Below are 225,657 nucleotides of genomic sequence, written 5' to 3'. Positions count from 1 at the left end.
ATTCCTGCGACATCATAGACCGAAACGCGACCACAATGCCTTTTCTTCGGCAACCTCCGCAAGACCCGAGACGGCGCCTGCCGCGAGCCTTTCAGCATTGAGGCCGAGCGCCGCATTCACGCCAGGCACTTTTTTGCCGAACAGCGAACGCCCGCCGCTGACGAGTTGAAGCTTGACCTTTGTCCCGTAACGGCGGCGCAGAACCTCGCGCATGTCGCCCAGCCCGTCAACCAGGCCGAGGTCGAGGCCACGCATGCCGGTCCAGAACAGGCCGGAAAAGAGTGCGTCGTCGCCTTTCAGCTTCGAGCCCCGGCGCATCTTGACCATATCAATGAAGACATTGTGGATTTCGACCTGCAAGGACTTCAGGTAATCGATATCACCTTCCTTTTCCGGCTGGAACGGATCGAGGATGACCTTGTTTTCGCCAGCGGTATAGACGCGGCGCTCCACGCCGATCTTCCGCAGCATTTCCGGAAAACCGAAGCCGCCGGATACTACGCCGATCGAACCGACGATGGAGGTGGGGTCGGCGATGATCTCGTCGCCAGCAAGCGCAATCATGTAGCCACCGGAGGCAGCCACGTCTTCCACGAAGATCAGGACCTTCTTGTCCTTTTCCTCGGCAAGCTGGCGGATACGATTATAGATCATCCGCGCCTGCACCGGCGAGCCGCCGGGTGAATTCAGCGAGATGGCAACCGCCGGGGCGTCCTTGACGGCAAAGGCCTTTTCAAGCAGCGGCGCGTAGGAGGCGAGATTGAGGGCGGGGCGGAACTGGTTGCCGCCGGCCATGATCGCGCCCTGCATGCGCACGACGGGTATGACGAGCTCTTTTTTGCGAAAGCGTTTCGGCACCAGATGCTTCAGAAAACCCACCAATCAATCCTCGCGTCAATTATCTTGTTGTCACGGATGTATGTATCGCCCGGCAAAACGCAATGGTTTGCGAATGGCGCTGCAACGATATTTATGACGCCGTTCGGATCGCCCTTACATTGCGCGCATAGGCAGCGCGGCCATTATTGAGGTCATCCACGAAGGGCGTGAAGGCATGGCTGCCGGTCTCGTGCATGATGAGCGGCGCGCGGAAAGTGAGCCGTGCGCGCGATCCCTTGATGGCCGTGACAAGCATGCGCACCGCATCCTCGCCGGGGCGGGGATGGATGAGAGTGATCTCGATGCCGCCGAACCGACTGCCACAGGCGGCGATTATCTCCGCCACCGATTGCGGCCGTGAAATCAGGGAAAGCTGTCCGCCTGAAACCATGATCGCGCTCGCGGTCCTGATCCAGTCCTCGAACAGGCCCTCCGTCATGGCGTGCGCCTCGGCCTTCAGGGCATCCGGCGTGCGGCGGTCGCCCGCGTCATTATAGGGCGGGTTCATGATGACGTGATGGAAATGCTCATCAGGCAATCCGGCGTCGACACGGGCTTTCGCCCGCAGCGTCACATCGGCTTCGAGAACCTCGATGCGGGCCGAAAAAGCGGCATTGTCAGGCAATTCGAGACTGCGGCGGGCAAATTCCGCCATTTCCGGGGAGCGCTCGTAGAGTGTTACCTCGGCCTTTTCGAGCCGCGCCGCCACCGCCATGCCAGCAGCACCGGCACCAGCGCCGAGATCGGCGATCCGGCAGGCGCGGTCATCCGCCACCAACGACGCCAGAAGCATGGCGTCCATGCCCGCCCGGTGCCCCCTGCCCTTCGGCTGGATGATGTGAAACCGACCCCGGTGAAAGGCGTCGATCGTTTCGGAAATACCGTCGCCCACCGCCGCTCAAGCCTCTTCGTTGCGCAACTCGTCCCCCAGCCCGGCATCGACGAGAATGCGGCGGGCCTCACCGGCGCGATCTTCTTCCACCAGGAACCGTCGCGGCAAAAGGCCGAGCGATCCCTCCAGAATGCTCATCGCCTGATCAGCTATGAGGCAATGAATGCCGGCGTCCTTCATCAGGCTTTCAGCGAAGGAAAGAAGCACGGCATCGTTGGTACGGATCAGTTCACGCATGGATAGACCTAAATTCCCATCTTTTTGAATGGCTAGCGGCAATTCGCCCCTTGCCGCACAAGGCATCAGTTTTTATTGTCGAGTTCAAATTCGAACTGGAGTCCTGTCCCTTGGGCGTCGTCATACCGCTTGAAGAAAGCAAAAACAAACTCGCATCCGTCAAGCCGCTTGTCGACCTGACCCGTCCCGACATGGAACGGGTGAACCAGCTCATCCTTTCCAGGGCCGGTTCCGATGTCCAGATGATACCCGAGGTGGCCAACCATCTTATCTCCTCCGGCGGCAAACGCCTGCGGCCGATGCTGACGCTCGCCTCGGCCTCGATGTTCGGTTACGAGGGCGATAACCACATCAAGCTCGCGACCAGCGTGGAGTTCATGCATACGGCGACGCTTCTGCACGACGATGTGGTGGATGAAAGCGATCTGCGTCGCGGCAAATCCACCGCCCGCACCATCTGGGGCAACCAGGCGAGCGTTCTCGTCGGCGACTTCCTGCTCGGCCAGGCTTTCCGCATGATGGTGGATGTCGGTTCGCTGGATGCGCTGGATGTGCTCTCCACCGCCGCTTCCGTCATCGCCGAGGGCGAGGTGCTGCAGCTTTCGGTCGCCAAGAACATGGAAACGACCGAGGACGATTACCTGCAGGTGATTCGCGCCAAGACGGCCGCCCTCTTTGCCGCCGCGGCCGAAGTCGGCCCCATTGTCGCCAAGACGGACAAGGCGAGCCGCAGCGCGCTGAAATCCTATGGCATGAATCTCGGCCTCGCTTTCCAGCTGGTCGACGACGTGCTGGACTATGGCGGCAAGTCCGCCGATCTCGGCAAGAACACCGGTGACGATTTCCGCGAGGGCAAGATCACGCTGCCGGTCATCCTGTCTTATCGCCGCGGCACGCAGGATGAGCGCGCCTTCTGGCGCAACGCCATCGAAAAGGGCGAAAGCAGCGACGAGAACCTGGAAAAGGCTCTTGGTCTGATCACCAAGTATAACGGCTTGGGCGACACGATCGGTCGCGCCACACATTACGGCACGATTGCCCGTGACGCGCTTGCGCCGTTGCCGCAGAGCCCATGGAAAAATGCGCTTCTCGAGGTCATCGACTTCTGCATCGAGCGTCTCAACTGACGCTCAAGCCCTAGGCAAAAGGCGGATGGACAGGCCCATCCGCCCGACGTTCCGGGATGGTTTCTCCGCAAGGCGTGATTGTGGCACGGGCCATAATTTCTTGCGGGGTTGCTTCAAAAAAGCCATTCTATCGTGACCAAACAATGGAAACTGATTTTTCCGTGCATTCGCACAAAGGCAAAGGTTCCCTCATGCGGCGTAAACCAGCACTTCGTCTTCTCTGCAGCGCGGCTCTTGCCGCCGCTCTCGCAATCGGCGCGGGTGCAAGCCCCGGCTTTGCGGAGACAAAGGCGAAACCGGAAGATAAAGCCGTTACCTTCGATCCCGGCAAGGTCAACACCTTCTCCGGCGCTTTCCTCGCCGGGCGCAATGCCGATGTCGATCAGGATTATCCGACTGCGATTTCGCTCTACAAGAAGGCGCTGGAATATGATCCGGCCAATTCGGAAATCCGCCAGCGGCTGATGATTGCCGAACTTCTGAGCGGCAACTTCGAGGCCGGCGCGAAAATTGCCGATTCCATGAAGGACGATACGTCGGTGGAGCGCGTCACGACCATTGTTCGCGGTCTCGACGCCATCAAGGACAAGGAATTCACCAAGGCCGAGAAGATCCTGAAATACACCGGTCCGAACGATCTCGACCGCATGGTCAACACGCTTTTGACCGCCTGGGCGCGTGCCGGTTCCGGCAAGCCGAAGGAAGCGCTGGCGCTCGTCAATAATATGAAGGGTCCCGGCTGGATTTCGATCTTCCAGAAATACAATGCCGCGGCCATCGCCCTGGTGTCCGGCAATACCGAAGCCGCGCGCAAGAGCCTGAACGAAGCCGTGACCGACCGTGAAGGCGGGGCCACGGCCTCCGATACCTATATGCGCGCGGTCATGGCGCTTGCGCGGCTGGAAGCTTCCGCCGGTAACAAGCAGAAGGCGCTGGATGCGATCGCCGTCGGTGATACTTTCGCACCGAATTACGCGCCGCTGAAAGCGCTTCGTGAAGCGATAGAAAAGGGTGAAAAGCCGGAGCAGCAGATCACCAATGCCGTGGAGGGTGCGGCCAGCGTCATGTTCTCGATCGCCGGCGCGTTGAACCGCGAAGGCGCCGAAGAGATCGTGACCCTTTATCTGCAAACCTCGCGTGCCCTTGACCCGAAGAGCCCGGATACGCTCATCCTTCTCGGCGGCCTTGCCGAAGCGATGAAACAGCCTGAGCGCGCCATCACCTTCTATCGCGAAGTCCCGAAGGATTCGCCGATGCACCGCATCTCCGAGCTGCAGCTCGGACTGACGCTCGCGCAGACCGGCAAGGTGGAAGAGTCGCGCAAGCATCTTCTGTCGCTGCTCGAATCCGACCCGAAGGACATCCGTTCCTATCTCGCCTATGGCAGCGTGCTTTCCGACGCCAAGGACTACAAGGCGATGGCCGAGAACTACGACAAGGCGGTTGAAGTCATCGGCGCAGTGCCGCAGAAGTCCGACTGGTCCGTCTTCTTCCAGCGCGGCATTGCCTATGAGCGGCTGAAGCAATGGGACAAGGCCGAGCCAAATTTCAAGCGGGCGCTGGAACTGAACCCCGAGCAGCCGCAGGTTCTGAACTATCTGGGTTATTCCTGGGTGGACAAGGGCATCAATCTCGATGAAGGCATGAAGATGATCAGCCGCGCCGTCGAGCTTCGCCCGAATGACGGCTATATCGTCGATTCGCTCGGCTGGGCGCATTATCGCCTCGGCGACTTCGATCAATCCGTGACGGAACTGGAGCGCGCCATCGAGCTCAAGGCTGGCGATCCCACCATCAACGACCATCTGGGCGATGCCTATTGGCGCGTGGGCCGCAAGATCGAGGCGGTTTATCAGTGGAACCGCGCGCTCATCGGCGACAATGACGATGTGGACAAGGCCAAGGTGAAGGAAAAAATCGCCAACGGCCTGCCGCCTGTCGAAAAGGACGCTGAAAACACCGCCAAGAAGGACGTGGCGCCGCAACCGCCGGCCCCTCCGGCACCGGCGACCTCAACGCCGGACAAGAAATCCTGACGCGGCATGCGCCTGCATGAGGTTTCTGGGGCCACCGAAACAATCGAGGCGGCCCCGGCCAAGATCAATCTGGCGCTGCATGTCACCGGTCAGCGGGCGGATGGCTACCATCTGCTTGAAACGCTGGTGACATTCACCGCAGCCGGCGACATGATCCGCATTCGCGACGCCGCCACCGACAGTTTTTCCATTTCCGGCCCCTTCGGCGACCTTCTAAGTGCCGGCGATAGCGGCGATAACCTCGTCACCCGCGCCCGAGACATCTTGCGCGATGCTCTTGCGTCGACAGGCCAGCCCACCCGCCCGGTCGACATTCACTTGGAAAAGAACCTGCCGGTTGCTTCGGGCATCGGTGGCGGCTCGGCGGATGCCGCTGCAACGCTGCGGGGGCTTCTGCGGCACTGGGGTGCCGCGATTGCACCGGAAAAGCTTAAGTCTCTCGCACTGAAACTGGGCGCGGATGTACCGATGTGCCTTGCAAGCCGGCCGCTGATTGCGCGCGGCATCGGCGAGGACATCGAAGCGCTTACCGACTTGCCGGAACTCTCCATGGTTCTGGCCAATCCGCTGAAGGCTGTCTCAACACCGGAGATTTTCCGGCGATTGCAGAACAAGGTCAATCCGCACCTGCCCACACCTGCGACGATTGGCTGGGCGACAACTGGCTGGATGCATTTTCTCGCCCAAAGCCGCAACGATCTGCAGCCGCCGGCTCAGGCGCTGCTGCCTGAAATCGGGGAGATGACCGGGTTGCTGTCTGAGGAAGGGGCCACCCTTGTCCGCATGTCCGGTTCCGGGGCAACCTGTTTCGGGATTTTTCATTCCTTCGATGCCGCCAAAAACGCGGAAACATCGCTTCGGAAAAAACGTCCCGGCTGGTATTTTGACGCAACGCGGACCATTTGAGGGCCGGATATTTCGAGGATAAGGCCATGGTAGGCGATAGACCCTTCATTCCCCTTGGCATTGCGGTTCTGACCGTTTCGGACAGCCGCACGCTGGAGAACGACAAGTCCGGCGACACGCTCGTCGCAAGGCTGGAAGAAGCAGGCCACAGGCTCGCCGCCCGCGCCATCGTGCCGGACGACAAGGCGGCGATCGCAGAGACGGTGCGCGAATGGACGTTGTCTGAAGGCGTGGATGTTGTCATCACCACCGGCGGCACCGGCTTTACCGGCCGCGACGTGACACCCGAGGCGCTGGAGCCGCTGTTCGAAAAGCGCATGGACGGGTTTTCCGCGCTTTTCCATCGCATTTCCTATGACAAGATCGGCACCGCCACCATCCAGTCACGCGCGACCGGCGGAGTGGCCAATGCCACCTTCATCTTCGTGCTGCCCGGCTCTCCCGGCGCCTGCAAGGATGCCTGGGATGGTATCCTCAAGGCCCAGCTCGACTATCGCCACCTGCCCTGCAACTTCGTGGAAATCATGCCGCGGCTCGATGAGCATCTGAAGCGCGGCAAAGCTGAATAGTCGCCTTGCCGCATGGGATGACCCACTCTTCTGCGCACTCATAAGCTCGGCGGTCGCTGACCGCCGAGCTTGACATCGTCACGGCGGTTAACGGCGATTTCTATCGCGAAGCACGGCCGTCGGGTCGACGTACGTCGTCGTGTCGAAACGGCTGTTCGTGCGTTCGACCATGCCGTTTTTCAGGACACGGTAGGTAACCTCCGGGTTGGAGACGGAGACCGCGGTATCGCCCGGCTTGCCGTGGTTTTCGGTGATTTTGGCGACGGGCGGAGCAGAGTCGCTGAGAAGGCCGTTTGCAGAAGCGACCGAGGTTGCGGCGACCAGGGCGAAGGCGGCGATGGCGATATTTTTGATCATTGTCTTGATCCTCGTAACAGGTAACACTGCGACTTGCAGCACGGTGAAAGTAAAACGCCGGTTTTTCAGCCGCCTGTCGCCGACTATACAAATTTGTAAACCCGCCAATGCCTTAACTGCCGCAAGAAAGCCCGATTTGCGGCGTGAGCAGAAGCGGTGTGATCTTTAAGAACTGTATTTAAGACAACGTCATCGCCCATGAAAATACTTCTTGTAGAAGACGATAATACAACCGGGAACTATGTTACAAAGGGACTTGCCTCCGCCGGCCACATAGTTGACTGGGTAAAGGACGGGCGTGAGGCGCTGGCTGCCGGCCTCGACGGAGGATACGACGTCGCCATCGTGGACCGCATGATCCCCGGACTCGACGGCCTTAATCTGGTCAAGAGCCTGCGCGCGGCCTCGATACGCATACCCATCCTTTTTCTGACAGCGATGAGCGGTGTGGATGACCGTGTCGAAGGGCTGGAAGCCGGCGGTGACGACTATCTGGTAAAGCCCTTCGCTTTTTCTGAACTGACGGCGAGAATCAATGCTCTCGTCCGTCGACCGCCCATCACCACGGAGAAGACGCGCCTGCGTGTCGGCGACCTCGAAATGAACCTTGTCACCAGAACAACATCGCGCGGAGGACAGCGGATTGATCTGCTGCCACGCGAGTTCTCGCTTCTGGAACTGCTCATGCGTAACGAAGGTCGAATCCTGACGAAAACGATGTTTCTCGAGAAAATCTGGAACTTCAATTTCGATCCGCAGAGCTCCGTCGTGGAAACGCACATCAGCCGGCTGAGGGCGAAAATCGACAAACCGTTTGATCAGCCACTTCTGCATACCGTCAAAAACACGGGCTATACGCTTCATGCCCGGCGCTAGCTTTCTGAAGAGCACTGCCGTCAGACTGGCGATCATCTACATCGTCCTGTTTGTAACCGCATCGCTTGGCGCGAACATCACGGCCTATCAGATGGTCGTGCGCTTCCTTGATGAACGCCTGAACGCCAATGTCCAGGAGCGTTACCGCGAGATCGCATCGGCCTTCGAAGCACGCGGCCTTCAGGGCGCCGTGGACATGATCGACAATCACGGCCTCGCCATCAGGGGGCAGGAGACCATCTACGCCTTGCGCAACCCCGCCGGACAACTGCTTGCGGGCAGCAATCGATTTTCGAACGTCCCATCCGGCTATTCGATCCTTGAACCTGACGACCATCACGGCAGTGCGTCCCACTACAAGCTTTTCAGCGGTCCTTTGGGGCCGAACACTCTCGTGGTGGGGATCAATTCCGGGGACACGGATGAACTGGCCCGTATCGTTCTCATCAGTTTCGGATGTGCGACCGCGATCGTTCTTTCCGTAGGCATGGCGGGAGCCGCCATATTGGCGTATCGAACGCGCCACCGTATCTCGTCGCTGGCGCAAATCGCCCACGCTATCGGACATGGCGAGCTTTCGCGACGACTTCCGGTGTCGTCGCGTATGGATGAAATCGACATATTGTCAGCGGAAATCAATGTGGCACTGGCAAGACTGGACTCCAGCGTCGCGGCATTGAAGCAGGTGACGATCGACGTCGCCCATGACCTCAAGACCCCAATCGGCCGCACATTCCTGGTACTGGAAGACGCGCTCAATGCGCACACGGTTGACGAAATGAGGATCGGAGTCGAAACCGCGCTTGAAGAACTGCAATCCATTGCAAATACGTTCGATGCTCTTCTACGGATCGCCCAGATCGAAGCGCGGAGCAGGACCGCCCGCTTCATCGCCTTCGATCTATGCGACGTCGTCGGCGACATCTACGAAACCTATGAGGTTATTGCGGAAGAGGAGGGCTATGAGCTGTCGATGCGCGGTGTCGCGAGCGGCTGCCGGATCAATGGCGATCCTGATCTCATTCGCCAATTGCTGGCGAACCTGTTGTCCAACGCCATGCGGCACACCCCCGCCGGGTCAAGCATTTCGCTCGGCGTATCGCGCCAGGATGGACGGGTCCTGCTAGATATCGCTGATAACGGACCAGGCATATCAGATGAAGACCGGGCGCAGGTGTTCGACCGGTTCTATCGCGTTGAGAAAAGTAGAACCACGGCGGGATCCGGGCTCGGCCTGAGCCTTGTCAAAGCCATAGCGGAATTACACGGTGCCATCGTAACGCTTGCGGACAACAATCCCGGTTTGCGCGTCGTCGTTCAGTTTCAGGAATTGCGCGTCTGAGGCAGGCTTTGGTTTGCTTCGCCCCGAAAGCTGGCGCAAACCGCAATGCCATGTTTGGCCCATGGTGAAGCCTTTCCATCTCCGGAAAAGCTGTACCATGGGAGGCTGAACCTGAAGATTTACGCCAGATATTTTTTGAAGAAATCCGTCGTCCGCCCCCAGGCTAGATCGGCCGCTGCCTTGTCGTAGCGCGCCGATGACGTATTGTTATTGAAAGCATGGTTGACGCCGTCATAAACGAAGATTTCAAAGGTTTTGCCGTTTGCCTCCAGCGCCTTCTTATAGGCGTCGATACCGGCATTGATGCGCTCGTCGAGACCCGCATAGTGCAAAAGCAATGGCGCCTTGATACCAGGAACGTCAGCCGCCGGCGGTTGCTGGCCGTAATAGGCGACGCCGGCACTGAGCCCCGCCGATTTGGTGGCGAAACGATTGACCAGCCCGCCGCCCCAGCAGAAACCGACCGCACCGACCTTGCCATTCGCGCCCTGCCTTGCCGCGAGCCACACCCGGCCCGCTTCGGCATTGGCAACGGTTGCCTCCATGTCGAGCCCGCTGAACATTTCCCGTGCCTTATCCTCATCCGAGGGCGTTCCGCCCTGCGGCGAGAGGAAATCGACCGCCAGCGCCCGGAAACCGGCAAGCGCCACGCGCCTTGCCACATCGCGGATATGGTCGTTCAGACCGCGGTTTTCATGGATGACGATGACGGAACCGATCGGGCCAGACACCGATTTCGGTGTGACGAGATAGCCTTTCATCTCACCGCCTGGTGCTGGATAGGTCACGTCCTCCGCGACAATGCCCGCATCGTCAGGCGCGACGATGGCCGCGTGGGCGCTGTTGGCCGAAAGCAGCGGTGCGATTGCCGCCGCGGCCGCACCGGAGCCGGCAAGCAGGCTGAGCTTTTCCATGAACTTGCGGCGGTCGAGGCTGAGATGGGTATATTCATCGTAAGCGTCGATCATGGCCTGCGTAATCTTGGGCTTGTCCATCGCTCTTTCCTCCTTGAACCCGGATGCGAAAGGAGGATAACGCAGATCGCCCTTCGCGGAACAAGGCGGGCGGAAGCGGCGCCACACATTTGCGTGAGCGCCGCAACCGGGTTTGACGTCAGGCGGCGAGATCCACGACGATACGGCCGTCGATCTTGCCCTCTTCCATGCGATGGAAGATATCATTGATGTTTTCGAGCTTGTCCCACGAGAAATGGGCGGCCACCTTGCCTTCACCGGCGAAGGTCAACGCCTCCTCCAGATCCTGCCGCGTGCCGACGATGGAGCCACGCACCGTGATGCGCTTCAGCACCGTATCGAACACCGGAATGGAAATGAAGCCCGGCGGCAGACCGACAAGCGCCATCGTGCCCTTGGAGCGCAGAAAGCCATAAGCCTGCTCCATGGCTTTCGGCGAAACCGCCGTCACCAGCGCGCCATGGACCCCGCCGGTTGCCTTCTGCACTTGCTCCACCGCGTCAGGCGCGCGGCCGTTGACGACGACGTCGGCTCCTAGCTTTTTGGCAAGCGCCAGCTTGTCGTCGAAAATATCGGCGGCAACCACATGCATGCCCATGGCTTTCGCATATTGCACGGCCATGTGGCCAAGCCCGCCAATGCCTGAAATGACCACCCATTCACCGGGCCTGACTTCGGTTTCCTTCAAGCCCTTATAGACCGTGACACCGGCGCAGAGCACCGGTGCGGCCGGGCCAAAATCGAGATTGTCAGGCAGGCGGCCGACAAATTTCGGATCGGCAAGTCCATATTCGGCAAAGCTGCCGTTGACGGAATAACCTGAGTTCTTCTGGCTCGGGCACAGGGTTTCCCAGCCGGTACGGCAGGGAATGCAGCATCCGCAGGCGGTGTAGAGCCAGGGCGTGCCGGCGCGGTCGCCCTCCTTGATGCCGGTGACGCCAGCGCCGATCTTGGCGACGTAACCTGCACCTTCATGTCCGGGAATGAAGGGCGGGTTGGGCTTGACCGGCCAATCGCCCGTTGCGGCGTGCAGGTCGGTGTGGCAAACGCCCGTCGCCTTGTAGTTGATGAGAATTTCACCGGGGCCGGGATCCGGTATCGCCACTTCCTCGATGGTCAGCGGTTTTCCAAATGCGCGGACAACCGCCGCCTTCATTGTTTTAGTCATGACATACTCCCTAATCTCTGCTCGCCTGAAATCCTCGACGGCAGGCAGAGATTAACGGGGATGGAGCGTCATGGAATTGACCCATCGCAAATCGAAGCATTTTGCGATGCTGGATTGTCTCACTTATGAAGCAACCTGACGGTGCCGCGTTACTCGAGCGCCAACCATATGGCGAGCCAACCCCACAGGCAGACCAGCAGCGCAAAGCCGATGCCGAACAGCGGCGCACGATAGCGCAGCCGGTTGCTGGTCACATGCACATAGGAATGCGCATAACGGGAGATCACAAAAAGCCAGGCCAGAACGACGGTCACCACATTGTCCGCGTCGGTGATGTAAAGCAGCAGGCAGATGGCGTGGAAGAGAACTGGAAGCTCGAACTGATTGGCGATGTTCCTGTTGACGAGGTAGCTGGCCTGCCCCTCCTCGCCTCTTTCGCGGTACTGGGTCACCGCCTCTCTGCTGGTGAGCGTGTGGTTTTTGCGCCGGTGTAAAAGCAGCGCATAAAGAATGAAGACGAGAAAGGCATGGGCGATCATCGGCCAGAACATTGCGGTCGTCGGTGACATGCTTTCCCCCCATCATGAAAACGCTCCCCGATCCGGCTTGAGATCGGGGAGCGCCAAATATCTAGCCTATCTTTTTACGGATTCGGCTCGAAAGATCAAACAGCGCCCGGATAGTTCGGGCTTTCGCGCGTGATCGTCACGTCATGGGCGTGGCTTTCCCGCAGGCCGGCGCTGGAAATGCGCACGAAGGTGGCGCGCTCCTGGAATTCCTTGATGTTGCTGCCACCGACATAACCCATGGCAGCCTTGAGGCCGCCGGCCAGCTGGTGCAGGACGCCGGAGACTGGGCCCTTATAGGGCACCTGACCTTCGATACCCTCAGGCACGAGCTTCAGCGTATCGCGCACTTCCGCCTGGAAATAACGGTCAGCGGAACCGCGGGCCATGGCGCCAACGGAGCCCATGCCGCGATAAGCCTTGAAGGAGCGGCCCTGATACAGGAACACTTCGCCCGGGCTTTCATCCGTGCCGGCCAAAAGCGAGCCGATCATGACGGCGGAAGCGCCGGCGGCGATCGCCTTGGCCAGATCGCCCGAGAACTTGATGCCGCCATCGGCGATAACAGGAATATCGGCGGCATTGGCGGCTTCCACCGAAGCCATGACGGCCGCCAGCTGCGGAACGCCAACGCCAGCGACGATACGGGTGGTGCAGATGGAGCCGGGGCCGATACCGACCTTGACGGCGTCCGCACCGGCATCGATCAGCGCCTTGGTGCCGTCAGCAGTGGCGACATTGCCGGCGATGATGCGAACCGAGTTCGACATCTTCTTGACCTGCGCCACGGCATCGAGAACCCGCTGCGAATGGCCATGCGCGGTATCAACGACCAGAAGGTCAACGCCGGCATCGATGAGGCGTTCGGCGCGCTCGATGGCATCAGCACCAACGCTGATGGCGGCGGCGGCACGAAGGCGGCCCTGCGCATCCTTGGTGGCATTGGGGTTTAGCTGCGACTTCTCGATATCCTTGACGGTGATGAGGCCGACGCAATTGCCCTTTCCGTCCACAACCAGCAGCTTTTCAATGCGGTGCTTGTGCAGCAGGCGGCGCGCTTCCTGCTGATCGACGCTGCTTTCCTTGACCGTGACCAGATTTTCGCGGGTCATCAGTTCGTAGATCTTCTGCTGCGGATCGGAGGCGAAGCGCACGTCGCGGTTGGTCAGGATACCGACGAGGCGGCCATTCTTGTGGCCGCCGGCGCCGCCGTTTTCAACGACCGGAATGCCGGAAATGCCGTGCGCCTTCATCAGCGCCTGCGCTTCGGCAAGCGTCGCGTCGGGGCCGATGGTGACCGGATTGACGACCATGCCGCTTTCGAACTTCTTCACCTGCCGCACTTCTTCAGCCTGCTCGATGGGGGTCAGGTTGCGGTGGATGACGCCGATGCCGCCGGCCTGGGCCATGGCGATGGCGAGGCGGCCTTCGGTGACCGTATCCATGGCGGAAGAGAGGATCGGAAGGTTCAGATCGATATCGCGGGCAATGCGGGTGGCGATATTCGTCTGTCCCGGCATGACTTCGGAATGTCCGGGTTGCAGCAACACATCGTCAAATGTGAGAGCGTCCAAACCAGTGGGTGTTTGAATGATGCGTGCCATGACCAAATTCCTTCATAATGAAAATGCGTGGCCGTTCCGGAACGAAAAGTTCACCCCGGCGCCCTGCAAGGATTGCTTGGAAGTTGGCGAGGGCTGGTAACACGTTCATGACAGGAAGGGAATAGAAAAAACCCGGAACCACGTTCCGGGCTTTGCCTGTTGCTGCGTTGCAGCAGATGTCAGATATCAAACTGATAAGACTTCGGCACGAAACGGTAACCCGTATCCAGCTTCTCCGCGTAACCGACAGCCGGGAAAGGCATGTGATAACCGAGGAACGGCAACCGGTCGGTGGCGATCATGTCATAGACCTTCTTGCGGGTCGCAGCGGCGGCCGCCTTGTCCATGTCGAATTTCACCTCCCAGTCCGGCTTCTGCAGCGAAAGGACGAAATGGTTGGCGGTATCTGCCGTCAGGATCAGCTGTTTGCCTTCCGATTCGACACGGAAGATCATATGTCCGGGCGAGTGGCCAAAAGCTGCGATGCCGGTGATGCCGGAGACGACATTGGCGCCGTCACCAATGAAGGTCGCCTTTTCCGCCAGCGGTTTGACATTGGCGAGAACGCCCTTCTGCCCACCTTCGGCAGGGGTGCCTGCGCGCTTTTCATCCGTCCAGAAATCATATTCCGCCTGGCCGAACACGTAACGCGCTTTCGAAAAAGCCGGCGCACCCTTTTCCATGAGACCGCCAATATGGTCGCCGTGCATATGGGTCAACACCACCACGGTCACGTCCTCGGGCGTATAACCGGCCGCAGCCATGCCTTCGGTCAGGCGGCCATTGCCGGCACCGCGGCCAGCCTCGCCGAAACCGGTATCAAACAGCACGAGATCGGAGCCGGTATTGATGAGAACAGGCGAGAAGGAATTGACGAACTGATCCTTCGGCAGAAAATTGTCTTCCAGCAATTTTCCCACGGTCTCCGCCGACTGGTCCGTGCCGAAGGTTTCACCCGGATTGGGCGCGGCGCGCGCGCCGTCCTTGACTACCAGCACCTCGAAATTGCCGAGCTTGAAGCGATTGGTTTCCGGCGGCATGGCGTGTTTTATCTCCATGGAGGTCTGCGGCTGGTTGGTCTGGGCGTTCGCGCCGCGCGCCATCAACAGCGGCGCGCCGAGGACACTGGCGCCAGCCGCACCGATGAGGCCGCGTCTGCTCATGCTCAAGGATTGGGTCATTATCTTTCTCCCGATATCGCCAACTGGCCATGATCGCCAACTGAACTCACCCAACGGACAATAGAGCGAGAAAGTTGCAAGAAAACCGGCCTCACGCAGGTTTGATCGCAAGTTGAGAAATTGATAATTAACGTGTTGGCAAGCCCGCCTATCAGGCGTAGGAGGAACGGCGATATCCCTTGTCGCAGCGGAAAGCCGCAGGCAGTCCCATGAATCGCATCATTCCCCTGATCCTCGCAGTCGCTCTTTTCATGGAGCAGATGGACTCCACCGTCATCGCCACCTCGCTCCCGGCGATTGCAAAAGACCTCCATGTCGGCCCGATCACGCTCAAACTGGCGCTAACGGCCTATATGGTGGCGCTGGCGATCTTCATCCCCATCAGCGGCTGGATGGCCGACAAATACGGCGCGAAGAAAATCTTCCGTATCGCCATCGGCGTTTTCGTTGTGGGGTCGATCTGCTGCGCGGTTTCGTCGTCGGTGTTCGAATTCGTGCTGTCGCGTTTCCTGCAAGGCATGGGTGGGGCTATGATGACACCCGTTGGCCGTCTCGTGCTGCTGCGCACGACCAAGCGCAGCGAACTCGTCTCCGCCATGGCGCTGCTGACGATACCGGGGCTTGTCGGGCCGCTCACCGGCCCGCCGATCGGCGGCTTCATCACCACCTATTTTTCATGGCACTGGATTTTCCTGATCAACGTGCCCATCGGCATTATCGGCATCTGGCTCTCGACCATCTTCCTGCCGGAAATCGAAACCACCAACCCACCGCCGATGGACGGCAAGGGCTTCATTCTGTCAGGCATCGCCGCCTCCGGTGTGGTGTTCGGCGTGTCGGTGGTCAGCCTTCCGGCCCTGCCGCCCGCCATCGGCATCGCCTCGACGGTCATCGGTTTCATCTGCGGTTTTCTTTACATGCGCCACGCCGCGCGCCACCCCGCCCCTATTCTGGATTTCCGCATTTTCCAAAATGCGACCTTCCGGGCGGCCTCCGTCGGTGGCACCGTTTTCCGCATTTCCACGGGCGCAATCCCCTTCCTGATGCCGCTGATGTTGCAGATCGGGTTCGGGCTCAACCCGTTCCAGTCAGGCATGATCACCTTTGCCGGCGCGATTGGCGCGATCACCACGAAATTCATGGCCAAGCGGGTGTTTGCGGCAACGGGGTTCCGCTCGACGCTGATCGGGGCCGGTATCGTCGGCGCGTTCACGACGCTTGCCAACAGCTTTTTTACGCCTGAAACGCCCTATCCGCTGATCATGATCTTTCTGGTCACGGCGGGATTTGCCCGGTCGTTCTTCTTCACCGGATCGAATGCGCTCAGCTACTCCGATATCGAGGACAGCCAGGCCAGTCAGGCGACCTCGATGGCCTCGGTGCTGCAACAGATCAGCCTGGCACTGGGCGTGGCTTTCGCCGCCTCCATTCTGGAAGTCAGCAGCATGATGTCAGGCACACATTTACAACTTGCCGATTTCCACATCGCCTTCACCATCGTCGCGCTGGTATCGTTGTTTGCGATCGTGCCGATCATCCGCATGGACGCGCAGGCCGGGGCGGCCGTTTCCGGCCACCGCGGCAAGGTTTCGCAACCGGCGGAGTGATCAGTCCTCAGTCGACTCTTCGGCGTCGGCATCGATGGCCGGTTCGTGTCTGCGGCCCTTGAAGTGCTTGGCAAGCAGGAACATTTCGACCGATTCCGAGCGTGACGACGCCGGCTTGATATGCAGAACCTGCTTGAAGTTCTTCTTCAGCATATCAAGCAATGCCTTTTCCGTGCCGCCCTGGAAGGTCTTGGCAAGGAAATGGCCGCCTTCCGCCAGCACCTGAACCGCGAAATCGGCTGCGACTTCGCACAGATGCATGGTGCGGATGTGGTCGGTCTTCTGGTGGCCCGTGGTGGGCGCGGCCATATCCGACAAGACAAGATCGGGCGTGCCGCCAACGGCTTCCATCAGCTGGTCCGGTGCGGTCGGGTCGAGAAAGTCGAGTTGCAGGATCTTCACGCCGGGGATCGGATCGATTTCGAGGAAATCGATGGCAGCGACGCGGATATCATCCTCAGTGGAATCCGTCACCTTGGCGGCGATCTGCGACCAGCTTCCGGGTGCTGCACCAAGGTCGATGATGCGGGTCGCACCCTTCAAAATCTGGTGCTTGTCGTTGATTTCCAGCAGCTTGAAGGCGGCGCGGGCGCGATAGCCTTCCAGCTTGGCGCGCTGCACATAGGGGTCATTGATATGACGCTCCAGCCAGCGGCGCGACGAGGCCTTGAGCTTGGTCTTCTTGACCTTCTGGCCGATCTTGCGGCCGGTGCGATTGGTGCTTGTCGGCGCCTTGCTCATGTCAAACCTTCCGTTCTGTCCTGCCGTACCATCTGCATGCGCCTTATGCGGTTGCGCCGCCATGCGCCGTCATCCGCCATCATATCCGTCAAGAGGCCTTCGCGCAGGCCACGATCGGCCACCCGCATGCGGCGTGCCGGCCAGCGGCGGCGAATGGCCTCTAGAATGGCGCAACCGGCCAGAACCAGATCGGCCCGGTCAGGCCCGATGCAGGCGTTGGCGGCGCGGCCAGCGAAATCCCAGGCCAGCAACTTGTCCTGCATTGCCGTCACCTCGACATCGGAAAGCCAGAGGCCATCCACCTTGCGGCGATCATAACGCGGCAGATCGAGATGGACTCCCGCAAGCGTCGTGACCGTGCCCGAGGTCCCAATCAGATGGAAATCCTCATGGTGCAATTGCGGCGCGAGCGGCGGGCAATGGAAGGCATCGAGCAGGCCTTCGACTTCCCGCACCATGGCGGCAAACACGTCAGGCGTTACATCCCGGCCGCCATGGCGTTCCGACAGCGTGACGACGCCGACCGGCAGCGAGGTCCAGTGGGTGATGTGGTTGGCGAGCCGGTTCGAGCGGTTTTCACCGACCTTGATGACCGCGATTTCCGACGATCCGCCGCCAATATCGAACAGCACGACAGAGCGCGCCTCACGCCCGACAAGCGACGCGCAGCCGGAGACCGCAAGCCGGGCTTCCGTCTCGCGGCTGATGATTTCGAGTTTCAGCCCCGTTTCCCGCGTGACACGCTCCAGAAATTCCTCGCCATTGGAGGCTGCACGGCAGGCCTCGGTGGCGATCAGCCGCATGCGCCTGATCGGGCGTCCGGCAAGTTTCGAGGAGCAGACCTTGAGCGCTTCCACGGCGCGATCCATCGCATCATCGGAAAGCCGACCGCTCGATATCAGCCCCTCGCCCAGCCGGACGATGCGTGAAAAGGCATCGACGACCCGGAACTGGCCCGGCCGTGTCGGCTGCGCGATCAGCAGGCGGCAATTATTGGTGCCGAGATCGAGCGCCGCATACATATCCGCCGGCAGCTCCTGGCCATGCTCATGCTGGCGGCCTGCGTGGCGGGCGGAGATTTCGGATTGCGACCGGTGCTGTTCCTGTGCCGAGCCATTGGCACGGCCGTTCTGCTTGCCGCCATGTTTGGGTGCGTGGCTGGGAACCAGCGGACGGCCCTGCGGGTCACGACCGCGCGGATCGCGGTGGCCGCGTTTGCGGTTACGCGATTTTCGCGCGCCAATAGGCGGCACGGAGGATGAATTTGCGCCATCGGGTGCGGCTGGAGCCTGCACTTCTCCGTTGACAGCGGCAGCAGCCTGCTGAGACGTGCCTTTGCCGCGAGAGCGCCTGCGACGCTTTCTCTTGCGCGGCTCCGCATCCGGCTCGAGAGCCGATACATAGGAGGAACCGGCCGGAACATCCGCGGCAACATCATGCGACAGCACAACAGCGTCACGGGGCTTACCGTCACGCTTGTGTTTCTTGCCACGACGGGATCGCTTCGCTTTCCCTTTGTTCGCCACCGACGCCCCTTGTTCCGACGGCTTTGGGCCGTTTCCGGGGTCGATCACTGTCTTGTCCATTTCGCCGCGCACAAGCGTAGACGCTATGCTGCTGGCTTTCATAAGGTTTCGTTGGGTGGACAATACCAGCGCAGGCGATTTTAGCCAAATGGTTTTTGGCAGGCTGTACATGGGATGGTCTGATGCCGCGCCGAGGCTGGATACGGATCGTCATGATCGCGGCAATGATTTCCGTGGATTTTCGAAACCGGCAGGCAGGTATGCACGGCGCCGAGACCTGCGCGAACATCCGCAAGTGATGAGCAGGTGTTAATAGGGAGAGAATATTCCCCTCTCCCGGTAAGTCATTGTGACATATAAACTTACTGGGAGAGGGGAATGGTACGGTTGAGTGGGGTCGAACCACCGACCTCAGGTGCCACAAACCTGCGCTCTAACCAACTGAGCTACAACCGCACATGAAACGCCAAAGCGGCGTCACGGGGGGTGACATAAAAGGTGTTTCCCCCATTTGCAAGTGCCTCTTCGAATTTTGCGAAAAAAGGCTGCGAAAGGCAAGTGCTTTTCGATAGGGTGACTTTTGAAGGCGAAGCGGCAACGGGCCTGTTGATGTTAACTCTATTTGGCGATTCATCCACCGGGCGGTGGACCCGGCCGCGCTGTGAAGTTATTTAAAATTCTGTTAACGTGATGCCTGGCGGGTTTACGTTTGGCGGCTTCATGAGGAAGCCGAGGAGCCCGCAAGGTCCGGTAGTGCCAGAATAGGTTTCGACATGCCCGCCGTCCAATATCCCTTTATCGATATAGCAGTGCATGAACGGGTGCGCGAAGGTTTTGGGCGCGGCGAGGCCATGGCGCTGTTTTCGCTCGATCTTCAAAATGTGCTCTGGGCCAATGGGCGCGGCGCGGCGCTGTTCGGCACGCCGATCGTTTACGATTTTCTGGAGCAGGGTCCCAAACGGCAGGATGTGACCTTCCGGCAATTGGCGGCCACGGCGGCCCGGCTTTCGAAAGCCGGCGACAGCCTGCCGTTTACCATTCGCATCACTTCGGGTTTCCGCAGCCTTGCCGTCACCGCCCGCGCGGAGATCATCGAGGCGGAACCCGGCCACCCGGCTATCCTATTTTCCGCCCTCACCGATCAAGCCGCGCCCGACGTGGCCGAATGCGCCCGGCGCATGATCGAAGGGTTTGACGATCCGGATATTCATATGGCGGTGCTGAATGGCGACAATGAGATCATTGCCGCCTCGTCAGGCTTTTCGTCGCTCGGCATCACGCCGCATACCGCCCGCACGCTCATCAAAATGGCCGCCGGCCAGTCCGGTCATCTCGTCAAACGCCCGGTTCCAACCGGCAAGGGTTATCTGCCCGCCGCCACCGGCCAGATCACGACATCGCCCGAACTGAACCTGCTGTTCGTGGTGGAAACCGCGCTCGGGACGCTCGATCCCGTCAATGGTTTTTCAGAAGACAGGGGTTTAGCCGAAGACACGGATGTTGCCGAAGACAGAAATGTTGCCGAAAGCAGGCCGCAGGAAATCCCGGCCGCCGCCGAGACCGCCCTGCCGGTAGCGGAGGCGGTGCCTGTTATCGCAGCAACCACCTCTTTCGATTCCGTGCTCGACGCCGTTGCCGGCATAGAGGATGTGGAGGATGTTCAGGAACTGCCGTCCGATTTCGAAGAGGACGTGACAGCCGAACAGGATGAAGACGGCCTTCTGTCAATGCCTGACGACAAGGTGGAGACACCGGCAGAGCCTCCCGTGTTGGATGCAGATGCCGCCGCCGATATGGCGATGACCGACGACATTGAGGACCTCTTCGAACTCGACGCTGATGAAACGGTGGCTCCCTCGATCGAGCGAACGGTCGCGGAGGATCATACCGTCGAGGCACAGGCCGAGGAAAACACTTTCGCGGACGATGAAATCGCTGAAACGGAGGCGGAAGAAGCTACTACTGCGGCGGACGACGAGCTAACGACGGAGACGGAAACGGCAAACATCGGCACTGGCGAAGAAGCACGGCCTTTTGTCTTTAATGCCGGTGCACGCGCCTCACGTTTCGTCTGGAAAATCGACGCCGAAGGGCGTTTCAGCTCGATTTCGCACGAATTTGCAGAAGCCGTGGGCGCCAAGGCGGCCGCCGTGGAAGGCATGGGCTTTGCCGATGTCGCGGCCCTGTTCAATCTCGATCCCGACGGCAAGATCCGCGAGCTTCTCGGCCGGCGCGACACCTGGTCGGGCAAGACGATCTACTGGCCGGTGGAAGGCACTTCGCTGATGGTGCCGATCGATCTCGCCGCCCTGCCCACTTACACGCGTGCCCGCGAATTTGACGGTTTCCGCGGTTTCGGCATCGTGCGCCTCGCCGATGCCACCGAAGACCCACATGCCACCGGGCTGACCTTCCTGAATAGTGAAGAGACGGAGATCGCAGAGGTTTTGCCGCAGCCGGCCGTCGAAGATGAGAGCCATGAATTGCTGGCTTTTGTCGATGAAGACACGGAAACGGACGACAATCCTCACCCAGCGCTGCCTGATGAACCGGCGGTAGGCATCGATGCTGCAGGCGATGCAGCAGACGAGGTTTTGACGGAAGAACTGCTTGATGATGAGACCTCACTGGAAGTCGAATCGCCAATAGAAGCGACTGCGCCCGAACCCTCCTATTCCGACAAGGTCGTGCATCTGGAGGACCGCCGTTCGCGCTCCCGCGAGGGACTGACCGCAGGCGAACAGGCAGCCTTCCGCGAGATCGGCCGGGCGCTCGCGCCATCGGATACGGCGTCGGAGGAAAAACACGAGGCGGATGCCGAAGGGATTTCGGCCGAGCCGGTCGTTCAGGATATCCAGCAAGACATCGCGGCGGAGACCGCAAAAGACGCGTCCTCCGACACTGGCAACGACGCAGAAACAACTGAACCGGTAGAAGAAGACGATCTTTTTGCCGATTATGTTCGCGGTGAACAGCCCGCGCCCGTTCGTGCACCCACCGATGAACCCGCTTCTGCAGAAAAACAGGTGGCCACCACCGACGAGAAGCCGGTTGCCGATATTGCCGCCTCCATGGTCAGCCCGCCCGTTCGCACCCCCAGTGCGCTGACGGCCGAGACGCTGGATCAGATGCCGGTGGCGCTTCTGGTGCATGCCGGTGACCGGCTGATCCACGCCAATCCCGATTTCCTGCGACTGACGGGCTATACCTCTCTGACCGAGCTGGAAGAGGTCGGCGGGCTGGAAGCACTGCTGCAGCGGCAGGAGCTGGAGAACATGCCCGACAATGAGGGCGGCATGGTCGTCGTCAGCGCTGAAAATGACATCATTCCGGTCAAGGCGCGGCTGCAATCCATCCACTGGGAAGAAACGAAGGCGCTGATGCTGTCGCTGGTTCCGCTGGAAGAAAAGCCGGCGGCGGTTACGGCGGCCAATGAAAACACCGCGGAAAATGCCGAGGCGGGCAACCTCTCCCTGTTACAGGGCGAAATGGAAGAGCTGCATTCCATTCTGGAAACCGCCACCGATGGCGTGGTGCTTCTGGGCGACGACGGCGAAATCCGCTCGCTCAACCGTTCCGCCAGCGCGCTGTTCAATTATGATAATGGCGAAATCGCCGGCAAGCCCTTCGTGACGCTCTTTGCCCATGAGAGCCAGCGCGCCGTGCTGGATTATCTCTCCGGCCTTGCCAATAATGGCGTCGCCAGCGTGCTGAATGACGGCCGCGAAGTGATCGGCCGCGAGGCCTCCGGCGGTTTCCTGCCGTTATTCATGACCATCGGGCGGCTGAAATCCTCGCACGGCTATTGCGCCGTGATCCGCGACATCACCCAATGGAAGCGCACCGAAGAAGAGTTGCGCAACGCCAAGCGCGCGGCGGAAACCGCCAATGCGCACAAGACCGATTTCCTGGCGCGCGTCAGCCACGAAATCCGCACGCCGCTCAACGCCATCATCGGTTTCTCCGACATGATGGCGACCGAACGTTTCGGACCGATCGGCAATCCGCGTTATGTGGAATATGCCAATGATATTGGCCGTTCCGGCCGGCATGTACTCGATATCGTCAATGATCTCCTCGATATTTCTAAGATCGAGGCCGGGCAGATGGATGTGGATTTCATCGCCGTACCGCTGAACGAGACGGTGGCCGAGGCGGTTTCGCTGGTGCAACCGCAGGCCAACAACCAGCGCGTCATCATTCGCACCGCGCTGGCACAATCCGTGCCGCAGATCGTCGCCGACCTGCGCTCGATCAAGCAGATCGTGCTGAACATCCTGTCGAACGCCATCCGTTTCACCCCATCCGGCGGCCAGATTGTCGTCTCCACCGCTTATGAAGCCAATGGCAGCGTGTCGCTGCGCATCCGCGACACCGGCATCGGCATGACGCGGGCGGAACTGGAACAGGCGATGAAACCGTTCCGGCAGGTGGCATCGTCAGGCAAACGCGTGCGCGGTGACGGCACCGGGCTTGGCCTGCCGCTGACGAAAGCCATGGTCGACGCCAACCGCGCGAATTTCTCCATCACCTCCACGCCGAATGAAGGCACGCTGGTGGAAATCACCTTTCCGTCGCAGCGGGTTCTTGCCAACTGAGGCCATGCGGGCGTAGCAATGCGACGGTAGGAAGCGGGTGGTTTTCCGAAGATACCATCTCTCCCTTATTCCTGTGCTTGTCACAGGAATCTAGCCAGCCCAAGTCCTTGGGCTGAAAAGACTCTTCTCGCCACGCAGACGCGCGTCGGCTGGATTCCTGTGACAAGCACAGGAATGAGGGAAATGCGGATGCGAGAGCATAAGAATTCGTTAGGTCATACAGTGTGCCGCGGGATGCATGACACGTTGTGGCTTTCGCAAGACAGCAGGCCCGCATGCCCATGACCATTTCCCCTGCAGCGACAAGGCGCGTTTCAGTGCTGCCGATGACGGCGGTCATTATCGCGGCCATTGCCGCCATGCCCATTCTGGCGATCTTCTGGCTGGCGTTGACTGGCAGCACGGAGGGGTGGCAGCATCTTCTTGCCAATGTTCTGCCACGCGCCGGGTTCCGCACCTTCATGTTGCTGGGGCTAACGGCCGCGACAACGGCCTTCTTCGGGATCATCTGCGCCTGGCTCGTCACCACCTTCGAATTTCCGTTACGGCGGATATTGTCCGCGGCTCTTGTGCTGCCGCTCGCCATTCCGTCCTATCTGGCGGCTTATGCGTTCGGCGAATTCCTCGATTTCACCGGGCCGGTGCAGAGTGCCGTTCGCGCCGCCTTCGGTTACCACAGCATTCGTGACTACTGGTTTCCCGATATCCGCTCGCTCGGCGGTGCGGTGATCGTCCTGAGTTCGGTGCTCTATCCTTATGTCTATCTCTCCGCTCGCGCCGCTTTCTCCATGCAAGGGCGGTTTGCGGCTGAAGCTGCCCGCACGCTCGGTGCAAAGCCGTTGAATGTGTTCTTCTCCGTGCAATTGCCGATGGCGCGGCCGGCGATTGCCATCGGGCTGTCGCTGGTGCTGATGGAGACGCTGAACGATATTGGCGCCGTCGAATATCTCGGCGTCCAGACGCTCACCTTCACCATCTACGAGACCTGGCTCAATCGCGGCAATCTCGCCAATGCGACCCAGATCGCCGCCGTCATCCTGATCATCGTTGGTGCCCTGATCGTCATTGAGCGCAATGCCCGGGAAAAACAGCGCTTTGGCGCGCCGAAAGCGACGAGCATGGCCCAACGCCACCGGTTGAAGGCGCTGGCCGGCTGGCGGCGCTGGTGCGCAAGCCTGTTCTGCTTCCTGCCCGTGGCCAGCGGCTTTTTCATCCCAGTCATCGTGCTTGGCGGTTATGCCGTGAAAAGGCTGGACGCGCTTGTGGCGCCAAAGCTTTTGAAAGCGCTCGGGCACAGCCTCGAAGTCTCGCTTTCTGCTGCCTTCCTGACACTGATTGCGGCTTTCGTGTTCTCCTATGCCATCCGCACCGAGCGTTCGCGCCTCTCAAAAGTGGCGGCGCGTCTCGGCTCCATGGGTTATGGCGTGCCGGGAACCGTGCTTGCCATCGGCGTCCTCATTCCGCTGGCAAGTCTCGATAATGGCGTTGACGGGTTCATCCGTTCCCATTTCGGCTTTTCCAGCGGGCTGCTGCTGTCCGGCACTGCCTTTGCCATCATCTATGCCCATGCCGTGCGTTTCATGACCATGGCGGAAGGCACGCTCGATGCCGGTTTCCATAAGCTCTCGCCGCATATCGACATGGCCTCGCGCACCCTTGGGCGCAACCGGGCGCAGACACTGTTCAGGGTGCTTTTGCCGAATATGCGGCCGGCGGCGCTCACCGCCTTTCTTCTGGTCCTGATCGAATCCATGAAGGAACTGCCGGCCACCATCCTGCTGCGGCCCTTCGGTTTCAACACGCTCGCCACGCTGGTTTATGAGGATGCGTCCCGCTCCAGGGTGCAGGATGCCGCCGTGCCGGCGATCATCATCATCATGGCCGGGCTTATTCCCGTGCTGCTCGTCTCGAAATCGATGGATCATCCGGAAGAGCGCTGAGGCATCAGCGGCATCAGCAAAAAGAAAGGCGGCCTTGCGGCCGCCTGTATGAGTTGTGCTTTTCAACGAGAGAAAGGGGGGACAATCTCGCCACTTGGAAATTATCAATCCCGGCCATCAGACATATGACGGCCCTGCGTTGGATTTACTTTCCGCCAACTCCCATTAACAAGGGGTTAAAACCAAAATAGATCAATTACCCACGAAAATTACTATTTTGAGACCGTAAAGCGCCAAAACTAAATTACAGATTCCTGATTTTATCGCGATTTCAACAGTAACGCGAAGAAATAAGGAGGCGTTATTCAATTTCGCGCGGCCGCATGTTCGTCGCGCATGCGCTGCAATTCGGTGCGCTTGGAGGCAACGGAAGCGACGATGACGCCGATCGTCACGAGACCGATCAGAATGGTGCAGATAGCGTTGATTTCCGGCGTCACGCCCAAACGAACCTGCGAATAAATCTTGATCGGCAGCGTCGTCGCACCCGGGCCGGTGGCAAAGCTGGCGATCACGAGATCGTCGAGCGACAGGGTGAAAGCGAGCATCCAGCCGGCAATGACGGCCGGGAAAATCAGCGGCAGGGTGATGCGGAAGAAGGTCTTGACCGGCGGGCAACCAAGATCGAGCGCCGCCTCCTCAAGACTGCGGTCGAAGGTCAGGAGGCGCGACTGTACGACGATTGCCACATAACACATGGTGAAGGTCGTATGGGCGATGACGACAGTCCAGAACCCGCGATCCACCCCGACAGCCACGAACAGAAGCAGCAGCGACAGGCCGGTGATGACCTCGGGCATGACGAGCGGCGCATAGATCATGCCGGAAAACAGCACTCGCCCCGGAAAACGGGCGAAACGGGTGAGAGACAGTGCCGCCAGCGTTCCGAGGATGGTGCCGATGGTGGCGCTGAGGATACCGACACGCAGCGTCACCCAGGCCGCATCCATCAGCCCCTGGTTCGACCACATGGACTTATACCATTGCAGCGAGAAGCCGCCCCAGACGGTGACGAGCTTGGAGGCATTGAAGGAATAAATGATCAGGATGATGATCGGAATATAAAGGAAGGCAAAACCGAGCGTCAGGACCGTGATGTCGAATTTTCCACGCTTCATGGCCTCACCCCACCTTCTTCTGCTGGTTCTGGAAGATGGCGATGGGCACCACCAGCAGGATCAACAACAGCACGGCGACAGCGGATGCCAAGGGCCAGTCGCGATTGCCGAAGAATTCCGTCCACAGCGTCTTGCCGATCATCAGCGTCTGGGCGCCGCCCAGCAGATCGGGAATGACGAACTCGCCTGTTATCGGGATGAAGCAGATCATCGCCCCGGCGACCACGCCCGGCAGGGAGAGCGGGAAAGTGATTTTCCAGAAGGCCTTCCAGGGCGGGCAACCGAGATCGGCGGCCGCCTCAAGCAGCGTATTGTCGAGTTTTTCCAGCGCCGAATAAAGCGGCAGGACCATGAAGGGCAGATAGGAATAAACGATGCCGATGAAGATCGCCGTCTCGGTGCGGAAGATATTGACCTGCTGGTCTGGTTCGAGAAACCCAAGCCACTGAAACAGCACCGTCAACAGGCCTTCCGGCTTCAGAATGCCGATCCAGGCGTAAACGCGGATCAGGAACGAGGTCCAGAACGGCAGGATCACCAGCATCACCAGCGTCGGGCGCACGGAAGACGGTGCGCGCGCCATGGCCAGCGCCATGGGATAACCGATCAGCAGCAGTAGGAAGGTAGAGATGAAGGCGATGCGCAGCGACGACAGATAGGCTTCAATGTAGAGCGGGTCTTCCGTCAGGAAGAGATAATTCTCGAAATCCAGCTGCGAGAAAAATTCGCCGAGCTTCGAAAACCCTTCGAAGACAGGCGTATAGGGCGGCATGGAGATCGCCGTATCCGACAGCGAAATCTTGACGATGATGAGAAAGGGTGCGGCGAAAAACAGCAGCAGCCAGAAATAGGGAACCGCAACGACCAGCCAGCGCCAGGGGCTTTGCCGGTTCTCGGGAGTGGTGATCGCCATCGAAGCCTCCCTCAGCGTGTCAGGACAAGCCCTGAATCCGGTTTCCAGTTCAGCCACACCATATCGCCGAAAGTGATGGGGCGATCGACGAGACGCGAGACGTTCGCCTGCGCGGCGCGGATGACGCGACCATCGGCCAGCTTGACGATGAATACCGAAAAATCACCGAGATAACCGATGTCCCAGACTTCGCCATAGGCGGAATTGATGCTGCTGTCGGCGGGCTGGTCGAGCGAGATGCGGACCTTTTCCGGGCGAATGGCGTAAGCCACCTGGCTGCCGGCGGCGGCGGCACACTCCTGTTCCACTGAAACTTTCAGACCGTCGCAGTCCATCGTCACCAGACCGGGCTTGCCGATATCGGAGGCGTTGGCCACGACGTGGGCGTCGAAAATATTGATGTCGCCGATGAAGTCGGCCACATAACGGGTATTCGGCGCTTCATAGATCTCGGCCGGCGTCGCCACCTGCACGACGTTGCCCTTGTCCATGACCGCGATGCGGTCCGACACCGTCATCGCCTCTTCCTGATCATGGGTGACGATGAGGAAGGTGAGACCGAGATTGGTCTGGATATCCATCAGCTCGAACTGCGTTTCTTCGCGCAGCTTCTTGTCGAGCGCGCCGAGCGGTTCGTCCAGCAGCAGCACCTTCGGCCGCTTGGCAAGCGAGCGGGCGAGCGCCACGCGCTGGCGCTGGCCACCGGAAAGCTGGCTCGGCTTGCGCTTGGCAAATTCCGTGAGCTTGACGAGCCGCAGCATTTCCTCGACACGGGCAGCGATATCCGCCTTGGGAAGGCCGTCCTGCTCGAGGCCGAAGGCGATGTTCTTTTCCACCGACATATGCGGGAAAAGCGCATAGGACTGGAACATCATGTTGGTGGGGCGCTTATAGGGCGGCACGCCGGAAATATCCTTGCCTTGCAGCAGGATACGACCCTCGGTCGGTTCCTCGAAACCGGCCAGCATGCGCATCAGCGTGGTCTTGCCGCAACCGGAAGGACCAAGCAGCGAGAAGAATTCGCGCTCGTAAATATCGAGCGTCAGATTGTTGACGGCGACAAAATCGCCGAAACGCTTGGTAACGTTTTCAAATCGGATGAAAGGCACCGCATCGGGATTGTCCCAAGGGCTGAATTTGCGTTTGACCGGTCCGAGTGTCTTTGCCATGCCCGCCCCATTTCACCCAAGAATCCATCGTCGACATCGAGGAGAAAGAGGGTGGACAGCGCCACCCTCTCCCAAGTCCGATCAGGTGCCGGTCTTTATCTGCGTCCAGACGCGGTTCAACACACGCTGTTCCTTCGGTCCGTAGGGCGAAATGGTGAAGAGCTTCTTCATCGTTTCCGGATCGGGATAGACCCCCGGGTTCTTCGCAACCGACGGATCCATCAGCGCCTGCGAGGGAAGGTTGCCGTTGGCGTATTGTACGTAGTCGGAAGCCTTGGCAGCGACTTCAGGCTTCATCATGTAGTTGATGAAGGCGTGGGCCTCATCGACATTCTTGGCATCAGCCGGAATGGCAAAGCTATCCATCCAGATATAGGTGCCTTCCTTGGGGATGACATAATTCACCTCAACGCCGTTCTTGGCTTCCTCGGCGCGCGTTTTTGCCTGAAGAATATCGCCGGACCAGCCGATGGAGATGCAAGTGTCGCCATTGGCGAGATCATTGATATAGGGCGATGAATTGAAGGTCTTTACATAGGGGCGAATCTTCGAATAGACCTCGCCGCCGGCTTCCAGGTCGGCCGTTTCCTTGCTGTCGGGATTCTTGCCGAGATAGTTCATCGCAATCGCGAAAGTCTCGTCGGACGCGTCGAGAACGTTGATACCGCAGGATTTCAGCTTCTCGGCATTTTCCGGCTTGAACAACACGTCCCAGCTATCAACAGGCACATCGCCGAGCGCGGCCTTCACCTTGGCGACATTGTAGCCGATGCCGGTTGTGCCCCACATGTAGTTGACGGCATATTCGTTGCCGGGGTCATATTTCGCCAGGCGTTCGGTAATTTCCGGCCACGCATTCTTGAGGTTCGGCAGCTTGGACTTGTCCAGCTTCTGGTAGACACCGGCCTTGATCTGCCGTGCCAGAAAAGGCGATGTCGGCGCCACAACGTCATAACCCGAGCTGCCGGCCAAAAGCTTGGTCTCCAGCACTTCGTTGCCGTCATACACGTCGTAGACCACCTTTATCCCGGTTTCCTTGGTAAAATCTTCAAGGATGACGGGATCGATATAGTCCGACCAGTTATAGACGTGGACGACCTTCTCCTGGGCCATTGCCGAGCCTGCTGCAACGAGCGCGGTGGTGAGAGCCAAGGTCAGGCGGAGAGAACGGTTTTTCATGATGTCTCCTGTTAACGCATCCTCACGACGGAAGCGTGATCCCCTTTTTTAGCGAGACTAGAAAGGAAAACAAAAGGGAGCAAGCGGGAAATGTGCAGCACAGCATTTTCAACCAAATGTGTTTCGGCAAGGAAAAATTGGATCGAAACACCTACTGGAAGTCGAAAACACTGAGGCCGGTGACCATTTCATCCAACCCGAGCGGGCGCGTGAGCGGCGCTTCGGCCCGTGACAGGCAGCCCTGTCTTTCGCACAGCCGGCACGAGGGGCCGATGGCGACGGGTGCAGCACCAGAGGCGGCCGGGCCATAGACCGTTTCCCCCGCCTGGCCGAGATCGCAGCCTAAAAGCACGGCCGTGCGCCTCACCCTTTCGCCGAAACCCGCCTGCGGACCTTCCAGCGTGCGCGAAACGGTGAGGAAAGCATCACCGTCAGGCATTTCCACCGATTCCACCAGCACCTGCCCCGGCTGGGCGAAGGCGGCATGGATATTGAGCCGCGGACAGAGACCGCCGAATCGCGCCCTCGGGAAACCGCCCGCCCCTGCGAGGCGGAAACGGTTGCCGGCATTGTCGATCTCCATCAGGAAAAACGGGATCGCCGCGGTCGTTGGCCGTTGCAGGCTGACGAGCCGGTTGGCAGCCTGTTCGAATGAGACGTTGAAGCGCGACCGCAGAACATCGAGGTCATATTTCGCGCGCTGGGCGGCGGCAAGGAACGCACCATAGGGCATCATCAGCGCATGGGCGGCATAACGTGCCAGTTCGAAACGGGCGATGCGCCGCGCCTCCTCGCCTTTCAGGCCCAGCGCCTCCAGTTCCGTCCCTATCTCTTCGCGAAGCGCCAGAAGACAGGTCTCCATCGCCGTTTCCCGGAGTTGATCCGGCTGGGAGAGGCGCTCGGACAAAAACAGCCGCATGGAATGGCGATCATAACGCCGTCTCAGATTCGGCATGGCGTGCACCGGCAGGGTTCTGACGACGATGCCGTGGTTTTTCTGCAGCCAGGCGCGTAAACCCGAGGCGAGATCATCGCCCGTCGATAATTGTTTATGCAGTTCTTCTGCTGCCGCATCGATGGCATGGAAATAAGCCGGCCGGTTTTCAAAGACGTGCCGCACCTCGTCGATCGGCAGACGGGTGGAGGACAGCGCCGTCTCATGCCCTTCCCGCGCCAGAAGATCGGAGAGGTCGGAAAGGCGCTGTGCCTGTTCCCGATAGGCCCGGTAAAGCTTGAGGACGCCGCTTGCCGCATTGGGCGCGGCATCGGCAACCTCGATCAGTTCCTGCGGTGATGGCACCTCACCCACCAGCAGCGGATCGGCAAAGACCTCACGCAACTGCCCGGCGGAACCGGCGCTTTCGCCCTGCAGGTCGTCGAGATCGACCTTGTAGACCGAGGCGAGTTTCAAAAGCAGTTGCACGGTCAGCGGCCGCTGGTTGCGCTCGATGAGGTTGAGGTAAGACGGCGAGATCGCCAGCGCCTCGGCCATGGCCGTCTGCGTCAATGCGAGACCGTTACGAATACGGCGCACGCGCGGCCCGGCAAAAATCTTGTTTTCCGACACGTCCTCTCCTCAACCCATCACTCATACAAGTCTGTTACAAACTCGTCAGGCCACGGCCTTTTACAAAATTTACAAATTTACAGCTCCAGCCTGTCATGCATCCTACAGGATAACCTCTTTCAAGTCACTGTTTTTATGTTTGTTCTGGCGCTTAAATCTCCAAAAATGTAAATGTAGTCACATCAAACGGTACCTCATAAAATTGAGAGTAAGCCGTTTCCTAAACCGCATTTATCATGGGAGAGAGAAGTATGACGGATTTTTACAAACTCGTTCCGGGCGCACCGCAGGGACGTTTCGACGGCATCGAGCGCACCTACACCGCCGCCGACGTAGCGCGGCTGCGCGGCTCCGTCGAAATCCGCCATTCGCTGGCAGAAATGGGCGCGAACCGGCTGTGGACGCTGATCAACGAGGAGAATTTCGTCAATGCGCTCGGCGCGCTTTCCGGCAACCAGGCCATGCAGATGGTTCGCGCCGGGCTGAAGGCGATCTATCTTTCCGGCTGGCAGGTTGCGGCGGACGCCAACACGGCATCGGCCATGTATCCGGACCAGTCGCTTTATCCGGCCAATGCGGCACCGGAGTTGGCCAAGCGCATCAACCGCACCTTGCAGCGCGCCGACCAGATCGAGACGGCGGAGGGCAAGGGTCTTTCGGTCGACACCTGGTTTGCGCCGATCGTTGCCGATGCGGAGGCCGGGTTCGGCGGCCCGCTCAACGCCTTCGAGATCATGAAGGCCTTTATCGAAGCGGGTGCAGCGGGTGTTCACTATGAAGACCAGCTGGCATCGGAAAAGAAGTGCGGTCATCTCGGCGGCAAGGTTCTGATCCCGACGGCGGCGCATATTCGCAACCTGACGGCGGCGCGGCTTGCTGCTGATGTCATGGGTGTGCCGACGCTGGTCATCGCCCGCACGGATGCGGAGGCCGCCAAGCTGTTGACATCCGATATCGATGAGCGCGACCAGCCCTTCGTGGATTACGATGCCGGCCGCACCGTCGAGGGCTTCTATCAGGTCAAGAACGGTCTTGAACCCTGCGTCGCCCGCGCGGTGGCCTATGCGCCCTATTGCGACCTGATCTGGTGCGAAACGTCAAAGCCGGATCTCGAACAGGCGCGCAGATTTGCGGAAGGCGTGCACAAGGTGCATCCCGGCAAGAAGCTCGCTTATAATTGCTCCCCGTCGTTCAACTGGAAAAAGAACCTCGACGACGCGACGATTGCCAAGTTCCAGCGTGAACTGGGCGCGATGGGTTACAAGTTCCAGTTCATCACGCTTGCCGGTTTCCACCAGCTGAATTTCGGCATGTTCGAACTGGCACGCGGTTACAAGGACCGGCAGATGGCGGCCTATTCCGAGTTGCAGGAAGCGGAATTCGCAGCGGAAGTGAATGGTTACACCGCCACCAAACACCAGCGCGAAGTCGGCACCGGCTATTTCGACGCCGTGTCGCTCGCCATTTCCGGCGGCACGTCCTCGACCACCGCGATGAAGGAATCCACCGAGCACGACCAGTTCCGCCCGGCGGCGGAATAAATCGAGAAAACCGCCCTTCCCACTACAGGGAAGGGCTTGCAAACCGGATCAAAAACCCCTGACAATAATGAGAGGAGAAATGCCATGAATGCCCACAACCCCATCAAGACCCACGTCAAGGAACGCGCCGAGGAGCAATCCTCCGCCATGACGCAGGATCAGCAGGCTGCCATCCGCATGCTGGCCAATGATCTTCACCGCCTCAATCAGGCCGTCATGAAAGCCGTCGAGGCCGGTGTTTCCGTCGAGCTTGTCCGCTCGGCCCGCCACCATGGCGGCGGCGGCAACTGGGGCGATCTTCTGATCCCGGTCATCGTTGCGCAGGGAAGTGCCGCCGCCTGACCGGCAGCCATTCTTTCATGCCGGACGGCTCTTACGTCCGGCATAAAGATCGGAATGTCCCTTGATGAGACGGGTCATCCGATCCGCCACCGTCCTGATATCGCGGCGGTGGCGATCGTCATTGTTCATGACGATCCATTGATTGTGGCGAAGTGGTTCGATTTCGCCGCCCTCGCGAAGAAGCCGTGCATCGGCATCGCCCACGAAACAGGGAAGCACGGCGACCCCGGCCCCGGCCAGCACCAGATCGAGCAGCGCTACCGGCCGGTTAACCGTCACTGCAATATCGCTGCGGCGGTTTTCATGCGGCCAGCGCAGATAGGTGGAAATGGCGCTCTCTTCTGCCACCGCCAGCCAGCGGTCGGCAACGGCGGCGGCAGCATTGCGCAGCCTGTAGGGCGCATAGGCCACCTCCCCCGTCTTGATGGCGGCAAGGTTCTTTTCCTGCGGCTCGAAAGCACGGATGCCGATGTCGTTTTCGCGATGGGCCAGAGACGCCCTCTGTTCGGCAATGAAAAGATCGATGCGGAAATCATCGCGGTCGGTGCAGATGGCGGAGAAGTTGCCGGTCAGCAGCCAGGCATTCCAGGTGCCGACGGCAATGCGCACGGTCGAAGAGGCCAACGAAGCCTTCTGCCATCCCTCGATATCCTTGGCCGCATTTTCCATTGCCTGAAGCCGGTCGAACAGCGCCCGTCCGTCCGCCGTCAGGGCGTATCCGGTCTGGCTGCGTAAGAAGAGGGCCTTGCCGATGCGTTCCTCCAGCTCGACCATGCGCCGCCCGACGGTCGCGGGGCTCAAACCGGTCAGCGCGGCAGCACCCGTCAGGCCGCCGCTGCGTGACACATCGAGGAAAAGCTGATAGGAATCCCAAGTGACGTTTTTCATCGGTGAAAAACGTAGCGCATTTTCTTGCGCAGATAAATCAAAAAACGGCGCGCATCATGGCCCTCCGCATTCAGAAGGAGAGCGAACATGCATGCGATTTTTGCAGCACAGGCTATCATTGACAATCAGAAGCCGCGCACGCGACGCGAAGCCATTCTGCAGGAAGAGAAGTTCTATGCTGACATGGCGGAAGCGTCCCGGGCATGGCGGCTTTTCAGCGCGCTTGCCGGTTTGATAAACGTGACGAGCCGCCGATCAATAAAAGAGAGCGATCAGGGCTGCGACGGCACCGGTTGCGATGATGCTGAGGTAGAAGGCCAGCTGCCGGCTCTCGCTTTCGGCGCGGGCGATGGCAATGGCGCGAGGGCGGCGATGTGCAGATCTGTTCATGCGCGGGCTCCTGACGAAAAACTCAACCGACCCATGCCCTGTTAAGAGCCTCCAGCAGGACATCATGTGCAGCGGGATCACTGGGTGATCCTGCCTTGCTGGCATTTGATCAGGATGACTCCATGCACCTTAACAAGGTGTTAAGGCAGGCGCTTTCAGGCGAATTCGCCTGCCGCCTGCCCGGAGGCCCAGGCCCACTGGAAATTATAACCGCCGAGCCAGCCGGTCACGTCAACACATTCGCCAATGAAATAGAGGCCTGGCACGGATTTCGCCGCCATGCTGCGGGAATCGAGGCCCGTGGTGTCCACACCGCCGAGCGTGACTTCCGCCGTGCGGTAACCCTCTGAACCGGCGGGCTTGATCTGCCAGTCCTGCACCTGCGCTTCCAGCTTTGCGAGAACCTTCTCGGACATATCGGCGAGATTGCCGGTGATGCCGGTTTGTTCGACCACATGTTGGGCGAGCCGCTTCGGCAGGATTTCGGAAAGAGCCGTCTGGGCCGACTGGCGGCCGTTCTTCTGTTTTGCCTGCCTCAGCAGCGCGACGATATCGCGTGCCGGCTCCAGTTTCAGCCGGATCGCATCGCCCTCCCTCCAATAGGACGAGATTTGCAGAATGGAGGGGCCACTCAAACCGCGATGGGTGAACAGCAGCGCTTCCTCAAACGAGGTCTTGCCATGGGAAACCTCGGCCGGAACCGCGACGCCGGCAAGCGGGCTCAGCTTTTCAAGCGAGGCGGGATCGAGTGTCAGCGGCACGAGGCCGGGGCGCGGTTCGATGAGCTTGAGACCGAATTGCTCGGCGATCTGATAGGCAAAACCGGTCGCGCCCATTTTCGGGATGGACTTGCCGCCCGTCGCCACGACAAGGCTTTCTGCCTCGATGACGCCGCCTGAGGTCGTGACGCGAAAACGGCCACCATCATGAGTGACGGCCGAGACTGATGTTTCGAGCCGCAGTTTCGCATTCACCGCCTGCATTTCAGCCAGCAGCATGCGGATGATGTCCTTGGCGCTGTCATCGCAGAAGAGCTGGCCGAGCGTCTTTTCATGCCAGGCGATGCGATGTTTTTCGACAAGGGCAATGAAATCGTGCGGCGTATAACGGGCGAGAGCGGATTTGGCGAAATGCGGGTTGGAGGAGAGATAATTCTTCGGTCCGGCATGGATATTGGTGAAGTTGCAGCGGCCGCCGCCGGAAATACGGATCTTTTCGCCCGGTGCCCTGGCATGGTCGAGAATGATGACGGAGCGGCCACGCTTTCCGGCGCGGATGGCGCCCATCATGCCGGCGGCGCCCGCCCCCAAAATCAGCACGTCACATTTCTCTGTCATCATTCCATCCGATCCGTTTCCTTTCCTCTTTTCCAAGCGCCGCCGCTTGTCAATGGCGCTTTCCCCCTCGCCAATTGTCAAACTACGGTTATGATGGCTCCACCAGAAACACAGACCCGGTGATACATGCCCGCCAAAAAAACCATGCTCCGCCCGAAGAAACAGGCAACCATGGCAAAGAAGTCTCCTCCCCTCGATCTCTCCTCCACCCGTGGCGTTTCCTCCTGGCGCGAAGCCGCGCAATGGCTGCGCGTGCGCGGGATCGAAGACATAGAATGCATCACGCCCGACCTTGCCGGGGTTGCGCGCGGCAAAATGATGCCGACGGCGAAATTCACGGGCGATACCTCGCTCGCCCTGCCGTCCGCGCTCTACCGCCACACGATATCAGGCGAATATCCTGATGAGACAGCGAACTTTCGCTATGAACCGCGCGACAGCGACCTGAAACTGGTGCCGGATCTTTCGACGCTGTCCGTCGTGCCTTGGGAAAGCGACCCAACCGCGCAGGTGATCTGCGACGTTGTGGATGCCGAGGGTAATTTCGTTCCCTACACGCCGCGCAACGTGCTGAAGAACGTGCTTTCGCTCTATACCGAAAAGGGCTGGAAGCCGGTCGTAGCACCCGAAATCGAATTTTATCTCGTCGCCATGAATGACGACCCGGATTATCCGCTGCATCCGCCGAAGGGCCGCTCCGGCCGCTCCATCGTTGGCGGTCAGAGCTATTCCATCGCCGGCATCAACGAATTCGACGAGTTGATCGACGACATCTATCATTTCTCGGAAAAGCAGGGTCTCGAGATCGATACGCTGATCCACGAGGAAGGCCCGGCGCAGCTGGAAATCAACCTGCGGCATGGCGACCCGATCGAACTTGCCGACCAGGTGTTCCTGTTCAAGCGCACCATTCGCGAAGCGGCGCTGAAACATGGCATCTACGCTACCTTCATGGCAAAGCCGATGCAGGGCCAGCCAGGTTCGGCCATGCATATCCATCAGTCGGTGGTGGAAATCGATGGCGGACGCAATATCTTCTCCAATGCCGATGGCAGCCCTTCGAAGGAATTCTTCTCCTTCGTCGGCGGCATGCAGCGTTACGTTCCGAACGCACTCGTCATGCTGGCGCCCTATGTGAATTCCTATCGCCGTCTGACGCCCGACATGGCCTGCCCGGTCAACAATGCCTGGGGTTATGACAACCGCACCACGGCTTTCCGGGTGCCGATTTCCAGCCCGCAGGCGCGTCGCGTCGAAAACCGCCTGCCGAGTTCGGACGCCAATCCGTACCTGGCGCTTGCCGCTTCGCTCGGCTGCGGCTGGCTTGGCATCGTCAACAATATCGAGCCGACCGAACCCACCGCCGATACGGCCAATGAAGGCTCCATCGAACTGCCGCGTGGTCTCCTTGAGGCCGTGGCGCTGCTGGAAGGCGAGGAACAGTTCGACCGGGTGTTCGGCCATGAATTCGTGGGCCTTTATGCCGGCCTGAAACGCGGGGAATTCGAGACCTTCATGCAGGTCATCAGCCCCTGGGAGCGCGAGTTCCTGCTTCTCAACGTGTGAGGAACCACGAGCATGACATGGCAAAGCCCGATTGCGCCGGGACTATCCTGGTATCAGGCAACCGTCGGCGAGCGGCCGGACTATCCCGCTCTCGACGGGTCGAAGCAGGTTGATGTCGCGATCATCGGCGGCGGTTATACCGGCCTTCAGGCCGCCTGTAACCTCGCCGAAAACGGCGTCTCGGTCGCTCTGATCGAGGCGCATCGTTTTGGCGATGGTGCTTCCGGCCGCAATGGCGGCCAGTTCGGCACCGGCCAGCGCTCCTTTCCCGACGAGATGGAAGGCGAGATCGGCTTCGAGCAATCCAAGCTGCTCTTCGACATTGCCGAGGACGCCAAGAACTACGTGCGTGATTTCGCCAGCAGCCGCGGCATCGACATGGACTATCTGCCGGGGCAGCTTTATGTGGCGCACAAGACCGCCTACGAGGATGATTATCGCAGAAGCGTCGACGCGATGAACAACCGCTATGGCTACCCGCATATTTCCTATATGGAACGCGGAGAAGCGCGCAAACGTATCGGCTCCACCCATTATTTCGGCGGTACGCGCGATACCGGCACCGGCCATATCCACCCGCTGAAACTGCTGGTCGGGCTTGCAAAAGCGGCGAAGGCCGCAGGTGCCGACATCTATGAAATGACGCCGGCGAAATCCATCCGGCAAATTGGCGGCAAGACCATCATCGAAACCCCCTTCGGCACCATCAGCGCGCCACGGGTGCTGATCGCCACCAATGCCTATATCGGCAATCTGGAGCCGGTAACGGCCGCGTATATCATGCCGATCCGTTCATTCATCGGCGCCACCGCACCGCTCGACGCCTATCCGGACATCATCTCCGGCAAGGAAGCGGTGGCCGACTCCCGTTTCGTGGTGCGTTATTTCCGCAAGACCACCGACAACCGGCTGCTATTTGGCGGGCGCGAGGCCTATACGGCCGATGCGCCGCGCGATATTTCCAGCCATATCCGCCGGCAGATCGCCGAAATCTATCCCGAACTAAAGGCCGTCGAAATCACCCATTCCTGGGGCGGCTCCGTCGGCATTACTTTGCCACGCAAAGTCTTCGTGCGCGAGGTCATGCCCGGCGTCACCTCCATCGGCGGTTACTCCGGCCACGGCGTGATGCTGTCGAATTATTGCGGCAAGCTTTATGCCGATCTCGTTCTCGGTAAAAAGGACATGCTGGCGCCCTTCGCGCGGCTGAAGGTGCCCGCCTTCCCCGGCGGGGCATCACTGCGCGCGCCCCTGCTTTTCATGGCGCTCTCATGGTTTGCGTTGCGAGACAGGTTTTAGACCAATGTTTACAGACCCTTGCCGGCGGCAGACAAGTTGGCGGATGCAAAATTCATAATTTCACATAACTGAGTCTGGCATTTTTAAATCGATTAGATTATTGATGCCCCAACCTTTGAAGATCGAGAGAATCGATATGAGCAGTCAGATCATTCCTGTTGAACCTTTTGATTGTGTCGTTTTCGGCGGCACGGGCGATCTTGCCGAGCGCAAGCTTCTGCCGGCCCTTTATCACCGGCAGGTCGAAGGCCAGTTCACGGAGCCGACCCGCATCATCGGTGCGTCACGTTCGGTCATGACGCATGAGGAATATCGCAAATTCGCGCAGGACGCCCTGAAGGAACACCTGAAGGCCGGCGAATATGACGATGCGCAGGTCACCCTGTTCCTCAACCGGCTTTTCTATGTGCCTGTCGATGCCAAGTCCGGCAATGGTTGGGACGTGCTGAAGAAGCTGCTCGATGAGGGCAAGGAACGTATTCGCGCGTTTTATCTGGCGGTCGCGCCGGGCATTTTCGGCGACATCGCCGACAAGATCCGTGAGCACAAGCTGATTACCCGCTCGACCCGCATCGTCGTCGAAAAGCCGATCGGCCGGGATCTCGCCTCCGCGCAGGAACTGAACGACACCATCGGTCACGTCTTCAAGGAAGAGCAGATCTTCCGCATCGACCACTATCTCGGCAAGGAGACGGTGCAGAACCTGATGGCGCTGCGTTTCGCCAATGCGCTTTACGAGCCGCTGTGGAATTCCGCCCATATCGACCACGTTCAGATCACCGTTGCCGAAGCGGTGGGTCTTGAAGGTCGCGCCGGTTATTACGACAAGGCCGGTGCGCTGCGCGACATGGTGCAGAACCACATTCTCCAGCTGCTTTGCCTCGTTGCCATGGAGCCGCCCGCTTCCATGAAATCGGAGGCAGTGCGCGACGAAAAGCTCAAGGTACTGCGCTCACTGAAGCCAATCGATACCAGCAATGTCGAAAAGCTGACGGTACGCGGCCAGTACCGCGCCGGCGCTTCCGCAGGCGGCCCCGTCAAGGGTTATCTGGAAGAGCTGGAAGGCGGCGTTTCCAACACCGAAACCTTCGTCGCCATCAAGGCTGAAATCGCCAACTGGCGCTGGGCCGGCGTTCCCTTCTACATCCGCACCGGCAAACGTCTCGCGACCCGTGTTTCGGAAATCGTCGTCACCTTTAAGCAGATCCCGCATTCGATCTTCGACGATGCGGCCGGCAAGATCGAAGCCAACAAGCTGGTCATTCGCCTGCAGCCGGATGAAGGCGTCAAGCAGTCGCTCCTCATCAAGGATCCCGGTCCGGGCGGCATGCGCCTGCGTCAGGTCTCGCTGGACATGAGCTTTGCCGAAGCCTTCAACGTGCGCAGCCCCGATGCCTATGAGCGGCTGTTGATGGACACCATCCGTTCCAACCAGACGCTGTTCATGCGCCGCGACGAGGTCGAGGCCGCCTGGGACTGGATCGACCCCATCTTGAAGAGCTGGGAAGATCTGGGACAGGGCGTACAGGGTTACACTGCCGGCACCTGGGGCCCGAGCGGTTCGATCGCACTGATCGAGCGCGACGGCCGCACCTGGCACGATGCCGACTGAGGGCCGGGCGATGAGCGAAACGATCCACGTCTTCGACACCGCCGCCGCGCTGGCCACCGCACTTGCGGCGGAGGTTGCCAAACGCCTTGATGCGGCAACCAAGGAACGGGGAACCGCTAGCATTGCGGTCTCCGGCGGCTCGACACCGAAGCTGTTCTTTCAGGCGCTTTCCAGACACGATCTCGACTGGCCCAATATCAGCGTGACGCTGGTGGACGAGCGTTTCGTGCCGCCGGAAAGCGACCGGTCGAACCATCGCCTCGTCGCGGACAATCTTTTGCAGGACAAGGCGAAGGCGGCCTATTTCGTTCCGCTGTTCCAGCCGGCTGCCTCGCCGGAGGATGCGGCCACACTGGCGACCGTCAAGACCGAAGCGATCTGCGATCCTTTCGACGTCGTCATTCTCGGCATGGGAACGGATGGCCACACCGCATCGTTCTTCCCAGGCGGCGACAATCTCTACGAAGCGCTCGACCTCAATGAGCCGCGTGGCGTCTTGACCATGGCGGCGGAGAATGCGGGGGAAGAGCGGTTGACCTTCAACTTCTCCAGCCTGCACGATGCCGATTTTCTGGTGCTGCATATCGAAGGTGCGGCCAAGAAGGCGACGCTGGAGAAGGCACAATCGGGCGAGGATGAGGACGAAATGCCTGTTCGCGCCGTGCTGAACCGGGCCGAAACGCCCGTGGATATATACTGGGCGCCATAAGCTAACGCGGTTGCCGCCTCTGCGGCCCGCGATAAGCGCCCGAAGACATGAAGACTGAAACACGACAACCGGCCGCTCACCTCCCGGAACGCTGGTTGCCGACCAACGAACAGGATGAACGCCCATGTCCGCCGATTCCCGCATTCAGGCGATTACCGCCCGCATCGTCGAACGTTCCAAGCCCTACCGCGAGACCTATCTCGAGCGGCTGCGGCTGCAGGTCTCTAAGGGCGTTCACCGTTCCGTTCTGTCCTGCGGCAATCTTGCGCATGGATTTGCCGTCTGTTCCCCCGCCGACAAGGACATCCTTGCCGGCGACCGGGTTCCCAATCTCGGCATCATAACCGCCTATAACGACATGCTGTCGGCGCACCAGCCCTACGAGACCTTCCCGGCGATCATCCGTGATGCGGCGAAGGAAGCGGGCGGCATCGCGCAGGTAGCGGGCGCGGTTCCCGCCATGTGCGACGGCGTGACCCAGGGCCAGCCCGGCATGGAGCTTTCGCTGTTTTCCCGCGATGCCATTGCCATGGCAGCCGGCATAGGCCTGTCGCACAACATGTTCGACGCCGCCGTCTATCTCGGCGTTTGTGACAAGATCGTGCCCGGCCTCGTCATCGCCGCGCTCGCCTTTGGCCACCTGCCCGCCGTCTTCGTTCCCGCCGGTCCAATGACATCTGGCCTGCCGAATGACGAAAAATCCCGCATTCGCCAGCTTTATGCCGAAGGCAAGGTCGGCCGCGCCGAGCTGCTGGAGGCGGAATCCAAGTCCTATCACGGCCCCGGCACCTGCACCTTCTACGGCACCGCCAATTCGAACCAGATGCTGATGGAGATCATGGGTTTCCATATGCCCGGTTCGTCCTTCATCAATCCCGGCACACCGCTGCGTGATGCACTCACCCGTGAAGCAGCCAAGCGCGCGCTGGCGATCACCGCGCAGGGCAATGAATTCACGCCGGCGGGCGAGATGATCGACGAAAGATCCGTCGTCAACGGCGTCGTCGGCCTGCATGCGACGGGTGGCTCCACCAACCACACCATGCACCTGATCGCCATGGCGCGCGCCGCCGGCATCATTCTCACCTGGCAGGATATTTCCGATCTTTCCGACATCGTGCCGCTGCTCGCCCGCGTTTATCCCAACGGGCTTGCAGACGTGAACCATTTCCATGCCGCCGGCGGTATGGGCTTCCTCATCAAGCAGCTGCTGAAGCAGGGCTTTGTGCATGATGATGTGCGAACCGTCTTCGGACAGGGGCTTTCGGCCTACACCGTGGATGCCATGCTTGACGAGAAGGGTGCAGTCACCCGCCAGCCCTCCCCCGAACAGAGCCATGACCCGAAGGTTCTGTCCAGCATCGAAACGCCGTTCCAGTCGACCGGCGGCCTGAAGATGCTGACCGGCAATCTCGGCAAATCGGTGATCAAGATTTCGGCCGTCAAGCCGGAACGCCACATCATCGAAGCACCGGCGATCGTTTTCCATGATCAGCAGGAACTTCAGGACGCGTTCAAGGAGGGCAAGCTCAACCGTGACTTCATTGCGGTTGTCCGCTTCCAGGGGCCGAAGGCCAATGGCATGCCGGAACTGCACCGCCTGACGCCGCCGCTCGGCGTGCTGCAGGACCGCGGCTTCAAGGTGGCGCTGGTGACTGACGGGCGTATGTCAGGCGCATCCGGCAAGGTGCCGGCTGCCATTCACGTCACGCCGGAAGCCTCCGATTGCGGCCCGATCTCGCTTATCCGCGATGGCGACATCATCCGTCTCGACGCCATTTCCGGAACGCTGGAAGTGCTGGTTTCCGCCGCCGAGCTGGCAAAACGTGAACCGGCGCGTGCCGATCTTTCCGGCAATGAATGGGGCATGGGCCGCGAACTTTTCGCCCCCTTCCGCCGCAATGCCGGCCCGGCCGATCAGGGCGCCAGCGTTCTCTTCCATTGACATCCTGAAAGGCGAAGACCGATGCGGTTTTCGCCTTTCAACCCTGTTTTGCGCATCGTCCGACTGCTCTTTCTCGCCCCTGACGATCCGGTGCGGAAACCGCTTTATTTCTCATTTCTGAAACGCCAAACTTGTCATGCGGCTGTGATGATTGCCCATTAGGGCCTTCTCAGCCAGCAGGGGCGCCGCGGCGCAGTTTTGGATAATGGGGCAAGGACATGATTTTCTCGAGCAAACGCCGCGATGTGCTGAAGCTTATGGCAGGCACCGCCATGCTGCCGCTGTTGCTGACAGCCACGCCTGTTATGGCGCAGGACGTGGCGCTGCGTGCGATCATCATCTCCGACCTGCATTCGGCCTATGAACGCATCGGCCAGCTCCTCGCGGCAATAGAAACCCGCATCGCCACCGACAGGGTGCCCCATATCATTCTCCTGAACGGGGACCTGTTCGAGATCGGCAACGCAGTGGCCGCCCGTTCGGCCGGCGAAATCGAGTGGACATTCCTCACGGCGCTCGCCAGGCTCGCGCCCACCGTCATCAATATCGGCAATCATGAGCCTGATATCGATAACGACCTCGCCAATTTTGTTACCCGTGCCCAGGCGCTTGGCATCACCGTGCTTTCCAACATCATCGACAAGCGCAGCGGCACACCCTATGCGCCTGACAGGGCCGAGGTGAAGGTCGGCGACCGGAAGGTCATCCTCGCGGGCCTCGCCACCAACGCCATCAACACCTATCCCAAGGCCACACGCGAGATGCTCGACATTCCGCAGCCGGTGGAATGGGCCAAAGTCAATCTGCCTGAAATCGTCAAAGCCGATGCTATCAATATTGTTCTGAGCCATGCCGGCGTCGTTGCCGACCGCGATATTCTGCCGCTGCTGCCTGACGGTACGCTGCTGGTGGGCGGCCATGATCACCTGAACTTCGTGCATGAACAGGGCGCGACGCGTTATGTCCATACCGGCTCCTGGTGCACGTCCATGACGGTTGCGACCATCGCTGGTCCCGGCAAGGCCGCTGCCATCGAAACGGTCACCATCGATCGTGATGCTCCTGCCTCCCCTGCCCTCAAGACCCTGATCGAACAGACGCTTGAAAAACACCTCACTGCGGAAGAGCGGGAAGTCGTCGGCAAGTCCGTCAAGGCGATGACCGTCGATGAGGCCGGCCGCCATGTGGCGCAGCTCATCGCTGCAAAGACCGGTGCCGATGTCGGCTTCGTCGCCCACACCTCCTTCGGTGCGGGCCTGCCGGAAGGCGACATTCGCCGTTATGACTTCAACGCCTCGCTACGCTTCGACGGCAAGCTGATGGTGACGGAGGTGGATGGCGAGGCTCTTGCGCAAATCCTCAAGCGTTGCAACCAGGATGGCGACATTGCGCTTGCCGAGCGTACCGGCGACTATCTCTATGCCATGCCGGAGAAGCCGGAACAGAAAGGGCGCTACAAGCTCGTCTGCAACGACTGGTCGGCCACCAACCAGAAATCCTATTTCGGCCGTGGCGACCTGACCTTTACCGAGGTGGCGGATGCGAAGCTGAAGCAGACGGTTCTGGGCGGGCTTTCTTAAGACCCTTCGACAGCTTGGATAGGTCTCAGAACGACCGGATATCCAGCTTCCGGTCCTTGTGGGCCGGGTGCGTGCTGAACACGAAGATGCGGTCCAGTTCCTTCTGCGTCAGCATGCGCAGGAAGCGGACGTGGATGGTGTTGTTGGCGTTGACGCGCAATATCACGCAGCCAATCTTGCTGATGCGGGCGTCGGGAATATCGAGATAGAACTGGTTGGGCAGGTTATATTTCGTCAGCAGCGCCAGCACCGCTTCGGTCTGGGAAATGCGGATGACGTCGCAACGGCGCGCCGCCATGTGCATGACGGCCTTTTCAGTATATTCGATGCGCGCCGCATTCATGGTATCTTCCATGCGAAACCGGCTTTCGCGGTCATACATGAAGGATTCTTCCTTGCTCAGGTAATGGTTCCTGATCACACCCGCCCCGCTCTGCACGCCCATACTCCCATGCTCAATCGATGGGTCGAGACTAGGCCATAGTCTTTAACAATTCATATCAGGGCGCTCTTAAACAGGCCGGAAGCGGGACATTTCCGATGGTTTTCCACAGGAGGCAAAAAAGCCATAAAAAACCCCGGAACAGGGATGTTCCGGGATGTTTTTATTTCGGTCCCTTATGGGCGGTAAGTCTTGCCCGCGGCATCAAAGAGGTGAAGCTTTTCCTGGGGCGCGGCAAACCGCAATGTTTCTCCCTTGCCGACGGAAACAATGCCCGGCACCTTGACGATGATCGGCTCCTGCCCCTTGGGCGCTTCGAGATAAAGCAGGGTCACTTCACCCAAAGCCTCGACGATCGCGACCTTGCCTTCGAAAAGATAGTCATCGCCGGTGACAATGCTCAGATCTTCCGGCCGAACCCCGAAGCTTGCAGCCTTGCCCTGCTCGGTTGCGGGTGTCGGAACATCGACGGCCAGCGTCTTGCCACCGGCCAGTTCGATCGAGGTGCGTTCGCCGGTTCCGACAATCTTTGCCGCGATGATGTTCATGGCGGGCGAGCCGATGAACTTCGCCACGAAAAGATTGGCGGGCCTTTCGTAAAGTTCGAGCGGCGGGCCGACCTGTTCCACACGGCCCGCATTCAAAACGACGATGCGGTCCGCCAGCGTCATCGCCTCCACCTGGTCGTGGGTGACGTAGATCATCGTCGTATCGGCCATCTGTTCGTTGAGCTTGGCGATCTCGATGCGGGTGGCAACGCGCAGCGCCGCGTCGAGGTTCGACAGAGGCTCATCGAACAGGAAGACCTTGGGATTGCGGCAGATGGCGCGGCCGATGGCGACACGCTGGCGCTGGCCACCGGAAAGCGCCTTGGGCAGACGCTCCAGATATTGCGTCAGCTGCAGGATTTCGGCCGCGGCGCGAACGCGGCGGTCGATCTCCTGCTTGTTTTCCTTGGCGATCTTCATGCCGAAGGCCATGTTGTCGTAGACAGTCATGTGCGGATAAAGCGCATAGGACTGGAACACCATGGCGATGCCCCGCCGCGAGGGCGGAATTTCGTTGACCAGCTGGCCGTCGATGAACATCTCGCCGCCGGTGATTTCCTCCAGACCGGCGATCATGCGCAGCAACGTCGATTTTCCGCAGCCCGAAGGCCCGACGAAAACGATGAATTCGCCCTGTTCGATCTGCAGGTCGATGCCGTGCAGGACCTTCACCTGCCCGTAGGATTTGCGGATATCCTTGAGAACGAGACTTGTCATGGGTTGTTCCTCCCTGCTCTATCAGGCGTAACGGGCGAAGAAAGCGCCCCATGCCGGAAGTTCTACACTTCTGCCCTGAAGGCCGCTTGCAAAGCCGTGGCCTTCGAGAACCTCCCAGTTCCCTTTCGGCAGCGTGGCATTTGCCGGCGTTGCGGACAGATTGAAAAGGCACAGAATGGTTTCGTTGCCGAGCTTGCGGGTATAGCTCAGCACCTCGCCCTCAACCGGCTGGAATTCGATGCCGCCCTTGGCGAAAGCCGGGTGCTGTTTGCGGAAGGCGAGGAAGTGGCGATAGTGCTCCAGCACCGACGCCTCGTTGCCCTGCTGGGCGCTGACGGCACGCTGCTTGTGTTCGGCCGGAATGGGCAGCCAGGTCTTGTCCGAAGTCGAAAAGCCGGCCTGCGCATGGCCCGCATCCCACACCATCGGCGTGCGGCAACCATCGCGACCCTTGAATTCCGGCCAGAACTGGATGCCATAGGGGTCCTGCAAGTCCTCGAAAGCAATATCGGCTTCAGTGAGGCCGAGTTCTTCGCCCTCATAGATACAGACGGAGCCGCGCTGCGTCATCAGCAGTGCCGACAGCAGCTTCGCGAAAGCATCCTTGTCCTCGACATGCTCGCCCCAACGGCTGACATGGCGCACGACATCATGGTTGGAGAAGGCCCAGCAGGCCCAGCCCTCTGGTGCTGCGCGCGCAAAATCCGCCTGCACATCGGCAACGCGCTGGGGGGTGAGCGCATCGGGTGCGAGGAATTCGAAGGCATAGCACATCTGCATCTTGTCATCGCCCGAGGTATATTCGCCGACGATTTCGAGACCGCGCTGGCTGTCGCCCACTTCGCCAACGGCGGCGATATCGGGGAATTCGTCCAGCACCGCGCGGAAGCGCTTCAGGAAGGCGATGTTCTCCGGGCGATTCTTGTCGTAGAGATGTTCCTGGAAATTATAGGGATTGACCGCAGGCGCGGTCGAGGCATTGCGGCGCTCCGGCGCCAGCGCCGGGTTGTCTCGTAATTCCAGATCATGGAAATAGAAGTTGATAGTGTCGAGGCGGAAACCATCGACGCCGCGCTTCAGCCAGAAGCGGGTGATATTAAGCAGTTCCTCCTGCACTTCAGGGTTATGCAGGTTGAGGTCCGGTTGCGAGGTCAGGAAGTTGTGCATGTAATATTCCATGCGGGTGGGGTCCCACTGCCAGCCGGAACCGCCGAAGATCGACAGCCAGTTGTTAGGCGGTGTGCCATCGGGCTTCGCTTCCGACCAGACATACCAGTCCGATTTCGGATTGTTGCGGCTGGCGCGGCTTTCCACGAACCACGGATGCTGGTCAGACGTGTGCGACAGAACGAGGTCGATCATCACGCGGATGCCAAGCCGGTGGGCTTCGGCAATCAGCCCGTCGAAATCGGCAAGCGTGCCGAACATCGGATCGACATCGACATAGTTCGAGACGTCGTAGCCGAAATCCTTCATCGGCGAGGTGAAGAAGGGCGAAATCCAGATCGCATCGGCACCGAGACCGGCGATGTGATGCAGACGGTCTGTGATGCCCTTGAGATCGCCGATGCCGTCGCCATTGGCGTCCTGATAGGAGCGCGGGTAGATCTGATAGATCACCGCACCACGCCACCAGTCCTTGTTAGGCGTCAAAGCGGAAGTCACCGAAGCGGTCATGGAAGTGTCCTGTGTGGTATGGGCGTTCATGGAATGATCAGCCTCCCTTGACGGAGCCCGCGAGCAGGCCACGCACGAGATAACGTTGAAGGGCGAAGAAGACGCCAAGCGGCACGATGATGGTGACGAAGGCCGAGGCGGTGAGGATTTCCCAATTGCCGCCGCGCGAACCGAGCAGCGCGTTGAGCGCGCCCGTCAGCACCAGCTCGTCCTTTTGCGTGCCGAGGAAAACCATGGCGACGAGCAGGTCGTTCCAGGTCCAGAGGAACTGGAAGATGGCGAAGGAGGCGAGCGCCGGGAAGGAGAGCGGCAAGATGATCTTGACAAAGATTTCGAAATCGCTCGCGCCATCGACGCGGGCACTTTCGATGATCTCTTTCGGCAAGCCGGAAATGTAGTTGCGCAGCAGATAGATGGCGAGCGGCAGGCCGAAGGCGGTATGCGCCAGCCAGATACCGGCATAGGTCTTGGACGGCACGCCGAAGATGGTGCCGATTTCGTTATAAAGCCGCAGAAGCGGGATGAGCGACATCTGCAATGGCACGACAATGAGGCCCACCACCATGGCAATCAGCAGATTACGGCCGGAAAAGTTCATCCATGACAGGGCATAGGCGGCGAAGGCGGCGATGAGGATCGGGATGACGGTTGCCGGAACCGCCACGGTCAGCGAGTTGACGAAGGACTGGCCGATGCCTTCCGAGGTCAGAACCGTGCGATAATTGTCGAGCGTGAAGACGGGCGGCGTCGCGACGGAAATATAGACACGCTTGCCGCGCGAACCCTCGAAGCTTGCAGCCTTGCTGTATTCATAGGTGCCATCCGTATTGACGAGAAGTGTCTCGCCATCACCGATATCGGCAGCCTCGCCGGCTTTGAAGGCTGTCGGCTCCTGTACGCGCACGCCGAAGGCGGCAACCTTGCCACCCTGCCCGTTTTCGAAAACATTGCCTGCTATGACATAGCGGCTGCCATCCTGCTTCTGCACGGAAGCATCGGCAAGGCGAACGGCCGCCGTCTGTTCCGAGCTGGAGAAGGCCGTCCACCAGCCCGACACCGTGATCTGGTCCTTGTCGCGTAGCGAGCTGACAAGAATGCCGAGCGTGGGCAGGAGCCAGAGAAGCACGACGACGAGGACGCTGGCATGGACGATGAGGCGCGGCAGGCCGACGCGGCGAAGACGTTTGACGATATTCATCTCAGCGGCCCTCCATCTCGCGGTTTGCCTGGCGGATGTTCCAGACCATGATCGGGGTAACGGCCGCCATGATGATGAGCGCGATCACAGCACTTCGGCCGCTATCGCCTCCACCGCGGAACATCCAGTCGAACATGAGATTGGCGAGAACCATGGTGTTCCATTGGCCGTTGGTCATGGTCAGCACGATATCGAAGACCTTGAGCACGAGGATGGTGATCGTGGTCCAGACGACGGCGATGGTGCCCCAGATCTGTGGAACCATGATCTTCCAGAAAATCTGCCAGCCATTGGCGCCATCGATAACGGCCGCCTCGATGGTTTCTTCCGGAATGCCGCGCAACGCCGCCGACAGGATGACCATGGCGAAACCGGTCTGGATCCAGATGAGGATCACCATCAGGAAGAAATTGTTCCAGAAGGGCATGGAAATCCAAACCTCCGGGCTGCCGCCGAAAAATTCGACGACGGCGTTGAGGAGGCCGATCTGCACCTGGCCTTCGGCGCGGTATTCGTAGATGAACTTCCAGATGACCGACGCGCCGACAAAGGAGATCGCCATCGGCATGAAGACGATGGATTTGGCGATGTTGCCCCACCAGATGCGGTCGGTCATGACGGCAATGACGAGGCCAAAGAAGGTGCAGGCGGCCGGCACGACGGCCAGCCAGAGGATATTGTTGAAGATCGACTGGCGGAAACCGGCATCGAAGAACGCCCAGCGATAATTGGCAAGGCCGACGAATTCAGCGCCGGTTCGGTCATAGAAGGACAGGATCAGCGTGGCGATGACGGGATAGACCAGATAAACGAGCAGCAGGATCAGCGCCGGGCCGATGAAAAGCCAGGGCCGAACGGCGGCGCGGCGGTTGAGGTTGCGGGATGCGTGAATGACGTCTCCCGAGCGGACGGGAAAGATTACCTGCAACGCCTTGTCGGATAGCCAGTAATAGGCAGCGCAGGCAAAAACGCCGGCTACCATGACGCCGATGGCGGACACGAGTTGTTGAGCCATGTTCCCTCCCTTGGTCCTCTCCGCGCCGCGCTGATTTATGCGGTCGTCGGGGCAGTTCCTTCAATGAGGCCCGGCAGCAAGCCGCCGGGCCTTTTTACCGCAGATTTTGATCGAAAAACCGCAGAACGGTTTTCCGGAATTTGCCTGGCCGATGGTTACTTCAGGCCGTCCCAAGCCTTCTGGATATCGGCGGCGACCTGATCGGCGGATTTGCCACCGACGAAATCGATCATGCCGGTCCAGAATGCGCCAGCACCGATCTTGCCCGGCATCAGGTCGGAACCATCAAAACCGAAGGTCGTCGCCGTGGTCAGGATTTCACCCTGACGCTTCATCTGCTCATTGGCATAGGTGTCGACATTCACACCCTTATACGGTGTCAGGAAGCTCGACTGCGCCATCCACACTTCATGAGCGATCGGGGTCTGCAGGAATTCGACGAATGCCTTGGCGGCAGGCGCTTCCTTGGTGACGGTGACCAGAGTACCCGCGCCGAGAACCGGCTTGCCGAGTTCGGGCTTGGATGCGTAAGTCGGCATGTAGAAGAAATCCGCATCCGTCCCAACCTTGGTGCCCTCAGGGAAGAAGGACGGAATGAACGATGCCTGATGGTGCAGGTAGCACTTCGGCGGAATGTCGAAGAGGCCCTTCGGGCTGTCGCGGAAGTCGGTGGAGGCCACGGCCGCAACGCCGCCGCTGACATATTTTTCGTTCTTGGCGAATTTGCCGAATTCGTTGATCGCCGCAACCACGGCCGGATCGGTGAATTTCACCTCGTTGGTCGTCCATTTCTGGTAGACATCGAGAGGCTGCGTGCGCAGCATCAGGTCTTCCACCCAGTCGGTCGCCGGCCAGCCGGTCGCGCCGCCGGAACCGAGGCCGATGCACCAGGGCGTGCCGCCATCAGCGACGATCTGGTCCGTCAGCTTGAGCAGGTCTTCCATGCTCTCGGGGACCTTGTAGTCCGCTTCCTCAAAATTCTCAGGCACATACCAGACGAGCGACTTCACGTCGGCCTTGAAGGGGAATGCAAAATAGGCCTTCTTGCCGTCCTTGCCCTTGTAGCTGCCGAGATCGACCCAGGATTTGCCAGCGCCGTAATTTTCCTCGACCCATTTTGCCGTGTCATCGCCGAGCGGCACAAGGAAACCCTTGGCGGCGAGATCGGCCAGAAGGCCGGGCTGCGGCAGGATGGCTATATTGGGCGGGGAACCGGCCTGCGTGTCGATGACGATCTGCTGTTCGTAATTTTCCGATGAAGAATAACGGACATTCACGCCCGTCGCATCGGCGAAATAGGCGAGCACCGACTGAAACAGCGCCTCGTCCTCGCCACGCCAGGGCCCGAAAATCGTCAGCGTCTGGCCTTTCAGGTCGGCATGGGCCGCCTTGAAGTCCTCGTAGCTTTTCCAGTTGAACTTGGCATCTGCGCCGGGTGCGAATTTCAGATCGGCAGCAAAGGCCGAACCCGACAGCAGCACCATAGAGGCCGCCGTCGCCAAAAGAGTCTTCCGCATGTGATTTACCTCCCATCACATAAAAGGCTCAAAGCGTCCTCTTCCAATCAAAGCGCTTTGGCTGCCCATTCATCTCATTGTCTTCGAGATGGAGTCAAGAGGCTCTTTTGGCAGAAACGCTGCGGCGCTGCGGTAAAAGTCGTATTTATTTCGAAAGGCGGCTATCATTTTCGATTGAGAAAAGCGGATGGGACTGGTAAAAATCTAAAGCGCTTTGGGAATGTGAGGAGTGGCTTTTAGCCTTTTCCTGAGCGCGCGCATGGAGGAAATGACAGACATGAACCTGAAACAGTTGTCGCAACTGCTGGGGATTTCGCAGACGACCATCAGCCGGGCGCTCAACGGTTATCCCGAGGTCAGCGCGGAAACCCGCCGCCGCGTCACGGAAGCGGCCGAAAAGACCGGTTATCGCCCGAACGCAGCGGCGCAGCGGCTGGCAACGGGCAAGGTCGGTTCCATCGGTCTTGTCATGCCCATCGGCGAGCACCACCGCTCCGACGTGCATTTCGGTGAATTCCTGAGCGGTCTCGGCGAGGAAGCCTCGCGCAGCGGCTTTCATCTCGTCATCATGCCGACCGAACCCGAAAATGAGCGGGACGCGCTCCGGGGTCTGGCGGCGAGCGGCAGCGTCGACGGCATCTATCTCGCCTACATGAAAAATAACGACCCCCGCATCGCCATGATGCAGTCGCTCTCGCTGCCCTTCCTCGTGCATGGCCGCTCCGTCGGCGTGGAGGAGGATTATCCCTATCTCGACGTGGACAATGAAGGCGCCTTTCACGATGCGACCCAGCTTCTCCTGCAGCTTGGCCATACGCGCATCGGACTACTGAATGGCCCGGAAGGTTATGATTTCACCTACCGGCGCTGTCTCGGGGTGGAAAAGGCGCTGGCGGCCAATGGGCTTTCCCTGCACCCGGATAATAAACGGCATAGCAGCATGACGGATGAAGAAGGTTATCTCGGCATGGAGGCGCTGCTGTCACGCCCGGAAAAACCGACCGCCATTCTCTGCGCCAGTACGGCGCTGGCGCTCGGGGCAATCCGTTCGCTCAATCAGCGGGGGTTAAAGCCCGGCAGGGATATTTCGCTGATCGCCCATGACGACGTGTTGCCGCTTTTGAAGCCCGATAATTTTTCGGTGCCGCTGACCACCACACGCTCGTCGCTGAGGGCAGCCGGGGTGCGCGTGGGTCAGCGCCTGATCAATCGCATCAAACTCAACCAGATGGAACCGCATCAGGAACTCTGGAAGGCGGAACTCGTGGTACGCGCTTCGACGGGGCCGGCTCCGAAAGCGTAGCCGGCCGGTCAATTCAATCAGAACTTCGGCGCGGTCTTGCCGAGCGCACGATAGGCAGCGATGACGGTGTTGGCCATCAGCATGGCGATCGTCATCGGGCCGACACCGCCCGGAACCGGCGTGATGGCGGCGGCAACAGCGCTTGCCTCGTCAAAGGCGACATCGCCCACCAGCTTCGATTTGCCTTCGCCCTTTTCCGGTGCGGCAATGCGGTTGATGCCGACATCGATGACGGTTGCGCCGGGCTTTACCCAATCGCCCTTCACCATCGCCGCGCGACCGACCGCAGCCACGAGAATATCGGCCGTCTTGCAGACGGTGGCGAGGTCTTTGGTGCGCGAATGCGCCATGGTCACCGTGGCGTTGGCGTTCAGCAGGAGCTGGCCCATGGGCTTGCCGAACAGGTTCGAGCGGCCGATGACAACGGCGTTGAGGCCGGAAAGGTCGTCGCCGTGAATGCCACGCACAAGCAGCATGGCGCCAGCTGGCGTGCAGGAAATGAGACCGGTGGCGAGATCGCCGGTGGCGAGCTTGCCGGCATTCAGGACGCTCAAGCCATCGACGTCCTTCTCGGGCAGAATCGACTGGATGATCTCATCCGAATTGAAATGTTTCGGCAGGGGCAGCTGTACCAGAATGCCGTGGATGGACGCATCGGCGTTCAGTTCGCCGACCAGCTTCAAGAGTGCCGCCTGCGTCGTTTCTTCCGGCAGCGTGTGCTGGATGGAGTTGAAACCGCATTGCTTCGCCATCTTGCTCTTGGAGTTCACGTAAGCGTGGCTGGCCGGATCATTTCCGACGATGACAACCGCGAGGCCGGGCTTCACGCCCTTCTCCGCCTCGAGCGCTTCTGCCGATTTGCGGACCGCCTCCGTTACCGAAGCCGCCTTCGCCTTCCCGTCAATCACAACTGCCATGCGTCCTGCTCCTGCTGGGTTACGTAGGCTCCGTATGGTGCCCTCTTGGCAGGAATGCAAGTTAAAATGCGGCGTTTTCAGGCTGTTTTGCGGTAGTCTTCCCGATGATCCGCGTAATCGGCGAGACGCTCTCTCAGGAACGCCAATTCCCGTCGCAATTCCATCAGCTCCTCGGCTTCGGCCTGCGCATGATCGAAGCGTCCCGCAAGGGCTTCGGCCAGCAGCGGCGGCAGCCCTGATGATGCGGGGTCGACCGTTCTGACGGTGCGATTGCCCATCAGCACCTGCCGCACGCGTTCGTCCAGCGGCATATCGTCGGCATCATTGGCGGCCTCGCCGTAATAGTCGTCAAAGCTGTCCCCCTCCGGCTCGACAATCGTTTCCGCAGCGACAGGCTGCAGGTCGTCGAATACCGCCGGTTCGATCTGTTCGAATTCCGAAAATTGTGGCGCTGCGACGGAGGGTGCCGGTTCCTTGCCGGTTTCGGCGGCCGAAACAGCCTCCTCCTCCTCGTCATGACGGCGATAGCTGAGCAGATAAAGGCTGCCCAGCAGGCCGAGCAACGCGCCGCCGCCCGCCAGCATGGCGGCCTGGGTCAGGTCGCGGGACAATTCGCCCGGTGCGGCCTTCTTCGCCAGGCGGGTTTCGAGGGCAGGTGTTGCCGAGGCGGTCAGGTCGCGGCGTTCGCTTGCCTCCAGATAGACATTTCGCGCCGTTTCCAGCTCGCCCTGCAATCGGGAGAATTCACCGGGTGCGACGCCGAGGGCATTCAGGCGGTCGAGATATGTCTTCTGCTCGCCCGTGGCGGTGGCGATCTCCTGATTGAGACGCTTTTCATCGGCCCGCAGCCCGTCGAGCAACTGGCGCAATGCGGGGGCGGCAAGTGCCTGCGCGGCATCGACGGCGTTCTGGGCGGCGATGCGGCGGGGGTGTTTCGGGCCGTAATCCACGGAAACACCGGCAAGCGCCATGCTGGCACTCGCCTGTTTCTGCCTGACATCCTCAAGCGCCGAAAACGCCGCGCCAGCTGGCAGCGGTTTGGAATACACGTCATTCGGCTTCAGGGCCGAAGCTGACGCCAGATCGGCCTGGAGAGATTGCTGCTGCCGGGTGGCGCGCGCCAGACTGTCGTTGACGTCACGCAATTGCTGTTCGAGCTGCTGCGCCTCGGTCATCACGGCATCGCCATGGCGCATCTGGAAACCGTTTAGAGCCGCTTCCGCCTCGTCCAGCTTTTTCCGTGCTCTTTCCATCTCTCGCATCGCCGGGGTCATGGTGCCGGCCTTGCCATCCGCCATCACGCGCATCGAAAGATAGTCCGTCAGCCGCATGGCCATGTCAGGCGTCGCAGCCTTGGCGGTCACAACAAGCATATTTTCATCGGGGGTCAGTTCAAGCCGGATCGCTTCGCCCACGGCGCCATTCAGCGCCTCACGCGGGGAGACCACGCGCGCATGCGCACCCGTCAGGAGATCGACAAGCAGGCCAAGCTCGCCCTGATTACGAACACCGACCATATCGGCGGGTTTCAGCTTCAGATCGGCGGTTACCCGCTCGAGCCCGGAGGGCGACAGCAGGGTCCGCCGCGCCATTGCCAGAAAACGGGACGCATCCGGGGCGTCGTATCCAGTCTGGGTAACCTCGATCCGGGCCTGCGACACATAACCGCGAAAACCGGAATCGATGAGCAGCAGCGGAATGGCAGCGCCGGTGAACGTTGCTGCCGCGACGCAGCCTGCCGTCAGCAACCGCAGACAATGTCTGCGCCACTGCGACACGGGCGCAGAGACATCATCCCCCTCGGGGCGGATCGCGATCATATCCGGATTGTCATCAACCATCTGAAGCCGTCTGCCGCCATCGGTGCCGCCCGCAATGGGCGACTGTCAAAACCTTACGAGAGGTTAAAGGATCGTGGCAAACAAATGGTTAACGCTGGGCTTCGCGGAACTGGTATCAGCTCTTGCCCAGCGCGATGTGCCAGGGTTCGGCACAAAGGCTGTAGAGCCAGCTCATATGCAGCTTGCGGAAAATGTCCGGCATGCCGGCCACTTCCGAGGACAGGACCTTGAACAGGGGGCCGACTGCAATGGTGACACGCGCGTCCTCACGGCTGACACTGCGGTGCAGCCATGTCTCCTGATTTTCCTTGAGCATTCCCGCCAGGAGCACGTCCACCTTCACGCCGGCCGCGTCCCGGTTCAGCATGACGAAGTCGTGCCATGGCGCATGCGCACGCAGCCGGGCAAGCACTTCGCCGATCTGCGCCGCATCGTCGCCCGCCACGCCGATGCGTTTCGGTACAGCCATATAGGTCAGAAGCGCCATGGTGAAGGCAACGCCATCGATGGTGGCGGGCAGAGGCTCGCCATGTTCCGCCCGCGCGGCGGCTTTCATGCCCTTGCCCTGCGGCAGAAGCAGGCAGCTTTCCAGAATTTGCCGGTAGGCGTTATCCTTGAGTGAGAGCTTTGTCTTCTCGATGGTCAGGAAGGAGAGCATCGTGTGCCCTTCACAGGCCGAAGCCTTGCCGCTGACCAGTTCCAGCGCGCCGTTCCAGTCGAGATCACAGACGCGCAGCCCGTGGATATTCCGTTGCAATCCCCGGCGCGAAAAACCTGACGCGAAACTCATTGCCGACCCCCAATGCCAAACCGATCGCCACCGGCCCGGCGCATGGCCTGCGCGGCGGTGGTTCATGGGTCTGTTATACAGGTACAGGTTGAATTTAGCTTGAAAGCAATCTCTCGAATGCTCGTGAACGGAGCAAGAGATGATTAACCAGAGCGCGCCGTTTCGCCGCAGCGCCCTCTCTGTCAGTGGCTGGGTGCCGCAGCCTCTCCTGCTTCGGCCTTCTCGCCCTCGACGAGCTTGACCGAGTGGGGCGTACCATTGCCCTTCTGCTCGCGGATGTCGGCTTTCGACAGGTAATCGAGCTGTTCGATCAGCACGTCCTCGACCACCTCGTCATCGAGCCTCTTGTTCAACCCCTCGCGGATGCGCTGCTTGAAAGCTTCGGGATCGAAGGTGGAGATATTGGCAATGTTGACCATGGAAGAACCCGCCAGAAGCGTGAACAGTTCATCGGTCATCAGCTGCGTTGCCGGCAGTTCGATCTTCGCCATCTTGGCCTTGTCGACGCGCAGCGAGATTCGGCTGAGGAAATAGCCGTTCACTCCACCATCATTGATGACGGGGATCGTGATGCTTTCGCCCTTGACCAGTTGCAGATCGGCCTTTTTTGCCCCCGCCTCATCCGGCGCCGGCGCCGTCGCCATCTGGACGGAGAAATACACCGCGCCGAGCGTGACGGCGCAAACCCAGACGCCGGTGAGAAGAAGCTTCAACATCAGGAGGCTGCGCCGTAAAGGAATTGTTCCTGGGAATAGGTGCCGTCCGTATCGGCTTCCTGGATAGCGTTCTTGAGCAGATCCGCGACAGCACGAACCGCGTTCAGATGCGCCTCGACGCGGGTAGCATTGGTGGCGAGCTTGGACTTGATGCCCTTCACCTGCTCCATGTAACCGGCGGCGATATCTTCGTGCGGTGTATCGCGGACCAGCATCGTCAGTTCATAAAGGCAACGGCTCTTATGGGCATTGGAGACCTTGAAGTCGAACTGCGGGTCCTTACCGATATTGTCGTTCTCATTGTCGATGATCATCTCGAGGCGGCCGAGAACGGATTGGATACGGTGGTCGTTCGACATAAGGTCCATGCTTGTCTCCTCGTTAAGGTTTTTCATTCTCAAGCCTCGTCCGTTTTATCATTGGAAACGCCGAGGACCTGCCGTTCGAACTCCGCCACCATCCGAATTGCAGCATTGTGGTCTTTGTCATTCATCGATACGTCGGTAATGCCTTTGCTTTCGGCTTTCCGCAGCGCATCCTTGTAAGCCTGCTCCGCAATGCCGACGCCGCCATTTCTGGAAATCGTGTCGGCAAACTGTTCCGCCATCATGCTCTTCCAGATTTCGCCGGCATTACCCTTGCCGTAAACTTCCTCGCTGTCTTTCGGCAGCATGTTGGCAACGAAGGTCTGGAGAACCGAGGCTTCATATTTGCGGTATGTTTCGGGAATCTGAGTGCGTGCCGAGCGAATATTGGTATCGCCAAGGCCGGCCTTCGAGGAAGCACCGTCAAGCATATCGACGGCAGCACCAAAGCCCTTGCCGGCATCGGCCAGACTGGTTGCGGCAAAAGCCGCCTTGTTTGCCTTCAGTTTTTCCTGGGCGACCTGCACTTCCTGAGGGTCCGCCGCACGAACCACATCCATCACCAGATCGCTTATAACCGATATCGCCACGTCCCGAACTCCCGAGCTGACGAACGTGCCGGAGGAAAGCCGACGCGTTCACTCAATCAAGAAGCATCGCGAACGGTGTATTTCAGACGCCCGCGATGCAACAACGGGAAGACTATGGATCGCCAACCTTGCTGGAGGCTGGTGTGTGGGAAACATTCGTAATTTCTAACAAATCGTAGATTGCATTATCATCCGCCTCGCGATCCTCGAGATCGCGGGCAATATGCATCCTGTCCTCCAGCCTGTCGGCCTTGGTCTTTTCCTTCAGAACCTTGTTTTCCTGAAATTGCTGAACGCCTTCGAGCTGGCGATCCTGAACGACCAGACGGCTGTAGCGGTCCGAATAATGCTTGGAGAATGTCTGATGTACCGGCTCCATGGAACTCATGGCCTCAAACGTGCTCTCCATGGATTGCGCCACTTCGCTGCGAACGCGGGTGGTATCGGCCAGCTCCACCTCGGCCATTTTTTCCATGTGCCGCTGGACCGTTACCAGACGCTTGAGCTTTTCCGAGCGCTTGTCCGAAGCCATGGCGTTTCCTCCCGATCAAAAACCGATAAAGACCGGGCCGAACCCATCCACGAATTGCCGGATGAGGGCCGCGACCGACAGGTAAAGCATGAAAAGACCACCGGCCAGAACGAAGGGTGTCGATATGAAGAAGACCGGGATTTGCGGCGCCAGCTTGTTGATGAGACCGACCGCGACGTTGAACATCAGGCCGTAAATAACAAAGGGGCTCGCCAGCCGCAGCATGATCGAAAAGGACGCCCTGAGCGTATCCGTCAGCGTGATCAGCATCTTCTGTCCGCTGATGAGCGCACCGACCGGTGTGGCGCTATAGGAATCCACCAGCGCCTTCAGGACGATGTGGTGGAAATCCATCATGAACAGCACCAGCAGGCCACCGAAGGTGATGAAATTGGCGATCTGGTTTTCCTGCACGTCTTCGATGGGATCGGCACCGCCGGGCGCACTGAGGCCGATGGAAGCGCCGATGAGCGCACCGGTGAACTGGAAACCGAGCGTATAGAAACGGGCGATCAGCCCATACATTGCGCCGATGAGAACCTCGGTGAAGATGAGGCCAACGACCGTACCCTGGCTCGCACCGGAAACCTTTGGGTAGATGGTGTCCCACAGGACGGGCAGAAGCGCCATGGATACCGCTACACAGAGAAGCATGCGAATCTGCGGCGAGATGCGCGAACTTGAAAAGCCCGGCATGGTCATGAAGCAGGCGCCTATGCGGCAGATGGCAAGGAACAATGCAATGATTGTTCCCTGCGGGTCGGTTATCATGAAATGGCGCCCAGAATCTTGATCTCGAGACCCTTGGCCAGTTCCACATGTGAAAGAACCGGCAGGGTCGCAAAGAGTCGCTCGATAATCATGCGCACATAGGACCGCGTTTCCGGCGAGGTTACAAGGACAAAGGGCAGCCCGCGATCCATGAATTCACGGATAACTTTCGATGCCTGCTCGGAAAACTCTTCGAGATGGCGCGGATCGATGTCAAATTCGACGATTTCGCCCTTCTGGTCGCGTTTCAGCGCCTGATGGAAGACCATGTCCCACTTGTTGCCGAGTCGCAGGACGCGCAGCACGCCATTGTCGGCAAGGTCGCCGCAGAGCTGCTGCGACATGCGAACGCGGACATGTTCGACGATCTGCTCGGTCTTGCGCACATGCGGTGCGAGTTCTGCCACCGCTTCCAAAATGAGATGCAGGTTGCGGATCGATACGCGCTCGGCCAGCAGCAGCTTCAGCACCGCCTGCAGGCCGGAATAGGACATGTGCGAGGAACAAATCTCATCAGCCAGCTTCTTGTATTCGGGATCAAGCCTGTCGATGAGGATCTTGACGTCCTTGTAGGACAGAAGCTGCGGCAGGTTGTTGCGGATAACCTCGCTCAGATGCGTCAGCACGACAGAGACGTTATCGATCGGGTGGAAGCCTTCGCGCTTCAGATCCTCGGTAAAGGTCTCGAGGATCGAGACGGCCGGCATGCCGAAAGCGGGTTCGCGGATTTCATCACCTGGGATGCTCGGCTTGCGCCCTGCTCCCGTCACGACCAGCACATCGCCGACGCGCAGGTTGCTGGACGCGATCGTCGTGCCGTGGACGCGGATCTGATAGGCCTTTTCCGGGATCATGATGTCGTCGGAGACCTTGATCTCCGGCACCACAAAGCCGTATTGCGTGGCGAATTTCTTGCGCATCTTGCCGACGCGGAAGGCCAGTTCCTGATGCGCGCCGAGAAGGCGGGTGGAAACCTGCTTGCCGAGCGCGAGCTCGATCTCGGCGGTCTTCAGCACCTGCTTGACGGAATCCTTTTCCGCCTCGGTGGTCTGGAGAACCTTGTTTTCCTCTTCCTGGCGGCGAAGCGCGCTTTCGGCTTCGGCCTGGCGCGGAATATACCAGCTGCCAAAGGCCATGATGCCGCCGAGGAAAATGAAGGGCACGAAGGGAAGGCCCGGAATGACGGCGAGCAGACCCATCAGCATGGCCGAGACCATCAAAGCGCGGGGATAACCGCTCAGCTGATTGATGACGGCCTGATCCGTCGATCCGGCTGTGCCACCGCGCGACACCAGAAGGCCGGCCGCCAGCGATACGATCAGGGCCGGGATCTGCGAGACGATACCATCACCGACCGAAAGCTTGACGAAAACATCGGCCGCTTCGCCGATCGGCATGCCGTGGCGGAAATAACCGATGATGATGCCGCCGAAAACGTTGATCGCGGTGATGATGAGGCCGGCGATCGCGTCGCCGCGGACGAATTTCGAGGCACCGTCCATCGAACCGAAGAAGGAGCTTTCTTCTTCCAGTTCCCGGCGGCGACGCTGCGCTTCCTTTTCATCGATGATGCCGGCGGACAGATCCGCATCGATCGACATCTGCTTGCCGGGGATGGCGTCTAGGGTGAAGCGCGCGCCGACTTCGGCGATACGCGTCGCACCCTTGGTGATGACGATGAAGTTGACCGTGATTAGGATCAGGAAGACGATGAGACCGATGACGAAGTCACCGGACATGACGAGGCTGGAGAAACCCGCGATCACGCCACCTGCCGCCGTCGGCCCCTCGTTACCATGCGAAAGGATGACACGCGTCGTCGCAATGTTCAGCGACAGACGGATCATTGTGGCAATCAGCAGTACGGTCGGGAATGACGAGAAGTCCAGCGGGCGCTGGATCCAGAGCGCCACCATGAGGATGAGGACCGAAAGCGCGATCGAGAACGCCAGACCGATGTCCACCAGCATGACCGGAATAGGCAGAAACAGAACGCAAAGGATCGAAATGATGCCCAATGCGAAACCGATATCCCGCATGCTCGGACTGACCTTGGGCAAGGAGATGACTGGTGGCTGCGCCATGAATTCGTCCTGTCTCTTCATGAGAAGGGCGACGGAAAAGCCGTCGCACGGTTCCGGGCATCGGTTTTCGAAAAGCGAACGCAATTCGGGCCGATGCTTTCAGCCTATCCCTAGCCGCTGAAGCTTGCGCGAGGATGGCATCCGAAGAAAACGGGGGTCAGAAGCCCGACTGGATGCGGGAAAAGACGAGGTTGGAAAAAAGCACGATCTGCGCACCCACAAAGGGGGCGGCGACACCGAGGACGATCATGATCGTCACGATCTTCGGAACGAAGGTCAGCGTCATTTCCTGAACCTGGGTCAGGGCCTGAATGAAGGCGATTGCGACACCGACGATCATGGCGGCCAGAACCGCCGGACCGGCCGCGACGAGAACAGTCCAGACTGCCGCCTGCATGATATCAAGCGCATCGGCCTCGTTCATCGTCGCATCCTTGTTTTATAGAGGCGGCATCATGCCGCCTCACTATCAGGAACCGGCCGAGTTGTTCGAATCAGCCGTCGTTTCGTCAGATTTAGTCGTGATTGGGCCGTTGGAGAAGACCACGCCGGCCTGTAGCAGCACTTTATCACCGGCTTCCGTCACGGCGACGATGCCGTCGGAGAAGACCTGCACTTCCTTCACCACGCCGGTGACCTTGTCATCGGCGCTCATGACGGTCTTGCCGACAAGATCGGACGCGCGCGTCAGGGCTTCCGCCTGCAGCATGCTCTTCAGGTGGGTGTTGGTCTTGATCGTCTGCTCGACCTGCGAGAAGCTTGCCAGCTGCGACATCTGCTGGCCCGCATCCATCGGGCTGGTCGGGTCCTGGTTCTTCATCTGGGCGATGAGGAGTTTCAGGAAGCTGTCATAGTTCAGCGAGGCCGCATTCTTGTCACTGCTGCTCGCCCCGGCATTGGCCCAGGGGTTAGCGGCTGCCGAGTTGACTGCATCTACCGCCATGGTGCGATCTCCTTGCGAATCTGTTCGATCGTTGCCGGGGTCATTTCCTGATTGCTGAGGATTTTTTCCTCGATCGTGTAGAGACCGCGAATGGCCTTCAGCGCTTCGAAAGCCTTGCCGGAGGCAACCAGCCCGTCGATCCGCTTCAGTTCCGCCAGAATCTCGTCATGCTGGAAGCAATTGAGCAGCATGCTCACGGACTTGCGGAACATGTTGGTGGATTGCTCGCGCCCTTCCGGGTTGATGAGGATCATCTGTGCGATGAAATAGAGCTGCCGGAGCGGAGTCGTCGCCTGGTCGGGCTGCAGAACGTGGTTTTCAAGCAGGAACGTGACATCGTTCAGGAATTCCAGCGCCACCTTGCGATCCACACGCAGAACCGCGCCGTTGATGAAAATCTTTTCGCCCGATTTCAGCGAGATTCGAAGTGTACTTTTCATTTCAGTCCATCCCTGATGATGGTTGTCACGTCAATTATGCCCTGGAAATTCGTCGACTGACGTTTCCGGATCAGTTCGCACTCTTTCAAAATCCAGATCGCGATGGAAATCAGATTGGCTCTCAGTTCCATGGCCAGCTGGTTGTCGGGTTGCTTGAGATCCTCAATGAAGCGGATCCAGACCCGTCGAGTGTAAAAAAGTGCTTCGATCGAGTGGCGCTGCGAAGAGGAGTCCCTTGCCTCCACCAGAAGGTCGATCGATTTTGTCAACGCCTGCCGCTCGCGATCTTTCGCGTTGGCGACACCATCCTCCATGATTTCGGCGTAGGAAAACTGGTACATTCATGTATCCTTTATCTGCCGCCACCCCTGTTCATCAGAGGTAGTTTACCAGACTCATTTTTTGCAGACGCGACGTCAGGCTGTATGCGATCTCAATCTGCTGCTGCAGCAGGTCGAGACGGGTTTTCGCCTCGTAGGTATCGATCCCCTCAATATCCAGCAGATGTGTTTCGATGATCTTCTTCTGGGCCTCCAGCGAATCATTGGCTTTTGAAACACGGCTTTCGGAAAGACCGAGCTGGCTTTGCTGCTGGTTCAGACCATTGATGGCGGTGCCTATATTCGTCACCGACTTCATGGCGACCATTTCGCGGATGCCGCTGTCCACCTTCGGATCAAGGAATGTCATCGACGTCATCGCGGTCAGTGCGAAATAGCGCATACCCTGCGAGTTGCTGTTGCTGGACGTTTCCACGATCTCGTTCTGGCTGATGCGGCTCGTCATGTTGGTGTTGCTCGCTTTCGAGCCGAAGGTCGTCCAGAAATCGTAGTTCTGGCCGGCCGTCAGGCTGGTGTGCGGCGGGTTCGTGACGGTGGTCGTACCTTTAAAGACGCCTTCGATATGCGTCATGAAGCCTTCGACCTGCGTTTTCGACAGGCTTGCGAAATCGCCCACCGGCGGCGTCTGCGCCGCCATGAACGCGTTCAGTTCCGTCTCATAGGCCGCTTTCAGCGGAGAACCATCCGCGAAATAATCATCGACGGGCTTCACATCCGTATTGATGCCGGAAAACAGAAACTCGCCATTGACCGCCGTATTGGCGAAGCTGGTGAAGTTGTTGAACGCATTCGAGATGGTCTGGGAGACCGTCGTCAGCGTCGGTGCTTCACTGCTGGTGTTGGGGACCAGCACCTTCTGGATTTCCTGCGCGGCTTTCGCCATGCCGTCCAGCGCCGTCTGCGAGGACTTGAGGCGTTGCGTCGCAATCGAATTGACGCTGACCAGCGAGGAGATGCGGTCGATGTCGCGATTGAGATCGAGGCTGCGGGCGGTATTGGCGCCCAGCGTCAGGCCGAGATCGGCATGCTTGCCCGTCGTCAGCTCGGTATTGAGATTGGTCATCTCAAGCTGAGCCTTCAGGATGGTGCTGCGCATGCTGTTCTGCATTGCCAGCGATGAAATGAAGGACGTTTTCATCGTTTACCTCACCATGTCCATCAGCGACTTGAGCATCTCGTCGACGGTGGTCACAAGTTTCGTGGCGGCCTTGTAGGATTGTTCGATATCCATGAGCAGCGACAGCTCCTCATCCAGGCTGACCGCCGTATTATTCGAGTAAGACTTGGCGGAGCGCTCATAAAGCGCGCCTTTTGCTTCGTTTGCCGAAGTCGCACCGGAACGTTCCTGTTCAAGCCACCCCATCGAGTTGGTGCCGTATTTCAGGATGCTGGTATTCGTATCGATACGTGTCGACGCGGCAAAATTCATGGGCGCGTCAAAAGCAGTGACATAGCTGCGGATCAGGGCGGAAAAACCGGTTCCCCCCGAAGTTGCGGTGTTTATGACGTAATCGGTACCGTTGATACCCCCGTCACGCAACAATTCCGGATTGCCACCTTTGGAAATAATTAACGCCGGGTTGACGGTAATGCTGGCTGCGAGCCCGGGAGAGACAACTCCGTCTGGCGGAATGGTCGTCGCGGCCGGCGAGCCGTAGGTGAACAAACCCGGCATGTTCGGCAGGCCGCTGGTCGGGTCTGCCGGCTTTTCCGCAAACATGGTGATGAGACCACGCGCAATTTCGTCGAGCTGGCTCTGCATCGTCGGCGCCAGATCGTCACGGACCTGCATCAGGCCCTGCAGCGAACCCGCGGCCGTGGTATTGGTGCCAGTGCCTGCCTTCAGCGCCACGCCATCGATGTAAATGGCGTTGCCTGTGGTCGTCGCGTCGTAACCCGGCTGGGTCTTGAAGGTCACGCTGCGCGGCACGATCTCGAACAGCGTCGCGCCGTCAGTCGTGTAAAGCGCGACATCGTTGTTGGGGCGATTGACGACATTGATGCCGACGATGGAGGAAATGTCCTTCAGAAGCGTCTCGCGCTGATCGAGCGCGTCGCTCGCATCACCGCCGATCGCTGTCTGCGCCTTGACCTCGTTATTGGCTTCTTCGAACTTGGCAAGCAGTCCGTTCAGTTTGTCGACCTGGAGGGACATCTCCTTGTCGGCGCGCAGGCGCATCCCCTGCAGTTCGGACGAAGCCTTGTTGAGCGAACTGGCGACATCCGAAGCGGATGTGACGGCCGTCGCTGCCAGCGCCGCATCGCTCGGCTTTGCCGCGTAGCCGTCCAGGCTCTTGAGCAGTTCCTTCATATAGTTGGCTGGCGAACTCTCATAATTATTGCCGCCAAAAACACTCTTTATTTCCTCGAGACCGCTCAGAACGGACCTCTGGCCGGAAGCAAGAGAAGAGCTGGAAATAGTCTGCCGAAGAAGACTTTCATTCTGGGCACGGCCATTGGAGACGATACTCGCTCCGGCCATGGTCGTGCCGAGAATGGCGGTTCGCTTGACGTAGTTCGCATTACCGACATTGGCAATGTTTTTCGAAGTAACGTCGGTCTGCTTACCTGTGTTATTGAAAATCGATTGCGCAGTATTCATTGCTGACGTGAGCGACATTCATCTGTCCTCGTGAGAAGTATTATCTCTTCAGATTGATCAGGACGTCCATCAAATCCGATCCAGTCTGAAAGACTTTCGAATTCGCTGTGTAGATACGCTGGGATTCAATCATATCGGTGAGTTCGCTGGCGATATCGACGTTCGAACCTTCCAGCGCACCCTTCTGGATGTAACCAAAGCTGCCCGCTTGCGGGAAGCCGATGGTAACGACACCCGAGTCGTTGCTCGGCAGATAGACGTTGCCGTTCTGCGGGCTCAGATTGTCGACGCTCGGCACAGTTGCCAGCGCCAGCTGGTAGATGTTGCGGCGACCGCCATCCTGATAGACCGCCGTCACCAGACCGTCCTTGCCGATCTCGACATCCTTGATCTGGCTCGGACCGTTACCGTTCAGCACCGCGGTGCCGGGCGTGAACTTCGACGAGAACTGCGTCATCTGCGACAGGTCGATATTGATAGCCTGTGCAACGCCGCTGTTAGCGTCATTGATGGTGATGGATTTGGGCGACGCCGTCGTGAGCTTGTTCGTTGCCGGATCGAAAGTCAGCTCGACTTTTTCCTGAACGAGTGTTGCAGGCGCTGTAGCCGCATAGGGAAAACCACCATTCGTGGACTGATCCTGACGGTAAACCGCGACTTCCCAGGTATTGTCGGCAGTCTTCGTGTAATAGAAGTCGTAAAGAACTTTGGCGCCGCCGCTGTCAAAAGCCGTCAGCGACGTCTTGGCGCCAATTTTCGACGTAGCCACGTTATCGCCAGGAAGCGATCCGGCAGCAACAATGGCATCATCGCGATTGAGGTTGGCCGGGAAGCTACCTTGGGTTGAAGGCGACGCCGTCAGACCGAAATCATTGATGTTGATAGCCGCGAGGCCGGTAAAGCCGTTGACAACCGCAGCCGGCGGGTTGGCGCCGTAAGGGTATCCCATCAGCTTGAAGCCCGCGGCATTTTCCAGATAACCCTCGGAGTTTTTCTGGAAGGCGCCGGCGCGGGTAAGATAAGGCGTGCCTGCACCATCCTGAACCACGAAGAAGCCGTTGCCCTGAATGGCAAGGTCCGTGCTCGAGGTGGTGTAGGAGAGGTTGCCCTGCTCCGAAATGCTGTAGCGAACGTTGGACTGCACGCCGCCGGACGCATAGCTGCCCGATGAGGAGGGCAGAACGAGCGAAGAGAACGACGTTGATGCGCGCTTGTAGCCGGTGGTGCTTGCGTTGGCGATGTTGTCGCCCACGGTGCCCAGCTTGTTCGCCTGCGCATTCATGCCGGACACACCGGTTCGCATAGTGCCGAAAATACTCATTCAAAAACCCTCGTGGTCATCTTTCAGGGAGAAGGTAAAGCGTTTGGCTTGCGTGAAGCTGTCTGAAATACCGCGTTTGAAAAAGACCACGCGGGTCAATGAAAATCATTGCCAATCAATGCTGTAGCCGAGGAACCGCTTGGAATCGACCGGATCGTAGCCAAGCTTCTTGCGCAGCTTCTTGCGCAGCTTGCTGATGTGGCTTTCAACGACGTTTTCTTCGACGTCATCATCGAAGATGCCGTAGATGGCATTGAAAATCTGCGACTTGGAAACGCGACGTCCGCGATTGGCAATCAGATATTCAAGGATGCGACGCTCGCGGCGCGGCAAGGCAAAGACTTCGCCGCACACTTCAGGATCGCGACCATCGGAGAAAACCCGGATCGGCCCTGCATCGGTGAAGTTCGAGATGACCTGCAGCCGGCGGCGGATAGCCGCCGCACGCGCAAGGATTTCACGGGGGTGAACCGGCTTGCGCACGACATCGTCGACGCCGCTGTCGAACAGCGCGAGCGTTGCTTCCAGCGAGGGCTGGTCGCTGACCGCGATGACAGGTGCCGTCGTGCGATCCCTGATCGCCTTCGGCAACGAAAAGCTCCGGTCGCCCTGGCCGATCAGGAAGGCCTCCACGGCCGCCAGATCGCTGTCTGCCGCCGTCGAGACCCATTCCCCGAACTCAACCGGATCGAACCCGGTCGAGGGGATGCCCTCACGCCCAAATAGAGATGTATAGCCGTCTTTAACGAGCTCGCGCTCATCAACCACTACGATCATTCGTCCGCCTCCGAATCAGTGTGGTGTTTTCCAATGAGGCATTGGTACGAATCGGGGGATTCACGAACAACTGTAGGAAATCATCGATAGTTATTAATAATTGATTAACTATTTGGTGCCGATTTGATCTATATATAGTGGGTATTAACCATATGTGGTACAAAATTTTTGTGTAAAAATTTTAAAAACCCAAAAAAACAGCTTGCAGCGCCTTTTTTCGATCAATCTATCGCCACATTTCAAATTACGAGTCCTGCGACCTTGAAAGACAATTTCAGGTTGCTATCCGTCGCAGAAGTTTTTCGCGTTGGCAGTCCATTTCCCGTACCCCGTCGCCACGAGATTGGCGATGACGCGGCAGACATATTTCTTCTGCGCGGGGTCATTATTCGGGCCGGCGTGATAGCGCGCGACTGCCATTGTCCAGGTTTCATGCCTGTTATGGAGATTGCGCAGGAACATGGCGGCATATTCGACATTGCGGCGCGGATCGAACATTTCCCGCGCGGAGGTGAAGTTTTCGCCGTGGAAATAATGGTTTATTTGCATGCATCCGAGGTCAATCAGCTTGGCGCCGTTGCGTTTCGCCGCCTCGAAAGTCATCATCGCCTCCTCCGTAGAGGCCGCAAATACCGGTTTTCCCTCAATATTCATGGCATTGGGGTCGAGACGCCCTTTGCGGCCCGTCTCGGTCAGGCCGACGGAATAGAGAATTCCTTCCGGCACGCCATATTTGCGGGCGGCCGACTGGATCTCTCTTTCACAGACACCTGATGTTGCCGAAGCCGACGCGTTTTCAGAGGTAGACGCCATTGTCAGCAGAAGAGCGGCCAGAGCCGAGAGCGCCATCCATGCCTTCATTATGCACCCCCAAATTATCACCATTGCCTTGCCGGCCATCCCGTGCGCCGGACTCGTCACGGTTGCGCCCAGCGGAGGCCTGCTGGCCCTGCTGCTGCGCCTGCTGATTTTGCTGATTGTTGCCTTGTGTGCCCGTTTGGTCACTCTTGTCGGAAGAAGCGATGCTGATGGTGATGTTGTCGACCGTCAGACCCTGCGCCTTGAGACCTTCAAGGATGCTCTTGCTGTCGTCCTGGAGCTTTTTATAGGCCGCCATGCTCTCCACCGTCATGTGAACGGCAAGCTCATCACCCGCAAGGCGCAGCGACATCGTCACCGATCCGAGCTCGATCGGCGTCATGTGCAGCTTCAGTGTATGCACGACCTTGCCCGTGCTGCTCTGGGCCGCCGCATTGGACAACGAAGAACCCGGCTGCATGGCGCTGACCCATTCCGGATCATTGACGATGAGGCCGGTCAGAGCCGAAGCATTGGTCGAGGGCGCCAGGCCGATGAACCGCCGCGAATCGACAACAGTGACGTTATCGGCCACCTTGCCGCTGCTGTCCCGGACATCGAACTCGACACGGCCTTCACGCTGAACCGTGCCCATATCAAGCGCGCGGGCCGTGCCCGAGCGGGAGGAGGAGAAACGGAAGGCCGAGGCATCGTTGCCGCCTTCCGCGCCGGTGTTCGTCTCGTTTTTGGCGAGTTCCATCTTCGTGGGCATGTCTTTCAGCGAGGGCTCCGCCTTGCCGCGCACGGGTTCGGCCCTGTCGGATTTCACCGAATCCACCTTGCCGGCAATCGCCTGCGCAATTTCCTCAAGCGGCGACTTGGCTGTCGCAATATCGCCGGCACCGATCATGACGGTCTTGAGCTCCGCGAGCTTCGGATCAATCGTGTCCGCCGCCGTCTCGGCATCCCTGTCCGTCTCATCCTTGAGCTTCTTGCCGGTTTTGCCGTTGTCAGCCGAGGTGCGCACCGTTTTCAGAGCGTTCTGAAACTCGGCCACCGTCTCGTGGTTACGGGGTTCGCCGGCATGCTCGCGAGCGATCGTATTCAGAAAAGTTGGGGGGCGTTTGACCGGAGCATCCGTCTTTTCAGGCTCGTCATCGGGTTTTGCGTGCTGCTCCTTGGCCGAACCCGCATCCTGATGCCGCGATTGCGGCGTGCGTTCGTCCCGGACCGTGGAAAGTGCATCGCCGAAGCTGCCGCCCTTGGCGTCGTCCCTTGCATTTGCGCCGCTGGCGCGGGTGTCGGGTGGTGGCGCGTTCACTATCGCGTTGATGGTTGCGTCGATCATGGTGCCCCCTCGCCTTTCTTCAACAGGCTGTCGATTTCATCGAGCTTGCTGCGGCCACTCGTCACGAGTTGCCGGACATTTTCGCCCGCATCGTCCGCCTTCTGGGTTTCAACCCGCCATATGCTTTTTGTATCGGCAGCGACCGCCGCCTCTTTTGCAGGTGCTGTGCCGCCTGGCTCGTTCGTCGCCGCAGCCTTGGCCTGGACGCCAGTCTCTGCGGAAGGAGGACGCACCACCTGGTCGGCAATCGCCCTTGCCGCATCGCGCAGGGCCCTGTCGCGATCCGACAGCTGCGCTTCGGGAATTTGCCCGATCGCCTCGATCGCGCTCACCACATCGGGCGTGCCGATGTTGGAGAGACTTTCATAAAGATTGGCCTGCACTTCCGGTGTGCCCGGCAAAGCCGGAGAAAGCGTCTTCGCCTTCAGCGCGGCCATGCGCGCCAGCGAATCCTTGCCGCTGATCGCCGCGAGGCGGGAAAGGCGCAGATAAGCTTCCTTCTGCCTCTCCGCATCCATCATGGCGAAGGTTTCCTGTATCGCCTCCTCGCCGATGGAATCGGCGCGCTTGACCACCAGCGAGACCAGAAGATCCGCGAACTGGCTGGCATAGGGCGAATGCAGGAACCGTCGCGCATAACGCTGCGCATAGTCGATACCCCGCGTCGCGTCGCCGTCTTCCACCGCAATCGCGAGCGAGCGGCGCAGCGCCGCCTCCTCCACAATGGTACCGGGCGCTTCAAGCCGGGCGATGTCGTAAAAGGTGAGCGCCGCCAGCGGATCGCGCGGGATCGTCACATTGCCGCCAATCAGCGCCAGATAGGCGCCAATCCGCGTGCCGCGATATTCCGGCACCATGGCGGCGATACTCTGCGCCACCAGCGTCCCTTTGCCGGACAGGTATTTACGCAGGATATCGGCGACACGGCTGTCGAAATTGCCGTCGACATCGCGCGCCACCAGCAGTTCCAGCGTGGCCGGGTTGCCACCGCTCATCGCATAGATCAGCGCCGCATCGACATTGCGCGGGTCCTTGAAGATGGCCGAAGGCGCGCTCTTCAGCCGTTCATCGATTGTCTGCAGCAGAAAGCGCTGCATTTCGGAGGCGGAATGATCTCCCATAGCGACTGAATCCTGCACGAATTGCAGCGACCGCAGCATGGCATAGGGCATAAGATTGTCTTGCGACTGCGAAAACGCCTTGCTCGGCTCGGAGCCGAGACCGCAAAGCGTCGCCGCAAGAAGAAGCCAGCGTTTCGAGGTTTTCGTCACACTCACCCCCGATCAGCCTCAAGCAGGATTTCGATACGGCGGTTGGCATCCGCGAGAGGGTTCGACGGCACCTGCAATCTGCGGTCCGCAAAACCCGAAACCTGTTTCACCCGTTCTTCCGAGAGGCCGCCGCGCACCAGCATGTAATAGGCGCTATGGGCACGATCCATGGAAAGACGCCAGTTGTCATTGGCCTCACCCTTGAACTGCCGGCCATCGGTATGGCCGCGGATCACCACGCTACCGCCGCGCTCCTGCAGCAACTTGCCGATCTTTTCCATGGCCAGAACCAGCTCACCCCGGGGAACGGCCGATCCGATATTGAACATCGGCGTCTCCGCCTGGTCGGAAATGGTCAGCAGCAATCCGCCTTCGGCCGGCGTCACCACCAGTCCCTCGGAAAGCTTGCCGGTGATGCCGGATATCTGCTTCTCGATTTCTTCGCGCAGTGTATCGGCCTTTTCCCATTCGGCATCGCTGGCTTTGCTTGCCTGGTCCGGATTGGGCTTGGCAAGCGCGGCCTGCTCGGCGGCATCCGGGCGCTGCTGCGGCACCACCGCCGCGATTTCCATCGACTTGCCATCTTCCGCCTTGTCGGCGGTTGTACCGGCCTGCACGAGAGCAACAGCCTCGGCGCTCTTATCGGCCTCCTTGGCCGCCACATCCTGCTGTTTGCCATCGGCAGCCTGCGCGGCCTCTGCGGGAACCTGCTTCTGATCGGCGCGGGTGATTTTCACCTGCTGCGTCCAGAAATCCGGATCGAAGGGATCGCGATAGGCTTCGCCGCCGCTTGCACCGGTCGCCGGGCCGGAATCGGCCGCACCGCCCTCGCCCTTGGCGCTGACATTGGCCTGCTGCCCGACCTGCTGGGCGATTTCCGCCAACACGGAATAGGGGTTTTCGAAAAAGTCCGCCTCGGAGAAATTCGACTGTTCACCGGTCTGCGACGTCAGATCCTCACCCGTCGCCGCGGCGGAGCCCTTGGTCACCTTCTCCGCCTGGATGTTGGACTGGTCCTTCTTCTGGACGCCCTCTTCCTTATCGGCAGGCTTTTCCAGCCCTTTGGACGAGGGTTTCTCGTCGGAGAGCTTTATCGGGTTGAAATAGCTGGCGACAGAGGCCTTGGTCTCTTCATTGGCGGCATTGACCAGCCACATGACGAGGAAGAACGCCATCATCGCCGTCATGAAGTCGGCATAGGCGATCTTCCAGGCGCCGCCATGGGCGCCATCGTGCCCGCCCTTGTGGCGCTTGACGATGATGATCTCGTTCTTGCCGTGGTGGTGATTTTCGCCTTCACTCATTTCATCACCTTGCGAAGACTGGATGCCCAGGCGGACATGCGCGTCACGAACACGCTTTCACCCAACTCGATCGAAAGATCGATATCGGCTGTCTCGGTAAATTTCATCGTCTCTTCTTCAAAACCCGGCTGGGTCTTCAACTGGTCGAACAGGTTTTTCGGGCCTTTCACGACAAGCGTGACCGCCTCGCCATCGGGCATGGAGGCGCGCACGACATCGGCCAGCGCCGAAACCGCCTTGAGCGAAAGCTTTTCCGTCAGAACCGGTGCAAGAATATTGGCGGTCTGTTCGCTGAGATTAGCGGCGATTGCATCGATACCTTCGCGCAGACGACGCGACAGAAAAACGGCCGTTTCTTCAAGATAGACGGAACGAAGCTCTTCGAGCTCAGCGGTGTGGGCGGCGAGCAGCTCTTCCCGCTCGGCCTGCATCTTTTCGGTGATCTCGCGGGTCGCATCTTCGTAACCACGGGCATAGGCCGCCTGTTTTTCGCCTTCCGCATCAACAGGTGCCAAATCGTCGAAACCGGACGTGATATCGGCAAAACCAGAGGCGAAATCGGTATCGGCATCCGCCAACCCGTCGCCGAAGGCCGGTGAAGCCGGTTGAGCCTCACCGAAATCCTTGAGAAATCGTGCAATCGACGCGCTCATGCCTGCCCCCGGCAAAACTGGCCAACAAGGCGGGAAAGCCGCATTTCCAGACGGAAAACCGGCGTCCACTCTTCCTGGAAATGCTCTAAGCCGTTTGGCGGCACCACCGTCATCCTTGCTACCCTGCCCGTCTCTTCCATGATTCCCGGCCGGATCGCGCCATGCGATCCACCCGATCTTGCCCCGACGTTAGGTGTTCAAACTTGTGCGAGGATGAAGGCGGGCCTCATCAGGCAGCCCGCGCCCAGTCATCCGCTCGCCCGCGCCGGCCGAAACCCGTTACTTGAAGAGCTGGAGGATATTTTCCGCATTGGCATTGGCGATGGAGAGTGCCTGGATGCCGAGCTGCTGCTGCGTCTGCAAGGCTTTCAGCCTGGTCGATTCCTCGTTCATGTCAGCATCGACGAGACGGCCGACACCCTTGTCGATCACATCCATCAAGCTCGAAACGAAGTTTTCCTGCATGCTGATACGGCTCTGCAGCGAACCGAGGCTGGAAGCCGTGCTGGTCATTGCCTCAAGCTGCTTGTCGACGAAAGACATCATCATGTCGATGGCGTCTGCGCCGGTATAGGTCGTGCCGCCGCCAGCAAAGCCACCCATGGCTGCAGCGACGACATCGAGATTGCCGAGATCAAGGGTGGATACGGAAAAACCGAGGGAACGATTGGCAGACGCCGTACCGGCGCTGACGTCATAAAACCAGTCAGTGCTGCCGGTGTCGCGATAGGCAGGGGAAACGGTCGTGCCGCCGCTCGACGGGTTCGTCGCCGTGGCCTTGACCCAGACGTTTTCCGCAAGGCGGAGATAGTTGTCCGTGCCATTGCTATAGAGATTGGGATCCGTGTTCGTATCTGTCGTTGCGGCATTGAGCGCGCCGATCTGTGCGTCGCTCAGCTTCTCAACCACATAACCCGCTTGCGACGTCTTACCGGCCGTCGTCGAGGTCTGCATGACCTCTGTCTCCGTTTTACTGACAAAAACGGCGTTCTTATCGAGAATCCCAAGCTTCCCGCCGCTCAGGTCAAAAAGCACCGTGCTGCTGTCGAGCGTATAATCGACGGTGGTGACCCCCACATTGCCGGAGCCGGTCCTGGTGAAGGATGCGACGACTTTTTTCGTGATCGATTCCGCAACCGGCGGCGTACCGCTGTTGCTGATGCTGGCCTGCAGCCAGTTCTCGCCCGAGAAGGAAGCCGATTCGGAGATGCTCTTCAGCTGTTCCTGAAGCTGCTTGATTTCATCCTGGATTTTACCGCGGTCGGCACCCACGCCATAGGCGGCGACAAGCTTGGCCTTGATCTGCTTGACGACCTCGATGGTGCTTTCAAGCGCGTCATAGGCGGTGTCGACCTTGGCCGCGCCCAGGCCCAACGCGTCCTGCACGGCCGAAAGTGCGCTATTGTCGGAGCGCATCGTCGTCGCAATGGACCAGTAGGCCGCATTGTCCGCCGCAGTCTCGACACGAAAGCCCGATGACACGCGCGCCTGCGTCGTCTCGAGGTTCTTGTCGATCATACGCAGGGTTTGCAGCGCGGCCATCGCCGCCGCATTGGTCAAAATGCTTGTCATGGGGTCCACCCAACTCAAAATTTCAGAAAAAATCCGGCGCGGTGCCGACAACGAGCAGGAGCATCATGCGTATCGGCAATGGCCTGAAACAGCCACCGCGACCTGCCGTTCGTTAACAAATCGTTAATACGATAGGTAACAAACAACGAGACTGATTTGCAAGGCGTTCCTGTCTCTCGCAGCCGGGTTTCGCATAAACCGGCAGGCTTCGGGCAAGCCCGGGCCAAAACGCGCCGGAAAAACGTCGTTGCGCCCGTGATTCAACGAGCGCAACGGACATGATGGAAATTTGTGGCGGCTGATCCGGTTAAGCCGCTTCGCCCTGACGAGAGGCCACGAATCGGGCGGCTGTCAGGCTGCGTTGGAGAAACTCGGTATTTTCATCCGGGTTTTCGGAAGGGTTCTGAAACGAGACATGATTGATCTCGACCGCCGCATGCCTGTCGGCGAGAATCAATCGCGCATAGACCGTCGCGCCCTTCGGCTTGAGTTCGAGATCGAGGACGATCTCCGGCACGCCTTCCCATTCGAGCTTATATTCGCCGCCGGCGCCGAAATTGATCGTGCCTGGATGATAATAAAGCTCCGCCGCCGACGAAACGAGATCGGCGATACTGCCATAGCACTCGAATCGGAGCAGTGAAATCAGGTCGGCCGGGTCGAGCAAGCGTAATTCAGTGGCGATCGGGTTGATCGCCTCTGCGACGATCATTTCCCGCTGTTCGGAATAGGCGGATTTTTTCATTGGTTTTATTGAACCCGTATTTTCGATGACGTCCGGGCGTAAACCCGATGAACGAGCTCCGCCACAGCCTTGTAAAAGACTGGTGGAATCACACTATCTACCGAGACTTGCGCAAACATGGAGCGTGCAAGCGGAGGGTCTTCAAAAACGGGGATGTTGTTTTCTTCCGCAATCTGGCGGATTTTCAATGCGATAAGGTCCTGGCCCTTGGCGACGACGACAGGGGCGTCACCCTCTTCGCGCACGTAACGCAGCGCTACCGCAAAGTGTGTCGGGTTGGCGATGACAAGCGTCGCACGCGGCACGTTGTTGATCATGCGGCGGCGGGCACGGTCGCGGGCGATCGAGCGCTGGCGGGATTTGACCACCGGGTCACCCTGCGACTGCTTATATTCTTCCTTCACCTCATGCTTCGTCATTTTCAGCTGGCTGAACCAGTGATGTCGTGTCCATAAGACGTCCACGGCGGCGAGCAGCGCGGTCGAGAGCAAGATGACGACCATCATTTTTTTGACGATCTCGACCACGCGCACGAAAATCACCTGCGGATCGGAAAACATCAGATCGATGAGGCTGTAGAAATCACCGCGAAGCGCAAAGAACATGATGATCGAAACGATCATAATCTTGAACACCGATTTGGCGAACTCCACGAAACCCTGCTTGCTGTAGATGCGCGTGAAACCCTTTGCCGGCGAAATGCGTGACCATTGCGGACGCACCCGTTCAAGCACAGGCGACGGCAGGTTCTGTAGAAATGACGAGGCAAGGCCGAAGACGATGAACATGATCATGGCCGGCATGAGCAGGTAAGCGACGGATGTGCCGAGAAAATAGAGCAGCGCCAGGGCATCCGGCCGGGTGCTGAGGTTCCACTGTTCGGGCTGACCGAACAGGTCCTTCAGGGTGACACCGAGACGGCCGGCACCCTCGGGCAGGAAGAAAACCAGATAGCAGTAAAAGGCGAGCGACGACGCAAAGATCGGCACTTCGCGAGAAAATGGCAGATTGCCCTTTTCCGCCGCATCACGGAGTTTTTTCTCCGTTGGGTCTTCTGTTTTACTGTCCTTGTCCTGATCGTCTGCCAAGGCACGTTCCCGAAATAAAAAAGGCCCGCCGATCCCGGCAGGCCGTCATTTCGAAACTAGCGTTCGTGGCCGGCCATCGCAATGGCCCGCTCCGCCCTGGGGGCGGGTTATCAACCGGCTTCCGCTTAAGCGGCGGCCGACTGTTCCTCCGCGGCGACGTCCTTCAGCTGGATCTGGCCGGAATTGGCGAGCCGGATCGCCTCCTGCGCCACCGCGCGGCGGGCAATAGCCACTTCGCGGGTGTTGAGCGAGGCCTGTGGCACCGCAAGGTCCGATTCGATCATACGACGCTGGCGCGGGCTGATGCTGGAGAGCACACATTCCTTGATTTCCACCGTGGCGCCACGCAGCGCCATGGTCAGAACATCCGCCGAAACATCGTTGAGCAGCAGGACGCGGCTGCGCTGCGGCATGAACATAAGGTCGTCGAAGAGGAAAATCTTCGGTTTGACCTTGTTGGCGGCTTCCTTGCTGAGCGTTTCGAGCGAACTCAGCAACGTGTCGACCTGCGGCTTGTCCAGTTCGTTCATCAGATCGGCAACCTTTGTGGAACCGCCGGCATTGCGCTCGGCCTCGATCTCGTTGATGAGGTTGACCACGCGCTTCTCGATGATCTGCGCGGCGGTCGGGCTGACTTCCTTCATGTTCACCGTACGGTTCATGATATCGGCGCGCTGTTCTTCCGGAATGGTCAGGAGAACCTTGGCGCCGAAGGAAGAAGGCAGCATGGAGAGAATATAGGCGATGGTCTGCGGATGCTCGCGCAGCAGGAACTTGCCGACGAATTCCGGCTCGGCTTCCTGCAGACGGTCCCAGATCGACGCTTCATAGGCCTGGAAGGCCGCGCGGCGACCGAGAAGGCTGTCGACCTCTTCAGGCGTCAGCCCCTCTTCGAGAATACTTTCGATTGCCTTGGCATTGTCCATCAGGCCCGTTCCTTCGGTGAACAGGTCTTCGAATTCCGCCACGATCTGCGCGAGTTCATCGGGAGGAATGACGCGCAGCGTCTGAGCCGAGGAAATGATCATCTGCAATTCGTGCTGCGTGAAAAACTTCAGCAGCTTGCCGGCGACGCCCTTGCCCATGGCAAGAAGCACCGCGGCCGCCTTGTCGGCCTGAGACAACGGCTTGCCCGCAAGGGGATTACCGAAATCCTCGAAGTCCATCATGGTCTTTCCTCTCCGTCCCCACAGGGATCAGGCTTTTCGCGTACTCAGTACTTCAATCAATTTTACGCCGAAGCGCGTATCGTCGTCTTCCAGAACCGTTATTTCACCGCGCGCAATACGGCGGCCATTCACCATGATCTCGACGGGCTCGCCAATCTTGCGATCAAGCGCGATCGTCGCACCCTCTTCGAGGCTCATCAGCCCCGAAACGAGCATTCTGCTGGTGCCGAGAACGATCTGAACATCGATCGGGATGTCCATGATCATTTCCATGTTTTCGGACAAACCGCTGCCAAGCGGTGCCTTCACGCCCGCGACCTGCGGGGCGGCGGCAAAATCGTCCATCGCAAAATCCGCCGCTCCGCCACCGAAGGCGGAAAGGTCATTGTCTGTCGAAACCTCGTCCGTGCTTCCGAAATCGCCGAAGTCGCCAAAATCGGACAGCGAACCTTCCGCATCCGTCTTGAGGACGCCACGCAGATCGCCGATAGCCTGGTCGAGGTCGACGCCGTCTTCAAACGACGGCAACGCCGCATCATCGGTCACAGGTGTTTTCTTCGTAGCCATGCGCTGATTATTCCCTTTGAAACTTGCGTCAGCCTGCCCAAAACCCAAAAGGCCGGGCAGGATTTAACCCATCAAATGTCGTAAGATCTCGTCGTCCGTGCTGACATTGTTCTTCACCCGAACCATGTAGCGGTCGCCTGACTTGCCGAATTCGCAATTATAGAGCTTGGAGCCGTTGGCGCTGACCTCGACGCCGATATCGTCCTGCTTCAGATCCTGAAACGGAATGACATCGCCGGCCACCAGCCTGGAAATCGTCCGCAGCGTCAGCGTTTCGAGCTTGATGCGCGCCTCAAGCGTGACCTGCGATCTCTTCACCTGCTGCGAGATCATATCCATCCATTCCTCCTGCTTCTTCAGCGCCTGGGCTGAAGCCTTGGGGGCGACGATGGAGGTCTTGAGCAGCGGCCGCTGCGGCACGATGAGAGAAAATTCCGAGGATACCTTGCCGATATCGATCTTCATGCGGATGGTCACGCCGTAAAGGCCGGCAATCATCTCGTCGAAGGCGCTTTTTCCATTGGCATTGAACGGCGGATCGATCGTCGCTTCGAAGCCACCCGGCGCATTGACACCGGAGCGCAGGACACCGGCGATACGACCGAGAACCATCGCCGCGAGATCGAGCTCGATATGGGACAGGTTGCGCTCGTCCGGGTCGCCGATACTATCGGGCGACGCACCCAGCATGCGCTCCATCAGCGCAATGACGAAGCCGTTGCCGACCGCCATCATGAAATTGGGGCACCAGTTGCGCAGCGAACAATCGGCAACCGCAACATTCTGCCCGACATTGGCGATGAGATCGGTCATCAGCCCCGATTCGGAACCGATATATTCGACGTCGATCGCAATGCCGGTCTCGCTGTGAAAGGTATCCGGCAGGAATTCGCTGTAGAGATGGCCGATGTCCGCACCGATCTTCGCGATCGTCTTGCGGTCGGTGAGCCCTCCCGTGAGTTTCGCGAGCAGGGCGGTGTCGATGGTGGGGGCGGAGGCTTTTTGCGCTGCAGCTTTTGCCATGATCATGCCGCCTTGTTTTCGCCGCCGGGATTCATCATCTCCTGCTCGACGGCGTCGATGGACGGCCGTTCATAGTTGGAGATGGTCTTGCGGCCATATTCGAGCGCGACCTGCGGCACCGAGCCGTTCATGTAGGCGATCAGCGTCTGCTTGACGATGATGTAGAGGCGGTGCTGCTTGGTGCGGACGATCTTGACCTGCGAAGCGAGCGGGTTGCAGATCGAATAGGACAGGATGATGCCGAGCATGGTGCCGACGAGTGCTGCGCCGATCAGGCCGCCGAGCACTTCCGGCGATTCGTTGATCTTGCCCATGGCCTTGATGACGCCGAGGACCGCCGCGACGATACCGATGGCGGGGAAGGAATCGCCCATGGTGGTGATCGCGTGGTAAGGCTTCAGCTTGTCGTGCAGGATGGTCTCGATTTCCTCATCCATCAGCGCCTCGATTTCGTGGCTGCGGGCATTGCCGATGATGATGAGACGGACATAATCACAGATGAAGGAGGTGAGTTCCTTGTTCTTCAGGACCGACGGCGCGCTCTGGAAGATCGAGGATTCTTCCGGATTATCGATGTGCGCTTCGATCTCGTTGCGCGACTTCGTACGCAGGTCGCGCATCAGCGAATACAGCACGCCGAGCACGTCGAGATAGTTGCGCTCCTTCGGAACCGAATGCTTGAAGGCCTCGCCGAGCGCCTTGCCCGAATCCTTCACGACCTTCATCGGGTTCGCCATGATGAAGCCGCCGAGACCGGCGCCTCCGATGATCATCAATTCGAACGGCTGAACCAGCACGTTCAAATGACCGCCCATCGCCATATAGCCGCCGATGATGCAGCCGAAGGTGATTATAAGTCCAATTACAATATTCATTGATCGACCACGCCCGAACAGTGTTCCATGGCGCCATGTCTAGAAAATGTGGCTTGCGTGAACCTGTCCGCAATGCCGCCTGCCCCGCCCTCACCTCAGCCAGTTTCGCACAAGCAAGCCGCGACATTATGCCGACAAGGGCGGACGTGCGCCTTGAAATCGGGATCAAACGAGAGCGGCGGTTCAGTGACTTCCACCTATACCAGCTACAGACTGATCAGTCAGGATATCGGCAAATCGCTCGAGCGGGTCTCGAAGCAGCCAGACGTGGCACGCGAGACCGAATATTACCGTGAAAAGATCGGCAACGTGAAATCCATCGACGATTTCATGGCCGATACACGTCTTTACAATTACGCGCTGAAAGCCCACGGCCTGGAAGACATGGCCTATGCAAAAGCCTTCATCCGCAAGGTGCTGACGGAAGGGGCGAGCGATAAGAACGCCTTCGCCAACAAGCTCTCCGACAATCGTTATGCCGAGCTTGCAAAGTCGCTGGATTTCGCGGGCCTTGGTGCGGCGGCAACCGCCACCGAGGCGGCCAAATCAGGTGTCATCGGCAACTACGCGCGCCAGACGCTGGAACAGGAAGCGGGCGACGACAATAACGGCGTCCGGCTCGCCCTTTATTTCGAGCGCAAGGCACCGACAATCAAATCCGGCCTCGATTTTCTGGCCGACGACGCGCTTGCGCAGGTGTTCCGCACAACGTTCAACCTGCCTGACGCATTTGCTGCTGCTGATGTCGACAAGCAGGCCGCCCTCATCGAAAAGAGCATCAATATCAAGGATCTGCAGGATCCTGAAAAGGTCGGCAAGTTGCTCGAGCGTTTCACCATCATGTGGGAAATGCAAAACCCCTCGACGACCTACGATCCCCTGGCCGTTTTCGGCTCCTCCAGCGGCTACGGCATTTCCCCCGACCTGCTGATTTCCATCAACTCCCTGAAACTCGGAGGCAAATGATATGCAATCCGGACTATATGTCGCCCTGTCCTCGCAGATCGCGCTGGAGCGCCGTCTCACCACCATTTCTGACAATATGGCGAATGTGAACACGGTCGGCTTCCGCGGCTCCGAGGTAAAATTCGACGAAATGGTCGCCAAGAACCACAATGACATGAATGCCAAGGTGGCTTTCGTGTCGCAGGGCAACGACTATCTCTCCACACGCCAGGGCGCTTTCGAGCAGACCGGCAATTCCTTCGATTTCGCCATCAAGGGCGACGCCTGGTTTGCGCTGGATACGCCTGATGGTCAAATCCTGACGCGCGACGGCCGTTTCACCATGCGCCCGGACGGCGCACTGATCTCGTCCAGCGGTTATCCCGTCCTCGACGCGGGCGGCGGCCCGATCAGGCTCAATCCGAATGGCGGCCCGATCACCGTCGGCCTCGACGGCGCCATCAGGCAGAACGACACCATCGCCGCCTCGCTCGGCATCTTCCAGGCGGATTTTTCAAAGGGCTTCCTGCGTCACCCCAATAGCGGCGTGAAGCCCGTGGCCCAGCCCGTTCCGGTCGTCAACAATCATGAGGTCGGCGTCGTTCAGGGTTATCTCGAGCAGTCGAACGTCAACGGCATTTCCCAGATGACGCAGCTCATCCAGGTCAACCGCGCCTTTGAGAGCATTTCGTCGATGATGCGCGATACCGAATCGACCTTCGGCGAGGGCATCAAGACGCTCGGCGGCGCGCGTTGAGGAACTGACGGATGACAATGCCGGAATCCATGCTCTCGCAATCCAAGCTCTCGGGCTGGGCCATTTCGCCGAAGCTAGCCCAGCTCGCCAGCCTTGCCGGGCACTATGCCGATCCGGAATTTTCGGTGGCGCATGGCGGCCATGTCTGCACCATCGCCGCCGGGCACTACACGGTGTCCGGACTGTCGCGACATGTGCGGCTCGGCGAATTCGTTGCCCATCGCAGCGCGACTGGGATTCATCTCGGCGAAGTCGTGCGCGTGGAGCCGGATATCTGCTATGTCTGCCCTATCGAGCCCGGCGAGCCGATCGGCATCCACGACACCGTCATCCGCAAGGGTGCCTTCCGCGTCTCGCCCGACGAGAGCTGGTGCGGGCGCACCATCAATGCCCTTGGCGAGCCGATCGACGGCCAGGGGCCGCTTGCTTCCGGCATCGTGCGCCGTTCGATTTCCAACAATGCACCGCCCTCGATGACCCGTAAAAGGGTGGAGACACCGTTCAAGACGGGTGTGCGGGCTATCGATATCTTTTCGCCGCTCTGCCTCGGGCAGCGTCTCGGTATTTTCGCGGGTTCGGGCGTGGGCAAATCCACGCTGCTGTCGATGCTCGCCAAGGCCGATGCCTTCGACAAGGTGGTGATCGCGCTTGTCGGCGAACGCGGCCGCGAAGTGCGCGAATTCATCGAAGACACGATGGGCGATAATATGAGCAAGTCCGTCGCCGTCGTCGCGACGAGCGACGAGAGCCCGATGCTGCGCAAGATGGCCCCGCTTTCCGCCGTTACCATTGCCGAGCATTTCCGCGATCAGGGCGACAATGTCCTCCTCATTATCGACAGCGTGACGCGATTTGCCCATGCGATCCGCGAAGTGGCGGTCGCTTCGGGTGAACCGCCCGTCGCACGCGGTTATCCCGCCTCGGTCTTCACCGAACTACCGCGGCTGCTGGAACGGGCAGGACCAGGCGCGGAAGGCACCGGCACCATCACCGCCATCGTCTCCATTCTCGTGGATGGCGACAATCACAACGATCCGATTGCCGATTCGACCCGTGGTATTCTCGACGGCCATATCGTGCTGGATCGCAGCCTTGCCGAAGAGGGCCGCTATCCGCCGATCAATCCGCTCGCCTCGATCTCGCGTCTTGCCAAGAAGGCGTGGACGCCGGATCAGGAAAAGCTGGTCTCGCGCCTCAAGGCGCTAGTGCATCGCTTCGAGGAAACGCGGGATCTTCGCCTCATCGGCGGTTACCGGCCCGGAACCGACCCCGATCTCGACATGGCGGTGAAGCAGGTTCCGATCATCTATGAAACGCTGAAACAGCTACCGGACGAACCGGCGGCACAGGATGCCTATGCCGATCTGGCGACCGCATTGCGCGGTGGAGCACAGAATGGCCAGCCCCAGGTCAATCCGAGAATGAGAGGCTGACCCCGTGAACAACAAGCGGAACGACAATAGCCACGATGAAGACGTGCTGTCCAAGCCGATCTTCTTCACGCCCGACCGCATTCTCGCATGGACGGGCATCGCGCTTGCCGCTGCAGCAGCCTTTTTCCCTTGGTACGTCTTCTTCAACGAGGAGAAATTCGGCATGAAGGTGGCGGGCGGCGATCGCACCCGCGATCTGCCTCATACCGGACCGCGGGAAGTCTTCAGTGTCTCGCCCATGGCCATGACCAACCGTAACAAGGAAGACACCCCGCCAGCGGCGGAGCTGCCCGACATGCTGACGACGGCGACCGTCAACGCTGGCGGCAAGGAGAGACAGAACAATGTGGCAGCCGGAATCGAAGACCAGCCCTTCCCCGGCCAGACATCGTTCCGTCTGCTACATGTCTCCAATGGCCGCGCCCTGATCGAAGACAGTTCGGGCATGTATATGGTGCGGGTCGGCTCCACATTGCCTGATAATGCCTTGCTGACGAAGATCGAGCAGCGCAATGGCGAATGGCTGATCGAGACATCCTCCGGAAAAACCTATCATCCGGAAAAATGAGAGAATTTCTCCCCGCTAAAAAGGCGCGCCACACATCCGGCGCGCTTTTTTGTTTGTGAGGGACACGCAAGCAATGCGTCTGTTTCCATTGTTCCACCCCTTCATCCTTCTCCGCAAGTCTGACGCAAGATTAACCCCGTAGGTTCGGGCCATACGAGATGGAGAAGTCTATGCAACCGATTCAACTGTTCGAACTGGCATCCCGCCAAGCGGAATGGCTGAGCGTGCGGCAGGAAGTCGTGGCGACCAACATCGCCAACGCCAACACACCCAAGTTCCACGCCAAAGATGTCAGTCCCTTCGAAGCGGTCATGCAGGCCACCAGCCAGCAGGTCGGCATGGCCAGGACAAACCCTGCCCACCTCGGTGAAAGCACACTCAGCGAGAATATCGCGGTGCGGGACAACCCGGTCAACAACGAGATCGGCATGCAGGAATCGGGCAATTCGGTCGGGCTTGCGGAAGAAATGACCAAGACCGGCGAGATCAAGCGGCAGTACGACCTGAACGCCAGTCTCGTCAAATCCTTCCATCGCATGATGCTGATGACGGTTAAGAGGTAAACCATGGATCCCTTGAGTGCGGCAAGCAAGATAGCCGGCAGCGGCCTGGAGGTGCAGTCCACACGACTGCGCATCGTCTCCGAAAACATCGCCAACGCCCGATCGACCGGCGATACGCCCGGTGCCGATCCCTATCGTCGCAAGACCGTCACCTTCGGCTCCGAGCTGGACCACGTCAGCGGCGTCGAGCGCGTGAAGGTAAAGAAGCTCGGTGTCGACCGTGGCGATTTCGTCCACGAATACGACCCCGGCAATCCGGCGGCCGATACCAACGGCATGGTCAAGATGCCGAACGTCAACGTCCTGATCGAAATGGCCGACATGCGCGAAGCAAACCGCAGCTATGACGCCAATCTTCAGGTCATCCGCCAGACACGCGACCTCGTCGCCTCCACAATCGACCTTCTGAAGGCATCGCAATGATCGACGGTATCAAGCAACTCGGTTCTCTTTCGCTCACCCGCGGCGCAAGCGGCGTCTCCTCGCTGACGGAAAGCCTTTTCGGCGGCGAGCAGCAGTCAACACCCGCCCAGCAGACGGGCGCAAGCTTCGCCAGCGTTCTCGGCAACGTATCAATGGATGCGATGAACAATCTGAAGAAGGCGGAAGTTGCTTCCTTCGAAGGCATTCAGGGCAAGGCGAATACCCGCGAAGTGGTCGATGCCGTGCTTTCGGCCGAACAGTCGCTGCAAACCGCCATCGCGCTGCGCGACAAGATCGTGTCGGCCTATCTCGACATTACCAAGATGCAGATCTAGCCCAGCAGGAATATTGACATGAGAGCTCTTGCCATCGCTGCCACCGGTATGGACGCCCAGCAGACCAATCTGGAAGTCATCGCCAACAACATCGCCAACATCAACACCACCGGCTACAAGCGCGCGCGCGCGGAGTTCACCGATCTTCTCTACCAGACCGAGCGCATGCAGGGCGTGCCGAACCGCGCCAACCAGGCCATCGTGCCTGAGGGCGCCAATATCGGTCTCGGCGTGCAGACATCCGCCGTGCGCAACATCCACACCCAGGGCAACCTGATCGAAACCGGCAACAAGCTCGATGTCGCGATCATCGGTCAGGGCTGGTTCCAGATCGAGGCAGCCGATGGTTCGACGCTCTACAGCCGCGCCGGCGCCTTCAACAAGAATGCCGACGGCAACCTGGTGACGGTCGATGGCTACAATGTCATTCCGAACATCAATATCCCGACCGACGCGCAGGACATCACCATTACCCGCACGGGTCAGGTGACGGCGCGTATCGGCAACGCTGCGGACTTCACGCAGCTCGGCCAGTTGACCATCGCCAACTTCGCCAACGAAGCGGGTCTGAAGCCGCTCGGCGACAACCTCTTTTCCCAGACGCCGGCCTCCGGCGCCCCGGTTGTCGGCGTGCCTGACGATCCGAGCTATGGCTACGTCAAACAATCCTACCTCGAAGGGTCGAACGTCGACGCCGTCAAGGAAATCACCGACCTCATCACGGCGCAGCGCGCCTATGAGATGAATTCCAAGGTCATCACCACCGCTGACGAAATGGCTTCGATTGTCAGCAAGAACCTGAAGTAAGAACGGAAAGGCAGGCGAACATGAGGTTTGGCCGGAACAATAGCAGCTGCAGAACGGCACTCGTCCGTATGTGTCTCGCGTCTGCCTTTTCACTGGGCGCCCTAGCGCCCGCTCTTGCGCAGGCGCCAACGGCGCTGGTTCCCGTGCGCACCATCTATCCGGGCGAGGCGATCTCGCCCGAACAGGTGAAGTCGGTGGAAGTGACCAACCCCAATATTTCCGCTGGTTATGCGAGCGATATCAGCGAAGTGGAAGGCATGATCTCCAAGCAGACCCTGCTTCCCGGCCGCACGATCCCCATTGCGGCGCTTCGCGAACCATCACTGGTGGTGCGCGGTACAAGCGTCAAGCTCGTTTTCCACATTGGCAACATGACGCTGATGGCTTCCGGAACGCCAATGAGCGACGGCTCGCTCGGCGAGGTCGTCCGGGTACGCAACATCGATTCCGGCGTGATGGTCAGCGGCACGGTCATGAAGGACGGAACCATTCAGGTGATGGCGAAATGAGAGTGCTTCGTATCATAGCCGCGGCTCTGGTCTTTTCGGCCCTGCCCTTCCTCTCCACGCCGCCCGCGCAGGCCGACACGTCCCGAATCAAGGATATCGCATCCCTGCAGGCCGGACGTGACAACCAGCTGATCGGTTACGGTCTCGTCGTGGGTCTGCAGGGCACCGGCGACAGCCTGCGCTCCTCGCCTTTCACCGAACAGTCCATGCGCGCCATGCTGCAGAACCTCGGCATCACCACGCAGGGTGGCCAGTCCAACGCCAAGAACATCGCCGCCGTGATGGTGACGGCCAACCTGCCGCCATTCGCCAGCCCCGGCAGCCGCGTGGACGTCACGGTCAGCTCGCTTGGCGACGCCACCTCGCTTCGTGGCGGTAACCTCATCATGACGTCGCTTTCCGGCGCGGACGGGCAGATTTACGCCGTTGCGCAAGGGGCGCTGATCGTCAACGGTTTTTCGGCCCAGGGCGATGCCGCGACGCTGACGCAGGGCGTCACCACGTCGGCGCGCGTGCCGAACGGCGCGATCATCGAGCGGGAACTGCCGTCGAAGTTCAAGGATTCCGTCAATCTGGTCCTTCAGCTGCGCAACCCGGATTTTTCGACAGCCGTGCGTGTGGCTGATGTCGTCAACGCCTTTGCCCGCGCCCGTTATGGCGACCCGATCGCCGAACCGCGCGATTCGCAGGAAATCGCGGTGCAGAAACCCCGCGTCGCAGACCTCACCCGGCTGATGGCGGAAATCGAAAATCTGACGGTCGAGACGGATACGCCTGCCAAGGTCGTGATCAACGAGCGCACCGGCACGATCGTCATCGGAGCGGATGTGCGCATTTCCCGCGTCGCCGTCAGCTATGGAACGCTCACCGTGCAGGTGACGGAATCGCCGCAGGTCATTCAGCCCGCACCCTTCTCGCGCGGCCAGACGGCAGTGCAGCCGCAGACGGATATCATGGCCATGCAGGAAGGCAGCAAGGTCGCCATCGTCGAAGGCCCGGACCTTCGCACGCTGGTTGCCGGTCTCAACAGCATCGGGCTCAAGGCGGACGGCATCATCGCCATCCTGCAAGGCATCAAATCCGCCGGCGCCCTTCAGGCGGAGCTCGTGCTGCAATGATGGAACGTCAGACCAAAAATCCGCTCTCGCATGGCCTCGTCCGCTTTGCGGCCGTCGCGTCGCTGCTGTTCCTGCTGCCGGTTGCCGGCGCCGAAAGCCAGCAGAACGTGGTGTCTGAACTCAGCACGCAGGACGAAATCCAGAAATTCTGCACCAATATTGCCGATGCCGCCCGCGACCAGCGTTACCTCATGCAGAAGCAGGAGCTTGATAAGCTTCAGGCCGACGTCAATGAGCGTATTTCCGTGCTGGAAAACCGCAAGGCGGAATATGAGGACTGGCTGGCGCGCCGCGAGCATTTTCTCAATCAGGCCAAAAGCAACCTCGTCGACATCTACAAGACGATGAAGGCGGATGCCGCAGCTCCCCAGCTAGAAAAGATGCATGTGGAGATCGCGGCCGCCATCATCATGCAGCTGCCACCGCGCCAATCCGGCCTCATCCTCAGCGAAATGGATGCGCAGAAAGCCGCGACCGTCGCCGGCATCATGTCGCAGGCAATCGACAAAAACACTTCGAAGGATCCTTCATGAGCACGCGTCGTCTTCCGGCCCTCCTCCTGCCGCTCGCTCTCCTGGCCGGCTGCCAGAACAACCAGACCCTGAAGGAAATCGGCAACGCACCCGCGATGAGCCCGATCGGCAGCGGCCTGCAATTCAGCCAGACACCGCAGATGGGCATGTATCCCAAGCAGCCGAAACACATGGCAAGCGGCTATTCGCTGTGGAGCGACAGCCAGGGTGCGTTGTTCAAGGACCTGCGCGCGCTCAATATCGGCGACATCCTGACCGTCAACATCCAGATCAACGACAAGGCCGATTTCGACAACGAGACCGAGCGCAACCGCACCAATGCCAGTGGCCTGAACTGGAAGGCAAAAGCCCAGATCCTGGGCTGGACGCCGGATGCGGATTCCAGCATCAAATACGGCTCCGACACCGACACACAGGCCAAGGGCAAGACCAAGCGCTCCGAAAAGCTGACGCTGCTGGTGGCTGCCGTCGTGACCGGCATTCTGGAAAACGGCAACCTCATCATCAGCGGCTCGCAGGAAGTGCGTGTGAACCACGAAATCCGCATCCTCAACGTCGGCGGTATCGTCCGTCCGCAGGATGTCGATGCCCAGAACATCATCTCCTACGAGCGCATCGCCGAAGCACGCATCTCCTACGGCGGTCGTGGCCGTCTGACGGAAGTGCAGCAGCCCCCGGTCGGGCAGCAGGTCGTTGACCTGTTCTCGCCGCTCTGACGCCGCACACGGGAACGGACTGACCCATGGAAAACGAACAGGCTGAGGGCAAGAAAAAATCCTCCCCTCTGGTCATGACCATCGCAGGCGTTGTGATCCTCACCCTGCTCGGTGCGGGCGGCGGCTGGCTCGTGGGCGGCATGATCGCCCCGAAAGTCGCCGCAACGGAGGCCCATGCCACCGCTGCGGCCGGCGGACATGGCGAGAAGAAGGGCGAAGGCCTCGATAAAATCGACGCCGAAGCGAACGGCATCGTCCAGCTCGATCCCATCACCACCAATCTCGCCTATCCTTCGACCAACTGGGTGCGGCTGGAAGTGGCGCTGATGTTCAAGGGGCCGGTGGAAGTCGGGCTGGCGGAGGATATCCACCAGGACATCATGGCCTATGTCCGGACCGTTTCCCTCCAGCAGCTGGAAGGCCCGCGCGGCTTTCAATATCTTAAGGATGACATTCAGGAACGAGTTGACCTGCGCTCTCAAGGGCGCGTATCCAAGGTCATGTTCCGGACCTTTGTCATCGAATGATTCGATTTCTTGTAACCATCGCCGTCCTCCTCGCTTTGCCGGGCCTTGCCAATGCCCAGCAATTTCCGTCCGATCTGTTCAACACGCAGATCGACGGCTCCGTCGCGGCATGGATCATCCGCACCTTCGGCCTGTTGACGGTTCTCTCCGTCGCGCCCGGCATCCTGATCATGGTCACGAGCTTTCCGCGCTTCGTGATCGCCTTTTCGATCCTGCGCTCCGGCATGGGACTTGCGTCGACACCGTCGAACATGATCCTGCTGTCGATGGCGATGTTCATGACCTTTTACGTCATGTCCCCCACCTTCGACAAAGCCTGGACGGATGGCGTGCAGCCGTTGCTGCAGAACCAGATCAACGAACAGCAGGCCGTGCAACGCATTGCCGAACCCTTCCGCACCTTCATGAACGCCAATACGCGTGACAAGGACCTGAAGCTGTTCGTTGACATCGCCCGCGAGCGCGGACAGGTGGTCATGACCGACAATGTCGTGGACTATCGCGTACTGGTTCCTGCCTTCATGCTCTCGGAAATCCGGCGCGGTTTTGAAATTGGTTTCCTCATCATCCTGCCGTTCCTCGTCATCGATCTGATCGTCGCCACCATTACCATGGCGATGGGCATGATGATGCTGCCGCCCACCTCGATTTCGCTGCCGTTCAAGATCCTGTTTTTCGTGCTGATCGACGGCTGGAACCTGCTCGTGGGAAGCCTCGTCAGATCGTTCAACTGACGGCCCTTATACCCCGCTGATACAGATTAACCCTGTTTTTTAACCCCGCACGCCCAAGGCCGCGGGGTTTTCGCATTTTAGTGCTTTGGTTACCATTTTCACTAGCGACTGGGTAACTATATTTTTAAATAAAAAAGTTACTATTAAGCTAAATCAAAAAGTAACCATAAGTATTTTACAGTATTTCTTAACGCTCAAATTAATGATTGCGCAATTATTCGCTGCGAAATTCTTCCCACACGCAGCGGGTTTGGTTTCTGGAACTAAGCGTTTCTGAACCGAGTGGCATGAAGCCGAAACGTTGCGACCGGTAATATCCAACCCGGTATGTCCCCACTCCGTATCTCGTAAAAACAAGGGACACATTTATTATGGCAAGCATTCTGACCAACAACAACGCAATGGCCGCTCTCTCGACCCTGCGTTCCATCGCTTCCGACCTGTCGACCACGCAGGACCGTATTTCTTCCGGCCTGAAGGTTGGCTCGGCTTCGGACAACGCTGCTTACTGGTCGATCGCGACCACCATGCGCTCCGACAACAAGGCTCTCGGCGCAGTTTCTGACGCGCTGGGCATGGGCGCTGCCAAGGTTGACACCGCTTCCGCCGGTATGGACGCCGCCATCAAGGTCGTGACCGACATCAAGGCAAAGGTCGTTGCCGCCAAGGAACAGGGCGTTGACAAGACCAAGGTTCAGGAAGAAGTTTCTCAGCTTCTCGATCAGCTGAAGTCGATCGGCACGAGCGCGTCTTTCAACGGTGAAAACTGGCTCGTTTCCAGCGCCAATGCTACCAAGACCGTTGTATCCGGCTTTGTTCGTGACGCTGGCGGCACCGTTAGCGTCAAGACCACGGACTACGCGCTGGACGCCAACTCGATGCTTTACACGGAAGGTACGCCGGGCACGATCGACGCAAACTCCGGTATCCTGAACGCGACCGGTGCAACGACCACCGTCGGCGCCAAGACCTACACACAGATCTCCGTGCTCGACATGAACGTCGGCACCGACGACCTCGACAACGCTCTCTACTCCGTTGAAACCGCTCTGACGAAGATGACCAGCGCTGGCGCCAAGCTCGGTTCGCTGTCTGCACGTATCGACCTGCAGAGCGGCTTCGCCGACAAGCTGTCCGACACCATCGAAAAGGGTGTAGGCCGTCTCGTCGACGCTGACATGAACGAAGAGTCCACCAAGCTGAAGGCTCTGCAGACGCAGCAGCAGCTGGCAATCCAGGCTCTGTCGATCGCCAACAGCGACTCGCAGAACATCCTGTCGCTCTTCCGCTAAGAGCCGAGCTTCTCATAGCCCTTCGGGGCTGGGGGATCCATTTCTTCCCGCAAGCAATCGGGGGCTGACCGAACGCAGATTGGGATAGAAAGCATAAAGGTCCGAAAGGCTGAATCGGACTGAATGCATCCACGAGGCCGCATCCGGAAACGGATGCGGCCTTATCTTTTTTTTAAACTTTTGCAGATACGCGCGCGTGCGCGTTAGGGTTGCAATTTTAATTTTGCCGGGAATGAATTTCTTTCCGCGCTTATCAATTCATTAACCAAACCCGCGTTACCTAATGCTCATCGAAACGGCGAGCTAACGTTAAAAATCAGCCAGTTAGCAGGCATGATGCTGTGCGCCGTTCCCGGTGAAACCGGAATGTCCCTTCTTTAATCAGCCATTCAAGGGGCACACTACTATGACGAGCATTATCACGAATGTCGCAGCAATGTCTGCGCTCCAGACCCTGCGCTCTATCGGCCAGAACATGGAATCCACCCAGGCACGCGTCTCCTCCGGCCTTCGCGTCGGCGATGCTTCCGACAACGCTGCCTACTGGTCGATCGCAACCACCATGCGCTCCGACAACATGGCTCTCTCTTCCGTTTCCGACGCTCTCGGCCTCGGCGCCGCAAAGGTGGACACTGCTTCCGCCGGTATGAGCTCGGCAATTGACGTCGTTAAGGAAATCAAGGCAAAGCTGGTCACCGCGACTGAAGAAGGCGTCGACCGCACCAAGGTTCAGGAAGAAATCGGCCAGCTGCAGAAGCAGCTCGCATCGATCTCGCAGGGCGCTTCCTTCTACGGCGAAAACTGGCTCGTCGGCGTCTCGACGCTCGGCGCAGCAACGCCCGGCACTGACCCGGACAAGTCTGTCGTCGCCGGCTTCGTCCGCTCTTCCGGCGGTGCAGTTAGCGTTACGACCACGAAATACGCCCTCGACAACACCGCTACCGGCAACGTTCTGTTCGGTTCGGTCGACGGCACCGGCACTCCCGACGCATCCGGCATTCTCGGCACTGTTGGCACGTTCACGACGGTCGCTGCCCAGTCTGTCTACACACTGGATATCACCCAGTACGCCGCCGCGGACCGCGCCACCAACATGGCAGAAGCCCTGACGCTGGTTGAAAACTCGCTCAAGGCAATGACCAGCGCCGCTGCAAAGCTCGGCTCGCTCTCCATGCGTATCGGCCTGCAGGAAGACTTCGCTTCCAAGCTGTCCGACTCCGTCGAAAAGGGCATCGGCCGCCTCGTGGACGCTGACATGAACGAAGAGTCCACCCGCCTCAAGGCTCTGCAGACACAGCAGCAGCTCGGCGTTCAGGCTCTCTCGATCGCCAACAGCAACTCCGAAAGCATCCTGTCGCTCTTCCGTTAATCGAAAGCTTCAGCCGAAAACATCAACCGCGCCGAAAGGCGCGGTTTTTGTTTGTGCACTTACCTGCGAAATTCACGAGATTTTTTGATTAAGAGTTCATTAACCAAATCACGGCTAAATCAGCGCATCGAAACGACTCGTTAACCAAGACGAAAAAGAGGTTAACAGGCATCAAGCCGCTCAGTCGTTTCCGGCGATCCCGGAATGTCCCTTCCCATTTAGCCAGCTCAGAGGGGCAATTATGACAAGTATTCTGACGAACACCGCCGCCATGTCGGCGCTCCAGACCTTGCGCGCAATCAGCGGCCAGCTCGAAGACACACAATCCAGAGTTTCTTCTGGATTACGCGTAAAATCGGCCTCCGATAACGCCGCCTATTGGTCGATCGCGACGACAATGCGTTCCGACAACATGGCTCTCTCCGCCGTTCAGGATGCATTGGGTCTCGGCGCGGCCAAGGTCGACGTCGCTTATTCCGCGATGGAAAGTACCGTCGAAGTCGTCAAGGAAATCAAGTCGAAAATCGTCGCGGCAACCGAAGAGGGTGTCGACAAGACCAAAATCCAGGAAGAAATCGACCAGCTGAAAAAACAGCTCGAATCGATTGCACAGGGTGCATCTTTCAGTGGCGAAAACTGGCTGCTGGGCACCGGCGCCAAGACCGTCGTTTCCGGTTTTGTGCGCGATGGCGGCGGCACCGTCAGCGTTACGAAAACGGACTATACGCTTATCGACACCACCGCCGGCACAGCAACCGCCAACGTGCTTTTCGGCCTGACCGGCTCGCCCGCAACGCTTGACACAACAAAGGGCATCATCGGCCAGCCCGGCACGGCTTCCGGCATTTCCGTATGGGATATCGATCTCAAGCTGTTCAATTCTGCAACGCCGCCGACCTACACTATCGGTAACCTTCTCACGGATGTCGAAACGGCATTTCAGTCGATCAGCAGCGCATCCGCCGCCCTCGGTTCGATCAAGATGCGCATTGGCCTGCAGGAAGACTTCGTCTCGAAACTCACCGACTCCATCGACAAGGGCATCGGCCGTCTCGTCGATGCGGATATGAACGAAGAATCCACCAAGCTCAAGGCTCTTCAGACACAGCAGCAGCTGGGTATCCAGTCGCTCTCCATCGCCAATACCAGTTCCGAAAATATCCTGTCGCTATTCCGCCAGTAAGCGGCGCCCGTTGGCTACGGGCGGTTTCGTCCCGCTCTGGCAGCAACAGAATATTCGGATATGGAGACCGCGCTTCGCAAGAGGCGCGGTTTTCCATTTGACGCGGCCTGATGCAACGCGTGCGAACTGAAGCGCGACGACGCCTTCGGCGTTTGCGATTATCTAAGTATCTGTTTTATGGGAGAAAATGGTGCTGCTAGAGAGATTTGAACTCTCGGCCTCTCCCTTACCAAAGTTCAAGGCGGGTGTTTGTAAAACTTGGCAGCGCCATCATAAAATCATAGCCGATTATTTGACTGCACGCATTTTGCACAAGTCACGCTGTCTTTCGCTTTTCTTTTTTCCCCCACTTTATCAGCCGGCGCGACCAATAGACTGGATCGGTCCACCAATGCAGATCGCGCCACAACTGAGGGACTGGAAGCGTGTTGATCGCATCAAGCAAGGGCTGTTGTGGGATGTTCGTGTAGTGCCTGCTCATATCGTCAGCGGCGTGGCCGATGATCTGATCTTTCTTGTAGGGGTGCACGTCATTGATGATGAGCTGGGTGGAAACTGTATGTCTGCCAGTATACGGCGATATGTCGATCATCTCGATGCCGCGTTCTTTAAGGCGACGACGCGCCCCCGAAATGGCTGACGAAATCTGCCCGCCAAATTCGTCTGTCGGCGGGTACGGTTCGCCTTTGTGGCTGCGGAACAATATCCCTCCCCTATCCTTTAGAGCGGCGAACAGCGGCACGATGAATTCGTGCATAGGCACGCCGCGCGGCTCTCCGGTTTTGCTGTAGGGGATCGTTATCCAGCGGCCGTCAATGTTTACGTCCTCTGCCTGGAGCACGAAAAGTTCAATGGGGCGCATGCCGGTGTAGAACAGCGCTGTCATAATCTGCGCTGCGGCAGGGGACATTTCCGCCACGAACTGCGCGGCCCGATCATAAGAGGTCGGTTTCGTTCCTGCTCGGGTCTTCTTTAGCTTAACGACATTCGTGCCTTTAGGCGCGCGCGGCCGCCGCCATTGGCGCGGCTCGGCCCAGAGGTTTGTGACCGCATGATTCCATACTGCGATGAATGGTGTGTGGCATTGCCTGTTTTTGGTTTCCGCCGACGCGTTTGGAAAAAGCTTGTCGGCTGCGTCATCAACATCCTTCTGTGTTAAATCTTTCAGAAGCTTGTTGCGAAAATGGGGAACGAGACCAGAGGCTACGCCATCTTTTTTGCCGACTTTGATAAGAAAGCGCGACGATCCGCCAGCATCAAGGTAGGAGTTGGCCGCCTCGGTAAACGTAATCAGGGCCTTCTTACCATGAATGCTCTCGGTCAGTAGCTGCGCTTCGGTCTTGATGCGGATTTGCTCCGCGCTTTCCCGGTCGCGTGTGCCAGTAGATTCGAAAACGCTTTTTCCTCTGACCGTACCCCTGACGTACCAGACGTCCGAACCTTTTCGTTGGATGAGCTTAAGGGGCATCGCAATACATTCCAAATGTTTCGAAGGTCGCCGTCGCTAAAGAGCATGTCGCGACCTGATATGCTACAGAAACCATGCTCACGCGCAACCTTGGCGATATAGCGTTTTGACATACGCAAATGGTCGGCTGCTTCTTGCAGGGTGTGAATATTTCCAACGGGTCCGGTCAAGTTCTCACCTCCTCGCACCGCAAGCGACGGGCTTCCTCGCGACGGAGCGCGTTACGCTTGCGCGTCACCATCTCCAGATGATCGGAGTTAGGGTTGACGCAAAGCCGGTTGCGGCATTTGTGGTCCAGTTCTTTTTTGCCCGGAATATACCCATGCTCGTTGGTCCACATCGCAATGTGGACGGCGACCGTTTGTCCGCCGAGTGACATACGCGGATATCCGTGGCCACGTCCGGTGGTGCCAGACGTGGGGCCTGTCCAAATCCAGCACCCGGTTTGAGCGTCAATGCGGACGCGGCTCATGATTTTTTCGCGGATTGATTGACGGCGGCTCATCGCGCGCCCTCCGTCAAAAACTTGGTGGCTTTAAGGTCAATAGTCGCCATGGCTTCTTCAAGCTCGCGAGCGGTGTAAGTCGCCCGGTCGGTCTTAAATTCAGGAATGCCAAGCGCCCAAAGGCAATTCTCCGCACGCTCTCGCGCCCATCGCTTTTGAGTCGGGCCAAGAGCGTTTTCACTGAAAGCGGTAAGTGCGACGAAACAGAAACGCAGAACGTTTGCCTTGTTCTCGGCGGTCGCCTTTTTCATTTGCCGCCCTCCGACTTAGCGCGGTAGCGCGCTTCGGCTTCGCCTTTTAGTCGAAGGCCCGTAACGCAACCACAATACCCCTGCCACGCGCCGTCGCGCCCGTGCATGTCGCCTTCGTCTCCGCAGACGGTGCAATAGTCATCGTCGGGTCCGGTAAAATCGAGGTCGTCAAGGTAGTCGAGTTCTGCCTCCGCCTCTTCATTGGCGCGACGAATGCAAGCTCCGCAGACCCGGTAGACCGGCCCGCACATGCCTTCTTCATAGTCTCGGGCCTCGCGCAGATCGTCCGCAAAATGCCTGCACCAATCGCAATTTCCTTTGCGATCCTCTTTTGCTTCGTCGGATTTCATATACGCCCGGTAGTCGTCAGAACATTCCTGGCACATGTCGATCATTTCGCAGCCGAAGGAATCCGTTTCGCCCTGAATGCGAGCGACGGCGGGTCGACCCGGGTGTTGATCGCATGTCATGCCCTCGGGAACCGCGTGCGACCTACCCGGCAAGCTGGAGATGGGTCCGGTAACTTCGGCCATCTATTTGCCCTCCTGCTTTGCGGGTGCTGCGGGGAGAGGTTCGAACCGACCGTCGTGGAATTCGTATTCGGGGCGAACCCACGTCTGCTCATCTTCACCGCGATAGACCACGACTTTCTCATTATCGAGGTCGCCATCGACTTGGAGCCGGCCGCGCGCCGTCACCGTGTATGTCGAACCGCGCTTTTTGTGGCGGTATTGCTCCTCCGTCACGTCCTGCACCTGTGCGGAGAGGGTGGCGTTCATCTGGCCGGCAATTTCATCGGCCGCCACGACGCGCAAAGTTTCAGAGCATTCGTCGCAGCCAAGAACGAAATTGCACGATATCTCATTCGATTTCAGGCGCCCATCAACAGCCATCGAATTGACACGGTTTGACGTAAACCAGCTATTCAGATTGCCCCCACAGTTCTTGCATGTCGTCTTTTCAGCCTTCACAGCAACGGATGGTGCGGTCTGTTCCGGGCGGTCGTAGACGGGGAAGGCGCGCGGATCGCTCTTGTCGCTAATCCACATTGCGCCAAAGGGTACATTCTGGACGGGCGTTTCTTCGCCGTGCCGCAGCCATGCTATTGGATCGGCACCCGTTGCGGCATTTTTCTCGGCCAAAACACCATCCTCATAGCCGCGTCTATATACGGCGTCCCATCGACGTTTTTGCCGGTTCAGTTTTGCGCGAGCGCTACTCATTCGCCCGCCCTCCGCAATGCGTAATAAGTCTCAAGGAAGATTTCGGCGGCGCTGTGCGGGTTTTCCCAAGGGAAAATCTCCGCGTCGAAAGGCTCAATGCCGTTCAGCATTCCCCACGTTTCGCCCCGCGTCGGCATGATGTCCCGCTGTTCGGTCGCCAGCATGCGCAAGTCCAGATGCTTGATGTATGCCGGATCGGTCATGTTCACACCGAACCGGACGAAGCCCGCAGCTTCGCAGCGTTTCTCAATCCGCTTGTAATCCGGGCATTGTGATTTCAGTGGCGCATTCATATCGCCGCAAGTGACCTCACCAATTTCATGCAGCAAGGCTGCGACCTTATGGCCGGGCTTTGCATGCCCTGCCATCACGACGCAATGTTGCGAGATGGGATAGAAGACGCGCTTGCCGGTGCGACGGCTGACGCAATGCCCGGTAAAGCGTGATTGAAATGAAAGGCTGTAGGCCACGTCCTCAATAGTGAGTTCGGCCGCTTCAGGGTTCGCGAAGTCAAAATAGGTGCCGGAACCGAGCAGGATTGTCGGGCCGGCGACGTGCCGGATTGGTGTTGCTTGGTCTGTCATAGCTAAACCCTCATCGGCATGACGATGTAATCTTCGTCAGCGTCGTTATCTGGCGTGAAATGGCCTGGCGCTTCGGGGTCTTTTCCGAAGAGCAAAAAGGAGGTGGTTGAAATGCTCTCCAGCGTGTCTTTGACAAAGGAAGCATTGAAGCCGCGCCGGAATTCTTCGCCCTCGTAGTCGATATCGAGGGTTTCCGTGGCGGCTTGGCCGTTGTTGGTCACAAGCTCGATGCGCATCTGTCCGCTGGAGACAAAGAACTTCGTCGCTGACGTTTTGATGTCGCCAGAGATTGCCGTCACGCGGTTGAGCGCCCGAATGACGTTGGCGCAGTCCGCCCGAATGAAAACGCCGCCACGGTCGGGAATTACGCGCGTGTATTCAAGGAAGGTGCCGTCCACCAATCGTGAGGTGACGAGATAGTCTTCGCACTCAATGACGATCTTGTTCTCATTGAGGTAGACGCGGCACACGTCCTTGGACTCGCCCATCAGCCTGCGGAAAATGTTCACGGTCTCGGTCGGTATCGTCGCCGGCTGAAACTCCGTCAATTCGGCCGGCACGACGCGCGAAACCGCGACCTTCAAGCCATTGCATCCGGCGACCGCCAGCTTTCCAGAGGGCAACGCATGAACATGCGCACCCATCAAAAAGGGCCGGTCTTTCATGTTGACGTTGAATGCGAAGGCGACCTTGCGAAAGGCTGCATTCAAAACGGCCGCGCCAATCGCAAAAGCGAGTGGTGGCCTCTCCCTGCCCATGGAAGGAAAATCCGACGCTGGCAAGAAATGAAGATTGTAGCGTGATCGGCCACTATGGATGGCAACCTGCCCCGGACCTCTGCCGGCCTCAATCGAGATTTCCGCGCTCTCTGGCAGGTTTTTGACGATGCCGTGCACTTCTTCGAAGTTGATAGTGAGCGCTTGCCCGTTTCCAGCTTCCAGCAGATCGCACTGCGTTTGGACTTCGACGCTCAAATCCGTGCCGCGCACAGTCATCCGTTCCCCCTCGGGCTGGAGGAGAACGTTTTGCAAGATCGGGATTTCATCCTTGCGCGGAATGGCATCACGGACAGCGCCGAGCGCCGCCAGAAACTCCGTGCGATGAATACGGAAGAATAATTCTGCCATTCCCCTACCCCCTGCCGCGCGATAGCAGATCGGCAACGCGTTGTTCGTGCTGGGGGGGGGCGAAATCGAAATGGCGAAATAGAATGTCCATTGCGTCCGCAATGTCGCCTTCGGCCATCCGGCGATAGGCCAGCTCGACATGGTACATGTCGCTGTCGTCAAGCTTGTTGAGCTTGTCGTAGGCGGCAATGATATCGTCTTTATCAAGATCGCCAATCACGACGTCTACCTTCGCCTTAAAGGCAAGGTCGGAAAGGCTCGCAGCGTCCAGACGGTTTTCTTTCAGCCATTCAACAATGCGATTGTCGTTGTCGTCGGCGCTGAAATCGACGGTGATTTCCTGATTAACGATCATTTGCGGATACCTCGCACGATACGGACGGAACGAATGAGGCCGGGCCGCTCTTTGCTGGCTTTGGCCTCAGCACGGAGGGAGTTTTCAGCCGGCGTGGTGACAACCACGCCATCCATGAAGGTCACGCGGAAAACAGGTTGCGGTGGTTTTCTGTGGGGTTCCATGCACCGAATCCTCAGAAGTAGCAGGAAGCTGCGACGTAACCGCAGGCCAGCAGAGCTGCGGCGCAGACGCCGACGATGGTTTGCAGCACGCGGATTTCGTGGGCTGCTGGGGGTGTGCCGATAATCGGTGAAATGAAAAACATGCAGTGATCTCCTGTCATCCGTTCGGGAAGCCGCCCCATGGGAGGCGGAAACCGGAGCGGATGCTCAACACTCACGCCAATCGTCATCGCGTGCGCTGGAGGCGTGAGGCGGAGAGGGTGCCGCGCCAAGTTGAACTAATGCGGCCTCAAGTTCGGCAATCTTGTCCTGCGCCTCGCCCTCTTTTCGGCGCGCTTCCCTTGCATGTTCCTCGTAGGTTTTTGAAGCGATCACTGCCGTGGCTAGCTCGCCCTGAATATGTTTGATTTTGTTACGTAGCGCGTCGATGGCGACCTGCATTTTTTTAGGCTCCAGAAGTTTGATGCTGTTGGATGATGGCCCGAAGGCCATCGCCCAACGGCATCAGGCCGCAGCGCGCGCGTGTTGGACGCGCATGTCGTGAGCGCGGGCAATAGCTGCGTCGCCGCAGCGGCGGACTTCGTTTGTCGTGAACCATTCACGCAGGTCGGCTTTCGTGCAGCCTTCGCCTACGCGCAGGATGGCGTCCGCCATGGCCTGCGTAAGTTCGTTGTCATTCGCGGTTTTGATGTGCATGCCGAGTCTCCATCCTCTTGAGGGAGCCGGGCGGCCTTTTCACATTTCGAGGGTGCGCCGCCCGGCAGTCTAGCCAAGCCGCAGAGAGGTTTAGCGGTTTGGATGGCGGCAATAGTAAGCATAGCTTTAAAACTAGTGCAAGCCATACTTTAAAACAAAAGCGCTAAAAAACGATTCGACAATAAGCAAAAAAGAATCAATCATAGGAACTAAACGAGAACAGAACGGAGAGAATTGAGATGCATTCTGGTGCCGCAGCAACGCTTAGTCAGGTACTCTCGCTATCTATTGAGTGCGGCGATTGCGGACGTATGCGCTGGCGCAAGCCACAGGAATTGTATCGCTTAAAGGGTATCGGCCCATCGACACACATACCGGACTTGGGCGGACGGCTGGTTTGCTCGTCATGCCAATCTGAGGGACTAGACGGCCGCAACGTAGTTATTCAGGCCGCCTTTTCTTTCGAAGATGATCGCATCAGGGCCGAGGCTTGGCGTATTAATACCCTAGCAGCTCGCGCAGCGGGATGATGCGCCACATACTCTTGATGGCGTAACCGTCAAAATCGAGTTCCTTGGGCGGATTATATTGCTCGCAGATTACCTTGCCTTTGGTGCGGGCCTTGAGTTTTTTGACGTAGGCTTTGCCGACGGTTGCGTCGTCTTCAGGGTACATTTCAATAACCACATGATCGCCGGGGACCGGCTCTCGCCCGCCGCAGTAAATAAGTTCACCGGGATCGTATCGCGGAATCATGCTCTCACTTAAGACGTGCAAAGCAAAAACTTTTCTAAGGTGTGCGATTCCTGGAGGTCTCCGAACGTAGCCGGACACTTCACCATTCAAGGTGAAGTCGCCGTCATCTCCCCCAACGGCAACGCCGAGAACTTCCACGTCCATAGGTCCGGTTGGCGCGGGTCCGAAATCTGTCACCTGCTCGGCATCTGCGAGATTTTCTTCGTCATCCAGATATCTTAGGTCGCCGTTGCTCAGGGCAACTGGATCGATTCGGAGCTTTCGCGAAATCGCCTGCAAATGCTCCATTGCGATTGCATTTGCTCCGCGTTCCCAATTGCCAACCGCTCCGGTGCTAACGCCCCCAGCCTCGGCAAGATCACGCATGACAAGGCCCCGCCGAATGCGAGCAGTTCTAATAGCTTGGCCAATTTTTTTTCGAAGTTCGTTCTGATCCATAGGCTGGATGAAAGGTGAACTTTCATCGTCCGTCCATTTAAGTATAGCTTGCATCGGTTTTAAAGCTGTGCTTTTAATCGCGACCATGGAAACAGACCTTAATCGACAAGGGGTAATTGCTTTAAAGAGCGCCGCAAATGGCGCTACCGCAATTGCGCGCGTCATTGGGGTTACGCCACAGGCGGTTGCTCAATGGAAAGCCATACCGCCCGAGCACGTCCTTAAACTTGAGCGAACTTTCGGAGTGTCTCGCCATAAGCAGCGACCCGACGTTTTCGGATCCAGCGAAATGGAGGCGGCAGAATGACGCGCTCCATTTATCTTTCGCGCGGCCAATCCTCCCGGCCTGCTGCGACCCGCGCCGGGGTGTGCTTCTCCGGTCATTCCGGCGCGGGTAACTCTCGTTTTGCATGCGGGCCTCCGTAGGCTTCTGACTCCCGCTCACCTTTGCATTTTTGCGCATCCGCGTTCGATGAGAATTTTTCGGAAAAATTCTCATTGCGCTTTCGCTTGTCTGGAGCTTGGCAATGAAGAAAGAGGAATACCAAAATCAGCCGTGGTTCCGCCCAATCAAGGGCGCGCAGCGCGACCTTATCAAGGCTGTGGGCGGGATGGATCGCGCGGCGCTGCTGCTTGGCCGTTCAGTCGGACAAATAGGCCGATACAACAACTGGCATGATCCCGACTTAATGGCGCAATGGGAAATCATCGTGCTGGAAACAGATTTGGGCCGGCCTGTTGTCTCACGCACCATGGCCGTGCTGACTGGCGCAAGCGTCCTCGACCCAGCCGGCGAAGCTCGCGGCCGTGACTGCCTCCACTCAGGTTCCGCCAAGTTGATGGCGGAACACGCCGAATTCTTTTCGGCCTATTCGGAAGCCGCCAGCGATGGCCAATTCTCAGACCGGGAAATGCTGGAAATGCTCCCCAAAGCCGAGGACGTGCGGCGCTCTGCGGATTCGCTTGTTGCGAAAATTCACCGAATGCTTGCAAAGGCGATCTCAAAAGGCGGTGAGGAATGACCGGCCTTTCCCTTTTCAATCACTCGATTTCGGAACGGGATCGCGCATTTCTCCGTAGCGTTTCACATGCGGGCGGTTCGCGTGATGTGCTCGACGGCGAAGCGCCGGCCGCCGCACAGTGCATGATTGCGGGTTTTGTCCGGCTCGAAAAGTTCCGGCGCGTTTACGTGACGGACGAAGGACAAGCATATCTCGACCGACTGGCGAGGGCGCATTGATGGACAACGCGCCCTTTCAGCCCGAAACCCTGACCGTGCGCATGGCTCGTTTCGACGCGTTGCCTCCGGCCGTTCGGCAAGTCATCAACCTTGCTTCGTTTGAGTTTCACCCTGGCATGGCGGAACGTCTGCTGCGGCGCGGCGCTTCCGACCATGGTTGTGCCGCCCGCCTCGCCATAACTGACCGTGGCCTCTCTGCCCGGAAAGGTGGTGCGTAATGGCGGCGCAATCTCTCCCCATGCCCAAAAGCCACGGGCTTTCGATCATCGCCGCTGCGGTTCGCGATGGCGAGTTTCGATGCAGGGGCGCGAACGACACGATTTCAGCGTCTTCGGCTATGGCGCATCGCTATCTGACGCGTGACCCGAAGGACGGCAATCTCTTCCGTCCCGGCGAAAACGCTGTTGCCGTTCTGGCTCGCGCTCGCGAGCTGGGCAAGCTCCCGAACGCAGATGCGCTTGATAATCCAGCGATGAAAGTTGCCGTCGCGCGCGATCCGCATTCCATTGATGCGGGCAACCGGCTGCGCGATCTGGATGAAAAGACCGTCCTTGCTCTTATGGATGCCTTCACGCGCGCCGGCCAGCGTCAGCCCATCGAAGTCTACGGCAAACAATCGGATGCCAGCGTCAAACTCGGTGCTGGCGGACACCGGCTGGAAGCTTGCCGCCGCCTCGGCATCAAGGTTCTGTGCTTCCACCATGACGGTGATGAGCTTGACCGGCAGCTTTGCGAGATTGATGAAAACCTGATCCGCGCCGATCTGACTCCAACCGACCGGGCACTTTTCCTTGCGCGCCGGAAGGAGATTTACCTTATCAAACACCCGGAGACGGCACGCGAAGCGAGTTTGAAAAAGGGTGTAAATCTCCCGTCTCGCCAAGTTGGCGAAACGGCAAATCGTTTCACGGCGGCTACAGCCGAAGCGACCGGGCAGAAAGAGCGCACCATTCAGCGCGACGTTGAGCGCGGCGAGAAAATCTCGGCCACAGCCTTGCAGATGCTGCGCGGAACCCGGCACGATAAAGGAGTGACGCTCGACCAGCTCAAGCGGCTGGAAACTCCGCAGGCGCAAGAACAGTATGCGCGAGAATTGATCGCGGCGGACAAGGCAATTGCTGCCGAAAGTAAGCAAATCCGTACAGCAATACAGGCAAGCAACCGGCAGTCGCGCATCCGCCTCGTTGGTCTGATTGCCGAAACTGGCCGAAAGTCGGGCGGCGACCTCCCGCGCCGCGCCTATGCCATCGGCTATGCTGACCCGCCTTGGGAGCAAGAGGCATGGAGCGACGTAACCGGACAGGATAAGGGTCTTAGATACCCCTCCATGTCGGTAGAAGAAATCAAGGCGCTCTGCGCTGGCGACAAGACGCCGTTCACGCCGGATGCCGTGTTGTTCCTTTGGGTCACAGCAAACCGCGTTCCTGATGGCATCGCCGTCTTGAAGGCGTGGGGCTTCGAATATGTGACCTGCATGGCATGGGACAAGGTGCACATCGGTATGGGCCGGTGGGTGCGGGATCGGCATGAACTGCTGTTGATCGGCAAACGCGGCAAGATTTCGCTTGCGCCAGAAATGGGAACGCAGCCCGAAAGTCTCTATTCCGAACCCAAAAAAGAACATAGCCGCAAACCGGAATGGTTCGCTGCGCAGGTCGAGCGGCAATGGCCGTCTCTCCGCAAAATCGAGCTTTTCCAGCGCCGCGACAGTCTGGCGGAAGGCGATATCCGTCTGAATGGCATGTGGGACTTTTGGGGCAATCAGGCCGGCGCACCGGAAGGCGGTGCGGCATGAACAGTCATTTTTCGCGCACCCACATTGCAGCAAGCGCGCCGATGAAAATCCTTATCGGTTGCGAAACGTCCGGCGTCGTGCGCCGCGCTTTCGCTGCTCTTGGACATGACGTCTGGTCCTGCGATCTGCTACCCGCTGAGGACGGCAGCAACCGCCACCTTGTATGCGATGTACGTGATCTACTACACAATGATTGGGACCTGCTGGCGGTTATGCATCCGCCCTGCACAAGGCTATGCAATTCCGGCGTTCGCTGGCTTAGCGAGCCGCCCAAAAATCCGCCAAACGAAGCGTCGGCGAGAGAAAGCGCCGTTTGGCATTCTCTGTCCCGCGAACAAAAGCTTGTCATTATGTGGCGGCTCCTGAATGAAGGCGCGGCGCTGTTTTCTGAATGCTGGAACGCGCAAATCCCTCGCGTGGCCGTCGAAAATCCGATCATGCACAAGCATGCGAAACAGCGCATCCGAAACTATGCGAAGCCGGCACAAACGGTGCAGCCGTGGTGGTTTGGAGAGGAGGCATTCAAGGCTACATCGTTCTATCTTCGCGGTTTGCCGACGCTGCTCGAAACGAAGCGCCTTGTGCCGCCAAAGACCGGCACTGACGAGCATAAGCGCTGGTCGCAAGTACACCGTGCCCCTCCGGGTCCGGATCGCTGGCAGCTTCGATCCAAGACATATCAAGGCATTGCCGACGCAATGGCTTTGCAGTGGGGCGGTTATGCACTTGAGGCGGCCGCATGAGAGACCATCAAGCCGAGGAAAAGAAAGTTGAACGGGTGCGCTACCTCGCGGATCGATTGACCGGCGATCAATGGGTGGTCGAAACCGACAATGATCAGATGCACCTAGTCGCGTTTCGCCGCATGGACGAAGCGACCATCATCGCGACCTTCAGCAAGAATGCCTTGTCGCACGAAATCGAGCTGATTGCTTTGGGGCTCGACGTGGCTCGGATGCTTCTTGATGTGGGTGAACGGGCAAGCAGGATCATATCCGCCCTTCGGCGCGCCTTGGGCCATGAAGACCGCAAGCCGCGCGATAAGAACTATGCTGCCAATGCAGCCATCCTCTGCGAGGAGCCGCTGTTTCATCGATATTTGGAGCGCCGCGATCCGACACGCGCCATTCACAACAGTGACCATGCCGACACGACGCTCAAAAAGCTAATCGGCATTACCAGCAAAAAACAACTCAACACCGAAGTACGGGCGCAGACAGATTTTCGCAATCTGCGCGCGGACTATCAGGCATGGAAAGAAAGGGGCCGGGCATGACAGGAATTTCGCCGGTTGTCGAAGAATTGCAGGATTGCGCCAACGATGCAGAACGGGCGCGGTGGCTGCTGAAAATACCGGTTGTTATGCTCTACCGCGAGCAAACCGCCATCTATCGCGCCCTGCGCACCGCCCGGTTCGCACGGGGCGAAGAACTCGTAGACATCGAGATTTCGGCGCTCCTTTCTGTCCGTGACCGCTTCGGGCGCTTGCCGGCCGAAGTAGAGGCGACCATCAGCGCCGCACGCAGCTTCATGGAAGCCGTGGCGCGGAAAGGCGGTGTCGCGTGAGCAGCGAGGCAACAATCCGGCGTGGGGTGAGAAATGCGCGCTACTCCGCAATTCCGAACCATGTCCTTGAGGATAAGCGGCTTTCCATGGATGCGCGGTGGCTGCTTTGCTACCTCCTGTCCAAGCCGGACAACTGGACTGTTGTTGTTGGTGATATCAGCAACAAGGGTGGCTGTGGCCGCGACAAGGTGCGCAAGATGATCGCGGAACTTGTTGATGCCGGTTATGCAGAGCGAGACCAGACGCGCGACGAAGGCCGTTTCAGCGCCGCCAGCATGGTGATTTTCGATGAACCTCGATCCGCCGCTGAGCAAAGCCAGGCCGAAAGTGTGGCATTTCTACCGCAGCCTGAAATGCCGTCGCCGGCAAAACCGTCGCCGGTAACGCCGTCGCCGGCAAAATCGGCACATAGTAATAACTTAGATTCAGCAAATACTGATTATCAGCAAGAGGGAGATGCGCGCGAGGCTGTTTCGGAAGGGGAAGAAGACCCGAAGGCGGTGGCCCGTGCATTCAGGCGCTGGTACGGCGATTGGCCGACACGGAAGGTGGACAGCGCCTACGCCGCCGAACGCGCTTGGCAGGCCCTGACACCGGATCAGCGTGCGGACTGCATCATGAAATCCCCGCTCTACATCGAACGTGCCAATGCCACGAAAGGCGTGAAAGTGCCTTGGGCTGGCCCGTACCTGACCGGGAGAGATTGGGAAAAGCTGGACGATCCGAAATCGGATGTGGCGCTGCCTGTGGTGCACGGCCCGTTTACGAGGGCTTGGCACGCCCGGCGCTGCGCGGAACTGGTCCAGCCCATTGCGTCTGTCATGCCGCAGCTCGCGCCGTTCTTGCGGCGGATCGTGGATGCTGGCGGCGAGAAGGCGGAAGCGACCTTGCGGGACCATCGCCGTAAATACGGTTGGCCCAAGGTCAATACGATGGATGAGCGTGCTGGTGACCGGAAGGGCGTCACGGTTGCGCCTAGCGTTTTCAGAGTATCTGAAGTTTTCGAGAAAGCGCATCGCGATGGCGAATTGGCGCAGGCTTGGGCGCGACTATTCGACCGGGCCGGCCGCCCTTGGCCTCCTGTGCCGCCCGGCGTTGAGTGGCTGTTCTTTCCTCCCGTACCGGCCGAAGTGACCGATTTGGATATAGCGGTAGCGGAAGCGTGGGCCGCATTTGAGACAAACGTTAACGAGGGACGCAACGATGATGCAGCATAGAGGCAGTCTTTTGGGTGGTGTCGTCTCGGATAGCGGCCTGATCAAGCTTGCGCGCATTGCCGACGAACAGGCAGCTAAGCTGCGCTGGTTGTCCATGGCGAGCCGTCGAATCGTTGCAGACTATCCGAATCATGCGCGATGGATTTGCCTCCGGGTAATGACCGGTCGGGAAAAGGCTGTGCAAAAGTCGCTGGAAGCCCTCGATATTGAAGCCTTGGTTCCGACGCGCCGGGGCAAGGTTCATCACCGACGCGGCCGGGTAATCCCGGCTTCTGATGTCCCTGTGCTTATCGGTTATGCCCTTGTGCGTTGTGTGTATTCGACAACGGCGATGGCAGGCCTTGAAACGGTCGAGCATGTTATTGGTGTGCTTGGCGGCTGGGAAACGCCGGTTCCTATCAGTGAGGAATATGTCAATAAATACATAGAGAAGGCGGCGACGGGAGCTTATGACTACGAACGTCCGGGTATCATCGTGAGGACTGGCGAGAAGGTGCGAGTTACCGAGGGACCGTTCGGCGGGATTGCCGGTATTGTCATCACAGCACCCACCGATGGGGTCGGTGACGCCGTGATTGAAATCACGCTGATGGGAAAGCCAGCGCCGATGCTGGTGCCTCTTGCAAACATCGAGAAGGTGTGACTATAGGTTGGTTACGGACGAGCTGATGATCCTGCTAGTGAGCTTCTGAAAACGCGGTAGAACGCGGGGATGACAATCCCGAGGTTGGTACACCGGTCAGCCCCCGCCTTGATGATCCCCAATATAAGAGGATCGATTCAAGGCCGGTGCGCAAGCTATGTCCATTCCATGGCGGACCAATTTGAAAAGCGATCCTCCGGGGTCGCTTTTTTCGTTTAAGAGATATGGGCAAACTCTCCTCTCTCCCTTCGCGCCTCGGCAGGCTACCGGATCGTATCGGAACGCCACCAAAGAAAGCCGAGAACTTCTATCAGTCATCGGAGTGGCGGGCGCTCATGTCATCCTTAAAACGGACGCGCGGCAACAGATGCCAGCGCTGCGGATCAACAGGCCGGATCATCGGTGATCATATCCATGAGCGGAAGGATGGCGGTGCGGAGCTTGATCCGGCCAACGTCGAACTCCTTTGTTTGCCCTGTCACAACACGAAGACGGCGAAGGCCAAGGCTGCAAGGGCGGCTGGCCTGACCTGACCCCGATGGGAGGGGTGGGGTCGATCTCTCGGAAGGCGACCGCCTCCGCACCGCCGTCCCTCTCATGCGGAGATTTTTTTTCGGATGGACGAGAATTTTGACCTGTTTGGCCAGCCGATTTCAGACCGGCAGGGCCTACGCGGGAGGCCGCCGTATGTGGCGACTGAAAAAGACCGCAATAAAATCAAACTCTTGCTGGCTCTCGGTTGGTCAATTGAAAGAATGGCCAACGGTATCGGTGTCTCTCCAGCGACTTTGAAGCGGCATTTTAGAGCCGAACTCAAAGTTCGGACCAAGATGCGCGATGGGTTGGATGCCCGACGATTTGAGATTGCCATGGGGCTGGCAAACGCCGGCAACGTCGCGGCGTTGAAGGAACTCGGCAAAATGATCGAGAAGAATGACGCCATGGTGGCGGCCCGCGCCTATCGCGGCGACGACGACGAAGAAGCGAAACCCGAAAAGATCGGCAAAAAGGAACAGGCGCAACTCGATGCCCAACAGGCCGAGCAAAGCGATGCCTGGGGCGACGATCTGCAATTCAGAGGAAGGGTGAATTGATGGCTCTTTCCAGCCCCAAGGCAAAGATAGACCGCGATTGGTCAACGGCATGCCCGGACTGGAAAGAACGGATCATGCAGCGCAAGTCTCTCGTTCCGAAGTTGCCGCTGTTTGATTTCGAGGCCGAGAAGGCGCTCCGCATTTTCAAACGGCTCCGGGTGCCGGATATCATCGGCCAGCCGACATATGGCGAGGCGTGCGACGAATGGGTGTTTGACCTTGTACGGGTCATCTTCGGCTCTTTCGACGTGGAAGCCAAGCGGCGTATGATCCGTGAATTCTTCTTGCTGGTTCCGAAGAAGAACGGGAAGAGTTCGATAGCCGCCGCGATCATCGTTACCGCCGCAATCCTGAATATGCGGCCGGAAGCGGAATTGCTGCTGATCGCACCGACGAAGAAGATTGCGGAAATCGCCTTCCGGCAGGCAATCGGTATCATTAAGCTTGATAAGCAGCTCACGGCGCTCTTCCATCCGCAGACGCACCAAAAGACGATAACGCACCGCACTTCCGGTGCGATCATCGTCATCAAGGCTGCGGAGGCCGACGTCATCACAGGCAGCAAGGCAACTTTCATCCTGATTGATGAGTTGCATGTGTTCGCGCAGAAGCCACGCGCCGCCGACCTGATGACCGAAATTCGCGGCTCGCTGGCTGCGCGGCCGGATGGGTTCCTGCTCATTATCACGACGCAATCCAAGGCCCCGCCAGCCGGGGTCTTCAAGGATGAACTGAATATCGCCCGGCAGGTACGCGACGGTGAATTGAAGCGTTCGCTTCTGCCGATCCTGTACGAGTTGCCGTTTGAGGTTGCCAATGACAATGGCTGGCGCAATCCCAAAACATGGGGAATGGTCAATCCGAATCTCAACCGTTCCGTGGACGAAGCGTTCCTTGTGGACGAGCTGGCGGCCGCAGAAGAAAAAGGCCTTTCCGCCCTTTTGTTGTTCGCCTCGCAGCACCTCAATGTTGAGGTTGGGCAATCACTCGGCGGCTGGCGCGGTTCGCACTTCTGGAAAGATCGGTCGCTACCGAAACTTGTCAGTCTCGAATATCTTCTGGAGCAATCGGAAGTCGCCACGGTCGGAATCGATGGTGGCGGCCTTGATGACCTCTTAGGACTGGCTGTTCTCGGACGCCATCGCGTTACGCAAGATTGGCTCTGCTGGGTCCACGCATGGTGTCAACGCGATGTTCTGAACCTCCGTAAAGATATCGCGGCCAATCTTCTCGATGCTGAAAAAGAAGGGTCGTTGACGTTCTGCGATGATGCCACGGCTGACATCGTCGGCGTGGTGGAAATCTGCAAGAAGGTCCGCGATGCCGGTTTGCTGCCGGACGAATACGGAATTGGCCTCGACCCGCAAGGCGTCGGCGCAATGGTTGATGAGCTGGCGCGCTACGGTATTGGCCGGCCGCTCGTCACATCCGTGCCCCAAGGTTTCCGGTTGTCCTCGGCAGTCTGGAGCCTTGAGCGGAAACTCAAGGACAAAACCTTCTGGCATGCCGGGCAGGGTCTCATGACGTTCTGCGTGGGTAACGCCAAGGCAGAACAGCGTGGCAACGCCGTTCTCATCACCAAGGAAACCGCAGGTAAAGCGAAAATCGATCCGCTCTGCGCTCTCTTCAACGCAATCAAACTGATGGAAGTTGGCCCGGTCGCTGCGGCTACAGTCGCGTCACCTTGGGACGATCCTGATTACACGATGGTGGCCTGATGGGTTCCAAGAAAAAGAAACTAGAGAAGCGGTCCGCTTCTCTGGAGTCGCAATCCATTCCTGTCAGTGCCGAAAACTTCATGGAGTTTTTCGGCGTCGGCGGCATGGGCGGCTCGCTCCCTTCGGTGACGATTGAAAGCGCGCTCAAGGTGCCAGCGGTACAGGCGGCGGTTCTCTTCCTTAGCCGGACGCTGGCATCGCTGCCTCTTCATGTTTACCGGAAGGCTGAAACCGGGCCGGTGCGGCACGGCGGCAAACTCGCCGCCGTGATCGAGGAAAACCCGAACGACGAGATGGATACCTCCAAGTTTCGCCGTTACTTTTGGGAACAGGTCTTCACAGGCGGACGCGGCCTTGCATGGATAGAGCGAAAAGGCGCAAGCGTAGAAGCGATATGGCCTATCGATCCCGGCTCCTGCTCGGTTGTTCGACGTGGCGGAAAGCTTTTCTACAAGTTCGACGGGAAAGAGTACCCGGCCGCTGATGTGATCGATATTCCGTTCATGCTCAAGCGCAACATGGTCAACCATCGTGGCCCTGTTGCGATGGCAGAAAAGGCCATTCAGCTTGCCTTGGCAATGAACGATTACGCATCAAACTTCTTCGCTGGCGGCGGCGTCCCGCCTCTCGCGCTGGAAGGTCCGTTGCCAGCCAATGCAGAGGCAATGAAGCGGGCGCGGTCAGATGTGAAGCGTGCCGTAGAAGCGGCACGCGAAGACCACCTGCCGCTTGTGCAATTGCCTTCGGGTTACAAGCTTACGCAAGTCGGTTACGACCCTGCGAAGGGGCAGATGACCGAGGCCCGGCTCTACCAGGTGCAGGAAATCGCGCGTGCTTGGCAGATACCGCCTAACTTCCTGCAAGACCTGTCCCGCGCCACCTTTTCGAACGTCGAGCAAAACGACCTTCATCTGGTGAAGCACATTATCAGCCAATGGGCCATCGCCCTAGAAGGTGAGCTAAACCTCAAGCTGTTCGGAAGGTTCTCGACCCGTCGCTATGTCCGTCACAATCTCGACGGCCTGATGCGTGGCGACTATCTGAGCCGGCTTCGCGCTCTTGCAGCGGGCGTAAACGCGGCGCTGCTGACACCGAACGAAGCGCGGGAAATCGAAGGGCGACCCAAGAACCCCGACCCCGCCGCCGACCGCCTGCATATCCAGAGCGGCACGGTTCCAATCGGAACGAACACTGCGGGCATGGGCCATAACGGCGGTCCGCCTCTTGGTGATGATACCAACGAAAATCAGGTGGATGATGACCGGCAAGATTGAACGGGAAATACGCGCTCTTGTCCGCCCGGTGGAAACAAGGGCGGACGGTGAAAAAATGACGGTCGCAGGCTATGCGGCAGTCTTCGGGCAGGAAACGGATATTGCCGAAGAGTTCATTGAGGTTATCGAGCCGGGAGCGTTTAGGCGCTCGATCAACGGCGAAGATGTCCTTGCGCTCTACCAGCATAACCCCTGCTGCATCTTGGGCCGGAAGTCAGCCGGAACACTCCGGCTACAAGAGGACACCAAGGGTTTGGCGGTTGAAATCGACCTGCCCAACACCACCAATGGCCGTGATGTCCGCGAACTTATCCATCGCGGTGATATCTCGGGCATGTCATTCGGCTTCTACGTGCCGGACACAATTTCCGAGAGATGGGATTTCTCGGTCGATCCGCCGCGTCGGCGCATCCTGAATGTTGAGCTTTATGAGGTCTCGATTGTGGCGAACCCCGCCTATTCGGGAACCTCCGTCGCCTTGCGGTCGCGGGACAATGCCCGCGCCGCCTCTGAAATCCGATCGATCCTGCCAGCGAGCCGCTTGCGGATGAAAGTCGGTATCGACCTCGCGCTGCGGAAATAGCCGCGCTTCCTTTTTGCCTCACCACAACATGGAGATTTTTATGTCGCAGAAACTCAAAGAACTGCGTGAAAAGCAGGCGCGCATTGTTACCGAAGCGCGTGAACGCCTCGATAGCATCGGGGAAAACACCGATGCTGCCCGCGCTACCGAACTCGAAGGCCAGCACGATGCGGCAATGGCCGAATATGACCGGCTTGAGGCGCTCATCAAGCGCGAAGATGACCTCGTAAAGCTTGAGCGCCGCGAAGATGAGCGCCGCGCGCAGCAGCGCCCCTTGCGCGACACGCCAGAATATCGCGCCTCCGACGATCCGCAGGGTGGCAAGGTTGAATATCGCAGCGTCTTCGCGAAGGTCGTTTGCGGTGTCGATCCTTCCGAGCTGACGGCGGAAGAACGTTCCGTTCTCCGCAGCGGCGCGACCAAATTCGAAACCAGAACGCAGGTTGCTGGCGTTGCTGCCGCTGGCGGCTATACCGTGCCGACTGAGCTTGCGAACGAAATCATCAAATCGATGAAAGCGTGGGGTCCGCTCTACGACGAAAACATCTGCACGGTGATCATGACCGCGAGCGGCAATCCTATGGCCGTGCCGACCGTTGACGACACTGCAGAAGAAGCCACCGCAAAGGCCGAGGGTGCCGATGTTGCGGACGACAATAGCGGCGATGTCGAGTTCGGACAAAAGCTGTTGGAAGCATTTGTCTACGCCACGCCGTTCGTGAAGTGGTCCTTTGAACTCGATGCTGATTCCATCTTCAACATGGAACAGCTTCTCGGTTCACTGGTTGGCGAGCGCCTTGGCCGGATCGGCAACCGTCGCCTGACTTCTGGCACCGGCAACGCACAGCCGAATGGCGTGGTTACGGCGTCCAGCGAGGGTAAAGTGACAGCCGCCGTCAACGGCTTTACTTGGGATGATGTCATGGACCTGGAGCATTCGGTCGATCCCGCATATCGCGGCTCTCCGAAGTGCCGCTACATGTTTCATGACAAGGTGCTTGCCGCCGCGCGCAAGCTCAAGGACGGTCAGGGCAACTACCTCTGGCAGAGGGGCGACGTGCAGAAAGGCACGCCGGACAGTTTCAACGGCAGGCCTTATTCGATCAACCAGCATATGGATGAAATCGCGGCGGACAAGCGCATCATGGTGTTCGGTGACTTCTCCAAGTACTTCGTCCGCAAGGTTGGCTCTCCCGTTATCGGCGTGTTGCGCGAACGCTTCTGGCCGCAGGTTGGTATTGCCGGCCTGATCCGGTTCGATGGTGAGCTGGGAGATACTGCTGCCATCAAGCACCTCAAAACCGCTGCTTAATCTCGGCTTTGCAAGGCGGGCGCGACATAGCGCCCGCTGACAAAACCGATGGAGGCTCACATGAAAATCAAAATGCTTTTAGGACTAGCTGGTGCGAATTTCTCGCTCGCGCCGGGTGATATCCCGCCTGACGGTCAGTTTACCGAAAAGGAGGCGGAGCGGCTTGTCGATGCCGGTTTGGCGGAATGGGTGAAGGATGGTGAATCCTCCGAAGTCACTCTTCGGCTGGCGCTCGATAACGAAAATCTGCTCAAGGAAATGGCGGAGCTTCGAACCCTCGCCACGCGACTTGAAGAAAGCGAAGCGCGGATTGTTGTTCTCGTCGGCGAAAACGACGCGCTCCAGCGCCGGGCGGAGGATGCTGAGAAATCGCTTGCTGAGGCGGCCGAACGTGGGGGCGCGCTGGAAGGCCGCATTGCAGAACTTGAAAAAGCGCTGGGCGACGTCGCGGCCGATCAGGGCAAGAAGAGCAAATCGGGGGCCGGCTGATGTGGTATGCGGCGAATGCAGTAGCTAAAGACCCGGATGCGCTGGCTGTTCCGCTTGCTGACGTTAAACTGCGCCTTAGCGTCGATCATTCGGACGATGACGGTTTGCTTTCCGATATCGTCCGTGAAGCAACCGCTTACGTCGAAAGCTATTGCAACATCCGGCTCACGCCGCAAACGCTGACCAGCCAGTGTGATGGTTTTCGGGACTTCCGGCGACTTCCTGATGGTCCTGTGTTCATAGGTGCCATCAAGGAAATCGGTTATGTCGATCAATCGGGCAACCCGCAGACTGTCGATGCGGACAGTTACGGCCTTCAGCTCGATGGGCTGGAAGCATCGGTTGTTCTCAAGGCTGGTCACGTCTGGCCTTTTCCGCGTTTTGGCGAACGCATCACGGTGACGGTCGATGCGGGTTACGTGGACGGCATTCCATACGAAATCCGTGCGGCGATCATGGCGCGCGTGGCGTCAATTTACCGGGGACGCGAGAACGCGCCCATGGGTGAGTGGTCGGACTTCGATTCCCTGTTGATCAATTTCAGGAGGGGCGCGTGATGGCTCACGTTCGTTTCACGGCCGATTTCGATTATCGGCCTCCGGTGTTCGGCGTGACGCTCGCTTACAAGGCCGGCTGGTCTGGCCCTGTAAAAAAGGAGTGTGCCGATCAGGCTGTCGCGCAGAAAAAGGCGGTACGCATCAAGCCGCCGCCCCGATCTGCCGGAAAGGTGACCGAAAATGCTCAATGCAGGTGATCTCAGGGAGCGGGTCGCGCTCGATAAGCGGCAAACCACCAATGATGGTGCGGGAAATCATCGCTCGGATTTCGTGCAGCAATTCGAACGCCGGGCTATGTTTGTGTATGCGGGCGGCAGCGAAGCTGTGATGGCGGAGCGACTTAGTGGCCGGTCGATCCTCAAAATCAGGCTGCGCAGTGATAGTCAGACGAAACGGATCACGTCCGATTGGCAATTGCGCGATGCCCGGCGCGGTACCATCTACGCGATCCGTGAGGTTGATACAGTAACGGACCCGCTTTGCATCTATCTGGTTGTCGTCAGCGGGGTAGCTCCATGAAAATCATCGGCATTGAAAAGATGATGCGCCGCCTTGAGCGCATTCCCGATGAGGTGCGCCGGCGCGCGAAAGCGGAGCTGATGTTGGGCGGCCGTGAAATCAATATGCTTCAACGCTCGCTTGCGCCGAAGGATGATTTGACGCTCGCCGGCACCATTCGTTCCGAACCGTTGCCAGACCCGCAGATTGGCGTTGTCATTCTGGCGGGCGGCGAGGCCACCACAAAGCCGGTACGCGAAACCGAAAAAGGCAATTCGCCCGAATACGATTATGCGCTCGCGCAGGAATTCGGCACGGAAGATATGCCGGCGAACCCGTTCTTCCGGCCAGCCATTCGCGTGAAGAAAAAGCAGGTCCGAAACCGCGTTCGCGCGGCCGCCCGGAAAGCACTTAGATCGGCGGCCAAGAAATGAGCGACCCAGCCCTTGCAATTCAAACGGCGCTTGTCGGTCAGTTGACGGGTTTGGCGACGGAGGCCGGCGAGCGCGTCTATGACGATGTGCCGGCCGAGGCGCAGCGGGAAGCCGAAACGGGCGACGCTTGGCCTTACATCTCACTCGGCAACGGGCAGATGGTGCCGGTTGATGAAGAATGCTTTGACCGTTCTTCGAACTACATTGATGTTAATGTTTGGTCGCGTGAAATCGGTTTTCCGCAAGTGAAACGCATCGCTGGCGCAATCCGCGCCGCGTTGCACGAACAAGAGCTGGCGATTGCCGGCCACGTCCTCGACCGGATGCGCGTCGAGAACATCGCATATTCGCGTGACCCTGACGGCATGACCCGCCGCGCGCGCATCGAATTGCTGATTGAAACTCATCCAGCAAACTGACCCCCAGCAATCTTATCAAACCTTGGAGGCTCGTCATGGCGACGACTAATAAACTGTTGATTCAATTCGGTGACGGCGCGGCGGTGGAAGAATTTGCGCATTCCTGCACCATCAACACGTCACAGGAATTTACAATCGAAGCGACGATGACGGAGTCGACAGACCCGAATTGCGAAAACCCGGATGCGCCGGGCTGGGTGCTGCGCTCTGTCGATACCCTCTCCGCAAATATTAACGGCGCTGGAACAACAGACCCTGTCAGCTATGGCGTTTTGCGTCAGAAGATGCTCTCCGGCGAACCCTTTAATGTACGGGTGCTGGTGGACCTGCCGAAAGCGCAGGGCGGAGGTTGGTATGCCGGCCGCTATGTCATGTCCTCGCTCGGCCTCGCCAAGGAGGGCAAGGGCTATCTGTCCTCGACCGTTGCCCTGCAATCCACTGGCGTGGTTGCGTGGGTTGAGGCCGCTGCATGACGGCGGCTTTCGAGGCTCCGTTTGGCGGGAAGAAACATTCTTTCCGCCTGCTCCTTGAGGGCTTGCAGGAATTGCAGGCCGCCTGCAATGCAGGCCCTGCCACGATCCTTGCGCGCCTCATGTCGGCCCAGCCGCAGGCCGCCAACATCAAGCGACCGAACATGGACGATTACCAGCTCGGCGCGGAAGACCCGGACTTTCTCGCTGACTGGAACACGTATTCTCTCGTGCGCGGTATCGGAGGCGATTGGCGGGTGGAAGATGTCCGTGAGACAATCCGCCTCGGGCTTATTGGTGCGGGCATGTCTCCGACTGACGCCTTCGTCGCTGTGTCCCGCTACGTCGATCAAACGGAAAAATATCCCTTGATTGATAACGTCGGTATCGCGGCTGGCATTCTTCACCACGCGCTTACCGCGCCTGCCGGAGAAAATCCGGGAAAGGCGAAAGCCGGGGAAACGACGACAGCGACCGAATAGTTTTCTCGGATTTATACGGCCTCGGCGCTGTCATGGGCATGCCGCCCTCCGAGGTCAAGAAAATGATGCTGTGGGAATTTGCTGCCTGCGCAAACGGGTATGCGAAAGCCAATGGCGGAGAAGAAGCCGTGGAGGCGCCAAGCTTCGAAGAGCATCTGGATATGGTGCGCCGGCTCAAGCCTCGGTCGTGATGATCTCGCGGCCGATGAAAAGCAGAACAAGGCCGATCAGCGATGCTGTTGCAAGTGCGATCAGTATCGTTGGCGATGGCGCGGCTGTTTCGACGGCTGCCCCCATCTGGCTCAATCGTTGATTAAAGGCCGCATCGCCGGCCGACGTGGCGGCTGGTAAAGCGTAATAGGCCGCCAAAGGCGTCGGCGCGACGAACAGAACAGCGCCGATCTTTCCCAGAGCTGTCAGGCGGTACCTCGAAACCGTCATTTGAAGTTCTCCCCTCGAAATCGCCCGTTGGTAACAGGAATCGCTATGGCCGTCACCCTTGATGAGCTGCGCGCTGTCATGCGCATGGAAATGAACCCGTTCATGAAGGACCTCCAAAAGGTCAATGGGGTGACGGCTAGAACGGCGCGGCTTGTGGAATCGACGTGGCTTTCCACAAATAAGCGGTTGGACAACATCGGCCGCAGTATGGCTCAAAGCCTAGTAGCGCCGTTGCTGGGGATCGGCGCGGCGCTTTCGGTTGATTCCGTAGCAAAGTATGCCGATGCCTGGACGAGTGCAAAGAACAGTCTCTCTGTTGCCGGTGTGACCGGTCAAAAGCAGATTGACGTTCTCGATCAGCTCTACAAGTCGGCGCAAAACAATGCCGCGCCACTCAATGCCATGGCTGATCTGTTTGGCAAGGCGGCGCAAGCAGGGGATAATCTCGGGGCAAGTCAGGCGGATTTGCTCAAGTTCTCAGACGGCGTCGGTGTCGCGTTGCGGGTGGCTGGTTCGTCGGCCTCGCAGGCTTCTGGCGCGCTGACCCAACTCGGCCAGCTCCTCGGGCAGGCGCGTGTTCAAGCTGAAGAATTCAATTCGATCAATGAAGGCGCGCGCCCCATCCTGATGGCGGTTGCGGCTGGGCTCGACGAGGCGGGCGGCTCGGTATCAAAGCTCAAAGAGCTGGTGAATGACGGCAAGGTTTCCGGCCAGCAGTTCTTCCAAGCTTTCTTGAAAGGCCTGCCGTCTATCCAGTCCATGGCCGCAAACGCCACGCAAACCATTGAGCAGGGTGTGACGAAGGTGAATAACGCGTTCACCCGGTTCATTGGCGAGAGTGATGAAAGCCTCGGGGCAAGCCAGAGGCTTGTTGCCGGTCTAAATGCGCTAGCTGACAATTTCGACCAGACGGCCGATGTCGTCTTGAAGGTCGCGGCAGTCATTGCCGGCGCGCTTGTCGGTCGATCCATCGCAGGTATGATTGCAAGCCTTGGCCTCGCCACCTCGGCGGTTATTCGCTTCGTCACGGCCGTGCGGGCTGCTGCGACAATTTCCGGCCTCGCTACCGCTATGGGCGGATTGTCTGTAGCGGCTGGGCCGATTGGCGCGGTCATTGGCGTGACGGCCGTGGGAGCGCTCGCGTTGTTCGCCTCATCTTCTGGTGAGGCGAGCGAAGGCGCTGCCCGCTTCGAAGAGCGCCTGAAGAGAATGGCGGATACGGCCGACGCGGCCGCAACACGAACGCAGGACGCTGGCCAGCGCATCAGCGACAGTTTTGTTAATGGGCTTAACAAAGAAGTCGATGCCGCCACGCTCAGGGTTAATGAGGCCAAAGCGGCCGTTATTGACCTCTTTGATCAATTATTCAGGAACGTAGATAGGGACACGATTTCACCTGACCAACTGGCCCAGCTCGAGTCCTTGAAAAAGCGTCTTGATGAAGGGAGCATCGGCGCGCTTGAGGTCAAAAATGCCCTTCACTCTCTCGCGAATGCTAACCCCAATTTTCAGGCCCTTGCCGACGCATTCGCGCCTCTCCTTGATCGGCTCAATCAGGTTGTTGTGGGGATCAAGGCCGCTCGCGAACAGTTGGCGGTAGCGACAGGCTCGGCGCTTTCAGAACAGCAGGTCGCCGGGTATAAACAGTACGCAGCATCGCGCCAGCAGGGCGAAGAAATGTTGCGGCTCGGCAAAGCTTATGCCGACGAGGCGAAGCGCCAGAACGGATTGAGCAAGGAACAGCTCGCCGTTGAGAAGGAAATTGCCTCGATCCGCAAAGACCTCGCGGAAAAGGGCGGCTTCCTGCCCGACGATCAGATAAAGGCGCTCGCCGCGTCGAACGTCGCCGCGTCGGGTTCCCGCAGCAAGAGCGGAAAATCCACGTACGTCAAGCAAACGTCTGATAGCCGCTTCGATGCGGATATTCAGGCCGTGCGCGACCGGACGGCCGCTTTGATCGAGGAGCAAAAAATCCTCGGCTTGTCTTATCAGGAGCAGGAAAAGCGGCGTATGGCGCTCGACCTCGAACAGACGGCGCTTGCCGATCTGCGCGAGGAAGCGCGCCGCAAGGGCGCTACCGATCTCGAAAATATCCAGCTTTCGAGTCAGCAGCAAACCTTGATCGATCAGGCATCCGAGGCGTATGCCCGTCAGGCTGACGCACTGCGGCAAGTCGAAGAGGCGCAAAATCGTGCACATAATTCCGCGCAGGAATTTTATGACACCGCCAAGTCAGGCTTTGTTGATGTGATTAAGGGAACGCAGAGCTTTAGTGAGGCGCTCTCTAACCTCGCGTCTAAGGTGGCTGACTTGTTCCTGAATAGCGCCTTTGACTCATTATTTGGTGGCGCTCCGAAATCCGGTGGGGGCCTGACATCATTCTTCAAAATGTTGGGTTTTGCGGACGGTGGTTATACAGGTTACGGCGCAAAATACGCTCCGGCCGGCATCGTTCACAAGGGCGAATACGTCTTCGACGCTGACTCAGTGAAGAAGGCGGGCGGCCCGGGCGCTTTGGAGGCGCTTCGGTCCCGATTGAAGGGCTATGCGAATGGTGGCTCCGTTGGTGTCCCGATGCCAACTTTCCCTACGTTAGCGGGTGTCCGGCCTCAACAAAATTCCGAGCCGGCCACCTTCGTAATCGATGTGCGGGGGGCAACTGGCAATTCTGAAATTCAGGAAATGGTTGCTGCCGGCGTTCGTCAGGGCATTTCAGCTTATGACAAACAGATGCCGGATCGCGTCCAGCAGATTAACCGAAATCCAAGGCGGCGCTAATGGTAAGGCCTCTTTCTTATCTGTCGGATCGGTTCCGCTGGCTTCCCTTCAAGTGGGATATCCAGCGGAACGACGAATATTCCGGCACGGGTGACGGCAGGGTGTGGCAGGCGAAACTTGCGCCCGAGCTTTGGCGGGCAACGGTGGGCCATGCGCAGTTGCTGAACACTGTTGCTGAAGAACTGGACGGTGCTATCCGCGCCCTGCGGGGTGCGGAAGTGCCTTTTATGATGGCCTCGCCATTGTTCTGCGCACCTAAGTCCGACCCGACAGGGGCCGGACTGGAAGGAGCGAATGTCACGCTCCTTTCTATCTCGGCCTCCCGTGCGGCGGTCGTGTTGGCAGGGCTTCCAGCCGGTTACAAACTCACGACCGGCGACAAGTTCTCGTTCGCTTATGGCGAGCGTTTTTATTTCGGTGAGATTTCGGAAACGGCCGTGGCCGCCATAGACGGCACCACGTCGCAGATTGCGATATTCCCGAATTTACCAGCCGGTGCGGCCGCTGGTGTGGCTGTGACGTTGATCAAGCCCGCCTGCAAAGTCGTCATCGTGCCCGGCTCCTACAAAGTCGGTGAAATCTCAGGGCGCTTCACGCGGGGCGGCTCTTTCCAGATCATCCAGAAAAAATAGAGGCCATCGAGCCGACATGAAAAACGTATCCGCAGCTTATCAGGCGGCGCTACTTGGCGCGCGCGACGGCTCCCTTGTGCCTGTTACCTTTGTCTGGTTCCGGGCGAAGAATTGGGCAACCGGTCTACCTGAAGAAATTGGTCTCTGGACGTGGGATGAAGATATCAATGTAACCGTTCTTTCGGGAACGACTGGCCTTCCTGTAACGCGCACCTATTACGGCGCGGTCAATCTGGAAGTCAGCGATATTCCCTATGTTTCTGACCTGACGGTGCAGACTGTCACCATCGGCATGAGCCAGATTGCGGATGCTGCCCAGCAGCTCGTGCGCGGTTACGACCTGCGCCTGGCTAAATGCGAAATCCACGAAATGACCTATGACACTCTCACGGGCCAGCTTTCGTCAGCGCCGGAAATCGCCTTCATTGGGGAAGTCGTGGGCGCTCCCATCAACACGCCGTCCATCGGCAACAGCGGCAGTATGGATGTGTCGGTAATCTCGGACGCAATTTCCATGCTCACCCGCACCAACCCCGCCAAATCCTCCCATGAAGGCCAGCGCCGGCGTGATGGCGACGATTGGGGCATCAACTCCAGCACTATCAGCACATGGGGTATTCCATGGGGCAGGAAAACGTCATGACCGGCCTGATACGAAAAGATGATTGGCGCGCGCAGTTTGCGGCCGAGGTTGACCGGATCAAGCGAACGCCTTTCAAGTGGGGCAGCCACGATTGCGGACCCGGACTCGCCGGCAACCTCGTTTATGCCGTTACCGGTGTCGATTGCGCAGCTCAGTTTCGTGGACAGTACAATGACGCACGGGGCGCGGCGCTCACCATGAAGGCGGCGGGCTTCGACAATCTGGCCGATCTCGTTGCCTCCATGCTTCCCGAATACGAGCACCCGTCGCAAGCCCGCATTGCTGATGTTGCGGCGATCAAGGTTGATAGCGTCTTTGGATACGCTCTCGGCGTCATCGACTATGAGCGCGTCTTTGTGTTGACCGAAAACGGGATCGGCACGATTGACCGCGCGGAAATAGCCCGAGCCTTCAAGGTCGGCTAAACCCTTCGGAAAATTCCCATGAAAAAACTGCTGTTGCTTCTGGCGACCGCCTTCTTTGTGATGGGCGGCGATGTGGCTCATGCCGATCTTATTTCGACGGCCATCATTTCCTTTTTCAAGCTTACCGGCCTTGCTGCAACCCTCATCAAAGTGGGTGTTGCGCTGGCGGTTGGCGTCGGGGCTTCGCTTCTTCAGAAGGCTCTCAATAAGCAAGGTGACACCTCCGCTACGTCTGGCGTAGACCTGTCCGTTTCTATGGGCGATGACGTGCCGATGTCGTTTGTCGTCGGCACGGCTCCAACGGGCGGAAAGCGCAAGTACATTGGCACATGGGGCAGCGACGATAAGACGCCGAATGCCTATTTGGTCGATGTCATCGAGCTGGAAAACCTGCCGGCGACCGGGATAGCTGGCCTGTGGGCCGGCGACACCCGTTGCACGATCCTATGGGGTGAGCCTGCCGCTGACGGACGCGGTTTTCCGGTTGCCGAGTTTCGGCGGGATGGCAAAGATTATCTGTGGTTCAAGTTCCGTGACGGATCGCAGACCACTGTTGACGATTATCTTTTCGCCAAGTTTTCGAACCACCCGGAGCGGCAGATTACGGCGAACATGATTGGTCGCGGCTGCGCCCATGCCATCATGACATGCCGTTACAGTGAGACGGTATTCAGAAACGGATTGCCGGATTGGGCTTTTGAAATGGCTCCTCGCCGTTTCTACGATCTGCGCAAAGATTCCACCAATGGCGGTTTCGGCGCTCATCGCTGGAATGACCCGTCCACATGGGAGCCGACCAGCAACAACGTCATTATAGCGTACAACATCATCCGGGGCATCAGCTACAATGGTGAGTGGTTTTATGGTGGCCAGAACATTGCCGCGTTCCGCCTCCCGCCTTCAAACTGGATTGCGGCCGCCAATGAGTGTGACGCCGGCGTATTGCTGGCCGACGGCACCTATGAGCCTGCCTTTCGTTGCGGATATGAAATCACGGTTGATCGCGAACCGCTCGAAGTTATCGAGGAGCTGGGGAAGGCCGCTAATGCTCGCTTTGTCGAGGTAGGCGGCATCTTCAAGGTTCTAGTCGGTGCGCCCGGTGCGGCCGTCTACAGCTTCACCGATGACGATATCATCGTCACGGAAGATCAATCCTTTGATCCGTTCCCCTCGCTGGAGGAAACGTTCAACGGGATCGAGGCGACCTACCCGGAACCGGCCGAAAAGTGGGCCATGAAGGATGCGCCGGCGCGATACGATGCGGCGCTAGAGGCCGCAGACGGTCAACGTCGCCTGCCTGCCAGCGTTGCTATCAAGGCAGCACCTTTTGCAAATCAGGTGCAGCGCATCATGGTTGCGATATTGCAGGACTATCGGCGCTTTCGCACCCACCAGTTCTATCTGCCGCCTGACGCATATGCGCTGGAGCCGAATGACGTTGTGTCCTGGACTTCGGCTAGAAACGGGTACGCGGAAAAGAAATTCCTCGTCACGGCGATTACCGGAAAGCGTACGTTCAACCGGCTTGCGTCGTTCAAGGAAATCGACCCTTCCGATCATGATTGGTCGCCTGCCAAGCAATTGCCGGTGGCGACCGGTTGGATAGGTGAAATCCTACCGCCTGCCCAGCCAATGTATGGTTGGCAGGTTGAGCCGGCCGCGTTCTTCGATGCTGACGGTTCGCCGCGGCGACCGTCCATCCGGATTTCGTGCGCGGCCGGTCAGGAAGGCGTGACCCATGTTTGGGTACAGGTCGCGCTCAAGGCGACTGGCACCATCGTATTCGATAGTGACCAGACACCCTATGATCCGAATGAGGAACCCGCAGACGGTCGCATGTCTTGGGTTTTGAACGGCACATTCCTGCCAAACGAAACCTATCAGGTGCGCGGCCGGTTCATTTCCAGCCTGAATGACAATCAGCAATGGTCAGACTGGCTGGATGTGATCACGTTCAATATCCTGCTTGCCAACAAGGATATCGACGTTGTTGCCGATCTGACGAAGCTTGGCGCTGATGTGAAAAAGCGCTTCAGCGAACTTCAGCAGGAAATGGACGATCTGCTGCAAAGCTATGAGAACGGGCTTACGGCCTTTTCTCTGGCTGGGGCTGTCGGGCAGATCGACCGCGAAGAAATCCGCGCGGAGCTGGGAACAGCACGGGCGGAAATCACCGATGAACGCCGCGTCCGTGTCACGGAAAACGAGGCCATGGCGCAACGGGTCGGGCTGGTCTCGGCGTCCGTGGAAGATGCGAACGCCAAAATCATCACGGAACAGACAGCGCGCGTCAGTGCTGACCAAGCATTGTCCGAAAGCCTTCTCGGCGTTTCGTCCGAGTTGGGCGACCGTTTCGCGCAGGGGCTAGTAAAGTTTCAGGCGGTTGCCGCACCCTCCGGTGTCGATGCCCGCTTCTCGGTTCTCCTGAGAGGTGGTGTCGGGCAGGCGTACAAGGATACCGGCTTTTTCCTTGAGCTTTACACCTTCGCCGGCTTCCAGCGGTCGCGCATGGCGATCAAGGTTGATCAGTTCTCGGTATCGGATGGCAACACCGCCTATTCGGTGTTCGCCATTGAAGGCGGCGTGGTGAAGATCATCAATGCCCTTATCGATATGGCGCAGATCAACAATCTGATCGTTGGAACCAGCAACATCAATCCGGGTGCGATTACAAACATCGAGTACGCGGAGAGCGGGGGCGGCCCCAACACAATCGATCTTTATGTCACCGCCAACCATGGACTTAATTCGCCAAAGATAAAGGTGGAATTCAGAGGGAAAATTCAGGCGGCGGCCGGAAACACCCTTCAGACGTTCGCCTCCCTTAGAGATGATACCGGCGGTGTCGAAATAGATTCCATTCCGATAGTTACCAGTGGCAACTATGGTCAGGTTGTCATGTGGTCGAAGCTATTCACGCCGCCACCGACAAGGATGCAGACCACTTTTCGCGCAAGGTTCGCAGGCGTTCCCAACTCCAATTGGTCAATGCTGGAAGTGGTTGCCTACACATTCAAGAGGTAAAAATGACAGCACCTTATACGGCTGGCACCATTAACTTGGTGTCGGGAAGCGCGGCCGTGGTCGGAACCGATACGGCTTGGCAAATCGGCCTCATCATCGGTGGCACCATCTATGTTGAGTTTGACGGCGGCAATCCTTTGCCGATTGCGACCGTTGACGGCGACACGGAAATCACGGCGGCCCTGAAATGGACTGGCCCGACAGGCACCTATTCCTACGCCATCGTGCGGGATACGGCCTACGGGCAGCAGACGGTCGCCAACGCGCAGGCGCTGGCGACCTATATCCAGCGCCTGAATAATCCGGCGCTGGCGGCAACCGCCGGCGTTACACCGGGGTCCAACAAGCTCCTGTTGTTCACGGGTGCGAACAGCGCAACCGTCATCGATTTGGAAGACATTCTGCAAGGCGTGAAGTTTGACGAGGAAGTGCCGACGCTTGCAGATCGCGCCGCCTATGATGGTGAGGCCGAAGGCTTCCGGGTGTTGGTCGCGGACGTAGGCGATGGCCGCTCGGCTTTCTTCTCGAAGAAGAGCGCGACGGCCGGCGACTGGACCGTGCCATTTTATATTACCGGACCTGTGGGTGGCGCTGGCCCCTACACGGATATCACCATTGGCGATACCACGACGCTTCCGGCTGGATCGGAAGCGGAAGTGACGCTAGTGCCAGTATCGCCCGGCGTGATCCGCCTTGACTTCGGCCTGCCGAAGGGTGCGGACGGTACCGGCGATGTCAACGGGCCAAACGGCGGCGTGGTGGATGGCAGGCCGGTTGCGTGGGATGGTAATACGGGCAAGTTCTTAAAGCCTATCGCCGGCCCACTCGCAGCGTTGCACGCGCTTATCCCTTCGGCGAATACGTTCCCCTACTTTACCGGGGCCGCTGCGGCTGCGCTTGCTGACCTCACACCTTTCGCTCGCAGCCTGCTTGATGACGCTAACGGAGCGGCGGTGTTTTCCACCCTTGGAACTACCCAGTTTCTTGGCGGTGATGGATTTGTAAGGTTGCCCAATGGGCTAATGATCCAGTGGGGTCAACGATCAGCCGGGTCAGGGGTCGCAGACGTTTTGTTTCCTACCGCGTTCCCGAATGCAGCCTACAGGGTCATCGTTGGGACGGACATCGACAACAACACCGGAACCGATGCTTACGTGAACTGGTCAAGCTTGCTTTCGCTTACCGGATTTCGGTTGAACGGACGTTTTATAATTAGCGGCGGCACGGTCGGGCCGGGCGGAGTTGTTGCAAATTTCATCGCCATAGGAAGGTGAAAGATGACAAAAGCTGTCTTCAACGCTGATGGTATTCCTCTCGGTTTTTACAATGAGGAAATACACGGAGAGAATATTCCCGCTGACGCCGTCGAGATAACGAACGAGCAATGGCTTGACCTGCTGGCCGGCTGTGGACGTCGCGCATGGAGGGATGGCGAAATAGTGGACGTTGAGCCGCCTGTGACAGAGGTTCCTGAATCTGTCACAGTCGTTTATGGCGTCGATCTTTGGTCGCGCATGACCGAGGCCGAGGCCGATCAAGTCGGCGGGGCTATGGCTGAACAGTCTTTCCGGGTCCGCAAAATCTTCGAAACCGCCAACTCATACCGCAGCGACCACGAACTGTGGCCGCTCTTGGTACAGCTCGCCACCACGCTCTTTGGTGAAGAAAGGGCGGCGCAAATCCTTGCGCCCTCCTCCCAGCAGTAAACCCGGCGCGGTTTAGCGCCACCCTCCCCTAAAAAATCAGGAGATATCCTCAATGGATATGACAACGTTCTTCGCATATGCGAGGCGCGCGCCTTTTGGTGGCCGCCTTTCGCAGGGCCAGATTGACGGCATGAATGCGCTTTTCCGGTGCTGGGCCTCGCACAAGATCGCCGGCGCTGACAATAAGCGGCTCCTTGCCTACATCCTGGCATCGGTGTTTCACGAAACGGGCGGCCGCATGTTGCCGGTGCGCGAAACTCTCGCATCAACCGACGCCGGTGCAATTGCTGCGCTGGAAAAGGCTTGGAAGGCCGGAAAGCTGGGGCAGGTAAAAACCCCTTACTGGCGCAAGGATAAGGACGGCAAGAGCTGGTTCGGCCGTGGCGATATCCAGCTCACGCACAGAGTCAACTATGATGCGCTTGGCAAGCGGATCGGCGCTGATCTGGTCGGAAATCCCTCCCTTGCGCTCGATATCGATATCAGCGCCGAGATTGCCATCGTCGGCATGCTGGAAGGTCTGTTTACCGGCCGGAAGCTCACCGAGTTTTTCAACCTCAAGAAGGATGATCCTATCGGCGCTCGGGCGGTCGTAAACGGGACCGACAAGGCAAAGCTGATCGCCGGCTATTACAAGTCCTTCCTTGATGCGTTGGAAGCGGCCACCCTCGCCAAGTATCAGGGCCAGCCGGCCGATGTTGCCGCGCTGGATGCCCAGCCGGACAACGTGCCGGCCGCGCACAGCAAATCCCTCTGGACGATCATCGGCAGCTTCTTCGGCGCTTTCGGCCTTGGCGCGATGGGTGACGCGAAAGGCTTCGTCGATAGCGGCGCAACTCTGTTCAGTGCGATCTCCAATCCGTGGTCGTTCGGCAGTCTGGTTTTCATCATCGTGGCGGCCGGCGTGCTGTTCTGGCTGATCGGTTCCGGCCGCATCACGATCAACCGGACGAAGGCGACCTGACATGCTGGAAGCTTTTAACCGGTGGCTGGCGGTTGCCGGCGTGGCGCTCACATTCGTTGTGAGCGCTTTTCTTTATGGCCGTTCGACCGGCAAGGCAGATGCCTCGGCCGAGCAGCTCAAGCGCAACGCCAAAGCCGCCGCAAAGGCGCGAGGGATCGAAGATGACGTTCGCAAGACTGGCGATGCTGACGTTAAGCAGCGGCTTGATCGCTGGATGCGTGACTAGCGGCAATTACTGCGATGTTGCCCGCGCTATCAGGCCGTCAACACAAGATGCCCTGACGCCGGAAACAGAGCGACAAATCCTCACTGAAAACGAAAAGCTTCAATCGCTGTGCGGCGTGAAGCCTAAATAACGGGTGGAAGGGTACGGGGCTATGGCACCACCTGATAATTTCGATCCCTATTTGCATGAGCAAATGGGGCGGCTGCTGGCTGGCATGGAAGCGGTGAACAAATCCATCGAACGACTTGAGGAAGGAGCGCGGCGCTCCGAAGACAAGGCGACCGATAGCCGTGCCGTGGTGCATCGGCGGATGGATGAGCTGGTTAACCGCGTGGCGGGTGTCGAGCAGGTTGTGGCAGTCGTGAAAGAGGATGTTTCCGAAATGAAGCCGGTCACAGAAGACGTGCGCCATCTCGAAGAGGATGCGGAAAAACTTAAGGCCGCCGTCAAGGACATGAAGCCCGTCACCGACGATATAAAGCGCTGGAGGCTAATGGGGATCGGTGGACTGACTGTGATCGGGATAGGCGGCATGGCGCTCGGAGTGTCCTTTGCGGACGCGATGAAGCGCATTGCATCAGTGCTCATCGGTCGGCTTTAAGGAGGGTTGTTTCCTCATTTTACCGCGGTACGATATGTCGTCGGCGTTTAACAGGATGCATGTTTATGAAGCGAGATATGGGGCTCATCCGTGAGTTAATGTTGAAACTGGAATCACTGGATTTTCCCCTCAATGCGGTTTTATCGTTGTCTGGTGATGATAAAGAAGTGGCCATAGATGGTTTCTCTGCGGACCAAATTTCCTATCATTTGATCCAAATTCGCGAAGCGGGTTTTCTTCAGGACACGAAGCACGGGGGGATGCGCGGCGGTATCAGTTTCAAGGGCTTCTCTTGGGAGGGGCATGACTTTTTGGATAGCATTCGAGACCCTGACGTGTGGGAAAAAACCCAGACCACAATGAAAAAGGCTGGTGGGTTTACTTTCGATCTCGTGAAAGCGATGGCCAAAGGATTTCTGAAAAAGAAGATTGAGCAGCTCACCGACGTTGAAATTGATATCTAGCCTCCATGGCCATCTAACAAAGCCGCCCGATCATGCCGGGCGGCTTTTTGCGTTTCTGGCGCTGGCGTCGGGAAGGAAATTCTAATTTTGCGCTCCGATCGCGCGCTCGAGCGGATCCGCGGCAGCAATAAAATTACAAGATTGCGAACGAATGTTTCACGCTGGAGCGTCGGCCGCCGGCGTTGGCTGAAATGGCTTTCCCCGCGCCTACTGACAAATCTTTGTAAAGGTTTCGGGTGCAGGCTATCGCTATGACGAAGCCCCCTCGCCCACGCAATAAGCCGCTGCTGCGCGACGATGGCAAGCCCATCCAGTCGCGCCCGATCCGCAAGCGAAATAAAGCCCAGCCGGCATTGCCGCTGGAGCCAATGCCGGCGCGTGTCGAACCGGCCCTTGCGCTGCTGAAGCAAAAGCCACCTTCAGGCGACAAGTGGGGCTGGGAAATCAAATGGGATGGCTATCGGCTCGCGGTCCATGCCGACGCGAACGGCGTCCGGATACTTACGCGCGGCGGCTATGATTGGGCCGCGAGGTTTCCGGCCATCGAGCAAGCGGCGCGCGATCTCGGGCCGGCGTCTTTCATCATCGACGGCGAAGCGGTCGTCCTGGACGAGCAAGGGCGCTCGGATTTCAATGCGCTACAGAACAGCTTGGGTGCTGATGGCGCGCGTAGCGGCAAGAAGACGGCCGGCAACGCCGTGCTGTATGCCTTCGACCTTCTTTACCTTGACGGCCGCGATCTGCGCGAGCTGCCTTATAGAAGCCGCCGCCATTTGCTCGAAGAAATGCTGGCGGGCTTTGAGGGCGCAATTCGGATTTCGGAAGAGGTTGAAACCGACGATCCGGGCTTGATGTTGGAACATGCCTGCCGCCTCGGGCTTGAAGGCATCATAGGCAAGGATCGAAACAGCCCTTACCGGAGCGGAAGAACTGGCGACTGGATCAAAGTAAAATGCGTTCAGTCCGAACCGTTCATGATCGTTGGCTATGAACCCTCCATGTCAGCCAGCGGCGGTTTTGGATCGCTCTTGCTGGCGGCCTATGAGGGTGACGAGTTGCTCTATGTTGGAAGCGTCGGCATGGGCTTTAAGGAGCGCGCCGCAAACGAGCTGCGCCGGATGTTGGATAAACTGCCATGGCGGAAGAAAAAGCCTCCCGTGGCCTATGTCGGCCGACGCGAGGTCGTTTGGGTGCAACCAACGCTCATAGCGGAGATTGAGTTTCGGCAGATGACGCCGGATCGCAAGCTACGCCATGCAGCTTACAAAGGGCTTAGGGAACGGCAGGATAACGCGGACGTGTACCGGTTTGATTAAACGGCTTTTAGTGTAAGCTCTCCCTATGAGCGAATTAAGGATAGAGCCGGTTACAATCAATTGGGGTGACTTCGAAACCCTTGAAACGGTCGCGGACTTGGCCCGGTGCCTTCTCGATAAATGGCCGGCTGGCACCGATGGGCAAGCTTACGTAACAGCCCTCATGGTCTGTTCGGCTGTGCTTGAAAATGGCTTGGATGATCGGCCTGAAGATGCTCGCGCGGCCTTTATCGATGCTGCCCGCGAAGCGCTCCTTTCGGTCTCCCCAGACGACGGGCTTGAATGTTGAAATCAGACACGGTGAGTCCAACTGGGTGCATCGCCGGCAGGTAATTAGTTGCCTTCGCGGCTGGGATGGAACATGTATCTTTGAGGGTAATGTTCCCAGCAATGCCAAGACGACTTCTCGGCCTTGCTCGGGGTGTACCCGAAGCCTCCCCACTTTCGACAGTCCGGATGTTCGCACCAGTGGTTCTCATGGACGCCGTCGCCGGCTTTGTCGGTCTGGTCGCTCACAGATACTCTTCTCCAATGATCTCGATTGGGCCGCGTGATGTCTCAATCAAAGGCCAGCGGACTTTCCTTCTCCATTCCCTCAACGCATCATCTGGTGAAGTGCAAAAAACCCACTCGATAAAAGCATCGGAAATGTTGGGGTGGTCATAGAGAACGGCGGCGATACCCTTTCTCTCGCTGAACAGGATTTCGAGCCGCGCGCCCGTAGGGATGTCGTCATCGTCAGCATAAAGCTCGCTTGCGAAATAACCGGAATAGGCGGTCAGGTCAGATTCGCGGTCAACCTCGGCCAGCAGACGCGTATCAAGGTCTTCGTGGCTGACCTTTTGCGCTCCGATAAAATCGCCATCTTCCAGCACTGCTTTGGGATAGACCCCGTGATTTTCGAGAATGTAAGGGCGAATATGCATCTTCCTTCTCCTCTATCCGAATAGATCGGCCGGCTTCCTCTCGTCTTCGACAGGCAACAGCACGAGGCCGCCATCAGGTAACGGACGTTGAAGCGCTTTTGCTTCCTCCCATGGCGCTGTTAGCCAAAGTTCCACTTCATCCTTGTTCGTCAAAATGACCGGCATTGCCTTTGGGTGGATTGGCTTCACGACGCTGTTGGGGTCCGTCGTCAGGAAACCGAAAAGCTGGTGGTCGCCTTCGCGCGGGTTCTTCATCGAACCGCGCACCCCGTGCCAGTCTGTCCAGATGCCTGCAAAAAATGCGAGGGGTGTTTCTTCGTTGATCGCAAACCATCGTTTCGTTTTCCGTGGCTTGGTATCTTCCCATTCACAAAACGTGGTCCATGGAACCACGCAACGGCTCTCGGGTCGCAGCCATCGTCGCCAGTGCGGTGATGTGATGTTGCGGATGTTGGTCACGCCTGTGTCGGGCTTGCCTTGCGTGACGAACTGCGGCGAGGGCATGCCCCACGTCAGTCCGACCAACTCCCGACCGCTTTCACCATTGCGCACTACTGGCGCCGGCCGGTCTGGATAGACCTCAACGTCTGGCTCCAGGTTAAGCCGCTCCTGCATGATGCCCGCGATGTCGCGAATGGATTCCTGATTGGTTTTCACGCGGTACAGATTACACATGTGTTCCTCCTCAAGGCGAAACGCCAACACTTCCTTCCTGCGCTCAATCTCAATATCACGTAGTTTCGCTGCCGGTGAATCTCTAGGAGAATGGTCGGGGCTTAAATTCGCCTGTCCCAAGTTGTGGCAATAATCGCACCTCCAGCGTCTGTTGATGTAGCTTTGCTTGGGTGGCATCGTCTCCAAGTCGACCCTCACCACTCGCTCGCACGGGGTGCAGTAGACAGTCACGTTGTAGCAATTCACCCACAAATAACCGTAAGTACCCGGTGTTGGTTCAAAGCTCACGGCCAATCTCTTTTCGCTCTCGCCAAGACGAAGCTGTTTTTCTCGCGATTCTGGCAGCCGAGACATCGCAGCAGCGGCTCCATAGAAATGATCGGCCTGAGCTTTCCATGCTTGCGTTGTATCGCCCATCTATCCAACATGCCCACACGCTTGCAGCGCCAGCATTGAGCGCCGAGGACGTACCATTGCGGCAGATCGGCCAAAGTGGCGGAGTGGTCACGCTGGGGTACGAAGATGCCCGTGGGCTTTGGCGGCAGATTGTCGTTGCTGCCGCCGGTAAGGTCGATACCGCGACGATGGCGCATGTCATTTCCGATCCGCCTCCGGCTTCCACCCCCTCGTAAACCCCTTGCCCATCGCCGCGGTCGCCAGCGCAAGCTGCAGTCTCAGGTGCTGGATATCTTCCATCAATGTTTCTATGGCCGCGCGGCTGTCGCCGTCATGCCATGCAATGATGTGGTCAACCGGATCGGCTTCCGGCTCTCTCGGTAGTGGGCGCACCTTCTCATTCTCCTTTTTCAGAGTTTCAACAATCTTCCCCTGTTTTGAAAGGCGCGCGCCCCCGCGCCGGTAAATCAGTCTGGCATCAAGTCGGCAATTTGCCCGTGCTGCACCAGCAGACGCGGGTTTGCCATGGTGCCGCTTTCCTCGTCTACGGTGACGGCGTAAGCCGCAACGCCGACGTGACGCGGCGCCATCGCACTCGCGATTTTCTCAGCGGATGCTTGATTGGAAGCCTGCCGCATTTCTCCCGGAACGACACCGCCACGGCTGTTTTTGAACTGCACGACAATGATTTTCTCAGCGTCTGACATGGCTCTTGATCTCTCGTTTGTTCTATAAATGTTCTCATTTTGGGAGAGAGTCAAGAGTGACGGTTGGGGAGGTGTGGAAATAGAAAAGGCCGCCCGGTGTGTCCACCGGACGGCCTTTTAAGCAACTATTGAGTTGTTGGCCTCAAGCCGCGAGCTTGATGTCCTCGCGAATATCTCGTCGGGAGTTGGACATAAACATGCTCGTTTTCTTGAGGTTTTCGATACCAACCTCACTGACGGCTCTGACGACTGCATACTCTATCGCTTGATAGATGGCCTTTTTGTCCATGATAGCTCTCCGGTTAACTCCAACAAAACGCGCAGAAATTTGTAAACGTTCCGTTTATTTTCTTGACATATATAGCCATTGTCCACGGGTTTCAACCGACTCGAACAACGCATGGCCCTTAAGGTTCCGCTCAACAGCGGTAAAAAACTTCGCATCCTCGGGACTTTGCAGATGCAATTTCAGGTGCCGGCTTGAAAATTCGCCGCCTGACATTCCAAGTTCGAGTACGCCAAATAGCAGCTCCACAAGCGCGCGGCTATACAGATGAAGGTATTCATCCGTAAGGTCGTAATCGGGTGAAAATGTGATGAAACGTGTGCGTAGCACTGGGCCGACGTACTTTGGAATTGGAGCGCAATTCACCTGACACATGACAACGTGGCTATCGTCGTCCTTGAGCGCAAACACTCCCGCTTTCGCGTGTGTTTGCTTTACGATATTCTCGACTGCGCTAAATGTCAGGCCAGCATAGGACTCAAAGTCCTCTTCCAGTTGCTCGCACTGCGCACGCCAATCGGCTTCGAACGCGTCCCAAGAACCATCGTCTGCGGACAGCCTAATAAAACTGTATGCCACTAATTTCCCCTCTGCCTACGCGAATTCATATACACTAATTAAACTTGCGCAAGAGTTGCGTGATGGAGGTTTCACAATTTTATTGAAGGGAAAGGCTAGAGCAAAAATTCAGTTTGGAGAGAACGCATAAAGAACAGGTTGCACGGATTTTGCACGGATTTTTGCGCGCATTCACGACATGTTCCGTTGTTTCACGGCACCTTGAGCGGTAACAAAAACCGCAAATTCCTGACCTAAAAGCTTGTTATTTTTGGGGTAATAATGGTGCTGCTAGAGAGATTTGAACTCTCGGCCTCTCCCTTACCAAGGGAGTGCTCTACCCCTGAGCTATAGCAGCATCCGGTGCCGAAGCGTCTGCTTCAGCATCAAGCGTGGCGGCCTATTGCCATAGGTTTTTGACGAGCGCAAGTCGCAAAACGATATTCTTCATCCAGTGGGGCAAAAAAGCGTGCCCCCTGTTGAAAAACGCATTTTTCAGATATTGCTGAATCTATGAACGAACAACATGACAAACAGGCGAAGGCGGCGGTTTCCGTGGACATTTCGAAGGAACCGTCGGCCGTAGTGGCAAACGGCAACACGCAGGCCGGCCCCGGTGAAAAGGCGCGCCAGCGTGAGGCGGAGCGCAAGGCGCGGGCGGCGAAGAAGCTTCGTGAAAATCTTCTGAAGCGCAAACAGCAGGTTCGGGCACGCCGCGCAGGTGAAGAAGACCAGACGATTGGCCTGCCTGCCGCAAAAACGGACGAATCATCCTCATAGACAATTCACCAGCATAAAATTGAAACGCCGCGGAAATTCGTCTAAGGACGCGTCTTTCCGCAAGGCATGATAAGAAAGGCGGGCACAGGCCCGTAGGGACGCATGGATCGCATCAGAATTACGGGTGGCAACAAGCTCAACGGCGTCATCCCCATCTCCGGCGCCAAAAACGCCGCCTTGCCGTTGATGATCGCTTCGCTTCTGACCAGCGACACGCTGACGCTCGAAAACGTCCCGCATTTGGCTGACGTGGAGCAGCTCATCCGCATTCTCGGCAATCATGGCGTCGATATTTCCGTCAATGGTCGTCGCGAAAGCCAGGGCGAGGCCTATTCCCGCACCGTACATTTCACCTGCCGTACCATTGTTGACACGACAGCCCCTTACGAGCTGGTCTCCAAGATGCGCGCGAGCTTCTGGGTCATCGGCCCGCTTCTGGCGCGTGAGGGCCGCGCCCGCGTTTCCCTGCCCGGCGGCTGCGCCATCGGCACGCGCCCGGTCGACCTGTTCATCGAGGGCCTGCAGGCGCTTGGTGCGACGATGGAGATCGATGGCGGCTACATCAATGCCAGCGCCCCCAAGGGTGGCCTCATCGGCGCTGTCTACACCTTCCCGAAAGTGTCCGTCGGCGCGACGCATGTGATGCTGATGGCCGCCAGCCTTGCCCGCGGCACCACCGTCATCCACAACGCTGCCCGCGAGCCGGAAGTGGTCGATCTCGCGCACTGCCTGATCGCCATGGGCGCCAAGATCGAAGGCGCCGGCACCTCCACCATCACCATTGAGGGCGTCACTTCGCTCTCCGGCGCGCGCCACCGGGTTCTGCCCGATCGTATCGAAACGGGCACCTATGCCATGGCGGTCGCCATGGCCGGCGGTGACGTGGTGCTGGAAGGCACGCGCGCATCGCTGCTCGACAATGCGCTCGACACGCTGCGGCTGGCAGGCGTCACGATCAGTGACACCGATACAGGACTGCGCGTCGTGCGCAACGGCAACGGCATTCAACCGGTCGATATCGTCACCGAGCCCTTCCCCGGCTTCCCGACCGATCTGCAGGCGCAGTTCATGGCGCTGATGACGCGTTCGCAGGGCGTCTCGCATATCACCGAGACCATCTTCGAAAACCGCTTCATGCATGTGCAGGAACTGGCCCGTCTCGGCGCGAAGATTTCGCTCTCCGGCCAGATGGCCCGCATCGAAGGCGTTTCCCGCCTCAAGGGTGCGCCCGTCATGGCGACCGATCTGCGCGCCTCGGTGTCGCTGGTCATTGCGGGCCTTGTGGCAGAAGGCGAGACCATGGTTTCGCGCGTCTATCACCTCGACCGCGGTTTCGAACGTCTCGAAGAAAAGCTTACCCGTTGCGGCGCGCTGGTCGAACGCGTCAGCGATTGATACCTTCATTGCCGCTCTTCGATTTTCCACCCGTTGCACAGCGGGCCGCGACTGCTTATTTCCAGTACAAGAAATAGACATTGCGGCCCGTGTCCGCGGAAAAGGAAGAAAACGATGAGCGGCCTGAAATTGCTGGCGCTGGATACCGAAGATCTCTCGATCATCTCGACACACATGCAGGACAGCGTCTTCAAGCTCAAGGATGTTGCCTTCGAACCGAGGCAGGGGCAGTTTACCCTTTCCGCCAACCGTTTCGTTTGGGAAAGCGCCAGCAAAAAGAATTTGCCCCCCGAGCGCTGCCGCAGCGTGATTTTCCTGAAGCGTGTGTCTGCCGTCCGTTCGCAGTCCATCAACTTGGCCGACAGAGAGCAGGTGCTTTCGCTTCTGGCGATACGCTTTACCCCTGTTGGTGAAGGGCCGGATGGTGTCGTTGAACTGGCGCTTTCGGGCGGTGGTACCATCGCGCTTGACGTCGAATGCATCGAAGCGCAGCTGACCGATGTGAGCGGCGCCTGGGAAACCGCCGCCAAACCGCATCATCCCGACAGCGAATAAACGTTGCGTGCCCTCGCAACGGTTGCCTTTCCTTGCCGTTTCGATTTATGCCACATACCAGAACCGCGATTATTGCGCGGCAAGTTCGTGCACCTCGCGGGATCGCCCGCGGGGACAATGAAAGGGTAATGGCGTGGCAATCTGGCTGGAGCGGGCATCGGCTGATTTCGAACAGAAATTCGCTGCCTTCCTGACAACCAAGAGAGAAGTTTCCGAAGACGTCAACGCGACGGTTCGCGACATCATCAACGATGTCCGTCATCGCGGCGATGCGGCCCTTGCCCATTATTCCCAGAAATTCGACGGCATTGATTTTACCAGGGTTTCGATGCGCGTGACGGCGGATGAAATCGACGCCGCGTTCTCGACGGTCGACAGGAACGTCATCGAGGCGCTTGAACTCGCAGCCCGGCGTATCGAAAAACACCATGCGCGGCAGATGCCGAAGGATGACATCTACGAGGACGATATCGGCGTGGGCCTCGGCTCGCGCTGGACCGCCATCGAGGCCGTGGGGCTTTATGTGCCCGGCGGCACGGCGAGCTATCCGAGCTCGGTGCTGATGAATGCCGTACCGGCAAAGGTCGCCGGCGTGGAGCGTATCGTCATGGTCGTGCCGGCCAATGGCGGTGCGGTCAATCCCGCGGTACTCGCTGCGGCACGTATTGCAGGCGTCGAGGAAATCTACCGTATCGGTGGCGCACAGGCTGTCGCCGCACTTGCCTACGGCACGGAGACCATTGCACCGGTCGCCAAGATCGTCGGCCCCGGCAATGCCTATGTGGCGGCCGCCAAGCGGCAGGTCTTCGGCACTGTCGGTATCGACATGATCGCCGGACCTTCCGAAGTGCTTGTTATTGCCGACAAGGACAATGATCCCGACTGGCTGGCCGCCGATCTTCTGGCGCAGGCGGAGCATGATCGCGGTGCCCAATCCATTCTCATCACCGATAATGCCGACCTCGGCAAGGCGGTGGAGGCAGCCGTCGAGCGGCAGCTGAAGCTTCTTTCGCGTTCCGAGACGGCGGCGGCCAGCTGGGCCGATTTCGGCGCGATCATTCTGGTCGAAAAACTCACCGACGCCATTCCGCTCGCCAACCGCATTGCCGCCGAGCATCTGGAGCTTGCCGTCGATGACCCGGATGCCTTGATGGCCCACATCCGCAATGCCGGGGCGATTTTCGTCGGGCGTCATACCCCTGAGGTGATCGGCGATTATGTCGGCGGTTCCAACCACGTTCTGCCGACGGCACGCTCGGCTCGCTTCTCCTCCGGCCTTTCGGTGCTGGATTTCGTCAAGCGCACGTCGATCCTGCGGCTCGGGCCCGAGCAGTTGCGCCAGCTTGCGCCGGCGGCGATCACCCTTGCCCACTCGGAGGGGCTGGACGCGCATGCGCGCTCGGTCTCCATTCGCCTCAATCCGGAAAGTTAAGCGATGGCTTCAGGCGATTTCCGGCTCTGCGACGTGGTACTGGACGACAGCATCGGCCGGTCCACGCCTGATGTGGAGCATGAACGCGCCGTCGCCATTTTCGACCTGATCGAAGAAAACACCTTCGAGCCTGCCGGGCATGACGGCGGGCCGTACCGGCTGCACATATCGCTCGTCGATGCCAAGCTGGTCTTCGCGATCAAGACCGAGGACGACAAGGATGTCTCCACCCACATCCTCTCGCTGACGCCGTTCCGCCGCATCATCAAGGATTATTTCCTGATCTGCGAGAGCTATTACGAGGCAATCCGCTCCTCGACGCCAAGCCAGATCGAGGCGATCGACATGGGCCGGCGGGGTATCCACAATGATGGTTCGCAGACCCTGATGGACCGGCTATCGGGTAAGATCAAGGTGGATTTCGATACGGCGCGCCGCCTCTTCACCCTTGTCTGTGTGCTTTATTGGCGGGGTTAGAGATGAGCGATCCTGCCGCAGCGCCAAACGAGGGACGAGCACCGAAATCGGTCCTCTTTATGTGCGGTATGAATTCCATCCGCTCCCCCATGGCGGAGGTCATCGCCAAACGGCTGGTGACACCAGGCATCTACATACAGTCGGCCGGCGTGCGGGCGGGCGAACGCGATCCCTTCGTGGATGCGGTGCTGGAAGAGCAGGGTTTTTCGCTCGGCAAACACAAACCGCGCACCCTCGATGAGATTGAGGATGATTTTTTCGATCTGATCATTACATTAACACCCGAAGCCCATCACGCCGCACTGGAGCTGACGCGCTCGAATTCTCTCGATGTGGTCTATTGGCCAACGATGGATCCGACGGTCATTACAGGTACGCGGGAGCAGATACTCGACGCCTATCGCGAGGTGCGGGATCATCTTGCAAAACTGATTGCCGAACGCCTGCCAAAGCGGCAGCAGCCGGTGGCGGATACGCTTTCAAAAGACTGAAAACTGCCCTTACATCGGGAAAATCGGTACTGATTTTTAAGCCGATGCTTTAGAGGTTCACAAATGTGCCGGGATTGTGTAGTTTCCGCGCAATTTTCCCGGACAGGACACGTCCGGCACTATCAACAGGAAGAAAACCCTTACATGACAAAAGAAGAAGTCCTTGAATTCCCGGGCATCGTAACCGAATTGCTGCCGAACGCAACGTTCCGCGTGAAGCTTGAGAACGAACACGAGATCATCGCCCACACGGCGGGCCGCATGCGCAAGAACCGTATCCGCGTTCTGGCGGGCGACAAGGTGCTGGTCGAAATGACGCCTTACGACCTGACCAAGGGCCGCATCACCTATCGCTTCAAGTAATCCACCTTTCGCATCGGACGCCCGGGCCGCGCAATGACCAATTCAAAACAAAAGCTCGTTCTGGCATCCGGTTCGCCGCGACGTCTGGAGCTGTTGCATCAGATCGGTATCGAACCGGCACGTCTGATGCCGATGGATATTGACGAGACACCCGTAAAGCTCGAGCATCCACGCACGCTCTGCCGTCGTCTGTCGCAACAGAAGGCGGAAGCCGCGCAGGCGGCGCTGAAGAGCGAGCAGGCGTGGAAAGACGCCTATGTTCTGGGCTCCGATACGGTGGTCGCCGTTGGTCGCCGCATCGTCGGCAAGGCGGAATACACGGAAGAAGCCTCGGCGGCGCTGCACCTACTCTCGGGGCGCAGCCATTGGGTCTATACCGGCATCTGCCTGGTGACGCCTGACGGAAAAATCCGTCAGAAGGTGGCGGAGACCAAGGTGCGTTTCAAGCGCCTCTCCACGCGCGAGATCGACGCTTACATCGCTTCCGGCCAATGGCGCGGCAAGGCGGGAGCCTATGGCATTCAGGGTATTGCCGGCGCATTCGTGCAGAAACTGACCGGTTCCTACACCAATGTCGTGGGATTGCCGCTTTATGAGACCATGTCGCTTCTGTCCGGTGAAGGGTTTGAGGTGACGTCGGGCTGGCTCGACGGATAGTCCCATGGCAAAACCCTCCACAGAAGGCGCCGGAAAGGTCACCCCACTTCGCAAAACCCAGCCATGCCCGGAATGTCGCCGGCCGTCGACGCGGGAAAACTATCCCTTTTGTTCGGATCGCTGCCGCTCGCTCGATCTTGCCCGCTGGCTGAACGGCTCCTACGCCATTCCCGTTGCGGACGACGAAAGCAGCGCGGGTGGGCAGGACGGCGGCAAAAACAACTCCGAGTAAGAACCCGCATCGCCGGAAATTTCGGCGGTAAATTGCAAAAGATTTTTCAGAGCCTCCGCTCACACCTTATATTCACCGGGCTGCCCCCAGCCCGAAAAGCCATATCAGAATCGGCTGAGGTCTTTCTCCCAGCCCCCTTAAGGTCTTGCGATGGACGCAGGCTTGCAAAAGAGAGTGAGCTCTGGCGCACTGCTGTTTGCGGTGTTGGCCGTCTGTTTTGCCATAGGGGCGACGGTGCTGCTTGCCAATGACAAGAAGCATCTCAAGAGCCTGCTGACCTATCTCAATCTGGCGCCCGCCACACGCTTTGCCGAACCGCCACCAAAGATGAAGCACGCCAAGCGACAGAAGCTTGCAGCCAGAACGGTTTACCTGCCGCCGCACCTGCTGAAATTCGAACGGGCTGGCGATAGGCCATCTTTCGCCCGGGACTTCGTTATTTCCGGCAAAGACCTTTGCGACCGCTTCACCGCCGCCGGTTTTTCCAACCCGAAGGGATGGCAGGCCAGCCCGGTCAGCATCCGCAACTTCGAGTGCATGGCCGACCTTGCCGCGGTAAAGGCGGAAGACCCGGCACAGCGCGCATCGCTTTTCATTGACATCAGGGGAGAGGCTTCCGGCGACATTCGCTCCATCAGAATAAAGGCGGTTGCCCCGGAGACGCCTGACGGCGCCGCCATTTTAACGAAGCTTGAGAAAACGCTCACTTTGGTCATCGCGCAAACCCACTGGACTGATCTTGCCAGCATGCTTGAACCGGCTCGCAGGATGCAGGCCTATCAAGCGCAGCACTTCGGTATCTCAGTTTCCATCAAACCGGAACCAACCGCACCGCACCGGCTGAACGTGATTTTACTGGCGAGCGAGGAACCGCCGGGGGTGAAGCTGACACGCGCATTTTTCGACCGGGACCGTTGGCTTCGCCCGGCCGCACTTTCGGATCGGCCGATACCGCATCCTTCCGTCACGAAAAGCCACGTCCCGTGACATAAAGACGGCTCAGCCTATCGCTGCCAGCTTGCGCCGCATCGGCGGTATTCTGCCGCTTTGCTGGGCCTGACGCTTGGCTTCCCATTGAAGCGCAGTGCGAACGATGGTCGCCAGATCGTTGAAGCGAGGACGCCAGCCTAATTCCGACTGGATACGCGACGAATCCGCCACCATGGCCGCAATGTCACCCGGACGGCGGGGACAATGGATGACCGCGAATTCACATGCGGATTCGCGCTGTACGGCCTGGAGGACGTCCAGAACCGAATAACCGACACCATAACCGCAGTTCAGGGTTCGTGTACCGCCGCCGGCGCGCAGATGCGCCATGGCCAGCATATGCGCATCAATCAGATCGCTGACATGAATATAGTCGCGAACGCCGGTTCCATCGGCGGTCGGGTAATCCGTCCCGTAAACCTCCACCCGGTCGCGGCGGCCGGTCGCGGCTTCGCATGCAACCTTGATAAGGTTTGCAACGCCCGTCGGCGAAGGCCCGGCGCGGCCCTGCGGGTCGGCTCCGGCAACGTTGAAATAACGCAGCGCCACATAGTTGAAATCATGCGCCTGCACGACATCGCGCAGCATGATTTCGGACGCGAGTTTCGACAGGCCGTAGGGATTTTCCGGGCTCAGGATCGCCGTTTCAGGAACGGGACCATCAAAGGGCTGGTTTCCATAGACGGCGGCTGTTGAGGAGAAGATGAAATTGCGGATGCCGTTGCGAACCGCCGCGGCGACAAGCGCGCGGGTCGTGCCGGTATTGTTTTCGTAATATTCCAAGGGCTGGCTGATCGACTCGGGAACGCTGACGGACCCGGCAAAGTGGAAGATGGTCTCGATGTGGTTTTCTTCAAAAACCTGATCGAGCAAGGCGCGGTCGGCCGCATCTCCAAGATAAAAACGCGCCGCTGGCGCGACTGCCCAGCGCGACCCCGTGGAAAGCCGGTCGACGACAACGACCTCTTCCCCGGCATCGAGCAAAGCCCACACCATGTGGCTTCCTATATAACCGGCCCCACCCGTGACCAGAACAGCCATGACATTACTTCCCTGTTTGCTTTTCCTGAGCCTATCAAAGCCAATAATTCTTCATCATTGATTACTTGCACAGCGAATACACAACCGATCCCCCACCCCATTAAAAAGGTGGCTTACGATTGGTTAGCGCAATGAGTTTCTTTTTAGTGATTAGATGAAAATGTTCTCATATATGGAACAAGAAGCGCATATCACAGAAAATCCCCCACGTCGATGGTTACGCCGTGGGGTTGCAGTTTCAGGTCTCTACTGTGATTTTGTTGCCGATTTCCCTACCTCGGCGCGATGCCTTGCCCGTCAGGGGAAACCCGTTGCAGGGACGATCGAGGCTTACCTGCCGAGAATGTAAGACGCCAGCCGATCGGCCGCATCTTCTATCTGCCTGGGGTTGCGCAGGAAGCAGGCGCGCAGGAACAGTTCTCCGCCTGGGCCGAAGGCCGTGCCGGGCGCGAGGCCGACGCCGGTCTTGTCGACGATATCGAGCGCGGTGGCGCGACTGTCGGTGACGCCGTCGATCTTGAGGAAGGCATAAAGGGCGCCATCCGGTTTCAGGGTTTCCACACGGTTGGTGGCGATCAGCGCGTCACAGAGAATGTCGCGAGAGGTCAAAGCGCGTTCGTAGTTCTCGCGGATGAAACCATCACCGTGATCAAGGGCGGCGACGGCACCGCGCTGCATGAACTGCGCGACACCCGAGGTGGAATATTGAATGAGGTTTTCGATCACCTGACCGATGGCCAGCGGTGCAACAAGCCAGCCGACGCGCCAGCCGGTCATCGACCAGTTCTTCGAGAAGGAGTTGGCAAAGACGATCTTGTCGTCCGGTTCCATCACATCCAGGAAGGACGGCGCGCGGCTGCCGGCATAGTGATAAAGCGCATAGATTTCGTCCGCGACGATCCACAGATCGTGTTTGCGGGCGAGCGCCAGAACGTCACGAAGATTGTCGCGTGTTGCCGTCCATCCGGTGGGGTTGGAGGGCGTGTTGATGAAGAGCGCCTTCGTCTTGCCGGTAATCGCGCTTTCCAGCCTGTTGATATCGAGATCCCAACGACCATCGCGGAAATCGATGCCGACCGGAACCGCCTTTGCGCCGGCCACACCGATGGCGGCGACGATATTGGGCCAGGTGGGTGAGAGATACACCATCTCGTCACCCGGCGAGGTCAGCGCCTGCACGGCAAGCACGATTGCCTGCATGCCGGAACCGGTTGCGTAAAAATGCTCCGGCGGCAGCGACGCCGCGAAATGCCGCTCGTAATAGTGGCTCAGCGCCTGCCGCAATTCCGGAATGCCGCGCTGCCAGGTATAGAAGGTTTCGCCATTGTTCAGCCCATCGATGGCGGCCTGATTGATGAAGTCTGGGCTCGGCAGATCGCCTTCGCCAACCCAGAGCGGCAGGAGATTGTCCCGCCCGCGGGCATAATTCACGACTTCGACAATACCGCTCTCGGGCGCTGCCAGAGAGCGCGCACTCAGACTGTTCAAAATGGACATTAAAGACACTCCGTTTGGTGCCTTCTTATCGCATCAGATCAGCCATGTGCATGATATTCCGTGAGGCGATCATGGATTTTCTTTATGGATCATCCCCGGCAGGAACCCGCCGACCGCACAGGCAGGCAGAGCAGGCCGGGGATTGGTCCGGGTCTTAGCGCGCCTTCAACAGATCGCGGATTTCGGTGAGGAGTTTGACGTCTTCCGGCGGCGGAGCTGCGTCCGGCTTTTCTTCAATCTTCTTGCGGTCAACCGAATCGCGGAGCTTGTTGACACCCTTGACCATCAGGAAAATGATCCAGGCCAGGATGAGGAAGTTGATGAGAACCGTCAGGAAGTTACCATAGGCGAAGACGGCACCCTGTTCGCGGGCGGCAGCGAGCGAGGTGGCGTTGACGTTGGAGCTCAGCGGCAGGAAGTAGTTCGAGAAGTCGAACCCGCCGAAGATTGCGCCAACGATCGGCATGATGAGATCGTTGACAACGGAATCGACGATCTTGCTGAAAGCCGCACCGATAATAACACCCACGGCCAGGTCCATGACATTGCCGCGGGCAATGAAGGTTTTAAATTCGTTAAGCATTCAGATTGTCCCTCTCTCCTGCTTCGCGAGCTGAAGCTATGTGACTGTCCCTACGTCTTCAACCATACAGATTCCCTTACACATTTGGAATTCGTCAAGATTGCATTTATTAGCTTTTTTGCACCCTCTTGCTTGTCCGTCGAAACGGCATCGGCGGACGTGCTTCAGCGCTCTTTTTCATCGGTTTTCCGGACGTAAAACCGCCATGCACTTTTGTGGGCCATGCTTTCATCTTGAACTTTATGATCAGACCGCGCTCATTCTCAACGGTGCGGAATTCGCCTATGCTCATTCAAGGGAATTCCTGCATGGGAGGATGCGTGCTTCCTGGGTGGATCATATTTGGCTCGGCCTTCGCTTATATCCTCTTGTTGTTTGCGGTCGCGAGCTACGGGGACAGGAAAAGCCGTGAAAGAAACGCGCCAAAAAAGGGGCGTCCGTTCGTTTATGCGCTAAGCCTGGCGATATATTGCACCTCCTGGACCTATTTCGGCGGCGTGGGGCTCGCAGCCGATAAAGGACTTGAATTCCTCGGCATCTATACCGGCCCTATCCTTGCCTTCACCCTTGGCATGCCGATCATCCGCCGCATCGTCGATCTCGCCAAGACGGAAAAGCTGACCTCGGTTGCGGATTTCATCGCCGCCCGTTACGGCAAGAACTCCACCGTGGCGATGATCGTCGCCATCATCGCGCTGGTCGGTGCCATTCCCTATATCGCGCTGCAGCTGAAAGCGGTGTCCAGCTCCGTGGCAACGATGGTCGATCCCGGCGATTACGGTATCGGCAGCGGCAATCTCTATTTCCTCGATCTGCCGCTTGTCGTCACCCTCGTTATGGCCGGATTTGCCGTCATGTTCGGCACCCGCCACACAGACGCCACCGAACACCAGGACGGGCTTATTCTGGCGATTTCGATGGAATCACTGGTCAAGCTTGTCGCCATGTGCACGGTCGGCTTTTACGTGCTCTTCGTGCTTTTCGATGGCCCCGCACATCTGTGGCAGCTGGCGACTGATAATGAGCAAGCCATGCGGGCCATCTCCTATCACACGCCCATCAGCCGCTGGATCGTGATGACGTTGCTCTCCGGCTTTGCCATTATCCTGCTGCCGCGTCAGTTCCACGTCACCGTGGTCGAAAATCGCACGCCGGAAGAGCTGCGCATGGCGGGGTTCCTGCTGCCGCTCTATCTCATCGCCATCAACATCTTCGTGCTGCCGATCGCGCTCGCGGGTATCCTGACGCTGGGCGCCAATGGCGATGCCGATCTCTATGTGCTGCAACTGCCGCTCAATCATCAGATGCCTGTTGTCTCGCTGATCACCTTCATCGGCGGTTTTTCGGCGGCGACGGCAATGGTGATCGTCGCTTCGGTGGCGCTGTCGATCATGATTTCCAACGATATCGTCATGCCGATCTTCCTGCGGCAGAAGCTACTCAACCGCTCGCCGCACCGGGACGACTTCGCCAAGACGCTGCTCAACATCCGCAGGACGGCGATCTTTGCGGTGATGCTTTTGGGTTACGGTTATTACCGCGCCGCCGACAGCGCCACGGGCCTTGCCTCCATCGGCCTTCTGGCTTTCGCCGCCATCGCCCAAATGGCCCCTGCCCTCTTCGGCGGGCTGTTCTGGCGTCGCGCCAATGCCCGTGGCGCAATCGCGGGTCTCAGTTCGGGCTTCTTCGTCTGGGCCTATCTGCTGTTCCTGCCGAGCTTCGGCGGGCCGGACAATTTCGAAGTCGCGGCCAATATTCTCGGCTTCCTGTTTTCCGGCAGCACGGTGTTTAACGGTCCCGAAGCCGATCCTTTCGTGAATGCGGTCATCCTCAGCCTGCTCGTCAACAGCCTCGCATTCGTGCTGGGTTCGCTCTCGCGCAATCCGCGGCCGGTGGAGCGCATCCAGTCCGGTATCTTCGTCAAGCGCCATTCGAAATCGCAATTTGCCACGCGCGGCTGGAAAACCCGTGTCAGCGTCGGCGACCTCAAAAGCGCGATTGCCCGTTATCTTGGCGAAGAGCGCATGCTGCGCTCGCTTGCGACCTATGAGAAGACGGCGGGCAGGAAACTCAATGACGACCAGCCGGCGGATATGGCGCTGATCCATTTCTCTGAGCAATTGCTGGGCAGCGCCATCGGCTCCTCCTCCGCCCGCCTCGTGCTCTCGATCATTCTCCAGAAGGCGGAAGATACCAGCGCGGATACGGCCTGGCTGCTCGATCAGGCGAGCGAGGCGCTGCAGTATAATCAGGACATGTTGCAGACGGCGCTGGCGCAGATGGATCAGGGCATTGCCGTTTTCGACAGTTCGCAGCAGCTGACCATCTGGAACCGGCGGTTCCGCACCCTGCTGGACCTGCCAGAACAATTCGGCCAGGTGGGCGTGCCGCTGACCGAAATCGTGACCATGCTGCAGGAGCGCGGCGACATGCCGCCCGGCGATACGGATGAGCTAATCACCAGTTTCCTGACCATGGACCTGCCCTTCTCGCTGGTGCTGGCGGGCGGCGAGCGCATCATCGAGGTGCGCTCCAACACCATGCCGGACAAGGGTATCGTCGCCACCTTCACCGATATCACCCAGCGGGTGGCGAGCGACCAGGCACTGAAACAGGCGAATGAAACGCTGGAGCAGCGCGTGGAGGAACGCACCGTGGAGCTGACCCGCGTCAACCGCGCGCTGGCAGAGGCGAGAGCGTCGGCCGACGAAGCCAATATCGGCAAGACGCGGTTTTTCGCTGCCGCCGGTCACGATATTCTTCAACCGTTGAATGCCGCCCGCCTCTATTCCTCCTCGCTGGTTGAACGACTTGGCGCTTCTGGCGAAAGCGATCTCGTTCACAATATCGATTCGGCGCTGGAATCGGTGGAAACCATTCTCGGTGCGGTTCTCGATATTTCCCGCCTCGACACGGGCTCGATGAAGGCGCGGATGACATCGGTGCCACTCAATGAGCTATTGAAACGCATCGAGACCGATTTCGCGCCGATGGCGCAGGAGAAGAACCTCGATCTCGTTGTCATGCCAACGTCGCTCACGGTCCGCTCCGACCCGAATCTGCTGCGGCGGCTGATACAGAACCTCGTCTCCAACGCCATCAAATATACGCTTGAGGGCAAGGTGGTCGTCGGCGCGCGTCGTCGGGGCGGCGAGGTCGTCATCCAGGTGACGGATTCCGGTATCGGCATACCCGCCTCGAAATTCCGCACGGTCTTCAAGGAATTCGCCCGGCTGGACGAAGGGGCAAAAACGGCGTCTGGCCTTGGGCTCGGCCTTTCCATCGTCGATCGGCTATCACGCATGCTGCACCATCCGGTGCAGCTCATTTCCACCCCCGGCAAAGGCACGACCTTCCGCATCCATCTGCCGCGTGAGGCGGATCGTCTTGCTCCTGCCAAGACGGAGGGCGGGACAACCAGTCCCGCAGCAAGCGACCGTCTTCATGGCATTCGGGTGCTGTGCATCGACAACGAGCCGAAAATCCTCGAGGGCATGACGCTGCTTTTGACGGGATGGGGTTGCGATGTCTTGCCCGCAGGTTCCGTGGCGGCGCTGGAAGAACCCTTCCTCACTCTGGCCGCGGCCCCGGATGTCATCATCGCCGACTATCATCTTGATGATGGCGACGGTATCAGCGCCATCCGTCTCATCAGGACATTTTACGGCAAGACGATCCCTGCCCTGCTGGTAACGGCGGATCGCAGCCCGGAAGTGCGCAGCGATGCCGAAAAATATGGGATTTCCGTGCAGCACAAACCGGTCAAGCCGGCGGCGCTGCGTGCCTATATCAACCAGATATCCGGCACGGTGCGGGCAGCGGCCGAATAAAAACTCCCGGACCTTGCGATCCGGGAGCTGCATTGACCTTCAAAAATGGAGATATCAGGCCGCCCGGTTCAATCGGGCAGAACCGGCAGCAGACCCCTGCTCCATCTGGAACCGCTGTACCAGATCGAGCAGCGCTTCCACCTCGCCGGAGAGTACCCGGCTGGCCGCGCTCGACTGTTCGGCAAGCGCTGCATTCTGCTGTGTCATCTGGTCCATCTGGTTGACGGAGCCGTTGACGTTGTGAAGCGCGGAGGACTGGTCCTGCGTCGCCGTCGCGATGGTTTCGACATGCTGGCTGACGGTCACGATCTGCCGGCTGATGGCGGAAAGAACGGTGCCCGCCTCCTGCACCAGCTTCGAACCGGAGCTGACCTCGTGGGTCGACTGGTTGATGAGCTGCTTGATTTCACGGGCCGCATCGGCGGAGCGCTGGGCAAGCTCGCGCACTTCCTGCGCCACGACGGCGAAACCCTTGCCTGCTTCACCCGCGCGCGCCGCCTCGATGCCGGCATTAAGCGCCAGAAGATTGGTCTGGAAGGCGATGTCGTCGATGACCTCGATGATCTGCTCGATCTTGCGCGAGGCGCCTTCGATACGGCTCATGGCGTCGACGGCGTTGCTGACAACCGAACCGGAACTGTCGGCGCTCTGCTTGGTAACGCGCACGGCCTCGTTGGCCTCCCGTGCCCGCTCGGCCGACGATCTCACGGTAGCGGTGATCTCCTCCACGGCAGCGGCGGTCTCCTCCAGCGAGGCGGCCTGATTTTCCGTGCGTTTCGACAGATCGACCGAAGACTGTTCGATTTCGATGCCACTATTCTGAATGATGAGCGTGCGCTCACGGATCTGCCCCAGCGCATCGCGAAGGTTGAGCAGGGATTCGTTGAAATCCGTGCGCAGCCGGTCGAGGCGGCCTGCAAAGGGCGTCTCGATCGTGCGGCTCAGATCGCCACGCGAAAGCCTGCCGAGGCCGGAGGCGATCTCGCCCACTGCAAACTCGATCTGGCCGTCCAGTTCCTGCTTCTCGGCATCGTTGCGGTGACGCTCGGACTCGGCCGCGGAGCGTTCCTGCGCACTTTTGCCCTCGATCGCCAGCTTCTCAATCGCATTCTCGCGGAAAATCACCAGAGCGCGGGCGATATTGCCGAATTCATTGGTGTTGGTGGCGTAGGGGATCGGCGTTTCGAGATCGCCGTCCGAAAGCGATTTCACGGCATCTGTCAGCTTGCTAAGCGGTTGAAGCGTGCGCTTGATGACGAAATAGGCGAGTAATCCAACGCCAAGCATGGCAAGCGCGCCGCAAACCAGCATCATATCACGCAGGCTGTATATCTGCGCATTGTAGAAATCCATGGGCACGCCCACGAACAGGATGCCGACGGTTGCGCCGGTCTTGTTCGTGACCGGCATATAACCGGTCATGTAGCTGGTGCCGAACAGCGTGGCAGTGCCGAAATAGGCCTCGCCCTTGGAGACTTTTTCGAAAGCCGGATGATCGGTGGCAAGCTTGGTGCCTGCCGCTCTCTCACCCTTTTCATTCTTCAGATTGGTGGTCAGTCGAATGAATTCGCCGGCCTTGGCTTCGAAAACCGTGGCGATACCGCCGTTGCCCGCAGCCGTGCGGTCTACGAGATCGTTGTCGCGCATCGTGCCGATGCTGGCACGGCCTACACTCTTCAGGTCACCATCCACCATTTCGAGGGCAACGCCGCCAACCTTCATCTCGTAAAGGATGGCCATGCCCCGCATCGCGCCGTGCGTATCACGCAGCGCGGTGGTGATGATGTTGTCCTTCAAGCGAATGTAGGTCGAAAAACCAACTGCCGCCACGCTGAGCGTGATCAGGCCGATTGTCAGCGCGACGACCTTGCCAGCAACGGACTTAAAGAGCCGGTTGTGCATGAAACAGTTCCCCAAAGCCAAACTTATAAAAAGTTCTAATTGGCAACTGTTAAAAAAACGCGAAGTGCCGATGGCGCCTTTTAGCGGAGTGCAAAAGCCCAGCCAGGCGTTTGACCGGCTTAAGGGGACGGGAGAACCCCGTCCGCCATCAATGGATGTAACCGAGCCTGATGGCCTTGGCGATCGCCTGGATGCGGTTGACGGAATCGAGCTTGATCGTTGCCGAACCGAGATAGGCATTGACGGTGTGCACGGAAGGCCGAGCTTGACCGCAATCTCTTCGCTGATACGACCATCCCCCGCCAGCTGCAGGCAGGCAATTTCCCTCTCGCTCAGGGCTTCCGAAGGGGCAACCTTGCGCTCATCGAGCGCCAGCATGTCCACCATGATTTCGCAGCACTTGATATGCTGTTCGATCACGACCTCATTGTCGAGAATGAGATTGGTGCCGCAGAACACGATGTAGCCGTTGCCGATGGTGCCGAGCCGCACCGGCAGAGCCAGCCCCGCATAGGGCAATGTATCGTTCTCGATACGGCGCAGAAGCGCCGGCACATCGGGAAGATCGGCAAAGCCGCCGGCATTCTTGTTGCGCCAGATGACCGGCAAAAGTGACGTCTCGATATGGTCGAGCAGAATGTCGCCGACGGCGCGGATGAACTGCGCGCTCTGTTCTGCGGCATTCATGCCCCAGTTTTCCAGCTCGCAGGTCATCTTCTTCTTGTTGGGGAAGCCGGAAGCGGCAGCCTTCGTGACCACGAAGTTGCGCGCGCCGACCAGCTTCTGCATGGCGACAAGCTTCGGAAACAAATCCGACCGGCTCGTCACGACAGGGCTGCGGTAAAACATGCCCATTCGACCTGTACCCTCATTGTCTTTCGTCTGTACCATCCGTCCGACCATTATACGAGGTTGTTGCGCACGGCGTAGGCAATTGCCTCCGAGCGGGTTTTTGTCGCGGTTTTACGCATCACGCTTGTGATGTAATTATTGATCGTATTGCGTGAAATGCCAAGGATCATCGCAATTTCATCACTTGTCTTGCCTTCCGCGATCCAGAACAGGCACTCGAGCTCGCGCTCGGTGAGATCGATATCGCGCACGGTCTTTGCTTCGCTGGCGATGCCGAAGCTGACGCAATACCCCGTCAGCAGGGCGATTTCCCGCAGGCGCTCCGGTGACGGAACCGCTTCTTCCGGAAACAGCAGCAAAAGGGAAAGGCGGATGCGGCCCACACAAAAGGAGAGTGCCGAATATTGCCTGTCTATGCCATAGGGCACGGAAACATCGTCGGGAAGGAGAAGCAATCGCGGCTGAAGCAGTGAAAGGCACTTCTCCATTTCGCTCGACCGGTTCTGGCTGTTGGTGAGTTCAATGCCGAGCCTGCGGACCAGATCGAAAGGCCAGTCGGATGTGACGATGAATTTCAGCCCGGTTTCTTCGAGAAGATCATCTCGCGCCAGCAAATAATGCGAGGCGCCAGCATAGGTTACGAGCAGATCCAGTGCGCCTGCAACGTTACCGGCAGCAGCCGTGGCTGCGACGTTTTTAGCAAGCTGATCGCGCGGCAAGGGCTTACCCATGCCCTCCAGAGGCTTGGCAGACAGCCTGCGGATATCAACATCGACTTTCAATCGCCTACGCCCTCTTGCTCCCAGCGGGAGATTATACCTCGGGATGGAATCATTCCATTCAAGAAGCTTACCAAAACGGAATGGCGCGCCCCCGGAGACCGAATCACTTCATTTTATGGAACCGACCGGAGTTTGCCATTACCTGGCAACAGCCTTTCCACGTATTTCCCAGTTCGTCTATTGCTAAAAAAACATACTGAAAAGCTGTTCAATCCATAAACGGCATTCTCAGCCAATTCCCAGCAAACTGTATCGTTGCTGAATTTTTTGTAAACACTGTCCCGAAACGAGATTGCCACGATGTGCCCGCCAAGCATAGCAAAAACCCCAGAAACGGAAAAAAGGCCGGGTAAAGCCGGCCTTTTTGTCATTATGCTGCTTTTTCCACCGCCCATTTGCGCAGGATCTTGGCGGCTCTCTCCTCGCTGATTTCCACCATGCGGGAGAGCCTGCGTTCGGGCCCTTCGCGAACCCGGCGGTTGAATGTGCCTTCGCCATCGCCGCCAGCCAGAAGATCGTCGGTGCTGTCGAAACCGAAATCCGCCCCGAAACCTTCCATGAGACCACCTGCACCCGCCTCCATGCCCGGAGAGAAGTCCGGCAATTCGAGACCGGCGGACTCCTGGCTGAGCTGAGCCGCAGCCGAACCGTTGGCAGTGACCGTGCGGACCAGAGGGCGTACACCGAGCCAGACTACGAGGAAGGCGACGGCGACAAAGGCGAGTGAGTTGATGATGCCGGCGGAATTGCGGCTCAGCACTTCCATGACACCCGGGCCGCTGGCAGCCTCGTCAAGCAGCTGCGTTTCGAGGAAGTCCATCGCCGTCAGGGTGACAATGTCGCCGCGATCGGAAGAAATGCCTGCGGCCGAGGTGACAATCTTCTGCATTTCCGCAAGATAGGCGTCGATCTTGGCCTGATCGGCCGGTTCGCCGACCATCTTGGCAATACGGCCCTTGTTGACGACCACGGCAACCGAAATCTTTTCGAGGGTATAGCCGTTCTTGACCGTGGCAACCGTCTTGGAATTGATCTCGTAGTTGGTCTGCTCTTCCTTCTTTGCCGACTGATCGGAAGACTGCGGGCCACCACCACCGCCCTGGGGCGCGGCCTGCGGCACGTTCTGCTCCACGGTCGCGGCCGTATCCGGCTGCGTTTCCTGGGATTTCTGGTCTTCCTTCACCGTGCGAACGGAGCGCTCAACACGCGATTCCGGATCGTAAACCGTCTCCTGGACCTGGCGGCTGTCGGTATTGATCTGCGCCGTCACACTGGAGCGGAAATTGTCTATGCCGAGGAAAGGCGCCAGCGCCTTGTCGATATTGGTCGTAATTTCCTGCTGGACATTCTGGGCCAGCGTTAGCGAGCGGTTCATGGCAGCGTTGGTGACGTCGTCACCGGAGGCGAGAAGCTGGCCGGTCGAATCGAGCAGCGTCACGTCATCGACTTCGAGGCCAGGAACGGCCGAGGCGACGAGGTGGCGAATGGAGGCGGAGGCCTTGCGGCCTGCGGATGCGCTCGCGCGGATCATCACCGATGCCGTGGGTTTCTGTTCGCCACGGCGGAAATTGCCGACGTCAGGCAGGACGATATGAACGCGGGCAGCGGAAACGCCATCGATCTGCTGGATGGAGCGGCCGATCTCGCCCTCAAGGGCACGAACGCGCGTCACTTCCTGCATGAAGGACGTCAGGCCGAGGGAGCCGACATTGTCAAAAAGCTCGTAACCCGCATTGGCACTGTCGGGTAGGCCGCGTTCTGCCAGAAGCAGCCGTGCCTTGCTGGTGAGCCCGACCGGAACCTGAAGGCTGGAACCATCGGTCCCGACCTGAAAGTCCAGACCCGATTCGGCGAGTGCAATGCTGATCTTGTTGAGGTCACTTTTTTCAAGACCCACATAGAGGGTCTCGTAAGCAGGACGGTTCACATAAAGCGCTGCAGCCAGGATGATGGCCATGGACAATACGCCCACGCCGCCCAGCATCAGCAGCCGCGTCTGGCCCAGCGCCGCGACATTCTTCAAGACCTGAGGGATTTGATTTAACAGATTCATTCTGTTCCGCACCGTCATTCATAGAGTCCGAGACCTTTTGGCCCCGTCGTGACAATAGGGTGCGAAGCTTGCGCGAGCGTTGCCTTCCTCCGCATTCAGCGAAGGAAGGAACGGCCGGAATATGTTCTAGAAGAGGTCGAAGTCGCCGGAAGCCTTGTCGAGCGGCTGGGAATGGCCGTGGCGGAAGGCCGCGCCGAGCGCCTTTTGCATTTCGGCAAGCTTGACGAGGCTGAGCGCGGTGGAGACATCCACGAACCAGTCTGCGGGGATGGAGCCGGTGATGGTATCGATGAATTCGGCAAGGCCACGGGTTTTCTGGACGGCAAGGTCGATGCCCTGCAACAGCTTGACGCCTTCGGCGGACAATTGACCGCTGGTCACATCAAGCAATTGCGGCTCGATGCGCTCGATGAGATAGGCGACGTCGTGCAGTTCCGATACCACCCGCATCAGAACATCCGGCAGGGCTTCTTCGAACGGAGTGGTGGCGGTGTGCTCTGCAAGCTGCATTGGAAACTCCGTGACTAGAAAAATTCGATGTCGTTGGCGACGGGTTTGGGTGCCGGCACCGGACGCGTTTCCATGGCAACCGTCTTCTGGGTTTCCGCACCGCTGAGCGGATGCTGACGCGCACGCCCTGAGACCGGCCAGAACTCGATCTTGCGGCCATGATCCCCGCCCGTGGAGGAGCTGATGACCGGAATGCCTTCGTCCTTCAGGAACTGCATTGCGAAGATGGCATTCTGCTCGCCGACATTCGAGAAGCTGGCGATCGTCTTGGCGCCGCCGAAAACCTTGGCCTCCAGCCGGTCGCGGCGGGCGCCCTGCTTCAAAAGGCCGTTGATCAGCAGCTCCATGAGATGCACGCCATAACGCGTCGCATCTCCGCCGGTCACATTGCCCGTTCCCGGCAGCAGGAAGTGGTTCATTCCTCCGAGGCCGGCAACGGGGTCTCTCAGACAGGCGGCCACGCACGAACCGAGTATCGTCGTCATCACCACGTCGGGATCGCTGACAACCTTATACTCGCCCTGAATGATATGTACGCGCTTGGCCGCAGCTTCCATCATTTCAGCGATCCGAAAACCGCTTCGATGGCCGCGCGCATCTTGTCGATGGTGAAGGGCTTGGCCAGCACGTTGTTGGCACCGAGCTGGGCTGCCTTCTGCACCAGCGCGCGGTCACCCTGCGCGGTGAGAATGATGAAGGCGGCCTTCTTGGTGGTCGGGTTGGCCCGCACCGCGTGCAGGAAACCGAGGCCGTCCATCTTCGGCATGTTGAAGTCGGAGATGACGAGATGATGGGGCTGCTGCTCCATGATCTTCAATCCCTGCTCGCCGTCGCCAGCGGAGGTGATCTGCTTGAAGCCCAGCTGTGTCAGCGCATCGCTGAGGAGCAGCCGGCTGGTCACCTGATCGTCAACGATCAGAACTTTGATCTTTTCTGCGAGAGACATTAGTCAGCACCTTCTTTGCGGGCAGTGGTTAGTTTCAGGATTTCTTCGCCGATGGAGGCCAACGGCAATTGCTGTTCCACCGCGCCAAGCTCATAGGCCACGCGGGGCATGCCATAGACGACACATGTTTTTTCGTTCTGGCCAACAGTGCGCGCACCGGCATGGCGCATTTTCAAAAGCCCGGCCGCGCCATCGCGGCCCATGCCGGTCAAGATGACACCGACGGCGTTGCGTCCGGCAAGCTCGGCCACCGAATCGAACAGCACATCGACGGAGGGGCGATGGCCGTTGACGGGATCGCGGTCCAGAAGCCGGCAGCAGGGTGCGGACCGGTTGGCGATCTGTAAATGACGCTCACCGCCCGGCGCGAGGTAGATCTTGCCGGTCTGCAGGCGCGCGCCGTCCGTCGCCTCTTCCACCACGGGGGCGCAGATGCGGTTCAGCCTCTCCGCGAAACTCTTGGTGAAGGTCGGCGGCATGTGCTGGGTAATGACTGTCGGCGGGCAATTGGCCGGGAATTTCTGCAGCACGGCGATCAGTGCTTCGACGCCGCCGGTGGAGGAGCCGATGGCCACGACCTTACGGCCCGCCCGATATTCGCTCATCGGAACCGGCTGCGGCGCGGCAGCGGCTTCCGGCCGGGTGGCGCGGTAGGCGGCATGTTGCGAACGGGCGGCGGCCTTCACCTTGTCGGCCAGATCGCCGAAGGGGCGCGCGTCACCGGGAGCCGGCTTGCCGACACAGTCGAAAGCGCCGATTTCAAGCGCGGCAAGCGACGCATCCGCGCCGCGATGGGTCAGCGAGGAGACCATGATGACCGGCATGGGGCGCAGGCGCATGATCTTTTCGAGAAATTCGAGGCCATTCATCTCCGGCATCTCGATGTCGAGCGTCACGACATCGGGATTGAGCTGCTTGATGGCGGCACGTGCTTCCATGGCGTTGCCGGCTTGGCCGACCACTTCGACTTCCGGATCGGCCTTGAGGACGGCCGAAATCAGGCCGCGCATGGTGGGGGAGTCGTCAACGACGAGGACCCGTGCGAGTGCGCTCATGCCTTCCTCCCGGATGCGTGACCGATGAAGCGATAGGTGGTGATGCCGGTATTGTCGAACACGTTCTTGGCGTCACCGGACACACGTTCGGAATGGCCGATATAGAGGTGGCCACCTTCCGGCAGCAGGCCTGCGAAACGCGACCAGATGCGCACCTGCGTCGGCTCGTCGAAATAGATGACGACGTTACGGCAGAAGATGACGTCGAAATTGCCTTTGAAGGGCCATTGCGTCATCAGGTTCAGCTCGTTGAAGGTGATGAGACGCTTGACCTTGTCGTCGATGCGGAACTTGCGGCGACCGCCGGCATCGACCTCGGTGAACCATTGCTTGCGCATTGCGGGCGACACGGTTTCAAGCGCGTTGTCGTCGTAAACGCCGGCACGGGCCTGCGCCAGAATCTTCGGATCAATGTCCGTCGCCAGGATCTTGAAATCATAATCGGCCGCATTCGGGAACATGGCCAGTACGGTCAGCGCAATCGAATAGGGTTCCTGCCCGTCGGAGCAGGCCGCCGACCAGATGCGGACACGCCCGCCACTCTTGGCACGAGCGATGAGGCCCGGCAGGACCTCGTCACGCAGATGTTCGAAATGATGGTTCTCGCGGAAGAAGCGGGTGAAATTCGTCGTCAGGTGCGACAGCATTTCGCGACGCGGCTGCGCGCCCTCGGGCGAGGACACCAGCGCGCAATATTCGCGGAAGCCGGAAAGACCGAGATTGCGGATATGTTTCGAGAGGCGGGAATAGACCAGCGACGCCTTGGTGTCGTTGAGATAGATGCCCGCATCGGCATAGATCATCGCAGCGATCTCCGACAAATCGCGCCGTGTCAGCGGATATTCGCCGCTGGCAAGAACGTCGTCGGGAGACTGTCGCTGATCGCTGAGATTAAGTGCTGCCATTGGATATCCGCCTTCAACCCGTCGCCGCGAGTGACATTTCCTGTTTCAGTGGCTGTCCGCGCGAGGCGCTGACGATGGCATCGACATCCAGAATGAGCGCTACACGTCCGTCACCGAGAATGGTGGCGGCGGCGATGCCCGGAACATGGGTATAGTTGGCTTCCAAAGATTTGATGACGACCTGGCGCTGGCCCTGGATCGCATCGACCATCAGGGCGCGCTGGCCGCCGCCTTCCGATTCCACCAGAAGCGCCACACCTTCGACAGGATCGGCCTGGGTCGGGCGGAAGTTCAGGACACGACCGACATCCACCAGCGGGCAGAAGGAGTTGCGGATGGAGATCAGCCGCTGATTGGAGCCGAAGGAGTGGATGTTCTTCGCCTCGGGCTGCAGGGTTTCGACGATTGCCGTCAAAGGAACGACGAGCGTCTGGCCAGCAACGGTCACCACCATGCCGTCGAGAACGGCAAGCGTCAGCGGCAGGCTCATGGTGAAGGTTGAACCGAGACCGGGACGCGACGAGATGCTGATGCGACCGCCGAGCGCCTGAATGGAACGCTTGACCACATCCATGCCCACACCGCGGCCGGAAATGTCGGAAATCTTGTCTGCCGTCGAGAAGCCCGGCGCGAAGATCAGATTGTCGATCTCCTCGTCGGTCAGGTTCGCGTCGGCGGCGATGAGATCATTGTCGATCGCCTTCTGGCGGACGCGCTCGCGGTTGATGCCGGCGCCATCGTCCTGAAGCTCGATGAGGATGCGGCCCGAACGGTGCTTTGCCGAAAGCTTGATGGTGCCTTCCGGGTTCTTGCCCGCGGCTTCGCGCTTTTCCGGCGTCTCGATGCCATGGTCGACGGCATTGCGGATCATGTGGGTCAGGGGTTCGGCCAGCTTGTCGATGACCGTCTTGTCTACTTCCGTGTTCTCACCTTCGGTGACGAGGCGGATCTGCTTGCCGATCATGTCGGCGACTTCGCGGACGATACGCGACATGCGCTGGAAGACGGGCTTCACCGGCTGCGCGCGGATGGCCATGACGCTGTCCTGGATTTCGCGCGTCAGCTGCTGCAGCTCGTCCAGACCCATATTAACGGCGGAGGTGCCGCTCGCATCGTTTTCGATGACGCTCTGCGACAGCATCGCCTGATTGATGACAAGCTCGCCGACGAGATTGATCAGGCGGTCGACGCGATCGAGGTCGACGCGGATGGTCTGGCCGGCACTCGCATTGGCGGCGGCATTGGCGTTCGCCTGCGCTGCGGCCGGCGCTGCCGCCGCCTCACGCTTTTCGATGGCGGCGTTGACGCTCTGGGCGATCTGCGTCGTCGCGACGGCAGCTTCGACGGTTGCGGCAACGTAGGCATCTTCCATCGCGGGGGTCGCGACGGCGGGTTCGTCCTGCGCATCACCATCGAGAGCAGACAGATCGAACGGAACCGGGATCATCGGCAGTTCTTCTTCGTCCGCGGACGCGTCCGAAACAACTGCGGTGATTTCGAGATCGCAATCCCATTCGGCGAATTCGAAGACGCTGCGGATTCCTTCCTCACCCTTTTCGGTGGCGATGGAAACCGTCCAGGAGAGATAGGAAGCTTCAGGATCGAGCTTGTCGAGCGCCGGCAGTTCGGACATGTCGCAGTTGACGCTCATGTCACCGATGCGCGAGAGATCACGTAGCAGAAGTGCCGCCTCATTGCCCTTGGAATAAAGCGAGGCGTGCGGCTTGAACGTAATCTGGAAGGTCGGCGCCTCCATCAGCGGCGTCGTCTCGTCGGCAAAATCGGAAAAAGAGAACGGGATCGGCTCGAAACCGCTTTCATCCGTCGGCTTTGGTGCTGCGGGTGCCTTGACGGGTTCCGGCGCCTTTACAGCGACAGGAGCCGGCGCGGATGCCGGAACGGCTTCGCCATTGGCAAGCGCTTCCAGTTCCTTGACGAGGCCACGGGTGCGGCTTTCATCGACGCCGCCACCATCTCTTGCGGCGTTGGTCAGATCCGCCAGCACGTCGGCGGAGCGCAGCATGACTTTCAGAACGTCCTGTGTCGGTTCCAGCTTGTTGGAGCGAACGCAGTCGAGGGTCGTTTCAAAAACGTGGGCGAAGGCCACGAGATCATCGAGACCAAAGGCACCGGCCCCGCCCTTGATGGAATGAACGGCACGGAAAACGGCGTTGACGGTTTCCGGATCACGGTCGCCGTCATTCAATTTAAGAAGCCCCGATTCCAGTTCAGCGAGCTGTTCCTCGCACTCCTGGAAAAAGATTTCCTTGATTTCGTTCATATCCATCGTGAAATGTCCCGTATCAGGCGGTTACGCGCTCAATGGCATCGATGAGTTTTGCAGGGTCGAACGGCTTGACGATCCAGCCGGTCGCACCGGCCTGGCGGGCGCGGTTCTTCTTTTCCGCATCGCTTTCGGTCGTCAGAACGAGGATCGGGATCGCGCGGTATTTTTCGTTGCGCCGCACGCCCTCGATGAAGCCGAAACCGTCGAGACGCGGCATGTTGATGTCAGTCACGATGACATCCGGGTTGCTCTGTTCCAGCACTTCGAGACCCTCGATGCCGTCTTCGGCCTGAATGGTTTCGAAACCGGCATTGTTGAGTGTGACCAGGAGCATGTTCCTGATCGTTCTGGAATCATCCACGGTAAGAACTTTTTTCTTCACTTTTGCATCTCCTTAGGGAGCAAATGGTCGATATCGACGCCTATCAGTTTCATGGTCTTGTCGAATGCATCGGAAACCCTTGCGAAACCGAAGGGCTTGCCATCCTCTTCCCAGGATTTCGCGCCGGCCATGAGGACCTGGGCGCAAAGCGCGCCAATGCGCTCCACCTCGGACGCATCGACCGACAAAGGTGCTCCTCTCAGCGTCATCAGCTTGCCGTGCAGAGCCGATGCTTCGTTGAGATCCAGCACCGGTGACAGTTTCAGCGTCGCCTCAGCTGCTTTTCTGGCTGCCATTACATGACTCCCTGACGTCTGAATTGTTGGTAATTCTGGCTGTTATCCGTGCGGTTATCCCCACGGGCCATAAATGATGAGTGCTGCCAGTCCGCACCGGCGGCGGCAGCGAAATGTTCCTGGCGGGCAATACGGAACGCGCGCACGGTGCGGCCGAGTTCCAGAATGACGGTGTGCAGCGCATCGGCCTCGGAGGCGCTGGCGCCCATGTCGGCGACATTCCGCCCGGCCTGCCGTTGCTGTTCGTCTATATCGACGGCGACCGATTGCAATTCTCCGGCGTGGTCGGCGGTGTGCCGCGAAACCTCGGCGATCATGTCGTTGATGCCGGATACCTGCCGGACGACCCCGCCAATGGCCTCCTGCGTGCGGTTCACCATGCGCACCCCACCCTCGACCTGCGTTTTGGTGGAGCCGACAAGGCTCTTGATCTCTCTTGCGGCATCGGCGGAACGCTGGGCCAATGCCCGGACTTCCTGCGCAACGACGGCGAAACCGCGTCCGCTGTCGCCGGCCCGTGCCGCCTCGATACCGGCATTGAGGGCGAGAAGGTTGGTCTGGAAAGCGATCTCGTCGATGGTGCCTATGATCCGGCCGATCTGTTCGGCGGATTGTTCGATATCCGACATGGCGTCGATCGCCTCGCCGATCGCCCTCCCGCTTTCGACGGCCGCGTCGCGGGCGCTGGAAACCGCCTTTTCCGTCGCCGATATACGGGCGCCGTTTTCAGCCACATGCGCAATCATCACCTGGAGTGCACGGGAGGTCTCGGTAAGCGCTTCGGCCTGCTGGCGTGAACGCTCCGCAATCGAGCGGCCGATATCGGCAAAGCGGGCGCTCAGCGCCTCGGCCTCGCCTACACCGTTCTGGGCGGCTATCAGCGACGCGCCGATCGTCTCGAGCGCCGTGTTGAAGGTGGCTGCGACGTCCCTGTAAGCGTCGGGCACATCGTCCCCGATGCGGGCCTGCAAATTGCCCGCGGCAAAGGCGGTCAGGGCCGTGCCCAGCAAATTCGCCGCTTCCGAGCGGTCATTCTCGCGCTGTTCCTGGAGTTCGCGGCCATGGCGCAGGCGCAGTTCGTTGAAGCGCAGCGACACGGCAATCTCGGTATCGACCATCACCAGCCGGACGACGTTCTTCACGGCGTCCGCCAGTTCGCGGCTCTTTTTACGGTTGCCGGGCAGGATGGAGCGGGGCGCGTGTTCAGCCACCAGCCCGCCGAGCAGATGCTCCAGAACGACGGCGTGGCTAGCGATCTGCCAGCGCGGATCGAGACCCATGCGACCGGCATTATCGGAAAGAACCTTCACCCGCTCGGCATAAAGCGCATCGAAACGCGCATCCGTCAGGACGCTCCAGTGCGAGGATTGCAGATCGTGCAGGCGATCGAGTTGGTTTTCGCTTTCGAAGGACGGCGAACAGTCCGGCATGGACTGGAAACGGGTCATCACGTCGCGCAGGCCGGCCTTGACGTAAGGCTCCAGCATGCCGCGATAATTGCGCAGGAAATCGGATTGCATCTCATCAAGGCCGGCAAAGCGCAACCGTCCTGCCAGGCTTCCGCCTGCCGATCTACGCGCTTGATCTGATGGCAAATCGTGCCCCAACCGACGTCCCCAACAACATGATGGCCGGTAAAACCCGGCCAATTGGCCAAGGTTCAGAACGCCAGCACCCTCCAGGGATTTTTGAACGAACATACCCATCGTGGACGATGAGGCATCGACGCTTGCCAGACCTTCTTGAACCAAGAAACGAAAATACCGGATCGAGCCCGGTACGGCAGTGCGGCGTCATGCCTGGAAGGGGAGGAACCCCATTCCGCCGTGGAAATACCACCAATCTTTATGGTTAATTCCTTGCTTGAAAGTTAAGAAACATAAGCACCGGCCTCAAACGGTAAAATTTGTAAAAGCTTTTAGCCATTGTCGCCCTTACTTTGCCGCAAACGGGCAAAAACGAAAAGGAATCGGACGCTCCGGCCGGTTTTTCCGGCCTGCGCGCTGGACAAGCGCGTGCGGGTTCCCCTAAAACAAATCAACGGGATATTCGCTCAGCGGTGATGCTTTAAAGAGACCTTTTCGACCCAGGAGATGCCAACTTGCCACGGATGGAGAAAGGCCGCAGTTCAAGGCGCCATCCGCAAGTGCTCATCGGTCTCGTGGTCGCGAGTCTGCTTGTCATGATCGGCTTTCAGGCACCCTCGGGCGTCAAGGCGCTCTCCAAGGCCAGCCGCCTCGAGCGGTTACAGACCGTCGATCTCAGCCGTTCGCTTTCCCTTCGCGATAAGGATTGCGATAGCGGCAATGATTACACCTGCCGGAGCAGCGATACCGGCCGAGGGTTCCAGCACGGGGAGTTCCCCTCACCCGCGCTCAGCATTACCGAAAATACCAAGGCCTCCCTCGTTGCTGTTGCCGTCGTGCCACAATCTTTCCGAGACTTTGCCAGCGTGGTTCCCCGCGCGCCTCCGCATATTATGTATTAGTCATCCGGCGGTCATCATCATTGGGTTCATTGTGAACCTTGAGGGATCGGAGTCGTCGGAAACCCGCCGTAGGCTCCCATTCCAGAAAGAAAACCGCCGCCGCATATGACACTTGCAACCCTTCTCCCATTTATTGTCGCATTGCCGTTTGTCGGCGCTTTCCTCACGGCCTTCATGCCGCGCGATGGTGCGGCCGCCGGTCCGGCCTCCGTCGCGGGCGGCGTCGCCCTCTTCGGCCTCGTCAGCAGCATGTTTTTATATTCCACCATCAGCGGCGGCGGCGTGCTGAAATATGATGTGGAATGGCTTCCGCAGCTCGGGTTGAATTTCACCCTGCGGCTGGACGGTTTTGCCTGGATTTTCGCGATCCTCATTACCGGCATAGGCCTGCTCGTCGTGCTTTATGCCCGCTATTACATGTCCTCCAAGGATCCGATCCCGCGGTTTTTTGCCTTCTTTCTCGCCTTCATGGGCTCGATGCTCGGCGTTGTCCTGTCCGGCAACGTCATCCTGCTGTCGATCTTCTGGGAGATGACCAGCATCTTCTCCTTCCTGCTGATCGGCTACTGGCACCAGAATGCCGGCGCGCGTGACGGCGCCCGCATGGCGCTGACCGTGACCGGCATCGGCGGTTTCAGCCTTTTGGCCGGACTTCTCATCCTCGGCCACATGGCGGGAAGCTACGATCTCGACAAGATCATCGAGGCTGGTGCTGCCATCCGTGCCCATTCCCTCTATCTGCCCGCGCTTATCCTCATTCTCGGCGGCGCGCTGACGAAGAGCGCGCAGTTCCCGTTCCATTTCTGGCTGCCAAATGCCATGGCGGCACCGACCCCCGTATCCGCCTATCTGCATTCCGCAACCATGGTGAAAGCCGGGGTTTTCCTGCTCGCACGGTTCTGGCCGGTGCTCGCAGGTACACCGGAATGGTTCTGGCTGGTGGGCGTGGCAGGTGTCATCACCCTGCTGCTCGGCGCTTATTTCGCCATGTTCCAGCAGGACCTGAAGGGGCTTCTGGCCTATTCGACGATCAGCCATCTCGGCCTCATCACCACGCTGCTCAGCCTCGGCAGCCCGCTGGCGGCGGTCGCGGCCATCTTCCACATGGTCAACCACGCCACCTTCAAGGCTTCGCTTTTCATGGCAGCGGGCATCATCGACCATGAAACCGGCACCCGCGACATGCGGCGATTAAGCGGGCTTTATACCTATATGCCCGCGACCGCGACGCTTGCCATGGCGGCGAGTGCAGCCATGGCCGGCGTGCCGCTGTTCAACGGCTTCCTGTCCAAGGAAATGTTCTTTGCCGAAGCGGTCGAGACCCACGCGGATTCGCTCCTGGACCGGGCTTTGCCCTATGTCGCAACGCTGTCGGGCGCCTTTGCCGTCGCCTATTCGCTGCGCTTCATCCACACGGTTTTCTTCGGGCCCAAGCCCGTCGATTTGCCGAACCCCAATCCGCATGAGCCGCCGCGGTGGATGCGCTTCCCGATCGAGTTTCTGGTTTTCGCCTGCCTGATCGTCGGCATCGTTCCGAGCCTGTCGATCGGCCCGTTCCTGCATTCCGCCGTACTGTCCGTTCTCGGTGCGCAGACACCCGTCTACAGCCTGTCGATCTGGCACGGTTTCAACCTGCCGCTGATCATGAGTATCGCGGCGCTGATCGGCGGTGTGACAATCTATGCCCTGCTTGGCGGCTATTTCTCGCGCTGCGACGACGGCCCGCCGATCTTCCGGCATTTGCGGGGCCAGCGCATCTTCGAGCGCATTCTCGTCACCGTGTCCTGGAAATGGGCGCGGTGGCTGGAAAGCACGCTCGGCACGCGACGTCTGCAGCCGCAGCTGAGGCTTCTCATTCTCGTGGCGCTTCTCGCCGGTTTCTCGCCTCTGTTCCTTTCGGAATTTTCCCTGTCGCTGCCGCGCGTGACGACCTTCGATCCGATCTTCGCCATCCTGTGGCTGATCGGCATGATCGCGGCCATGGGCGCCGCCTGGCAGGCGAAATATCATCGCCTCGCCGCCCTCATCATGCTCGGCGTGTCCGGGCTTGTCACTTGCCTCACCTTCGTCTGGCTGTCCGCGCCGGATCTCGCCATCACCCAGCTTCTGGTGGAAATCGTCACCACGGTTCTCATCCTGCTCGGCCTCAGATGGCTGCCGAAACGCTTCGAAAAGGTCGATAGCAGCGACGAGTTGCCGGCACAGCTTCGCCGCGCCCGGGACTTCCTGCTGGCCGCCGCCAGCGGTATCGGCATGTCCGTCATCGCCTATGCCGTGATGACACTGCCGGTGCCGAATGCGATTGCCACCTATTTCCTGGAGCGTGCCTATACGGAAGGCGGCGGCACCAATGTCGTCAATGTTATCCTGGTCGATTTCCGCGGCTTCGACACATTCGGTGAAATCGCGGTGCTGGCCATCGTCGCGCTCACCGTCTTCGCTCTTCTCCGCCGTTTCCGCCCAGCCCACGAAAGCATCGGGGTGCCGGAACAGCAGCAGATGCAGAACGCCTTCGATGCCGAACGGCCCGACCGCAGCAAGGGCGATACGGTGCGCGACTATCTGTACGTGCCATCCATCGTGATGCAGTGGATGTTCCCCGTCATCGTCACCTTCTCGATCTTCCTGTTCATACGTGGCCACGACATGCCCGGCGGCGGCTTTGCGGCCGGCATCACCATGGCGATTGCCTTCCTGCTGCAATATCTCGCCGGCGGGGCGCGCTGGGCAGAAGATCGTATCCGTATCCTGCCGTTGCGCTGGATGGGCTTCGGCCTGCTGATGGCGGCGGCGACGGGTATCGGTTCCTGGTACTTCGGCTATCCGTTCCTGACCACCTATTTCCAGTATACCGAGATACCCTATATCGGCAAAATGCCGACGGCTTCGGCCCTGCTGTTCGATCTCGGCGTCTTCGCGACGGTCGTCGGCTCCACCGTTCTTATCCTGATAGCACTGGCACACCAATCGTTGCGTAACTACCGCGTTCGCACGCCTGAAGCCGCAAAAGCGGAGGACGTGTAATGGAACTCATTCTCGCCATCGGTATCGGCATCATGACCGGCTCGGGCGTCTGGCTTATCCTGCGCCCGCGCACCTATCAGGTCATTGTCGGGCTCTCTTTGCTGTCCTATGCCGTCAATCTCTTCATTTTCGGCGTCGGCGGCATCAAGACCAATGCGCCACCGGTGCTGGTGAACGGCGTCGATAGCTCAACGCTGGCCGACCCCGTGCCGCAGGCGCTGGTGCTGACGGCGATCGTCATCGGTTTTGCGACGACAGCGCTTTTTCTCGTCGTGCTGCTGGCCGCGCGCGGGCTCACCGGTACTGACCATGTGGACGGGAGGGAATCGAAATGATGTCATTCCCCTTCCACATCGTTGTTGCCCCGATTCTGCTGCCGCTGATCACCGCTGCCCTGCTGCTGTTCTTCGACGAGCGCCAGCGCGTCGCAAAGGCCGCCATCAGCTTCACCTCCACCGTGCTGTTGCTGGTCGTCGCGATCCTGCTGTTCCGCGAGGTGAATTCGACTGTTAATACCGAGATCGCGGCGGTTGTCTCGAGCGGCGTCTACCTGCTCGGCAACTGGCCGGCTCCTTTCGGCATCGTGCTCGTAGCAGACCGCCTGTCCGGCCTGATGGTGCTTTTGACCGCGCTGCTCGCCATTCCCTCGCTGATCTATTCCATGGCGAAATGGCACAAGTCCGGCGCGCATTTCCATTCGCTGTTCCAGATGATGCTGATGGGCGTCAATGGCGCCTTCCTGACCGGCGACCTCTTCAATCTCTTCGTTTTCTTCGAAGTGATGCTGGCGGCATCCTATGGCCTGCTGCTGCATGGCTCCGGCCAGCAGCGCGTGAAGGCGGGACTGCATTACATCGCGATCAATCTGGTCGCCGCGCTGTTCTTCCTGATCGGTGTCAGCCTCATCTATGGCGTGACAGGCACGCTGAACATGGGCGATCTTGCCCACCGCATCGAGGGTCTCAACCCCGACCAGCGCATGCTGCTGGAAACCGGTGCGGCCATCCTCGGCATTGCATTTCTGGTGAAGGCGGGCATGTGGCCGCTGAATTTCTGGCTGCCTTCGGCCTATGGCGCGGCTTCGGCCCCGGTGGGCGGTCTGTTCGCGATCATGAGCAAGGTGGGCATCTATGTCATCGCCCGCCTGTCCTTCCTGCTCTTCGGGCAGACGGCCGGCGAATCCGCGGGCTTCGGCCATGATGCCCTCCTGGTCGGCGGTATCGCCACCATCATCTTTGGGGCCATCGGGGTTCTGGCGTCGCAGGCGCTCGGGCGGCTCGCCGGTTTTTCGGTTCTGGTATCGTCGGGAACGCTTCTCGCCGCCATGGGCACCGGCAATCCGACGGTTGCGGCGGGTGCGCTCTATTACATGGTCAGCTCCACCCTCACCATCAGCGCCTTTTTCATGCTGATCGAACTCGTCGAGCGCGGGCAGGATGCGGGCGCGAACGTTCTGGCCGTCACCATGGAGGCCTATGGCGAGGGCGAGGAAGAAGACGAGGAGGAGGAGGTCGGCGTGACCATGCCGGCCACGATCGCGGTGCTCGGCGCCTGTTTTGCCGCCTGCGGCATTCTTCTGGCCGGCCTGCCGCCGCTTTCCGGCTTCATCGCCAAATTCTCGATGCTGACCGCCATTCTCAACCCTTCCGGTCTTGGCGCCAATGACAGCGTTTCAACGCTTTCCTGGTGGCTGGTTTTCCTGATCGTCTTTGCCGGTTTCGCCTCGCTGGTCTCGATGACCCGCGCCGGCATCCGCACTTTCTGGGCCTCGATTGAAGGAACGGTACCACGCGTTCTCGTCATCGAAATTGCGCCCATCATGCTGCTGCTCGGACTGACGCTTGTCATGACCATACAGGCGGGACCGGTGATGCGTTACATGCAGGAGACGGCGCGTATTCTCGACCTGCCGGCGAGCTATATTCAGGGCGTCATTTCCGCACCGCGAGCGGGCAGCAACCCGGAGGCAGAGCCATGATGAGCCGTCTCCTCCCCTACCCGTTGCTGACCGTCTCGCTGATCTTCTTCTGGCTGACGATCAACAGCTTTTCGGCCGGGCACCTGCTGCTCGGCACCGGCGTCGCCCTCATCGCCTCCTGGGCGATGGCGTCGCTGAGGCCCGCCAAGCCGCGCATCCGCAACTGGCACAGGCTCGTGCAGCTGATCCTGATCGTGCTTTACGATATCGTCAGGTCCAATCTCTCGGTCGCGAAGATCATCCTGTTCCAGCGCGAAAGGGACCGCAAATCCGGCTTTCTGGCCGTGCCACTCGAGATTCGCGACCCCATGGCGCTCGCCGTTCTGGCGACGATCCTCACCTCGACACCGGGCAGCGCCTGGCTCGAATATAATTCCAGCCAGGGCACGCTTCTCCTCCACGTTCTCGATGATGTGGATGAGGCAGCGTGGATAAGCCTCATCAAGAACCGTTATGAAAAACTGCTGATGGAGATATTCGAATGAGTTCGATTATCCTTTTCTGGTCCTTTTCGCTGGCGCAGCTGATGCTGGCCATCGCCATGACGATATCAGTCTATCGCATCGCCATCGGCCCGCGCGCCCAGGACCGCGTGCTTGGTATGGATACGCTTTATGTCAACGCCATGCTGCTTCTGCTGACCTTCGGCCTGCGCACCGGCAACGACATCTATTTCGAGGCATCGCTGCTGATCGCCATCCTCGGCTTCGTCTCCACCGTTGCCCTTTCCAAATTCATGATGCGCGGCGAGGTGATCGAATGAACAATGCTGCAGAATTTCCGCTCTGGGCCGCCATTCTCGTGGCCTTCTTTGTGCTGCTCGGCGCTTCGCTGACGCTGATCGGCACCATCGGCTTTGCCAAGCTCAACAGCTTCTATGAGCGCCTGCATGCGCCCACACTCGGCACCAGCTGGGGCACCGGCGGCATTGTCATGGCCTCGATCATCTATTTCTCCGTCTCCGGCGACCGCTTCGCCTTCCACGAAATCTTCATCGGCATCTTCATGACGGTAACGACGCCGGTCTCCCTGATGCTGCTCGGCCGGGCCGCACTTTATCGGGACCGGGCGGAGCAGAATTCGGATAATCGGGAGCATTTATGATTGCCCTGATCAGGGCCGTTTCAAACCCAGGACCTTGCGGAACGTGAGGGAAATCCTTCTGCTTCGGGCGGTCCTTACCCCGTTAACAATATCTGATTTGCGAGCCGGGATTTCATGAGTCCAATCGTAGCGGCTGGAGCCCCTGAGCAGTACGCCTGAACGAGGATGAAGCAGAACGCTGCGTATGCCCGGTCCGCGCAAATCGCGGAAAACCATCTCGCATGCGGATAAAAAGCTTATCGATACGATCGTATCGTCAAAACAGGGGACACAATCGACATGCGCGCTGGCCCCCGCCCCGGAAGATACTCGTTCGCAATAACTTGATCCGGCACTGTCCGGCAGTAGCCATCCGCCACTAATCGTTCGGCGAACAAGCCCAGCCAGGGCGGCAAAGGCCCGAGATAGGCATCTGGCGTAACAGCGCGCACTTTATAGTCATAACGATAACCGAAATGCTGCACACGACGCTTCAGCTCCGTGCTCCACTCGCCAGCATCCAATCTGTCCGCAACGAAGGCCTCGTCCTCTGAAGAGAGAAAGCCATCAAAATACATGATGTCGTGCGGTAGAAGAGTTGGATTAGCGACGCAATCCAATTCCGGCTTGTTCTCCTCAGATAAGGCAAACAGGCTTAGCATATCGTCACCGTCAAAAGCATATGGAAGAGATGGCGGCTGATCAGAATTTGCGCACCGCTAATAGCGGCACAGAAACCAAGCGACGAATTCATCAAGAAGGTAACTTGAAAGAAATGGTGCCCGGAGGCGGATTTGAACCACCGACACGCGGATTTTCAATCCGCTGCTCTACCAACTGAGCTATCCGGGCACTTCAGGTCCTTGAAGAACCTCCGCTTTTGGCGGTCAGGGCTGTTTTGGTGCCCCGAAAGTGAGCGGGGTTATAACATCTTGTTCGGACATGGCAAGCGCCATCGCGAAGTTTTTTGACAGTTTTTTCACGGCGCCTGTGGATGGCTGAAATGCGCGCCCGGCGAAAGCCGGATTGCAAGGGAATCCACCCTCGGGCATCAGCCGGAGCTGACACATCCGGTCGCCGCAGGGATCCCGCAAGGCTGCTCCGATTGAACGGAGGCCGCCGTCGCCGGCGGCGGCTATGACCCTTCGCTGCGCCGGACTGCAAGGCCAAGCGCGAACGGCACCACGGCCACCAGCGCCGCCATGACGGGCGAAGACGCAAAGATACGGCTGGCGAGCGAGGTGACGGCGACGGAGCGCACCACGGTCATCAGGCGGGAATTCTCGCGGTCACGCTCATGGTGCGGCTGTGCGGGCCTGTGGCGGGGATACTGCGCGGCCTCCAGCCGTTTGACGTCGCGGCGGATCTTGTCGAGCTGTTTGCGAAGCTCCTCCAGTTCGGCGCGCAGCGACGGATCGATGGCATGGGAAGCACGCGTCCTCTTGGCCGCGGTTTTTTCCGTCTTTGCTTCCGCAGCTATCGCCTCAGCCTCTTCGTCCAGTTCGGCCAGATGGTCATCGAGGTCCGAGGGCTTGTCGAAACCGTGGGATCGCAGTGGTGCTTTCATCGCTGTCTCCTGAGGCGTACTGATTGTGTGGCAGCGGGCGTTTTGCCCGGTCACGCTTTTCAACGCCTCAGCCCGGCAAAGGATGCACGAAAAGCGATGGCATCCACATAATAAAACAGGCCCCGAAGGGCCTGTTCGATGATCTGGCTTGGTGCCTTATGCCGCCTTCGCGGCGCTGGCATAGGGGTCGAAGCGACCGTAGAAGGTCTCGCCCTTGGCCGCCATGTCCTTCAGGAGCGGCGTCGGCTGGAAGCGCGGACCATAGGCTTCGCTGAGCTTCTCGGCCAGAGCGACGAAATTCTTCACGCCCATGCCGTCTATGTAGGACAGTGCACCGCCGGTATAGGGCGCGAAGCCGAAACCGAGGATGGAGCCGACATCGGCCTCACGCGGATCGGTGACGATGCCTTCTTCCACCGCGCGGGCGGCTTCCAGCGCCACGGTGACGAGGAAGCGCTGTTTCAGCACTTCCATATCCACGTCTTCAGGCTTCTGCTGCGGATAGAGGTCCTTCAGGCCGGGCCAGAGGGATTTTTTGGCGGGCTTTGGCGGGTAGTCGTAAAAGCCCTTGGCGTTCTTGCGGCCAAAGCGGCCTTCGCCTTCCACCAGCTTCTTCACCAGTTCCATATGGCGCGGATCGACGGCCTTTTCACCGAGATCGGCAACGGTGGCTTTCAAGATCTTGTAGGAAAGATCGATCGCCACCTCGTCATTCAGCGCCAGTGGGCCGACCGGCATGCCGGCAAATTTCGCGGCGTTTTCAATCATCGTGGCCGGCACGCCTTCGATCAGCATGTCGTAGCTTTCCGCCATATAGCGCAGCACGCAGCGATTGACGAAGAAGCCGCGCGTATCGTTGACGACGATCGGCGTCTTCCTGATCTTGGCGACATAATCCAGCGCGACGGCCAGCGCCTTGTCGCCGGTTTCCTTGCCGAGGATGACTTCCGTCAGCATCATCTTCTCGACAGGCGAGAAGAAATGGATGCCGATGAAATCCGTCGGGCGCTTCGAGTTCTTCGCAAGCCCTGATATTGGCAAAGTGGAGGTGTTGGAGGCGAAGATCGCGCCTTCGGGCAACACGGCTTCCACGGCCTCGATGACGGCCTTCTTCACGTCACGGTCTTCGAAGACGGCTTCGATGACGAGATCGGCATCGGCGAGCGCGGCGTAGTCGGATGTCGGGGTTACGAGGTCCAGCAGGGCCTTGCCCTCATCCTGTGTCAGTCTGCTCTTGCCGATGGCGGCCTTGACGCTTTCCTCGCAATGACCCTTGCCCTTGTCGGCCGCTTCCTGATCGCGATCCACCAACGTGACGGGGATGCCAGCTGCGGCGGTGACGTAAGCCACGGCAGCGCCCATGAAGCCCGCGCCGACGACGCCGACCTTTTTGAACTCCGTCTTCGGCTGGCCGGCCGGGCGGCGCGCACCCTTGTTCAGTTCCTGCATGGAAATGAACAGCGAGCGGATCATGCCGAAGGCTTCCTTCGAGCGAAGGATTTCGGTGAAATAACGCTGCTCCACCTTCAGCGCCGTATCGAAGGGCAATTGCAGGCCTTCATAAACGCATTTCAGGATGGCAAGTGCCGCCGGGTAGTTGCCGGCGCTTTCGCGGCGCAGGATGGCGGGAGCGGCAGGCCAGAGCTGGGCTGCGGCCGGCGTCCAGATGCCGCCGCCGGGCGCCTTGAAGCCCTTTTCATCCCAGGGTGCGACCGGCTTCAGGCCGTCCTTGATCATCTGCTTTGCGGTTGCGACCAGCTGATCCGGCTCCACCACCTGATGCACCAGCCCCATGGCCTTGGCGCGTGCGCCGGTCAGCGACTGGCCGGTCGTCATCATCTGCAATGCGGATTGTGCATCGGTCAGGCGAGAGACGCGCTGGGTGCCGCCGGCGCCGGGGAAGATGCCAACCTTGACTTCCGGCAGGGCGATCTTGAGGCTCTTGGAACTGGAGGCCACGCGGCCATGGCAGGCAAGCGAAAGCTCAAACGCGCCGCCCATGCAGGTGCCGTTGATGGCCGAGACCCATGGCTTGCCATTGGTCTCGATCTTGCGGAACAGGCCCGTCATGCGACCGACGAGTTCGAACAGCTTCGCCGCGGCAGCGTCGGGGCTTTTCGCCTTTTCGTCATTATAAAGGGCGAACATGGACTTCAGCATCGACAGATCGGCACCGCCGGAAAAGCTGCTTTTGCCCGAAGTGAAGACGACACCCTTGACCGCGCCATCGGCAACGGTGGCATCGACAATGGCGTTCAGTTCCTCAAGAACCTCTGCCGTGAAGACGTTCATGGATTTTTCCGGCATGTCCCAGGTGACGAGGGCAATGCCGTCTGCGTCCGTCTCGATGGTGAAATTGGTGTAAGTGCTCATTTGGGATTCCTCTTCCCTGAATTTCGTTTCGTCGGGCTTCCCGATCCCTCATTCCTGTGCTCGTCACAGGAATCCAGTCAGCCCAAGTCTTTGGGCTGGAAGACTCTTTCGCGCCGCAGACGCGACGCTGCTGGATCCCTGTGACAAGCACAGGGGTGAGGAGGTTGGGTTGCCCTCCGCAAATTCAAACGCGCTCGATAACCGTCGCCGTGCCCATGCCCGCGCCGATGCAGAGCGTGACGAGCGCGGTGTTGAGGTCGCGCCGCTCCAGTTCATCCAGCACCGTGCCGAGGATCATCGCGCCCGTTGCGCCCAGCGGATGGCCCATGGCGATGGCGCCGCCATTGACGTTCATCCGGTCGTGGCTGATGTCGAAGGCCTGCATGTAACGCAGGACCACGGCGGCGAAGGCTTCGTTGAGTTCAAACAGATCGATATCGGCGAGCGACATGCCGGTCTTTTTCAGAAGCTTCTCGGTCACATCCACCGGGCCGGTCAGCATCAGTGCCGGATCGGACCCGATATTGGCGAAAGCCCTGATGCGGGCGCGCGGTTTCACGCCCATCGCCTCGCCGCCTGCCTTCGAACCAACCAGCACGGCGGCAGCGCCATCGACGATGCCCGATGAGTTGCCCGCATGGTGCACGTAGTTGATACGCTCCACTTCCGGATGCGCCATGATGCCGACGGCTTCGAAACCGCCCATTTCGCCCGGCATCTGGAAGGAAGGGTTGAGCGAAGCCAACGCCTGCATGTCCGTGCCGGGGCGCATGTGCTCGTCGCGGTCGAGGATCGTCAGCCCGTTCTGGTCCTTCACCGGAATCACGGACTTGTTGAAATAGCCGTTTTCCCAGGCATGCGCCGCACGCTTCTGGCTTTCGACAGCATAGGCGTCGACGTCGTGACGCGAGAAACCATATTTGGTGGCGATGAGATCGGCCGAAACGCCCTGCGGCATGAAGAAGGCCGGGAAGTTGACCGAGGGGTCCATATACCAGGCGCCGCCGGACATGCCCATGCCGACACGCGACATGCTTTCCACTCCGCCGGCGATGACGATATCGTCCGAGCCCGCCTTGACCTTGCCGGCCGCGAAATTGATGGCGTCGAGACCCGAGGCGCAGAAGCGCGAAATCTGCATGCCCGGCGCCCTGTTGGAATAACCGGCCTCGAAGGCAGCAGCCTTCGGGATCACCGCGCCGGCATCCATGACAGGATCGACACAGCCCATGATGATGTCATCTACCGTGGATGTATCAAGTCCGTTGCGATCGCGGATGGCTTCGAGCGTCTTGGCGGCCAGGCGAACGGAAGGCACCTCATGCAGGCTGCCATCCTTCTTGCCGCGTCCGCGCGGGGTGCGGACATGGTCGTAAATGTAAACGTCGGTCATAAACTCTCTCCCTGTGGCGCTCGTAAACGCCAGATGTCTCAGAACGCTTCCGCAGCCAGTTCCATCATGGTGTCCGCGCCGGTTTCGATGCGGGCCTTGCGCAGCGCCGTTTCCGGCATGATGCGCTCCATGTAAAACTTCGCCGTGACAAGCTTGGTCTTGAGGAAATCCTCGTCCGAAGTGCTGCCGGCCGCAAGCGCTTCGCTAGCGGCTTTCGCCATGCGCGCCTGCATGTAACCCAGCACCACGATGCCGAAGAGGTGCATGTAGTCGGTCGAACCGGCACCGGCATTGTCGGGCTTGGCCATGGCATTCTGCATGAACCACATGGTTGCGGCCTGCAGGTCGTTCAAGCCCTTTTTCAGGCCCTTTGTGTAAAGGCTGAGCTTTTCATCAGCACGGTTTTCCTCGCAGAAATCACCGATTTCCTTGAACAGCGCCATGACGGCGCGGCCGCCATTCATGCCGAGCTTGCGGCCGACGAGATCGAGCGCCTGAATACCGTTCGCGCCTTCATAGATCATCGTGATGCGCGCATCGCGGACATACTGGCTCATGCCATGTTCCTCGATGTAGCCATGGCCGCCAAAGACCTGCTGCGCCATCACGGCATGGTCGAAGCCCTTGTCGGTCAGCACGCCTTTGAGGATCGGTGTGACGAGGCCGAGCAGGTCATCCGCCACTTGGCGCTGTTTCTCGTCAGCGGCACGGTGGGCGATATCGGATTGCAGCGCGGTCCACAGCAGGAAGGCGCGGCCGGCCTCGTTATAGGCCTTGATGGTCATCAGCGTGCGGCGGATGTCGGGGTGCACGATGATCGGATCGGCCTTCTTGTCCGGAAACTTGGCGCCAGACAGCGAGCGGCCCTGAATGCGCTCACGGGCGTATTCGACGGCGTTCTGATAGGCGATCTCACCCACGGAAAGACCTTGCAGGCCAACGCCGAGGCGGGCCTCGTTCATCATCACGAACATGGCAGAGAGGCCCTTGTTCTCCGCACCCAGGAGATAACCCGTCGCATCGTCATAGTTCATAACGCAGGTGGCGTTGCCGTGGATGCCCATCTTGTGCTCGATCGCGCCACAGGTAACACCGTTGCGCTCACGAAGCGTACCGTCTTCCTTCACTAGGAACTTCGGCACGATGAACAGCGAAATGCCCTTGGTGCCTTCAGGCGCGCCTTCGATGCGGGCAATCACCAGATGGACGATATTATCAGTCATGGAATGTTCGCCGGCAGAGATGAAGATCTTTTGGCCGGATATTTTATAGCTGCCGTCGCCCTGCGGCACAGCCTTGGTGCGCAGCAGGCCGAGATCGGTGCCGCAATGGGGTTCGGTGAGGTTCATGGTGCCGGACCATGTGCCTTCCACCATCTTCGGCAGATAGGTTTCCTTCTGTTCCTGTGTGCCATGCACGAGAACGGCAGCAATCGCGCCCTGCGTCAGGCCGGGATACATCATCAGCGACAGGTTGGCGGACGACATATATTCGCCGATCGCCGCATGCAACGTATAGGGAAGCCCCTGCCCGCCAAATTCGGAAGGCACGGCAAGGCCGATCCAGCCGCCCTCGCAATAGGCGTCATAAGCAGCCTTGAAACCATCAGGCACGGAAACCGAGCCATCATCGGCGCGTTTGCAGCCCTGTTGGTCACCGGAAAGGTTGAGCGGGAAAAGCCGCTCTTCGGCAAGCTTCGCCGCCTCGCCCGTGATTGCCTCGATCATGTCGGGGGTTGCATCTTCAAAGCCTGGCAGGTTGTTATACCGCTCGAGGCCGAGAACGTCGTTCAGGATAAAAAGCGTGTCTTTGACTGGGGCCTTGTAAACAGGCATTACCGATGTTCCTCCGCATCGTGGGCGCCGGAGCCAGTCCGGCCGATATGCCATGACAATATTTGACGTGCGCGTAAACGTCAAACAAATTTCCGCTGAATATCGCCCTCCCTTTTGGCCCCCACTGACACCTTGCCCGACGTAAGCGCGCCCTCAGCCGTAAAAGTTAAAAAATTCCAACCATAGTTAACCACTTCTTTACCACGTTTCGTGAATTCTCCGACAAGAGGTAACTGCTTCGTTCAGCGGCGCATTTTCCTCCAAGGGGGCAAATACCGGCTCTGGAATTGCGACATGTTGCGGCGACAGCCTGTCGAGACAGGCAACGTCGCGACAGAAAACCGGGCACGGCGGGCGGAAGCGAAGCGAGCGAAAAGATGAACGGATTGCGATCGAAAACCCAACAGCCAAGCGACAGATCGTCTCTTGATGCGCTCAATCGCACCATTGAAGGCCTTGAAGCCCGTATTGAAGGGTTGATGAGCCAGAAGTTTCCGCGTGAGCCGCGCGCTGCGAGCACCCCGCCGGAACCGAAAAACGAGGCCTATGCTGCGCCGCGCGAGCCCCGCGCCGCCGTCACACCGCCGCAGCTCGATCCCGTCAACGAAATCCGGCAGCGCCAGCGTCTTCTCGAAGCGAGCTTCCAGCGTCCGCAGGAACCCGTTGCCCGCCCGGAACGGACGATTACCCGGCCGCTCGCACCGGAATATGGTTCAAGGGACACGCAGCAAACGGCCGCTCCCGCGCCGCGTGCCCGCGCCATTCCGCCCTATCAGGAACAGCAGCGCAATGATGCAGCCCTGCAGGAGATCGCGCAGGCGCTGGTCAACCTTCGCCATGAGCTGAAACACGATATTGCCGAGGGCGTTGCCCGCGAAGCGCAAGGGCTGCGTGCCGAAATCCGCAATATTCGCGCGGTGGCGGAAGACCAGCAATTCATCGGCGATCTGCGCGACGACATCGCACGTCTTGCCGGCAGCATCGACCAGCTCGGCAATCTGGCATCTCCTGACGCCTATGGGCTGCGTAACGAATTCGAAGACCTGCGCCTGACGATCGACCAGCTTGCGCGCGAAGACAGCGTGCACCGGATCGAAAGCCGCTGGAACAATGTGGAAGACACGCTGCGCGGTTTCGATGCGGCCTCGCTGCAGGATGAGATCGTTTCGCTCGCCTATCGTCTCGATGACATCAAGACGCAACTCGGCGGCATGAGCAACAATCCCGCCGTGCGCGTGCTCGAGGAAAAGCTCATCACCATTGCCAGCGCCGTGGAGCAGCTTGGCAAGCACATGCAGCCCAACGAGGCCGCCTTTACCGAACAGTTTTCCGGTCTCGACCAGCGGCTGGACGAAATCAGCCGCGCCATTGCCGCAACCGGCACACGCGCCAATGCGCAGGCCACGGACAACGCGCTGGCACAGCGGCTGGAGACCCGGCTGAACGGCCTTGCCGAACAGCTCGGCGACATCAACCGCCTCGCCGCCGCCAAGCCGGAACCGGCGCCCGACCTTACCGCCCGCCTCGAAGCGCTCTCCGGCAAGATCGATGAGCTGAGTACCGCGCGTGACGCCGCGCAACTGCATGACCGGCTGGACCAGCTGTCGTTGCTGCTGGAACGGTCGCAGCGCCCGACGCAGCAGGCGGAACTGACATCTTTCCTCAGCGATATCTCCCGCAAGATCGATGCGCTGGATCACGGCGCTATCAATGACGGCCTCGCCGAACGGCTCGACCTGCTCTCCCGGCGGATCGAGGACCTCGATTATCGCTACAGCCAGCCGCAACCGGCTTCGGGTCTCAGCGAAAGCGCTTTTTCCCGTCTGGAAGAACGGCTCGGCACGATCGCCGCCCGCCTGGATGAGACCGCCCATGCAGCTCCTGCCGATAGCCGCGCGCTGGCCAGCCTCGAAAACCAGATCGCCCATCTCTCAACGCTGATCAGCCAGCCGGTGCAGGTGCAGGCGGCCGGCATATCCCCTGAACTCGACGTCCGTATGGCGGCGATCGAAGACTATATGGCGTCGAACGACGAATATATCATCGAAGCGGCACGGCAGGCAGCCGAGGCCGTTCTCGACGCCTATACACGCAACAATCTCTCGGCCGGCGCAAACCTCGCCGACATGACGATGCTGACCGATCTCGCCACCGATCTGCGCAGTCTCGAAGCCTTGAGCCGCAACACCGAAGAGCGCACGCACCGCACCTTCGAGGCGCTGCACGAGACGCTGGTGCAGATTGCCGGCCGTCTGGACAATCTCGACAGCGCGCCCGCCTATCGCCAAGACGCTCCCCGTAACGTCGCGCAGCACATGGTTGCCGCCAGCCGCGAAGACGCGGCCATGCCGGCCGCCGTTTTCCCGGCAGACGGCTATATCGCCGAAGAGCAGGCCATTCTCGATGATGTCAGCGAAAACGATGCGACCGCGATCGTACCGCCGGCTGCCGCCAAGCCCGCAAAAGCGGAACGGAAGAGCCTGCTCGCCGGCCTGACGAAGCGTTTCAAGACAAGCACGGCGAAGCCCGCAAAGGCCAAGGAAGAACCCGTATCGGCCTCCTCCGCCCGCACGCAGGTTGAGCCCGCCCCGTCGCTCGATCCGATCGACGTTCTGCCTGCTGGCCAGGAGAATGAACTTCTGGAACCGGGCTCGGGTGCGCCCGATATCAAGAAAATCCTCGAACGTGTGCGTGCCAGCCAGGTCGCAGGCGCCGGCAAGGCCGCGGATGCGGAAGGACGGACGGATTTCATCGCCGCCGCCCGCCGCGCCGCCCAGGCCGCCGCCATGGAGACATCGCCGGAGAAGCTGGATACCGGCAAGAAGAGCCGCAAGGCCGACACGTCGGCACTTTCGCGTTATCGTCGGCCACTGCTGCTCGGCATAGGCGCCATTCTTCTGGCGATGATGGCCATGCCGCTCGTCAAGACGCTGATCGGCGGCGCGGAAGCTCCGGCACCGGTCATAGAGCAGAAGACGGACCAGGGCCCGGTTTCCGCGCTTCCCGAAACCGGCGACAAGGCTGTGACCATTCCCTCCGGTCTTGCCATCGATCCGGAACAGGCTGCCTCGGCCGACAGTATCGAAAATGCCGCACCGGCGCAGAACATCATCGATAACCGCACCATCGGCGGCGCGCCGCTGCCGGATGAGCCGCCGGTTGCCGATTTTCTCGCAGTAGACCCCGCAAAGTCCGACACCGTCGCGCAGAACGAAGGGCCGAAACCGACTGAGGTCGCCACCACGACTATTCCTGCGCAGGACACCATTGCGGTTCCGGCCGGCATAGAGCCCGCATCGCTTGCCGAAGCGGCCGCCAAGGGCGACACGCAGGCGCTGTTCGAGATTGCGGCACGCTACACCGATGGCCGCGGCGTAACCGCCGACCGTGCGGAAGCTGCAAAGTGGTACAAGATGGCGGCCGATCGTGGCCTTGCCCCCGCGCAATATCGTCTCGCCAATCTTTACGAGAAGGCGAATGGCGTCGAGCGCAATCTTGTCGAAGCGAAGCGCTATTACACGCTGGCTGCCGAACAGGGTAATGCCGGCGCCATGCACAATCTCGCAGTCCTGCTCGCCTCAGACGCGGCCGGCCAGCCGGATTTCGCCACCTCTGCACAATGGTTCATCAAGGCGTCCGAACTCGGCGTTCGTGACAGCCAGTTCAACCTCGCCATTCTCTACGCCCGTGGCAGCGGCGTGAAGCAGGATATCGAGGAATCCTACAAGTGGTTCGCCATTGCCGCCAAGGATGGCGATGCTGATGCCGCCCAGAAGCGCGACGAGGTTGCAGGCGCGATGAGCCCGCAGCAGCTGCAGAGCGCCAAGGCCAAGGTGGACGTCTGGAAGGTGAAGCCGCTTTCGGACGACGCCAACAGCGTCAACCCGCCTGAGGAATGGGCCGGCAAGGAGGGCGTGAAGACTGCCTCCGTGGACATGGAAAAGGCGATCCGCAACATTCAGGCGATCCTCAACAAGAACGGTTTCGATGCCGGCCAGCCGGATGGCAAGCTTGGCAAGAACACGGTGACGGCCATCAGGGACTTCCAGAAATCCGTGGGCCAGACGCCGGACGGACGTATCACCAACGAGTTGGTGACCGCGCTGCTCGCCCGCAACAAATAAGCCTTGAAGAACCGCTGAAGCGGCCGCCTTGGCCGCTTTCGCCGCACCCGGCGCGGTAATGTGGCCCCTTGCCGACACACAGCCGCTATCTTTCCTAATTATCAACGTATTTACCGTTGAATGTTGACAGGTCAGGCCCTCGCGGGCATGACGGATGAAGGCCGGGCATGCCCGGTCTTTTCAGACAGAAAGTATAAATCGCGGCGCGGCCCCCTCACCCGGACAGGCCCTGTCGCCCGGAACCATTTGCCCGAGGTCCGAGCCGTGACTGTCTATCTGCCGATCGCAGAACTGTCGGTGAATATTTTCATCATTCTCGGCATGGGCGCGGCCGTCGGTTTTCTGTCCGGCATGTTCGGCGTGGGTGGTGGCTTTCTTATCACCCCGCTGCTGATCTTCTACAATATTCCGCCCGTGGTCGCCGTCGCGACCGGCGCAAACCAGGTGGTTGCTTCCTCCGTCTCCGGCTCGATCACGCATTTCCGGCGCGGAACGCTTGATATAAAGCTCGGCACCGTGCTGCTCGTGGGCGGTCTCGTGGGCGCCACGGTCGGCGTGTGGATATTCTCCTTCCTGCGCAGCATCGGCCAGCTCGATCTCATCGTTTCACTGCTTTACGTCATCCTGCTCGGCACCGTCGGCACGCTGATGCTGAAGGAAAGCATTTCGGCGCTTCGCCGCGCCGCTCGCAATGAAACCGTGACGCTGCGTCGGCCGGGCCATCACAACTGGGTTCATCGCCTGCCGCTGAAAATGCGGTTCAAGAAATCGAAGATCTATCTCAGCATCATTCCCATCGTTGCGCTTGGCTTCGGCATCGGCATCCTTACCTCGATCATGGGTGTGGGCGGCGGCTTCATCATGGTGCCGGCGATGATCTATCTGCTGCGCATCCCCACCAGCGTGGTTGTCGGCACCTCGCTGTTCCAGATCATCTTCGTGACCGCCTATACGACCGTCGTTCAGGCCGCGACCAATTATTCCGTCGATGTGGTGCTTGCCTTCATCCTGATGGTGGCTGGCGTCATCGGCGCGCAATATGGCGTGCGCGTGGGCCAGAAACTGCGCGGTGAACAGCTGCGCGCGCTGCTTGCCCTTCTCGTCCTTGCCGTCGCGCTTCGCCTTGCCGTCTCGCTGGTGGTGCGGCCGGAAGACCTGTTTTCGGTGGCCGTGGGGGGGCTCGGCTATTGACCTTCCGCCCGCTGCTCGCCGCTCTTTTTCTGTTGCCCTTCCTTGCCTTTGGCGAAACGGCCTCGGCGCAGACGCCGCCGCTTGCCCTGCCGCCCGGGCCGCAACAGCGGCCGTTGCAGGAAAATATCGAAATCGGTGCATCGACGACCGAAATACCCATCGCATCCGATTTTCGCGGTGCGGACTTCACCCTCTTCGGCGCGCTCAACAATACCGACCAGCTGCTGCTGGCCATCGGGCAGTATGATATCGTCGTGACGCTGGAAGGGCCGAGCGACTATATGACCGTGCGCAAGAAGCAGCGTGTGGCAGGCATCTGGATCAATACCAGTGCCATTACCTTCACGCCGCTGCCGGAATCCTACTCCATGGCCAGCACGCGCAATATCAACGACGTCGCCTCGCCCGGAACGCTGCGCGCCATGGGGCTCGGCGTCGATCATCTGTCACTCAAAAGTGCCGTTTTCTCCGGCGTGCCCGACAATGTCTTCGATTTCCAGGAGGCCTATCGTCGGCTCAAGCTTTCGAGCGGGATCTATCGCAACGACACGACCGGGGTGCGGCTGGAACGTACCGGCCTGTTCTGGGCGACGCTGCGCCTGCCTGCCAACGTGCCGAACGGGGTGCACACCGCCCGCGCCTATCTCTTCAAGAGCGGCAAATTCATCGCCCAGCGCGAATTGAAGCTGCGTGTCGTCAAGACCGGCATGGAACAGGCGATCACCGATGCGGCGCATCAGACGCCGCTTGCCTATGGCGCACTCTGCGTTCTCCTGGCGGTCGTGACGGGCTGGGGCGCCAGCATCATCTTCCGCAAGGACTGATCGTTCCTCTCGCAAAATCGGGCGCACGCCGCCCTTTCCGCCAAAGATAGCATTCGCTTCCGTCATCGGTTTGCGGTAAAATTCAAGACGTTACAACCGCGCGCGCCGATCATGGCAACAAGCGCTGTTGTGACCGGGATGAAAAGGAGAAATGTCATGTTCAAGCACATTCTCATTCCCACCGATGGCTCGCCGCTGGCGCAGATCGCAATCGACCAAGGGTTCGCTCTCGCCAGAGAGGCAGGCGCAAAGGTGACCGTCGTGACGGTATCGGAACCCTTTCATGTAATTGCGAGCGACGTCGAAGACATTGCCGCCATTGCCGAAGAAGAATTCCACCGCTGCGAAGAGGCGGAGCATCTGCTGCGCGATACGCAGGCGCATGCCGCCGCCATGGGACTGGATTGCGAGGCCCTGCTAGCAAGGGCGGGACGGCCGGATGAGGCGATCATCGAAATCGCCGACAGGACCGGCTGCGACCTCATTGCCATGGCCTCGCATCGGCGCAGGAGTTTCATCGAGATGCTGCTCGGCAGCGTCACGGCAAAGGTGCTGAAGAACTCGAAGATACCGGTGCTGGTCTATCGCCAATAGGCGGGGCTGGACGAGATGCGCTCAGCCGAGCAGATTTGAAAACCGCACCGAATAGATGCGGTCCCTCCCCATCAAATGCGCAACGAGTGCCGTGTGATCGAAGAGACCACGCATGGCCTTGTGCCGCAGATCCAGCCCGCCGCTCATGACCCCGAAAGCGGGCATCAAAAGCCGTGAACCGTCGGTGGCGAAACAGGGCCGCCGCACCGTCTTCTCACGACGGCGAACCGTGGCGGAGGGATGCAGGTGGCCTGCAATTTCGCCGGCTGCCTCTCCCACTTTCGGCTCGTGGCGGAAGACGAGATTACCGTAAAACATCTCATCCACCGACGAGCCCGGCAAGTCGACCGTACCATCGGGATCGTGATTGCCGTTGATCCATATCCATTCGCGGCCGCGGGCCATTTCGCGGATGAGTTCGCGCAGCGGCAGCGGCAGATGCTGCGAGCCGACGCGATCGTGGAAATTATCGCCGAGGCTGACGACGATCTTCGGATCGTAGCGGCTGACGAGCGAGGACAGGATTTTAAGCGTAGCAATGGTGTCGTAGGGCGGCAGCATGCGGCCGCGCCGGGCGAAAGCAGCCCCCTTCTCCAGATGCAGGTCGGAGACGACGAGCAGTGACAGGTCCGGCAGGTAGAGCCCGCCCAAAGGATCGCACCAGGCAGCGACGCCATGGATGGCGGTTTCGCTGCCGAGGCATTCGAAGCCATTTGAAAACCTGTCGCTCAATGTCAGCCGGCTCAGCACTTGTGTGGTCGTTCCTTCATTCCAATTTCATCGTTCAGGACATGGCTTCGGCGATCAGCTCGTCGGCCGCTTCGGCCAGCACATCGTCCATCGCCTCGCCTGCCACCGTTTCGCGGCCGATTTCCAGCATCACCGGAACGGCGAGCGGCGAGACATGCTCCAGCGCGCGATGGGTGGTGTGGCCCTTGATTCGCTTCAGCATATCGCCAAGACGGCCAATGTCCAAAAGTCCCGCCGCCGCATCCCGCCGCGTGGCTTCCAGCAGGATATGATCCGGCTCATGGCTGCGAAGAACGTCATAGATAAGATCGGCGGAGACCGTGACCTGCCGGCCGGTCTTTTCCTTGCCCGGATGACGGCGCTCGATGAGGCCAGAGATGACTGCGCAATTGCGAAACGTGCGTTTCAGCATGAAGGACTCATCCAGCCACGCCTCCAGATCGTCGCCCAGCATGTCCTCGTCGAGAAGGTCCGCCAGCGACAGGCGGCGGGATTTCAGCCGCATTCCGATATCCTCCATGGCCCATATGGCGAGCGAGTAATCGGTGGCGACGAAACCCATCGGTTTTGCGCCCGCGCGCTCCAGCCGCCGCGTCAGAAGCATGCCGAGCGTCTGGTGCGCCAGCCGTCCCTCGAAGGGATACATGACCATGAAGAAGCGTTTGCGGAACGGGAATGTCTCCACCAGCAACTCGTCGCGCTTGGGAATGATCGACTTTTCCTTCTGGATTTCCAGCCAGTCGCGGACCTGATCCGGCAGCGCCTGCCAGCGGGCGGGATCGGCAAGCATGGAGCGCACCTGATCCGCCAAATAGGTGGAAAGCGGAAACTTGCCGCCAGCATAGGAGGGTATTTTCGGGTCCATGGAAAAGGCTTGCGACACCAGGCATTCATTCTCGCGGATGCCTTCGAAGCGCAGAACCTTGCCGGCGAACAGGAATGTATCGCCCTGCACCAGCTGCTCGAGGAAATATTCCTCGACCTTGCCGAGCGACATGCCGCCGCGCCCGACCGTGCCCTTGGCATTGCGCTTGACCATGCGGACATTGAGTTCCGCCGCCTCGACGATGGTGCCGAGGTTCAGGCGATATTGCTGGGCGACAGCCGGATTGGAAACGCGCCAGCGGCCATCCTTCATCTGGCGGATGCGGGCATAACGCTCATAGGTGCGTAGCGCGTAACCGCCTGTCGCGGTGAAATCCACCACCCGGTCGAAGGTAGCGCGCGGCAGGTCGGCATAGGGCGAGGCGCTGGTGACTTCGCGATAAAGTTCATCCGCATCGAAGGGTTCGGCGCAGGCCATGCCGAGCACATGCTGGGCCAGAACATCGAGCGCGCCTTCGGCAATCGGCGGCGTATCCTGCGCGCCGATGTAATTGGCATCCAGCGCTGCCCGGCACTCCATCACCTCGAAACGGTTGGCGGGAACGAGGATCGCCTTTGACGGCTCGTCCATGCGGTGATTGGAACGGCCGATGCGCTGGGCAAGGCGGCTTGCCCCTTTAGGCGCACCGACATGCACGACGAGGTCGACATCGCCCCAGTCTATGCCGAGATCCAGCGTCGAGGTGGCAACGACGGCGCGCAACTTGTTCTCCGCCATGGCCGCCTCCACCCTGCGGCGCTGGCCGGCATCCAGCGAGCCGTGATGCAGCGCAATCGGCAGATTGTCGTCATTGACGGTCCACAGTTCCTGGAAGACCCGTTCGGCCTGTGAGCGCGTGTTGACGAAGACCAGTGTCGTCTGATGCTGCTTCAACGCCTCGTATAAGTCCTTGCCGGCATAACGCGCGGAGTGGCCAGACCACGGAATGCGTTCTTCCGTGTGCAAAATGGAAATGTCCGGTTTTGCTCCGCCCTCCACCGTGATGAGGCCGGCCGGCGGCTCACCTTGCCCCTGTGGCGCAAGGTAACGACGCAGATCCATCGGCTCCGCCACCGTGGCCGAAAGGCCGATGAAGCGCACGTCAGGAGCGTGCCGACGCACCCGTGCGAGCGCCAGCGACAGCAGGTGGCCGCGTTTGGAAGTGACGAGGGAATGCAGTTCGTCAAGAACCACATATTTCAGATCGCGGAAAAACCGCTCGGCTTCCTTATTGGCAAGCAGCAGCGAGACCTGCTCCGGTGTTGTCAGCAGTATATCGGGTGGCTTCACCTTCTGGCGCTGGCGTTTGGCCTGCGGCGTATCGCCCGTGCGGGTTTCGATCACAATCGGCAGGCCCATTTCGGAAACGGGTCTGGTGAGATTGCGCTCGATATCCACTGCAAGCGCCTTCAGAGGCGAAATATAGAGCGTGTGCACGCCGACAAAACCGGAGCCGGGCGGCACCTTGCCGCGCTCCGCCAGATCGGTGAGCGACGCCATAAAACCGCCGAGCGTCTTGCCGGCCCCCGTCGGCGCGATCAGCAGCATGTTTTCACCGCCCCGCGCCCGCGCCATCAATTCTAGCTGATGGGCGCGCGGAGACCATCCCTTTTCTACAAACCATTTCTGGAATGGAAGGGGCAAGGTGCCGACATGCGTGCCGGACGTGGGGGACTCGATATGGTTCACCGCTTCAAGGTAGTGAAAAAGCTGCAAAAAAGAAGAGCGCAACGCGTCGGCTTGACAGGAAAGCATAATCATGGATAAATAATATCCACGATAACAAGACAACAATGCGAGAAGACCGATGAAACTCGGAGACGGCGTCGAACAGGCCATTCACAGCGTGAGCATGCTGGCGGGACTTTCCGAAGGCGGCGTGCTTTCGGCGGCGGCGCTCGCGGAATTCCACGGCGTTTCCACGAGCTATCTGCTGAAGCACCTGCAGTCGCTATCCAACGCCGGCATCGTCACCACCGTGCCGGGACCGAAGGGCGGTTACCGCCTGGCGCGGGCAACCGACAAGATCACGTTGCTTGATATCGTGCTTGCGGTCGAGGGGCCGCAGCCTGCCTTCCGCTGCGCGGAAATTCGCCAGCGCGGTCCGAACCCCTTGCCGGGGCGCTATTTCACCAAGCCCTGCGGTATCAATGCCGCAATGCTGAAAGCGGAAAAGGTCTACCGGGCGGAACTGGCCAAAACCACAATCGCCGACATTCTGGGTGATCTTGCCGCCAATGACGATGGTGGAATTGCCGCGCGCGGCTGCGCCTTCCTCGACATGAACGAGCGCAAGACGACGACGCGCTGAACTCTAAACAGGACCCGAATAACCACCAATCACGTTCCCGGACAGCCTTACCGCTTTCCGGACCGATGACGCATGACTTCAACCTATCCCAACCAATGGAGAGACGCATGAAAACCCGTATCAACTATGCCAAGGCATCCCCCGAAGCCTTCAAAGCCGTCATGGCTCTGGAAAACTACGTTCAGAGCAGCGGCCTTGAGCACCGCTTCATTCACCTCATCAAGCTCCGTGCCTCGATCATCAATGGCTGCGCTTTCTGCGTGGACATGCATGTGAAGGAAAGCCGCCATGACGGGCTTTCAGAGCAATGGATCAACCTGATGAGCGTGTGGCGGGAATCCCCTGTTTATACCGAGCAGGAACGGGCGCTGCTCGGGTGGGTGGATGCGGTGACGAAGATTGCCGAAACCGGCGCGCCGGATGACGCCTTCGAGACGCTGAGGGCGCATTTTTCCGATGAGGAGATCGTGAAGATCACGGTTGCCATCGGCGCGATCAACACCTGGAACCGCATCGCCGTCGGCTTCCGCTCACAGCATCCGGTCGAAGCCGCCGCAAAGGCAGCCTGAACCACCCTGACCGCAACGGCCGACCGCTACATGGCGATGTAGCGGTCGTTTCTGTGATTGACGGCAAGCGTGAGGTTCATGACCAGCGCGCCGAGAATGGAGCAGAGGATGACAAAAGGTGTGGCGACGAAGAAGGAGCAGGCGAGCACCATGCCATCAAAAGCGAGCTGGACGAGGCCGGCGCGCCAGCCGAAACGATCCTGAAGATAAAGCGCCAATATGCCGAAACCGCCGAGGCTGGTGCGGTGGCGAAACAGCGCCAGCATGCCGGCGGCGACCGTCAGTCCCCCGAAGAGTGCAGCGGCAATCGGGTTGATGCTCTCAAAAGCGAAAAAGCCCGGCATATATTCCGACAGCAGCGCCGTCGTGGCGATGGCGCAGAAGGTCTTCACCGTGAAGGCGAGGCCGAGACGGCGGAAGGCCAGATAATAAAACGGCAGGTTGGCAAGAAAAAAGACCGCACCGAAGCTGAACCCACTGGCGTAATGCGCCAGAAACGCAAGACCCACCACACCGCCGGTGAGAAGGCCTGCGGCGGAAAACAGCGTGACACCGAGTGAAATCAGCATGCTGCCCGCCAGAATAGCCTGTGCATCTTCCAGCAGCGAGTGACGATCGGGCGCTGATGTCCAAAGGTTCAAACGCCTGCGCGCACTGGTATCGTCCATGCATCTTCCCCTGACTTGCCCGATCTGGCCCGACCTTGCCCAGCTATTGCGCCCAAGCCCGACAAATTTCAAGCGGTCAGGCTTAACGCACGACGATGTATCTGTCCGAGCGGTGGTTGATGGCGAGGAATATGTTGAGGACGAAAGCGCCGACAATCGAATAGGCAACGGTTGCGGGATCGATGACGAGGAAGGCGCACAGCATGACGCAGGCATCAAAGGCCAACTGGATGAGACCGGCGCGGATGCCGAAACGATCCTGAATATAGATGGCCAGAATGCCGATGCCGCCGAGGCTGGCGCGGTGGCGATAAAGCGCCAGCAATCCGTAACCCAGAAGCAGACCACCGAGCAGCGCCGCCCAGAGCGGGTTGATGCTGTCGATGACCATCCAGCGCGCTTCCACTTCCGTCAGCACCGAAACAAGGCCGATGGCGATGAAGGTCTTGCATGAAAAGGCGAGACCGAGGCGGCGGAACGACAGATAATAGAAGGGCAGGTTGACGAGGAAGAACAGCAGGCCAAAGCTGATGCCGAAGGCATAATGAAGGAGAAAGGCGACGCCAGCCGTGCCGCCGGTCAAAAGACCGACCTTGGCCAAGAGATAAAAGCCGAGCGCCGAGACGATGGCACCGGTGACGATGCCCTGCACGTCTTCCACCGGCGCATGTCTGGCCGGATCGGAACTCCACATGCCGTAAACGCTTCTCGTTGTGCTCACGCTTTTTCCCTCAGGTTTCCGGCACATTTTGCACTGCAAAAAACACCTGATCAAGATGGATACGTAAGTAAGCCTGACCTATCGTAAAAAAGGCAAGAAACGGAATGTTCAGGCTTTGGCGCGGGCAAGAAAGAGAATGCCGGAAAGGGGTTTTCCGGCATCCTTGCGAATGGTGGTTTTGCGGATTTCCATGGGGGAAAAGCCCGACCGTTCAAGGAGATCGATCACATAGCTCTTGGAGTGCGCGTAACGAAGGGATTCCCGCAGGACGAAACCTTGCTCATCGCCCCCATCCTCCACCGAGAAGGCGAAAAAGCCTGATGGTTTGAGCAGGGCGGAAACGAGCGGCATGACGGTTTCAAGACTGCCGAGATACATCATCACATCGGCAGCGGCGACGAGATCGGCGCGGTGCTGCGTGAGTACCGGGGTAAAGAGCCCCGAAGCCTCCGCTTCGAGCGAAAGATCCGCCTGGCCGAGATGGTCGTAAAGACCCTTTTCATCGGCCTTGGCAAGCATGTTCTGGGAGATATCAAAACCCTCGAGCCGTTTTGCCAGAGAGCGGATTTCGATGCCGAGGAGACCGGTGCCGCAACCGATATCGATAATGGTGTCGAAGGCGCCGCCTGTTGCCGCCTTGGCGATCAGCTCCGCCAGTTTCCGCGGGACGCTGTAATCCAGCTTCTCGACAAGCGAGGTTTCAAAACGGTCGGCGTAATCGTCGAACAACCCTTCCACGTAGCGGCTCGGCGGTTGTTCGGGTGTTTCCGCGGCGCCGAGAACCGCGAGCTTCAGTTCGGCTGCAAACAGCCCTTCCCTATCCAGTTCGGCGACTTTCTCGTAAGCCGCCACCGCCTTTGCGGTCTCCCCCGCCTTTTCGTGATACTCCCCGAAACGAAACCATCCCGCCGTCCACCGTGGCGCAAGTTCAAGCGCCTGTTCCATAAGTTCGGCGGCGGCGGGATAATCACCGCTCTCCGCCAACATGCGGGCATAGTCCGCCCGGCGGTCGGCAATGACGTCACCGGAAGAAAACTGGTTTGGGGCCATCAATTATTTCCTGAGAAGATGCCGGCTGTCATTTATCAAGACATAAAAAAACTCAAGTCCTATTTCATGGCACCCGCGTGGAATTGGCTGATATGGCGCGATATAGTGCGTGAAAACTTGCATCGAAGCGGTGCGCCCCATATGTCAGGACAAAACAGGAGACTTGCTGATGGCCGGTGAGGTCAACAAAATGCTGGGTGATACGGTGGCCCGCACCGTGGTGAAGCTGCTCGTCGTTTCATTGCTCGTCGGCTTTCTGATGGCGATCTTCGGATTGACGCCATGGAACATTATCTACAGCGCGCGCGATTTCGTCGTCGATCTGTGGCGGAGCGGTTTCCATGCGCTGGGCGCGATCGGCGACTATCTGCTCCTCGGGGCCACGATCGTCATTCCCGTTTTCATCATCCTGCGCCTTCTGAGCTACCGCCGCTGACATGACCGATACATCACTTCAGACGCTCACCCGGCGCGGCTTCGTGCTGATTTCCGCCGGCTCCGTTCTTTCCGCCTGCGTTTCCATGCCGACCAACAAGGGCCTGCCGTCAGGCACCCGCGATGAGACGGCAGCGGCGCTGCCGATGGTCAATGATCTACGCCGTTCGAAGGGGCTTGCGCCACTCGCCATCAATGGGGCGGCCAGCGGTGCCGCCGCCTATCAGGCCGGCCGCATGGTCAAGGCGCAGAAGATGGAGCATCTGATCGGCCTGACAGACAGTTTCCTCATCCGCATGAAGGACGGCAAGGTGCCGCTTCCGGCAGCGGAAAACGTGGCGGCGGGGCAGGACAGCGTGGAACGGGTGGTGAAGGCCTGGATCGGCTCACAGCACCATCTCGAAAACATGCTCGGGCCTTATAATGGTCTCGGCGTCGCGGTTGCCTATGATGCCGCCAGCCGCAACCGGCCCTATTGGGCGATGGTGCTCTGCGCCTGAATTCAGGGGCGGGGGATCACCCCGCTCCTTCGCTCTTCAGCCGAGCTTACGGTCAGCCCAGCGGTCCACCGTGCTGTCGCGCAGGTCACGGATGGTCTCTACGCCCTCGCGGGCGACCAGTTTCGACATGCCCTTGACGATGGCCGAGGGCAGGCCGGGGCCTTCATAGACCATACAGGAATAGAGCTGCACGAGATCAGCCCCTGCCCGCACCTTTTCCAAAGCCGTTTCCGCAGATGAAACACCACCAACGCCGATGATCGGCAAATTGGCGCCAACGCGACGGCGTATCTTGGCGAGAACCGTGGTGGAAAGCTCAAAGAGTGGCTTGCCCGAAAGCCCGCCGGCCTCGCCCCTGTGGGGACCAGGGCGCAGGCCTTCGCGTGAAAGCGTGGTGTTCGAGACGATCAGGCCATCGAGATCGTGGGCGAGCGCCTCTTCGGCAACATCGTCCAGTCCTTCCTCAGTCAGATCGGGCGCGATCTTGAGAAAGATCGGGATGCGTTTGCCGAGGCGCTCCGCTTCCGTCTTGCGGCTTTCCAGCACGGCCGTGAGAAGGGCCGCAAGGCTTTCACGCGCCTGCAGATCACGAAGGCCGGGTGTGTTGGGTGAAGAAATATTGACGGTGAAATAGGATGCGACCGCATAAAACGCCTCGATGCCCTGCACATAATCGGCGATGCGGTCTTCGCTATCCTTGTTGGCGCCGATATTGACACCGACGATGCCGCGCAGACGCGCCTGTTTCAGACGCTCCAGCGCTGCGGCATGGCCTTCATTGTTGAAGCCGAGACGGTTGATGACGCCCTCATCCTCGACCAGGCGGAAAATGCGTGGCTTGGGATTGCCGGATTGCGCCCGCGGCGTGACGGTGCCGATTTCGGTGAAGCCGAAACCGAGCCTCAGAAGCGGTCCCGGTACTTCCGCATTCTTTTCGTAACCCGCCGCCATGCCGAGCGGATTGGGGAAGACAAGGCCCGCCACCGTCTGCTGCAGGCGCGGATCATGCGGCACCATGCAGGTGGGCAGGAAGCCGCTTTTCAGCGCCGCAACGGAGAGCCCGTGCGCCTTTTCCGGATCGATGAGAAACAGGCCCTTGCGGCCGACAGAGGAAAATAATCCGCTCATCACAAAATCTCCGGGAACTGGTGCTGGCCATCATGATCAAGCGAGAGCGGCGTTTCCCAAAGGACCGCGCTGAAGGGAAGCGGGGCGTAAAGATGCGGGAAAAGATCACCGCCCCTGGACGGTTCATAGACCAGCTTGTCGCCAAGTGCTGCACCGTCGACCGCGATCAGAAGCAGATCCACCTGGCCGGAAAAATGCCGCGCGGCTGTCTCTGCCACCTGCTTTGCAGTCGAAAAATGAATGAAGCCGTCGGTCAGGTCGATGGCCGCACCTTCGAACATGCCTTCTGCCCTGGCTGCACTCCACAACGTCTCCGGCACGATTTTATAGATGATCGCGGGCGTTTCCTGCATAAGGCTCTCCGAGGCTTTCCAGCGCTTTCCTGTCCGGGCGGTTTGCCGCAAAGCAGGAAGATTGTCCACAGTTTCCACGGCATTTTTATTACGGAAGCCCTCAAAGACCGCCTGTCCACAAGCTTTTCCTTGTAATGCCGGAGTGATTGGAGCAACCTTTGGCGGAGGAGCCGGACGTGTTTCGACCACCGGCAAAGGGAGTAAGCCAATAGCTGCGAAAGAACCGCATAACGCCCTTGGGAGGGGGCCAGAATGTCGGAACTTGTCATTATCATTGCAGATGACCACCCGCTTTTTCGCGGTGCCCTGAAACAGGCCGTAGCCGGTCTCGACGGGCAACAGACCATCATCGAGGCCGGGGATTTCGAGGCTGCCCGACATGCAGCCACAACGCGCAACGATGCCGATCTCATGCTTCTCGATCTCGCCATGCCGGGGGTCAGCGGATTTTCCGGCCTGATGGCGCTGAGAGCGGAATTTTCCAGCCTGCCGATCGTCATCGTTTCGGCAACGGATGATGCGACCACCGTTCGCCGGTCGATTGAACTCGGTGCTTCCGGTTTCATTTCCAAATCCTCTGGTATTGACGATATCAGGGACGGCATCCGCGCGGTTCTGGAAGGCGATGTCTGGATACCGTCGGGCCATCAGGGCGAGAAGGAGCAGGATCCTGACGTGGCCGATCTGATCGGCCGGCTCAGAACGCTGACGCCACAGCAAAGCCGGGTTCTGGGCATGCTGGCCGAAGGGCTGCTGAACAAGCAGATCGCCTATGAGCTCAATGTTTCCGAAGCCACCATCAAGGCGCATGTCTCGGCAATTCTGCTGAAGCTCAAGGTCGACAGCCGCACACAGGCGGTCATCCAGCTCGCCAAGATAAACACATCGGCAATGGTGGCCTAAAGCAAGGATTTTATTCCTTTCCTTTCTTTACTCCTGACCGGATTTGGTCTAGATTCCGGTCAGTAAACGACAGGAGCTTTCCGCTATCGGCTCCACTTGCGGGCTTTCTATCATGCTGTCACACGAGACGATCTGGAGCGCCATCGATACGCTTGCCGAACGCCATCAGCTGACGCCTTCGGCATTGGCGAAGCGCGCCGGCCTCGATCCCACATCTTTCAATAAATCGAAACGCTTCGGGCCGGATGGCCGCAAACGCTGGCCCTCGACCGAATCCGTCTCCAAGGTGCTGGAAGCGACGGGCGCAAGTGTCGACCAGTTTTTCGGTTATGCTTTCGGCAGGGCGCAGACAATGCAGCCTTCCGGTGCCGACAACGCCATTCCCCTGCTCGGTTTTGCGCAGGCCGGTTCCGGCGGTTTTTTCGATGATGGCGGTTTTCCGGCGGGTCAAGGCTGGGATGTGGTGGAGTTTCCCTCTTCTCCCGAGCGCAAACAGGGCGTCTACGCCCTGGAAGTGCAGGGCGAGAGCATGATGCCGCTCTACCGTGATGGCGACATCCTCATCGTGGAGCCGGGCGCGCAGGTGCGGCGCGGCGACCGCGTGGTGCTGAAAAGCCGCGATGGCGAAGTGATGGCCAAGGTGCTGGCGCGGCAAAGCCCTAAAAACATCGAGCTTCTTTCGCTCAACCCCGAACATCCCAATCGCAGCTTCGACATGGCGGATGTGGAGTGGATCGCCCGCATCATCTGGGCCAGCCAATAGGTTCGCAATTGCGGACAGAGGTTTCCGCAATATCGCCCGAGTACGCGCTGAGAATATTTCTTTACAGGCCGAGTGTCCCTGCCGCGGCATCGACCGTCATGATCTTCGCACCGCCGGACGCCGCCTTGCGGACGAGGCCCTGAAATCTGTCTCCCGGGCAGCCGTAAAAGCTTGGTGTCGGTGAAACATCATGGGTGAAGATGATGAGCCAGCCGCCTTTTTGCAAAACATCCTCAAGCCAGTGATCGGCCGCATCGAGGTAGCTCTGATCCGCACGCAACTCGACTGCGGCAAGATTATGCGGGTCGACACTGTCCCGGTTGATGCCGGGCATGATGCCGCGTGTCGTCCTGAACCGGCGCCGCAGCAGGGGCTGCATGACCGGTGAGGCCATGCCGAAAGGAACGGAGAAATTTCGGCTGTGCCGGTTTTCATCGAACGCACCCAAAACGCTGTCATTGCGCTCGAGATCTTCTTCGAGCGTCCGTCGTGAAAAGCTCGAGAGTTTGCGATGGGAAAAGGTGTGGCAGGCAAGCTCATGGCCGGCCGCTGCCAGTTCCGAACAGCCTTTGGCGGAAATCATCTCCTGCTGTCCGTCGTGCCTGTCGATAAAGGTGCCGGCGATGTAAAACGTTCCGCAAACGCCCTCGTTTTCCAGGATGCGCGCACCCTTTGTCCAGGCGGTGGCCGGTACATCGTCGAATGTGAAGGACACGATCGGTTCGGATTTTTCGATCCGCACCGCCGGCCCCGGAAAATACCGCACCAGCCGGTTATTGATCCGGTCTGCAAAAGTCCCGATTTTTTGCGTCATACAAAGCCCCCCGGCCTGTCTGCAAATTACTGCCCCTGTTCAAGTATGTCGTGCGCCTGATGCCTCAAACAATAGACCGCGATCAGCAGAGAAGACCAAATAGGCCCGGTTCCGGTAAAGAAATTACTCTCAAGACACGAAGAAAGTAGCGCATACACCCAAATTCGTGCAAAAAGTCGGGTCAGTCCCGGGTCCGTGCCCTTGTCCACCGCCGTGTGGAAATCATTTGCGGGTATGATGACCAGCCATATGACGGTGAGAATGAAAGCCGGCAAGCCGCCATTCAGCAGGCTTTCGACATAACCATTATGGGCATGGAAGGCCGTGACCGCCCAGGTGCCGGCAATATCGGCCTGCGACAGCAGACGGTCACTCGTCCAGAACGCCTGGAACCCTTGCCCGAAGATCGGCGATTGCGCAAAGGTGTCGAAGGACAGGCGCCATATGTCCGTCCGGCCGGTGAACGTGGAATCGATCCCAAGGCTTTCGACAAAATTCTGTATGCTCGGGAAATAGGTGGAGCCGACGGCGACGATGTTGAGAAAGGCCAGAAGACCGCCGATCATCAGCAAGGTGCGGTGCGCATGCCTTTCCATGATCCAGACCAGCGCCAGGGTGACGGGTAAAAGCATGGCCGCGGTTTTTCCATTGGTCTTCCAGAGAAAGAACCCGGCCAGCAGCGTAATCGCGATGCCGCCCAGCGTCGACCAGGCATTGCGCAGGTAAAGCCCGATCATGAAAAGAATGATCATGGCGGGGGCGGCGGCGTTCTTGTGATTGAAGATGCCGCGCCAATCACCCGCAAGCGCCTTTTCATCAAGGTCAAAGGGCTGATGGACCGAGCGCAACCGCAGGAAGATCACTCCCAGATAACAGAGCGCCAGCAGAATGAGGGCGAAGATGGCCATCATCCGGTCGAACTGCCGCCGATCCCTTGGCATGACGACGAGAACGCTGGTGATGAAACATAAAAGCGCGGTGAAGACCAGGCGCTGCAGCGAGGTACCGGGTTGGGTGCCTATCACGGAGCAGATCACCAGCCAGAAAAACAATAGCAGGATGGGCAGGCGCGGCCTCAGCAAAAGCCCCGTCAGCCGGTGGCGCAGTGCGAAAACAGCCAGGATCAGCGCAATCACAAGGCCGGTCAGCTGGTTTGCGGCGGCGCGCGGCACAGGCGGCGCTGCGAGACTTTCGAAGGGCGCCACGGAAATCCAGATATAAAGCATGGTGGCGACGAAAAAAAACGCGTCGCGCCGGCCGCCGGCAAGAGATATGGCGCTGTCTTGCGCAGCGATGGGCTGTGTATCAGCCAAACGCGGCATGGTCGCGTGCACCGGAACTGGACAATCGGATCATGGGCCTGCCTTGTGACGAACAACGAAACCCTTCTGAAACAGGGCCATGTCCAAATAACCATAAACAGTCATTATCGTCATTATTATGCAATTGCTTTAACCCTCTCTTACCTCAAGAAGGATAAGACAGGATAAACTGCAATCCATTCGGGTTGCGGGCTTTCATAATATTGGCCGGTTGCGGCTTTTCAGTTCGCGGATTTTTAGAAAAGAAGCGCAGTCGTTGTTGGATTTGTCCGGCAATGCCGGAAAAAATGGAGAATGAGGTGTCGTTCAACACGCCGCGGTTCGGCCATCTAGTCAGACTGGGATTGACCTATATGGCGTCCGGCGGGGCGCTGCTGATGTCCAGCGCCGCCCAGCTCCTGACCTTCGCGCTGCTTGCCCGCCATCTCGGCGTCGAACAATTCGCGCTTTACGCCTCGATCACGGCCGTCACCAATCTCGGCGTGCAAATCTGCGGCATCGGCTCGCAGGAATCGCTGATCCGCCGCGTCGCACAGGATCGTAGCATGTTTCCCGTCATGCTCGGCCACAGCTATCTCCTAAGTGCTGCGACGGGCGTGGTGCTGACAATCATCGGCATGGCGACGATCCCGGTGTTTTTCCCGACCTCGGAAACATTGCTGCACACGCTGATCACCACCTTCCTGATCCTGTTCACCAACCTCGTTCTCCTGAAGGTCATCTCGCTTTCCACGCAGAGTTTTATCGCCCATTCCAACTTCGCTTCGGCCAACAAGCTGGAAGTGATGTTCGCCGTCGCCCGCACCATTGCCGCGGTGGTCGCCTGCCTTATCTTCAAGGTGGAAACGGTTGAGGCCTGGGCACTGTGGAACCTCGCCGCCCACACCGTTGCGGCCGTGATTTCCGTCAAGGCGATTGGCAGGCTCGGTCGGCCGATTTTCCGGATCGTGCGCGAGGAAATCCGCATCGGCATCCTGTTTTCCACCCAGTTCCTGTTCAAAGCCGTGCGCGGTAATGCTGATATTCTCGTTCTCGGCGCCATTGCCAGCGCCGAGGTGCTGGGCAGCTATTCGATCGCTCGGCGGATTCTCGACAGTTCCTATCTCTCCGTCGAAGCCCTCAACCGGCTGATCTATCCGGGCTCGGCCTCCGCCGCCCTGCAGGGCATCACCAAGACCATAGGGCGCGCTTATAATGTGCTGAAGGCAGCACTTTTCATCGCAACCGGCAGCGCGTTGGTGATCTTCATCATCGCCCCTTTCCTGCCGCTGCTGTTCGGCGACGAATATGTCTCTCTGCCCATCATTACCCGCGTGCTTTGCTGGGTGGTTCTGCCGATGGCCGTTGCCGCCACCGCACTCGAGGCACTCGGCGCCTCCGGGAGGCAGGATATTCGCGCGAAGATATGGAACAGCGGCAATCTCCTCGGCTCCGTCATCGTTGCCTTCTTTACCTGGTCCTTCAGCATTTCGGGAACGATCGGCAGCTATTTCCTGGTGGAAACCGCCATCGCCGCCGCCGTATGGATCGCGCTCCTACGTTTGCGGCGCGATGAACAGGTTTTCGCGCCAGCCAAATAAGGACTGTCGCGACGGTCGATCAGGATTTCTAATAAAGCCCGTAAGGGAAATAACGCCGGTAAATCTCTTCCAGCCGGCCATTTCGCGAAAGGGCGGCCAGCGCCTGATCGAAAGCCGGCACCAGTATATTATCCGGATCGACCGCCATGATGGACAGGCCTTCGCCGAGAAACCGGTCGGACATATAAGGACCGCCGAAGAGCGCGCAGCAGCTTTCGGAAGCACCTCCAGCAACCCAGAAGGGCAGGCGCAGACCGTCGGCGAAGATGGCGTCCACCTTGCCTGTCTTCAACGCCTCATACATCGGCTCATAGCCATCGAACCCTTCGACCCTGGCTTTTGGAAAAAACGCTTTCAGCATCTGTTCGTGCCGCGAATTGCCAACCACACCCACCTTCTTTCCCGAAAGCGCATCCGCTCCGGAGCCGGTGAATTTCCCCGCCTTGTTCACCGCCAGCCGGGCGGGCAACAGCAGATAGGGCCGCGAGAAGGTGAAGCTCTTGCGCAGATCGGCCGTGGTGGCGAGACCGGAAATCACCGCTTCGCCCTCGCCCATTTCGAGCGCCGCTTCCAGCTCGTCGAAGGGTAGCGCCTGCACCTGGCATTTGCTTTCCACCTTCAGCTGGGCGCAGATTTCCCGCACCAGATCGACATGGAAGCCCGCAAGCCGGCCCTCCTGATCGGTGAAATTGAAGGGCGGGAAATCCACCGACATCAGAAACCTGATGCGGGGAACGGAGGAAAGATCGCCACCCGGAAACCGCTCCTGCGCGTCGAACAGCACCGGCATGCGGTTTCCATCCGACAGACCTTCGGCCTGAGCTTCACTAAAATAACCAACAAATTGTAAAGCGAAAACTAAAGTAAAATAGAGGCCTATATTCCGCGTTACATTCGCTATTCTCATCTATACTATCCGTGACAGGAAATGGGTGTTACCATGACGGCGGCGGCGATGCATGGATTGTTTCAGTCAATATACACGAGATTCGTTTCGCACGACCCCGGCAGAAGCAAAAATTGCATTTTCCCATACCGATGAAAATCCGCTTCGGGACTCTGCCGAACAAAGCCGGGCCGGACAGACCCGTTTTCTCCGTTCGCTGGGAGTGGACAAGTCGCATATTGCGGCATTCGAACAGCGGGCGCTGGAAAACGGCTCCACTGTAGACGAAGAATTGCTGATGAGCGGACTTGTCACGGCGGACGTGTATTTCAGCGCCTTCGCAGAATATCTACGATTGCCGTTTCTCCCGGAAATCGCGTCGGAACGGGTAGCGAATTTAGATAATCTCGATCTTCAGCTCACAGAGCCGAGGTTGCTGCGGCTGATCCCACAGGACGGCAAAATGGGGTTGCTGATCGTGCCGGAGCTGGCGCGGCTGGATCTGCTCACAAACATATTGGATGAGCTTCCGCATCTTTTTGACGAACTTGCCGTGACCACCCCGCAGGCCATGCGCGACGCGATCTGGAAAGCCGGCGAGGCCCGTCGCCTGGCGGAAACCCGGCAGCGGCTTTTCAACGCCGCGCCCCAGCATTCCGCCAAAATCACACTGCATGGCCAGCAGGGCTTTTATGGCGGCGTCCTCGCCACGCTGCTCGTCCTTTCGCTGCTGACTTATTCTGAAATAGCCTTGGCCTGGCTCCACACCACCCTGTCGATGCTCTACCTCAATACCCTGCTGTTCCGGCTCTTTGCCCTCATCCATATACCCCGGGAAACCGACGTGGAAGCGGCCTTGTCTCGTCGGCACGAAAACGAACTGCCGGTTTATACAATTCTGGTGGCGCTTTACCGCGAAGAGGCTGTCATCGAGCAGCTCGTCAATGCTTTGGAGCGTCTGGACTGGCCCCGCTCGCGGCTCGATATCAAGCTCGTCTGCGAGGCCGACGATGGCGCGACGATCGAAGCGATCCGGCGGATAAATCCCGGTCCGCACATGGAGATCGTCCAGGTACCACCTTCCGAGCCGCGCACCAAACCCAAAGCCCTCACCTACGCACTGTCCGGTGCGCGCGGTACATTCGTTGTCGTTTATGATGCCGAGGACCGGCCCCATCCGCAGCAATTGCGCGAAGCCTATGCCGCCTTCCGCAACCAGCCGGAGGATATGGCCTGCGTACAGGCGCCGCTTATCATCAGCAACGCCTCTTCTTCCTGGCTCAGCGCCTGTTTCGCACTGGAATACGCAGGCCTGTTCAGCTGCATGCTGCCCGCCCTCGCCACCCATGGGCTGCCGCTGCCGCTTGGCGGCACCTCCAATCATTTCCGGACTGCCGCGTTGCGGCGGGCCGGCGCCTGGGATCCCTACAATGTCACGGAAGATGCTGATCTTGGCCTCAGGCTGCATCGGCTCGGCTATCGCTGCGGCGTCATCCGGCGCCAGACTCTGGAGGATGCACCGACATCTCTGCCCGTGTGGCTGAACCAGCGAACACGCTGGTTCAAGGGCTGGCTGCAAAGTTGGCTGGTGATGACCCGTACACCTTTTGCAACCGCGCGTACCATGGGATGGTTTGCCTATATGACCTTTCAGCTGCTGATCGGCGGCATGCTTCTGTCGTCTCTGACGCATCCCTTGCTCTTCGTTTCCCTGGTATTCATGGCCATAGCCATCCGGGAAAACGGTGTCGACCTGCTCTTCAGATGGCAGGGGGCGCTGTTTTTTATCGATGCGCTGAATATCGTCGGAAGTTACACGATCTTCGTACTGATGGGCCGCAGCAGAATGATAGCTTATGAAAGACGGCAGGTCGGAAGGCGATGGCTGGCGATGCCCTTATATTGGCTGATGCTATCCGTCGCGGCCTGGCGGGCTGTGGTGGAGCTTAAAACCAGACCTTTCGTCTGGAACAAGACGCCGCATGTGCCGGTCGCCAAAGACAAGACCTGACGCGCATTCGCGACAGCGGCCAAACGGCATAACGCATCTCTCGGTCAGCAAAAAAGGCATCCCGCCGTTTTAGCCGATGATAACCGAACACGAAGCCCGTTCGAACTCCGCGCCGCCACTGCCATCAATGCGTGTAACATCAACCCACCTTGCCGAACGAAGCTCTTCCTCCGGCAAGGTCCGTCATTTTATCTAAAGGCGGCTCAATCGCCTATTTGGCCACAAGCTTGTTCTTGATCAGGCCGACGATGATCTGGACGATCAGACCGCCGACACCGCCGCCAACGAGCTGGCCGGCAAGAGCGCCGATATCCACGCCGCCAGCGGCCGCAGTGCCCGCAGTGCCGAGCAGCGATCCAAGTACGGTTCCGCCGCCGATCCCGCCAATGGCGCCGGCAATCAGATTACCGAGCGAGCCAAGATCGGAATCCTTCAGTATCTTTCCACCAGCCGTGCCGCCCACCGCACCGCCGACAATCTGGGCCAATATCGAAGTAAGATCCATGCCATCCTCCTCAGTCGTTTCCCCGACCATTCGGGGAAACAAAGCCTCTTATTCACGTCTTCGCGGGTTGAACCGAGCCGGCATGGCCAGCCTTTTCTTCCTCGCCGAAAATTTTCCAGACCACGGCGCCAATGGCACCGCCCAAAATTGGGGCAAGCCAGAACAACCAGAGCTGCTGCAGCGCCCACCCGCCAACGAACAGGGCCTGCCCGGTCGAGCGGGCCGGATTGACGGATGTGTTGGTGACCGGAATGGAAATCAGATGAATAAGGGTGAGTGCAAGACCGATGGCGACAGGTGCGAAACCGACCGGCACCCTGCCATGCGTCGACCCCAGTATGACAACCAGGAAAAACGCCGTCAGGATGATCTCGATCAGCAGCGCCGACAGGAGAGAATATCCGCCCGGCGAATGCTCGCCATAACCATTGGCGGCAAAACCGCCGATTTCGGCACCGGCCTTGCCGGTGAGAATAACATAAAGCGCCGCAGCCGCGACGACCGCCCCCAGAACCTGCGCCACGATGTAAGGCACCAGGTTCGCCGCCGGGAATTTGCCGGCAACGGTGAGGCCGACGGAAACCGCCGGATTGAAGTGACCGCCGGAAATGCCGCCAACCGCATAGGCCATGGTCAGAACCGTCAAGCCAAAAGCGAAAGCAACACCAAGGAAGCCGATGCCGAGTTCAGGAAAAGCGGCGGCAAAAACCGCACTGCCGCAACCTCCGAACACGAGCCAAAAAGTACCCAAAAATTCCGAGATAAACTTGCGACTCATAACACTTCCCCATTCATGTTACGACTGCATCAACTATTACGTGCAATTTAATCGTAGTCAAGCTAAATTGCATATACACTCGGAGAGCGGCTTGATCACGAACCTGCCCAAAGGGAGCGCGCTCCTCTTATGCCATTCAATATGCTGGCAAATAATGGCCTCAGCCTTCCAGCGAATCTGCCGATGTGATGCGACTGCGTGACGTCGATGTGTTGCCATTGGCGACTAAGCCAGGCCGCAATTCTCCATAACGACGTCACACCAGTTTTCAACGAGGCATTCGCGCCAGCCCCTTCGCCAGAATTGGCCCGGTCGGTCTGCCCGTCGGCGATCCACCTGCCTGCTCGAGGGTGATCTCATAAAGCTGGTCGTTTCGCGGCTTCGGCAGCGTCGGTCCTACGAGACTGGCCGAACGAACGCCTTCAATCAAACCAAGCGAAACAGGCCCGACCTCTCTGGAGGGCAATGTCCACACCTGTATGGTCTTATCCTGCGGTACGGCAAAATCAGCCAGCATCCGCACTGTTGCCTTTTCGTTTCCGAAATCCTCGACGACCGCCTGCACCTCTCCAGCTTCATTGACGAGAACTGCGATCACCAGCGGCTCCGTTGTGCGTGTTAGGCTGAAGGTCAGCCCCGCGGCAAGAACGAGGATTGCGGCAATTGCGGAAACGGCGATCGACCGCCATCCGTTTTTTCTATTGTCGTTTGCGGTGCGGGTAGACTTATTGGCCGTGAATTTCGCCTGCGGCGGCAACCGGCTTTCGATATTGCTCCATAATTCACTGTTGACGGCTGCGGGCGCAACGCTGGTATCAAGCGGTAGAAAACGCTCGCGGCTTGCCGCGATTGCCGCCCGTAATTCGCCGTCCCGCTCCGTTGCCGTTTCGATAGCAGCAGCCTCGGACGCCTCGAGCAGCCCCAATACATAGTCATCGGCAATGGCGGGAATGTCTTTTTGATCATATGTCATGCCATGCACTCCCGAAGAGCGGAAAGCCCGCGCCTTATCCAGGATTTCGTCGTGCCAAGCGGAACGCGCAACCGGCCGGCGATTTCGCCATGGGAATATCCGGCGACATAAGCCATCAAAATACCCTGCCGTTTGGTCTCGTCGAGCGCGCCCAGACATTCATAAAGACGTGAATTCCTGTCGAGCTTCTGCCAGGCGGCGACCACTTCATCCGCCTGTTCGCTGTCACGCAGCGTTTCGACATCCTGCACGGTAAGTTCGCGGCTCCCGTCCCGCAGAAGATTAAGCGCCCGGTTCCTGACAATGGCGTAAATCCAGCCACGCGCCGAACCGTGGTCGGCTCGATATTGGGGCGCGTGCGTCCAGATGCGCACGAAACTCTCCTGCACAACCTCTTCTGCCAGCTCCCTGCGTTTGACGATCCGCTCGGCCACCGCGATCAGTCGCCCTGCCTCGCGCTCGAAAATCACCCGCAATGCGTTTCGGTCGCCTCTGGCGCAGGCGGCGAGCGCCCTGTCAAGATCATCAGGCGCGGAGCCCATACGCATGCGAAACCTTTCAAGTTTGGACCGCAGGCACGGTCGGCTTTGATATAATACCCATCGCGGAACGAAATGGATGCATAAGCAGATATTTTTTTGCTGCCTGCATCCAAACCCACCTCCCCGCGTGTCCTCATTGATGGAAGCGTCAAAAACCAAGGGTTGGACGACTTCCAAACGGATCAACGCACGGGAGAAAGACATGACGACTATCCAGATCACTCTGATCGCCTCCGCCGCCTTTGTGGCGACCGCAACCGCCGCCGTTTCAGCCCCTGTCCTCGGACTGACCGGAGACAAGACGCTGGTGATGTTCGACACCGAGAAGCCGGCCGTTAGCAAGAGCATGGATGTGACCGGTGTCGACAAGCTTGTCGGCATCGATTTTCGCCCGGGTAACAAAACAGTCATCGGAGTAACGCCCGATCATCGCATCGTCACCATCGACCTTGAAACCGGCGCGGCAACCGACGTGGCCAAAATGGACAAGATGTTGACCTTGACGGAAGCTCCTGTCGTGGTCGATTTCAACCCGATGGCGGATCGTCTGCGCTTCATGACCGGCACGACCAATCACCGCGTCCACCCCGATACCGGCGCCGTGACGGTTGATGGTGCACTCGCTTACGAAGACGGCGACATGCACAAGGGAGAAACGCCCGATATCGTTGCTGCCGCCTATACCAACTCCATCGGCAAGCCCGAAAAAACGGCCATGTACAATATTGATGCCACCATCGGCGCACTGGTTCAACAGACCAAGCCGAATGACGGCACGTTGAAAGCCATCGGCAAGCTCGGCCTGAAGGACAAGCCGGCGAGCTATGCATTCGATATCCACGGTGAGGATGGCGGCAAGAACACCGCCTATCTGGCAGCGGGCGCTACCCTCTACACCGTCAATCTCGAAACCGGTGCTGCAACCGAGGTCGGTCCGATCACCGGCGCAGACAATGGCCTTCGCGATATCACGGTGCTTCCCAAAATGTGACGCGATCTCGGGTTAAATCCCGGCGTCAGAAAATAAGGCTGGTCCCGTTCACGGGCCAGCCTTTTTATTGAACCAAATACTGCGGCCGATTACATCTTCGGCAGCAGAACCTTGTCGATGACGTGAATAACGCCATTCGACTGCTTGACGTCGGCAATCGTGACATGCGCCACGCCGCCCATTTCGTCCGTCAGCGTGATCTTGCCCATGCTTTCTTTGGCCTTGAGAATGCAGCCGCCGACAGTTTTGACATCATGGGTGCCCTTGTCGTCCTTGATCATCTTTTCGATGGTCTTGGACATAGCATCGGCTGCGACGACATGGCAGGTGAGAACCTTGGTAAGCTGGGCCTTGTTTTCCGGCTTCAGCAGGTTTTCGACCGTGCCTTTGGGCAATGCCGCAAAGGCTTCATTGGTGGGTGCAAAGACAGTAAAAGGGCCCTTCCCCTGCAGCGTTTCAACCAGACCAGCAGCTTTGACGGCGGCCACCAGTGTCGTGTGGTCTTTTGAGTTCATCGCATTTTCGACGATGTTCTTGTTTTCATACATGGCAGCACCGCCCACCTTTGGATTGGCGGCAAATGCGCTGGCGGAGATGGCGGACACGATTGTTGCGAGCGCAAGCGTGCGTATAGCGGACTTGATCATCGTAAATTCCTTTTCCTCGATTGCCCCGACGCTCGATACGCGCCTCCTCGGGGCTGGCGCTCCACGATCGGAGCAGAAGAAGATACGAGACGGTCACGAAAAGAGTTTCAGCAAATGTGAAACGCTAAAGCGGTGCAGAGCAAATAAGACCCGAGACTATCAACGACGCTTATAAATCAACGCTTCTTGGACGTCATTGAACTTGCTGGAAAGGTCGCTGGAGCGGGTGAAGGGAATCTAACTCGCATGTATCCCTATTAAAAATAACAATTTTTTCTTCAATCCATGAATTATACCGTAATATTTACCGTTATCGATATCGGATTTTGCACTGGATGGCACTGGGAGACATAATAAAACGATCCGGGCCCATCGAAGGTAAAGCAAAGTGCTATTGTTGGAAGCAGATACAGAAGGTGAGGCGATTTTTGAGGCCGCGTTCCAACCAATGGGTGAAAATAAGGCGATACGCAAAGCGTTTTCAGCACCGCACTCGCGGCAACAGTTCATCAAAGCATTCTCAGAAATATGGCTTGACTATAAATCAGCTCAAACCCAGCAGCCATTTTTTAAGGATCCAAACAGCAACGACATCGATCAAGCAGCCAACCTGATGAATAAAACAATCAAGATGCTCGAGGAAGTCTCTTCAAAATATCCGCGTCTAAGAAATTTAAACCGGGAAATTATAGATCGATTGATCGTTGATCTTAATGCGATTATCTCCCAGTTCAAATCTGCAGAGATTCATCAACCGTCAGTGGGACGGCGATTCAATGATCCGCTCATAGCAAGGGCGGCCGCTCAGATCGTGAAAGAGTTTGAACACATCACCGGGACGAAATTCGTATTTTCTGGTGACCTTGCTCTTGGGGAACGCGGCGAAAATGCCTTTGCATCTGAGCACGCTGAATTTTTGTACCGCTTGCTGTATGGCATAGACCATAATATCCAACGGTCTTCGGTTGCGACCGCTCTAAAGAGAGCAAAGCAAAATCCACTGCAAAAAAAGGCAAAAAAATAAGGAATTAACGCGGCACAACTTTGTTGAGCAGCGCAAAAAGATGATTATTAGTACGTGACGTTCACAACCGAAAGGGCAACGTCATGGAACATTTGAAAGAGAAACACCTATTGCGCCTCAAAGATATTCTGGCGCCCGGTGGTCCGATACCTCTCAGTAAATCATCGTTTTATGCCAAAGTTCGTTCAGGCGAATACCCCAGACCAGTGAAAATATCTGCACGTGTATCGGCATGGAAAGCAACAGATATACTCGCGCTTTTGAAAAGCTTCGAGGAGAATAAGTAATGGAGAATGATCCTTCTCGCCGACCGATCCCGCCACCTTCTGAGCAGTTAAATGCAAAGGTACGGAACAAAGGTTTCTCAAGTTTTAAAGCAGCTAAACGCTCACCGCAACACCACATCCGGACGAGTTCATCAACAAGTTTTTTTGGGCGTAGTTTGGGCAGCGGTCAGATGCATATATTACCTACATTTGAAACAGCAGGATCTAAACGGGTCCAGACCTTGGGAATTAATCCTCGACTGGCACCGAAGCAAGACGCCCCGGCACCGCCAACATTCACTCAACGTCTTTCTGCCCTCGTTGAAGCGGAGAATATCTGCACCGAGCTCGACCCACTCCGTCAGAAAATACGATTCCCGCTTTCTTCTGACGATCCAGCAACCATCGAAAACATGGCATTTATCTTCGCTGCCGCGAAGATTATGCAGGACGACTCTGATCAGTGGAATCAATTCTGCTTGTCAGCCTTGTGGCGGGGCCACCGACGCCGGCCCAGAACGAATTCGGAAAACCAAGCCGAGGCGCTATCCTTCGTTATCCGGTACATCGTCACGGCGAAGGGCGCCCCTGCACAAGCAAAGAGCCTTACCAACATCCTCGGGCCATTTTGGCAAGACGGGACCAAGGCTGAGCAGCTTCGTACAGAATTGGCCGAGCGACTTCGGGCTAAGCGGGGCCGCAAGCGCTCGAACTGGAAAATCGTTGCGACCCCTGTCTCAAAGGAACTCGCTGCCCTGTCGGCCGAAACGGCGGCAACCATCAAAGTTGTCGTCTCCCAAGCCGCTACCGGCCACGTAGTCCTTGAGATTCAGGAGGTGCTGAGCCGTGAGACGCTGCAGCCGCGCCTTTTGTAATACACCCTTTACACAGCAAACCCCACTAACCCCCACACCGGTAAATAAGCCTATGCCACGGGTAACCCTAAGTGCATATCGACATCATTAGGAGCCTACTATGAAGCGTATACCCATCATCTCCGTTACGCAGTTCGTGACGGCGCATGAAGACCTCGACAAGGCAATTTGGCGTCATCACGTGTCTGATGCAGGTAAGAACAAGCTGCCTCCCAAAATCATGGCCAAATTGCTGAAGCAGAACGCGATTGATATGTTCGCCATGAACCCGCACACCAGAATCGTGTTTGCCGAGAGGACTGACCATTACATTCAGCAACGCCTTACGCTGGGCGAAATCACGGACGCCTTCTTCGTCGATATCGCATTCAAGAAGCATATTCGCAGCATCTCTGACGTTGAGAACTTCGACCTGGAGAAAATCCGCAAATGGATGTCAGCCCGTCTGAAGGATATGAACTTCTTCGGCGCATTGGACGCCGCCTACTACTATGACGGCACCCCTCTGACCAACAAGAAGGAACCGGCAGTGTGCTGGCACGGCCACTTCATGGTCTGGGGCACAACGCAGAAGCAGCTGAAAAAACGGCAGAAGAAGACCAACGAACGCTTTGAGGCCGGGTGGCCCGGAGGCAAGTGCGTTTACTTTAAAAACTGGACCGAAAACCTCGAAGGCCGCGCCATGTACATGATGAAGGCCCCTCAAAGCGAATACTCAGTAGCATTGTACAAGCAACACAAGGAGACGTTCGATCCTGAAACCGGTGAAGTTGAGGAAATCGAGATCGAAAAGGCCAAACAGTATAAGCGGCCACTGAGACCCGGCTCGTTCAAAAACATCGTCGATCTCTATTCGCGGGTGGAGATGCGCGACATCCTGGTGGCTGGTGGGCACGGAAAGAGCCTTCTATCCGATGTGTTGACCAGTGCGCCTAACCAGCTCGCGGAGGAAAGAGAAGCGCAGCTCGCGGCTCGTGCAGAGGCAATCGGCCTACCGTGGACACCGAACCCGGCCCCCTTGGCATGGTATCAAATTCAACAAAGAGCAGAACAAGCAAACAAGCTTGCCGTCTTTTCTCGCGCTGGTGACGTCGGCGCGCCGGACAACTCCCGCCAGAGGGATACGCCATTATCGCCGCTCGAGAAGTTTCGTTTAGGCATTAAGATCGAGAGTTAGGGGACAGTGCAGCGTCACGAAATTCACGGCGATCAGGTGCGGAGCAACTCCCTTCGGGCCTGATCGACTTCAGTTCGTATCACACAAAGCTCCGCCCTATCCAGTCATTATGCGCTGCCAAGAAGGTAGCTTGGTGGCCCGACTTTAACCAAGGTCGAAGAGTTACCAACTCAAGTCAAATACTAGCGCGCACGAACATCCCATTGGCGATGCAAAAAATTGACCTCGATACTACTGTTTTGCTCGAACAGGAAGGGTGCCGCGGCAGCGTATAAGCCTATCTAGCCCACCCCATTCCCTAAAAGTTTTTGCTCCGATTTCATCAATATCTGACTGGCTGAAGCCCGGCCCTTTAAGACGCTTCAAGTCAATTGCCGGAAAGATAAGGTAGCTGGCGTTGGCGAGAGCTAGTTTCTTCACCTGTCGGTAAGTTTCGTCACCTTTAAGTTTAACTCCGGCCATTGAGGCACCCAGCGCGACAGAGACCTCTCCAATTGAAGGACCACGGTCGCCATTGATACCGAAGACAATCTTGTTAGAAGCGTTTATCACAACCACTAGGTCGAAGCCGTCGGTGACAATACCCTGTGACTCCCAATGCGTATTTCGCGGCAGCACATTTGCGTTGATTTTCATGCTGTCCAGATAAATACTCGGATCACATTCATCGCCATTTTTCAGCCGTACAGAAGTCTGCGAAACAAAATAGCCTTTATAACTCCCGCTTTCGACAAGGCATGGAATATGCCGTTTTAGCTTAGCATCGTATTTCCAAGGGATCATTCCATCGGTGGTTATCCACGGTGCTAGACGGTCGTAGTTAGAATCTCTTGCCGCCTCAAAGGTCGAAATATAGCGCTCATAACACTCGCCCCGACGGGGCCTGCACCCAAGCGACTTGCCCCCAAATTTTTCGTGGATACTATTTATCGCGTTCCCCATGTTGTTTAACGCAATTGTTTCCCCTTTCGGATCATTTGGATGATAAGATCTTGGGCTGCCATCAGTATTTATATCCATATCGGCGGTATAGAAAATCGAAGGAATACGACTATCTGCCTTATAAATACTTGAAAGAGGCCTTTGGGTCTCTTCGTCGCGGTACTCCCAGCCTATGGTCATGCCGCATTCAACGGACAACGCCGAATTACTGGAAATCAGTAGAGCCATTATTGTCGAAAATACTCTCACAGTTTTCACCCCGCTGGCAAATCAGTTTAAAATATCTAAAGGTCAGTTTTCCCTGTATTTGGCGGGGATTCTGTCCAATATACCCCGTGATAAAATTTTGACGGGATTTACCTGACCAAGTACAATTGAAAGCACCTGCCGGAAGATAGTGGGCAGCGGCAATGGTACGTTGCATTCCGTTGAGACGCCGTCATAGCCTTCGATTAGAATATTGAAACCATCGTCATAATCAGAGTATCCCGCCATCACTACATTTTTTGTTACATCGTAATAATCTTCAATCATGTCGCCGATAATTACTGAATACTTTCGATGGAATTCGCCATTTTTTGAAACATCTGAGTATTCTTCTTTTAGGATTTTCAATTGACGCTGCTGAGCTTTGAGTGCTGATAACGCTCCCGCTCGAGCGACCTCCAGTTGCTTTCTCGCGGCTTCGAGAGTTTTTCTAGCTGCCTCCAGCTCAGTAATGGAATCCTTAAAAAGGGCTCCCCACGGTCCCCGGATGCAACGCTTAAGGGCCGCTTCTGCGGCTCTGTACCGTTTACCCGTTTCTTTGTTAGTCCTCTCTACGGCTGGCCAGTCATCTTGAAGCTGCTGAATCTTGCGAAGATCTCTTTCGTTTTCTCGCTGGACCTCAGAATAGTCCGGTGCTGCCCTCAAAGTTGTCGTGCCCGCAAGGAACGCAATGCAAACTGCAATATGAATAAGCTTATTAAACATGCCTGCCCCCTCAAGTAACTTCCTTGGACACAACGTATACCAAAGGACGAAAAGTTCAATCAGAAGTTACCTTGTGCCTGTCTATTCGCGAAACGACTCCAACGAGCCTACCTTCCAAATATCATTGAATATCATTCATAAAATTCAACGTAACGCAGATGCCCATAATTCCTCTCGCATAGATTCTGCCGGTCACAACGCTGCTCACTAGAAATTAGAGTGGCATCTACATGAACATTGTCAGATTTTGTCGATGCTAGCATGCGCAACTTTGGCATACATTGACTATTCCGCACAGAGACTTGCAGATAACTATTTAATTTTACTTATTTTTAACGTTCCAAAGAAGAAGATGTATTTCACAGCAAGAATTTCGACTTTATGCAAATTTGACAATCCTTAGTTGTAATGCTATACCATAACACGCCGGCGGTGCTGCCGGTGTGAGGGGCCGTTTGGCCCCTCTTCTTGTTTTGGAGAGCTACTATTATGAACGTTTCACCCGCTGCACCCACTACCACCGCCTTACCCGCCAACCCTGCCGTCACCCTGCCCTGCCCTGCCCTGTCATCATCCTTGGCCGCGACGACAACGGTAGGCCTCACGCCTCATTCTTCCCTGCCACCGATACCCGTGCAGCAGAGAAAGCCGCCGAACTGATGGGCATGGTGGCGCTCAAGGTGGAAGGCGATAAACTAAGGGCGTTTCTCGGCCGGTTGCCGCAGGGCAAGCTGTTCGACAGCGGTAAGGCCTTCGTGCCGTTCGTGAAGCAGGAGCTCTATCAGGCGATTGCCGCCCACTTATCCGATGAGGAGCGCGAGCGGCTGGAGCAACCGCGTGTGGTGCCGGACAAACCCACAGCCGAAACGGACTACCCTGTTCCACCCAAGAATATGCCCGAAAGCTGGGACCGGCTGACCGTGGGTAGCCTCGTACTAGCGACTGAAGGTCCGTTGGAGGGGTGGTATGAAGCTACCGTCATCAAGATCGAGGGCGACACAGGGCTTCGCCTCAAGTGGCGCGATTATCTCGACATGCCGCCTTTCACCCGCCTTGTCGATCAGGTGGCCCTCATTCACCCCGCTTATGTCGAGAAGTGATCGCCATGGGCTGCGCTCTGAAACAGAACATCAGCGAGGATGCGGCCGCTCGGGCCGCAGCCATCCGCAACAAAAACGACACCTTTCGAAAAAGCTTCTCCGGTGGGCGGGTGCTGCTGACGCCGGGGGTAACGAACCTCAGCGCCGAGGATCAGCAAGCGGCCATATCAGCGGTGAAGACGTTCGATGATTTCTCGCCAGACAACGACCCTTACGGCGAGCATGACTTCGGTGCGGTCACGCTCAGAGATGCCGTGTTCTTTTGGAAGATCGACTATTACGACCTAGACCTGCAATTCGGATCATCCGATCCGGCAGATGACAACGTGACTTGCCGGGTAATCACCGTCATGCGGGCAGATGAGTATTGAGCCATGTGCGCAATCCTTACATCAGCAAACACCGTTTTCGGCTCGGATGCTGGCGATCAGCGTCCCGGCTTGCGACCCGCCTTCAACGGCTCGGGCGGCGTGGCCTCAGCAGGAATTTCAAAGAACAACGAAATATCGATAGTGAGAGCGTCGGCAAGCCGCGCGAGTAAATCGACCGAGGCATTGAAATCGCCCCTCTCGATACCGCTGATGGTGGTTCTGTCCACCCCAGCATCTACAGCAAGATTCTCTTGCGTTACGCGCTTAGCGGTCCTGACCTTCCTGAGATTCCATCCAATGCGTTCGCGATGTTCCATCCCGGCATGGCGACCATCTTGCCTAGCATTAATCCATCGAATATATACCACATATTTCCTGTTAACGACTTACGGTTGCCTACGCGGCGACCACTTGGGGGTATTTATGAAAATCGCAGTTGGAATTATCGGGCTCTTCCTCGGCTTATTGGTGCTGCTCCAATCCTGCGCAGTTACAGCAGGCAGCGGGCTGCTGAACGATCAGGCAACAGGGAGTGCCGGCGCGGTCGGCATGCTCACAGGCGTGCTGCTGGTGATCGGTGGCGCGTTCTCCTTCGGCCTGCCGCTGGTGGGTGCCATCATCTTCTTTGTGTCAGCGCTGATGGCCTTCATCGCGCCGTCGCAGGGCAGCTTCGGCGACATGTCGGTTTGGGGCGTCATCGCTCTCCTGCTTGCCGCCATGGGCTTCTTCACGTGGCGTTCGGCCAAGCGGAAGAAAACCCAGCCAGCGGCATGAAGGCGTTACATGAGCACTCGGACAACAACCAAGGATACAGAGGGCTTTTATGAGCGCCTACCTTGACGCCATGCGTCGCTACGCCACCTTTTCGGGCCGGTCCACACGAAAGGAATTTTGGTACTACCACCTCGTGTTGCTGGGTTTAGCCATCGGCGGATTGATTATCGACGTGGCTATTGCCGGGCCACGTGAGCCGCAGCCCCTCGTTTCGGCATTGATCGTCATGGGCCATTACGTCCCATCACTCGCTGTCATCGTCAGGCGCCTGCACGACCTTGAGAAAAGCGGCTGGCTTGTGCTGACCTGCCTAATACCACTTGTCGGGATCGTTGCATTCATTGTGATCGGCAGCGCTCCGTCAAAGCATCCCGCAACTGACTTTCCCGAGAGCCGCGATCAGCGCCCTGCCCCGCACTTCCCCCCTTCTGGCTCGGACCAACAGATTGAGCGCATCGAAAAACTCGCGGCGCTACGCTCGTCAGGCGCGATCACCGCCGAGGAATTTGAAACCATGAAGGCGGGCATCATCGGCCACGGCCAGTTTGCGGGAGAGCCCCGAACTGCCCCATCCCACATGGAAAAACCATTATGACCAAAAATGCTGGAATACTTCTTGCGGCGATTAGGCTGAGCGCTGCTGTCGCGGGTTCAATCTCCACACCTGCCGTGGCCGGAGAACACTCCTACCACAAGGGCAATAGCTGGCAGGTCATACTGAAGACGCCGGACCCTTTTGGCGATAAAGCATTTTGCGGGTTCCGCAGCACGGCGTGGTCGGGAAGTCGGTTGTGATCGAATACACGCTCATCGGCATCGACAAAATCGTTCCGAGGCTGCGCGTCACCAAGCAAAACTGGAATCTTCCGGCTGGCCAGACGACCAACGTCAGCATCGGAACCGAATGGGCGGGTAACATTCAGTTCGTTTCGAAGGTGGTCAACGGCGATGAGCTCTATGGCGAAATTCCCGAGACCGTTGCGGAGGACGGGGGTGGCTTCAAGGTTACGACCATTCTGGGCACAGCGATCTCGACAAACAAGCCAGCGCCATTGGCAATAACCTTCCAAGGAAATGAGCCGCCGTGGTTCGTCCCGGTGATGACCTATACGGAAGCCATAGCGCTCGGAACCGGCTTCGACACTTGCATATCCACTTTAACCGGGCTTGGCCCATCGCTATTCAAGGCCCCTCAGGCTTCGTCCACGTCGCCATTTGGCCAGCCATCAGGCGAAGGTGCGGGAACAGCCCCACGAGCGCCTGCAAACCGCAGCGTGACGCCTCAAAACCCGCCACCGAAGTCAGCCGCAGCCACCGCCGCTTCAACATCACCGTGGGCCTTTGAACAACGCGAGGAGGATTGGGGCGATACGTGTTTTGTGGAAGCGAAGCAGGGCGACATAACGGTCGGCTTTATGGGTGCACCGGGCAAGGATTTCGTTGCGTTTGTGGAATGGAAACTTTGAGGGTATTGTTCGCACGTCTTGGCAGGTCGACGATAAGACGGTCCAAATGTCCAACGGCCATCCAGAGGACTATTTCGGCTGGCACGGCTTCTACGAAATCTCACCGCAAATCCTCGATGACGGCAAGAAAGGCAAAAAACTAGAAATCGCTGACCTTGATGGCAAGACGATTGCCATCAGCCTTGCCGATGCCGCAACGCCTTTCTCTCAGTTTCAGGCATGCTTCAACAAAGCTGCTCCAAAGACGGAAAAGGCGAGCAACTATTTTGCGGCGAAGCAAACGCCTCCAAATCGGAAAAGCTGCGTTCTGGAAGTCGGTGGGGCCAAGGCGATAGATGGTGCATGCTATTGGGGGCCATACGGCAGCATGGACGGGAGCTTCGTGATAAAGGCAAACGGTTACTTCGCTATCATCGAGATTGACAACGACGAGGCCGATGGCTGGTGGAATGATACGCCCGGGGCGACCCATGCTCACACAGGTCTGGGCAAAATGAAACGTGATGGGAAATGTTGGAAAAGCGAAAGCGTAAACGTTTGCCCGGGACTCCAATGACAGACCTCAAAGCCGGGTATCGTCATTCGGTAAGAATACCAGCACATTGAAACCGTCATTGAAATCGAACCGGTCCAGTTCAAGAAGGTCGTTGCAATGCACGCCCATAAACCAGCGAGAGACGTCGGCGTCATAGAAGTCTGTGATCACGGTCTCGATTTTTGATTTTGCTTCGAGGAGGATTTCGGCGTTCTGCCTGCCACGCCCATTGAGGTGCATTAGCTTTTTCCGCGCCGGGCTACCCGCATCGGAAACAGCGATGGAGACCCTGTCCTTCGTGTAACTTTTGACCCGGACCCGCAGTCGCTTCGGCCGCGCCGCATCAAACCGTTCGTTGATCGCCCTGATGCGTGCTTCGATTTCCGCGTCGCCAAGACGCGCCTCGGGCATAATGTCGTCCAAAGGCACAAGCTCTTCGCCAAATTGATGGCGCGCCACTTCGGCAGCGTGATGGGCATAGGCGAGATGGGTTACCGGCAGCGCCTTCAGCCAGTTGCGGCGCTGCGTTATCGCCATCGATTTTGCCGCCTCCTCGCCTAGCTTGGCGATGGAGAAGTTTTCTCTTTTTTGCCCCTCATTGGTCATCAAAGTTGCCTGCCAGACATCGCCATCCGCTGTCTCGACGCGCCTCACACCGGAAATGCCGCTTCGGTTGTTTTTGCGCAGAAGCACGGCCTGCTCGTGGTTGGTAGCGGGCGGAATGGCAAGAATGATGGTGTCGCGATAGGCACGCGCCTGACGATAGGTTGCATCGCCCGAACCGTAGACACTGTCCTTGAACAGCCTGACGATCCTGTGGCCGCGCCGCCTCAGGCTTACCCACCAGCCGGCACCGCGGTGTGCCCCGGCGGCTTCTTCTCGACGCAAGCCATAGTGGTCGGCGTCGTGTTTTGTCTGTTTCGGCCTTGCTCTAACCGGCACGTCCACCCCCTCCTGTCAAATTTCATGGGTAGTATTTTGCCCTATCCGGGTTGCAGAATTCATGTTGAGTCCATGGTTTCGCCACAATGTTTGATTGCATTCTGTCGAGATTTTGGCAGTTGATTGATTTTTTTCCGATCTTCCATCGAGGTTTGCCATGAATGATCAGTCTTCTGCTTCCGATTTCGTTCAGGCAAGCCGTGTGCTCAAGGTCAAGTCTCCGTTAGGGGAAGACCAGCTTCTGCCGGAACGACTTGCGGTTGACGAGGGTGTTTCGCGGCTTTTCGACATCCGCCTGACGGTGCGGGCCAAGAAGGACGCGGTCAAGCCGGAAGAGCTGATCGGGCGGCTGGTCGATGTCTCGATCGAGATAAGCCAGGGCGATGGTGATGGCGGCGGCGTTCGCCGCCCCTTCAACGGCCTGGTGACGGAATTGCATGAAGGGCCGCCGATTACCCGTGGCATGCGCTCCTATGCGCTGACCATCCGGCCGCAGATGTGGCTGCTGTCACGCCGGTCCGATTGCCGTATCTGGATGGACAAGACGGCAGTGGATATCGTCGAGACCCTGTTTTCCGAACACGGCATTCCCGCACCCGATACGTCAGGCATCATTTCACCGCCGCCTGCTCAACACTACAGCGTGCAGTTTAACGAGACCGATCTGGATTATCTCACCCGCCGTTTCGAAGAGGACGGCCTGTTCTACTGGTTCAGCCACGAGGATGGCAGCCACAAGCTGCATGTGGCCGATAGCGCCAGCGGCTGGCTCGGTCCGTCTCCGGCTGCCCAGGGGGAGGGAACGGTGCGTCTGGCGCAGGGCTCGTCGGACCGTAACCACATCAATGACTGGGCGCGGCGGTTCTCCTATGTCTCCGGCCAGCGGGCGGGTGCGGACTGGAACTTCGAGACGCCGGGCATGGTGCCGGGCACGATGACGCCGTCGCTGGTGCAGATGCCGGATGCGACGAAGCGCGAGCTTTATGAATATCCGGCCCGCATCAAAACGGTGGAAGAAGCGGAACGGGCGCAGAAACTGCGGACCCAGGCAATTGAGGCCGATCATGACCGGGTGTTCGGCTCGTCGACCACGCGTATTCTGGAAGCGGGCCGTCGCTTCACGCCTTTCGAGGTTGCGCATCCCGAGCATGCCTACGAGGAGCATGTGATCATCAGGGCAAGCCACAGTATTGTTGATCTCTCCTATGAGACAAACAGCAACGAACCGGAGTACCGCAATCACTTCGAGGCAATTCCGGCCCGCGTGCCGCTGACGCCGCACCGGTCAACCAAACGTCCGCGCATCGAGGGCACACAGGTGGCAATCGTCGCCGGCCCCGAAGGCGAGGAAATCCATCCGGATCAATATGGCCGCATCAAGCTGTGGTTCCCCTGGGACCGCAAGGCGAAGAAGGATGGCACGGATACGTGCTGGGTGCGTGTCAGCCAGGCATGGGGTGGCGGCACATGGGGTGCGCAGGTAATCCCGCGCATCGGCATGGAGGTGATGGTTGCCTTTGTCGATGGCGACCCGGACAAGCCGCTGGTTATCGGCGTGGTCAACAATCCCGCCAATTCCGTGCCTTACGACCTGCCTGCCAACAAGACGCGTATGGTGCTGCGTTCCAACAGTCACAAGGGCGACGGTTTCAACGAAATCACCTTCGAAGATGAAGCCGGCAAGGAAAACCAGTTCTTCCATGCCCAGAAGGACCAGACGACGCGGGTCTTGAACGACCGGACCAAACGCATCGACCGGCACGAGGTCGCCTCGGTCGGTGGCAATCGGGCCGTCGAGGTTTCCGGCAACCAGAAACACGAGATCGGTGGTTCGGTGAATACTGTCGTCGGCGGAACGGGACCGATGGCGATGATGGCGATGGCAGGCGTGCAGGCGCTTTCAGGACAGACGGCTGGCCTGCTTTCACAGGCAGCCCAGATCGCCGGCGGCGGTGGTCCTGGTGTCGCCGCCTTCGCCACCACGCTTGCCTCATCCGCACTCGGCTTTCTTGGTGCGGGCGGTCTTTCATCGCGCGAGGGGGTTGTTTCCGGCACAAGCCCGCGGGCGGATGCGGGCACGGCACTTGCCGGTTCTGGAACGGGTGTCGGCTCCGATGCCTCGGGCCTATTTCCGTTGCCGGGCATCATGAACACGATCATCGGTGCGTTTCAATCCACATCCGTTGGAGTGGCGAAGGCTGAGCAGGTCGGGGTCAGCAAAGTCACGAATATCGGCCAGACGGAAGTCCGACAGGTTGGAAAACAGCAGAACCTGACCATCGGCAAAGAGCAATTCGTCGAGATCGGTACAGGCCAATATACGCGCGTCGGCGAGAAGATCACCGTCAATGTCGGCAAACTCTACAATCTCGTCTCCGAAGAGAAATATCATGGCGAGGCGAAGGTCTGGGAGATATTCGCCGACGACGAAATTCGTCTTTCGACACCCGGCGGATACATCTCCCTGACTAAAAGCGGCATCAAGCTCTTTGCCCTGAAGATCGATATCGAAGGCAACCAGATCAACTTCAAGAAAGGTGGCCCCGGTGAAAGTGGCTCCTGCTTGAAGTCGATGTCGAAGAATTCCACACCGTTTGTCAGGATTTGATTATGAACGACACACCCATAATTGATCTGCCAAATCCGAACGAAACCGCCGAGCTTACAAGACAAGCCGTAGAGGCAATGCCGGGACAGGTGTCCGTCGTTTTAGATGGGGGTGCATTTGATAATCTTCCGCGCATCCTTCAGGAAGAAGGTATAAGCGCCCGGTCATTGTTTCTTGAAGGTGCTTCCGCCGATTTTCGTTTGTCGGGACCATGGTTAGTCGATCTCTCGGCTATCCCCGTGCGCTCTTATATCGGCTGGCTAGACGCAAAAAATGCTTGCGCTGTCTATTGGTCCTGTCCGTCTGGAACCGATGATCTTTACCGTCACCTGAGGACTATTAACGAGGTTATGATCCCGCTGGAGCAGACCAGTGGCGATCTGCCAGCTACGAGTTCACCCCAGTATGAACGCGTATTGTTTCGACACTGGGACCCTAATGTCCTCGGCGCTCTTCTTCCAATTTTGACAAGGCCACAGATTGCCCGGTTCTTGGGCCCTGCGGACTGCGTCGTTTTCAACGCACCGGACTACGGTGGGGTCAAGAGAGTAAAAGCGCCGGCAGACCTTCCTGCTACTCCGCCCGGCCCGCTGCGAATTGAGCGGGACCAAATTGAAAAGCTGAAAGCAGCCATGCTTCACTCCTCTCGGCTCAGAATAGCCCGTTTCCTGAAAGCGAATACTCCGCCGTATTTTTCTGGCGTCGATGATAACTTCATTTGGGGCGCCACCTTGGCCAGCGAAAAATCTGCCGATGAGCTTGGTATCAAGACGGAACGCGGTCGCGCTCGCTGGGCCTACGTCATGATAATGTCCGATGGAAAGGCGGCAGACGCTCCAGAGGTACGAAACTATGTTGGAGATGGCGGTGACACGCCAGATAACAGGGTTAAATCCCTGATCGACCACACCGTCGATGCCTTGCGTTCCAATCCGTCAGCATCCGGAGTGCCCGCATGAGTGCGACGACAACTGTCGCCGGAGCGGGCGGTGCTATCGCAGGAGGTTGGCTCGGTCGTGTTATTGGAGGCTTAGCTGGCAGCCTCGCTGGGCCTGGAGGTACAGCGGTTGGAGCATGGATAGGTGGGCAAGTCGGCGCTATGGCGGGTAGAGCGGCTGCCTCCGCAATCGCCTCTTATATGGAAGATGCGAATGTAGACGCTGACGCCAAGACCAAGGAGAGCGAACAGGCCAAACCTTGCGTTGATTGTGGGGAAATCGATTGCTTCAAACCTCCAAAAGGCTCGACGCCTGATGAGATCAAAGAATTCAAGAGGCAACTCGAAGAACAGCAAGATGCAATAAACAATATTCCGCCCGACCAGCTTATCAAAAACATGGACACTTACGAAAAGATCGGTAGAGGCGCGACAGATGCTGCTGATCGTGCGGCAGCCCGAAGCAAGTGGCTGCGCAACAAGATAGAAGACCTTATGGAGAGTAACGGAGAACTCACTGAATCAGCAGCTAAGAGTGCTGCTCAGAAAGAGCTTAAAACTATGGATGTAATCCATACGCCTGATCTTTCCGCCGGTGGTACAGGGGAGCTTTCAAGAAAAGACGGTGGGTTAGCACCAAGGTCGGCGAACAGGTCTATAGGTTCTCAGTGGTCCAAGGCGGGAGACAGCGGAAAAACACGACTGCAACAATTAAAGGAACACGCAGAAAAGGCACGCCAAAAGGGCGAAAAAAGTAATACCAAACTTAAATTGTGTGACGAGGCTGGCGCCTCCGACCCCGACAATGCAACATCAGGGGGCAGCATTGGGGCGGGTTCAGGACATGGTCAGTCAAATACTCCAACGTCCTGAGTAAATTTGAAAGGTGGATCATATGGTTTCATATCAAACTAGGCTTGAAGCTGTTCTTACCAAATTGGCTGCGGGTCAGCAGGAAAAGGGGCGTGGCCCGGTCGACAGCGAAAAGTACATGGGCCGCCTTCCAGAGTCTATCTTCAAAGTTTGGGACGAGCTTGGCCTTGGGATTTTTTTGAACGGTTACTTTCAACTTTGCGATCCTAGCACGTATCGACCTATTCTCGACCAAGTACTTTTGGGAGATAGTGATTTAGATCCCGAGAGAACTCACGCCATAGGCTTCAGCGCCTTCGGGGAAATAATTGCTTGGAACGAAACTCATCGGAGTGTTTATGTCAATCTACCGGAAAGTCAGGTGTCGTGCCGCTGGCTAATCTCTCCTAAACAGGGGATCGACCCAAACTTGACGATCTTAACGAGTTTGCTGATGGTTGACGATGACTCATACGACATGCCAGACGAAAACGGCAGACCATTATTTAAGGTGGCACAATCGAAACTTGGTGATCTTGGAGCTGGGCAAATCTACGGGTTCAAGCCCATCCTTGCCTTTGGTGGCCCCAGAAACGCCAACAGCTTGGTCGTATATGACGCCTTTCCACATATGAGCATACTTGCACAGGCGCATGATTTCCAACTGGTGGATATGACACCTTTCCCCCCCCGACCCGTGCGCAGAATCGGGAACTAGTTGTTTGGTCATCTTCGGTCACAACGCTTAATTGCCAATCCATACTAAGATTGTCCAAAAAAAGGAAAGTTGAATGGTTGGACGCCCGGTCAGTTTAAAAGGCCATATGCATATATGTCCTATGATCGACCCCGGTCCTAAACCTCATATTGCGGGACCGGTAAATTCGACGCAGCAGAGTTTTGTGAACGTCGAAGGTGTACTAATCGCCACAGTTGGTGACACATGTCTGTGCGCAGGCGTGCCTACTAATGACAAGATCATCGCAGGCTCGTCCGTTGCAAGTATTAATGGGAAACAGATATCCCGCCTAGGCGACAGCTGCGCGCATGGTGGTAGGCTCGTTCAAGGTGTTCCTTGGCTAACTTTTGAATAGAGCTGATACGACTCGCAGTGCCCCAGTAAAAGTTCAGGTCGCCGAATTGCCGAACATTAGGGTATACCCCCACGTTACGCCCCACAGTTACAACCACCAATGTAACATCTGGGTTGACAACGAGTATTTGTGACAAGTTAGCGTCAAGCCTAAAGCTTGAGGTGACACATGGCTCGCATAGGGTACGCGCGCGTTAGTACGCTCGATCAGGATCTAGAAATTCAGCAACGGCATCTCGCCGCCGAAGGCTGCCAAATCATCCGCTGGGAGAAAGTATCAAGTGCAAGCCGTCACGGACGGGCCGAGTTGGCAACGATAATCGAATTCTTGCGGGAAGGTGACGAACTGGTTGTGACCCGCTTAGATCGATTGGGTCGCGACACGCGCGACGTACTGAATATCGTCCACGACTGCCAGCTACGTGGCGCGTTCGTGACCGTCCTCGACCCACACGTTTCAACACGCGGGGAAATGGGCCAAATTATCCTAACGGTGCTTGGGATGGTGGCGCAAATGGAACGCCGGTTCATCAAAGAGAGGCAGAGAGAAGGGATCGCCAAGGCGAAAACTCGAGGCGTTTACCAAGGGGGAAGAACAAGGCTCGACTACAGTCTGATCCGGCATCTTAACTCAGAGGGTATGAAGGCATCAGCCATAGCGTCAATGGTTGGCTGCTCCAGGATGCAAATATACCGGATTCTGAACAATAGCTCATAGCCCTTAAGCGCTTTAATAAGCTACTGCTTTAGTCGAGGGCGTTGGCAGTCACGCCCCGCGACTGCCAACTTAACAGCAGCCGTTTATAGGCAAACTGATAACGGAGCTTGTGTGTGTGCCGCATTCACCTCGCATCTCAGCGAGGTTAGGCAATCTAGGTTGGGCGCAGCTCTATTCTCAGTATACTTCCCGAGTTCGCTTTTTGTCTAGCTCAAAAGAGAGATCAAAGTTCTGCCAATTAGTGAACCAGTGGCTCGAAGCCGATTTAATGAAAGGAAGATCAAAAACGCTTAGTGAATAGTGGTCAGATATTTTGTGGAGTGTGGACGTCGAAATGTACGGACAACACTGCAAATCAAGAAACAACATAACTAAATCAGCGTCCTTATATGCGTACGCCGAACGACGCTGAAAAATCGAAACTATATCCTGTTCTACGAATTGCCTCAGCCTAGAGTAACGTTTCCTACCACCCATATAAAGGAGTGAAACAGTTATCGAAAAATAATCGAGAGGACGCGACCTAGTTAGTTCACCCGCTCCAGTAACTACGACACCTAAATACTGAGCAAGCCTATCTTCCGGAATATAATAATCTCTCCCAAGTTTTTTTAAAGCCAAAATCAAATATAAAGTCTCTACCTCTCGAAACTCTTTCTGATGTGAGCGTTTCAACTGCCTTATAATATTATCGAAAGCGTACTTAAACAGTTGCCCCTTTAGATCTCCCGCGATGCCGAGTTCGTTCAGACGGTCGACCATGGTCGCTAATATCCGTGTCAATCGAACGGAAAAATTGACGCGAGGATTCGAGGCATAAGTGAAGAAACAAAACTCCAAAATGGCCATGAGTGCTCGCACGAGCCTTTTAGGATCCTGATAGAACTGTAAATTGTCCGAATAGCGATCAAATATTGTCTTGACTTTTCGCTCAACCGCTGAATACGTATAGTTAAGTATATCTCTGTATATGACACCTGTCTCCATCAACACAGTCTTGAACTCAATTATAAATTTATTCGCATCCACATATGGATTGTATACTTTAACTTTCCTTGACGCATCCGCAGGGTCAATCCGCTCATCTTCTACGAAGGATATGTTTTCCTTAAGTACAATTCTAACTTTATTTTTGGCGATTGTGAGTTTCGTGATTATTGGCTTTTCGTACGACTCAGATTTTCCTGAGTTTAAGTTAAGTTTCATTTCTTTTAAGAAGATCGACAAATATCGCTCAGCTTTTTCGGGGAAATCCCCATCGTTGTGGAAAATGAAATAATCATCAACATATCTAAATATCTCATAATCAACCTTATTACGTAAACTATCCTCACTGAGTAGTTTTTCTTGTAATTTCCTATCGACTCCTTGCAGTATTATTTCAGTAAACACGCGAGAAAACTCAGGACCGATCACAATACCATTCGTCTCACCTTGATTCATGTCCTGCATTAGCTTGTCAAATCGTCCGCCGAAAGTATTCGTCGACGCTGCTAAGTTTGCTTTGCACGCTTCAGAGCCTAGGGTTACCCACGGCAAAGAATGCGTGTAAACACTGTCGAAACATTTGGATATATCTAGCTTCAACAATCGGTCGAACTTCTTTTCCGCATTGTGATATTTGTAGTGCTCATAAAATTTAAATATATTACTGTATTTCTTGTATACGAAAAATGATCCGAGATTGTCGTATTCTTTTTCCGCCTCTTCAACCGAAGCATTTAAGGAACTTTTGCGTACACGGTGAAGCCGATCTGAAAATTTTGTGGTAGTCGCCAACAAGTGCGGGTGTCGAATCGAATAGTCGCTTCTGCTGCAGTTGTAGATAATTTGCGCGCTGTTATTGTGATAGAAATCCGCGACTAGAAGCTGGTTTCTAGGGTGGATAACCGTCAATTGACGAAAATCGCGTTCCTTATGAGATATGTTAAAGTTGTAAGGCCGGGTCCAAAGTGCAGGCACCCGCCATTTTCGAATTTCGCGCGTCTTGCCGTCACGAATATTTTTTTCGATCCGGAAATTGTTTTGGTCTTTGATAGATGTACCAAAAATGATTGATATCACAGCATCAATAGCCGTCGAATTGGAGTGCCATACTACCCATTTTTCGCCGCCCTTCTGCTCTATCCTTACATCATATCGAACAAGAAAACTGAAAAAGCCACCGTTGCTGAAGGAAGGCGGCACCTCGAATGGAAGGACATCAGTTAGGACAGGCCTCTGATAGGAATACTTCGCTTCAACATTTTTTCTCTTAATGACCATACTTCCACGCCTTTACGATTTCGCGGAATTCGTTTTTTCGGTGGAATCGCCGAAATACCTTCTCAGTATATCCTTTATAAAACGAATATTTATCTAGCTCTACTTTTAGTGAAGCGCTTGAAACACCGGCGCAAAGGCCTTTCAGGCGGCCGTCAAGGCTATTTAACTGGTCCAAATCGGTAAGATGAGGATTGCTAAAAAATATGCCCACATAAGCGTTTTCTTTATTATGAGTGAGCTGCGTATTCCCCGTCAAAAAGCGAATTCTTTTTACCAAAAGGCGATACGCCCCTTTTGCATTTCGCCCCTTCTGAGATTTGTAGCGAAAAAACGACGCGGAAAGGCGTTCGAGATATTTAGCATACTTTGCTTGGCTCAATTGGATCTTGAGCTTGGGCCCGAACGCAAATTCATACCCGAGGTACTCAAATTTCCAACCAGTTTTTTCGGCCAACTTACCTTCACCAGTCAACGGAGACTGTCTAGTTTTAGCCTCGTTGACTTGAAGTTTCCTTCTCGAAAGTGCATGCCTAACTTGGTCCTCATAAGTTTTTGGCAGCGACGTTGGTTTCGGTGCAAACACCAAAACGATGTCATCAACGTATCGGGCATAAAAGACAACGTCCTCTGTCGCGCGCATCTCCTCATCGAATTCGCGCATATACAATTCAGATAGGTAGGAGCTTATTCCAAGACCTCTCGGGATTCCTTTTCCGGCACTACCCGCAAGTTCCGCATATCTGTATAATATTTTATATATGAGTCGCGAGGATGCGTGGCTCAGAAGCTGATCCCTTTTAATTTTTTCTAATATTATCTCATGACTAATACTTTCAAAAAACTCCGCGACATCGATCTTCAAGACATGATAAGGAAATCCATCTGACATATAGTCGCGTAGCTGGGTGATAATGTTGTTACGGTTTGATTGCTTAACCTTATACAGCTTATTAAAATTTCTTGATATTTGCTTGATTGCGTAATATTGATCCGGGCTGTTCTGGTCTATTTTAAAAACGGCCTTTCCTTTTGGTCCTGCACTTTTCACAAAGTCGATAGAGTAGCTCTTTTTAGAAATAACATTCGAGACGTTCTGCAAGCAGCTTAAAAGTACCTCATCGCGCACAGTTCGAGCCACTTCTCGTTGATTTCTCAAAGAATCGAAGGCAGCTTGCTCGGTTGAGCTATAAGGCTTTGAATGAGTTCGCCTAAAATCCTTTGTGGCCTTTATTTTCTCTTTGAGATCTTCTGTTTTTTCCTTAACTTCCGGAAAAAACTTGAGGTCCAATACATGGCCACGCCGCTTTTCGTATTCGGATATTGCTCGTAGGTTTTCAGCAGAAAAAGTTTGATCCAGCACGGTAGGTCATCGATCCACTTTAAAGGAATCACAGCGAAGATTTTGCTTGAATACTATGCTGAGTTGAGTAAGCGATTCAAGCTCTCGTCAATGATTTTCCTCTAATGAAGACTTCGACGCTGTTATCTCGGGAACGCTCCATTGCCAGCATATCCGCCCACCATTGCATCATTCGTACTCGCTCCTCCCAGTATGTGGCACGGTTATAGATGCGCCGGACCGACCGAGTATCAAGATGCGCAAGCTGGGCTTCAATAGCATCAGCACTGAACTCTCCGGATTCATTCAATATGCTGCTGGCGGAAGAACGAAAGCCGTGCGCGGTATGCTGGGCCTCAGTCACCCCCATGCGCCGCAGAGCTGAATTCATGGAATTCTCGGATAGAATCTTCTTGCCGGACATCATTGAAGGGAAGACATAGGGCTTATCGCCAAACAGTTCCTTCATCTCCGTGAGAACTTCCACTGC

The 225,657-nt window shown here is 58.4% G+C and carries 240 protein-coding genes, 4 tRNA genes and 1 pseudogene (1 of these 245 cut by a window edge); 120 read left to right on the top strand and 125 right to left on the bottom strand.

Features of this window, described 5'->3' with window-relative positions; all coding sequences use genetic code 11:
• Positions 1–12 precede the first annotated feature (12 nt).
• The 3 genes from GSF67_RS01755 to GSF67_RS01745 form a co-directional block, all read right to left on the bottom strand.
• Positions 13–882 carry a S49 family peptidase gene (locus GSF67_RS01755; protein ID WP_035215338.1) on the bottom strand — a complete coding sequence of 290 codons (870 nt, stop codon included), beginning with the start codon at positions 880–882 and terminating at the stop codon, positions 13–15.
• An 88-nt stretch (positions 883–970) separates the two neighbouring features.
• On the bottom strand, positions 971–1,771 hold the full coding sequence (locus GSF67_RS01750) for a tRNA1(Val) (adenine(37)-N6)-methyltransferase (RefSeq protein ID WP_006313101.1): 801 nt from the start codon (positions 1,769–1,771) through the stop codon (positions 971–973).
• 6 nt (positions 1,772–1,777) lie between these two features.
• On the bottom strand, positions 1,778–2,008 hold the full coding sequence (locus GSF67_RS01745) for a DUF2007 domain-containing protein (protein WP_006313100.1): 231 nt from the start codon (positions 2,006–2,008) through the stop codon (positions 1,778–1,780).
• A gap of 110 nt (positions 2,009–2,118) precedes the next feature.
• On the opposite strand from GSF67_RS01745, the gene GSF67_RS01740 reads away from it, so the two are divergent.
• The 4 genes from GSF67_RS01740 (at position 2,119) to moaB (ending at position 6,646) form a co-directional block, all read left to right on the top strand.
• Positions 2,119–3,135 carry a polyprenyl synthetase family protein gene (locus tag GSF67_RS01740; protein ID WP_010971026.1) on the top strand — a complete coding sequence of 339 codons (1,017 nt, stop codon included), beginning with the start codon at positions 2,119–2,121 and terminating at the stop codon, positions 3,133–3,135.
• A 191-nt stretch (positions 3,136–3,326) separates the two neighbouring features.
• On the top strand, positions 3,327–5,171 hold the full coding sequence (locus GSF67_RS01735; RefSeq protein WP_083815883.1) for a tetratricopeptide repeat protein: 1,845 nt from the start codon (positions 3,327–3,329) through the stop codon (positions 5,169–5,171).
• A 6-nt stretch (positions 5,172–5,177) separates the two neighbouring features.
• Positions 5,178–6,077: a 4-(cytidine 5'-diphospho)-2-C-methyl-D-erythritol kinase gene (locus tag GSF67_RS01730; RefSeq protein WP_006313097.1), complete on the top strand. Its 900-nt coding sequence runs from the start codon at positions 5,178–5,180 to the stop codon at positions 6,075–6,077.
• A gap of 26 nt (positions 6,078–6,103) precedes the next feature.
• Positions 6,104–6,646, top strand: a complete 543-nt coding sequence (moaB, locus tag GSF67_RS01725; RefSeq protein ID WP_006313096.1) for a molybdenum cofactor biosynthesis protein B — start codon at positions 6,104–6,106, stop codon at positions 6,644–6,646.
• Between the two features lie 87 nt (positions 6,647–6,733).
• Here the strand turns inward: moaB and GSF67_RS01720 are convergent, their stop codons facing one another.
• Positions 6,734–7,003, bottom strand: coding sequence for a hypothetical protein (locus GSF67_RS01720; protein ID WP_006313095.1), 270 nt, complete (start codon positions 7,001–7,003; stop codon positions 6,734–6,736).
• A gap of 198 nt (positions 7,004–7,201) precedes the next feature.
• On the opposite strand from GSF67_RS01720, the gene GSF67_RS01715 reads away from it, so the two are divergent.
• Together GSF67_RS01715 and GSF67_RS01710 are read left to right on the top strand one after the other, a co-directional pair.
• Positions 7,202–7,879 carry a response regulator transcription factor gene (locus GSF67_RS01715; protein ID WP_006313094.1) on the top strand — a complete coding sequence of 226 codons (678 nt, stop codon included), beginning with the start codon at positions 7,202–7,204 and terminating at the stop codon, positions 7,877–7,879.
• The gene (locus GSF67_RS01710) at positions 7,866–9,221 is read left to right on the top strand and encodes an ATP-binding protein (protein WP_006313093.1); all 1,356 of its coding nucleotides are present in this window, start codon (positions 7,866–7,868) and stop codon (positions 9,219–9,221) included. The genes GSF67_RS01715 and GSF67_RS01710 overlap by 14 nt, the downstream gene beginning before the upstream one ends.
• A gap of 119 nt (positions 9,222–9,340) precedes the next feature.
• On the opposite strand, the gene GSF67_RS01705 is transcribed toward GSF67_RS01710, so the two are convergent.
• The 5 genes from GSF67_RS01705 to GSF67_RS01685 all read right to left on the bottom strand — a co-directional run bounded on the left by GSF67_RS01705 (position 9,341) and on the right by GSF67_RS01685 (position 14,714).
• Complete coding sequence (locus tag GSF67_RS01705) at positions 9,341–10,216, bottom strand: dienelactone hydrolase family protein (protein ID WP_006313092.1); 876 nt, start codon at positions 10,214–10,216, stop codon at positions 9,341–9,343.
• Positions 10,217–10,334: 118 nt separating this feature from the next.
• Positions 10,335–11,363, bottom strand: a complete 1,029-nt coding sequence (gene adhP / locus GSF67_RS01700) for an alcohol dehydrogenase AdhP (protein WP_006313091.1) — start codon at positions 11,361–11,363, stop codon at positions 10,335–10,337.
• A 149-nt stretch (positions 11,364–11,512) separates the two neighbouring features.
• Entirely contained in the window at positions 11,513–11,914 is a 402-nt protein-coding gene (locus GSF67_RS01695; RefSeq protein WP_006313090.1) for an MAPEG family protein, read from the bottom strand.
• Positions 11,915–12,027: 113 nt separating this feature from the next.
• Positions 12,028–13,533 (bottom strand): IMP dehydrogenase, encoded by a 1,506-nt coding sequence (gene guaB / locus GSF67_RS01690; protein WP_006313088.1) that lies wholly within the window; start codon positions 13,531–13,533, stop codon positions 12,028–12,030.
• Between the two features lie 179 nt (positions 13,534–13,712).
• Complete coding sequence (locus GSF67_RS01685) at positions 13,713–14,714, bottom strand: MBL fold metallo-hydrolase (RefSeq protein ID WP_006313087.1); 1,002 nt, start codon at positions 14,712–14,714, stop codon at positions 13,713–13,715.
• A gap of 209 nt (positions 14,715–14,923) precedes the next feature.
• On the opposite strand from GSF67_RS01685, the gene GSF67_RS01680 reads away from it, so the two are divergent.
• Positions 14,924–16,321, top strand: coding sequence for an MDR family MFS transporter (locus GSF67_RS01680; protein WP_006313086.1), 1,398 nt, complete (start codon positions 14,924–14,926; stop codon positions 16,319–16,321).
• Here the strand turns inward: GSF67_RS01680 and GSF67_RS01675 are convergent, their stop codons facing one another.
• From GSF67_RS01675 to GSF67_RS01665, 3 genes are all read right to left on the bottom strand, one after another.
• Positions 16,322–17,062, bottom strand: a complete 741-nt coding sequence (locus tag GSF67_RS01675; protein WP_006313085.1) for an RlmE family RNA methyltransferase — start codon at positions 17,060–17,062, stop codon at positions 16,322–16,324.
• Positions 17,059–18,690: a Ppx/GppA phosphatase family protein gene (locus GSF67_RS01670; protein ID WP_006313084.1), complete on the bottom strand. Its 1,632-nt coding sequence runs from the start codon at positions 18,688–18,690 to the stop codon at positions 17,059–17,061. Before GSF67_RS01670 ends, GSF67_RS01675 begins: the two co-directional genes overlap by 4 nt.
• A gap of 277 nt (positions 18,691–18,967) precedes the next feature.
• Positions 18,968–19,044: transfer RNA gene (locus GSF67_RS01665), tRNA-His, on the bottom strand.
• Positions 19,045–19,361: 317 nt separating this feature from the next.
• On the opposite strand from GSF67_RS01665, the gene pdhS1 reads away from it, so the two are divergent.
• On the top strand, positions 19,362–23,186 hold the full coding sequence (pdhS1, locus tag GSF67_RS01660) for a two-component system sensor histidine kinase PdhS1 (protein ID WP_006313082.1): 3,825 nt from the start codon (positions 19,362–19,364) through the stop codon (positions 23,184–23,186).
• A gap of 275 nt (positions 23,187–23,461) precedes the next feature.
• Complete coding sequence (locus GSF67_RS01655; RefSeq protein ID WP_035215335.1) at positions 23,462–25,126, top strand: iron ABC transporter permease; 1,665 nt, start codon at positions 23,462–23,464, stop codon at positions 25,124–25,126.
• Between the two features lie 305 nt (positions 25,127–25,431).
• Here GSF67_RS01655 and GSF67_RS01650 read toward each other — a convergent pair whose 3' ends face one another.
• The 5 genes from GSF67_RS01650 to GSF67_RS01630 all read right to left on the bottom strand — a co-directional run bounded on the left by GSF67_RS01650 (position 25,432) and on the right by GSF67_RS01630 (position 31,072).
• Positions 25,432–26,244: an ABC transporter permease gene (locus GSF67_RS01650; protein WP_006313080.1), complete on the bottom strand. Its 813-nt coding sequence runs from the start codon at positions 26,242–26,244 to the stop codon at positions 25,432–25,434.
• A gap of 4 nt (positions 26,245–26,248) precedes the next feature.
• On the bottom strand, positions 26,249–27,157 hold the full coding sequence (locus GSF67_RS01645; protein ID WP_006313079.1) for an ABC transporter permease subunit: 909 nt from the start codon (positions 27,155–27,157) through the stop codon (positions 26,249–26,251).
• A gap of 11 nt (positions 27,158–27,168) precedes the next feature.
• A complete protein-coding gene (locus GSF67_RS01640) occupies positions 27,169–28,326 on the bottom strand; it encodes an ABC transporter ATP-binding protein (RefSeq protein ID WP_006313078.1) in 1,158 nt (385 codons plus the stop codon).
• A gap of 81 nt (positions 28,327–28,407) precedes the next feature.
• Positions 28,408–29,505, bottom strand: coding sequence for a polyamine ABC transporter substrate-binding protein (locus tag GSF67_RS01635; protein WP_006313077.1), 1,098 nt, complete (start codon positions 29,503–29,505; stop codon positions 28,408–28,410).
• 151 nt (positions 29,506–29,656) lie between these two features.
• Positions 29,657–31,072 (bottom strand): short-chain fatty acyl-CoA regulator family protein, encoded by a 1,416-nt coding sequence (locus GSF67_RS01630; RefSeq protein WP_006313076.1) that lies wholly within the window; start codon positions 31,070–31,072, stop codon positions 29,657–29,659.
• Between the two features lie 251 nt (positions 31,073–31,323).
• Here GSF67_RS01630 and aceA point away from each other — a divergent pair, with 251 nt between their 5' ends.
• Positions 31,324–32,613, top strand: a complete 1,290-nt coding sequence (gene aceA, locus GSF67_RS01625; protein WP_006313075.1) for an isocitrate lyase — start codon at positions 31,324–31,326, stop codon at positions 32,611–32,613.
• Between the two features lie 84 nt (positions 32,614–32,697).
• Complete coding sequence (locus tag GSF67_RS01620) at positions 32,698–32,955, top strand: hypothetical protein (RefSeq protein WP_003493954.1); 258 nt, start codon at positions 32,698–32,700, stop codon at positions 32,953–32,955.
• A 15-nt stretch (positions 32,956–32,970) separates the two neighbouring features.
• On the opposite strand, the gene GSF67_RS01615 is transcribed toward GSF67_RS01620, so the two are convergent.
• On the bottom strand, positions 32,971–33,843 hold the full coding sequence (locus tag GSF67_RS01615; RefSeq protein WP_006313074.1) for a LysR family transcriptional regulator: 873 nt from the start codon (positions 33,841–33,843) through the stop codon (positions 32,971–32,973).
• Between the two features lie 87 nt (positions 33,844–33,930).
• On the opposite strand from GSF67_RS01615, the gene GSF67_RS25965 reads away from it, so the two are divergent.
• A complete protein-coding gene (locus GSF67_RS25965; protein ID WP_006313073.1) occupies positions 33,931–34,278 on the top strand; it encodes a hypothetical protein in 348 nt (115 codons plus the stop codon).
• 110 nt (positions 34,279–34,388) lie between these two features.
• Here GSF67_RS25965 and GSF67_RS01610 read toward each other — a convergent pair whose 3' ends face one another.
• Positions 34,389–35,573, bottom strand: a complete 1,185-nt coding sequence (locus GSF67_RS01610; protein ID WP_006313071.1) for an NAD(P)/FAD-dependent oxidoreductase — start codon at positions 35,571–35,573, stop codon at positions 34,389–34,391.
• 123 nt (positions 35,574–35,696) lie between these two features.
• Between GSF67_RS01610 and GSF67_RS01605 the strand changes: the two genes are divergently transcribed.
• From GSF67_RS01605 to GSF67_RS01580, 6 genes are all read left to right on the top strand, one after another.
• Positions 35,697–37,136: a glutamine synthetase family protein gene (locus tag GSF67_RS01605; RefSeq protein WP_006313070.1), complete on the top strand. Its 1,440-nt coding sequence runs from the start codon at positions 35,697–35,699 to the stop codon at positions 37,134–37,136.
• A gap of 12 nt (positions 37,137–37,148) precedes the next feature.
• Positions 37,149–38,435, top strand: a complete 1,287-nt coding sequence (locus GSF67_RS01600) for an FAD-binding oxidoreductase (RefSeq protein ID WP_006313069.1) — start codon at positions 37,149–37,151, stop codon at positions 38,433–38,435.
• Between the two features lie 136 nt (positions 38,436–38,571).
• The gene (gene zwf / locus GSF67_RS01595) at positions 38,572–40,047 is read left to right on the top strand and encodes a glucose-6-phosphate dehydrogenase (protein ID WP_035215331.1); all 1,476 of its coding nucleotides are present in this window, start codon (positions 38,572–38,574) and stop codon (positions 40,045–40,047) included.
• A 10-nt stretch (positions 40,048–40,057) separates the two neighbouring features.
• The gene (gene pgl, locus GSF67_RS01590; protein WP_006313067.1) at positions 40,058–40,756 is read left to right on the top strand and encodes a 6-phosphogluconolactonase; all 699 of its coding nucleotides are present in this window, start codon (positions 40,058–40,060) and stop codon (positions 40,754–40,756) included.
• Between the two features lie 124 nt (positions 40,757–40,880).
• Positions 40,881–42,701, top strand: a complete 1,821-nt coding sequence (edd, locus tag GSF67_RS01585; protein WP_006313066.1) for a phosphogluconate dehydratase — start codon at positions 40,881–40,883, stop codon at positions 42,699–42,701.
• Between the two features lie 218 nt (positions 42,702–42,919).
• Positions 42,920–44,281, top strand: a complete 1,362-nt coding sequence (locus GSF67_RS01580; RefSeq protein ID WP_006313064.1) for a metallophosphoesterase — start codon at positions 42,920–42,922, stop codon at positions 44,279–44,281.
• Positions 44,282–44,306: 25 nt separating this feature from the next.
• On the opposite strand, the gene GSF67_RS01575 is transcribed toward GSF67_RS01580, so the two are convergent.
• From GSF67_RS01575 to GSF67_RS01550, 6 genes are all read right to left on the bottom strand, one after another.
• Positions 44,307–44,663: a hypothetical protein gene (locus tag GSF67_RS01575; RefSeq protein ID WP_035215402.1), complete on the bottom strand. Its 357-nt coding sequence runs from the start codon at positions 44,661–44,663 to the stop codon at positions 44,307–44,309.
• A 236-nt stretch (positions 44,664–44,899) separates the two neighbouring features.
• Positions 44,900–45,988 (bottom strand): ABC transporter ATP-binding protein, encoded by a 1,089-nt coding sequence (locus GSF67_RS01570; protein WP_006313062.1) that lies wholly within the window; start codon positions 45,986–45,988, stop codon positions 44,900–44,902.
• 21 nt (positions 45,989–46,009) lie between these two features.
• On the bottom strand, positions 46,010–47,665 hold the full coding sequence (locus tag GSF67_RS01565; RefSeq protein ID WP_176072004.1) for an alpha-glucosidase family protein: 1,656 nt from the start codon (positions 47,663–47,665) through the stop codon (positions 46,010–46,012).
• A gap of 37 nt (positions 47,666–47,702) precedes the next feature.
• Entirely contained in the window at positions 47,703–48,863 is a 1,161-nt protein-coding gene (locus GSF67_RS01560; protein ID WP_006313060.1) for a carbohydrate ABC transporter permease, read from the bottom strand.
• Between the two features lies 1 nt (position 48,864).
• Positions 48,865–49,878: a carbohydrate ABC transporter permease gene (locus GSF67_RS01555; protein ID WP_006313059.1), complete on the bottom strand. Its 1,014-nt coding sequence runs from the start codon at positions 49,876–49,878 to the stop codon at positions 48,865–48,867.
• A gap of 155 nt (positions 49,879–50,033) precedes the next feature.
• Positions 50,034–51,395, bottom strand: a complete 1,362-nt coding sequence (locus tag GSF67_RS01550) for an ABC transporter substrate-binding protein (protein ID WP_128821974.1) — start codon at positions 51,393–51,395, stop codon at positions 50,034–50,036.
• A gap of 277 nt (positions 51,396–51,672) precedes the next feature.
• Here GSF67_RS01550 and GSF67_RS01545 point away from each other — a divergent pair, with 277 nt between their 5' ends.
• Complete coding sequence (locus GSF67_RS01545) at positions 51,673–52,698, top strand: LacI family DNA-binding transcriptional regulator (protein WP_035215399.1); 1,026 nt, start codon at positions 51,673–51,675, stop codon at positions 52,696–52,698.
• 17 nt (positions 52,699–52,715) lie between these two features.
• Here the strand turns inward: GSF67_RS01545 and folD are convergent, their stop codons facing one another.
• The 29 genes from folD to motA form a co-directional block, all read right to left on the bottom strand.
• A complete protein-coding gene (gene folD, locus GSF67_RS01540; protein WP_006313054.1) occupies positions 52,716–53,615 on the bottom strand; it encodes a bifunctional methylenetetrahydrofolate dehydrogenase/methenyltetrahydrofolate cyclohydrolase FolD in 900 nt (299 codons plus the stop codon).
• 77 nt (positions 53,616–53,692) lie between these two features.
• Complete coding sequence (locus tag GSF67_RS01535) at positions 53,693–55,456, bottom strand: GumC family protein (RefSeq protein ID WP_006313053.1); 1,764 nt, start codon at positions 55,454–55,456, stop codon at positions 53,693–53,695.
• Positions 55,457–55,571: 115 nt separating this feature from the next.
• A complete protein-coding gene (locus GSF67_RS01530) occupies positions 55,572–56,246 on the bottom strand; it encodes a WecB/TagA/CpsF family glycosyltransferase (RefSeq protein ID WP_006313052.1) in 675 nt (224 codons plus the stop codon).
• 182 nt (positions 56,247–56,428) lie between these two features.
• On the bottom strand, positions 56,429–56,962 hold the full coding sequence (locus GSF67_RS01525; protein WP_006313051.1) for a flagellar basal body-associated FliL family protein: 534 nt from the start codon (positions 56,960–56,962) through the stop codon (positions 56,429–56,431).
• Positions 56,962–57,330: a hypothetical protein gene (locus GSF67_RS01520; protein WP_010970991.1), complete on the bottom strand. Its 369-nt coding sequence runs from the start codon at positions 57,328–57,330 to the stop codon at positions 56,962–56,964. Before GSF67_RS01520 ends, GSF67_RS01525 begins: the two co-directional genes overlap by 1 nt.
• 29 nt (positions 57,331–57,359) lie before the next feature.
• Entirely contained in the window at positions 57,360–57,917 is a 558-nt protein-coding gene (locus GSF67_RS01515) for a rod-binding protein (RefSeq protein WP_006313049.1), read from the bottom strand.
• A 112-nt stretch (positions 57,918–58,029) separates the two neighbouring features.
• Positions 58,030–58,449 carry a hypothetical protein gene (locus GSF67_RS01510; protein WP_006313048.1) on the bottom strand — a complete coding sequence of 140 codons (420 nt, stop codon included), beginning with the start codon at positions 58,447–58,449 and terminating at the stop codon, positions 58,030–58,032.
• Between the two features lie 15 nt (positions 58,450–58,464).
• Positions 58,465–59,220: a flagellar biosynthetic protein FliR gene (fliR, locus tag GSF67_RS01505; protein ID WP_006313047.1), complete on the bottom strand. Its 756-nt coding sequence runs from the start codon at positions 59,218–59,220 to the stop codon at positions 58,465–58,467.
• Entirely contained in the window at positions 59,217–61,304 is a 2,088-nt protein-coding gene (gene flhA / locus GSF67_RS01500) for a flagellar biosynthesis protein FlhA (RefSeq protein ID WP_010970987.1), read from the bottom strand. The genes fliR and flhA overlap by 4 nt, the downstream gene beginning before the upstream one ends.
• 157 nt (positions 61,305–61,461) lie before the next feature.
• Positions 61,462–61,728 (bottom strand): flagellar biosynthetic protein FliQ, encoded by a 267-nt coding sequence (locus GSF67_RS01495; protein ID WP_006313045.1) that lies wholly within the window; start codon positions 61,726–61,728, stop codon positions 61,462–61,464.
• A gap of 45 nt (positions 61,729–61,773) precedes the next feature.
• Positions 61,774–62,247, bottom strand: coding sequence for a flagellar hook assembly protein FlgD (gene flgD / locus GSF67_RS01490; RefSeq protein ID WP_006313044.1), 474 nt, complete (start codon positions 62,245–62,247; stop codon positions 61,774–61,776).
• Positions 62,238–62,687: a flagellar biosynthesis repressor FlbT gene (gene flbT / locus GSF67_RS01485; RefSeq protein ID WP_006313043.1), complete on the bottom strand. Its 450-nt coding sequence runs from the start codon at positions 62,685–62,687 to the stop codon at positions 62,238–62,240. Before flbT ends, flgD begins: the two co-directional genes overlap by 10 nt.
• Entirely contained in the window at positions 62,684–63,028 is a 345-nt protein-coding gene (gene flaF, locus GSF67_RS01480) for a flagellar biosynthesis regulator FlaF (protein ID WP_006313042.1), read from the bottom strand. Before flaF ends, flbT begins: the two co-directional genes overlap by 4 nt.
• A gap of 34 nt (positions 63,029–63,062) precedes the next feature.
• Positions 63,063–64,166 carry a flagellar hook-associated family protein gene (locus GSF67_RS01475; RefSeq protein ID WP_006313041.1) on the bottom strand — a complete coding sequence of 368 codons (1,104 nt, stop codon included), beginning with the start codon at positions 64,164–64,166 and terminating at the stop codon, positions 63,063–63,065.
• Positions 64,167–64,169: 3 nt separating this feature from the next.
• The gene (flgK, locus tag GSF67_RS01470; RefSeq protein ID WP_006313040.1) at positions 64,170–65,648 is read right to left on the bottom strand and encodes a flagellar hook-associated protein FlgK; all 1,479 of its coding nucleotides are present in this window, start codon (positions 65,646–65,648) and stop codon (positions 64,170–64,172) included.
• A 22-nt stretch (positions 65,649–65,670) separates the two neighbouring features.
• A complete protein-coding gene (locus GSF67_RS01465) occupies positions 65,671–66,951 on the bottom strand; it encodes a flagellar hook protein FlgE (protein WP_006313039.1) in 1,281 nt (426 codons plus the stop codon).
• Positions 66,952–67,056: 105 nt separating this feature from the next.
• On the bottom strand, positions 67,057–67,728 hold the full coding sequence (gene rem / locus GSF67_RS01460) for a transcriptional activator Rem (RefSeq protein WP_006313038.1): 672 nt from the start codon (positions 67,726–67,728) through the stop codon (positions 67,057–67,059).
• A 282-nt stretch (positions 67,729–68,010) separates the two neighbouring features.
• The gene (locus GSF67_RS01455; RefSeq protein WP_006313037.1) at positions 68,011–68,577 is read right to left on the bottom strand and encodes a lytic transglycosylase domain-containing protein; all 567 of its coding nucleotides are present in this window, start codon (positions 68,575–68,577) and stop codon (positions 68,011–68,013) included.
• Positions 68,525–69,874 (bottom strand): flagellar hook-length control protein FliK, encoded by a 1,350-nt coding sequence (locus GSF67_RS01450; RefSeq protein WP_006313036.1) that lies wholly within the window; start codon positions 69,872–69,874, stop codon positions 68,525–68,527. Before GSF67_RS01450 ends, GSF67_RS01455 begins: the two co-directional genes overlap by 53 nt.
• The gene (gene motC, locus GSF67_RS01445; RefSeq protein WP_006313035.1) at positions 69,871–71,151 is read right to left on the bottom strand and encodes a chemotaxis protein MotC; all 1,281 of its coding nucleotides are present in this window, start codon (positions 71,149–71,151) and stop codon (positions 69,871–69,873) included. Before motC ends, GSF67_RS01450 begins: the two co-directional genes overlap by 4 nt.
• The gene (locus GSF67_RS01440) at positions 71,148–72,449 is read right to left on the bottom strand and encodes a MotB family protein (RefSeq protein ID WP_006313034.1); all 1,302 of its coding nucleotides are present in this window, start codon (positions 72,447–72,449) and stop codon (positions 71,148–71,150) included. The genes motC and GSF67_RS01440 overlap by 4 nt, the downstream gene beginning before the upstream one ends.
• Positions 72,446–73,102: a hypothetical protein gene (locus tag GSF67_RS01435; protein WP_006313033.1), complete on the bottom strand. Its 657-nt coding sequence runs from the start codon at positions 73,100–73,102 to the stop codon at positions 72,446–72,448. The genes GSF67_RS01440 and GSF67_RS01435 overlap by 4 nt, the downstream gene beginning before the upstream one ends.
• Positions 73,103–73,381: 279 nt before the next feature.
• Complete coding sequence (locus tag GSF67_RS01430; RefSeq protein ID WP_035215325.1) at positions 73,382–74,674, bottom strand: flagellin; 1,293 nt, start codon at positions 74,672–74,674, stop codon at positions 73,382–73,384.
• Between the two features lie 307 nt (positions 74,675–74,981).
• A complete protein-coding gene (locus GSF67_RS01425) occupies positions 74,982–75,419 on the bottom strand; it encodes a hypothetical protein (RefSeq protein WP_006313030.1) in 438 nt (145 codons plus the stop codon).
• Between the two features lie 5 nt (positions 75,420–75,424).
• Positions 75,425–76,507 carry a flagellar biosynthesis protein FlhB gene (gene flhB / locus GSF67_RS01420; protein WP_006313029.1) on the bottom strand — a complete coding sequence of 361 codons (1,083 nt, stop codon included), beginning with the start codon at positions 76,505–76,507 and terminating at the stop codon, positions 75,425–75,427.
• 125 nt (positions 76,508–76,632) lie between these two features.
• Complete coding sequence (fliG, locus tag GSF67_RS01415; protein ID WP_006313028.1) at positions 76,633–77,676, bottom strand: flagellar motor switch protein FliG; 1,044 nt, start codon at positions 77,674–77,676, stop codon at positions 76,633–76,635.
• Positions 77,677–77,703: 27 nt separating this feature from the next.
• Complete coding sequence (gene fliN / locus GSF67_RS01410; RefSeq protein WP_006313027.1) at positions 77,704–78,243, bottom strand: flagellar motor switch protein FliN; 540 nt, start codon at positions 78,241–78,243, stop codon at positions 77,704–77,706.
• Between the two features lie 63 nt (positions 78,244–78,306).
• Positions 78,307–79,272 carry a FliM/FliN family flagellar motor switch protein gene (locus GSF67_RS01405; protein WP_006313026.1) on the bottom strand — a complete coding sequence of 322 codons (966 nt, stop codon included), beginning with the start codon at positions 79,270–79,272 and terminating at the stop codon, positions 78,307–78,309.
• The gene (gene motA, locus GSF67_RS01400; protein WP_006313025.1) at positions 79,269–80,141 is read right to left on the bottom strand and encodes a flagellar motor stator protein MotA; all 873 of its coding nucleotides are present in this window, start codon (positions 80,139–80,141) and stop codon (positions 79,269–79,271) included. Before motA ends, GSF67_RS01405 begins: the two co-directional genes overlap by 4 nt.
• 186 nt (positions 80,142–80,327) lie before the next feature.
• Between motA and GSF67_RS01395 the strand changes: the two genes are divergently transcribed.
• The 17 genes from GSF67_RS01395 (at position 80,328) to GSF67_RS01315 (ending at position 93,953) form a co-directional block, all read left to right on the top strand.
• Entirely contained in the window at positions 80,328–81,107 is a 780-nt protein-coding gene (locus tag GSF67_RS01395) for a DUF1217 domain-containing protein (protein WP_035215323.1), read from the top strand.
• A 1-nt stretch (position 81,108) separates the two neighbouring features.
• Complete coding sequence (gene flgF / locus GSF67_RS01390) at positions 81,109–81,843, top strand: flagellar basal-body rod protein FlgF (protein WP_006313023.1); 735 nt, start codon at positions 81,109–81,111, stop codon at positions 81,841–81,843.
• An 11-nt stretch (positions 81,844–81,854) separates the two neighbouring features.
• A complete protein-coding gene (gene fliI / locus GSF67_RS01385; RefSeq protein WP_006313022.1) occupies positions 81,855–83,276 on the top strand; it encodes a flagellar protein export ATPase FliI in 1,422 nt (473 codons plus the stop codon).
• A gap of 43 nt (positions 83,277–83,319) precedes the next feature.
• Complete coding sequence (locus GSF67_RS01380; RefSeq protein WP_035215397.1) at positions 83,320–83,844, top strand: hypothetical protein; 525 nt, start codon at positions 83,320–83,322, stop codon at positions 83,842–83,844.
• A gap of 170 nt (positions 83,845–84,014) precedes the next feature.
• On the top strand, positions 84,015–84,407 hold the full coding sequence (gene flgB, locus GSF67_RS01375) for a flagellar basal body rod protein FlgB (RefSeq protein WP_006313020.1): 393 nt from the start codon (positions 84,015–84,017) through the stop codon (positions 84,405–84,407).
• Positions 84,408–84,410: 3 nt separating this feature from the next.
• Positions 84,411–84,830: a flagellar basal body rod protein FlgC gene (flgC, locus tag GSF67_RS01370; RefSeq protein ID WP_006313019.1), complete on the top strand. Its 420-nt coding sequence runs from the start codon at positions 84,411–84,413 to the stop codon at positions 84,828–84,830.
• On the top strand, positions 84,827–85,165 hold the full coding sequence (locus GSF67_RS01365) for a flagellar hook-basal body complex protein FliE (RefSeq protein WP_006313017.1): 339 nt from the start codon (positions 84,827–84,829) through the stop codon (positions 85,163–85,165). The genes flgC and GSF67_RS01365 overlap by 4 nt, the downstream gene beginning before the upstream one ends.
• Positions 85,166–85,183: 18 nt before the next feature.
• Positions 85,184–85,972, top strand: a complete 789-nt coding sequence (flgG, locus tag GSF67_RS01360) for a flagellar basal-body rod protein FlgG (RefSeq protein WP_006313016.1) — start codon at positions 85,184–85,186, stop codon at positions 85,970–85,972.
• Between the two features lie 20 nt (positions 85,973–85,992).
• Positions 85,993–86,481, top strand: a complete 489-nt coding sequence (flgA, locus tag GSF67_RS01355; protein ID WP_080810604.1) for a flagellar basal body P-ring formation chaperone FlgA — start codon at positions 85,993–85,995, stop codon at positions 86,479–86,481.
• Positions 86,478–87,599 carry a flagellar basal body P-ring protein FlgI gene (locus GSF67_RS01350; RefSeq protein ID WP_006313014.1) on the top strand — a complete coding sequence of 374 codons (1,122 nt, stop codon included), beginning with the start codon at positions 86,478–86,480 and terminating at the stop codon, positions 87,597–87,599. The genes flgA and GSF67_RS01350 overlap by 4 nt, the downstream gene beginning before the upstream one ends.
• On the top strand, positions 87,596–88,132 hold the full coding sequence (locus GSF67_RS01345; RefSeq protein ID WP_006313013.1) for a MotE family protein: 537 nt from the start codon (positions 87,596–87,598) through the stop codon (positions 88,130–88,132). The genes GSF67_RS01350 and GSF67_RS01345 overlap by 4 nt, the downstream gene beginning before the upstream one ends.
• Positions 88,129–88,848 (top strand): flagellar basal body L-ring protein FlgH, encoded by a 720-nt coding sequence (flgH, locus tag GSF67_RS01340; RefSeq protein WP_006313011.1) that lies wholly within the window; start codon positions 88,129–88,131, stop codon positions 88,846–88,848. The genes GSF67_RS01345 and flgH overlap by 4 nt, the downstream gene beginning before the upstream one ends.
• Before the next feature lie 26 nt (positions 88,849–88,874).
• Positions 88,875–89,375 carry a flagellar basal body-associated FliL family protein gene (locus GSF67_RS01335; RefSeq protein WP_006313009.1) on the top strand — a complete coding sequence of 167 codons (501 nt, stop codon included), beginning with the start codon at positions 88,875–88,877 and terminating at the stop codon, positions 89,373–89,375.
• Complete coding sequence (fliP, locus tag GSF67_RS01330; RefSeq protein ID WP_006313008.1) at positions 89,372–90,109, top strand: flagellar type III secretion system pore protein FliP; 738 nt, start codon at positions 89,372–89,374, stop codon at positions 90,107–90,109. The genes GSF67_RS01335 and fliP overlap by 4 nt, the downstream gene beginning before the upstream one ends.
• A gap of 371 nt (positions 90,110–90,480) precedes the next feature.
• A complete protein-coding gene (locus GSF67_RS01325; RefSeq protein WP_006313007.1) occupies positions 90,481–91,401 on the top strand; it encodes a flagellin in 921 nt (306 codons plus the stop codon).
• 406 nt (positions 91,402–91,807) lie between these two features.
• A complete protein-coding gene (locus GSF67_RS01320; protein WP_006313006.1) occupies positions 91,808–92,770 on the top strand; it encodes a flagellin in 963 nt (320 codons plus the stop codon).
• A gap of 241 nt (positions 92,771–93,011) precedes the next feature.
• Positions 93,012–93,953: a flagellin gene (locus GSF67_RS01315; RefSeq protein WP_006313005.1), complete on the top strand. Its 942-nt coding sequence runs from the start codon at positions 93,012–93,014 to the stop codon at positions 93,951–93,953.
• Positions 93,954–94,141: 188 nt separating this feature from the next.
• Here the strand turns inward: GSF67_RS01315 and GSF67_RS01310 are convergent.
• The 14 genes from GSF67_RS01310 to GSF67_RS01245 all read right to left on the bottom strand — a co-directional run bounded on the left by GSF67_RS01310 (position 94,142) and on the right by GSF67_RS01245 (position 101,520).
• Positions 94,142–94,219: transfer RNA gene (locus GSF67_RS01310), tRNA-OTHER, on the bottom strand.
• 50 nt (positions 94,220–94,269) lie between these two features.
• A complete protein-coding gene (locus GSF67_RS01305; RefSeq protein WP_006313004.1) occupies positions 94,270–95,421 on the bottom strand; it encodes a tyrosine-type recombinase/integrase in 1,152 nt (383 codons plus the stop codon).
• Between the two features lie 166 nt (positions 95,422–95,587).
• The gene (locus tag GSF67_RS01300) at positions 95,588–95,926 is read right to left on the bottom strand and encodes an HNH endonuclease signature motif containing protein (protein WP_035215321.1); all 339 of its coding nucleotides are present in this window, start codon (positions 95,924–95,926) and stop codon (positions 95,588–95,590) included.
• Positions 95,923–96,177, bottom strand: coding sequence for a hypothetical protein (locus GSF67_RS01295; protein WP_006313002.1), 255 nt, complete (start codon positions 96,175–96,177; stop codon positions 95,923–95,925). Before GSF67_RS01295 ends, GSF67_RS01300 begins: the two co-directional genes overlap by 4 nt.
• Positions 96,174–96,710, bottom strand: a complete 537-nt coding sequence (locus GSF67_RS01290) for a hypothetical protein (protein ID WP_006313001.1) — start codon at positions 96,708–96,710, stop codon at positions 96,174–96,176. The genes GSF67_RS01295 and GSF67_RS01290 overlap by 4 nt, the downstream gene beginning before the upstream one ends.
• Positions 96,711–97,319 carry a hypothetical protein gene (locus GSF67_RS25960; RefSeq protein WP_006313000.1) on the bottom strand — a complete coding sequence of 203 codons (609 nt, stop codon included), beginning with the start codon at positions 97,317–97,319 and terminating at the stop codon, positions 96,711–96,713.
• Between the two features lie 77 nt (positions 97,320–97,396).
• Entirely contained in the window at positions 97,397–97,984 is a 588-nt protein-coding gene (locus GSF67_RS01275) for a hypothetical protein (RefSeq protein WP_006312999.1), read from the bottom strand.
• 2 nt (positions 97,985–97,986) lie between these two features.
• Positions 97,987–99,111: a DNA polymerase III subunit beta gene (dnaN, locus tag GSF67_RS01270; RefSeq protein ID WP_006312998.1), complete on the bottom strand. Its 1,125-nt coding sequence runs from the start codon at positions 99,109–99,111 to the stop codon at positions 97,987–97,989.
• Between the two features lie 4 nt (positions 99,112–99,115).
• A complete protein-coding gene (locus GSF67_RS01265; protein WP_006312997.1) occupies positions 99,116–99,466 on the bottom strand; it encodes a hypothetical protein in 351 nt (116 codons plus the stop codon).
• On the bottom strand, positions 99,463–99,630 hold the full coding sequence (locus tag GSF67_RS01260; RefSeq protein WP_006312996.1) for a hypothetical protein: 168 nt from the start codon (positions 99,628–99,630) through the stop codon (positions 99,463–99,465). Before GSF67_RS01260 ends, GSF67_RS01265 begins: the two co-directional genes overlap by 4 nt.
• An 11-nt stretch (positions 99,631–99,641) precedes the next feature.
• The gene (locus tag GSF67_RS26200) at positions 99,642–99,773 is read right to left on the bottom strand and encodes a hypothetical protein (RefSeq protein WP_006312995.1); all 132 of its coding nucleotides are present in this window, start codon (positions 99,771–99,773) and stop codon (positions 99,642–99,644) included.
• Positions 99,774–99,837: 64 nt separating this feature from the next.
• Positions 99,838–100,071 (bottom strand): hypothetical protein, encoded by a 234-nt coding sequence (locus tag GSF67_RS01255; RefSeq protein WP_128821972.1) that lies wholly within the window; start codon positions 100,069–100,071, stop codon positions 99,838–99,840.
• A gap of 63 nt (positions 100,072–100,134) precedes the next feature.
• Positions 100,135–100,326 (bottom strand): hypothetical protein, encoded by a 192-nt coding sequence (locus GSF67_RS01250; protein ID WP_006312993.1) that lies wholly within the window; start codon positions 100,324–100,326, stop codon positions 100,135–100,137.
• A 498-nt stretch (positions 100,327–100,824) separates the two neighbouring features.
• Positions 100,825–101,520, bottom strand: a complete 696-nt coding sequence (locus tag GSF67_RS01245; protein ID WP_035215318.1) for a helix-turn-helix transcriptional regulator — start codon at positions 101,518–101,520, stop codon at positions 100,825–100,827.
• 7 nt (positions 101,521–101,527) lie between these two features.
• Here GSF67_RS01245 and GSF67_RS01240 point away from each other — a divergent pair, with 7 nt between their 5' ends.
• The 12 genes from GSF67_RS01240 to GSF67_RS01185 all read left to right on the top strand — a co-directional run bounded on the left by GSF67_RS01240 (position 101,528) and on the right by GSF67_RS01185 (position 109,075).
• The gene (locus tag GSF67_RS01240; protein ID WP_083815870.1) at positions 101,528–101,827 is read left to right on the top strand and encodes a YdaS family helix-turn-helix protein; all 300 of its coding nucleotides are present in this window, start codon (positions 101,528–101,530) and stop codon (positions 101,825–101,827) included.
• 220 nt (positions 101,828–102,047) lie between these two features.
• On the top strand, positions 102,048–102,542 hold the full coding sequence (locus tag GSF67_RS01235) for a hypothetical protein (RefSeq protein WP_006312990.1): 495 nt from the start codon (positions 102,048–102,050) through the stop codon (positions 102,540–102,542).
• Positions 102,539–102,760, top strand: a complete 222-nt coding sequence (locus GSF67_RS01230; protein WP_006312989.1) for a hypothetical protein — start codon at positions 102,539–102,541, stop codon at positions 102,758–102,760. Before GSF67_RS01235 ends, GSF67_RS01230 begins: the two co-directional genes overlap by 4 nt.
• Positions 102,760–102,978 carry a DUF6525 family protein gene (locus tag GSF67_RS01225; protein WP_006312988.1) on the top strand — a complete coding sequence of 73 codons (219 nt, stop codon included), beginning with the start codon at positions 102,760–102,762 and terminating at the stop codon, positions 102,976–102,978. The genes GSF67_RS01230 and GSF67_RS01225 overlap by 1 nt, the downstream gene beginning before the upstream one ends.
• On the top strand, positions 102,978–104,555 hold the full coding sequence (locus tag GSF67_RS01220) for an MT-A70 family methyltransferase (RefSeq protein WP_006312987.1): 1,578 nt from the start codon (positions 102,978–102,980) through the stop codon (positions 104,553–104,555). Before GSF67_RS01225 ends, GSF67_RS01220 begins: the two co-directional genes overlap by 1 nt.
• On the top strand, positions 104,552–105,298 hold the full coding sequence (locus tag GSF67_RS01215) for a hypothetical protein (protein ID WP_006312986.1): 747 nt from the start codon (positions 104,552–104,554) through the stop codon (positions 105,296–105,298). Before GSF67_RS01220 ends, GSF67_RS01215 begins: the two co-directional genes overlap by 4 nt.
• Positions 105,295–105,831 (top strand): hypothetical protein, encoded by a 537-nt coding sequence (locus tag GSF67_RS01210; protein ID WP_006312985.1) that lies wholly within the window; start codon positions 105,295–105,297, stop codon positions 105,829–105,831. The genes GSF67_RS01215 and GSF67_RS01210 overlap by 4 nt, the downstream gene beginning before the upstream one ends.
• Positions 105,828–106,121 (top strand): hypothetical protein, encoded by a 294-nt coding sequence (locus GSF67_RS01205; protein ID WP_006312983.1) that lies wholly within the window; start codon positions 105,828–105,830, stop codon positions 106,119–106,121. The genes GSF67_RS01210 and GSF67_RS01205 overlap by 4 nt, the downstream gene beginning before the upstream one ends.
• Positions 106,118–107,338, top strand: a complete 1,221-nt coding sequence (locus GSF67_RS01200; protein WP_006312982.1) for a helix-turn-helix domain-containing protein — start codon at positions 106,118–106,120, stop codon at positions 107,336–107,338. The genes GSF67_RS01205 and GSF67_RS01200 overlap by 4 nt, the downstream gene beginning before the upstream one ends.
• Positions 107,325–107,981, top strand: coding sequence for a transcription termination/antitermination protein NusG (locus GSF67_RS01195; protein ID WP_006312981.1), 657 nt, complete (start codon positions 107,325–107,327; stop codon positions 107,979–107,981). The genes GSF67_RS01200 and GSF67_RS01195 overlap by 14 nt, the downstream gene beginning before the upstream one ends.
• A gap of 224 nt (positions 107,982–108,205) precedes the next feature.
• On the top strand, positions 108,206–108,514 hold the full coding sequence (locus tag GSF67_RS26280) for an HNH endonuclease signature motif containing protein (RefSeq protein WP_035215317.1): 309 nt from the start codon (positions 108,206–108,208) through the stop codon (positions 108,512–108,514).
• An 84-nt stretch (positions 108,515–108,598) separates the two neighbouring features.
• Positions 108,599–109,075, top strand: coding sequence for an AraC family transcriptional regulator (locus tag GSF67_RS01185; protein WP_006312979.1), 477 nt, complete (start codon positions 108,599–108,601; stop codon positions 109,073–109,075).
• Here the strand turns inward: GSF67_RS01185 and GSF67_RS25985 are convergent.
• On the bottom strand, positions 109,056–109,409 hold the full coding sequence (locus tag GSF67_RS25985) for a hypothetical protein (RefSeq protein ID WP_244399839.1): 354 nt from the start codon (positions 109,407–109,409) through the stop codon (positions 109,056–109,058). The genes GSF67_RS01185 and GSF67_RS25985 overlap by 20 nt on opposite strands.
• On the opposite strand from GSF67_RS25985, the gene GSF67_RS01180 reads away from it, so the two are divergent.
• From GSF67_RS01180 to GSF67_RS01125, 12 genes are read left to right on the top strand one after another with little or no spacing between them, the layout of a single operon-like run.
• Positions 109,342–110,793 (top strand): terminase large subunit domain-containing protein, encoded by a 1,452-nt coding sequence (locus tag GSF67_RS01180; RefSeq protein ID WP_244399837.1) that lies wholly within the window; start codon positions 109,342–109,344, stop codon positions 110,791–110,793. The genes GSF67_RS25985 and GSF67_RS01180 overlap by 68 nt on opposite strands.
• Positions 110,793–112,067 (top strand): phage portal protein, encoded by a 1,275-nt coding sequence (locus GSF67_RS01175; RefSeq protein ID WP_006312977.1) that lies wholly within the window; start codon positions 110,793–110,795, stop codon positions 112,065–112,067. Before GSF67_RS01180 ends, GSF67_RS01175 begins: the two co-directional genes overlap by 1 nt.
• Positions 112,024–112,650 carry an HK97 family phage prohead protease gene (locus tag GSF67_RS01170; RefSeq protein ID WP_371814445.1) on the top strand — a complete coding sequence of 209 codons (627 nt, stop codon included), beginning with the start codon at positions 112,024–112,026 and terminating at the stop codon, positions 112,648–112,650. The genes GSF67_RS01175 and GSF67_RS01170 overlap by 44 nt, the downstream gene beginning before the upstream one ends.
• Before the next feature lie 40 nt (positions 112,651–112,690).
• A complete protein-coding gene (locus GSF67_RS01165; protein ID WP_006312975.1) occupies positions 112,691–113,962 on the top strand; it encodes a phage major capsid protein in 1,272 nt (423 codons plus the stop codon).
• A gap of 60 nt (positions 113,963–114,022) precedes the next feature.
• Positions 114,023–114,451 (top strand): hypothetical protein, encoded by a 429-nt coding sequence (locus tag GSF67_RS01160; protein WP_006312974.1) that lies wholly within the window; start codon positions 114,023–114,025, stop codon positions 114,449–114,451.
• Entirely contained in the window at positions 114,451–115,008 is a 558-nt protein-coding gene (locus GSF67_RS01155; protein ID WP_006312973.1) for a head-tail connector protein, read from the top strand. Before GSF67_RS01160 ends, GSF67_RS01155 begins: the two co-directional genes overlap by 1 nt.
• On the top strand, positions 115,008–115,205 hold the full coding sequence (locus tag GSF67_RS01150; RefSeq protein ID WP_006312972.1) for a hypothetical protein: 198 nt from the start codon (positions 115,008–115,010) through the stop codon (positions 115,203–115,205). Before GSF67_RS01155 ends, GSF67_RS01150 begins: the two co-directional genes overlap by 1 nt.
• The gene (locus tag GSF67_RS01145; protein WP_006312971.1) at positions 115,189–115,527 is read left to right on the top strand and encodes a head-tail adaptor protein; all 339 of its coding nucleotides are present in this window, start codon (positions 115,189–115,191) and stop codon (positions 115,525–115,527) included. The genes GSF67_RS01150 and GSF67_RS01145 overlap by 17 nt, the downstream gene beginning before the upstream one ends.
• The gene (locus GSF67_RS01140; protein ID WP_006312970.1) at positions 115,524–115,940 is read left to right on the top strand and encodes an HK97-gp10 family putative phage morphogenesis protein; all 417 of its coding nucleotides are present in this window, start codon (positions 115,524–115,526) and stop codon (positions 115,938–115,940) included. The genes GSF67_RS01145 and GSF67_RS01140 overlap by 4 nt, the downstream gene beginning before the upstream one ends.
• Positions 115,937–116,359, top strand: a complete 423-nt coding sequence (locus GSF67_RS01135) for a DUF3168 domain-containing protein (RefSeq protein ID WP_006312969.1) — start codon at positions 115,937–115,939, stop codon at positions 116,357–116,359. Before GSF67_RS01140 ends, GSF67_RS01135 begins: the two co-directional genes overlap by 4 nt.
• A 35-nt stretch (positions 116,360–116,394) precedes the next feature.
• Positions 116,395–116,832 (top strand): phage tail tube protein, encoded by a 438-nt coding sequence (locus GSF67_RS01130; protein WP_006312968.1) that lies wholly within the window; start codon positions 116,395–116,397, stop codon positions 116,830–116,832.
• Positions 116,829–117,311 (top strand): gene transfer agent family protein, encoded by a 483-nt coding sequence (locus tag GSF67_RS01125; RefSeq protein WP_006312967.1) that lies wholly within the window; start codon positions 116,829–116,831, stop codon positions 117,309–117,311. Before GSF67_RS01130 ends, GSF67_RS01125 begins: the two co-directional genes overlap by 4 nt.
• Before the next feature lie 174 nt (positions 117,312–117,485).
• Here GSF67_RS01125 and GSF67_RS01115 read toward each other — a convergent pair whose 3' ends face one another.
• Positions 117,486–117,752, bottom strand: a complete 267-nt coding sequence (locus GSF67_RS01115) for a hypothetical protein (RefSeq protein WP_006312965.1) — start codon at positions 117,750–117,752, stop codon at positions 117,486–117,488.
• Between the two features lie 45 nt (positions 117,753–117,797).
• Between GSF67_RS01115 and GSF67_RS01110 the strand changes: the two genes are divergently transcribed.
• The 13 genes from GSF67_RS01110 (at position 117,798) to GSF67_RS01050 (ending at position 130,820) form a co-directional block, all read left to right on the top strand.
• The gene (locus tag GSF67_RS01110) at positions 117,798–120,530 is read left to right on the top strand and encodes a tape measure protein (protein ID WP_006312964.1); all 2,733 of its coding nucleotides are present in this window, start codon (positions 117,798–117,800) and stop codon (positions 120,528–120,530) included.
• Positions 120,530–121,162 carry a hypothetical protein gene (locus GSF67_RS01105; RefSeq protein WP_006312963.1) on the top strand — a complete coding sequence of 211 codons (633 nt, stop codon included), beginning with the start codon at positions 120,530–120,532 and terminating at the stop codon, positions 121,160–121,162. Before GSF67_RS01110 ends, GSF67_RS01105 begins: the two co-directional genes overlap by 1 nt.
• A gap of 16 nt (positions 121,163–121,178) precedes the next feature.
• Positions 121,179–121,805, top strand: a complete 627-nt coding sequence (locus GSF67_RS01100) for a hypothetical protein (RefSeq protein WP_006312962.1) — start codon at positions 121,179–121,181, stop codon at positions 121,803–121,805.
• Entirely contained in the window at positions 121,802–122,230 is a 429-nt protein-coding gene (locus GSF67_RS01095; protein ID WP_006312961.1) for a hypothetical protein, read from the top strand. Before GSF67_RS01100 ends, GSF67_RS01095 begins: the two co-directional genes overlap by 4 nt.
• Before the next feature lie 18 nt (positions 122,231–122,248).
• Positions 122,249–125,254 carry a phage tail protein gene (locus GSF67_RS01090; protein ID WP_006312960.1) on the top strand — a complete coding sequence of 1,002 codons (3,006 nt, stop codon included), beginning with the start codon at positions 122,249–122,251 and terminating at the stop codon, positions 125,252–125,254.
• 2 nt (positions 125,255–125,256) lie between these two features.
• Entirely contained in the window at positions 125,257–126,528 is a 1,272-nt protein-coding gene (locus GSF67_RS01085) for a hypothetical protein (RefSeq protein WP_006312959.1), read from the top strand.
• A gap of 3 nt (positions 126,529–126,531) precedes the next feature.
• A complete protein-coding gene (locus GSF67_RS01080; RefSeq protein WP_006312958.1) occupies positions 126,532–126,960 on the top strand; it encodes a hypothetical protein in 429 nt (142 codons plus the stop codon).
• Positions 126,961–127,012: 52 nt separating this feature from the next.
• Positions 127,013–127,924, top strand: coding sequence for a glycoside hydrolase family 19 protein (locus tag GSF67_RS01075; RefSeq protein WP_006312957.1), 912 nt, complete (start codon positions 127,013–127,015; stop codon positions 127,922–127,924).
• 1 nt (position 127,925) lies between these two features.
• Positions 127,926–128,150, top strand: coding sequence for a hypothetical protein (locus tag GSF67_RS01070; protein WP_006312956.1), 225 nt, complete (start codon positions 127,926–127,928; stop codon positions 128,148–128,150).
• A gap of 151 nt (positions 128,151–128,301) precedes the next feature.
• The gene (locus tag GSF67_RS01065) at positions 128,302–128,751 is read left to right on the top strand and encodes a DUF1515 family protein (protein WP_006312955.1); all 450 of its coding nucleotides are present in this window, start codon (positions 128,302–128,304) and stop codon (positions 128,749–128,751) included.
• 65 nt (positions 128,752–128,816) lie between these two features.
• Positions 128,817–129,215, top strand: coding sequence for a DUF2513 domain-containing protein (locus tag GSF67_RS01060; RefSeq protein WP_035215312.1), 399 nt, complete (start codon positions 128,817–128,819; stop codon positions 129,213–129,215).
• 251 nt (positions 129,216–129,466) lie between these two features.
• Positions 129,467–130,531, top strand: a complete 1,065-nt coding sequence (gene ligD, locus GSF67_RS01055; protein WP_006312953.1) for a non-homologous end-joining DNA ligase — start codon at positions 129,467–129,469, stop codon at positions 130,529–130,531.
• Positions 130,532–130,556: 25 nt separating this feature from the next.
• Positions 130,557–130,820 (top strand): DUF982 domain-containing protein, encoded by a 264-nt coding sequence (locus GSF67_RS01050; RefSeq protein ID WP_006312952.1) that lies wholly within the window; start codon positions 130,557–130,559, stop codon positions 130,818–130,820.
• 223 nt (positions 130,821–131,043) lie between these two features.
• On the opposite strand, the gene GSF67_RS01045 is transcribed toward GSF67_RS01050, so the two are convergent.
• From GSF67_RS01045 to GSF67_RS01010, 8 genes are all read right to left on the bottom strand, one after another.
• Positions 131,044–131,457, bottom strand: coding sequence for a hypothetical protein (locus GSF67_RS01045; RefSeq protein ID WP_006312951.1), 414 nt, complete (start codon positions 131,455–131,457; stop codon positions 131,044–131,046).
• A gap of 12 nt (positions 131,458–131,469) precedes the next feature.
• A complete protein-coding gene (locus GSF67_RS01040; RefSeq protein ID WP_035215311.1) occupies positions 131,470–132,132 on the bottom strand; it encodes an SOS response-associated peptidase in 663 nt (220 codons plus the stop codon).
• A 284-nt stretch (positions 132,133–132,416) separates the two neighbouring features.
• A complete protein-coding gene (locus GSF67_RS01035) occupies positions 132,417–132,725 on the bottom strand; it encodes a hypothetical protein (protein WP_006312948.1) in 309 nt (102 codons plus the stop codon).
• Position 132,726: 1 nt separating this feature from the next.
• Positions 132,727–132,921, bottom strand: coding sequence for a hypothetical protein (locus GSF67_RS01030; RefSeq protein WP_006312947.1), 195 nt, complete (start codon positions 132,919–132,921; stop codon positions 132,727–132,729).
• A 74-nt stretch (positions 132,922–132,995) separates the two neighbouring features.
• Positions 132,996–133,235, bottom strand: a complete 240-nt coding sequence (locus GSF67_RS01025) for a hypothetical protein (RefSeq protein WP_006312946.1) — start codon at positions 133,233–133,235, stop codon at positions 132,996–132,998.
• Positions 133,236–133,377: 142 nt separating this feature from the next.
• On the bottom strand, positions 133,378–133,524 hold the full coding sequence (locus GSF67_RS01020; protein ID WP_006312945.1) for a hypothetical protein: 147 nt from the start codon (positions 133,522–133,524) through the stop codon (positions 133,378–133,380).
• Between the two features lie 54 nt (positions 133,525–133,578).
• A complete protein-coding gene (locus GSF67_RS01015) occupies positions 133,579–134,100 on the bottom strand; it encodes a hypothetical protein (RefSeq protein WP_006312944.1) in 522 nt (173 codons plus the stop codon).
• A gap of 262 nt (positions 134,101–134,362) precedes the next feature.
• Positions 134,363–134,437: transfer RNA gene (locus GSF67_RS01010), tRNA-Thr, on the bottom strand.
• A 197-nt stretch (positions 134,438–134,634) separates the two neighbouring features.
• On the opposite strand from GSF67_RS01010, the gene GSF67_RS01005 reads away from it, so the two are divergent.
• The 10 genes from GSF67_RS01005 to GSF67_RS00960 all read left to right on the top strand — a co-directional run bounded on the left by GSF67_RS01005 (position 134,635) and on the right by GSF67_RS00960 (position 141,448).
• Positions 134,635–134,859 (top strand): hypothetical protein, encoded by a 225-nt coding sequence (locus tag GSF67_RS01005; RefSeq protein WP_370363054.1) that lies wholly within the window; start codon positions 134,635–134,637, stop codon positions 134,857–134,859.
• Positions 134,860–134,961: 102 nt separating this feature from the next.
• A complete protein-coding gene (gene murA / locus GSF67_RS01000; RefSeq protein ID WP_006312942.1) occupies positions 134,962–136,254 on the top strand; it encodes a UDP-N-acetylglucosamine 1-carboxyvinyltransferase in 1,293 nt (430 codons plus the stop codon).
• Positions 136,255–136,368: 114 nt separating this feature from the next.
• The gene (locus GSF67_RS00995) at positions 136,369–136,809 is read left to right on the top strand and encodes a DUF2948 family protein (protein ID WP_006312941.1); all 441 of its coding nucleotides are present in this window, start codon (positions 136,369–136,371) and stop codon (positions 136,807–136,809) included.
• Between the two features lie 133 nt (positions 136,810–136,942).
• On the top strand, positions 136,943–138,241 hold the full coding sequence (gene hisD, locus GSF67_RS00990) for a histidinol dehydrogenase (RefSeq protein WP_006312940.1): 1,299 nt from the start codon (positions 136,943–136,945) through the stop codon (positions 138,239–138,241).
• A gap of 3 nt (positions 138,242–138,244) precedes the next feature.
• Positions 138,245–138,718 (top strand): UPF0262 family protein, encoded by a 474-nt coding sequence (locus tag GSF67_RS00985; protein WP_006312939.1) that lies wholly within the window; start codon positions 138,245–138,247, stop codon positions 138,716–138,718.
• A gap of 2 nt (positions 138,719–138,720) precedes the next feature.
• Positions 138,721–139,209 carry a low molecular weight phosphatase family protein gene (locus GSF67_RS00980; protein ID WP_035215310.1) on the top strand — a complete coding sequence of 163 codons (489 nt, stop codon included), beginning with the start codon at positions 138,721–138,723 and terminating at the stop codon, positions 139,207–139,209.
• Between the two features lie 144 nt (positions 139,210–139,353).
• Positions 139,354–139,572, top strand: coding sequence for a translation initiation factor IF-1 (gene infA / locus GSF67_RS00975; protein ID WP_004432473.1), 219 nt, complete (start codon positions 139,354–139,356; stop codon positions 139,570–139,572).
• A 33-nt stretch (positions 139,573–139,605) separates the two neighbouring features.
• Positions 139,606–140,229, top strand: coding sequence for a Maf-like protein (locus GSF67_RS00970; protein ID WP_006312937.1), 624 nt, complete (start codon positions 139,606–139,608; stop codon positions 140,227–140,229).
• A 4-nt stretch (positions 140,230–140,233) separates the two neighbouring features.
• Positions 140,234–140,461 carry a DNA gyrase inhibitor YacG gene (gene yacG, locus GSF67_RS00965; protein WP_006312936.1) on the top strand — a complete coding sequence of 76 codons (228 nt, stop codon included), beginning with the start codon at positions 140,234–140,236 and terminating at the stop codon, positions 140,459–140,461.
• A gap of 150 nt (positions 140,462–140,611) precedes the next feature.
• On the top strand, positions 140,612–141,448 hold the full coding sequence (locus tag GSF67_RS00960) for a DUF6030 family protein (protein ID WP_035215308.1): 837 nt from the start codon (positions 140,612–140,614) through the stop codon (positions 141,446–141,448).
• 12 nt (positions 141,449–141,460) lie between these two features.
• Here the strand turns inward: GSF67_RS00960 and galE are convergent, their stop codons facing one another.
• The 4 genes from galE to GSF67_RS00940 all read right to left on the bottom strand — a co-directional run bounded on the left by galE (position 141,461) and on the right by GSF67_RS00940 (position 144,864).
• Entirely contained in the window at positions 141,461–142,492 is a 1,032-nt protein-coding gene (gene galE / locus GSF67_RS00955; protein WP_006312934.1) for a UDP-glucose 4-epimerase GalE, read from the bottom strand.
• A gap of 330 nt (positions 142,493–142,822) precedes the next feature.
• Positions 142,823–143,989, bottom strand: a complete 1,167-nt coding sequence (locus GSF67_RS00950; RefSeq protein WP_006312933.1) for a pyridoxal phosphate-dependent aminotransferase — start codon at positions 143,987–143,989, stop codon at positions 142,823–142,825.
• A 154-nt stretch (positions 143,990–144,143) separates the two neighbouring features.
• Positions 144,144–144,572, bottom strand: coding sequence for a large conductance mechanosensitive channel protein MscL (mscL, locus tag GSF67_RS00945; protein WP_006312932.1), 429 nt, complete (start codon positions 144,570–144,572; stop codon positions 144,144–144,146).
• A gap of 109 nt (positions 144,573–144,681) precedes the next feature.
• Positions 144,682–144,864 carry a hypothetical protein gene (locus GSF67_RS00940; RefSeq protein WP_006312931.1) on the bottom strand — a complete coding sequence of 61 codons (183 nt, stop codon included), beginning with the start codon at positions 144,862–144,864 and terminating at the stop codon, positions 144,682–144,684.
• A 28-nt stretch (positions 144,865–144,892) separates the two neighbouring features.
• Between GSF67_RS00940 and GSF67_RS00935 the strand changes: the two genes are divergently transcribed.
• Complete coding sequence (locus tag GSF67_RS00935) at positions 144,893–148,402, top strand: hybrid sensor histidine kinase/response regulator (protein WP_006312930.1); 3,510 nt, start codon at positions 144,893–144,895, stop codon at positions 148,400–148,402.
• A gap of 54 nt (positions 148,403–148,456) precedes the next feature.
• On the opposite strand, the gene GSF67_RS00930 is transcribed toward GSF67_RS00935, so the two are convergent.
• The 13 genes and pseudogenes from GSF67_RS00930 to GSF67_RS00870 all read right to left on the bottom strand — a co-directional run bounded on the left by GSF67_RS00930 (position 148,457) and on the right by GSF67_RS00870 (position 161,967).
• Entirely contained in the window at positions 148,457–150,304 is a 1,848-nt protein-coding gene (locus tag GSF67_RS00930) for a methyl-accepting chemotaxis protein (RefSeq protein ID WP_035215307.1), read from the bottom strand.
• A gap of 148 nt (positions 150,305–150,452) precedes the next feature.
• Positions 150,453–151,153 (bottom strand): annotated as a pseudogene (gene visR, locus GSF67_RS00925) (transcriptional regulator VisR).
• 53 nt (positions 151,154–151,206) lie between these two features.
• Positions 151,207–151,938 carry a transcriptional regulator VisN gene (visN, locus tag GSF67_RS00920; protein ID WP_006312928.1) on the bottom strand — a complete coding sequence of 244 codons (732 nt, stop codon included), beginning with the start codon at positions 151,936–151,938 and terminating at the stop codon, positions 151,207–151,209.
• A gap of 370 nt (positions 151,939–152,308) precedes the next feature.
• Positions 152,309–153,991 carry a flagellar basal-body MS-ring/collar protein FliF gene (fliF, locus tag GSF67_RS00915; protein WP_006312927.1) on the bottom strand — a complete coding sequence of 561 codons (1,683 nt, stop codon included), beginning with the start codon at positions 153,989–153,991 and terminating at the stop codon, positions 152,309–152,311.
• A gap of 126 nt (positions 153,992–154,117) precedes the next feature.
• On the bottom strand, positions 154,118–154,501 hold the full coding sequence (locus tag GSF67_RS00910; protein WP_006312926.1) for a hypothetical protein: 384 nt from the start codon (positions 154,499–154,501) through the stop codon (positions 154,118–154,120).
• A 14-nt stretch (positions 154,502–154,515) separates the two neighbouring features.
• Entirely contained in the window at positions 154,516–155,061 is a 546-nt protein-coding gene (cheD, locus tag GSF67_RS00905; RefSeq protein WP_006312925.1) for a chemoreceptor glutamine deamidase CheD, read from the bottom strand.
• Entirely contained in the window at positions 155,058–155,447 is a 390-nt protein-coding gene (gene cheY2 / locus GSF67_RS00900) for a chemotaxis response regulator CheY2 (protein ID WP_006312924.1), read from the bottom strand. The genes cheD and cheY2 overlap by 4 nt, the downstream gene beginning before the upstream one ends.
• Complete coding sequence (gene cheB, locus GSF67_RS00895; RefSeq protein WP_006312923.1) at positions 155,447–156,502, bottom strand: protein-glutamate O-methylesterase CheB; 1,056 nt, start codon at positions 156,500–156,502, stop codon at positions 155,447–155,449. Before cheB ends, cheY2 begins: the two co-directional genes overlap by 1 nt.
• Complete coding sequence (gene cheR / locus GSF67_RS00890) at positions 156,499–157,407, bottom strand: protein-glutamate O-methyltransferase CheR (protein WP_121689918.1); 909 nt, start codon at positions 157,405–157,407, stop codon at positions 156,499–156,501. The genes cheB and cheR overlap by 4 nt, the downstream gene beginning before the upstream one ends.
• A gap of 13 nt (positions 157,408–157,420) precedes the next feature.
• Complete coding sequence (locus GSF67_RS00885; RefSeq protein WP_006313266.1) at positions 157,421–159,694, bottom strand: chemotaxis protein CheA; 2,274 nt, start codon at positions 159,692–159,694, stop codon at positions 157,421–157,423.
• Between the two features lie 16 nt (positions 159,695–159,710).
• Positions 159,711–160,076: a chemotaxis response regulator CheY1 gene (cheY1, locus tag GSF67_RS00880; protein ID WP_003493773.1), complete on the bottom strand. Its 366-nt coding sequence runs from the start codon at positions 160,074–160,076 to the stop codon at positions 159,711–159,713.
• The gene (locus tag GSF67_RS00875; RefSeq protein WP_003503483.1) at positions 160,073–160,372 is read right to left on the bottom strand and encodes an STAS domain-containing protein; all 300 of its coding nucleotides are present in this window, start codon (positions 160,370–160,372) and stop codon (positions 160,073–160,075) included. The genes cheY1 and GSF67_RS00875 overlap by 4 nt, the downstream gene beginning before the upstream one ends.
• Positions 160,372–161,967: a globin-coupled sensor protein gene (locus tag GSF67_RS00870; protein ID WP_371814440.1), complete on the bottom strand. Its 1,596-nt coding sequence runs from the start codon at positions 161,965–161,967 to the stop codon at positions 160,372–160,374. Before GSF67_RS00870 ends, GSF67_RS00875 begins: the two co-directional genes overlap by 1 nt.
• Before the next feature lie 515 nt (positions 161,968–162,482).
• Here GSF67_RS00870 and GSF67_RS00865 point away from each other — a divergent pair.
• The 7 genes from GSF67_RS00865 to mnhG all read left to right on the top strand — a co-directional run bounded on the left by GSF67_RS00865 (position 162,483) and on the right by mnhG (position 168,966).
• Entirely contained in the window at positions 162,483–162,860 is a 378-nt protein-coding gene (locus GSF67_RS00865; RefSeq protein WP_006313270.1) for a hypothetical protein, read from the top strand.
• A gap of 105 nt (positions 162,861–162,965) precedes the next feature.
• Entirely contained in the window at positions 162,966–165,884 is a 2,919-nt protein-coding gene (locus GSF67_RS00860; protein ID WP_006313271.1) for a monovalent cation/H+ antiporter subunit A, read from the top strand.
• Positions 165,884–166,219 (top strand): Na+/H+ antiporter subunit C, encoded by a 336-nt coding sequence (locus tag GSF67_RS00855; protein WP_003493763.1) that lies wholly within the window; start codon positions 165,884–165,886, stop codon positions 166,217–166,219. Before GSF67_RS00860 ends, GSF67_RS00855 begins: the two co-directional genes overlap by 1 nt.
• Positions 166,216–167,862, top strand: coding sequence for a monovalent cation/H+ antiporter subunit D (locus tag GSF67_RS00850; protein WP_006313272.1), 1,647 nt, complete (start codon positions 166,216–166,218; stop codon positions 167,860–167,862). The genes GSF67_RS00855 and GSF67_RS00850 overlap by 4 nt, the downstream gene beginning before the upstream one ends.
• Positions 167,859–168,347 (top strand): Na+/H+ antiporter subunit E, encoded by a 489-nt coding sequence (locus GSF67_RS00845; protein WP_006313273.1) that lies wholly within the window; start codon positions 167,859–167,861, stop codon positions 168,345–168,347. The genes GSF67_RS00850 and GSF67_RS00845 overlap by 4 nt, the downstream gene beginning before the upstream one ends.
• Positions 168,344–168,625, top strand: coding sequence for a K+/H+ antiporter subunit F (locus GSF67_RS00840; RefSeq protein ID WP_006313274.1), 282 nt, complete (start codon positions 168,344–168,346; stop codon positions 168,623–168,625). The genes GSF67_RS00845 and GSF67_RS00840 overlap by 4 nt, the downstream gene beginning before the upstream one ends.
• Positions 168,622–168,966 (top strand): monovalent cation/H(+) antiporter subunit G, encoded by a 345-nt coding sequence (mnhG, locus tag GSF67_RS00835; RefSeq protein WP_006313275.1) that lies wholly within the window; start codon positions 168,622–168,624, stop codon positions 168,964–168,966. The genes GSF67_RS00840 and mnhG overlap by 4 nt, the downstream gene beginning before the upstream one ends.
• Before the next feature lie 9 nt (positions 168,967–168,975).
• On the opposite strand, the gene GSF67_RS25980 is transcribed toward mnhG, so the two are convergent.
• The 7 genes from GSF67_RS25980 to GSF67_RS00805 form a co-directional block, all read right to left on the bottom strand.
• A complete protein-coding gene (locus GSF67_RS25980; protein WP_244399847.1) occupies positions 168,976–169,215 on the bottom strand; it encodes an alpha-ketoglutarate-dependent dioxygenase AlkB in 240 nt (79 codons plus the stop codon).
• Positions 169,203–169,607: an alpha-ketoglutarate-dependent dioxygenase AlkB gene (locus tag GSF67_RS25975; RefSeq protein ID WP_006313276.1), complete on the bottom strand. Its 405-nt coding sequence runs from the start codon at positions 169,605–169,607 to the stop codon at positions 169,203–169,205. The genes GSF67_RS25980 and GSF67_RS25975 overlap by 13 nt, the downstream gene beginning before the upstream one ends.
• A 114-nt stretch (positions 169,608–169,721) precedes the next feature.
• Positions 169,722–169,797, bottom strand: a tRNA-Phe gene (locus GSF67_RS00825).
• Between the two features lie 283 nt (positions 169,798–170,080).
• A complete protein-coding gene (locus GSF67_RS00820; protein WP_006313277.1) occupies positions 170,081–170,512 on the bottom strand; it encodes a hypothetical protein in 432 nt (143 codons plus the stop codon).
• A 156-nt stretch (positions 170,513–170,668) separates the two neighbouring features.
• Positions 170,669–172,885 (bottom strand): 3-hydroxyacyl-CoA dehydrogenase NAD-binding domain-containing protein, encoded by a 2,217-nt coding sequence (locus GSF67_RS00815; RefSeq protein ID WP_006313278.1) that lies wholly within the window; start codon positions 172,883–172,885, stop codon positions 170,669–170,671.
• Positions 172,886–173,069: 184 nt separating this feature from the next.
• Positions 173,070–174,278, bottom strand: coding sequence for an acetyl-CoA C-acetyltransferase (locus tag GSF67_RS00810; RefSeq protein ID WP_006313286.1), 1,209 nt, complete (start codon positions 174,276–174,278; stop codon positions 173,070–173,072).
• Positions 174,279–174,316: 38 nt separating this feature from the next.
• Complete coding sequence (locus GSF67_RS00805) at positions 174,317–176,113, bottom strand: acyl-CoA dehydrogenase C-terminal domain-containing protein (protein WP_006313288.1); 1,797 nt, start codon at positions 176,111–176,113, stop codon at positions 174,317–174,319.
• Between the two features lie 377 nt (positions 176,114–176,490).
• Here GSF67_RS00805 and podJ point away from each other — a divergent pair, with 377 nt between their 5' ends.
• The 4 genes from podJ to GSF67_RS00785 all read left to right on the top strand — a co-directional run bounded on the left by podJ (position 176,491) and on the right by GSF67_RS00785 (position 182,846).
• On the top strand, positions 176,491–180,237 hold the full coding sequence (gene podJ, locus GSF67_RS00800) for a cell division protein PodJ (protein ID WP_083815895.1): 3,747 nt from the start codon (positions 176,491–176,493) through the stop codon (positions 180,235–180,237).
• Between the two features lie 264 nt (positions 180,238–180,501).
• Positions 180,502–181,428 (top strand): sulfite exporter TauE/SafE family protein, encoded by a 927-nt coding sequence (locus GSF67_RS00795; protein ID WP_006313297.1) that lies wholly within the window; start codon positions 180,502–180,504, stop codon positions 181,426–181,428.
• Positions 181,425–182,252, top strand: a complete 828-nt coding sequence (locus GSF67_RS00790; protein ID WP_006313301.1) for a TIGR02186 family protein — start codon at positions 181,425–181,427, stop codon at positions 182,250–182,252. Before GSF67_RS00795 ends, GSF67_RS00790 begins: the two co-directional genes overlap by 4 nt.
• A 156-nt stretch (positions 182,253–182,408) precedes the next feature.
• Positions 182,409–182,846, top strand: coding sequence for a universal stress protein (locus GSF67_RS00785; protein WP_006313302.1), 438 nt, complete (start codon positions 182,409–182,411; stop codon positions 182,844–182,846).
• 21 nt (positions 182,847–182,867) lie between these two features.
• Here the strand turns inward: GSF67_RS00785 and pdeM are convergent, their stop codons facing one another.
• On the bottom strand, positions 182,868–183,596 hold the full coding sequence (pdeM, locus tag GSF67_RS00780) for a ligase-associated DNA damage response endonuclease PdeM (RefSeq protein WP_006313303.1): 729 nt from the start codon (positions 183,594–183,596) through the stop codon (positions 182,868–182,870).
• Positions 183,597–183,630: 34 nt separating this feature from the next.
• Complete coding sequence (locus GSF67_RS00775) at positions 183,631–186,222, bottom strand: ligase-associated DNA damage response DEXH box helicase (RefSeq protein ID WP_006313304.1); 2,592 nt, start codon at positions 186,220–186,222, stop codon at positions 183,631–183,633.
• 46 nt (positions 186,223–186,268) lie between these two features.
• On the opposite strand from GSF67_RS00775, the gene GSF67_RS00770 reads away from it, so the two are divergent.
• Positions 186,269–186,772 (top strand): Rrf2 family transcriptional regulator, encoded by a 504-nt coding sequence (locus GSF67_RS00770; protein ID WP_006313305.1) that lies wholly within the window; start codon positions 186,269–186,271, stop codon positions 186,770–186,772.
• A gap of 107 nt (positions 186,773–186,879) precedes the next feature.
• A complete protein-coding gene (locus tag GSF67_RS00765) occupies positions 186,880–187,341 on the top strand; it encodes a carboxymuconolactone decarboxylase family protein (protein ID WP_006313306.1) in 462 nt (153 codons plus the stop codon).
• Between the two features lie 26 nt (positions 187,342–187,367).
• On the opposite strand, the gene GSF67_RS00760 is transcribed toward GSF67_RS00765, so the two are convergent.
• The 3 genes from GSF67_RS00760 to GSF67_RS00750 all read right to left on the bottom strand — a co-directional run bounded on the left by GSF67_RS00760 (position 187,368) and on the right by GSF67_RS00750 (position 189,780).
• A complete protein-coding gene (locus GSF67_RS00760; RefSeq protein WP_006313307.1) occupies positions 187,368–188,009 on the bottom strand; it encodes a YitT family protein in 642 nt (213 codons plus the stop codon).
• Between the two features lie 82 nt (positions 188,010–188,091).
• Entirely contained in the window at positions 188,092–188,703 is a 612-nt protein-coding gene (locus tag GSF67_RS00755; protein WP_010970933.1) for a YitT family protein, read from the bottom strand.
• Between the two features lie 135 nt (positions 188,704–188,838).
• Entirely contained in the window at positions 188,839–189,780 is a 942-nt protein-coding gene (locus tag GSF67_RS00750) for a class I SAM-dependent methyltransferase (RefSeq protein WP_006313312.1), read from the bottom strand.
• 169 nt (positions 189,781–189,949) lie between these two features.
• Here GSF67_RS00750 and GSF67_RS00745 point away from each other — a divergent pair, with 169 nt between their 5' ends.
• The gene (locus GSF67_RS00745; protein WP_006313314.1) at positions 189,950–190,216 is read left to right on the top strand and encodes a DUF6460 domain-containing protein; all 267 of its coding nucleotides are present in this window, start codon (positions 189,950–189,952) and stop codon (positions 190,214–190,216) included.
• 1 nt (position 190,217) lies between these two features.
• Complete coding sequence (locus GSF67_RS00740) at positions 190,218–190,715, top strand: CAP domain-containing protein (RefSeq protein ID WP_006313315.1); 498 nt, start codon at positions 190,218–190,220, stop codon at positions 190,713–190,715.
• Between the two features lie 36 nt (positions 190,716–190,751).
• On the opposite strand, the gene GSF67_RS00735 is transcribed toward GSF67_RS00740, so the two are convergent.
• Positions 190,752–191,843, bottom strand: coding sequence for a quinone-dependent dihydroorotate dehydrogenase (locus tag GSF67_RS00735; protein ID WP_006313317.1), 1,092 nt, complete (start codon positions 191,841–191,843; stop codon positions 190,752–190,754).
• On the bottom strand, positions 191,843–192,196 hold the full coding sequence (locus tag GSF67_RS00730) for a DUF952 domain-containing protein (RefSeq protein ID WP_006313321.1): 354 nt from the start codon (positions 192,194–192,196) through the stop codon (positions 191,843–191,845). Before GSF67_RS00730 ends, GSF67_RS00735 begins: the two co-directional genes overlap by 1 nt.
• Before the next feature lie 252 nt (positions 192,197–192,448).
• Here GSF67_RS00730 and GSF67_RS00725 point away from each other — a divergent pair, with 252 nt between their 5' ends.
• Positions 192,449–193,099, top strand: a complete 651-nt coding sequence (locus GSF67_RS00725; RefSeq protein ID WP_006313322.1) for a response regulator transcription factor — start codon at positions 192,449–192,451, stop codon at positions 193,097–193,099.
• Positions 193,100–193,211: 112 nt separating this feature from the next.
• Entirely contained in the window at positions 193,212–193,862 is a 651-nt protein-coding gene (locus GSF67_RS00720) for a helix-turn-helix transcriptional regulator (RefSeq protein ID WP_006313323.1), read from the top strand.
• 61 nt (positions 193,863–193,923) lie between these two features.
• Here the strand turns inward: GSF67_RS00720 and GSF67_RS00715 are convergent, their stop codons facing one another.
• The 3 genes from GSF67_RS00715 to GSF67_RS00705 form a co-directional block, all read right to left on the bottom strand.
• Positions 193,924–194,676 (bottom strand): polysaccharide deacetylase family protein, encoded by a 753-nt coding sequence (locus tag GSF67_RS00715; RefSeq protein ID WP_006313324.1) that lies wholly within the window; start codon positions 194,674–194,676, stop codon positions 193,924–193,926.
• A gap of 26 nt (positions 194,677–194,702) precedes the next feature.
• A complete protein-coding gene (gene uppY, locus GSF67_RS00710; RefSeq protein ID WP_006313325.1) occupies positions 194,703–195,998 on the bottom strand; it encodes a Wzy-type polysaccharide biosynthesis protein UppY in 1,296 nt (431 codons plus the stop codon).
• A gap of 145 nt (positions 195,999–196,143) precedes the next feature.
• A complete protein-coding gene (locus GSF67_RS00705; protein ID WP_006313327.1) occupies positions 196,144–196,311 on the bottom strand; it encodes a hypothetical protein in 168 nt (55 codons plus the stop codon).
• Between GSF67_RS00705 and uppX the strand changes: the two genes are divergently transcribed.
• Entirely contained in the window at positions 196,286–197,578 is a 1,293-nt protein-coding gene (gene uppX, locus GSF67_RS00700) for a Wzx-type polysaccharide biosynthesis protein UppX (RefSeq protein WP_006313326.1), read from the top strand. The two genes, GSF67_RS00705 and uppX, sit on opposite strands and share 26 nt — an antisense overlap.
• Positions 197,579–197,606: 28 nt before the next feature.
• Here the strand turns inward: uppX and GSF67_RS00695 are convergent, their stop codons facing one another.
• A complete protein-coding gene (locus GSF67_RS00695) occupies positions 197,607–198,368 on the bottom strand; it encodes a transporter substrate-binding domain-containing protein (RefSeq protein WP_006313328.1) in 762 nt (253 codons plus the stop codon).
• A 169-nt stretch (positions 198,369–198,537) separates the two neighbouring features.
• Here GSF67_RS00695 and GSF67_RS00690 point away from each other — a divergent pair, with 169 nt between their 5' ends.
• A complete protein-coding gene (locus GSF67_RS00690) occupies positions 198,538–200,475 on the top strand; it encodes a glycosyltransferase family 2 protein (protein WP_006313329.1) in 1,938 nt (645 codons plus the stop codon).
• 211 nt (positions 200,476–200,686) lie between these two features.
• Here the strand turns inward: GSF67_RS00690 and GSF67_RS00685 are convergent, their stop codons facing one another.
• The 4 genes from GSF67_RS00685 to GSF67_RS00670 all read right to left on the bottom strand — a co-directional run bounded on the left by GSF67_RS00685 (position 200,687) and on the right by GSF67_RS00670 (position 203,273).
• The gene (locus tag GSF67_RS00685; RefSeq protein WP_035215513.1) at positions 200,687–200,980 is read right to left on the bottom strand and encodes a hypothetical protein; all 294 of its coding nucleotides are present in this window, start codon (positions 200,978–200,980) and stop codon (positions 200,687–200,689) included.
• Positions 200,981–201,032: 52 nt separating this feature from the next.
• Complete coding sequence (aqpZ, locus tag GSF67_RS00680; protein WP_006313332.1) at positions 201,033–201,758, bottom strand: aquaporin Z; 726 nt, start codon at positions 201,756–201,758, stop codon at positions 201,033–201,035.
• Positions 201,759–202,026: 268 nt separating this feature from the next.
• Positions 202,027–202,731, bottom strand: coding sequence for an anti-sigma factor domain-containing protein (locus GSF67_RS00675; protein WP_006313333.1), 705 nt, complete (start codon positions 202,729–202,731; stop codon positions 202,027–202,029).
• Positions 202,728–203,273, bottom strand: coding sequence for a sigma-70 family RNA polymerase sigma factor (locus GSF67_RS00670; RefSeq protein ID WP_010970922.1), 546 nt, complete (start codon positions 203,271–203,273; stop codon positions 202,728–202,730). The genes GSF67_RS00675 and GSF67_RS00670 overlap by 4 nt, the downstream gene beginning before the upstream one ends.
• Before the next feature lie 202 nt (positions 203,274–203,475).
• Here GSF67_RS00670 and GSF67_RS00665 point away from each other — a divergent pair, with 202 nt between their 5' ends.
• Entirely contained in the window at positions 203,476–204,264 is a 789-nt protein-coding gene (locus tag GSF67_RS00665; protein ID WP_006313335.1) for a DUF4394 domain-containing protein, read from the top strand.
• Positions 204,265–204,353: 89 nt separating this feature from the next.
• Here GSF67_RS00665 and GSF67_RS00660 read toward each other — a convergent pair whose 3' ends face one another.
• A complete protein-coding gene (locus GSF67_RS00660) occupies positions 204,354–204,911 on the bottom strand; it encodes a fasciclin domain-containing protein (RefSeq protein ID WP_006313336.1) in 558 nt (185 codons plus the stop codon).
• A gap of 397 nt (positions 204,912–205,308) precedes the next feature.
• On the opposite strand from GSF67_RS00660, the gene GSF67_RS00655 reads away from it, so the two are divergent.
• The 4 genes from GSF67_RS00655 (at position 205,309) to GSF67_RS00640 (ending at position 208,253) form a co-directional block, all read left to right on the top strand.
• Complete coding sequence (locus GSF67_RS00655) at positions 205,309–205,935, top strand: hypothetical protein (RefSeq protein ID WP_128821970.1); 627 nt, start codon at positions 205,309–205,311, stop codon at positions 205,933–205,935.
• An 83-nt stretch (positions 205,936–206,018) separates the two neighbouring features.
• Positions 206,019–206,222: an AlpA family transcriptional regulator gene (locus GSF67_RS00650; RefSeq protein WP_006313338.1), complete on the top strand. Its 204-nt coding sequence runs from the start codon at positions 206,019–206,021 to the stop codon at positions 206,220–206,222.
• Positions 206,222–207,076 (top strand): hypothetical protein, encoded by an 855-nt coding sequence (locus GSF67_RS00645; protein WP_128821969.1) that lies wholly within the window; start codon positions 206,222–206,224, stop codon positions 207,074–207,076. The genes GSF67_RS00650 and GSF67_RS00645 overlap by 1 nt, the downstream gene beginning before the upstream one ends.
• Positions 207,077–207,176: 100 nt before the next feature.
• Positions 207,177–208,253 carry a hypothetical protein gene (locus GSF67_RS00640; RefSeq protein ID WP_006313340.1) on the top strand — a complete coding sequence of 359 codons (1,077 nt, stop codon included), beginning with the start codon at positions 207,177–207,179 and terminating at the stop codon, positions 208,251–208,253.
• Between the two features lie 231 nt (positions 208,254–208,484).
• On the opposite strand, the gene GSF67_RS00635 is transcribed toward GSF67_RS00640, so the two are convergent.
• Both GSF67_RS00635 and GSF67_RS00630 read right to left on the bottom strand, forming a co-directional pair.
• Positions 208,485–209,375 (bottom strand): glycoside hydrolase family 75 protein, encoded by an 891-nt coding sequence (locus GSF67_RS00635; protein ID WP_157998611.1) that lies wholly within the window; start codon positions 209,373–209,375, stop codon positions 208,485–208,487.
• A 111-nt stretch (positions 209,376–209,486) separates the two neighbouring features.
• Positions 209,487–210,167, bottom strand: a complete 681-nt coding sequence (locus GSF67_RS00630) for a hypothetical protein (RefSeq protein ID WP_006313342.1) — start codon at positions 210,165–210,167, stop codon at positions 209,487–209,489.
• Positions 210,168–210,622: 455 nt separating this feature from the next.
• On the opposite strand from GSF67_RS00630, the gene GSF67_RS00625 reads away from it, so the two are divergent.
• Both GSF67_RS00625 and GSF67_RS00620 read left to right on the top strand, forming a co-directional pair.
• The gene (locus GSF67_RS00625) at positions 210,623–211,267 is read left to right on the top strand and encodes a hypothetical protein (protein WP_006313343.1); all 645 of its coding nucleotides are present in this window, start codon (positions 210,623–210,625) and stop codon (positions 211,265–211,267) included.
• A gap of 5 nt (positions 211,268–211,272) precedes the next feature.
• Positions 211,273–211,638, top strand: a complete 366-nt coding sequence (locus tag GSF67_RS00620; protein WP_006313350.1) for a DUF3768 domain-containing protein — start codon at positions 211,273–211,275, stop codon at positions 211,636–211,638.
• Positions 211,639–211,694: 56 nt separating this feature from the next.
• Here the strand turns inward: GSF67_RS00620 and GSF67_RS00615 are convergent, their stop codons facing one another.
• The gene (locus GSF67_RS00615; RefSeq protein WP_006313351.1) at positions 211,695–211,955 is read right to left on the bottom strand and encodes a helix-turn-helix domain-containing protein; all 261 of its coding nucleotides are present in this window, start codon (positions 211,953–211,955) and stop codon (positions 211,695–211,697) included.
• Between the two features lie 106 nt (positions 211,956–212,061).
• On the opposite strand from GSF67_RS00615, the gene GSF67_RS00610 reads away from it, so the two are divergent.
• The 4 genes from GSF67_RS00610 to GSF67_RS00595 all read left to right on the top strand — a co-directional run bounded on the left by GSF67_RS00610 (position 212,062) and on the right by GSF67_RS00595 (position 214,434).
• Positions 212,062–212,412, top strand: coding sequence for a hypothetical protein (locus GSF67_RS00610; protein ID WP_006313352.1), 351 nt, complete (start codon positions 212,062–212,064; stop codon positions 212,410–212,412).
• 49 nt (positions 212,413–212,461) lie between these two features.
• The gene (locus GSF67_RS00605) at positions 212,462–213,007 is read left to right on the top strand and encodes a DUF805 domain-containing protein (protein ID WP_006313353.1); all 546 of its coding nucleotides are present in this window, start codon (positions 212,462–212,464) and stop codon (positions 213,005–213,007) included.
• A 196-nt stretch (positions 213,008–213,203) separates the two neighbouring features.
• A complete protein-coding gene (locus tag GSF67_RS00600) occupies positions 213,204–213,878 on the top strand; it encodes a hypothetical protein (RefSeq protein WP_006313357.1) in 675 nt (224 codons plus the stop codon).
• 46 nt (positions 213,879–213,924) lie between these two features.
• Positions 213,925–214,434, top strand: a complete 510-nt coding sequence (locus GSF67_RS00595; RefSeq protein ID WP_006313359.1) for a hypothetical protein — start codon at positions 213,925–213,927, stop codon at positions 214,432–214,434.
• Positions 214,435–214,440: 6 nt separating this feature from the next.
• Here GSF67_RS00595 and GSF67_RS00590 read toward each other — a convergent pair whose 3' ends face one another.
• Complete coding sequence (locus GSF67_RS00590) at positions 214,441–215,355, bottom strand: hypothetical protein (RefSeq protein ID WP_006313361.1); 915 nt, start codon at positions 215,353–215,355, stop codon at positions 214,441–214,443.
• A 157-nt stretch (positions 215,356–215,512) separates the two neighbouring features.
• On the opposite strand from GSF67_RS00590, the gene tssI reads away from it, so the two are divergent.
• The 6 genes from tssI (at position 215,513) to GSF67_RS00560 (ending at position 221,563) form a co-directional block, all read left to right on the top strand.
• A complete protein-coding gene (gene tssI, locus GSF67_RS00585) occupies positions 215,513–217,963 on the top strand; it encodes a type VI secretion system tip protein TssI/VgrG (protein WP_176072003.1) in 2,451 nt (816 codons plus the stop codon).
• A gap of 2 nt (positions 217,964–217,965) precedes the next feature.
• Positions 217,966–218,922, top strand: coding sequence for a DUF4123 domain-containing protein (locus tag GSF67_RS00580; protein WP_006310703.1), 957 nt, complete (start codon positions 217,966–217,968; stop codon positions 218,920–218,922).
• A complete protein-coding gene (locus tag GSF67_RS00575) occupies positions 218,919–219,773 on the top strand; it encodes a polymorphic toxin type 15 domain-containing protein (RefSeq protein ID WP_035214688.1) in 855 nt (284 codons plus the stop codon). The genes GSF67_RS00580 and GSF67_RS00575 overlap by 4 nt, the downstream gene beginning before the upstream one ends.
• A gap of 22 nt (positions 219,774–219,795) precedes the next feature.
• Positions 219,796–220,470: a GAD-like domain-containing protein gene (locus GSF67_RS00570; protein WP_006310699.1), complete on the top strand. Its 675-nt coding sequence runs from the start codon at positions 219,796–219,798 to the stop codon at positions 220,468–220,470.
• Between the two features lie 73 nt (positions 220,471–220,543).
• The gene (locus tag GSF67_RS00565) at positions 220,544–220,846 is read left to right on the top strand and encodes a PAAR domain-containing protein (RefSeq protein WP_083815698.1); all 303 of its coding nucleotides are present in this window, start codon (positions 220,544–220,546) and stop codon (positions 220,844–220,846) included.
• A gap of 168 nt (positions 220,847–221,014) precedes the next feature.
• Positions 221,015–221,563, top strand: coding sequence for a recombinase family protein (locus GSF67_RS00560; RefSeq protein ID WP_006310698.1), 549 nt, complete (start codon positions 221,015–221,017; stop codon positions 221,561–221,563).
• Positions 221,564–221,740: 177 nt separating this feature from the next.
• Here the strand turns inward: GSF67_RS00560 and drt3b are convergent, their stop codons facing one another.
• From drt3b to GSF67_RS00545, 3 genes are all read right to left on the bottom strand, one after another.
• Positions 221,741–223,828 (bottom strand): antiviral reverse transcriptase Drt3b, encoded by a 2,088-nt coding sequence (gene drt3b, locus GSF67_RS00555; protein ID WP_006310697.1) that lies wholly within the window; start codon positions 223,826–223,828, stop codon positions 221,741–221,743.
• Positions 223,818–225,188, bottom strand: coding sequence for an antiviral reverse transcriptase Drt3a (gene drt3a, locus GSF67_RS00550; RefSeq protein WP_006310689.1), 1,371 nt, complete (start codon positions 225,186–225,188; stop codon positions 223,818–223,820). Before drt3a ends, drt3b begins: the two co-directional genes overlap by 11 nt.
• 76 nt (positions 225,189–225,264) lie before the next feature.
• Positions 225,265–225,657: the final stretch of an integrase arm-type DNA-binding domain-containing protein gene (locus GSF67_RS00545; RefSeq protein WP_006310688.1), read on the bottom strand. Its footprint extends 843 nt past the window's final position; 393 of the gene's 1,236 nt are visible here — the last part of the coding sequence; its start codon lies off the right edge, out of view; it ends in the stop codon at positions 225,265–225,267.

It is taken from the genome of Agrobacterium sp. CGMCC 11546, from assembly GCF_013365515.1.
Taxonomy (GTDB): domain Bacteria; phylum Pseudomonadota; class Alphaproteobacteria; order Rhizobiales; family Rhizobiaceae; genus Agrobacterium; species Agrobacterium fabrum.
This window is presented reverse-complemented; position numbering and strand designations above follow the sequence as displayed.

Coding starts and splice junctions, on each gene's coding strand:
- ligD (WP_006312953.1), top strand. CDS start 129,467: ATGACGAAGCCCCCTCGCCCACGCAATAAGCCGCTGCTGCGCGACGAT.
- guaB (WP_006313088.1), bottom strand. CDS start 13,533: ATGGCACGCATCATTCAAACACCCACTGGTTTGGACGCTCTCACATTT.
- drt3b (WP_006310697.1), bottom strand. CDS start 223,828: ATGGTCATTAAGAGAAAAAATGTTGAAGCGAAGTATTCCTATCAGAGG.
- GSF67_RS00785 (WP_006313302.1), top strand. CDS start 182,409: ATGTTCAAGCACATTCTCATTCCCACCGATGGCTCGCCGCTGGCGCAG.
- GSF67_RS00765 (WP_006313306.1), top strand. CDS start 186,880: ATGAAAACCCGTATCAACTATGCCAAGGCATCCCCCGAAGCCTTCAAA.
- GSF67_RS01650 (WP_006313080.1), bottom strand. CDS start 26,244: ATGAAGCGTGGAAAATTCGACATCACGGTCCTGACGCTCGGTTTTGCC.
- GSF67_RS01095 (WP_006312961.1), top strand. CDS start 121,802: ATGACCGGCCTGATACGAAAAGATGATTGGCGCGCGCAGTTTGCGGCC.
- GSF67_RS00695 (WP_006313328.1), bottom strand. CDS start 198,368: ATGCCGGTGCTGTTCGACGCGCAGGAGCGGTTTCCGGGTGGCGATCTT.
- GSF67_RS01125 (WP_006312967.1), top strand. CDS start 116,829: ATGACGGCGGCTTTCGAGGCTCCGTTTGGCGGGAAGAAACATTCTTTC.
- GSF67_RS01085 (WP_006312959.1), top strand. CDS start 125,257: ATGACAGCACCTTATACGGCTGGCACCATTAACTTGGTGTCGGGAAGC.
- GSF67_RS00640 (WP_006313340.1), top strand. CDS start 207,177: ATGAAGCGTATACCCATCATCTCCGTTACGCAGTTCGTGACGGCGCAT.
- podJ (WP_083815895.1), top strand. CDS start 176,491: ATGAACGGATTGCGATCGAAAACCCAACAGCCAAGCGACAGATCGTCT.
- GSF67_RS01620 (WP_003493954.1), top strand. CDS start 32,698: ATGAATGCCCACAACCCCATCAAGACCCACGTCAAGGAACGCGCCGAG.
- GSF67_RS01245 (WP_035215318.1), bottom strand. CDS start 101,520: ATGGATCAGAACGAACTTCGAAAAAAAATTGGCCAAGCTATTAGAACT.
- GSF67_RS00760 (WP_006313307.1), bottom strand. CDS start 188,009: ATGGACGATACCAGTGCGCGCAGGCGTTTGAACCTTTGGACATCAGCG.
- flhA (WP_010970987.1), bottom strand. CDS start 61,304: ATGGCGCAGCCACCAGTCATCTCCTTGCCCAAGGTCAGTCCGAGCATG.
- GSF67_RS01105 (WP_006312963.1), top strand. CDS start 120,530: ATGGTAAGGCCTCTTTCTTATCTGTCGGATCGGTTCCGCTGGCTTCCC.
- flaF (WP_006313042.1), bottom strand. CDS start 63,028: ATGTACCAGTTTTCCTACGCCGAAATCATGGAGGATGGTGTCGCCAAC.
- GSF67_RS00580 (WP_006310703.1), top strand. CDS start 217,966: ATGAACGACACACCCATAATTGATCTGCCAAATCCGAACGAAACCGCC.
- GSF67_RS01040 (WP_035215311.1), bottom strand. CDS start 132,132: ATGTGTAATCTGTACCGCGTGAAAACCAATCAGGAATCCATTCGCGAC.
- GSF67_RS01745 (WP_006313100.1), bottom strand. CDS start 2,008: ATGCGTGAACTGATCCGTACCAACGATGCCGTGCTTCTTTCCTTCGCT.
- mscL (WP_006312932.1), bottom strand. CDS start 144,572: ATGCTTAACGAATTTAAAACCTTCATTGCCCGCGGCAATGTCATGGAC.
- zwf (WP_035215331.1), top strand. CDS start 38,572: ATGAGCAGTCAGATCATTCCTGTTGAACCTTTTGATTGTGTCGTTTTC.
- GSF67_RS00980 (WP_035215310.1), top strand. CDS start 138,721: ATGAGCGATCCTGCCGCAGCGCCAAACGAGGGACGAGCACCGAAATCG.
- GSF67_RS00635 (WP_157998611.1), bottom strand. CDS start 209,375: ATGACCATAGGCTGGGAGTACCGCGACGAAGAGACCCAAAGGCCTCTT.
- GSF67_RS25985 (WP_244399839.1), bottom strand. CDS start 109,409: ATGATCGCGGCGGCTATCGAACTCTTCCCGTTCTTCTTCGGAACCAGC.
- GSF67_RS01695 (WP_006313090.1), bottom strand. CDS start 11,914: ATGTTCTGGCCGATGATCGCCCATGCCTTTCTCGTCTTCATTCTTTAT.
- GSF67_RS01265 (WP_006312997.1), bottom strand. CDS start 99,466: ATGATCGTTAATCAGGAAATCACCGTCGATTTCAGCGCCGACGACAAC.
- GSF67_RS00865 (WP_006313270.1), top strand. CDS start 162,483: ATGGAGAAAGGCCGCAGTTCAAGGCGCCATCCGCAAGTGCTCATCGGT.
- GSF67_RS01045 (WP_006312951.1), bottom strand. CDS start 131,457: ATGCATATTCGCCCTTACATTCTCGAAAATCACGGGGTCTATCCCAAA.
- GSF67_RS01295 (WP_006313002.1), bottom strand. CDS start 96,177: ATGAAAAAGGCGACCGCCGAGAACAAGGCAAACGTTCTGCGTTTCTGT.
- GSF67_RS00805 (WP_006313288.1), bottom strand. CDS start 176,113: ATGCCTGTTTACAAGGCCCCAGTCAAAGACACGCTTTTTATCCTGAAC.
- GSF67_RS00740 (WP_006313315.1), top strand. CDS start 190,218: ATGACCGATACATCACTTCAGACGCTCACCCGGCGCGGCTTCGTGCTG.
- GSF67_RS01320 (WP_006313006.1), top strand. CDS start 91,808: ATGACGAGCATTATCACGAATGTCGCAGCAATGTCTGCGCTCCAGACC.
- GSF67_RS01530 (WP_006313052.1), bottom strand. CDS start 56,246: ATGAGTTTCGCGTCAGGTTTTTCGCGCCGGGGATTGCAACGGAATATC.
- pdhS1 (WP_006313082.1), top strand. CDS start 19,362: ATGCCCGCCGTCCAATATCCCTTTATCGATATAGCAGTGCATGAACGG.
- cheY2 (WP_006312924.1), bottom strand. CDS start 155,447: ATGTCTCTCGCAGAAAAGATCAAAGTTCTGATCGTTGACGATCAGGTG.
- GSF67_RS00850 (WP_006313272.1), top strand. CDS start 166,216: ATGATGTCATTCCCCTTCCACATCGTTGTTGCCCCGATTCTGCTGCCG.
- GSF67_RS00840 (WP_006313274.1), top strand. CDS start 168,344: ATGAGTTCGATTATCCTTTTCTGGTCCTTTTCGCTGGCGCAGCTGATG.
- GSF67_RS00875 (WP_003503483.1), bottom strand. CDS start 160,372: ATGGCAGCCAGAAAAGCAGCTGAGGCGACGCTGAAACTGTCACCGGTG.
- GSF67_RS01315 (WP_006313005.1), top strand. CDS start 93,012: ATGACAAGTATTCTGACGAACACCGCCGCCATGTCGGCGCTCCAGACC.
- GSF67_RS00675 (WP_006313333.1), bottom strand. CDS start 202,731: ATGACATATGATCAAAAAGACATTCCCGCCATTGCCGATGACTATGTA.
- GSF67_RS00605 (WP_006313353.1), top strand. CDS start 212,462: ATGAGCGCCTACCTTGACGCCATGCGTCGCTACGCCACCTTTTCGGGC.
- GSF67_RS01215 (WP_006312986.1), top strand. CDS start 104,552: ATGAACAGTCATTTTTCGCGCACCCACATTGCAGCAAGCGCGCCGATG.
- GSF67_RS01075 (WP_006312957.1), top strand. CDS start 127,013: ATGGATATGACAACGTTCTTCGCATATGCGAGGCGCGCGCCTTTTGGT.
- GSF67_RS01495 (WP_006313045.1), bottom strand. CDS start 61,728: ATGAACGAGGCCGATGCGCTTGATATCATGCAGGCGGCAGTCTGGACT.
- GSF67_RS01225 (WP_006312988.1), top strand. CDS start 102,760: ATGGACAACGCGCCCTTTCAGCCCGAAACCCTGACCGTGCGCATGGCT.
- GSF67_RS01175 (WP_006312977.1), top strand. CDS start 110,793: ATGGGTTCCAAGAAAAAGAAACTAGAGAAGCGGTCCGCTTCTCTGGAG.
- GSF67_RS01455 (WP_006313037.1), bottom strand. CDS start 68,577: ATGGCGCTCTCGGCTCTGGCCGCTCTTCTGCTGACAATGGCGTCTACC.
- GSF67_RS01240 (WP_083815870.1), top strand. CDS start 101,528: ATGAAAGGTGAACTTTCATCGTCCGTCCATTTAAGTATAGCTTGCATC.
- tssI (WP_176072003.1), top strand. CDS start 215,513: ATGAATGATCAGTCTTCTGCTTCCGATTTCGTTCAGGCAAGCCGTGTG.
- GSF67_RS01560 (WP_006313060.1), bottom strand. CDS start 48,863: ATGAATATCGTCAAACGTCTTCGCCGCGTCGGCCTGCCGCGCCTCATC.
- GSF67_RS01685 (WP_006313087.1), bottom strand. CDS start 14,714: ATGACCCAATCCTTGAGCATGAGCAGACGCGGCCTCATCGGTGCGGCT.
- GSF67_RS01090 (WP_006312960.1), top strand. CDS start 122,249: ATGAAAAAACTGCTGTTGCTTCTGGCGACCGCCTTCTTTGTGATGGGC.
- GSF67_RS00910 (WP_006312926.1), bottom strand. CDS start 154,501: ATGCAGCTTGCAGAGCACACCGCCACCACTCCGTTCGAAGAAGCCCTG.
- GSF67_RS00685 (WP_035215513.1), bottom strand. CDS start 200,980: ATGGATCTTACTTCGATATTGGCCCAGATTGTCGGCGGTGCGGTGGGC.
- GSF67_RS01235 (WP_006312990.1), top strand. CDS start 102,048: ATGAAGAAAGAGGAATACCAAAATCAGCCGTGGTTCCGCCCAATCAAG.
- GSF67_RS00820 (WP_006313277.1), bottom strand. CDS start 170,512: ATGAAAGCACCACTGCGATCCCACGGTTTCGACAAGCCCTCGGACCTC.
- uppY (WP_006313325.1), bottom strand. CDS start 195,998: ATGCCGCGTTTGGCTGATACACAGCCCATCGCTGCGCAAGACAGCGCC.
- murA (WP_006312942.1), top strand. CDS start 134,962: ATGGATCGCATCAGAATTACGGGTGGCAACAAGCTCAACGGCGTCATC.
- GSF67_RS01130 (WP_006312968.1), top strand. CDS start 116,395: ATGGCGACGACTAATAAACTGTTGATTCAATTCGGTGACGGCGCGGCG.
- GSF67_RS00860 (WP_006313271.1), top strand. CDS start 162,966: ATGACACTTGCAACCCTTCTCCCATTTATTGTCGCATTGCCGTTTGTC.
- GSF67_RS00775 (WP_006313304.1), bottom strand. CDS start 186,222: ATGATTATGCTTTCCTGTCAAGCCGACGCGTTGCGCTCTTCTTTTTTG.
- GSF67_RS01195 (WP_006312981.1), top strand. CDS start 107,325: ATGATGCAGCATAGAGGCAGTCTTTTGGGTGGTGTCGTCTCGGATAGC.
- GSF67_RS01555 (WP_006313059.1), bottom strand. CDS start 49,878: ATGGCTCAACAACTCGTGTCCGCCATCGGCGTCATGGTAGCCGGCGTT.
- GSF67_RS26200 (WP_006312995.1), bottom strand. CDS start 99,773: ATGTTTTTCATTTCACCGATTATCGGCACACCCCCAGCAGCCCACGAA.
- flgK (WP_006313040.1), bottom strand. CDS start 65,648: ATGTCGCTCACGTCAGCAATGAATACTGCGCAATCGATTTTCAATAAC.
- GSF67_RS00885 (WP_006313266.1), bottom strand. CDS start 159,694: ATGGATATGAACGAAATCAAGGAAATCTTTTTCCAGGAGTGCGAGGAA.
- folD (WP_006313054.1), bottom strand. CDS start 53,615: ATGGCAGTTGTGATTGACGGGAAGGCGAAGGCGGCTTCGGTAACGGAG.
- GSF67_RS01715 (WP_006313094.1), top strand. CDS start 7,202: ATGAAAATACTTCTTGTAGAAGACGATAATACAACCGGGAACTATGTT.
- GSF67_RS00650 (WP_006313338.1), top strand. CDS start 206,019: ATGGAACATTTGAAAGAGAAACACCTATTGCGCCTCAAAGATATTCTG.
- GSF67_RS01365 (WP_006313017.1), top strand. CDS start 84,827: ATGATCGACGGTATCAAGCAACTCGGTTCTCTTTCGCTCACCCGCGGC.
- moaB (WP_006313096.1), top strand. CDS start 6,104: ATGGTAGGCGATAGACCCTTCATTCCCCTTGGCATTGCGGTTCTGACC.
- GSF67_RS01670 (WP_006313084.1), bottom strand. CDS start 18,690: ATGAAAGCCAGCAGCATAGCGTCTACGCTTGTGCGCGGCGAAATGGAC.
- GSF67_RS00725 (WP_006313322.1), top strand. CDS start 192,449: ATGTCGGAACTTGTCATTATCATTGCAGATGACCACCCGCTTTTTCGC.
- pgl (WP_006313067.1), top strand. CDS start 40,058: ATGAGCGAAACGATCCACGTCTTCGACACCGCCGCCGCGCTGGCCACC.
- GSF67_RS01020 (WP_006312945.1), bottom strand. CDS start 133,524: ATGGACAAAAAGGCCATCTATCAAGCGATAGAGTATGCAGTCGTCAGA.
- GSF67_RS01305 (WP_006313004.1), bottom strand. CDS start 95,421: ATGCCCCTTAAGCTCATCCAACGAAAAGGTTCGGACGTCTGGTACGTC.
- GSF67_RS01545 (WP_035215399.1), top strand. CDS start 51,673: ATGAACCTGAAACAGTTGTCGCAACTGCTGGGGATTTCGCAGACGACC.
- uppX (WP_006313326.1), top strand. CDS start 196,286: ATGGAGAATGAGGTGTCGTTCAACACGCCGCGGTTCGGCCATCTAGTC.
- GSF67_RS01170 (WP_371814445.1), top strand. CDS start 112,024: ATGATACCAACGAAAATCAGGTGGATGATGACCGGCAAGATTGAACGG.
- GSF67_RS01150 (WP_006312972.1), top strand. CDS start 115,008: ATGGCTCACGTTCGTTTCACGGCCGATTTCGATTATCGGCCTCCGGTG.
- GSF67_RS00985 (WP_006312939.1), top strand. CDS start 138,245: ATGGCTTCAGGCGATTTCCGGCTCTGCGACGTGGTACTGGACGACAGC.
- fliN (WP_006313027.1), bottom strand. CDS start 78,243: ATGGCTACGAAGAAAACACCTGTGACCGATGATGCGGCGTTGCCGTCG.
- fliI (WP_006313022.1), top strand. CDS start 81,855: ATGACAATGCCGGAATCCATGCTCTCGCAATCCAAGCTCTCGGGCTGG.
- GSF67_RS00660 (WP_006313336.1), bottom strand. CDS start 204,911: ATGATCAAGTCCGCTATACGCACGCTTGCGCTCGCAACAATCGTGTCC.
- GSF67_RS00565 (WP_083815698.1), top strand. CDS start 220,544: ATGGTTGGACGCCCGGTCAGTTTAAAAGGCCATATGCATATATGTCCT.
- GSF67_RS01205 (WP_006312983.1), top strand. CDS start 105,828: ATGACAGGAATTTCGCCGGTTGTCGAAGAATTGCAGGATTGCGCCAAC.
- fliF (WP_006312927.1), bottom strand. CDS start 153,991: ATGAATCTGTTAAATCAAATCCCTCAGGTCTTGAAGAATGTCGCGGCG.
- GSF67_RS01720 (WP_006313095.1), bottom strand. CDS start 7,003: ATGATCAAAAATATCGCCATCGCCGCCTTCGCCCTGGTCGCCGCAACC.
- GSF67_RS00595 (WP_006313359.1), top strand. CDS start 213,925: ATGTCCAACGGCCATCCAGAGGACTATTTCGGCTGGCACGGCTTCTAC.
- fliP (WP_006313008.1), top strand. CDS start 89,372: ATGATTCGATTTCTTGTAACCATCGCCGTCCTCCTCGCTTTGCCGGGC.
- GSF67_RS00970 (WP_006312937.1), top strand. CDS start 139,606: ATGACCAATTCAAAACAAAAGCTCGTTCTGGCATCCGGTTCGCCGCGA.
- GSF67_RS01080 (WP_006312958.1), top strand. CDS start 126,532: ATGACAAAAGCTGTCTTCAACGCTGATGGTATTCCTCTCGGTTTTTAC.
- GSF67_RS01145 (WP_006312971.1), top strand. CDS start 115,189: ATGCTCAATGCAGGTGATCTCAGGGAGCGGGTCGCGCTCGATAAGCGG.
- GSF67_RS01425 (WP_006313030.1), bottom strand. CDS start 75,419: ATGAAAAAATCCGCCTATTCCGAACAGCGGGAAATGATCGTCGCAGAG.
- GSF67_RS01210 (WP_006312985.1), top strand. CDS start 105,295: ATGAGAGACCATCAAGCCGAGGAAAAGAAAGTTGAACGGGTGCGCTAC.
- flgG (WP_006313016.1), top strand. CDS start 85,184: ATGAGAGCTCTTGCCATCGCTGCCACCGGTATGGACGCCCAGCAGACC.
- cheB (WP_006312923.1), bottom strand. CDS start 156,502: ATGAGCGCACTCGCACGGGTCCTCGTCGTTGACGACTCCCCCACCATG.
- GSF67_RS00930 (WP_035215307.1), bottom strand. CDS start 150,304: ATGCACAACCGGCTCTTTAAGTCCGTTGCTGGCAAGGTCGTCGCGCTG.
- GSF67_RS00770 (WP_006313305.1), top strand. CDS start 186,269: ATGAAACTCGGAGACGGCGTCGAACAGGCCATTCACAGCGTGAGCATG.
- GSF67_RS00845 (WP_006313273.1), top strand. CDS start 167,859: ATGATGAGCCGTCTCCTCCCCTACCCGTTGCTGACCGTCTCGCTGATC.
- aceA (WP_006313075.1), top strand. CDS start 31,324: ATGACGGATTTTTACAAACTCGTTCCGGGCGCACCGCAGGGACGTTTC.
- GSF67_RS00670 (WP_010970922.1), bottom strand. CDS start 203,273: ATGGGCTCCGCGCCTGATGATCTTGACAGGGCGCTCGCCGCCTGCGCC.
- GSF67_RS00855 (WP_003493763.1), top strand. CDS start 165,884: ATGGAACTCATTCTCGCCATCGGTATCGGCATCATGACCGGCTCGGGC.
- GSF67_RS01115 (WP_006312965.1), bottom strand. CDS start 117,752: ATGACGGTTTCGAGGTACCGCCTGACAGCTCTGGGAAAGATCGGCGCT.
- GSF67_RS00665 (WP_006313335.1), top strand. CDS start 203,476: ATGACGACTATCCAGATCACTCTGATCGCCTCCGCCGCCTTTGTGGCG.
- GSF67_RS00950 (WP_006312933.1), bottom strand. CDS start 143,989: ATGTCCATTTTGAACAGTCTGAGTGCGCGCTCTCTGGCAGCGCCCGAG.
- GSF67_RS25965 (WP_006313073.1), top strand. CDS start 33,931: ATGCATGCGATTTTTGCAGCACAGGCTATCATTGACAATCAGAAGCCG.
- GSF67_RS01050 (WP_006312952.1), top strand. CDS start 130,557: ATGAGCGAATTAAGGATAGAGCCGGTTACAATCAATTGGGGTGACTTC.
- GSF67_RS00560 (WP_006310698.1), top strand. CDS start 221,015: ATGGCTCGCATAGGGTACGCGCGCGTTAGTACGCTCGATCAGGATCTA.
- GSF67_RS01525 (WP_006313051.1), bottom strand. CDS start 56,962: ATGTTGAAGCTTCTTCTCACCGGCGTCTGGGTTTGCGCCGTCACGCTC.
- flbT (WP_006313043.1), bottom strand. CDS start 62,687: ATGAAAAGTACACTTCGAATCTCGCTGAAATCGGGCGAAAAGATTTTC.
- GSF67_RS01350 (WP_006313014.1), top strand. CDS start 86,478: ATGAGAGTGCTTCGTATCATAGCCGCGGCTCTGGTCTTTTCGGCCCTG.
- edd (WP_006313066.1), top strand. CDS start 40,881: ATGTCCGCCGATTCCCGCATTCAGGCGATTACCGCCCGCATCGTCGAA.
- infA (WP_004432473.1), top strand. CDS start 139,354: ATGACAAAAGAAGAAGTCCTTGAATTCCCGGGCATCGTAACCGAATTG.
- GSF67_RS01250 (WP_006312993.1), bottom strand. CDS start 100,326: ATGCACATCAAAACCGCGAATGACAACGAACTTACGCAGGCCATGGCG.
- GSF67_RS00610 (WP_006313352.1), top strand. CDS start 212,062: ATGAAAATCGCAGTTGGAATTATCGGGCTCTTCCTCGGCTTATTGGTG.
- GSF67_RS00615 (WP_006313351.1), bottom strand. CDS start 211,955: ATGGAACATCGCGAACGCATTGGATGGAATCTCAGGAAGGTCAGGACC.
- GSF67_RS01160 (WP_006312974.1), top strand. CDS start 114,023: ATGAAAATCAAAATGCTTTTAGGACTAGCTGGTGCGAATTTCTCGCTC.
- GSF67_RS01600 (WP_006313069.1), top strand. CDS start 37,149: ATGACATGGCAAAGCCCGATTGCGCCGGGACTATCCTGGTATCAGGCA.
- GSF67_RS01475 (WP_006313041.1), bottom strand. CDS start 64,166: ATGAAAACGTCCTTCATTTCATCGCTGGCAATGCAGAACAGCATGCGC.
- GSF67_RS01345 (WP_006313013.1), top strand. CDS start 87,596: ATGATGGAACGTCAGACCAAAAATCCGCTCTCGCATGGCCTCGTCCGC.
- GSF67_RS00630 (WP_006313342.1), bottom strand. CDS start 210,167: ATGTTTAATAAGCTTATTCATATTGCAGTTTGCATTGCGTTCCTTGCG.
- GSF67_RS01140 (WP_006312970.1), top strand. CDS start 115,524: ATGAAAATCATCGGCATTGAAAAGATGATGCGCCGCCTTGAGCGCATT.
- GSF67_RS01615 (WP_006313074.1), bottom strand. CDS start 33,843: ATGAAAAACGTCACTTGGGATTCCTATCAGCTTTTCCTCGATGTGTCA.
- GSF67_RS26280 (WP_035215317.1), top strand. CDS start 108,206: ATGGGCAAACTCTCCTCTCTCCCTTCGCGCCTCGGCAGGCTACCGGAT.
- GSF67_RS00730 (WP_006313321.1), bottom strand. CDS start 192,196: ATGCAGGAAACGCCCGCGATCATCTATAAAATCGTGCCGGAGACGTTG.
- GSF67_RS01550 (WP_128821974.1), bottom strand. CDS start 51,395: ATGCGGAAGACTCTTTTGGCGACGGCGGCCTCTATGGTGCTGCTGTCG.
- GSF67_RS01605 (WP_006313070.1), top strand. CDS start 35,697: ATGCCCGCCAAAAAAACCATGCTCCGCCCGAAGAAACAGGCAACCATG.
- GSF67_RS00745 (WP_006313314.1), top strand. CDS start 189,950: ATGGCCGGTGAGGTCAACAAAATGCTGGGTGATACGGTGGCCCGCACC.
- GSF67_RS01025 (WP_006312946.1), bottom strand. CDS start 133,235: ATGTCAGACGCTGAGAAAATCATTGTCGTGCAGTTCAAAAACAGCCGT.
- GSF67_RS00815 (WP_006313278.1), bottom strand. CDS start 172,885: ATGAGCACTTACACCAATTTCACCATCGAGACGGACGCAGACGGCATT.
- GSF67_RS01100 (WP_006312962.1), top strand. CDS start 121,179: ATGAAAAACGTATCCGCAGCTTATCAGGCGGCGCTACTTGGCGCGCGC.
- GSF67_RS01135 (WP_006312969.1), top strand. CDS start 115,937: ATGAGCGACCCAGCCCTTGCAATTCAAACGGCGCTTGTCGGTCAGTTG.
- GSF67_RS01675 (WP_006313085.1), bottom strand. CDS start 17,062: ATGAGCAAGGCGCCGACAAGCACCAATCGCACCGGCCGCAAGATCGGC.
- rem (WP_006313038.1), bottom strand. CDS start 67,728: ATGATCGTAGTGGTTGATGAGCGCGAGCTCGTTAAAGACGGCTATACA.
- GSF67_RS00755 (WP_010970933.1), bottom strand. CDS start 188,703: ATGTGGAGTTCCGATCCGGCCAGACATGCGCCGGTGGAAGACGTGCAG.
- GSF67_RS01230 (WP_006312989.1), top strand. CDS start 102,539: ATGACCGGCCTTTCCCTTTTCAATCACTCGATTTCGGAACGGGATCGC.
- GSF67_RS01275 (WP_006312999.1), bottom strand. CDS start 97,984: ATGACAGACCAAGCAACACCAATCCGGCACGTCGCCGGCCCGACAATC.
- GSF67_RS01450 (WP_006313036.1), bottom strand. CDS start 69,874: ATGATCGACGCAACCATCAACGCGATAGTGAACGCGCCACCACCCGAC.
- flgF (WP_006313023.1), top strand. CDS start 81,109: ATGCAATCCGGACTATATGTCGCCCTGTCCTCGCAGATCGCGCTGGAG.
- GSF67_RS01180 (WP_244399837.1), top strand. CDS start 109,342: ATGATCCGTGAATTCTTCTTGCTGGTTCCGAAGAAGAACGGGAAGAGT.
- galE (WP_006312934.1), bottom strand. CDS start 142,492: ATGGCTGTTCTGGTCACGGGTGGGGCCGGTTATATAGGAAGCCACATG.
- GSF67_RS01610 (WP_006313071.1), bottom strand. CDS start 35,573: ATGATGACAGAGAAATGTGACGTGCTGATTTTGGGGGCGGGCGCCGCC.
- GSF67_RS01110 (WP_006312964.1), top strand. CDS start 117,798: ATGGCCGTCACCCTTGATGAGCTGCGCGCTGTCATGCGCATGGAAATG.
- mnhG (WP_006313275.1), top strand. CDS start 168,622: ATGAACAATGCTGCAGAATTTCCGCTCTGGGCCGCCATTCTCGTGGCC.
- GSF67_RS01220 (WP_006312987.1), top strand. CDS start 102,978: ATGGCGGCGCAATCTCTCCCCATGCCCAAAAGCCACGGGCTTTCGATC.
- GSF67_RS00960 (WP_035215308.1), top strand. CDS start 140,612: ATGGACGCAGGCTTGCAAAAGAGAGTGAGCTCTGGCGCACTGCTGTTT.
- flgB (WP_006313020.1), top strand. CDS start 84,015: ATGCAACCGATTCAACTGTTCGAACTGGCATCCCGCCAAGCGGAATGG.
- GSF67_RS01735 (WP_083815883.1), top strand. CDS start 3,327: ATGCGGCGTAAACCAGCACTTCGTCTTCTCTGCAGCGCGGCTCTTGCC.
- GSF67_RS00750 (WP_006313312.1), bottom strand. CDS start 189,780: ATGGCCCCAAACCAGTTTTCTTCCGGTGACGTCATTGCCGACCGCCGG.
- dnaN (WP_006312998.1), bottom strand. CDS start 99,111: ATGGCAGAATTATTCTTCCGTATTCATCGCACGGAGTTTCTGGCGGCG.
- GSF67_RS01580 (WP_006313064.1), top strand. CDS start 42,920: ATGATTTTCTCGAGCAAACGCCGCGATGTGCTGAAGCTTATGGCAGGC.
- fliG (WP_006313028.1), bottom strand. CDS start 77,676: ATGATGGACTTCGAGGATTTCGGTAATCCCCTTGCGGGCAAGCCGTTG.
- GSF67_RS01640 (WP_006313078.1), bottom strand. CDS start 28,326: ATGGCAAAGACACTCGGACCGGTCAAACGCAAATTCAGCCCTTGGGAC.
- GSF67_RS01435 (WP_006313033.1), bottom strand. CDS start 73,102: ATGAGCGCGTCGATTGCACGATTTCTCAAGGATTTCGGTGAGGCTCAA.
- GSF67_RS01635 (WP_006313077.1), bottom strand. CDS start 29,505: ATGAAAAACCGTTCTCTCCGCCTGACCTTGGCTCTCACCACCGCGCTC.
- GSF67_RS01325 (WP_006313007.1), top strand. CDS start 90,481: ATGGCAAGCATTCTGACCAACAACAACGCAATGGCCGCTCTCTCGACC.
- GSF67_RS01645 (WP_006313079.1), bottom strand. CDS start 27,157: ATGGCGATCACCACTCCCGAGAACCGGCAAAGCCCCTGGCGCTGGCTG.
- GSF67_RS01430 (WP_035215325.1), bottom strand. CDS start 74,674: ATGACAAGCATTTTGACCAATGCGGCGGCGATGGCCGCGCTGCAAACC.
- flgH (WP_006313011.1), top strand. CDS start 88,129: ATGAGCACGCGTCGTCTTCCGGCCCTCCTCCTGCCGCTCGCTCTCCTG.
- GSF67_RS01565 (WP_176072004.1), bottom strand. CDS start 47,665: ATGACCGCTTCGGTGACTTCCGCTTTGACGCCTAACAAGGACTGGTGG.
- fliR (WP_006313047.1), bottom strand. CDS start 59,220: ATGATAACCGACCCGCAGGGAACAATCATTGCATTGTTCCTTGCCATC.
- motA (WP_006313025.1), bottom strand. CDS start 80,141: ATGAATATTGTAATTGGACTTATAATCACCTTCGGCTGCATCATCGGC.
- flgC (WP_006313019.1), top strand. CDS start 84,411: ATGGATCCCTTGAGTGCGGCAAGCAAGATAGCCGGCAGCGGCCTGGAG.
- GSF67_RS00690 (WP_006313329.1), top strand. CDS start 198,538: ATGGATTGTTTCAGTCAATATACACGAGATTCGTTTCGCACGACCCCG.
- GSF67_RS01060 (WP_035215312.1), top strand. CDS start 128,817: ATGAAGCGAGATATGGGGCTCATCCGTGAGTTAATGTTGAAACTGGAA.
- GSF67_RS01575 (WP_035215402.1), bottom strand. CDS start 44,663: ATGTATGACCGCGAAAGCCGGTTTCGCATGGAAGATACCATGAATGCG.
- cheD (WP_006312925.1), bottom strand. CDS start 155,061: ATGATGGAAGCTGCGGCCAAGCGCGTACATATCATTCAGGGCGAGTAT.
- aqpZ (WP_006313332.1), bottom strand. CDS start 201,758: ATGAGTCGCAAGTTTATCTCGGAATTTTTGGGTACTTTTTGGCTCGTG.
- GSF67_RS01520 (WP_010970991.1), bottom strand. CDS start 57,330: ATGGACCTTATGTCGAACGACCACCGTATCCAATCCGTTCTCGGCCGC.
- GSF67_RS01465 (WP_006313039.1), bottom strand. CDS start 66,951: ATGAGTATTTTCGGCACTATGCGAACCGGTGTGTCCGGCATGAATGCG.
- flgA (WP_080810604.1), top strand. CDS start 85,993: ATGAGGTTTGGCCGGAACAATAGCAGCTGCAGAACGGCACTCGTCCGT.
- GSF67_RS00995 (WP_006312941.1), top strand. CDS start 136,369: ATGAGCGGCCTGAAATTGCTGGCGCTGGATACCGAAGATCTCTCGATC.
- GSF67_RS01705 (WP_006313092.1), bottom strand. CDS start 10,216: ATGGACAAGCCCAAGATTACGCAGGCCATGATCGACGCTTACGATGAA.
- GSF67_RS00645 (WP_128821969.1), top strand. CDS start 206,222: ATGGAGAATGATCCTTCTCGCCGACCGATCCCGCCACCTTCTGAGCAG.
- GSF67_RS01070 (WP_006312956.1), top strand. CDS start 127,926: ATGCTGGAAGCTTTTAACCGGTGGCTGGCGGTTGCCGGCGTGGCGCTC.
- GSF67_RS00570 (WP_006310699.1), top strand. CDS start 219,796: ATGGTTTCATATCAAACTAGGCTTGAAGCTGTTCTTACCAAATTGGCT.
- GSF67_RS01035 (WP_006312948.1), bottom strand. CDS start 132,725: ATGCGCCATCGTCGCGGTATCGACCTTACCGGCGGCAGCAACGACAAT.
- GSF67_RS01335 (WP_006313009.1), top strand. CDS start 88,875: ATGGAAAACGAACAGGCTGAGGGCAAGAAAAAATCCTCCCCTCTGGTC.
- adhP (WP_006313091.1), bottom strand. CDS start 11,363: ATGACTAAAACAATGAAGGCGGCGGTTGTCCGCGCATTTGGAAAACCG.
- GSF67_RS01405 (WP_006313026.1), bottom strand. CDS start 79,272: ATGATCATGGCAAAAGCTGCAGCGCAAAAAGCCTCCGCCCCCACCATC.
- GSF67_RS01655 (WP_035215335.1), top strand. CDS start 23,462: ATGCCCATGACCATTTCCCCTGCAGCGACAAGGCGCGTTTCAGTGCTG.
- GSF67_RS01255 (WP_128821972.1), bottom strand. CDS start 100,071: ATGCAGGTCGCCATCGACGCGCTACGTAACAAAATCAAACATATTCAG.
- GSF67_RS00940 (WP_006312931.1), bottom strand. CDS start 144,864: ATGAGCATAGGCGAATTCCGCACCGTTGAGAATGAGCGCGGTCTGATC.
- GSF67_RS01260 (WP_006312996.1), bottom strand. CDS start 99,630: ATGGAACCCCACAGAAAACCACCGCAACCTGTTTTCCGCGTGACCTTC.
- yacG (WP_006312936.1), top strand. CDS start 140,234: ATGGCAAAACCCTCCACAGAAGGCGCCGGAAAGGTCACCCCACTTCGC.
- GSF67_RS01165 (WP_006312975.1), top strand. CDS start 112,691: ATGTCGCAGAAACTCAAAGAACTGCGTGAAAAGCAGGCGCGCATTGTT.
- GSF67_RS00715 (WP_006313324.1), bottom strand. CDS start 194,676: ATGACGCAAAAAATCGGGACTTTTGCAGACCGGATCAATAACCGGCTG.
- GSF67_RS01730 (WP_006313097.1), top strand. CDS start 5,178: ATGCGCCTGCATGAGGTTTCTGGGGCCACCGAAACAATCGAGGCGGCC.
- GSF67_RS01680 (WP_006313086.1), top strand. CDS start 14,924: ATGAATCGCATCATTCCCCTGATCCTCGCAGTCGCTCTTTTCATGGAG.
- GSF67_RS00575 (WP_035214688.1), top strand. CDS start 218,919: ATGAGTGCGACGACAACTGTCGCCGGAGCGGGCGGTGCTATCGCAGGA.
- GSF67_RS00620 (WP_006313350.1), top strand. CDS start 211,273: ATGGGCTGCGCTCTGAAACAGAACATCAGCGAGGATGCGGCCGCTCGG.
- GSF67_RS00735 (WP_006313317.1), bottom strand. CDS start 191,843: ATGAGCGGATTATTTTCCTCTGTCGGCCGCAAGGGCCTGTTTCTCATC.
- GSF67_RS01065 (WP_006312955.1), top strand. CDS start 128,302: ATGGCACCACCTGATAATTTCGATCCCTATTTGCATGAGCAAATGGGG.
- GSF67_RS01570 (WP_006313062.1), bottom strand. CDS start 45,988: ATGACAAGTCTCGTTCTCAAGGATATCCGCAAATCCTACGGGCAGGTG.
- GSF67_RS01510 (WP_006313048.1), bottom strand. CDS start 58,449: ATGGCTTCGGACAAGCGCTCGGAAAAGCTCAAGCGTCTGGTAACGGTC.
- cheR (WP_121689918.1), bottom strand. CDS start 157,407: ATGGCAGCACTTAATCTCAGCGATCAGCGACAGTCTCCCGACGACGTT.
- GSF67_RS01440 (WP_006313034.1), bottom strand. CDS start 72,449: ATGAGTGAAGGCGAAAATCACCACCACGGCAAGAACGAGATCATCATC.
- GSF67_RS00720 (WP_006313323.1), top strand. CDS start 193,212: ATGCTGTCACACGAGACGATCTGGAGCGCCATCGATACGCTTGCCGAA.
- GSF67_RS01290 (WP_006313001.1), bottom strand. CDS start 96,710: ATGGCCGAAGTTACCGGACCCATCTCCAGCTTGCCGGGTAGGTCGCAC.
- GSF67_RS01710 (WP_006313093.1), top strand. CDS start 7,866: ATGCCCGGCGCTAGCTTTCTGAAGAGCACTGCCGTCAGACTGGCGATC.
- GSF67_RS01155 (WP_006312973.1), top strand. CDS start 114,451: ATGTGGTATGCGGCGAATGCAGTAGCTAAAGACCCGGATGCGCTGGCT.
- GSF67_RS01300 (WP_035215321.1), bottom strand. CDS start 95,926: ATGAGCCGCCGTCAATCAATCCGCGAAAAAATCATGAGCCGCGTCCGC.
- GSF67_RS25975 (WP_006313276.1), bottom strand. CDS start 169,607: ATGCTAAGCCTGTTTGCCTTATCTGAGGAGAACAAGCCGGAATTGGAT.
- GSF67_RS01185 (WP_006312979.1), top strand. CDS start 108,599: ATGGACGAGAATTTTGACCTGTTTGGCCAGCCGATTTCAGACCGGCAG.
- GSF67_RS01535 (WP_006313053.1), bottom strand. CDS start 55,456: ATGGTTGATGACAATCCGGATATGATCGCGATCCGCCCCGAGGGGGAT.
- flgD (WP_006313044.1), bottom strand. CDS start 62,247: ATGGCGGTAGATGCAGTCAACTCGGCAGCCGCTAACCCCTGGGCCAAT.
- GSF67_RS00810 (WP_006313286.1), bottom strand. CDS start 174,278: ATGACCGACGTTTACATTTACGACCATGTCCGCACCCCGCGCGGACGC.